The sequence below is a fragment of the Cohnella sp. SGD-V74 genome, from assembly GCF_003001675.1.
GTDB lineage: Bacteria > Bacillota > Bacilli > Paenibacillales > Paenibacillaceae > Cohnella.
Genome location: NZ_PVYW01000021.1, coordinates 1 through 161,869 on the forward strand (window position 1 = coordinate 1; position 161,869 = coordinate 161,869).

The following is a 161,869-nucleotide window of genomic DNA, read 5'->3' on the forward strand; positions in this document are numbered from 1 at the left end:
TCTGGCCATAAAATATCCTCCCCCGAATTGATTCTGAGGAGGATTATCTCATGGTTGCTGCAAAGAACGAAGGTGGGTAGGGTTTGACGCTTACGCATCAGCGCAATGTGACCACAATCCTTAAGGAGCAGAAAGTGCTTCCGGGCGACGAGATGATCCGTCTTCTGGACACGATGACCGAGACGGAAGCGGGACTGTTCAAGAGGATGTTCAAGAACGGCTTGTTCGAGCTGATGGGGACGGACGGAGCGTTCGAATTCGGCCTGAAGCTGATTCTGTCGGGGATAGAACAGGTGATCAAGGAGCAGGAGAAGTAGAAGTGGGTTCATTAAAACTTGAATACTACGCCTGTCATCTCTTCACTCCATTCGGAGTTATAGCCGCCCATGTTTGGGTTGAAGCTCCTTGCTATGCCAAACGGGGGTTGTATTCGGAATAATTAAAGGACAGTATGATGGCGTTTAAGCTTGCGCAAGTAGCCGCGGCGTCCTATCCAACTGTATATCGAAGGACGCCCAAGGATGTGCTCTTCGATTTATAGCTGAAGTATTTAAAAGGCAGAAAAAGAGCGCCCTCTGATTAAAATATCAGGAGGGCGTATTAATAACGAACATAAATTGTGTAATCTCATTATTTCAACCCATGCTTACCGCAAAAGAAAGCAATGACACAACTATACCTGCAGCAAGAATAATAGTCAAATTTCAGATTACCTTTTATTAATTCAATGAAATTAACATTTATGTTAGCTAAAATACTTTATCCACCTAAAGTGATTGAATTTTCAGACTTTTTATTGACAAATCCAGTGTGGACAGCCGATACTGAGATTAACCTGTATTTGGACGGTGTCTCATGACCATCAACCCAATCCATGTAAGACTCTTTTTACTTGTCGTGCCACTCCTTCAATCCTTTCCGTTCTCTGAGGAAAGGCTAGCTAACATTATGAATGTAATAATTAATCATCCCGCCAGACCGCTTGGGTCGGGGAAAATCGAGGGATGGGCGGCGGCAGTAGTTTATCTTGCTCTCAACTATGAGAACGAGAACCGTTTGCGTAGTTCATCATACGATAAAGCCGTCATTAGCGAATACTTCAAAATAGCTACGTCTACGTTAACCACTAAGTCAAACTATATCCGCCGTTTAATGCAACGTTCTTCCGGATGATGTCTCTTCTTTTATGCCACGCTTGTTAGTTTCATTATAAAATCAGGAGGCGGCCATGAAATATGCTCATTCCAGAACGGATCCTGCTACACGTCAACTGTTGCCCAAAGATCAGTGGCATGCGCTGTCAGATCATCTTTACGGCACGGCCGAGAAGGCGGAGAGGTTTGCCGGGTACTTTCAAAGTGGAAGTATAGGCAAGATTCTCGGATACAGTCATGACTATGGCAAAAACTCATCGGATTTTCAAACACGTCTGGAAGGTTCCTCTCAGCGCGTTGATCACAAAACAGCAGGAGCGTTACTTGTACATAAGAAGTATCCTTTTCCTTACGGGCTTATAATGGCTTACGCTGTGTACGGACATCACAGAGGTTTGCCCAATTATATTTCTTACGGGAACCGAATCGGTCTGGAAGAAATATTGAGAACCAATGAATTTGCCGTTATTGACAACGAACAACCTGTTCTCCCCGAGCTATCGACTGCTTCTCAGCTCAGTAGAAGTTCAAATCCCGGCCTCTCTATCTCCTTGTGGATTCGGATGTTGTACTCGGCATTGATTGATGCTGACTATACAGATACGGCTAACTTCTATCAAGACGATACATCAATGCACAAAAAAACTCCCTCCATTAAAGAACTGGACGCGTTGTTTCAATCGAAATTGGCGGAGTTGCTCGACAAACCGCTGGTGAACCAAGTGTCTGAAGCCCGTCGGTACGTACTGCAAAGTTGTCTGCAAGCGGCAATCGGGCCCAAAGGTATTTATATACTTGAGGCTCCGACAGGAAGTGGCAAAACGTTTGCTTCGCTTGCTTTTGCTTTGAAGCATGCGTTGCAACATGAGATGCGACGAATTATCGTGGCGCTACCATTTACCTCCATTACTGAGCAGACGGCGGACATCTTTAGAGGGGTATTCGGTCACGATGCGGTTCTTGAACACCACAGTAATGTCGCTTATCGTCAGGATCAGGAGATGGAGTTCGATCCCAAACAGTTCGCGAGTGAAAACTGGTCAGCAAGCCTGATCGTCACAACGAATGTCCAGTTATTCGAAAGTTTGTTTTCATCAAAACCTTCGAAAGCACGCAAACTGCATCATTTGGCAGGTAGCGTCATTATTTTGGATGAAGCGCAGGCGCTACCTAGTGGGCTACTTCTCCCTTCATTGGCAGCGCTCAAATGTCTTTGTGCAGATTATGGAGTAACAGTGTTATTGTGTACGGCAACTCAACCTGCGCTTAAACCGGAGTGGATCGATCATGCTGCAATTACGAAAATTATTGAAAATCCTATGAAGCTATACAACAAGCTTAAAAGAGTCAACGTATCTGTTATAGGGAAGAAGAGCGACAGCGATTTAATCGAACTGCTAATGTCGCATCAGCGAGTCATGTGCATCGTGAATTCACGTAAGAAAGCTCAGCGGCTGTTCAGGCATATGCCGGAAACAGAAGGTGTTTTCCATTTAAGCGCTTTGATGTGTCCTGAACACCGTTCCAGAAAACTGAAAACCATTAAAAATATGCCTAAAGATAGGCGTTGTATTGTGATAGCTACCAGCCTTGTAGAGGCGAGTGTCGATCTTGATTTCCCCGTCTTATATCGAGAAATAGCTGGTATCGAGTCTATTAATCAGGCAGCGGGCAGATGCAATCGCGAAGGCGAACTGGAAAGCGGAGAAGTATATCTATTTGAATTTCCCGACTCTCTGGCAAAGCCAAGCTGGTTTTCTGACAAAGCCAAATTGTCCAAGCTTGTTCTGAGGAATCATCCAGATCCCTTGAATCCTGAGGCGGTGCGGTCTTATTTTGAACTTTTCTTCGATTTCGAACGCACAAGGCTCGATCGATACAATATCTTGCAAGAACTAAACGAAGGGGCAGCGCAGTGCTCCTTTCAATTTCAGGATATCACTCGCAAATTCAAATTTATCAAGGAGGAGACGACATCTGTTGTTATTCCCTATGACAGCTATGCAATTGAGCAGCTCAGGCAAGCACAGCAATCTTTATTTCCCGGAACCTTCGGTCGAAGGCTTCAGCGCTATACGGTCTCCTTGCATCCTAAAGAGGTCGAACAGCTACAAAGGATGGGAAGACTGGGTACGATTGCGAATACGATGTACTATTTGAGCTCTCCCGAAGGAGAAGTATCGGAGCATATTGGTGACATTTATGGCGATGAAATCGGATTGTATCTCCAGAAGGACGGTGATAATGTGTTCGGTATAACTTTGCATGTAAGTGGAGATTACGCATTATTCACGAGACCGGAGATGAAAGGGGAGAGGGTGAGCTACGATGTAATGACGCCTTCTGCGGCAAGGGGAGTGCTGGAAGCAATTCTGTGGAAACCAGCCATCAAATGGGTGGTCGACCGTATTACTGTACTTAATCCTATAGAATTTGAATCAATTCGCCGGAACGAAGTGGGCTCTAAAGTGCCGCCGCGGATTGTTTCAGCCGCCATGGGAGGCGCGTCCGTCGATTTGCACCAATATCCTTCAGAAGACCGACAGCAACGGTCGTCTCTCGTACTGCGCAACGTCGCATATATAATTGATGCGCACTTCGAGATGAATTCAGACGTGATCGGTGAAACGGATACCCCCGAGAAGTTCTACAACATGTTTCTGCGGCGTGCCCGCCGGGGGCAGTGTTTTCATCATCCCTATCTGGGCTGCCGTGAATTTGCGGCCAGGTTTGAGTTGATCGAAGATGACGCTCAACGACCGGTTAGTCACTATGCGCACATTCATGAAATGGATCTCGGATGGATGCTGAAGGATATTGAATACAAGGAACAACGGTCGAAAGACAAGCTGGTTTACGCGGTTCAACCCCAATTCTTTCGTTCCACAATGCGCCAAGGAATCATTGAAGTTCCTCGCGAGGTGTTTATATGATTCTGCAATCGCTTGTTGCCTACTATAATCGCATGCAAACGGAGCAACTGAAGGACGTCCCTAGACCCGGTTATGCGGAAACCCTGGTTTCCAAATGTATTGTCCTTGACTTAGAAGGTAACGTAATTCTTGTTCATGACTTGACACAAGAGCAAGAGATACTAAATAAAAGTGGAAAAAAAGAGAAGAAGCGGCTTCCGAGGCGAATGCTGACTCCGCAGCAGCCCAAACGCTCGGGAAGAAGACCTGAACCGGCTTTTTTATGCGAGAACACAAGTTTTATTTTCGGTATTTACAATGACAAGGCAGGCTCGGAATATCGCTTCACCGCCAGTAGAGACTTGCATGAACAGATTTTACGGGATGTGTGCGACCCGGGCGCGCGCGCCGTGTTGGCTTTCTTTAGTAAAAGAAAATTGGGTTTGCTTGATTACGGCGAAGTAGACACGTCCAGTCTGCTGGACTCCGGAAATATCATCTTTCAGTTGGAAAATGAATCGGCTTATGGTTACATTCATGAACGACGTGCCATTCAGACTGCGTGGGAGGCACATCTCAGGGCAAAGACGAATACCTCTTCTATAGGCCAATGTCTCGTAACGGGAGAGGTGGGGCCTATTGCCCGAATTCACGGAAATCTCGAGGGCTTCGGACAAGACAAGCCCACGCTTGTCGGGTTTAACCAAAATAGCTTTGCATCGTTTGGCAAAGAAAAGGGGGATAATGCCCCAGTATCCGAAGCAGCAGCTTTTAAATATGTTACTGCAATGAACATGCTTATTGTAGACAAGGAACATTGCCTTAACATTCATGGCGATAAGCTATTGTTCTGGGCAGAGAGGACAGCTCCACTTGAAGAGAATGCAGTCTCTATATTAATGCAGGGGGCCACTTTCACCACTGAACCCGAATCGGATGTCGAGGCGACCCGAAAAGTGAAATCCGTGGCAAAGCATTTGCTGGATGGGACGCGCCCCGAGGAGCTTGGTCTGGATGTTGACGTACGCATCTTTGTATTAGGTATCTCCACCAACAAGACACGGCTTGTGATTCGTTATTTCTATGAGAACACATTTGGGCAACTTGTAGATCGGTTACAACGACATCATCGGGATATCTATATCGAGGGCCCTGCATGGGAGCCAGAGCATCCGTCGTTCCGTAAAATTATGCTTGAAACATCAATTCGTAGAGAAAGCTGGAATGTGGCTCCTCCTCAGCAAGTCGCACTTATACGAAGCGTGATGAATGGAACACCGTATCCAAACAGCGTGTTTCTAGCCATGCTCACGCGTATCCGCGCCGAAGCTGCAGTGGATGCCGCAGCTGCTATTAACCGTACGCGTATCGGTTTTATTAAGGGTTATTTGAATCGAATAAATGACCAAAACAATAAGAGGGAGCGGATTGGAGTGAAACTGAACGAAGGTGAGACGTCCGTCGCGTATCGCTTGGGATGTATATTCGCCATTTTAAACAAGGCGCAATCAGATGCTATTGAGAAAGTGAATGCCTCTATAGTCGACAAATATCTAAACGCAGCGTTAGCGAGCCCGGAGCAAGTTTTTCCGTCGCTCCTTGCCCATTCCGAGCATCATTTTTCCAAAAGCAAAAAGTTTTATGCGAAAAAGCTTTTGCTTGATGTTGCAGAACTGCTTCCTAAAGAAGGTTTCCCCAAAACGTTAAATGCTGAGGGTCAGGGGCAGTTCATGATCGGATTTTATCATCAACAGCAGGTATTTTTTAAAGGGAAAGACAAGACCAACAAAGACGAGCTGCCGAACGATGCGTCTGCGACAATTGATGAGATAGAATAACAAAAATTATTGGGAGGTTTGAAACAATGAGTGAAATTTTGAAGAACCGTTATGAATTTGTGCTGTACTACGATGTGGAGAATGGCAACCCTAACGGCGACCCGGATGCAGGCAATATGCCGCGCATTGATCCGCAAACCGGTCACGGCATCGTTAGCGACGTATGTTTGAAACGCAAGGTACGCAACTATGCCCAATATGCCCGAGAAGGCGAAGCAGGCTTCGATATTTACGTAAGCGAGGGAGCTGTGCTGAACAACAAGCAGAAAGAAGCGTATGAAGCTGTAGGCATTACCACAAAGGATCATAAGGAAGACAAGTTGACAGCCCAGGCCTACATGTGCAAACGCTTTTTCGACGTACGCGCGTTCGGGGCGGTAATGGACACGGGGGATTTCAAATGCGGTCAGGTGAGAGGACCGATTCAACTATGTTTCTCTAAAAGCGTAGATACGATTTTCCAACAAGAAGTTACAATTACCCGGATGGCGTCTACAACAGAAAAGGAAAATGCTTCTGAAAACCGGACGATGGGACGAAAATATATCGTTCCTTACGGACTATATCGGGTGGAAGGTTTCATTTCAGCCAAGTTTGCCCAGAAGACCGGCTTTACCGAGGGCGACCTTTCTTTCTTTTTTGAAGCGCTCAAGCTAATGTTTGATCAAGATCATTCCGCATCCAGAGGGAAAATGTCAGCCCGCAAATTATTTGTTTTCAAACATGGTTCAGAGCTCGGTAATGCGCCCGCAGCTTCCTTGTTCGATTTGATCAATGCCAAGTTGCGGGATTCGTCTCAGCCACCGAGAGCGTACAGTCAATATGATATATTTGTACATAAAGAAGCAGTTCCGGCTGGGGTCGAATTGATTGAGATGCTGTGAGCAAGGCAAGGCATACAGAAGTCCTTTCGGATTAATGGCTAACATACTGGAGCAATCTTACGGGAATATCCCTGCAGAAATAGTGATTGATCACGAGTGTATTCAGCTTTTAGGAGTGAAGAAATGGACAACCCTACCAACGTTTTAATGTATCAAACGGAAGATGGAAAGACCAAGATTGATGTAAAGGTGGAGAATGGGACAGTCTGGATGACTCAGAAAATGATTTCCGAGTTATATCAAAAGGGCGTCAACACGATTAATGAACATATCAAGAACATTTATGAAGAAGGCGAATTATTAGAAGAAGCAACTATTCGGAAAAACCGAATAGTTCAGAGCGAAGGCCAACGCCAGGTTGAACGGGAAGTTTCCTTTTATAGTCTAGAGATGATTATTGCAGTTGGCTACCGTGTCCGATCCCATAGGGGCACGCAATTTAGGCGGTGGGCAACGGAACGATTAAATGAATATCTTGTTAAAGGCTTCACAATGGATGATGAGCGGCTGAAGGATTTGCGGCATTTCGGACAAGATTATTTCGATGAACTGCTCCAACGTATCCGCGACATCCGGGCATCGGAAAAAAGGTTTTACCGTAAAATTACGGACATATATGCTACATCTGTTGATTATGATCCACAAGCAGAGGTATCTAACCAATTTTTTGCGACCGTACAAAATAAGCTGCACTTTGCAATCCATGGTCAAACTGCTGCGGAGTTGATTGCCAATAGAGCAGATGCACAGAAGGAAAATATGGGTCTTACAAATTGGAAAGGAGACAAGGTGAGAAAAAACGACGTCTTTATAGCAAAAAATTACTTAACCGATAAAGAGCTTCAATCATTAAACCGTATCGTCAGTATGTATTTGGATTATGCAGAAGACCAAGCCGAAAGGCATTCCCCGATGTATATGAAAGATTGGATTGAGAAACTGAATGCATTCTTACAATTTAATGGAAGAGAAGTTCTGGGAAATGCCGGAAAGATGTCGCAAGAGGTTGCGGAGAAACTTGCTACCAAGGAATATGAGAAGTATCATCAAGGCAGATTAGCGCTGGACATAAGTAATGATTTTGATGAATATATCGAGAAAAATCGGTTAAACAAGTAAAAATCCCCATCTTTCTAAGTTCATGAAACGGGACGTGGACGAGAAATTCTCGGCTGCGTCCTAAAATGTAAAAACCGCTCATCCGGTTATATCGGAATGAGCGGTTTCAATGTGGTGTTGCGGAGAAGCCAGAATGCGAGCGCCGAGTCGTTTACAGAATCTACAGCCCGAGCTTGTTACCCCGCTCGAGGCGCTGGATCTGTTTCTCGCCCGAATCGGCTAGCTCGCGGAATTGACTGATCGTCTCGCGCATCTTGGGGAGTGCCTCCTGCTTGTAGGCGCTGATCGAGTCGAGCGCCGACAATGACAGCAGTCGTCAGTCCCAGCATTTTGATGTAATTGTTTGCAGCCACGTCCTGCAGCCCCTTTCACTCCAGTGTAGGCTTGTCCGGCCACGCAAGCCGCTCATGATAAATATACGGTCAATCTGGAAATCCGTTCCTTTCCCTAAATCTTATCATATTATGCTAGCGTTCGAGGAATGAAAACAAAATATGCCGTTTACGCGATCCCAGTTACTGTGTTATTAAAATGGTGTAACATATAGATACTGGGGGGCAATCAAGTGGCTCGACAACGATATTTCAATACGGACCCGGCAGCGATACCGAAAACCTTCAAGGAAGTACGCCGCTGGCAGAAGGAACGCAAGGGGAAGATCAAAGATCTAAGCTTCCGGGTCGGACAGGCCGAGCATAAGCGGCCGTCGCTGCTGGGCAGCAACCGAAGCGAACTGACGATTACCTGGATCGGGCACTCGACGTTTCTTGTGCAGATCGGCGGGTTAACGATTGTGACGGACCCCGTATGGGCTAACCGAATGGGGTTTGCGCGCAGACTTGAAGAACCGGGGCTCGGGCTGGACGAGATCCCGCCGGTCGATGTGATTCTGCTCTCGCATTCCCACTATGATCATCTGCACACCGGTTCTTTGAAGCGGTTAAAAGGCTCGCCGGTCGTGCTCGTACCGGAGGGTCTTGGCGGCATGGTGCGAAAGCTTAGGCGGGGGAGTCAAGTACAAGAGCTGCCTTGGTGGGGACATGTGAGCATCGGCAGCGTAGAGTTTCATTTCGTGCCCTCGCAGCACTGGACAAGGCGTACGCTCACCGATACGAATACGTCGCTGTGGGGCGGATGGGTGATCAAGCGTACGGCGGCGTCCGTGGCCAACGATGATCCAAAGGACGAATCGATTTATTTTGCCGGAGACAGCGGTTATTTTTCCGGCTTTCGCGACATCGGGGCGAAGTTCCCGAACATGACTTACGCGCTTATGCCGATCGGCGCTTATGAGCCCGAGTGGTTTATGGGCACGCAGCACGTAACGCCGGAGGAAGCGGTTCAGGCTTTCCTTGATGTGGGGGCGAAGCGGTTTATTCCCATGCATTACGGGGCGTTCCGGCTGGCCGACGACACGACGAAGGAAGCGTTGGATCGCTTGCTGGCGGAATGGGAGCGAAGAGCCTTGGACAGAGACCGTCTGAGGCTGTTCAAGCATGGGGAGACATTAGTTCATGTGGCAGAAAGAGAAGATGAGGGCTCATCTTAGGGCGTGTCTTCAAACCCGCTCAGGTGCATCTATCACCGCCTTTTTGCCCCCTACTGTCCTCGGAGTATGAAAACACGCCCTAGGCGGTCCCGCAAAAAAGAGCAGTCCACAAAGTCAGTGCAGCGACTGGCTTCGGGTGGACTGCTCTTCTTGTTTGAATATTGCCGGAATTTAGCCATCCATGCGACGAAGTTGTGTATCACGGAATCGATGAACTTCACCGTGTTTTCTTCCCGTCGAATGTGTCGGTAGTTTAGAACAATCCATTCCTATAATCGCTATAGGCTTGCAAGATCTCTTCTTCCGTGTTCATGACGAAGGGACCCCGTGCAACGACGGGTTCGCGAACGGGTTCGCCGGCATACAACATAACGCGCATCGGGCTCTCGGCATGAATCTTCAGCTGACTCTGTTCGGAGTTATCTGCCGATCCCATCCATAGCATCTGTCCTTTTGCCCCGGGTGCGGCATCCGCTCCGAATGTCCCCTGACCTTCTAAAATGTAGAGAAAGCCATTGTAGCTTCCCGGGAATTGCGGAGAGACCGTTGCTCCTGCTTCCAGGCGTATTTCCAGCATCGTTACCGGAGTTACGTTGATCGTGTTAGCGGCTGTATCGCCGTAAGAACCGGAGAATATTCGAACCTGGGCGCCTTCCTCTTTAACGACGGGCATGTCATTCTTCCGTAGGTCCTGGTATCTGGGAGCAGTCATTTTCGACGTCGAAGGAAGGTTAATCCATAATTGAAGAAGATCGACTTCCTCATCCTGGGCCGCATCTTCGACATGTTGGACGCCTTTCCCTGCGGTCATCCACTGCGCATCGCCGGGATGAAGGACTCCTTTTCCATGCTTGTTGTCATAGTGATTGAGATGGCCGTCTATTAGAAAGGTGACAGTCTCTATTCCGCGATGGGGATGAAGGCCGAATACGCCGCTCCGCATACGATCGTGCGCCATGAGCAAGAATGGATCGTATTTTTCCCAATTCCCCGGTTCCAATACGACAGCTACTGAATGGATGCTGCTATTGCGCCGGAAAGCGGGTGTATCGGCACTTAGGATGTTGCGTTCAAAAACAGATGGAGTGGTCACGACTGTGTACCTCCTTGAAATCTAATCTTTCAATTACTAAAATTAAGTTACTATAATTCTTGTCTTATTATATCCCGCTATGCGGGAATGATGAAGTAGGCACCTGAATGTAACAAGGTTACTTCAATGTAACTATGGTGAGCGGAGGGAGCAACATGGACAAAAGACCGGACAATTGCAAAGTAGCGACGGCGCTTGAGGCGATTGTTGGCAAATGGAAGATCGCGATCATGCTTAACTTGCTTCATAATCATACGATGAGGTTCGGCGAGCTGCAGCAGGCTATGCCCGGAGTCACGAAGAAAATGCTCACCGCTCATCTTCGCGATCTAGAGGAAGAGGGAATCGTCAAGCGCGTAGTTTTCCCGCAGGTTCCCCCGAAGGTCGAGTATTCCATGACGGAGTACGGTGCCACGCTTCAGACCATCCTCCATTCCTTGCATGAATGGGGCGAATCCCACTTGGAGAGAAGGCTGCGGCAACAGTAATCTTCGAGGAACGCCGTTGACAAGACACCAAAAGGTGTCCTATAATAAAAAACGTCACCAAATGGTGTCTGATTGGATGCGACAGATCAGATCCTACATAGGAGAGGGTGTTGTGAGCGAGAATAATCCGTTGCGGGACGTGTTTCATGCGATTGCCGATCCGACGAGACGCGCGCTCATCCGTCTGCTGGCGGAGGCCCGGGAGCTGCCGCTTCATGAGCTGACGATCCATTTTCGGACGGGGCGCACCGCGGTATCCAAGCATTTGACCATATTGAAGGAAGCGGGCCTGGTGTTTGACCGCAAGCTCGGCAGAGAAACGTTATTCAGGCTCAATGCCGCTCCTCTCCGGGAAATTCAGGATTGGGTGGCCGACTATAGTAAGTTCTGGAGCGCTAACTTGCAGCGCTTAAACCGACTAATAGAGGAGGAAGATCAATGAGCAAGACGTTAACGTTGGACTTTCAGTACACGACGACGATCGAGAAGCTGTGGAATGCGCTGACCGATTCGGACAAGCTTACGAAGTGGGTAGCCAACATCCAGACCGGAGTGCCGATGGAGAACGACTTCAAGCCCGTCGTCGGACATCGTTTCCAGTTCCGTACGCAGCCGAGCGAATGGTGGGACGGCGTAATCGAAGGCGAGGTGCTGCTTGTGGAGCCGCCGAACAAAGTGTCTTACACATGGGGGACCGGCGATGAGCGGCATACGATTACTTGGACGCTGCAAGAGCTGGGGGACGGCAAAGTGAACCTTCATCTCGAACAAACCGGATTCTCGAACGCTCAAGCGTTCGGAGGTGCGAAGTACGGCTGGAGCAAGTGGTGCGGCAACCTCGAGCAAGTCGTGGCCTAAGCCGGGCGTGACCAAGATAAGCCTCTATTCCGAATGGCGGAGTAGAGGCTTATTAGCTCTATGCTCCAGCCTCCAAGATCAAGCTCTAAATACGGATGGAATTTTACCTTTCCTGGGGGTATCGTGCATGCTATATCGTAAGCCAGGCAATACAGAAATAAGCATTCCTGCTATCGGACAAGGGACCTGGGAAATTTGATAAGAACACGGAGAAAGATGAAATTGCGGCATTGCGTTTTGGGATTGCACACGGGCTTAGTCTGATCGATACTGCTGAAGAATATAGCAACGGAGGAGCCGAAAGTATTGCCCATTGCAAAGAGGAATGGCATAACCGTTATGGGGTATTCGCCATTTGGATATGCTCCTCATGTATTCGGCGCGAAGGGTTTTCCCGAGGTTGGATCGCAAGAACGCAATATTTAGGACAGGAGGATTTGGTTACATCCCTAAAGCTGCTTTCCCTTTCTATGCACCGGCTGTCCGGGTCAAAACCGCCGCTCCTGTTTTTCCTCCCCCTAAATCCGCAATTGTACCCGCCAAAGATTAAAATATGTACCATAATGATTTCCTAGCGTCATTTCGGCACAATCCGGCCCCTCGATATAATGGGAGCATACTTCAGAGAGGGGGTGCACCCGTGCAGCGCGCAGCAGGCGCGAATTCGATGTCGATAAGCGGACCGGTCCGGCGGCCTTCGCTCGTTATTCGAATGCGCCGTTACTGGTTTCTTTATTTGTTGTTTGTTCCGGTTATCGTCTACTATCTTGTCTTCAGATATTATCCGATCTTCCTGCAGGGCATTTTGGCGTTTAAGCAGTACAAGCTATCCTCGGGAATATGGGGCAGCCCCTGGGTCGGCTTCGACAATTTCACCTACGTGTTCGCCAGACCGGATTTCTACAATGTGCTGGAAAATACGATCGTCATCAGCTTGCTGCGAATCGCGTTCGGATTTTTTCCTCCGATTGTGCTGGCGATCCTGCTGTTTGACCTGCGGTCGTCGTGGCTTCGCAGAGTCAGTCAGACGATTTTGTACATTCCGCACTTTTTCTCGTGGGTCATCATCTACGGCATTGTGTTCGCCATGTTCTCGAATACGGGGATGGTTAATCAATTGATCACGGGCATTGGCGGCAGCGAGCAGAATTTCCTGATGGCTCCGGAATGGTTCCGGCCCTTGATCGTTGGCAGCGGCATCTGGAAAGAGATCGGTTGGGGAACGATCATTTATTTGGCGGCGCTGACCGGAATCGATCCGTCGATCTACGAAGCGGCGAAGGTGGATGGAGCGGGACCGCTGCAGCGGATTCGTCACATTACGCTGCCGGGAATTCGTCCGGTCGTCGTCTTCTTATTCACTCTGTCGCTGGGCAGCGTGCTGAACGCCGGCGTGGAGCAAATTTTGCTGTTTTACAGTCCGGCTACCTACGAGGTCGGCGATATTATCGACACGTTCGTTTTCAGGCAGGGGTTAAATCAATTGCAATACAGCATGGCGACGGCAGTAGGGTTGTTCCAGTCGGTAATCGGGCTTATCCTGATTCTGTCGGCCAACTGGCTGGCGAAGCGATATGCTGGAACGGGAATTTGGTAAGGGGGAGAAAAGAATGTCCAACGGGAACGAAAAAGTGTATCAAGCCGTCTCCTCGGCGATCGTGCTTGGGCTGACCCTGCTGTCCGCCATCCCCCTGATCTACGTCATTTCCATGTCATTGGTCAACGAGCAGGAATGGATCGATCGGGGCGGGTTTATTTTATGGCCGCAAAACCCGACCTTAATCGCTTACGAGAGGTTGTTCCAGGGGACCGCCGTGCTGCAGGCACTGAGCGCAACCGTCGTTCGGACGGTGCTCGGCACCGCGCTTGTTCTCCTGATGACGACGTTGGCGGCTTACGTTCTATCGAAGAGGAATTTGCCGGGACGCAAGCCGATGCTGTTCTTTATTCTGGTCACGATCTTGATCGGCGGGGGCCTCATTCCGACGTACCTGGTCGTGCGCGATCTGCATCTGCTCGATTCCGTCTGGGCGCTGATCCTTCCGGGGCTGGTCGATAGCTGGAGCGTGCTGGTGCTGAAACAGTTTTTCGAAAACATTCCCGGAGAGCTGGAGGAATCGGCCGTTATCGACGGAGCGGGGGAAGTGACGTTGATGTGCAAGATTATGATTCCGATGGCGGCGCCGGCTATGGCGGCGATCGGTTTGTTCATCGGGGTCGCGCATTGGAACTCCTGGTTCGACGCTCTAATCTATCTCGACGATTCGAAATGGCATCCGATTCAGCTGCTGATCCGCAATATGTTTTCCAGCTCGGAGATCGGAGCGCAGTTCAACAACGCCGGCCAGCACAACGCTTTTAATCCGGTGAACCGCGTATCCGCGGAGTCGCTGAAGATGGCGCTTGTCGTCATCGGCACGCTGCCGATTCTATGCGTCTACCCGTTCCTCCAGAAGCATTTCATGAAAGGCATGTATTTAGGGGCGGTCAAAGGGTAACTGCCGGGAATACGGGATGAACAAGACACTACATAAAACCGAAGGAGAGATTTAGACATGGTAAAGTCGTTGACAAAGGGCAAGGTCTGGATGACGGCAGCGCTCGCCTGCGCAGTTCTGCTGCAGACGGCGTGCGGCAACGGAAACGAGGGAGGAACGGCATCAAGCGCCGATCCTTCCGCATCGGCAACGCAAGGGGCATCCTCCGAGCGCGTCAATATCGAGCTGATGGAGGTCGGTTGGGTCAATACGCCGGTTGGCGACAACGATCCGTATAAGAAATGGCTCGACGACAAGTTTAACGTCAACTTCAAGCTGACGGCGCTGCCCGCGGCCGATCTGGAAGCGAAAATACTGACCCGGTTCGCGAGCCAGGAGCCGCCCGATCTCATTTTTACGTATGACAAAAACCAGATTCTGAAGCTGCAGTCTCAAGGCGTGCTTATGGAAGACGTGACGCCGTTGCTGGAGAAGCTCCCTTCCATTAATGGTGCGCTTGACGAGAACGCCAAAACCTTTACAACGCTGGATGGGAAAATGATCGCGATTCCTCGCCCGCCCGAGCCGGGCAACTGGACGGTTATGGTGCGCAAGGATTGGCTTGCCAACCTGGGCTTGGATATTCCGAAGACAAACGACGAATTGATGAACGTCATCCGTAAGTTCACGACGGACGACCCCGACAAGAACGGCAAAGCCGATACGTGGGGCATCAGCTCGGCGGGGGGCGGCAGCAGCCTGGGCGAGATCGGGAACTTCCAGGGCATGTTCGGCCAGTTCTACGGCTTCTATATTCAGGACAATGCGGCGGCGCACGCAGTGACCACCGGGGTTCACAAGCAGTTTCTGGACTTCGTCAAAACGCTGGTCGACGAGAAAACGATCGATCCCGACTGGTATACGCAGGGCTGGGAGCAGCGCAAGCCCAAACTGTTCGGCAACAAGATCGGAGTCGCATGGTACCCGGGCTCAATCGTCGCCGAGCACGAGAGCCTGCAGGAGAACAAAGGCAATTACGTAGATGTCTGGGAAGCCATCCCGATGCCGAAGGGCTCCGAGAACGGCGGCGTGCGCGGACCTAGCGGGCTGGTGAACGGAATGTATGCGATCTCGGCGAATGCAGCCAAGGATCCGGCCAAGCTGGAGAAGATCGCACAGCTGCTCGAAGGCGTCAGCTACCCGAACGACGGTTACTGGGCGCTTCGCTGGGGCGTCGGCCCCGACGGACAGGAAGTGCTCGATCTGGAGGACGGCTTCAAATTTTATACCGAAGCGCAGGACAAATACCGGAAGGAATATCCGGGCGCATGGGATTACGGCACCTGGATCGGGACGAGCCGGGATAAGGTTCTTCAAAGCACGGCCGACGAGCCGAACGCTACGGGCATGAAGCAGCTGGAGCTGGACGAGAAGGCCAAAGGGTTCGAAGCGACCAAGAACTACAACGACCTGCTGGAGCTCGATCCGCAGCTCGTATCGGACATCACGAAGATGACGGAGGAGTTCCAGATCAAATACATTCTCGGCAAGGAAACGGACTACGACAAGTTCGTGGCTAACTGGAAGAAGGCGGGCGGCGAGCGTCTGCTTGAGGATGCGGAGAAGCAGTTCAAAGCGATGAACTTAATCCAATAATTCGCTAAGCGCTACGAATCTATCGAGAGGGGACTGGACTGTGACTGTGTCGACAAGCAGCAAGGACGGGTTCAAGATTAACGGTCGGTTCGTCGGATTCATATTGGCTTCATTCGTAATGGCATTCGGCTCGTTCGCGTGGTTTTCTTCGGAAGCCCGCGCGAGCGGCTGGACCAAGCTGTACACCGAAGAAGGGGGAAGAACTCCCTTCGACTTCAACCAGACGGCGACGAGGGGGCAGAAGTTCTCTTCCTCGGGCTTCGATGCCTTGCGAGTCGCCGCGCCAAGCTGGGGGAACAACATCGGTAATCTGACGTTGTCCCTGTACGCTTGGAATACCGACTATGCGACAACGACGTCGCAGGCGCCAATCGCCAGGAAAACGTTTGTCGATTACGTCGATAACGCCTGGCTGGAGCTTGAATTCCCGATGCAGCCGCAGGGACAATACCTTTGGGAGCTGAGCAACCCGACGGAATGGGTGGGCGTGTACGCGTACGACCGCAAGCCGGGCGATACGTCCGTCTCCTTTGCCGACGGAGCAACGGCTCCGGTGCAGGGCTATAACTATCAAGCCGAAGCCGGATTTGCCTCGGGAGGGTGGAAAGCGCTTTACGAGGCTTCCGGAGTTCGGGGGCGGTCGGCCATGGGACTGACGCCGGAAGGGAATATCCTTTCCCGCGGCGAGAAGTTTTACGGCTCTAATTTCGATACGCTTCGCGTGAGGGTGTCGAACTACGAGCAGCTTAATCGCGACATTACTTTGAAGCTGTACGCTTGGAATGCAAATTACGGGGCTTCCGTAGCCGGTCAACCGATTGCATCCAAGACGTTCGATGATCTGCCGTCGGACGACGATTGGATCGAGCTGAACTTCGCCCGGCAGCAGCCCGGCGATTACCTATGGGTGCTGGAAGATCCATCCGGCCACGTCGGGGTATGGACGTATACGGAGAGCGGGCACGGAGCGCAAGCTTTCGTGAACGGATCGACGCAGGGCTTCGGCTTGGGCGCAGGCTTCGATTATATTTCCGAGACGTACGCCTATGCTGCAGTCGCGCCGGGAACGGCCGAGGCTCCAATCGGACCCGCGACCCTCAAGGCAGGGGAGACGGTCGAATACTATAGCGGCGCCCCCAATGCGGCGGACAACAATCAGGCTTATCTATTTGACTGGGGAGACGGCACGACGTCGCTATCTTCGACCGTCAAACCGATGAACGGCGGGGACACGTATCGCAAAGGGCGGTCCTCGCACTCCTGGAGCGAGCCGGGATCGTATTCCGTGAAGGTGCGGGCTTATGATCAGGACGGCAATCCGTCCTCCAACTGGTCGGCGCCCCTTCAGGTGACGGTGACGGGAGCGAGCGCCAACAACGTTATCAACGGCGTTCAGGTCTACGCTTCCTCCTCCGCTTCGGATTCCGCCCATGCTGCGGCTAAAGCGCTAGACGATAATCCGTCCACCTACTGGTCGAGCAAGCTGTCTTCATACAACGGCTTTAGGGAGGAGCATCTTGCAGTCGATCTGGGCGCAATCTATACCGTCGATCGGCTGGCGCTGACCCCGCGGACCGGAGGGCAAGGGTTTCCACGGTCGTTGACGCTGTCTTACAGCACGGACGGCCAAATCTGGCACGATGTACCGATACACCGCGAGGCGATCGTGCCGAATCCCGGCAATTCCGACTTCGCTTTGGAAACCGGGGGACTCGCCGCTCGTTACTTCAAAATTACGGCGAATCGTCTGGGTACGGACGGCCAAGGCCGTTACGCCTTTCAATTGGCGGAGCTGCAAGCGTTCGGGAAGGCGGGTACGAGGTTCCACACATCCAGGGGAGGCGCCTTCGACGCCGATTGGAGCAACCTCTATACCGTCTATGGCCTGGCGCAGAACGAGCTGACGCCGGAAGGCAATCGCTGGCTGAACGGTCCGGGAGGCATTCTCGGCATCGGGCCGACGGAATGGCAGCTATGGTCGGCTCAGAAGCTGAGCTGGACTAAGGAAACGAAGCTGAAGAACGAGCTTTACCAGCAAATGCTGGACGTACCGATGGACGCCGACGGTTTTGTGTGGGCTCACACGTTCGGGCAGAAGCATCTCGACCTATCCAAGCATTATTCCAACAATCCTCTGTACATTATGGGCGTGCATAGGCTCTATATGTGGACCCGGGACGACGCCATGCTGAACGATCCGCTGCCGCCGCTTCCCTACGGGAATGCTCCGGCCTATCCGCAGGGCGTGACCACGCTGCTGGAGAAGACTCGCAAAGCGATGGATTTCATACTGACCGAGCAGCAGGGGGACCAGGGGCTTCTTGTAATAGGCGACCCGGACAATAACGGAACGGCCAACGCACACGCCTCCAACTATTGGGACAACTATCCAATGGGATACAAGAGCGCGTATGAGAACGTCCTGTTTTACGGGGCGGTCCAAGCGATGGCGGAGCTGGAGGATGCCGTCGGCAGCCCGGTTAAGGCGGGGCAGCTGCGCGGCCTGCTTCCGAACATCAAGGAAGCGTTCAACGAGACGTTCTGGGACGATCAAACCGGACGTTATATCGGATCGATCGACATCAACGGAGTCGAGCGCGACTACGGGTTCACGTTCCTGAACGCGATGGCCGTCAGGTACGGACTGGCCGATGGGGCGCAGGCGGACTCGATCTACGAATGGCTGGACGGCGAGCGGATCATTCCCGGCGAGACGTCGACGGGGGCGGATATTTACGACTGGGTTTGGGCTCCGCGGGCGAACACTGTCGCGATCGAATCCAAGCAGCCGTACTGGTGGTACAGCTACAACGGCGCGATCAGCGTAGCTCCGGGAGGAAGCGCGACTTACGGCAACCATCTGGAAAACGGCGGGGCGATCTTCTATACGTCCTACGACGACATGATGGGCAGATTGAAGTCCGGCGGGGGCGCGGATAGCGCGTTTGCCCGAATGGAGCAAATTCTCGCGGAGTTCCGCCTTGATGAGCTGCGCAGAGATCCTGCCAACAACGTCGGAGCGCCATGGACGATCGGAATTGTCGGGGAATACCCGGAATCGGGCATCGTGCCGCTGGTTATGGCGGACGGCTTCCTCGGTATAACCGCGAAGCCGGACGGCCTGCACATCCGGCCGAATCTGCCGACTGAGCTGGACAATGCAGGGCTGCGCGATGTCGTCTATGCGGGTCAGACGTATCATATCCAGGGAAGCAGGAGCGCTGTCGTCGCTTCCACGACCACGCTCCCGGACGGAACCGTCGAGATTGTTGTGCCGAACGGTTCGGAATATGTGGTTCCGGCACCGGTGAATACGCCATAATGAATTAAAAACCGAAGCAGAGGACGTAAGAGCATGACGAAAGCAAAATGGATTTGGTATCCGGGAGACTTCGAGCTGTGGCTGCACGCGAGAACGATGATGCGGCGGGACGAGCGCGGCATGTACATCCCGCCGATATGGAAGATCGATTCCTGCCACCCGAACGTCAAGTTCCGCAAGATCGTGGAGCTTGAACGGGGAGAGACGGTTGCAATCGCGGCGAACGGGCGGTTTAACGTCATGGTGAACGGGCGGTACCGGTACGACGCCGCAACGAGCTTCGAACTGGAAGCCGGTCGGAGCGAGATCGTGGTATCGATCATGAACGATCAAAGCTTGCCGACGATCTACGTCGAGGGAACGACCGTTCATTCGGACGAGAGCTGGAGCGCGTCTTACCAGAACAATAAGTGGACGGATGCCGCCGCGTGGATCTTCGACCGCCCGGAGGAGCCGCCCGTGCTCTACCGTTTGGCGACCGAGCGGATCGAGCCGATCCGCTCGGAGGCCGCCGGTCCGAACGCTCGGCTGCTCGATTTCGGCCGGCAGACGTTCGGCTACGTCGAGCTTCGCGGCCTCGAAGGCCGGGGCCGGGTTCGCGTCTTCTATGGCGAATCGGAGGAAGAAGCGCAATCGGAGGAGTTTTGCGAAACCTTCGATACGGCCGACATCGGCGGGGAGACAAGCTATACGTTCCCGCTGGGCAGAGCCTTCCGCTATGTTCGGGTTCGAACCGATCCGGGGCTTATCGTCAGGGACGTCGGCGCTCTCTATGAATATCTTCCCCTGGAATACAGGGGAAGCTTTCGCAGCTCCGATCCCCTGTTGAACGAGATCTGGGACGTCTCGGTCCGCACCTTGCATTTGAATACAAGGGAATTTTTTCTCGACGGCATCAAGCGCGACCGCTGGGTCTGGTCGGGCGACGCCTATCAGAGCTTTCTGATGAATTATTACAGCTTCTTCGACGAGGCGGTCTGCCGCCGCACGCTGATCGCTCTAAGGGGCAACGATCCGGTCGAGATTCATTTGAACACGATTCTGGACTATTCCTTCTACTGGATTCTCTCTTTGGAGGATTACGTTCTCTATACCGACGATACCGATTTCATCGCGATGATGTACCCGAAGCTCGTTACGCTGATGGAATTTTGTCTGAACCGTACGAACGAGAACGGAATGATCGTCGGCGTTCCGGGAGAAGACTGGGTGTTCGTGGATTGGGCGGAGATGAGCAAGGACGGAGAACTTTGCGTGGAGCAAATCCTGCTGTGCCGCTCCTTGGAGATCGTCTGCGGGTTTGCCCGGCAATTCGGACGCGAGAATGAGGCTGAACGATACGGTCGTCTCGCGGCGGAGTTGAAGGAGAAGGTACTCGCGGCCTTCTGGGACGAAGAGCAGGGCGGACTGGTTCACAGTCGGGTCGACGGCGTGCTGAACCGCCATATGACCAAATACGCCAACCTGTTCGCAGTCCTGTTCGGCTATCTGTCTTCGGAGAGGACGGAGACCGTCAAGCGCGAGGTGCTGAAGAACGAGCGCGTTCAACCGATAACGACTCCGTATATGAGATTCCACGAGCTGGCCTGCCTGTGCGAGCTCGGAGAGCAGGAATACGTACGCGAAGAAATGCGGGCTTACTGGGGCGGCATGCTGAAGCTGGGGGCGACCTCGTTCTGGGAGGAATACGATCCGACCGCCGAAGGGGCGAAGCATTTCGAGATGTACGACAGACCTTTCGGCAAAAGCCTGTGCCACGCTTGGGGGGCGAGCCCGATCTATCTGCTCGGCAAATATTACTTGGGCGTGCGCCCGACCGCACCCGGCTACGCAGCCTATGTCGTCGAGCCAAAACTCGGCGGGCTGGAATGGATGGAAGGAGCCGTCCCCACTCCGGGCGGAACGGTCAGCTTGTACGCAGACGCCTCGACGATCCGGGTTCGATCGGCGCAAGGGGGCATAGGGCACCTGAAATTCCGGTCGTCGGAGCCGCCTTCAGCAGTCGAGGGAACGGTTGAGCGGATTGGCGACGGCGAGTACGAGCTTGTTCTGGAACGTCCGGACGTTACCTATGAAGTGCGATATACTGCGAGTAACCCTAATTCGTAATATAATAGGTGAAAAGTCGGATCGCCGCTGCTAAGGGGCTGTGGGCAATTGAGGAAATGGCGCCGCTTCAAGATGAGAAATCTTCCGTTATTCGCGAAGATTTCTCTCGTTTTTTCGCTGGTTGTAACCTGTTTCATTCTCTTGATCGGTCTTAGCTCTTATTCGGTCTACCGCAATAGCATGGAAACCCAGGTCGGAGATTTCGTTCCGCAGGTTCTGGAGCAGGTCGGCGCCCGTATCGACGGCTATGTCGACGAGCTGCTGATGGTGCCCCAGTCGATCTTCTATATGCCTGGGGAGAGCGACGCATTGGGGGTTCTGCGCGCCGCCAACGATCCCGCGGTCACGCGTTCGCTGGAATACACCTTGGATCTTCATGCCGTTCTGAATCGGTTGAATTTCAGAACCGGAGAAAATCTGCAATCGATCACCTTCTACTCGTTGGCGGGGGACGCTTACCTCTTAACCAAGGGCGGAGGCATGTGGGTCGAGCGGAACTACAAGGATCAGCCCTGGTACGGGGAGCTGGATACGGAATATTACGCGCCGACGGTCTGGGGGACCTACCAGGACGAGACGGTCACGGGCCGTCCGTACGTCTTCTCGATCGTACAGCCGGTACAAAGCGCGAAGAGACACCGTATCGACGGCGTCATTCAAGTGTCGGGTTCGATCGAGGCGATCAGCGCGATGATCAGGAAGGTGAATTTCGGAGCCGGCTCGATCGTGTACGTGCTGGATCACCGCAACCATATCGTATTTTCGACCAATCCGTCGGTGATCGGCCAAGCGTGGAATCGCTCTTACGGCTTCGATTGGGGCGAGAGACCGGTCGGTGCGGATTCGTTCGAGCTCGAGCTGGAGGACAAGCCGTATCTGTTCAGCTACAACTGGTCGTCCGACTCGGGCTGGAAGGTCGTCAGCCTGATTCCAAGCGAGAATCTGAGTAAAGGAATTTACCGGATCAAATTTTGGACGTACGCCGTCGTGGCATCGGGAATTCTGATCGTGTTCGGGCTGGCGCTTGCCATCGCGTACGGGTTTACGAAGCCTCTTCGGAAGCTGAGCGATCGGATCAAGCATTTGGATCTTCAACACTTGGACAAGCCGCCTGACGTAGATCGGCTGGACGAGGTCGGGCATCTGTCGAATTCGTTCCAGAACATGATCAAGCGGATGAACGGCTTGTTCGGCGAAATCACGCATGAGAAAGTGCTAAAGCAGGAGGCCGAGATCAAGGCGCTGCAGAGTCAGATCAACCCTCATTTTATCCACAATGCGCTGGAAACGATCCGGATGACCTACAAGTCGGGCCGACACGAGAACGGGGAACAGGGCTTGGTCTCGCTCGGGCACGTCCTGCGCTACCAAGCGGCCCAGGAGCAGGATGCCATTCCGTTCTCGGCCGAGCTCGAATTTCTGAACAAATTCTTGAGTCTGCAGAAGCTTCGCTACGGGGATCGGCTATCCGTTGACCTGGAGGTGGACCCGGAAGTGGAGAAGCACTCGATCCCTTATATGATTTTGCAGCCGTTGGTGGAAAATGCTTTGAAATACGGCGTCTCCTCGTTCGATCATTCAATTGCGCTGACGGTTCGGATCGGCGTCGAGGATGGGTTCATTACAGGAGACGTAATCGACGAAGGCAAAGGAATGTCGCCGGAGCGGCTGGAGCAGGTGATTGCCGAGATGGGCGCCTTCTCGGGCAACCGGCAGGGCGGAATCGGGCTCGCCAACGTCTACCAGCGTCTTCAGCTTTTGTTCGGTCCCTCGGCCGAGCTCCATATCGAAAGCCATCAAGAAGTCGGGACGATCGTCAGCTTTCGCTTTCCGGTCCGCCCGCATAACAAGGGGAAGCTTAAACATGCGAATCCTAATCGTTGACGATGAACAGGAAATCCGCAACGGCATCCGCCATTTGCTGATCGGCTCGGCGTTAGCCGACCGGATCGAAATCGTCGGGACGGCGAACGACGGCCGCGAGGCGATGATCGTGGCCGGCAGCGGGCCGGTAGATCTGATTATTACCGATATTCGTATGCCGGGGATGGACGGCTTGGAGCTGATCCGGCATATTCGTACGGCCAATCCTTCGATCGCTTTCATCATTCTAAGCGGCTATGACGACTTCTCGTATGCTCGCGAAGCGATGCGTTACGGCGCGCTCGACTATCTGCTCAAGCCGGTGGAGGAGCGCGAGCTTCTCGGGATCGTCGAGCGGTTGATCGAGCGGACGAACAAGGAGAAGGAGCCTCCTCTCTATCTGACCCGCGACGAATTCCGCGCTCTCCGGGAGAATGGGGAATGGAAAGCTGTGGCCCTTTGCGGCGCCGACGAGCTGCCGGAGGAGCGGGTACGGGAGTTGGGCGGCGAACCGATGCTGCAGTGGATGCTGGCCAAGGTGCACTCGGAGGCGGCGAGGGAGCTTGGCGGCATTTACCTTCTGACCGGGGATTCGGCGGTTCCTTTCCGCTATTCCTTTGGGCTCGCGGCGGGGAGCGAACATGAGCTTCGGAATAAGCTTGCCGAATTCGCGCAGCGAGTCCATCATTTCTGCCGGGAAAGGGTGAAGGTGCCGGTCAGCTTCGGCTTATCAGAGCCCGTTCGACAGGAGGTGCAATCCTCCGAAGAGATGCCGATAGACCTGGCTTTCGTCCGAGCGCAGCAGGCATTGTTTTCCAGAGTGCTGTTGGGCAGCGACATATATCGGGGGGAGGACATTCAGGAGGCGAAGCATCACCATGCGAGCGAGAAGCTGGAGGCGGCGTTGGAGATTAAAGACTCGGATTCCATCGTTGAGGAAATCGAGGCGCTAATCGAGAGGTGCGTACAGGAGGGCAGCGTGAGTGTGCTGCTCCTGTCTCTGGAGCGTCTCTTGTTCCTCGTTCACCATCGCTGGCAGGTCGACCTCTCTTCCGCCGACGGGACAAGCATGTCCCTCATGAATCGGACGCTTGAAAGCCTGCTGTGGTCGAGCCGCCCCAGCTCGTTAAGGAAGGGCTTGATGGAATGGATTCAAGGCGCGCTTGCTCGACTCGACCCCGCCAGACAGGAAGGGAAAGTGTTGGCCCGCGCCAAGAAATATATTCAAGCCCATCTGCAGCACCCCGTTAATCTGACAGAAGTCAGTCAAGAGACGCTGGTTACCCCGCAATATTTAAGCAAGCTATTTCGCGAGAAGTCCGGCGAGACGTTCATTGAATATATCACCAGGCTGCGGATTGAAGAGGCGAAGCGGCTGCTGGCGGAGCCCGGCGTTAAGGTGTACGAGGTAGCCAGTCAAGTGGGATATAGCAACTGGAAGCATTTTAGCCGGGTGTTTAAGCAGCATACGGGCTACGGCCCGGCCGATTACAAAAATCGCATTTTCGTCGACCGAGTCGGGTATCAGCACGAGCTGTGAACGCGGTGAAAACAAGCGGGGCTTATCCGATTAAGAACGTGTCGGATAGGCCCCGCTTATCATTTTTGCAGGATCGCGTCGAGGGATTAGAATGGCAATTTCCAATATTCGCTCACATCGGGAGATTCCAGCTCAAGCTGCACTTCCACATTGCCGAGCGCGTACCAACCGTCCTCTTGCCGCCCGGTATTGGCCAATTGAATAGCCGGCTGGCCGGTATGCGGATTGAGAATCGCAATTTCGAACTGGTAATGCCCCAGAGGCATATCCGCCGGAATCCAGATCGCGTTGTCGTAGATGCTGTCGCCCGGAAGCCACTGATTGATATTGGCGTCCGTGAAGAAAACCTTATGATACTGATCGTTTTTCAGACGCAGCGCGAGCGGGAACTTCTTGTAGCAAGGCGCGACGCCCAGGTTCTCCCACCAGGAAGCGAACGCAAGCTTGCCGCCCGGCTTCACCGCTTCAGGGAAGGAGAGCTTGCGCAAAGCGAGGCGATAGCCCATCCGTTTCAGCCAGCGGTCGATATGCGGCTCCCATTCCTTCGGAACCGGCGACGATTTGGCGTTGAAGGAAGAAATATGCCATTTCAGCGATTGGTCGATAATATAATCGACATCCCATCCTTTGTCCTTCCAGTGTTGAATGACCCAGCAAACCTCCAATGAAACGGGGGCCTTCTGCCAAGCGTCCTGCATGCCCGAGCGGATAAGCTGCTGCGGATAATAATCGTGCATATGCGACCAGTCGTCTACATGGTCCCATGCTTTGCCGCACACGTCTCCGAGGCAATCGACGCGCCAACCGACATTGGCCCGGGACAGCCCGAAGCCGTTCGTCTTGTCGTCGGTCAGCAGCATGATGAGCGGCGTTTCTTTGAAGGAGTCCGTATACGCGCTGACCAGCGCCTCTCTCGCTGTCTGGCTCAACAGATTGGAGCCGATGCCTTCTCCCCACGAGCCGACGATGGACAGATCGATGCTTTCCATGTCCGGGTGACCGTCATACCGACTGCCCAGAGCGCGAATAAAGCGTCCGAAATGTTCGGCGTAAGTCGGGTCCTCGGGATCGACCATCCAACCCGGACCGTCATCGAACCTTGGAGGCGGCGCCCCCAACGCTTCGCGATACCACGCAGGAACATCTTCTTTATCATTAGCGCCGTACGGAGCTATGCGAAGCAATAGGGTTTGCTTGCGCTGGCGGGCCGTCGCAATCGCATGATCGATCAAATCCCAGCGATAGTTGCCCTTCTCCGGCTCCATGTATTTCCAATAGACTCTGAAATAAGCGATCGTCGTTGCCGGATGGTTCTCGTTTTCCAAATTGCCGTCGAAGTCCTGATACACAATCGGAGACCCTTCGGTCCACCCTGTTCCTTCGTTCAGCTTATCTCCGTTAAACCGCTGAAAGGTCATAAATCCGATACCCGGATTAATTAGAACGTCGTCGATCAGCTTCGGTCTGGCGTTAATGATTTTACAGGTACCCATATCGATCTACCCCTTCCGGTGACTTACTTTTAATCGTAAACCAGATCCACGGTATCGCAATTTTAATTTGTTGATATTTTTTGCGATTTGTTTACTCCTTTCCCTTTACATGCACGCAGAGCTGCTTTAGCTACGGAGACATATGTCGTCCGATAAGCTGGGATATTGGACCCTGCTGCCTGATTTTTGAATGTGATACGATATGCGGACAGAATAGAAGATGGAAAATGAATCCGATCGATTAGAAGAGAGGATGGAGCTCTTGCCAAATGTTATTGAATATGAGGATCGTGGGAGGGTTTGAAGAAGGCACGAGTATCGGATAACACTCTTTTCACATTGCCGGGTTTCGTCCCTTGGTTCCGTGGATGTATAATCATGGAAGAGGCTCAGACTACGTATGATCCAGTCTCAAAGTGAAAAAGAAAGGATGCGGATGATGAAACTAAATCATTTGAATCTGACGGTGACGGATGTGTCTGCTTCACGCGAGTTTTTGGAGAAATACTTTGGCATGAAATGCGTAGGAAGCCGAGGGAACGCATTCGCAGCCATGTTCGACGAAGGAGGCTTCGTTCTGACGTTGATGAAGGGAAAAAACGTGCAATATCCGGAAACGTTCCATATCGGCTTCCCTCAGGAGAGCGAAGAGCAAGTGAACCTGATCAATCAACGATTAAAGGACGACGGTTTTGAAGTGGACCCTCCGCAGCATGCGCATGGATATACGTTTTACGTAGAAGCGCCTGGAGGATTTACCGTTGAAGTATTATGCTAATAATAGCAGTAAATCCAGGCATTCAGGCATAAGGGTTCGCCTGTCCCAAGGAGGCCAAGATGAACGAAACCGCATCAGAGCTTCAGCTATTCGAGAGCTTAAAGCCGGAGCTGACATCGTTCTGTTACAGAATGCTAGGATCTATCGATGACGCGGACGATGCCGTTCAGGAAACCTTTATTCGCGTATGGCAGAATTGGAATACGTTCCGGCAGGAATCCTCGTCCAAAACATGGATCTATCGCATCGCATCCAACTTATGCCTGGACAAGCTGAGGCAGGCCAAACGCCGGGTTCGTCCCGTTGATCTATTCGCCCCTGCGGCATCGATCGACGTGCCCCGCGAAACATTGCCCGATTCCTCTTGGATTTGGCCGGCCCCTGACTTCTCGGACAGTCCGGAAGATCGTCTCATTCGCAAAGATACTCTTCAGCTCTGTTTTATCACTCTCTTCCAAATGCTCCCTCCCCGCCAGCGTGCGGTTCTGATTTTGAAGGACGTGTTCGAATGGTCTTCCAAAGAGATCGCGGAAACGTTAGGAATGTCGCCGGCCGCGGTCAACAGCGCCCTGCAACGAGCCAGAGAAACGATGGAACGGGAGAAGCTTCAATCCGACGAGCTGGACATGATGAAGGCCGAACCGGATCGTGAGCTGTTGTCCCGGTACGTGGAAGCCTTCGAACAATTTGATATCCAGGCGCTGGTATCGTTGTTCCATGAGGAAGGCCGTCTGTCGATGCCGCCTTTCGCCATGTGGGTACAGGGACAAGACGACTTGTCCAAGTTTTTCTCGCTTACTCGCGGGCATTGCGAAGGGTCCAGGTTTTTGCCGGTTACGGCCAATGGCGGGTATCCCGCATTCGCGCAGTATGTGCCAAGCGGCGAAGAACCCTGCCTGGTGCCTTGGGGGATTCACATCGTCGTGATGAAGGACAAGAGAATACACCACTCCCAAATTTTCATTCATTCCAAATTATTTTCCCGATTCGGGCTTCCTGAACGAATAGACCGATGAATATTGGAATCCGGCGTCGTCTATAGAAGTGTGAATCAAAAAAATACGACAATAATGAATGAGGTGTCCTTCAAAATGGAAACGAATCAATCGACGAAAGTGACCGTGCAAGCAGTTATTCAGGCTCCCGTAGAAAAAGTGTGGAAGTATTGGACCGAGCCGGCCCACATCACGAAGTGGAATCAGCCTTCGGAGGAGTGGCATGCGCCAAGAGCGGAGAACGACCTGCAGGCCGGCGGCAAGTTTCTGACCAGACTGGAAGCGAAGGATGGCAGCATGGGCTTCGATTTTGCCGGAGTCTACGATGCGGTGAAGCAGCATGAGGCCATTTCGTACACGCTGGAGGACGGAAGAAAGGTCGACATCACCTTCGCGGCGCAAGGAAACGAAACGAAGGTTGTTGAAATTTTCGACGCCGAGAGCACCCATCCCGTCGAATTCCAGCAAGCCGGTTGGCAGGCGATTTTGGACAGTTTCAAGAAGTATACGGAAGAATCGTAAATACAACAAACACGGGCGCCCAATAGGGCGCCTGTGTTGTGGAGCGCCGATGAATTTGCAGAGGCCGGAGCGTCTATACTTATGAATCAACTCAAACCTGAGGAGGAATAATCGATGACGCTTAAGCTAACCCCTTATATTACGGTGGAAGGACGCGCGAAGGAAGCGATCGAGTTTTATGTACAAGCCATTGGCGCGGAGGTTCTCTCCGTTGCGACTTACGGGGAAATGCCCAACATGCCGAGTACGTTCACAGACGATCTGAAGAGCCTTGTGGCGCATGCCAAGCTGAAGATCGGTGAATCGGAGCTCATGATTTCGGATGCGCCGGGCGGTTCGCCTATTGGCGCCGGGAAGCGGGTGACCATCTGCATTACAACGAACAGCGTGGACAAGTCGAAAAAGATATTTGAAGCTTTGCGGCAGGATGGCCAAGTCAATATTCCGTTTCAAGAAGAGGTTTTCAGCGCCGGGTTCGGCGATGTAACGGACAAATTCGGCGTGACCTTTCAAGTCTATACGGAGCTTGATTCCTAGAACGTATGGTTTAAGAGTCGCCCTCATCCTCGTGATGGTGCGGCTCTTTTTACTTCGGATAAACTTGATTCTTCTCGAATAAATTCTTCACCTGCTCGGCCATGAATGCCGCGGAATGCGGCATTTGATGACGAATCCACCATTCCACGACCCCAATGAAGGCCGAGGCCAGAAACTGCGCTTTAATCTCCTTGTCGGCAGCGGCGTCCGCGGTACCGCTGTCCATCTTTTTAACCAGATTATCGGACAAAAAATGCAGCAACCGATCCCGGAATAGAATGACTCTTTCATTGGAGAACATAGCAAAGAAAAAGCGGAAATGCTCGCGAAAATATTCGAACACCGGCAGGGGTTCGTGCACCATCCCTGGGCCGGCCGGATTCGCTTCCCGGTTCTTGCACAACGAGATGAACTCGTTGACATGGTCTTCGATGCACTTGTCCAACAAGTCGTACTTATCCGCATAATGCAAATACACCGTCCCGCGGTTCACGTTGGCGCGATCCGCGATTTCGTTGATGGTGATTTGGTCGAACTCCTTTTCCGAGAACAGCTCCAGAAACGCCTTCGTGATCGATTGTCTGGAACGCAGAATGCGGCGGTCGGTTTTAACGGCGTTTTCCATTCGTTACGATGCTCCTTTAGATAATCAACAATAGAGATGCTGGCGTTGAATATGGAACAGGATCGTATCCATTAACCATTGAGTATGCGGCGATTGTATCTATAATGTTAATCAACGGCCGTTAAATATTCAACGCATGTCGTATAAAGGAGCATCTGAGGATGGAAAATATAAAAAACAAAGTTGTCGTCATTACGGGAGCATCAAGCGGGATCGGAGAGGCCGCAGCGAAGCTGATCGCCCAGAACGGCGCGAAGGTGGTATTGGCGGCCAGAAGAGAGGACCGTCTCCGCGCGATCGTCGATGACATTATCCGAGACGGCGGCGAAGCCGTCTCGGTCACAGCGGATGTCGTATCTGCCGAAGACATGCTGAAGCTGGCCCAGACCGCCCTCCAGAAGTACGGTCGAATCGATGTATGGGTGAACAACGCGGGCATTATGCCGAACTCCAGATTGAATGAATTGCGAGTCGACGAGTGGGATCGAATGATCGACGTGAACGTCAAAGGCGTCCTGTATGGCATCGCGGCGGCGCTGCCGATCATGCGCGAGCAGCAGTCCGGTCATGTGATCAACCTGTCCTCGACTGCCGGTTATGAAGTAGCTCCGACGAGTGCTGTATACTCGGCTACCAAATTCGCCGTCAGAGCCATCACGGAAGGACTGCGCTTGGAAGAATCGGCGGCATCGGGCATCCGGACGACGCTGATTGCTCCGGGCCTGACGCGAACCGAGCTTCTGGACAGCATTACGAGCCCGGAAGTGCAGATGATGGCCAAACATATCGGCGATAAAGGAATATCTCCGTACAGCATTGCCCGAGCGATCGCGTTCGCCATTAACGAGCCTGACGATACGCTGGTCAGCGAGATTATGGTGCGGCCGACCGCATTGTAACATGGAGCCGTAACCCAACGACAGCAGGCTGCCGAGCACATCGGCAGCCTGCTTTCATATGGTTTCATCGTCCGTCGTTCACGATCGCTTTGCCGTAATGATCTACTGCGAAGCTGAACAGAACCTTCATCATAAACAGGATGCCCACGATCAGCATATAGGGCTGCACATCGGGCAATAAAGACGTGCCGCCGATGCCGGCGCATAAGAGCAGGCCTGCAACGAACAACTGCGATCGTTTTCCGGCAAGGGCGTTAACGACGAACGCGCCCGCTATCGTATAAGACCAGACCGCTATCGAATACCCGATATCCGTATTTAACAGCAGCGCAACCAGGATGACATGAACATGAACAGCGATGAAGAGGAGGCGATTGCGCTTGCGCGCAGCATAGAAATTGCTCGTCGAAGCGGTAAAATTGGCTATGCAGCCGGCAAATATATCGAAAATAAGAACCAAGGTCAGGGCGCTGCGCCACACCGGCAACGAATTCGTAAGCTCGGGAAACCGCAGCCCTAACGCGGCGGTAAGCAGGCCGCCGAAGAGCAGGATAGCCGCGATTGCTCCGACAGTTTGTCTTTCCCCGAAGATATCATGCAAAGACTTCGGAATCCGTAAGGACTTCACTTCACACACTCCCAACGTAATGGATTTCTCGTTCACGATAGAGTTTTAGAGTATTTGTTTATTATGACTACAAAATTATTATAAATACGGCATTCTGGATTTGCAATAGTTTTATACTCGAATAATTGATTTACTCTAAAACCTGAGCTACACTAAAGCTTGAGGTGGCACAGATGAACGGTTTTGAACGTCGGAAAGAGAAGAAGATCGAACAAATCTACCAAGCATCGCTGCAATTGTTTTCCAAATACGGCTTTCAGAAAGTCAGCGTGAATGAGATCGCCCAGACGGCGCAAGTCTCGCCGGCTACCATCTACAATTACTTCGGCACCAAAGAGCAGCTTTACGCCGAAATGCTCATGAACTGGATGGACAAGCAGCTGGAGCAGTACGACGAGATTCTGGATTCGGCGCTGAGTTTTCCCGAGAAGACGAAGGAAATTATGCTCAGAGAGGCGCAAAATTTGAAGCTGCTGTCGGATCGGATCGCGATAGCTTCGTCCTCCGATTGGAACGATTGGAGAGGCAAAGTCGCGGTGTACGGCGAGGAGAAGGCGGCTGCCTTTTTCATGAAATATGTCTCCCTGGGGAAACGAGAAGGGTATATTCGTCAGGATCAATCGGAAGAGATCGCGATCCTGTATTTCACGATGTTCAAGAACGAGCTGGGCCGCTATTGGGACGGAGAGCGCAGTCCGGAAGAGCTGACCGGGATACTCGATCCGATGCTGGAGCTGTTCTTCTACGGACTGGTCGGACAGGGCGGCAAGCTGATCTGATTCTTGATTCTCTAAGCCAACCTGATATTTCCGTGCATGAATTGCAAGGCTTTGTCATTCAGCTTTCCATATAATTAATGATTAAAGGATGATTGCTATGGATTGGCTGAAACGCATGAACAACGCCATGGAATATATAGAGACACATCTGTCCGGAGAAATCGATTACGACCAAGCAGCCAGAATTGCCTGCTGCTCGACCTACCATTTTCAACGAATGTTTTCGTTTATCGCCAGCGTTCCGCTGTCGGAGTATATTCGGCGCAGACGGCTCACCCTGGCGGCATTCGAACTGCAAAACAGCGGTACGAAGGTTATCGACATGGCGTTCAAGTACGGGTACGAATCGCCTGAGGCATTTTCCAGAGCGTTCAAAAAAATGCACGGCGCGATGCCGATGTCAGCGCGCGACAGAGGCGTCTCGCTCAAGGCCTATCCGCGGTTATCCTTTCATATTTCGATTCGAGGAGATGCGGAGATTAATTACAAGATCGAGGAGAAACAAGGTTTTGAAATGTTCGGCGTTTCAACCGTGATCGACGACGAGGGCGAGACCCCGTTCATTCAAATTCCTGAATTTTGGACGAAGTGTATTTCCGACGGAACCGTAGGCCGAATCCGTGCCGCTGCAGGGTTGGGGGAACACGGACAGATCCATGGGGTTCTCTACAATAATCAGGGAGGAAAATTCTCCTACATGATCGGGTATTTTCTTCCGGAGGGCGGTCTGGCGCAAGGGTTCGAACGGCTTCCAATCCCGACGCAAACGTATGCGGTTTTTTCAACGGGCGTCAACCCTGACGGGCAAAATGATATTCATCATTTGTGGAGACGCATTGGGGGAGAATGGTTTCCAACCTGCGATTATCATTCCGCTAACGGCCCCGAGTTTGAAATGACCTACGATAGAGGCGGCGGGATGTACGAAATGGAGGTCTGGATTCCCGTCGTCAACAAGACGGAGTCATAGGCTCTTAAAGGGTGTGAAGAGAATAGAGAATACCATCATTGCCGGACATGCGCTTGCTCAGTACGATATAGACGCGGTATCCGTATCGCCTATATCTCAGAGCGGCGCCGCGGTTTTCAAAGTTGAAGACGATCGCGGCTTGTTGTACAGCTTGCGTGTTCATAAATCCAAAAGCAGTACGCTCGAGAAGATATGGATGCGCCAAGATGTGCTGGACTCCGAGTTGGTATGGCTGGATGCGCTTAATCGCGAGACTCGTCTGATCCTTCCTGTGCCCAAACGCAATCGACAAGGATCGTATGTCACGCAGGTGGACGAAACGAATTGCACGATGCTCGGCTGGGTGGCGGGCGAGCAGAAACCGTACTTCACCAGCGAGCAGGAATTAAAATCGACGGCTGAAATGACCGCTGCGCTGCACCGTCAGGCCAGTACATGGCAACCTCCGTCATCCTTTGTTCGTCCAACTTATAATAGCGCTCGCGTGCGGGTTGCATTGGACATGCTCAACCAGCGGGTTAGCGAGGGGTTATTGGATGAACAGGATGTGAGGATTCTTAATGCCGCCGGGGAGAAAGCGATAGCCATGCTCGATGCGCTTCCTAAAAATAAGCAAACTTGGGGCGTATTGCACAACGATTTGATTCCGGGCAATATCGTATACGTAGACGGGGGTGCAAGCCCCATAGACTTCGGCGCGAGCGGGTTCGGTTTTTTCCTCAATGACTTGGCCTGCACATTTTGTTTTGTTTATCCCTCTACCAGGCAACAGTACATCGAATGGTATGGGAAGCATTTCCCGTTGCCAAATGACCATGAGGTTCAATTAGAAGGATTCTTTATCGCTTCGCGGCTGACATCGATGATCCATTTTCTCGGTCTTCCCGACGCCAACGTCTGGATACCGACAGATGTGCACAAGTCTGCCTGTCGCGAATTTGGCAGGTATGCGAACGGGGAACGCTTTTTGTTCACGGGTACGCCGTTCTGGGAATGAAGGTATGCGATCGAGGTGTTTTCGAAAGCGACAGAGTGCTTTACTTTCTGATGGGGGAACACCAAATGAATCTGAGAGGAGATTTGATGCGAATATTGGACGACGGCGGATTTAGATATAAAATAATACCTGACGCAGGGCATGGCATCAACCATGAGCGGCCAGGTATTATTAATGAAGAGATTGTTCAGTTTCTGCTGGAAGAATAGAGCGCGGTGCTGCGCAACAAGACCACTCCCACCCCGATGAACCATAAGATCGCGCCTATTCCGAACACGTATCCCGCGCTGTACAAGGCCGGAACGACTGTCACGATCCCTGCCGCGCCGATCACCACGCCGCCGACGTTTAACGTCTTTGGGAGATTGCCCGACAGCAGGCCGGCCCAGCTCACGAGCAGTATCCATAATCCGCCCGGAAGCTCAAGAGCTCCGCCCAGCCCTTCCTCCACAGCAGACAGCGATAACCACACTATATGGGCTTGTTCCGGATTTTTATCGTAGAGCTCGGCGATGATGCCGAGGTCGTTAACGATGATCATGCCGCTGGAGATGACCGTGACGACCCAGATCAACCCGAATGCGGTAGCGATCCGCATCAATACGGGGGCTCCGTCTTTAAGTCTCTCATGCAGCGCGAGTGCCAAAGGAACCATCGCCACTCCGGCGACCAGGTAAATGAGAAGATGCCAGACGTGCATTAGGGCCTGATGCTCCACAATAAATTTGACGTACTCTTCGGCTTCGGCCTCCATAATGGGACTCAAGTAAGTGAATACGAGTCCGATCCCCACGATATACGCGAATGCATTGACCAGCGCGGATATGCCGCCAGAGAGCGCCAGGTTTTTCAAGCTACGATTCGTCAACATCGTTTCGTTACCTCCGATTACGGGTTTTGCGAATAGTGTACCGGGAATCGGAGGCGACGCGAAGCTACTTAAGTATCGTTATTTCAGCAGCGGTCCTGCCAAGAGGTGTGGACGAGAGCGCGCTATGGAGGAAGAGAGAGGTTGAGGTGAATGCGCTTGAATCCAATGATTCAAAATAATACCGGCCTGCCGATACAAAACAAGATCGAACAGATCAATGCCTGCATCTATTCGATCCATGGAAATGCGACTGTTGAGCTTGTAAGCGTAACCTGCGACGATATCGGCTATAAAACGCCAAACTTCACAACCTCCGGTATATTCCGCCTGCATGGCCTGGTTAAGCTGGACAACGAATTGAAGCCGTGGTGCGCTATTCTTAAGATCATTAAACCGGATACCGCCGAGAAAGATAACGCAGAACATCACAACTACTGGCGACGTGAGGCGCTCGTATTCGAGTCGGGGATTTTGAGGGAATTTCCGGATTCCGTCTACGCGGCAGAACACTTTTGGGTTGAGGAGCAACAGGACGGCACCGTATGGCTTTGGATGGAGTACGTAGAGGGGGAGTACGCCAACACAGTCGAGCAATTCGCTTATATTGCCCGACAATTAGGCCGGTTTAACGGAGCTTATCTCACAGGCCTGCGCCCGCTGCCGGATCAGGAGTGGATATGCCGAGCGTGGCTGAAGTCATGGACGACCGCAAGCCGCATGTACGCCCCGAATATGGAGGATTACGCTAGCCGGGTATCGACGGAAGAAGACCGACACACGTGGACGTGGTATCAAGAAATCCTGCGAAACCTGGACGCCGCGATCGATTCGCTCCAACAGCTGCCGCGCGTACTGGCGCATCAGGATCTAAGCCAGATGAATATGCTGCTCGTTCAACAAGAAGGGAATGGCAATCGACTGGTTCTGATCGACTGGCAGTTCATGAGTCTATCGGGAATCGGTGAAGACTTAGGGAAGCTATACGGCGTGAATCTCAGTCTTGGCATCATTCCTCCCGATCAATACATAAGGTTCCAAACCTCCGTTTACGATGCATACCTGGAAGGGCTGCGGGAAGCGGGATGGCGGGGGAACGCACAATTGGCGAGATACGGCTTCTGCTTAAGCATGGCCTTGAGAAGCGTGTGGGAGGTTCCGCAGTATTTTTCCGTCATGGCTCAGTTGGAGAATGAACCCCGGAACGCGAAGCTCCAAGAGAGGCTTAACCGGCTTTCCGGCATCGTATCCATACAAAAACAAATGGCGCTGGAAGCGGATGCTCTTCAACGTTCGTGGGCGCGGCTGTAATCCAGGAAGCGATATACATTAAATTTAACCGGTTTGAACCTTGCGAAAAAATATTTCTGTTTGTTTTAATGATATGTCGATTATTCGAGCGGCCGTTCGTCGTCAAAGTAGATGTGAGGAAGAATCGCTGCGAGCATGGATTTCCGCCGAGGCGGTCTGAGCCATGCCTGCGTCGAGAAGCACTACGATATTCGGAGAGAGAGGGATGGATCGATGAATCGTGTTATCTCGAAAGACGGCACGTCGATTGCGTATACGAAGGTCGGACAGGGGCCTGCCCTGATTTTGGTCGACGGGGCGCTCTGCTATCGGGCGTCCGGCCCGAACGAGCCGCTGGCCAAGGAGCTGTTGCCGCATTTTACCGTGTATACCTACGATCGCCGCGGTCGGGGCGAGAGTAACGAAGCAAAGCCTTATGCGATCGAGAGGGAGGTCGAGGATATCGCGGCGCTGATCGAAGAAGCGGGAGGCTCGGCGCACCTGTACGGCATTTCTTCCGGCGCCGCCCTGGCGCTCGAGGCGGCCAAGCGTCTCCCTTCGGTCAAGAAGCTTGTCGTGTATGAAGCGCCGTTCGTCGTTGACGGCAGCCGGCTTCCGGTGCCGGGCCATTACGCCGCAACGTTCGACAAGCTGCTGGCCGCGAATCGACGCGGAGCGGCGGTTAAGCATTTCATGAGAAAAGGCGTGGGGCTTCCTGCGATCGTCACGGCGATGATGCCGCTCATGCCTGCATGGTCGAAGCTTAAAGCGGTTGCGCATACGCTTCCGTACGACACGCTGCTGACGGAGAGCTTTCAGAGAGGGAAACCGCTGCCTGCCGATTACTGGTCCGCCGTCAAGCTTCCGACGCTTGTCCTGTACGGCGGCAAAAGCCCCGCATGGATGCAGAACGGGATGAAGGCGCTCTCCGAGACGCTGCCTCAAGCCGCCCTGAACGTTCTGCCGGGGGAGACCCATATCGTTAAGCCGAAGTCGCTTGCGCCGCCGATGATCGCTTTTTATCTCAACGAACAATAAACCGAGGAGGGCTCCGGCATGAAATTCAGAACAACGCTCGAATTAAGCAAAAAAACGGCTACCGGCATTCACGTTCCCGACGAAATCGTGGAGGCGCTCGGAGCGGGCAAGAAGCCGCCCGTCAAAGTGACGATCGGCTCCTACACCTACCGCAGCACCGTAGCGTCGATGGGAGGCAGGTTCTTGTTGCCGGTAAGTCAGGAGCATCGCGAAGGAGCGGGCATTCAGGCCGGCGACGAAATCGAAGTCGAACTCGAGCTGGATGACGCGCCGCGCGAAGTAAGTGTGCCGGCCGATTTCGTGGAAGCGTTGGATCGTCATGCAGAGGCGCGGGAGTTCTTCGATCGGTTGTCCTACAGCAATAAGCGCCGGTTTGTTTTGAATATCGAAGGCGCCAAGAGCGCGGAGACCAGGCAGCGGCGCATCGACAAGTCCGTTGAATTGCTGCGCGAAGGCAAGCTTCAATAAGCAAGCGACAGGAGAGGCGCGCTGGGACTTATCGAAAGTAACGTTCCAGCGCCTCAAGGCGGGGGCAATCGACGCCTCGATCTCTACGGAGACGGTGCTGGAGTTCCTGCAAGCTATCGCCGGCATGCAGACGCAATGGGGAATGGCTTCCGAGTATCAGACGAAAATCGGCGAGGTGCACAAGCTGATGCTGTACGGGCTGATCGGGCGTTGAGCGGCAGAAGAGAGTGCAGATTCCAAAACAAGCCTGACTCTGCGCGCAGAGTCAGGCTTGTTCAAATCCCGCTATGTTAGGCCAACCGCATCTTGAAATCCCCATACCCGAACTCGCGCACGACCTCGCAATCTCCATCTTTCTTCTGGATGGCGATGGCGGGAAGGCTCATGCCGTTAAACGTCGTGTTCTTCACCATCGAATAGATCGCCATGTCTCCGAACACGAGCCGGTCGCCGCTCTTGAGCGGCTGATCGAAGGAATAGTCGCCGATGACGTCGCCCGACATGCAGGTAGATCCGCCGAGTCGATAGAGGAACGGCTTCTCGCCGACTTCCCCCGAGCCGAACAGCGGAGGACGGTAGGGCATCTCCAGCACGTCCGGCATATGGCAGGAAGCCGAAGTGTCCAGAAGAGCGATGTCTATGCCGTTGCGCATCGTATCCAGGACGGTGGACACCAGATACCCCGCATTGAGGGCTACGGCCTCTCCAGGCTCCAGGTAGACCGCCAAGCCGTACTTCTCCTGCATGCGCTTGATGCACGTCTCCAGCAGCGGAATGTCGTAGTCTTCCCTGGTGATATGGTGGCCTCCGCCGAAGTTGATCCATTCCATCTGAGGCAGCCATTCTCCGAACTTCTCTTCCACCGCTTGCAGCGTGGTGGCGAGATCGTTCGAATTCTGCTGGCACAGCGTGTGGAAATGCAGCCCCGAAATTCCGTCCAGCAGTTCGGGACGGAACTGCTCCAAGGTCACGCCGAAGCGGGAGCCGGACGAACAAGGGTCGTACAGGCCGTGACCCTCCTGCGTAGAGCATTCCGGGTTGATGCGCAAGCCGACTTTCTTGCCGGCTTGCAGCGCCTTATCTTTGAACTTCTCCACCTGAAAGAAGGAATTGAAAATAATGTGATCGCACAGCGAGACGATCTCATCGATCTCGTCCTCGCGATAAGCCGGCGAGAAGACGTGGTTTTCCTTCCCCAGTTCTTCTTTCCCCAGACGAGCTTCGAACAATCCGCTCGCTGTCGCGCCGCTCAAATACTCGGCGACCAGAGGATACAGCTTATACATCGAGAAGGCTTTCTGCGCCAGAATGATCTTGCATCCGGTGCGATCCATGACTCCGCGAAGAATCTTCAGGTTCTTCTCAAGAAGAGCTTCGTCGACAACGTAACAGGGAGTGGGCAGCTCTTCGAATCGCATCCGATTAGACGTGCTCCGCTACGAGTTCTTTTTCTTGCGCCGGAATCGGATCGGCATCGACGAGCGTCGGAGCGAGGTCTTCCTGCCAAGGCAGGCCCCACTTGTTCAGAGCGTCCATGAACGGATCCGGATCGAACTCTTCGATGTTGTATACGCCCGGCTTGTTCCATTTGCCCGTCAGAATCATCATGGCGCCGATCATGGCAGGAACGCCCGTCGTGTAAGAAATGGCTTGAGAGCCGACTTCTTCGTAGCATTCCTCATGAACGCACACATTATAGACGTAATACGTTTTTTCCTTGCCGTCCTTCTTGCCTTTGAAGATACAGCCGATATTCGTCTTGCCCTTCGTGCGGGGGCCCAGGGAAGCAGGGTCCGGCAGTACGGCTTTCAGGAATTGCAGCGGAACGATTTGCTTGCCTTCGAATTCGATCGGCTCGATTGAGGTCATGCCTACGTTCTCCAGGCATTTCAGGTGAGTCAGGTAGCTCTGGCCGAAAGTCATGAAGAAGCGGATCCGCTTCACTCCCGGGATGTTCACGGCCAACGATTCCAGCTCTTCATGGTACAGCAGGTACATATCCTTCTCGCCGACTTCCGGGAAGTCGTACACCCGCTTGATCTCCATCGGCTTCGTTTCGACCCATTCTCCGTTCTGGAAGTAGCGGCCGTTAGCCGTAACTTCGCGGATGTTGATCTCCGGGTTGAAGTTTGTAGCGAACGGATAGCCGTGATCACCGGCGTTGCAGTCGAGAATGTCGATATACTCGATCTCGTCGAAGTGGTGCTTGAGCGCGTAAGCGGAGAATACGCCCGTTACGCCAGGGTCGAAGCCGCTGCCGAGCAGAGCGGTAATTCCGGCTTTCTCGAAGCGCTCGCGATAATCCCACTGCCACTTGTACTCGAACTTCGCCGTATCGTGCGGCTCGTAGTTCGCCGTGTCCATGTAGTGAGTTTTGGTGGCCAGGCATGCGTCCATGATCGTCAGATCCTGGTACGGCAATGCCAGGTTGATGACGATGTCCGGCTTAACCTGCTCGATCAAGGCGATGAGTTCGTCCACGTTGTCGGCATCGACTTGAGCCGTCGTGATTTTGGTTTTGCCGCCGTCGAGCTTGGCTTTCAGCGCGTCGCATTTGGACTTCGTGCGGCTGGCGATGCAGATTTCCTCGAATACTTCGCTATTTTGAACACATTTGTGAATCGTGACGGAAGCTACGCCGCCGCAACCGATGATTAGAGCTTTTCCCATTTTCCATTTCCCCTAACTGTTTGAGATTCTTGTTTAACATTCCAAATTCGATCAAAAGAAAAAGCAAGCCGAAGACGCTTTGACCGCGCACATCGCTTGCTTTGATATATTCGTCATGATTAAAAAGCAAAAAGCACGCACGCAGCCTACGCTGACGGCATACTCCTCTACTAGCCATGTGAAATGACATTTCAGTAGAAGCTTCTTAATATTCAAAATATACCCGGTGGATTCAGAGTCTAAATAGCAAATAATCACTATGCCACTCTTATTGACCGTTTCACAAGTTGTGTGCGGATGCACTGGTTGTAAAGTAACCAACTCATAAAATTTGAGCTTTTAACTCAATCAATAAGGCAACTAAAGTTGCCAATCGGCATTTGACCCGGCTGTCCGTTGGCCTCAACTTCTTGTCGGAAGTGGTCAAAAATTATCTGCTGACAATGAACCTCAGATTTTTTGAAAATTAATAGCTTCTTCTTCCAATCTACGAAAACTATCATATCAGCATATCCGATAATAATCAATCACCAAATTATTATAGTCTTGAAACAGCGATCGATACCGAGGACTTGACAAAAGCGACACACGTGTCGTATTTTTCTATTATCGACATGCGTGTCACTTTTCAGCTTGAAAGGAACATCCCCTATGACGTTGACGCCAAAAGCGATTAAGAAGAAGCGATACATTTTGGAGAAAGCCGAAACCGTCTTTATAAGAGAAGGATATCCCTCCGTTACGATGAAACACATCGTCGAAGAGTGCGGAATAAGCCGCGGCGGGCTATACAAGTATTACAGCTCTGCGCAGGAGATTTTCGAGGATATTTTATCGTTGAGCAAAGAAGATGATTATGCGTATTTCACCGAGGGCATGAAGCAGGGAAGGAACGCCGTCGAGCTGTTGCACGGTTTTCTGCAAAAGCAGAAAGAGGAATTGGCGAATGCGAAAAATACGATTAGAGCGGCCAGCTACGAATATTTCTTATCGCGAAGACGTCATCTTCCGGAGGAAGTGCTGGGGGCGTACTTTAATGGCGCGGTTGCCGTCTTCTCTCGCGTCCTTGCCTACGGGATTGAACGGCAAGAAATGACACGCTTAGCTCATGCGGATATCGAGAAAACGGCAAGGCATTTCGTCGTTGCGCTGGAAGGATTGAATGTCCTGGCCATGAGCATGTCGGTTTCTCCCGAGCTGATCCAAGAGCAGCTAGACCTTATAATGGCCCCGATCGTCTGACAATTAGAATTGAGGGATACGATGGCAACCATCCTGAGCGCAGAGAAAATCGTGAAGCGATTCCATGAAAACGAAACGGTATTAAACGGAGTGGATCTGTCCATCTCCCCGAACTCGTTCAACGTCATCCTCGGCGCAAGCGGCTCCGGCAAAACGACCTTGCTGAATATTATGTCCGGGCTGCTAAAGCCGACTTCCGGCAAGGTGTTCTACAACGGTTCCGAGCTTACCGCGTTTAACCCTTCCCAAATGGCGGATCTGAAGAGGAACGACATCGGCCATATTTTCCAGAGCTATCTTCTGCTGCCGAATTTGACGGCGGGGGAGAACATTCGGATTGGCATGACGACGAGCCGGGAAACCTCATTACCCTTTGACGAAATTACGGAAATGCTCGGAATAGACGACATTTTACATAAGTTCCCCTCCCAATTATCCGGCGGACAGCAGCAGAGAGTATCCGTAGCCAGGGCGATCATTAAAAATCCCAAAGTCCTGTTCTGCGACGAGGCGACCGGAGCCCTGGACGAGGAGAACAGCAGACGCGTGATCAAGCTATTGCACTCGATCAAACAGCGGTACGGCGTAACGGTCGTGTTCATCACCCACAATTTAAGGATCGCCGATACCGCCGAACGCATTATTACAATGAAAGACGGACTTGTTCATCAGGACAGGTCGAATAAAGCCCCATTAGCGCGGAAGAAATGAGCTGGGAAATCGGATGAGCATTCGAACAAGCGAACGCTTGCTGTTCAAGGAAACCGGGAGAAGCCTGTTGAAAAACAGGAGCTACGCTGCTCTGCTCGGCCTGTTGGTCATGTTGACTTCGTTTATGTACTTTTTTGTTCAATTCTCCATTGATACCAATATGGATAACCTGCGCAGGCTCGTGCGATCGGGGGCGACTTTGACCGAGGATCAGGCCGGATTGCTTGCGGCGCTGCAGGCGAACGCGTCTTTGGCATGGATGTTTCTCTTATGCTTTTTGGCTATGAGCGCATTTGCGACGTTTCTTTTTTACCGGCATTATTTCGGCAAGCATCAAAGAGAGATCGGCGCATTTAAGGCGCTTGGTTTCAGTAATCGAGTCATCGTACGGACGTATGCAGCCTGTACGCTTATTCTGTCCACGGCAGCTTCGTTAACGGGCGCTGTATTAGGGTGGATCTTCTCGGGGGTGCTGCTGGATGCCTATACGGCTTCCTACGGGATTGCCGACGTTGAAAGAGGCATCCATGCCGTTAGCCTGGTTTACGGCGTTATTCTGGTCATCTCGGTGTTGTGCGCCGCGACTGCGTGGTCCTGCGCAACGTTTTGCAAGAGAGAGACTGCACTGCTCATAAGCGATGCGGCTGCGAAAAGGGAAAATCGAACCGTTAACCGGATTGCCGACCGCATTTCTTCCGTATGGCCGGAAAGCCGCAGAGTTTCGGTCAGAATCGCGCTTCGCAAGCCCGTCACCTGCGTGCTCAGCCTGATCGCCGTCGGGGTAAGCATGAGCCTTTTCATCATGAGTGTCTCCCTCTACATGAGCAGCGATAAAGTCTATCGGTCGCAGACGGAGGGACATCATTATGCGTATAACGTGCGGTTGGACGAGATGGTTCTGGACGATACGGGAAAACCCGCGCGTTCGGATCTGTACTTGAAAGTTCCGGCTTCCATCCAGATGTCAGGCGCTCGCGAGCCTATTCAACAGCACATCGTCGGCCTATCCGGCGGCGGGAATACGCTGGAGCTGCACGACCGGAACAACGAACGGCTGACCGTTCCGGAGGATAACGGAATATGGATCGGCGCCGCTCTGGAGGAAGTGTACGGTCTCAAGAAGGGCGATATGATTACCCTTGAGCTCTCGGGCGCACCTCATTCGGCCTTCATTGCCGGCGTGGCGGAAAACGCGGAAAGCAACTCCGTGTATATCGGCAGGAAACAGTTGACCGATTGGCTCGGCCTGCCGGAAACCTCGTATAACGGCTATTGGAGCAACGAGCTGGAACCGGCGGTCCCTGGGCAAGTTACGGCAAGAGCAGACCGCTTGGCGGCGCTCGACAAGGATGTCGTCTCCAATCGGATGAGCGCGGTCATTAATCAACTGCTGGGATGCGTGGCGGGGCTTATTCTCATCTACTTGGTATTGCTTCTTAATTTTCAGGACAGTAAGAAGGACATGCTGGTTCTGGGGTTATTGGGCTACAGGCCCAAAGAGATTAACGACATGCTGATCAGCGTATACAGGCCGGTCATGACGGCTGCTTTCCTGCTGATGCTGTTCCCCAGCATTGCCCTGTGCAAGGAAATACACAGAAGCCTGTCCATCCAAACGGGCGATTACATTCCGTTTCAGACCAACATTGGAATTATACTCAGCCTCTTTATTGGGATTCAGTTGATTTATTGGATCGTAGAAAAAGCCTTTACGGCTAAAATAGGAAAAATCGTGCGAAGAGAGGCGGTGTTTAATTTCGTTTAATCGGCAGCAGGGTCGCTCGCTTAGGTCGGGGTACAAGCAGGGAGTCCTTCTTCTCCATATATTGAATGGATCCAATTATAGAATGGAGGTTCAATGATGAAGAGAAGAATATCCTGGAACAAGAAGGTGAAGCCGGCAGCGAGTCGGACGACAAGCCCGAAGCGGAGCGTCAAGACTCCGGTCAGAAGAGCGAGCGGCTTGAAGCCGCGCATTAAGCAATCCAACGCTTTCGAACTGCAAGTGTTCAGACTCGTTAATATGGAAAGAACAAGCCGGGGCATCCCCGCGCTGACGCTGAACTCGACGCTGGCGGAGCTGGCCCGGCTGAAATCGACCGATATGCGGGACAACAACTATTTCGGCCATAACTCCCCGCTATACGGCTCTCCCCAGCAAATGTTGGACAGGTTCGGCGTTGAGTGGAGAGCTTCCGCGGAAAATATCGCGGCCGGCCCGACAACGCCCGAAGAGGTCGTCAGAGTGTGGATGAACAGCACAGGCCACCGGGCCAACATTCTGGATCGCCGTTTCACAGACACCGGCGTCGGTTACGTAGCCGGCAATCCGACAAGCGAATATCGGACGTATTGGACGCAATTATTCATCCAACGTCCTTAATTTCAAGGACGAAGATCAAGAGACTTTTCCCAATGGCATCCGGCGGCCGGCGGGGAAGGTTTCTTTTTGTTTTCGTCCAAAAATTAAAGGTTGATTTCTTGGGCGAGTAGCTTTATAACTAAATTAGAATCATTATTATTTGAAATTCATTATATTTTAGGGGTGACAGGAATGGATATGGTGAGTGCGGGTGCCGGCAAGTGTCCGGTCCATCATGGAAGCGCTGCAAGTCACAGGTCTAGCGGTACGACGAACAGAAATTGGTGGCCGAACCAGTTGAACTTGAACATTCTTCACCAGCATGACCGGAAGTCGAACCCTATGGACGAACAGTTCAATTATGAGGAAGAGTTCGGAAAGCTGGACTACCAGGCGCTTAAGCAGGATCTGCGCGATCTGATGACCGACAGTCAAGACTGGTGGCCGGCCGACTACGGACACTACGGTCCGTTCTTTATACGTATGGCCTGGCATTCCGCGGGTACATACCGCACGGGCGACGGACGCGGCGGGGCCAACACCGGCACGCAGCGTTTTGCGCCTCTGAACAGCTGGCCGGACAACGGCAATCTCGATAAAGCGCGCCGTCTGCTGTGGCCGATCAAGCAGAAGTACGGCAACAAGATTTCTTGGGCCGACTTGCTCATTCTGACGGGCAATGTCGCCATCGAATCGATGGGAGGCAAGACGTTCGGCTTCGGCGGCGGCCGCGAGGACGTGTGGCATCCGGAAGAGGATATTTACTGGGGAGTCGAGACGGAATGGCTGGGGGACAAGCGGTATACAGGCGATCGTCAGCTTGAGAACCCGCTTGCCGCCGTGCAGATGGGCTTGATCTATGTCAATCCGGAAGGCCCGAACGGCACTCCCGACCCGCTGGCAAGCGCCCGCGACATCCGCGAGACGTTCAAGCGGATGGGCATGAACGACGAAGAGACGGTGGCGCTCGTAGCCGGCGGACATACGTTCGGCAAGGCTCACGGCGCAGGAGACGCTGCCCACGTCGGCGCGGAGCCGGAAGCGGCCGCCGTAGAGGCGCAAGGCTTGGGATGGATCAGCACGCACGGCTCCGGCAAGGGCCGCGACGCCATCACCAGCGGCATCGAAGGCGCTTGGACCGCGAATCCGACGCAGTGGGACAACGGGTTCTTCGAGCTGCTGTTCGGATACGAATGGAAGCTCACGAAGAGCCCGGCAGGGGCTCATCAGTGGACACCTGTAGATCCTGCCGTGGAGCATCTCGCGCCGGATGCGGAAGATCCGTCCATTCGCGTCCCTACGATCATGACTACCGCCGATATGGCGTTGCGCGTTGATCCGGCCTACGAGAAGATTTCCCGCCGCTTCTACGAGAACCCGGACGAGTTCGCAGATACGTTCGCCCGCGCATGGTTTAAGCTCACGCATCGCGACATGGGGCCTCGCGCCAGATACCTGGGACCGGAAGTTCCGGATGAAGTTCTGATCTGGCAGGACCCGGTGCCTGCCGCGGACTACGAATTAACGAGTGAAGAAGTCGAGGATCTGAAGACGAAGATTCTCGATTCCGGACTGACGATCGGCGAGCTGGTCACGACCGCTTGGGCTTCGGCCAGCACCTTCCGCGGCTCCGATATGCGGGGCGGCGCCAACGGCTCCCGAATCCGTCTGGCTCCGCAGAAGGATTGGGAAGCGAATCAGCCGAAGCAGCTTGCGAAAGTGCTTGCGATTCTGGAAGCCATTCAAGACGATCTCGACAAGAAAGTCAGCTTGGCCGATTTGATCGTTCTGGGCGGCAGCGCCGCGGTAGAGAAAGCCGCGCGCGATGCGGGCTTCGACGTGACCGTGCCGTTCACGGCCGGACGCGGCGACGCGACCCAAGAGCAGACGGACGTAGAGAGCTTCGCGGTGCTGGAGCCGGTCGCGGACGGCTTCCGCAACTATCAGAAGAAGCAGTACAGCGTAAGCCCTGCTGAGCTTCTCGTAGACAAGGCGCAGCTGCTCAACCTTACAGCACCGGAGATGACGGCGCTTATCGGCGGACTGCGCGTGCTGGGCGCCAACTACGGCGGTACCAAGCACGGCGTATTCACGGACCGGGTTGGCCTGCTCACGAACGACTTCTTCGTGAACCTGCTCGATATGGGAGTGCAATGGAAGCCTGCGGAAGACGGCGTATACGAAGGGCGCGATCGCAAGACGGGCGAGGTCGTACGCACGGCGACGATCGTGGACCTCGTATTCGGCTCCAACTCCGTGCTGCGCGCCATCGCGGAAGTGTACGCCCAAGACGACAACCAGGCCAAGTTCGTGCGCGACTTCATCGCCGCTTGGGTCAAGGTCATGAACGCCGATCGTTTCGACTTGCATTAAGGCCATCGAAGGCCGGATCTTCTACCTGTAATCCGAACATGGAAAGCAAAGAGCAGTATTTGTTGCCGAATACTGCTCTTTGCTTTCCTGCTATACAGTTCGAAAAGGAGGACGAGCGATGGCGGTCATGCTGAGCAAAGAAACGATACTGGCCAAAATGAAAGAAGAAGGATTGCGCATCACTCCCCAGCGCGTTCGGATTATCGAACTCCTACTGGAATTGTCGCATCCGACGGCGGAGCGGATTTATGCGGGCATGGCCGAGAAATTTCCTTACGTCAGCCAGATGACGGTGTACAGCACGTTAAAGATCCTGAAGGAGATCGGCGTCGTCCGCGAGCTGTCCAACGGCAGCAAATCCAGCAATTTCGAGCTGGCCGACGAGAATCATTGGCATTTTCATTGCAGGCTTTGCGGCGGGATCTACAACCTGGAGCCTGAGAATGCCGAAGCGTTGTGGGTCGTCGGGACGAATAAAGGCGCGTTCCAGGTCGACAGCTGCAAGGTCGAGTATTATGGCGTATGCGCGCAGTGTAAGGCCTAGGAAGGGCGGCTCAAGCTTTGCGCACGGCAAACTTGCGGAAATGCCGGGTAACGGCAACGGGGCGGCTGCCGATCAGGAAGCGCCGATCGCTCACTCGCCATGTATGAGTGCTTTTATCCTTTCTGCGGACGTAGACGTAGTTGTAGGGGGAAGCAGCGTATATACGGTAGCCTTTCTTAGAGCAGCCTCGTAAAAACTTGACGTCCTCGCCAAGCGAGATATCCGGGAAGGGGACGTTGCGGAACAGCTTCTTCCAGAACAAGAGGGTTCCGCCTTGAACGAATCCGACGAATTTATTCCGTTCGTGCGGAGACCGGATGATCAGCCGACGGCTTGCAGCCAGATAAACCAGACACGCGTGCTTGCCGACTACCGGGCTTCCCGTGCGCAGGAGCGTCTGGACTTGCTCCCTCAGATAGTACGGCGAATAATAATCGTCGTGGTCGAATTTGGCGACGAGCGGATACTTGGCCCGGCAGATGCCGCCATTTAAACATTGTCCCAGCGAGATTCGCTCCGGCACTTGATAGACGGTCACATCGGGATAACCCGCGGTCTTTCGCCGCCACTCCTCCAAGCTAATGCCGTCCTTGTTAAGGATGATGATCAGTTCTTTGCGCTTGTAGCGTTGAGCCCGGTAATTGTTCAAGATGTTCGCGATAAAGCCGGGCTGATTCGTGCAGGTAATAATGGACACCCCAGGTTCGGACAAGGGCTTCCCCTCCGCTCGATCGATTTCTCCTAACCCTTTTGCTTTATCAAATTCGAGTTCTTGGAAGTTGCTTGGGCTCGATCCGGAGTGCTAACTATTCTAGATGCTCAAATTGTTTCTTGAGGCAGTTAAGAATAAACTGCTCTTGTCGGCTCATTTAAATTTCGCTCCTCTTGTCGATATGATACAATTAGAAGAGGATCATTGTTAGTCTGGGGGATGTCATGGCACTTATTGATATTGAAATCGATGAAGAGACGCCCTGTCTCGTACATCGAGTGTCCGGCGAGACATACCAGACGGAATTCGCCCGCCTGACTTTCGACGATCTGAAGCAAGTAGGTGAGGAGGCCGGTTGGATCGGATTCGACTGGAGCCGTTATCTGAAAGACAAGAACTTCGAAGTGTATAAGCTGCTGGTGCAAGGAGATAATGCCATACAAGGGATCGTATGCCTTGGCGTGAGAGATAGCTGGGTGGAAGTATATTTGGTGGAGAACGCGCCATGGAACATCGGAAGAGAACGGCAGGAATTCAGGGGCGTCGGTGCTCACCTATTCGCGATTGCGTGCAGGCGTAGTTTCGAGGCAGGTTGCGAAGGGTACGTCGCCTTTGATGCGAAGACGGGGTTGGTGGATTATTACGTTCGCGCACTTCGAGCAGAGGCGATGGGGCCAAATCGACTTTTCATTGCGACGCCGCGGGCGGTGCAATTGGTGGCTACCTACTTCGGAGAAGGAGGGGTATGACATGCGTGACAAGCGACTGTTCGAGGGAATGAGCGAACTGGAGGAGATCTCCAGGGGCGTACTGGCGGTTCCTGTGCCGGAGGAAGAACGCGAAGCAGTCTTCGAGGAGACACGGAGGGCGATTGAACTCATGAAGCAAGGCAAGTGGGTGCCTCTAGGTGCGGAACGTTCCGCACCTAAGTCCTGAGAGGACCCATGCTAGATATTTCTTATACAAATAACGTAGAGAAGGCACCCGATTGGGTGCCTTCGATTTTGCTTTATAGATGATACGCTCCTCGTTAAGGTATCATTTCCAACAACACGTATATACTGGTATATACGTGTTGTTGGAGGTGTGATAAAATGAGAGAAAGAAGTCGGAAAGAGGGGGGACTCACCATGTCTACCACCGTACAAAAGTGGGGAAACAGTCTAGGCATTCGCATTCCCAGCCAGATCGCGGAAAAGATTGCGATCAGCCAAGGTTCGGAAGTTGACTTGATTGTGGGTGATGATCATTCGCTCATCGTAATCCCTAAAAAGAAAAAGCCGACATTGGAAGAATTGTTGGCCCAATGCAAACCGGAAAATCGACACGATGAAATGGATTTTGGTGTAGAAGGGAAGGAATTGCTTTAGATGAGTGCAGATCGAGGAGATCTAGTATGGATAAACTTTAATCCCCAGGCAGGTCACGAACAAGCCGGTAGAAGATCTGCAATCGTGCTCTCACCAAAATCGTTTAACGAAACGACGGGTTTTGTTTCAGTCTGCCCAATCACTCATACGGTCCGAGGCTGGGGGTTTGAAGTATTGCTCCCCAAAGGGTTGGTGTTTGACGGGGTCATTTTAACGGATCAGATCAAAAATCTCGATTGGCGAGCTAGACGCATTGACATTGTCGGAAAAGCCCCGAATGAATTAGTCAATGAGTGCTTAGACAAAATACGCACATTTTTGTAGCTGATCTCATTTAGGGGTTGGCTTTTTATATACAGGAGAAGCACGCAGCGCTGCCATAAATCCTTGAGGTAATTGCGAAAACCCACTTCAACGAATGCTGCGCATACTGTAACGAAAAAAAGCCGCTCACCCGAGAGCATGTTTGTACGCATCAAACCGAATCCTAGTCTCGAAGCCCGAACTTCTGATATAATAGTTTGGAAGATTTGCCATTTCCATAAATGGAGGCGCTTACATATGAGTCGACAATTGGAGCAAGAGGGGTACTTCGGAGAGTTCGGGGGAAGCTTCGTTCCGCCGGAACTGCAGGATGTGCTGAACTACTTGAGCGAACAGTTTTACAAGTTCAGAGACGACCCTGACTTCAAGGAAGAGCTTCGTTATTACCTTCGCGAATACGTTGGCCGCGAGAGCCCGCTGACGTATGCCGAACGACTGACCGAAGCTTGGGGCGGCGCCAAGATCTACCTCAAGCGCGAGGATCTGAACCATACCGGAGCGCACAAAATCAATAACGCAATCGGCCAGATTCTGCTCGCCAAGAGAATGGGAGCGAAGCGGATCATCGCGGAGACCGGAGCCGGGCAGCATGGAGTCGCCACAGCGACGGCTTGCGCGATGTTTAATATGGAGTGTGTCATCTACATGGGGGCGGAAGACACGCGGCGCCAGGCGCTGAATGTGTTCCGGATGGAGCTGCTCGGCGCGACCGTCGTGCCGGTCGACAAGGGGCAGGGACGTCTGAAGGACGCGGTCGACGAAGCGCTGGGCGATCTCGTTCAGAACTACAAAAATACGTTCTATCTGCTCGGCTCCGCGGTCGGTCCGCATCCGTTCCCGACGATGGTCAAGCACTTCCAGGCGATCATCAGCGAAGAGTCGAAGCGGCAAATTATCGAGAAGGAAGGGCGTCTTCCCGACGCGGTTATCGCTTGCGCGGGCGGCGGCAGCAACGCGATCGGCGCGTTCGCCCACTACATCGACGAGCCGAGCGTACGCCTCATCGGCGTCGAACCCGACCAGGCGCCGACTTTGACTCAGGGCGTCCCGGGAACCATTCACGGCTTCAAGTGCCTGGTGCTGCTCGACGAGAACGGCGAGCCCAGGAAAACCTATTCGATCGCTGCCGGGCTCGACTATCCGGGCATCGGACCGGAGCACAGCCACCTGAAGGTGACGGGCCGGGCCGAATACGCTACGGTCACGAACGAGGAGGTGCTGGAAGCGTTCCAGGAGCTGTCTCGCGTTGAGGGAATCATACCGGCTCTGGAGAGCGCGCATGCGCTTGCCTATGCGAAGAAGCTGGCTCCATCGATGGACCCGGACAGGATTCTCGTCATCAACCTGTCCGGCCGCGGCGACAAGGACGTCGAGCAAGTGTTCCATATGCTCAAAAAATAACTAATCGCATCGCCGAAGGGGTTGTCCCGTAAGTAGGGAAGTACAAGATTATCGATGAAAAAGGGTGGGCATCTATCTCCCGGAGACTGCCTCATACGGTCCTGAAATCACCTTTTGACGGGTTTACCGTTCCCATTTCAGGATCGTATAGCATCGGAGGGAGATAGACGCCCATGACATCATCCCATAGATAATCGTTCTGTACGACTCTGTTTACTCACGGGACACCCCCTTAAACGTCCTCTAACTCAGCGTCACGATGCGATTGATCTCCGTTCCTTCCGTATTTTTCCCCATTAACCTCCGCAGCATGAATTTCGCCATCTGGAATTTGTTGCCCGAATCCCAATACTCGGCCGTTTCGACGTTCACCTTGATCAGGACGAGGTTGGGGTCGTCGTACGTCGTTTCCAGCAGCTCCTTGTACATCGGATTCCAGAATTGTTTCAGCTTCTCCACGTCTTCCACCAGCTCGGCCGTGCCGCGGATCGAAACGAAGGACTTGCCCGCATAGGCTACGTTGACTTGCCGGTTGCGCAGCAGCTCGTGGAATTTGCCGCTGTCTTTCTGAGTCAGGAACCATAAGCTGCCGTCGTCGTCCATGTCCTGAGTTTTCATAGGACGCGAAACCAGGCCTTCTTCCGATACCGTCGTCAGCATTGCCGTATCAATGCCTTTGATCAATTCGCGGACTTTCTCGATGGCTTCCCGGTTATCGGAGGTTGGATTCGTCATGGCGTTCACCTTTTTCGGATGTATTTTTCGCTTTAGTATTGCACCCGCGCCTCTCCGAAATTCAGCGCTGCGCATACGAGAACCTGCATCCGTACGCCTGCAACCGGGGGTTGCGGGGCTTGCGCAACCAGAGCGCTCTTTACTTTTGCGCGCGGCTCGATCAAGATGGGCTTATCAAACGACAGAAAGGCAGCTGCTGCAATGATCTTCGGCGAGAAGTTGAAAACGGAAAGAAGCAAGAAGGGCTGGTCGCAGGAGGAATTGGCCGCGAAGCTGTATGTGAGCCGACAGTCGGTGTCGAAGTGGGAGAACGGCCAGAATTACCCCGGCATCGAAATCATTATCAAAATAAGCGATCTGTTCGAAGTAACCATCGACGAACTGCTAAGGAGCGATGAGGAGTTGACGAAAACAGTGATTCAAGAAAGCAAACGGCTGGCCTATCCGAGATTGAAATTTACCGTCGATGTCCTGTTTCTGGCAGGCGCCGCCATGCTCGTCATCAAATTGGTCGTGCTCCTTCTGAACAAATTCGCGTCGACGGACATTGCGTTAATCGGCGGATCGTTCCTATGGAACTTCACGCCCTTGTTTCTTATGATCGGCGCGGGAGTCGCGTCGGACACGCTGAAGAAGAAGTACAAACAAGACTGACAAATTGCCCCAAGTTCTCGCGCCCGCAATCATTTGCGGGCTTTTTTGCGTCTATGGCAGGAGAGAGGTCGGCGTCTCGGTTCGCTTCCAAGCGGATGCATGTCAAAAAAATTCCGAAGCGATGAAAAATAGAAGCGCGTTCGATTGTATTAACAGTGAAAGGAGGCGCTGAGGTGTACAATTCATATGAGCTCAATGAATCTGTGCGACGGGTGTTGGATTTATATTCGCAAAGCTTGATCAAGATCGCTTTCGCCTACTTAAAAAATATAGCCGACGCGGAAGAAGTGGCGCAGGAAGTGTTTCTCGCCTACTTGCAGAAGCGGCCCGCATTCGAGAACGATGAACACGAGAAAGCTTGGCTGATTCGCACGGCGATCAATAAAAGCAAAAACATGCTGAAGACCGGGTGGTTCAGAAGCCGAAACCCGGTTCCCGAAAACCTGAGCTACCTCCCCGAGGAAGAGAACGAGATTTTGCAGGCCGTACTGGCCCTGGACAAGAAGTATCGGATTCCGATTCATCTGCACTATTTCGAGGGATATACGATTCAGGAAATCGCTGTGATTATGCAGGCCAAGCAGGCAACCGTCGGAACTTGGCTGGCAAGAGGGCGCTTCCTCTTGAAGAAGAAGATCGGAGGCTCGGAGAATGAAGAAATCTGTTTATAAATCAGCCATGTCCAATGTGAAGACAAGCGACAATTTCAAAGAAGAAACGTATCGGAAGCTGATGCAGGCAACGGAAAGATCCGCGTCAAACGAGAACAAACCAAAGGAGAAGATCAATATGGAATACGCGAAGAAAAGAACGTTAACGGGGTGGGCGGTTGGCGCAGCGGCTTGCGCGGTATTGGCGGTCAGCATTTTCACGGTGAACCAGAGCGTCCCGACGCCGACCGCTTCTCCGCTGCCTTCGGCGGTCTCCCCGGAGACGTCCACCTCTCCGCAGCCGCAGCCCTCGGGGGTCGCGTCGAAGCCTCCAATCACTACGGGCAAAGCGGCGGTCAATATCGAAGGCGTCATCACCGAAGTGAGCGAGGACGGCCAAAGCTTCAAGGTCGGCAACTTGTGGGTGACCGTGACCCCGGAAACCGCAATGGGCATCGACGGTCCGACGGCCGCGGAGCCGTCCGAAGAGCTGCTTCAGAAGGAATTTAAGGTTGGAAACATCGTGTCGGGATTTACGACCGAGGATACCGGCACGGGGAAAGTGAACGCGACGCGCATCTATAACAATATGGCCCCGTCGAGATAAGAGACATGCCGAAGCGGCGAGCGCTTCGGCATGTTGCGGTCCGTCCGGAAGCGCCTCGAGCGCTCCCGGACGATCGTCGTCTTAGAAAGAGCCGCGCCCTCCGTCTCCACCGCCATCCCCGCCGCCGAAGGAGAACGAACCGACCCGGACGATTCGCGGTTTAGACGATTCGTTTCGCTCCCGGGATTAAGCGAATCGCGGCGGAAGCCAGGAAGCATAAGCCGACGCTTAGGACGGAGACGATGGCCCATTTGATGGCCTGGGGCCAGTCGAGCGGTTGCGCGACTATCGTCCAGAAGACGATCACGGGCGGATGGATCAAGTATACGGTATAAGCGTGGTCGGACATCCACTTGCGCAGGCGGCCGGACGCATGGAAGCGAGTTTGAAAGACGCGCAGCAGCGCCAGGATAATGCCGAAGCAAACGAAGGGCTCCCAGAACGCATACAGTATGGCTTGCGCGTTAAAGCCGCCCTCGAACGCAATGTTTCCCTCCAGAGCTCCCGTTAAGATAAGGCCGATGGGCAGAACGGGGATGACGAAGACCGCGATCCGTCCCCACCGTTTGGCGGTTTGGGCGGTCAGCCGTTCCATCCAGTTGTGACGGCGGGCCAGCAGGCCGGCGATAAACAACAAGATGTATAACGGGAAGTAGCCGAACTGGAGCCCGAGCGGCCCTTCGCCGGTAGGATAGGCGAATCGAACCGCGAATGCGACCAAGCCGCTGGCAACGGCCGATACGAGCAAAACCTTGTCCGAAGGGAAGGGAATCTCGGGCGAAGCCGTCCCTCTTTTCGCGGTCAGCAGGCGGTAAGCGACGTATACAATCGCGAACAGGAGCAAAGCCTCAATAAACCATGCCGGTCCTACGAAGATATGTTTGAAGCTCCACACTTCGGCGCGATAGAACTCCTGCAACGACGTTGTACCGCGCAAGTGGGCATACCAGCCCGTCACGGGACCGATCAAGAAACTGTAGACAACGAGCGGGATTCCTAAGCGGATCAGGCGATCCTTCAAGAAGCGGCCCGGTCCTTTGCGATCGTAGGACGTCGGAATAAAGTACGCGGAGAGAAAGAAAAACAGCGACATAAAGAAAGCTTGGCACACGGCCGTGAACAGGGTCAGCAAAATGGAGGTTATCGTCAATTCGCTTGTGTCGACGTCCACCAATATCCACGAGCCGGACGCTCCGTATGCGATTGAGGTATGGAAGACGACGACCAGAACCGTCAGAGCGGTTCTCAGATTGTCCAGGTAATCCAGCCGTTGATTCAGGGAGATAACCTCCTAAGGCAAAAAAATGCGATGAGTCGTCATGCAGCGTGGTTCAAACGACCTATCTGAATCTTTACTTTTTCGACAATACTTCCCTATATCCTCCAGAAGACTCTCGATAACGGGGGAAAGATGAAGGGATGGCCGGCCTTGTTTGTTAAAGATTTCAAGCTATCGAGAACAATATTTGTCGCAGGTCTTGTTCTGAACGCGCTGATCGCCATTTTGACGTTTTACCTGGGAAGAGCGGCGGAAGATCCGTTGCTGATGTTCATACCCTTGGCGATTGGCGCGGTCGCTCATGCGTTCTATGCTCCGGCTATTGTAGTTGCAAGCTTAGCGACGGAGAGCCGTCATCTGGCGTTATGGCTGAACAATCCTCAATCGGCTATCCGATTGCTCGCGAGCAAAATCGCGAACGGCGTGCTGCTGGCCGCGATCTCGCTGGTCATGCTGTACGCGCTGTCCGGCCTGCTGCTGGCCCCGAAGATCAGCTTAATCGAACCGTATTGGACGGATGCCTGGAAATTGGGCCTGTTCGCTTTTCCTCACATTTTGTTGACGTCCGCGGCGCTCGGCGTCGCGGTGACGGCACTGTGGGCTTTATCCCGAGGCCTCAGGCTGAAGATCGGGCGTTGGAGCCGGACAGCGACGGCCGGAGCGGCCATCCTGTTTGTCTGGCTAGGCGCCGCGTTCGAATCTTCCGCGCCGTATCGTTTCCTGACGGAATGGGGGGGCGTTGCCTACCGCTTTCCGTCCATACTGACTGAACCCCTGCAAACCTATACGGGCGAGTATGTGTATACGGAGCAGATACGCCAATTCGTCCTCGTCATGCAAGAAATGGGATACGGCGCGCCAGAGATTCTGTCCGGGCTCGCGGACTATCTGAACAACGCGGAGAAAGGAGAGGGGTAACCTGATTCGATTAACGAATGTGTCGAAGAGTTATCCGAAGCGGGTGGCGCTCAAGGACATCTCCCTAACGGTGCCTCCGGGTAAAATCATTGGCATTGTAGGCGGGAACGGAAGCGGGAAGTCCACGCTGTTGAAGCTGATGGCCGGGTTGTCGGTGCCCACGAGCGGAAGCGTTACAGTCAACGGAGAGACGGCCAGCCGCAGGAGCGGCAAAATCGTTGCGTACTCCTCCGAGCTTGGGTCATTTTACCCCGTGTTCACGGTGCGGGAAGCCATGAGGTTCCAGGCCGCGCAATATGCCGATTTTAACTTGAATAAAGCGGAAGAAATCATGCAGCTGATGAAGTTGGACCCCGGGATGAAAATCAAGGCGCTCTCAAAAGGGAACCGCGGCCGTCTGCAGATCGTGCTGACGCTGGCTCGGGAAGCCCCCTACATCCTGATGGACGAACCGTTGTCCGGACTGGACCCGATGGTGTGGCTGATCGTCGTAGCGCTCCCGATCTGGACCTCCGGCCAGATGGACGACACGGTCATGGAGACGGTGATCGCGTGCCTGTTGGTCGTCCTGTTTCCCTTCGTCATCCCCTGGCGATATGTGTTCGAGAATTACGTGAAGCAGCCCGGTAATCGATGGAACGGAAAATAATCGAAAGCCCCGTCCGAAGCGAATATTCCCTTCGGACGGGGCTTTCGATTATTTTGCGAATACGTGATTGCCGATCTTCACTGTAACCGGACGGCTTCGTACCCAGGCGTTGTCCGTCTTCTTCGGATTGAAGAAGACGATGGCCCCGAGTCCCGGATCGGAACCGTTCAGCGCTTCTTGCACGGCGCGTTTCGTCTCCTGGCTCGGCGACACCGAATAAATGCGTTTGTCCAGCACCGGAGAATACTGATAGTAGGCTTTGCCGTTGTAATAGTCCACTTGGAAAATCGCATCGATAATCGTATCCGGCCATTCGGGATGCTCGACCCGGTTCAGGATCGAAGCCGCGACGGCCACTTTGCCCGCGTAGCTCTCGCTGCCCGCCTCCGCTTCCGTAATCCGGTACAGCCAGAGAAGCTCTTCGTCCGAAGATTGCTTCTGCTGGGACATCGCGACGAACCCGCCCTCTCCGGTCGAGATCAGCGCCGCTCCTTTACGCGAATCGTATTGGACGCCGAAGCCGAGCTTTCTTGCCGTGTACGCCAGCGGTACGTAGGCGGTTCCGCCGATCAGCGTCGTCCGCGTATCCAGGTTGTCCCTCTGCCATGCCGTCTTCCCGGCGCTCCGATAATCGGAATGGCGTTCGCCCGCGGGAAACCCGATCTGGATCGACGATGTGGTGAGCACGGCCGAGCGGTACTTCTCACTCCAGCCGACCGAGACGTTCAGGCCGCGAAACCAGGATGCCGGTACAAGCTGATATCCGTTCTGTATCATGACGGTCGTCGATGCCGGTTGACCGTTAACGTATACCGTCGTTCCGCCGAGCGTCTGCGCCGATGCGCCAGAAGCCGGCCAAGCCAGAATAGCAGCCAATACAAGCGTTAAAGGTAAAGTCCAATATCTGTTCAACACGTTACTCGCCCCTTCCCTCGGACCATCATACGATAAAATCGAAGGCTGTCCGTCTGGCAGATTGAGGATGATGAGAATCGGCATTCGAGCGGCTCGTCAGCCAAAAGCGCGCAGCCAAGCGGTTTTTTTCGTAAAGCGGGCATTTCTTTTCTGAAAAGAATGAGGAAATTTTAACGATGCTTTGGGGCGGGTTTACGGGATTGAGCGCTGAATAGGCCTTGGGGATGTAGATTTATAAAATCCGCTTTGCTATGATGTGGATGAATGCAGACTTGGAAAATTACGGGACTCCCCTGGATCCAATTGAACAACGAAGGCCATCCGCTACAGGGTGGCCTTCACGTATAAGAGGGCCTCGGAAACGGGATCGGACAAGCAGTCGCAGCGCGAAAAAATTTTTTGCCGATCTGTCGATTGGCCGGCATCCGGATCGTCGTAATGTATAGAACGACAAAAATGCAAAGGAGAATGCAGATGCGAACGGTGATTTCCAAGGACGGCACGAAAATCGCATACGACAGGTCCGGGCAAGGACCGGCGCTTGTTCTGACAGGAGGCGCGTTCAGCTATCGCAATTTTCCGGGAATGAAGCAGCTCGCGTCCTGCCTGGCGGAGAGGTTTACGGTCTACAATTACGATCGGCGCGGACGCGGCGACAGCGGAGACGGCTTGTCCTACTCGACGGATCGCGAGATCGAGGATCTGCAGGCGCTGATCGAAGAGGCGGGAGGCGAAGCTTGCGTGTACGGCTTGTCTTCCGGCGCGGTGCTTGCGCTTCAAGCCGCGGCCAAGGGGGCGCCGATCGCGAGACTGGCGCTGCACGAGCCGCCGTTCATCGTGAACCCCAGCGACCCCAGGCCGCCGGCGGACTTCGTCCGGCAAGTGAGCGAGATGATCGCGAAGGATCGCAGGGAGGACGCTATCCGCTACTTCATGACCAAGGGCATGGGCGCTCCCGCATTCGTTCCGTTCATGCTCCGGCTGATGCCGGGAACCTGGGACAGATTGAAGGCCGTTGCCCATACGCTTCCGTACGATGTGAAGCTGCTTGAGGGGCACATAGGGGGACGCCCGCTTGACGGCAAGCTTTGGAGCGGAGCTGCGATGCCGACGCTTGTCCTCGAAGGCACGGAGAGTCCGGCATCGCTGCGCCGCGCCGCTCAAGCTTTGTCGACCGTGCTGCCGAACGCGCGGTTGGTCAGCAAGCGGGGGCTCGGTCACACCAAGAAGCTGGACGCCAAGCGAATCGCTTCGGAGTTGACGGCTTTTCTCCTGGACGATCGGGAAGGCCGCTCTGCCGGGGCTTGATCGTGCCTGACGGAGCATCAGGGATTTTCAATGCTTTACAACTTGAATTTCATTTTAGGAGGATAAGACAATGCGGTTTATGATGATCGTAAAAGGAACGACGGATTCGGAAGCGGGAACGCCGCCAAGCCCTGAACTGCTCGAGGCGATGCAGAAATACAACGAGGAGTTGGTCAAAGCCGGCGTGCTGCTCGCGGCGGACGGCCTGCAGCCCACATCCGCGGGGATTCGGATTTCTTACCCCGAGCCGGGCGGCAAGCCGAAGGTGGTCGACGGTCCCTTCGCGGAGGCCAAAGAGATTATCGCCGGATACACGCTCATTGAAGTGAAATCCAGGGAAGAGGCGATCGAATGGGCGCTCCGCATGCCGGACCCCCACGGCTTCGGCCAGGGGGAGATTGAGCTCAGGCAGGTGTTCGAGCCCCATGACCTGACGAGCGAGCCGGAGGCGTTGGCCGGACAGGCCGCTCTGCGCAAGCAGCTCGACGAGCGCAGGCGCCCGTGAATCGCCCGGCGGCCCGCCGAACCGTCGATGCGATCTGGCGGATCGAGGCGCCCAAGCTGATCGCGGCGTTGACGCGAATGGTCAGGGACGTGGGGCTCGCAGAGGACCTGGCGCAGGATGCGATGGTCGTCGCTCTGGAGCGTTGGCCGGAGACGGGGATTCCGGACAATCCGGGCGCATGGCTGATGACGGTGGCGAAGCGCCGAGCGATCGACTGGATACGCAGGAACAGGCAGCGGGACGACAAATACGCGGAGCTTGCCCGCGTCTCGGAGCTGATCTCGGAAGACGACATGGACAAGGCGTTGGACGGAGAGGTCGGAGACGATCTCCTCCGTCTCGTCTTTATGACCTGTCATCCGGCGCTGTCCCGGGAAGCCCGGGTCGCCTTGACGCTGCGGCTGCTGTGCGGGCTGACGACGGAAGAGATCGCCCGCTCCTTTCTAACCTCCGAACCGACCGTCGCCCAGCGAATCGTTCGGGCCAAGAAAACGCTAAATGCCGAGAGGAGCTCGTTCGAGATGCCCTCGGGCGAAGAGCTGGCGGAGCGGCTGTCCGCCGTGCTTGAGGTCGTCTATCTGATGTTTAACGAAGGGTACGCGGCCACCTCCGGGGAGCACTGGGTGAGGCCCTTGCTCTGCCAAGAGGCGCTCAGGCTGGGCCGTATTCTTGCGGAGCTTGCGCCTCGGGAACCGGAGGTTCACGGGCTGGTCGCGTTAATGGAAATTCAAGCTTCGCGCCTGAGAACGAGAGTCGGCGACCAAGGCGAGCCGGTCCTGCTTCTGGATCAGGACCGCGCGCAGTGGGACCGCCTGCTGATTCGCCGCGGTCTCGCGGCGCTGGAACGCTGCCGCAAGCTCGGCCGTCCGCTCGGGCCGTATGCGCTGCAAGCGGCTATCGCGGCGTGTCATGCCGAGGCTCCGACATCGGAGGAGACCAACTGGATTCGCATTGCCGCGCTGTACGAGGCGCTGTCCCGGCAAGCCCCGTCCCCGATCGTCGAGCTGAACCGGGCGGTGGCGGTCGCAATGGCGTTCGGTCCCGCTTACGGTCTGCAGATCGTCGACGAGATTGCCGGCTTGTCCGCTCTGGAGAACTATCACCTGCTCCCGAGCGTTCGCGGAGAGCTGCTCAGGAAGCTGGGGAGATACGGAGAGGCGCGCCTGGAATTCGAGCGGGCGGCGGCGATGACCCGCAACGTCCGCGAACAAGAGCTGCTGTGCGCGCGGGCCGCAGAGTGCGATGCTCGTTCCTCCGATTAATTTTCGCGCGTATGTCGATTTCCGGATTCCCGATTCGTCGTAACAGATAGAAAGGAGGAATCCAGAATGCGATTTATGCTTCTTGTCAAAGCGACGGGATGCTCGGAAGCGGGCGTCCCGCACAGTCGGGAACATCGCTTCGCCAAGGAAGCGAGTCTGGCGTCCATGGCCGAGGCGGGGGTGCTTCTGGCTGCGGAGCGGCTGCAGCCCAGCTCGGGCGGAATTCGGATGGCATTCTCGCCGGAGGGCGAGCCGGAGCTGGAGTGCGGTCCTTTCCCGGCGGATTCGTGGCTGTTGGCGGAGTATCTGGTCATCGAGTCTGAATCGATGGAAGAGGCGATCGGCTGGGCGCGCCGGATTCCGGCTCCCGGAGGATGCGAACGGATGGAAGTCGAGCTTAGACGGTTGGAGGACAAGGCCCACGGTCCGCGAAATATCGGACTGGAGAACGATCTGGCGCTCCAACTCGGCATGTTGAGGCAAGATTAAGAAACGACAAACAAGGAGCGATGAAGATGAACCCGGAAGTTACCGATTTTATCGAATCTTTGAAAGAACCGTGGCAGGTTGAGCTGTCGACCGCCTTGAGAGCTATCGTCCACGAGGCGGTGGACGGCGTTCAAGAACGCATTCAGTACAAGAAGCCCCACTTCCTCAAGAACGGGAAGTATGCCGCCGTCATCTCGCCTTCGAAGGAGGCGGTCAGCTTCACTCTGTTTAACGCATCGGGCTTGGAGCTGCCGGAAGACCGGTTCGAAGGGCCGCCGGAAAGAAAAACGCTGAAGCTTCGCAAAGGACAAGCGCCCGACAGCGCTGAGCTGATTTCGCTGCTGCGCCAAGCCGCCTCAACGCTGTGAGCCGATGGCGGGATTGCAATGAAAAATCGTAACTATGACAGAATCTGTCGCTATCACCGTTTAAGATGGATTCAGGGCAAGCTATTGTCCTGAAGGAGGATGGCCGCATGTATGTCACGGTTGAAGATTTTATCGTCGAATGGAACAGAGAGGCCGTATTGACCCAAGGGATTCTGGATGGGCTGACGGACGAGTCGCTCGGGCAGCCGGTGTATCCGGAAGGGCGCACGCTGGGGAGGATCGCTTGGCATTTCGTCTCGAATATCCCGGAGTATTTAACGGAATTCGGCTTGCCGATCGCCGAGGCGGGCGATGCGAACGAGGTGCCGTCCGCGCAGGAGATCGCGGAAGCCTTCAGGACGGTAGCCGCGAATGCGGGTAACGAGCTCAGGGAACAATGGACGGATGATACGCTGCGCCAAACCCAGAATGCGTTCGGACGAGTGGAGTCCAATGCCATGATTCTGATGGGACTGATCAAGCATATCGCCCACCATCGGGGACAGGTCACCGTCTTGATGCGCCAGGCGGAGCTGTCCATTCCTGCCGTGTATGGCCCTTCGAAGGAAGGCTGGGCGCGGCTCGGAGTGACTCCGCCGCTCTAGGACGCGTCACGCTGCAGTACGGGAAGAGGCCGCTTCGCGAGAGGACTTGGACAGTCGACTCCGCGAGGACGGCCTCTTCCTGCTCCGGCATTCCGACGTGCTGCGCTAAAACGGGTTTGCATACACGCCCTAAGACATAATTCGTTTCTCTCCCTGGATGGCTTGAATAGGACCGATATTTTGCGTGAATTCCAGAGTTCCCATGTAGGCGCCGGTATCGTCGCGAACCGCGAAGTAGCGGATGTACACGAACTTGTCGCGGAACGGGATCCAGAAGTCCTCCGAATCCTTCTTCCCCGATTTGAAGTCGTCCAGCAGTGCTTCCACCACATGCGCGCTCTTGGGCGGGTGGCAATTTTGCACCGTTCTGCCGATCACGGCCTTCGTGCGCGCGAAGATCCTTTCTTTGCCGTGCGAGAAATAGCGGACGATATCGTTGTGATCGATAAACGTCAGATCGACGGGCAAGTGGTTCATGATCAGCTCCAGCTGCCGCAGAGACAGCGTGCCGGTCTCCATCTTAATATATCCGTCGGCGATGGATTGTCCGTCCAGCCGATCTCTGTGGGGAATCCATTTCTCGGCTCCGTCGATCAGGCAGAAGCCGATGACCTCGCTCTCTCCCGCGATCTTGATCCATTCGTCCTCGGTCAGATGCTCCATCGCCATCGGAAAAAGAATTTGCTCTTCCCGATAGATCATCCCTCGCGTCTGCTCCATGAGATCGTTCATTTCCCGAAGCAACGCCGTTTTATCCCCGTCGTAGTACGTTAAATTCCGTTTGGCCGCCTTAATGGCGTCCCGGATGAAGTCGTCCAGCCGCCACATATTGATGGAAGGCCCGTTAATTCCGTACTTCTCCAAGTAAGGGAACAACAGCTGCTCTTTGCGGGTATAATGTTTGTCCACATCGAGCAGCAGATTGTAATCTTCGATCAGCTTGTACCGGCTCTCCTCGCCGTCGTCCTCCTCGAACTTCCGCAGATGCGGCTGCAGCCTCGTTTGGATCAGCTTTTCGATTTCCCTGTTTTCCAGAAGGAACGTATGGACGGGGTGTCCCGGTTCATCCTGCGGATGCTGCGCGCGCTTGATTTTCCCTTCGATGATCGACATATGCAGCGCGGACAACCGCTTGATCTCGCTCTCGGACAAGCCCTGCGACGCAATATATTCTCCCTGCAGCGCGGACAGTCCGGACAGCTCCTCCAAAGTAATCTCCCCAATTTTCTCGTCGAAACAAGCTTGGACTTCTTCCTTGCTCTTGCCGTGGTAGAGATCCAGAAATATGTCCTTTAGAATCGCCTGACGTTCCGTCTCCCGCCCAGAGAGGACTTCGCGGTTATTGATCAATTCGCTCATAACATCACTCCCGATGTTTACCGATAATTATTCTCAATATTAACTGTAGCATCAGTCGCCGCTGTTCTTCGTGACGGACATCACAGTTTCGGCCGAAGGGCGGCTATACAAGATTATCGATAAAAAAGAAGGGCATCTATCTCCCGGCATCGGAAGGAGATAGATGCACCGTACATTAACCATCAATAATCGTTCGGTACGACTCTTTTTACTTATGAGACAGCCTCTTCAGATTTGACCGACTTACCAGTTGTTGCCCGATCCCCGAATGACGGTGAAGTTCGGGCTCTTATTCTCGCCGTAGATCGCCGTGACGCCGGGGTTGTTCACCTTGACGTTGGTGAAGCTGGCCGAGCCGACAACCGGCCCTTGCCCGTCTTCCGCCTTGGCGACGAGCTTGATGCCGTAGCGGGACGGATTGTTGATCGTGATGTTCTCCAGACGAATGTTCTGCATCGGCAGATTTTCCGGAGACTTCGATTGGAACATCAGTCCGAAGTACACCGGGTTGTTGATGTCGACGTTTTTGACGACGATGTTCTTGAAGTCTCTGTCGCCGCCGAAGAACCAGATCGCGCCGAAGTTCTGGTACTCGTTGATTTTGTCGTCGGCTCCGACGCTGGTCCAGAAATCCCCGCCCGTGCGGTCCAGCGTAACTCCGTCGATGACCGTATCCAGGGCGCCGAAGCCGAGCGTGTTATACCCGAAGCTCAGGCTGCTTACGGTCACGCCGGGATACGTCAGCGTATCCGCGCCGTACAGGTTCTGGAACAAGTTGTCCTGGCCGCCGTAGACGGCGAAAGCGGCGGCGCGCCGGACGTTGGTGGCGGTCAGGTTCGTGTACTTGTTGCCCACGTTGTAGGAGCCGCCGGCGTCGATGGCGCTGAACAGGGCGAACGCGTCGTCTCCGGCGCCGCGGGAGTAGTTATTGTCGATGATGTTATAGGACGAGCCGTTCGTCATATTGATGCCGTCCGCGAATACGTTTTTGATCCGGTTGTTCTTGAACGTGTTGTAGGAAGAGTTCACTCCCCAGTACAGGCAGATGAAATGCTCGGCCCAGATGTTCTCGATGGTGACATTCTGCATGCCGTTGCCGTCGATGAACTTGCCGGGACCGTCCTGCCTGTAGACGTAGTTGCCCCAAGCGGACAAATCCTTGATCGTGGTGCCGTTGGCCGAGGACGAAATATTGAATCCGACGTCGGTGTTCGTCTGGTTCTGAGGAGCCACCAGCTTTGTATGCCACGGGCCAGCGCCGATAATTTCGGTGGCCCGGCCGTACAGGAAGATTTTCGACGAGATCGTCCATTCGCCCGCGGGAATGAAGATGCCCTTCTTGGACGAATCCTGACGGAACTCGTTCAGAGCCTGCTCGATCGACTTGCTGGCGGACACCTCCACGTACTTGCTCGGGTCCGGATTCGAGGCGGGCGGAGCGACGTTCTCCGTCTCGATCATGTCCACATAGATCCAGGACACGTCCCCAGCGTCCTTCTGAATCCGAATTTTCGTTCCGGCCGGATAGACCTGGTCGAGCATCAACTGCGAATCCTCGTAGAGCCAGTAGGCTTTGGAGCCGGAATTATTGTAGCCGAGCTGTCCGAGAGTCGTCGGAGTCGCATAGACATAAGAGAACTTGGACGTGACGGTGAAGTTGCCTTTATCCGCCCCGTTCGCATAGATGCTGATCGTACCGGTAGTGTTCTCCGCCACAGCGTTGCGAAGGACGAACGCGTTCGCCGGAGCCGTCAGCGTGAACTCCACGTACTCGCCGGTCGCGTCCAGGAGGACGGCCGAGCGGCCGGAAGCTTCGCCCGCGAAGTCGCCCGGCGTGAAGTTCGGAGCGAGTCTCGTGCCGTTGGTGCTGTTGGCGGCGGCTTCGGCTTCGAGAATGGTGAATGGCATGTTGGCCCCTCGACCGGAATAGAGGCTCGATGTGCTGACGTTGTTCGCCTGCTTGATGGCGACTTCGTTCGCATCGGCCGCAACCGTCGTCGTGACGGTGTAACTGCCGTTGACGGCGGTCCATGTGCCCAGGCTGACATTGGCCGACGCTCCTGCCGCCAGCGAACCGTTGTAAGAGCCGTTGAACGTCTGAACGGTGGCTCCCGCCGCATTTTTCAGCACGAGCGAGATGCCGTGAGCGCCGCCCGCCGAAGCGATGTTTCCTTGGTTTTTCACATTCACCGTGAACGTGACGGTATTGCCCGCGCTCGGATTGGAAGGCGTCCATGAAGCGGTCGCGATCAGGTCGGAGCTTTGCACCTGGCCGACGGCCAGCGGCGACGACGAGGTGAAGCTGTTGTTCGAATTGTCCGTCTCGACGACCGTATCGTTCTCGTCTACCTTGGCCGTGACGGAATAAGAACCGGCGTCCTTCGGCCCGATGTTGGCGGAGACGGTCGTCGATGCGCCCGCCGCAAGCGCTCCTACGGCAGCCGTTCCGACAAGGCTGCTGTCGAGATAGAAGTTTACGCTCGCAGCCGGAGAGGCGACCGAACCGGCATTCTGAACGGCTGCGCTAAGCGTGATGGCGTTGGTCTCGACGGGGGATGCCGGAGACCACGTCAGTCCGGTAACCGTCAAGTCCGGATTCGGCGCCGGGGTGCCGATAATCTGGAACTCGGCGACTTGCCCGCCGGGAGCGCCGGAGTTGGCCGTGAACCGAAGCTGAACGCGGCTTGCCGTGGCGTTCACCGGAATCGTAACCGTGTTCTGCGAAGCCGGGTTGAACGTATACGTGGCCGCGGACACCAGATTCGCGAAGGTCGTGGAATTCTGGTCGTGTCCGAGCACTTGGATCGTCTGCATCCGGGTCGCCCATGCGCCGGCCGGATTCAGCTTGATCACGACGGACGAGATGTTGGCGTTGGCGCCAAGATCCACGGTAAGCGTGCCGGGATGTCCGCCTGCCTCCCAATAGGTATTGATATCGTTGTCGTTGGCGTTCTCCGCCGTAAAAATATAGGTCGAAGAGGAGGCCGCGATCGGCTTGCCGAGGGCCAGGTTCGTCTCGTTGCCGCCGCCGGAGCCGTTCCTCGTCACGGAGTTGCTCGGCGGGGAGACGTTGCCCGCGGCGTCCTTGGCGACGACATAGTAGGTCACCGCAGCGCTTGAAGGCTGGTTGTCCGTATAGCTGAGCGTCTCGCCATTCACGCTGCCGCGCAGTTGTCCATTGGCATAGACGTCATAGCCGGTAACCGCGACGTTATCCGTCGAAGCGTTCCAGGTCAGCTGGATCGCGCCGGAGGACGGCTGCGTGTAAGCGAGATTGCCCGGCGCCGTAGGAGGCTGGGTGTCCGCGGAGCTGCCGGGAACGAAGTTGATCCAGTTGATGTTGAAATCATAGCCGGTGGCGTGGATGCGAAGCGTTTGCGGTCCGGCGGCAAGCGTTACGCTGGCGGTGACCGTCTGCCAATTTTGCCAGCCTCCGGTGTTCGGCACCGCCGTCGTCGCAAGCGTCGTTCCGCCGGAACGCAGCTGAAGCTGGCCCGTGGAGGCGGTGCTGGCGACCCGGTATTCGACGGTGTACACGCCCGCGGCCTGCACATCGACGTTGTAATCCAGCCAATCGCCCACGTTGATCCATCCGACGTTAAGCCCGCCGCCGGTATCCGTCGTCGTCTCGGTCTGGATTCCGTTCATCGCGCTGTAATTTTCCGCTTCGATCTTGCCTGGAATAACCGAAGGTCCGGACGGGGAAGCGCCGTACACTTCGAGCTCGGACAATTGACCGGCCGGCCACCCGGTGTTGGCGGCGAAGAGAACGCGCACGTAGCGAGCGCTGGCGGCGGCGAAGTCGATCGCGACCGAATTGCCCGCGCTTGGGTTAAACGCGTAGCTGGCTGACGGCTTCAGATCCGAGAAGCCGGTTCCGTTAAGGCTTCCCTGAACGGAGAGAGTCTGCGTGCGGCTCTCCCATCCGGCCGGCAGCTTCAGCACGACTTGGTCGATCGAGACCGCGCTGCCGAGATCGACTTGAACCCATTGCGGGAAAGCGTTGTTGACGCTCTCCCAGTACGTGGCGGCGTTGCTGTCCGTCACATTGGACGCGACGTAGACATCGGCATGCCCGGATTCCGACGCGGGTTTGCCCGCGGCCAAATTCGGGCCTCCGGCCGCATGAACGGAAGCGGGAGCCCCGACGGAGGACAGGAACGTCCCGAAGATGAGCGTCACCATGCAGATCCAAGCGACAGCTCGTCCTTGCCTTTTCATCATTTGTATTCTCCTTTCATATTGGAGGTTCTCGATTCGTTGCTCTAAGCTGCGTCTCCCATTCGCTCCTTCCAATCTGAATTTTCTTTTTCTTCTAATGTAAGCGATATCATTTCATAGTGCGTTCCTCCTTCCCGAAAAAAACTTTTTTTGGGGACTGCACCCTGATCATATGACAGTCGGGGCTTCCGGTTAAGGAGTGATTCTATCGAGATGATGTGCGCGATTATGCAATAGGCGGAGAATATGGGGGAAAACAGGCCGCCGCCTCCGGTATCGAACCAGGAGGCGGCGTTAACGGTTAAGAGGGCGAGTAGGAGGAGAGGACCTTTCCTTGCGAATCGAGAGCGTCGATCCGATAATCGTCTACAGGCACGGTCATGTCGGCGAACCAGTACCGCGAACCGTCCGGACAAGGAAACACTTGGGCGGCCCATTGCCGTCCGCTCCCGTCTGTGACGAGGATGCCGGCGATATCGGTCTTGAAGAGCTTTCCGGTAAGGACGTTAAGCTCGCCGTAAGTCATGAGTCCGTCATATCTGACTCCGGGCATCGATTCCTGTCCGCTCAGCGTTCCGAATTCGCTGTAGGCCAGAGCCCAGCCGTCGAGGCCGGTGCCGACGGAACGATCGCCGCCGTAATCCGTCCATTTCAGAATGTCCACGAACAGCTCGGAGCGTTCGGTCGATTCGGGAGGAGCGGAATAGATCAAGACCAGGTCGTCGTAGATGCGCTTCTCCGCCAGAATCCGTTTCTCGAATCCCTGGACGCCGCGCAGATGGATCAGAGTATCGCGAATATCGGGATCGAGCGCGGCGGCTCCCGCGGTTTCCGCGGATGCGGACGCCGGAGGCGCGGATTGCTGTTGTTGCGCGAACAGAAGAACGACGCACAGCATGGCCGAGACTGCGGTAGCGATGGCAAGCATCCAGCGTCTGGACGGAAGCGCGGTTTGCCGTTCGGACTCGGCCAGCGCCTGCTTATAGATGCGGCCGGCGAGCTCCTTCGTGAACGTTGCCGTTCGGAGAGGCTGGTCTTTCTTCAAGGTCTCGTACCATTCGGGATTAGATGAATTGTTCATGGGCGCCCTCGTCCTCCTTCAGCAGACTCGTAAGTTTCTTGCGGGCTCCGAACAACCTCGATTTCGCCGTTCCCTCGGGTATGCCGAGCAGGGAAGCGATCTCCCCGAGCGAAAGCTGATGCCTGGCGTGCAGCAGCAGAATCTCCCGATGCTTGGCGGGAAGCCGAAACACCCGGCGCCATACTTCGTTCGTCGCTTCCTCGTCGAGATACGCTTCCTCGGCGGAACGGTGGTGGCCGCCGGGAACGATCCGATCGAGCAGCAGCGCCCTGCGGATAAAAGCCGAGCTTCTATAGTTGTAGCTCAGATTGCGCGTAATGCGGAGCAGCCAAGTTTTCACGGACGCCTCTCCCCGGAACGAAGCGAAGTGCCGATAGGCCCTCAAGAACGCTTCCTGAACGATATCGTCCGCGATGGCCCGGTCCCGGCAGATCAGGTAAGCATAGTTCCAGACTTCTTGGCCGTAGTCGCGCATGAGCGATTCCAGCGTCTCCGCGTCCATGGAAGCGGCGTGTTTCAAGTAATCGTAGCTCAGCGACGATCACCTCCCGAAGAATAGACAAGACGGACCGGCTCGAGGTTCACTTTGTCGGACGGCTTTCCCATTTCTTCTTGAGCTTTCGGAGGAACCCCCGTTGCTTCTTCTCCATCTCGACGTGCCGGAGGTACTGCAGCAGCAGCCGGTATCTCCGATCGTCGTTATGGTCGATTTTGCGCATTTCTTCAAGGATGTCTTTCTGCATGGGGAATCCACTCCGTCAGTTCAGTACTCTGCGTCATTCATTTTAGCGCTGCGGACTCAACATTTTCTGAACAGTGCCTTTCGAAGCCGAATGTCCCCCTTAAAATGAGCAGCCCCCCGCGATCCCGCGGGGGGCTTGAACTGGGTCAGAAGCGAAGCTCTCTAACCATTTTGTAGCTGCCCGGCTCTGCGCGGAAGCCGAGGAGATCGCGGTTGATCCGCAGCATCGGGGCGTTCATCGAGTCGTTGTGCGTTCGCAGATAAGGCGCGCCGGCCGCTTGCGCGGAACGGATTCCGAGCAGCTTCAGGGCAAGCGCGATGCGGCGTCCGCGATATTCGGGCAGCACTCCGGTATATTCCTGGTACAGCGCCCCGGTTTGCTCGTTGCGCATCAGCGCGACGACGCCGACATAGCGTTCGCCGTCCTTGGCGATATGGAACCACTCGGGCCGCAAGCCGGGGGCGGCGAGCGACCATTTCTTCCATTCCTCGAACCAGGGAAAATCGCCCGTATAGCCGGGGATATCCGGATGCGTAATCCGATACAGCTCGTGCAGCTTCCGTTCGTTGGCTTCCCCAGGCTCGTCGGCCAGCGTGACGAACCGGATGCCGGACCGTTCCGCTTCGCCGATAGAGGCGGCCAGCTTCGGGTCTGCCTCGTATCGTCCCAGCTCCAGCACGGATTCGAAGGTGTGCCGCTCCTGGGCGTACCCGCGGCGTGCCGCGAAGGCGAGCGACTCCTCGTCCGTCTCGCGGATGAAGTCCATCAGCCGGGAGGCCCGGACTTCCGACGCCCATTCCAGAAGCGCCGCGTACATCGCCCGGCCGATTCCCTTGCCGCGCAAGTCGGTGCGCACGACGACGAGCTGGTGCAGGGCTCCGGCCTCGGTCCACGGCGCTCTCCAGGCGATCGCGTAGGCGACGACTTGTCCGGCCTCGTCCTCGGCAACCCATTTCGGACGGTCCCAGCCCCCGAGCTTGCCGTCTTCGTCGTAATGCAGCTGTCCGGGCGGGATTCGCTCCTCTTCCTCTAGCAGTCTTTCGGGCGTCGTCGGCTCCGTCCAGACGAGATTAAGAAGCGGTGCCACGTCCTTATAGTCGTCCGGGTGGCGCAGTCTGCGAATGGAATAATTCATCTTTCCGATACCTCCGTTCTCTGTCTCCCGTCATTATCGCACGCCGCCGATCCCTTTTCATGGTAAAATTTAAATATAATCAAAGAAGCCGCCTGTCCGCGGCCCGACTCGATCGCCACCTGTCTTCGAGATCGGCGTCAGGATAGGAGCTGCTTTAAGTGGCTGAACACATCGTGTGATTTGGATTCAAGGGAGGTGTGCCGCTGCCCGGCCACATGAGGGCGCGGCGTGAACGTGAAAATTGTGAAAGGCATCGAGATGAGGGGCTTCCTGCTCACGCTTATGCTGGCTCTTGCCGGAGGAGCGGTCTTCCTGGCCGTGCAGATGCCGGTTCCGTGGCTGCTCGGACCGATGGTCTTCGTCTTTGCAGGAACCCGATTCTTTCGCCGGGTGAAGCCGGCGTGGCCGCAGCCGCTGCGCCATTTCGCCGCGGTCGTCATCGGCTATTCGCTGGGCATCTCGTTCACGAAGCCTATTCTGACCGAGATGGGCAGCCAACTTCCCACGATGCTGCTGCTCTCTGTGCTGCTCCTGCTGCTGTGCGCGGGGATCGCCTGGATGACCGCGCGGCTGTCCGGGCTGCCTTATCGGACGGCGCTGATGGGGAGCGTTCCCGGCGGCTTGTCGCAGATGATCCTTCTCGCTCAGGAGACGCGGGGCATCGACATGACGGTTGTCGTCTTTCTTCAGGTGTCTCGGCTGATGATGATTATTTTCTGCGTGCCGCTCCTCGTGTTCAGTCCGCTGTTCGGCGGAGTGAAGCACGAGATCGAAGCTGCGGCGGGCGCGGAATCCGCTTCCTGGATGGGTTTGCTCCCGGATATTCTGCCCTATGCCGCTGCGTGCGTCGGAATCGCGCTGCTGGCCAGGAAAATCCGCTTCCCGTCCCCATTTCTGCTCGGACCGATGATCGTCACCGCAGCGCTTCATCTGTCCGGCGTCCCGGGTCCGGTTCTGCCGAACGGACTGCTCGACGCCGCCCAAGTGCTGATCGGAGCCTACGTCGGTCTGCTGCTCCGTCCGGAGGAGCTGGAGCACAAGCTCAAGTTCGCCGGAATCGCCCTTCTGAGCGGCGCGCTTCTGCTCGGAGGAGCGATGGGCTTGAGCGTCCTGCTGGTTGAGCTGCACCCGGTCTCCCACGCGACCGCGTTCCTGGGCATGGCTCCGGGCGGGATGGACCAGATGGGCTTTATCGGCAAGGAGGTGCACGCCGACATCGCGACCGTCACCGTCTATCAGCTGTTCCGGACCTGGTTCATCTTCTTCGCCGTCATCCCGCTTATGCGCTTCGGTCTGAAGCGTTTCGGCATCGGTAGAAGCCGGGGAGAGGAGACGAGGCGTTCGGCTCGGTCAATCGGCTCCTAGATCGCAGCGCAGAGCCGCCGCGAAGATAGAAAGGAGAATGTCCTGTGGCTTCCCATGCTTTGTTGGAGCGTCTGCTGTTTCCGTCCATTCGACTGGATGCGGGGAAGCTGGAACGCCGGCTGGCCGGCAAGACCGTTCTGATTACGGGCGCCAGCTCCGGAGCCAGGGTCGACCTGTTTCCCGCCGATCTCCGCGAGCCGGAGCAGGTTCTGCTCGCGCATCCCGGCGCAGCGGACGCGGTCGTCGTCGGTGTTCCCGACGAACGGTTCGGTCAGCGGCTGAAGGCATACGTCGAAATCGCCGCGCTCCCCGGGGCAGCGGCACGCGGGCCGAAGAAAGCCGATCTGACCGAGGACGAGCTTCGCGATTGGCTGCGCGGACGATTAGCGAGATTTCAGATGCCGGGAGAGATCGTATTCCTGGATCGGCTCCCGTACACTTCCTTGGGCAAGCCGGACCGAAGACGCCTCTCGGAATAGGGTGATATACAAGTTTTATCGAGCTAATAGAAAGATACAATGGCAAGGCCGCGGCCTTGCTTTTTTGCAGTTTCCTGGCGTTTTATGGCCGTATTTAAGGGTTCTTACCCTGGAACAGGATGTCAACACTGAATTTTCCGGCTTTCAACTCGCATGCAACTATCATATAATAGAGAGCAAATAAACTAGTCTATCACGGAAAGTGATGAGATAAAAGAATGGATCCGGAAAAGGTGCGTAAACCCAACGCGCCTTGGCTTGCTGTGTGCGTAAGCAGGCGGGAGCGTTAAAAACTTTTTTTCAAATATAGCATGCGAGGAAGGAAAATCATGAGCGACAGACAATCTCAAACAGAAGTTATTTTAATCGGGGCCGGCATTATGAGCGCGACGTTGGGAACCCTTTTGAAAGAACTGGTTCCAGATTGGAAAATCACGGTATTCGAGAAGCTCGCCAGCGCGGGAGAGGAAAGCTCGAACGAATGGAACAATGCGGGGACCGGCCATGCCGCATTGTGCGAGCTGAACTATACCGTCGAGAAGCCCGATGGAACGGTCGATATCAGCAAAGCCGTCAGCATCAACGAACAGTTTCAGGTATCGAGGCAGTTCTGGTCTTATCTCGTTAACGGCAGCCTGATTCGCAATCCTCAGGAATTTATTATGCCGCTGCCCCACATGAGCATGGTGCAAGGAGAGAAGAACGTCTCGTTCCTGAAGAAGCGCTTCGAGGCGTTGTCCGGCAATCCTCTGTTCCAAGGCATGGAATATTCCGACGATCCGGGCAAGCTGAAGGAATGGATTCCGCTCATTATGCAGGGCCGGAACTTGAACGAGCCGATCGCGGCCACCAAGATCGATTCGGGAACCGACGTCAACTTCGGCGCTCTGACGCGCATTCTGTTCGATCATTTGAGCCAACAAGGCGTCGGCATAAACTACAAGCATAGCGTGGATAATATGAGACGGACCGCCGACGGCTCTTGGGAGTTGAAGGTTCGCAACCTGAACGGCGGCTCCGTAGAGCGTCATACCGCGCAGTTCGTCTTTATCGGCGGCGGGGGCGGAAGCCTGCACTTGCTGCAGAAGTCGGGCATTCCGGAAGGCAAAGGAATCGGCGGCTTTCCGGTCAGCGGACTGTTCATGGTCTGTACGAATCCGGAAATCGTTCAGCAGCATCACGCCAAAGTTTACGGCAAAGCCAAGGTCGGCGCGCCTCCGATGTCCGTTCCCCATCTGGACACGAGGTTTATCGACAACAAGAAGTCGCTGCTCTTCGGGCCTTTCGCCGGCTTCTCGCCGAAGTTCCTGAAGACCGGCTCCATGTTCGACCTGATCGGTACCGTGAAACCGGGCAACGTGATGACGATGCTGGCGGCAGGCGCCAAAAACGTTCCTCTGACCAAGTATCTGATCGAGCAGGTTATGCTGTCCAAAGAGAAACGGATGGAGGAGCTGCGCGAGTTTATCCCGAACGCCAGAAGCGAGGACTGGGATCTGGTCGTGGCGGGACAGCGCGTGCAGGTCATCAAGGATACCGCCGCAGGCGGCAAGGGAACGCTGCAATTCGGAACCGAAGTCGTCAGCGCGGCCGACGGCTCGATCGCCGCTTTGCTGGGCGCCTCCCCGGGCGCTTCCACGGCCGTCTCCGTCATGCTGGAAGTTCTGAAGAAGTGCTTCCCTCAGCAGATGCCGGCTTGGGAGCCGAAGCTCAAGGAAATGATTCCTTCCTACGGCGTGTCCCTGGCCAAAAATCCGAAGCTCAACGAAGAGATTCACGCGGCTACGGCGCAGGCTCTTGGACTTAGCAGGGAGCTTCAACCGGTATAATATCCAATCATGCTCGAATCAAGGCGCAGGGAGAACACTCCCCGCGCCTTTTCCGTGTGCTCGGAAAACGGACCCGCGACTCGCAAAAATCAGGTATGATAGGATAAGAATCGACAATGGGTCATTTTCCCAACTATGGAGGAGCAGCAGATGAGATCTCGGACTTATCGGACAACCGCGTTATTCGTAATGGCTCTTTTATTATCGGCAGGGAGCTTCTCCTTCGGCGCCGCTCCCGGGGCGTCCGCAGCCGTTCGCTTCGACGGCATGGCCCTGATCGAAGAATGGGCCGGCAAAGCCTATCAAGGCAGACAAGCCGGAACTCCCGGCTACGCGAAGGCCGCGGACGATTTGGAGAAACGGATGCGTTCGGCGGGCATGCTTCCGCTGCTGGGAGAGAATCAATATCGGCAGAGCTACAAAGTCGGTACGGCGTCTTTGAAGAAAGAGCAAGTTTCGTTAAACGGGAAGACGCTTAAGCTGATGAAGGATTACATGCCTTTCGCCCGATCGGCCGAAGGAAAATATACGTTCCGTTCCGCCTATTACGCCGGTGCGGGACTGTCCGCGGATTATAAGAAGAAAGTAGACGCACCGGTCGTGTTCAGATGGTTCGACAAAAACGGCAAGTTCCCGGAGGGCATTCAGGATCGCGTTCAACGCGCCGCGGCGCAAGGGGCCAAAGCCGTCCTGATCGTGACGAACGGAGAACTGAAGGTCGGCAACTACGAGCATCCGCTGAACGCCGAGAAGCTCGGCGTCCCCGTTCTCTATTTGTCGGAGGCAGCCGCGGAAGCGGCGGGCATTCCTCGCGAGTTCACTCCGGCGGCGCTGAGCAAGCTGGACCTGCGGATCGACCTGTCCATCGACCGTTCCTCCGAACAGGCCGACAACCTCGTCGGCATTGTTCCGGGCAAATCTGAGGAGAAGGCCATTCTGTGGGTGACGAACATCGACGGCTTCGGCAGCCTTCCGGACGGCAGATGGTACGAAAGCGCCAAAGCGGGCTCCGCATCCGCCGCGATGATGCTCGACATGGCCCGGCATTACAAAGAAACCAAGCCCGAATATACGATGATCTTCGCCTTCGTGGGCAGCAAGTGGAAGGGGCAGGAGGGCATCAAGGCGCTGACGGACAAGCTCAGCTTCGACCGCATCGCCGCCACGGTCGAGCTGTATGCGATGGGCGGGAACGGCAAGCTGGGCGACATGTTCGTGAATTACCTGGACAAGTCTTTCGAAGTGTCCGCCCAAGCCGTGTCGCCCGCGCCGATCTTTAACTCCGATCCGGGCAACGCCTTGTCGTCCGTGCTCCGTACGAAGACGAATAAGCTGCTCCTTGTCCGGGATCGGGAGACGTGGGTGGACGATTCGTTGACCGACAAGGCGGCGAACGTTACCCGAAGCAGTTACGAGAGCGGGGTGCGATCGCTGCTCGAGCTGTCCGATAAATTGTCGCGGCGGATCGCGGAAGAGAATTCCGTCAGCATGGACTATTCCCGTCTGCCGGTTGCGAAAGCCGAGTTTCAAAATCCGAAGACGACGCTGCACCGCATCGTCACCCGTCATTTTAACGTGTATGCGGATGAAAGCTATATCGGCGAGATGACCCCCGATGTGCTGAAAGAAATGGACTCCATCTATGCAAGGGTAGCCAAGTACAACTACTATCCTCTTCCGGAAGCCAAGGTGAACGCTCTGTTCATGAAGGACGGCAATGCGGCCGCGAAGATCGCGGGGCGCAAAGACTTGGAGGGAAATTCGGAGGCCGCCGGGGGAGGCTTCGCGAATCTCTCTAACGGCCAAATGTATATTTACATGCGCAGCGGCCCCTTCTCCGGAACGATAGCCCATGAATTGAATCATGCGCTGGCGACGGCCAACGCTTATGCCGGCGACAACTTCGAGCTGCAGGAATGGCAGGGGCAGAGTCATTTTACGCAGTATCTGCAGCCGAAGGGTCCCTATTCGAACGATATCCGCCAGATTATCCGGCATCGTTTCCTTGCCAATCATGAAGTGCCCAAGTTCAAGGAGCTCGTCGCCGGCTACAAGACCGCACTGAACTGGTCGTGGTATACGAAAGGCGCCCGGAATCCGGACGGTCATCTGTATACGTATTATCTGATGGGTTCCATGTACGCCTTCCTGGAGGATCAGTATGGGGAGAAAGCGGCCCGGCGCGCGATGTACCGCAACTATATCGACGTGTCCGACGCGCAGAACAATCTCATTCGCGATACCGGGCTTTCCTTGAACGCCTTTCTGGAAAAATGGAGCGCTTGGGTGCTGCGGGCGGAATCCGCTTCTCCGGCATCGGGCAACGCTGTGCCTCGAACGGACAACAACGGCTTCGATTACATGGTGCTGTATACGAATCCCGGCAACGGCGCGACGGGACAGTATTTCGAGCAGGGTCCCGAGGACGGCGACACGATCACGAACGGAACGGTTCGCTACAGCCTTAATCTGACCAGCCCGGATTTGAAAATCGTTTCGTTGAATCTGTACAAGACGAAGGACGGAGCGCGGTTCGAAATCGCCTATGAGAGCAAGATCAACCGTTTTGTCAGCCTGTTCAACCCTCCGGACGGAGACAAGCTCATGCGTTTCCAGGAGAAGGCGATCGTCGCGGGCAAAGGCAAGGCGACTGTGCAGTTGAACGGCTCGGAAGTCAAGGCGATGCGGGAGCTGCCGTTCGTGACCTTTCGCTTCGGCGAAGGCGATGATTTCGCCGTGCTGAGCAACGCGGAATACATGAAAATATTGCAGCAGTAAACTCTCCGCGAAATGACGGTCATCCCTCCGTCCGCAAAATTCGCCGTGGTGTAACCCATATCACTGAAACTCTCCTGTTTTTCCGACTAGGATGGGGAATAAGCATCGGCAGTCGCCGTTAAAGCGCGTTCCGGGACACGGAACCGACGAACTCGGCGCACAGCGGGGCTTTTCCACAGGGGGGATCGATTCATGACCGGAGCGCAAGCGCTGATCGAGCTGTTGATGGAACAGGGGGTAAAGACCTTGTTCGGTTACCCGGGAGGCGCAGTGCTTCCCGTATATGACGCATTGTTCGACTGCGGAGGGATTCAGCACGTATTGGTAAGGCATGAACAGGCCGCCGTGCATGCGGCGGACGGATATGCCCGGGCGACCGGACGGCCGGGCGTGGCGCTCGTCACGAGCGGGCCGGGGGCGACGAATACGGTGACCGGCATCGCGACGGCGTACATGGACTCCGTGCCGCTGGTCGTACTGACGGGGCAAGTCCCGACGGAAATGATCGGGTTGGACAGCTTTCAGGAAGTCGACATTTACGGGATGACGATGCCGATCACCAAACATAACTTTATCGCGATGAAGGCGGAAGATCTTCCCCGTATCGTAAGGGAGGCTTTCCATATCGCTACGACGGGCAGACCCGGTCCGGTTCTGATCGATCTTCCGAAGAACGTGATGGCCTCAATCCTTCCCGATCGCATCGATCTCTCTGCCAGAGAGCCCGTCCGCATTCGCGGCTACGCGCCGGATCGCCCGATTGGAGCGGAGACGCTCGATGAAATAGCGGAACGGTTGAACGGCGCCGAACGTCCGCTGCTGCTTGTCGGCGGAGGCTGCATGGCCGGTACGGTTCCGGCGCGGGTGCGGGAGCTCGCGGATCGCTGCGGCCTTCCCGTCGCTTCCACCTTGATGGGGATCGGCGCTTTCCCGTCGCGACATCCGCTCTATCTTGGAATGATCGGCATGCACGGAACCGCGAGAGCGAACCGGGCCGTGCATGCCGCGGATGTGCTGGTAGGCCTGGGCATGCGGTTCAACGATCGGGTGACGGGCAGCCGGAAAGCCTTTTCTCCGCATTCTTACAAGATCCAGATCGACATCGACGAATCCGAGCTGAACAAGAATATCGGAATCGACCTGGCGGTCTGCGGCTCCCTGGAAGAGGCTCTGGACGGCATCTGCGCCCGGATGGAAGGACGCAGCCGCGATGGCTGGGTCAAGACGATCGCGGCGTGGTCCAAGCGCACGCCGACCAGCAGCCCGGTTCAAGGCGACAGATTGACCCCTCAGGAAGTTATTCGCTGCATCGACGAGGCGACCGCAGGGGACGCGATCGTCGCCACGGACGTCGGACAGCATCAGATCTGGACAGCGCATCACTACGGGTTCGCCGAGCCCCGTTCCTTCCTGACTTCCGGCGGTCTCGGGACAATGGGCTACGGTTTTCCTGCCGCCATCGGCGCGGCGTTCGCTTTCCCGGACCGGCAAGTCGTATGCGTAAGCGGAGACGGCAGCTTCCAGATGAATCTGCAGGAGATTATGACGGCCGTCGATTACGGGCTGAACGTCAAAGTCGCCATTCTGAAGAACGGCTACCTCGGCATGGTCCGGCAATGGCAGCAGCTGTTCCTGGGAAGAAGATATTCGTCGGTTCAGATCAGCTCTCCGGACTTTCCCGCGCTTGCCCGGTCTTTCGGCGCACAGGGCTTCTCCGCCCGCACGCTGGACGAGGCGCAGGCCGTTATCGCGGCCGCGCTGCGGACGGAAGGACCTGTCATTATGGAATTCGACGTTACGGAAGAGGCCAACGTCTATCCGATCGTACCTCCGGGAGCGAGCAATCAGGAAATGATCGAAGAAGAAGCGTGACCGGCGCAAGGAGCAGTCTTCCGCGCATCGCAGCAAGGCCCGGCCCCAAGCTCGATTCTGAACTTGGGGCCGGGCCTTTTTTCCATTGCGGATAATCAAGTAATAGACGCTGCGTAGATCCTGCACAGTCTCTTCAGTTCTTCCTCCGGCATTGGCTCAGGCGCGACAGCGCCGCTGAGCAGTCCGCCGAAGACGGCATGGGCGATCAGCGGCCCGACGAACATTCTCATCGACATTTCGACGTCGCCGTCCTCCAGCTTCACCAGCCCCGTTTGTCCGCACCGCTTCAGCAAGTCCGTCAATATCCCTGTGCTCTTGGGAAAGGATTGGAGAAGCAGTTCGCCGATCTCGGGGAAGCGAACCGATTCCGCGAAAACGATGCGAAGAATGGAAAGGTACAACGGGTCGTTCAGCTTGGCGGCGATGACCCGGGCCATCATCAGCAAAATATCGTAGAGCTGTTCCCGGTTTTCGGGCAGCGGCAAGCTCGCAAGCAAAGGTTGCTTCTCGTCCGTAAGCTCGTGGATGACCTGGCTAAGCAGGTCGGAGAACAGCGATTCCTTGGTCGCGTAATAGCGATACAGCGTCTGTTTGGATATGCCGGCTTCCGAAGTGACGAGATCCATGCTCGTTCCCGCGTACCCCCGGTTCAAGAACAAGCTGCGGGCGGCCGTCAGGATTTGTTTGCGCTTTGCTGCTTCCCGCGGCGACAGGTTTGCCATAGGGTCGGAATAACACCTCCGTGCTCTGTTCTGCTTGTTCAAATTATTCCACACGCGCGGTCGGGGGTCAATGAGCGCGAACGATGTCGTCTTGACAGGAACTGTATCCCTATTTATATTTAAAATCAAACTGAACCGTACAGTTTTATTCTGAGGCATTCACTTGTTCTAATTTTGTTACCGAGAAGGGAAGAAAGCTCGTATGAAAGAAAGGTCCCTTGGAATCGTCCGTGTTATTCTTGTTTTCACGTTAGTGTGCACCTGCTTCTCCCCGCTTGTTGTTCCCGGCACCGCGTCGGCTGCAAGCGGTCCTTTCGGAGGAGGGGACGGCAGCGAAGAAGCGCCCTTTATCATCGACACCGCAGAACGGCTATATGAGGTCAGCGTCTCTCAGAGCGTGTATTTGGACAGTCATTTCCGCTTGATAGCGGATATCGATTTTATCGGCTGGGATTGGTCGGCCCATCCGTGGACGCCGATCGGCAGCGACGTCGCGCCGTTTAGCGGAGAGTTCGACGGAGGAGACCATACCATAACGGGATTGCGGATACACGATCCTCTACGGTCGTTTGCCGGCCTGTTCGGCGCAAGCTCCGGCACCCTTCGCAATATCGGCTTGGAAGAGGTCGAAATCGCGGCAGGCAGCAATACGGGCGGGTTGGTCGGACACAATACCGGCAAAGTCCATCGTGCGTATTCGACCGGCTCGGTGAGCGGGATCGATTCCGTGGGCGGCCTGGTCGGGCTGAACAGCGGAGGAGGCGTCGTGCAATATTCCCATTCGGAAGCGGAGGTCGCGGGCAGCCAGAATATCGGCGGACTAGTGGGGGCCAACTCGAGCTACGGCGTCGTCCGCTCCTCCTATGCGACGGGGAACGTCAGCGGAGCCGCCCGCGCAGGCGGTCTGGCGGGCATTAACAATGGGAGCGGGAGTCTGATCGAGCATGCCTACGCAACGGGGAACGTCTCCGGAACCGTATGGGACGTCGGAGGAATTGCCGGTTTTATCGGGCCGGGCAGCATCGCCCGATACGTCATCTTCACCGGAAGCGTCTCGGGCGTACCCGGGGACAAAATGGGCGGTCTGTTCGGATACAGCAACAGCGGAACGCTGTATTACGGCTTATGGAACAACGAAACGGTCGCAGGCGGATTCGGCTCCAACTACGGCAATGCCGGACAACTCACGGGACACCCGTTGAACGAGCTGCTGCAAGCGGCGACTTACGCCGGTTGGGGCACGAACTTTACGGACCATTGGTGGATGCCAGACGACGGGGGATTGCCTCGGCTGGGCTCTTCCATCCAGTTGACGGGCGTGACCAGTTCGGTCTACCTGTCCGCGGTGCAGAGCTTGACGCTGAGCGGGCGGTTGACGGATTCCGAGGATGAAGATCCGGCGGGCATGGGGCTGCGCGTTCGAATGGTCGACTCCGTTGCGACTCCGATCTCGGAAGCGTCCTGGACGAGCCTTTCGCTTGCCGGGGACGGAGAGTGGCAAGCTTCGATCTCATACTCCCAGATGCTTCCTTCGGCGGGCGCTCTTCCTGACGGATCCTATACGCTGATGGCATGGGGGACAGGTTCGGATCGGAATACCGTAATCAAAAGTACGAGCATTCTCGTCGACACCGAAGCCCCCGCCATCCATTTGAGCGCCTCGGCGCTTAACCCCGACAATACGGTGACAGTGACGGCGTCGGACAGCGACTCAGGCAGCGGGGTGCTCCTGCGGAAATGGGCTGCCGGCAACCAAGCGGCCGCGTTCTTCGCCGCATCGGGAACGACGTTCACGGGCAGCTTCGCGGCAGCCGCCAACGGCGTCTATACGGTGTACGCCATAGACTACGCGGGCAATGAGAAGGTCGAGACGATTGCCGTGACTTCGTTCCCTGCGCCTTCCTCATCGTCGCCTTCCGCGCCGGTTATCCTGTCCGGGGACGCGAGCCTGCAGGATTTGCAAGTATGGGCGGGCGGGAAGCAGATTCCGTTGACCCCTGCGTTCCGGGCGGATACGCTGGCGTACTCGGCAACGACGGAAGCGGACAAAGTCGAGCTTCGGGTGAAGATTTCCTCTTCCGCGGCGCAAGTCGCTCTGAATAGCGAGCCGTTAAGCCAAAGTGCGTCTCTCGGCTTGTCCCCGGGCGCTAATCGATTCGAATTAATCGTTACGGCGGAGGATGGAACGAAGACAACGTACACGGTCGAAATTGCAAGGGAACAGACGGGGTTCACTGACATTGCCGGGCACTGGGCGGAGCGGGACATTCTTCAAGCGGCGCGGACCAAGCTCGTTCAGGGATACCCGGACGGAACGTTCAGACCGAACCAGTCCGTCACTCGCGAGGAATTCGCGGTTATGCTCGCGAACTCGCTGAAGCTCGAGCCGTCGGACGCGGCGCTGGCTTTCACGGACGCAGCCGAAATCGGCAACTGGTCCAAGCCTTCGATCGCCCGAACCGTCGCCGCCGGAATCGTGGCCGGCTATCCGGACGGAAGCTTCCGGCGGCATGCGTCTATTCGTCGTTCGGAGGTGGCGCTGATGGTCGCAAGAGCGCTGAACTTGCCTGCGGAAGGGGAGGCGGCTCCCGGGTTCTCCGACGATTCGTCCATCCCGCCATGGGCCGCGAGAGCGGTGCGCGCTCTCGCGGAGACCGGGATCGTGACAGGACGAAGCGGCAACCGCTTCGAGCCGGACGCGTTCACGACCCGGGCGGAGGCCGCCGTTCTATTGCTGAGATTGACGAGCAAGCGTTAAGCCTTCGCGTAGTCGTCGAGCTTCCTGAACAGGTCGCGGAAGATCGCGTCGCGGTCGACGCGGGTCGCGCACCGGATGAAGTGGCGGCTCGTGTCGACGCTCCACGTCGTCTGGTCGGTCAGCACCGGACTATGTACGAGGTCGGCTTCGACGAACGCAGGGTCGACCAGGTAAGCGACGGCCGACAGATCCCAGATGACGCGCGAATAGCCGAAGTGATCGTCGCTGCAGCCTTCGTAGCGCTCCGCCAGGAAAGCCCCGATGTCGCCCTTGTCCTTGACGAAGCGCTCGATCTCCGGCAGCGTCGTGATCAGGTGCGAGGCGACTCCATGACAAGGGATCAGAGCGAGCGGAACGCCGCTGTCGAAGAGCACCCGCGAGGCGTGAGGATCTTGCGCGAGGTTAAACTCCTTCGTATCCTTGTGGCCGAGATGGTGTCCGCCCAGCCACACCACGACGATGCTGCGGATAATGTCGGGATTCAGCAGGATCGCGGAAGCGACGTTCGTGATCGCTCCGATGGCGACGACGTAGAGCGGATCGTCTTCGGACGAGGCAAGGGCCTTGTCAATCAAGTCCCGCGCGGCCGGGCTGTCTACCGGGACGTTAGCGGCAGGCAGATAGCGATCCGAGCCGGGGAAAGCAAAGCCGTCCGAAGAGCGGCCGAGACGGTCGAGAATCCGCACGATTTCGTCGTAGCTTTTCTCCATGCCGTCCTTGGGACCGCTGGAGAGCTCGTTCCAGAAGGGGGCCGCGTAGACGGCCTCCAACCGGACCTTGTCCGGAGAGAGCATCGCATAGGCGAGCGCGAACTGATCGTCGATCTCGTTATACGTATCGGTGTCGAGCACCATACGGACGGTGCCGGCAGATCGGCGCAGCCGCTTGAGCCGGGTTTCTTCATCCAAATAAGGGTAAGCCATGCACGTTCGCTCCAATCGGAATAGAGTACGATTCCTCTCCATTATAAGAATGCGTTTTCAGCAATACGACCGCCAATTCGGCTGCGTTCTTATCGAATTCGGCTAAGCTTGCGGAAGTCCCGCGGAGCCGCGCCCGTCAGACGGGTAAACAGCATGCTGAACTGCGGCGCGCTGCCGAACCCGCATTCCGCGGCGATGTCCGTCATCGGCCTGTCCGTATCGACGAGCAGCCGCTTGGCTTTATCGACCCGTCTGCGCAGCAGGAACTGCGTCGGGGAATAGCCCGTCTCCCGCTTGAAAAAATGCCGGAAATGGTCGTAGCTGTACCCGAGATTCCGCGCGATCGCGTGGAGGTCGATGTCTTCGGCCAAGTATTGGTTCATATAGTTGACGGCGTATTTCACCTTCTCGCTCCGCCCCGTTCCCTCCGCCGTTCCTGTCGACCGGGCGATCTCCGCGACCGCTTGGTACAGCAAGCCGTGCAGCGCGATATCGTAATGCCGCCGCTTGCCGGCAAGCTCTTCGGACATGGCGCGCAGCAGCGTCTCCAGCCTGCGATCGCCGTCGGCGTAAAGCCCGTGCGCGAACTCCCCGATTCCCAAATCCCCGCCGAAGCTGAAAAAGATAACCTCCGTATCCTGGAACCGGTACTCGTTGTGCTTCATATTGGGAAGAATGACGGCGAAGCTTCCGGGATAATAGTCGTGCGACAACTCTCCGATCTGCGTCGTGCCGCCGCCTTGCGCATAGTAGACGACTTCGAGATTCGGATGCGCATGGAAGTCGATATGGGTGCCGGCGCTGCGGAAGGAATGCGTAAAGAAGTCCAGCGTGCAGTGGAGAGTGCCGCGTCCGGCGGCTTGATATCCTATGTCCATAGAGCGAATCCCCTTTGCCGAAATGGTTCAACCCGATACGGGAGCTGCCTTCATGTCTCGTCTCGAGGATACAACGGAAACGAGGCGGCCGCAATGCCGGCATTGACAAAGCGTCTCGAAGTAACTAGAATGGTTACAACACGGGTTGTAACTATCGCGGTTATAACGATGAAATACGAAAACGGAGGAATACACAATGAAACTGCTGGTTACTGGAGCGACGGGCAAGCTGGGAACTAAAATTGTCGAGACGCTATTGAAAACCGTGCCTGCAAGCCAAGTGGCGGTCAGCGTGCGCAATCCCGAGAAAGCGGAGAGCCTTCGCGCCCGCGGGGTGGACGTTCGCCAGGGAGACTTCGATCGTCCGGAGTCTTTGGACGCGGCATTCGCGGGCATCGATCGGCTCTTGATCATCTCCGCGGACGGGGACACGGAGACGAGAATCCGTCAGCATACGAACGCGGCGGAGGCGGCCGCCCGTGCGAAGGTCGGCTTCATCGCCTATACGAGCCTGGCGAACGCGGCCGACAGCAAGCTGTTCCTTGCTCCTCCGCATCAAGCCGCGGAGCAGGCCATTCTGAAGACGGGCATCCCGTATTCGTTCCTGCGCAACAACTGGTATCTGGAGAACGAAGCGTCCGGCATTCAAGGCGCGAAGGCGGGGGCGCCTTGGGTGACGTCGGCCGGATCGGGCCGAGTAGGCTGGGCGCTGCAGCAGGAATACGCAGAAGCGGCGGCGGCCGTCCTGACCGGCAGCGGTCACGAGAATACCGTATACGAGCTGTCGGGTCCGCTGCTGACCCAGGAGCAATTCGTGGCCGAGCTGAGCGCCGTTCTCGGCAAGAGCATCCCCGTTCAACAGGTCGATGACGACGCGTATGCCGACATTATGAAGGGCGCGGGCGTACCGGAGTTTCTGCTTCCGTTTCTCGTCGGCATTCAGCAGGGCATTCGCGATGGCGAACTGGAAGTTGAAAGCAGCGACTTCGAGAAGCTGCTCGGCCGTCCGCTGACACCGCTTCGCGATGCTCTGAGCGGACTCGTTCAAGGACTTTCCTGATTCGTCCGATCATCGTTGCCGCTAAAGAAAAGAAAAGGGCTGTCCCATAAGTAAAAAGAGCCGTACCGAACGATTATCAATGAATGGTGCCAGGTGCATCTACTTTTTTCAACGATAATCTTGTACGTCTCTACTTATGGGGCAGCTTCTTTTTCGAAAGTTTGATGCTACAATGGAGAAACTTAATGGCGAGCGGTACGGCCATGACGATAGAGGAGGCAGGCATGAGATGAACGTGCGGGTCGATAAAAGAGGAAACTCGGAAGCGGCGATCGTAGAGAGCGGAGAGGTGCTGATCTCGGAGGTGCAGGAGGCGCTGGATCTGATGGCCACGGTACAGTATGAAACCGGCTGCTTCAAAATGCTGCTCCGCAAGGAGAGCATTTCCGAGGCGTTCTTCGACTTGAGCACCCGATTGGCCGGAGAAATCTTGCAGAAGTTCACCAACTACGGAGTCAAGCTGGCGATCGTGGGGGATTTCTCCGGTTATGAGAGCAAGAGCTTGCGCGATTTTATTTACGAGAGCAACCACGGGAAGCAGTTTTTCTTCCTGCCCGACGAGGCCGCCGCGCTCGAAGCCTTGCACGGAACGAAGTAACGGGCGAACGGCTCAAGGCGATACGAGCGTATAGGAGATTTCTTCGACTTTCCACGCGCCGTCGGTGTACCGCATCATGATCATGCGTTCCACGTTCATGCCTCCGGCGTCGCGCGGACTCTCCAGCTGACTGATATAGCCGTAGCCCTCGCCTTTGTAGAAGTAGGTATAAGGCATGGAGACGAACTTATGCTTCGTGGAGGCTCCGTTGCGCTGAATGAGCTTGTTGATGAACGCATCCGTAAAATAAGGCCGAAAATGGCTCCGAATCTGCTTGTAAGCGGACAGGTCGGCCGACTCGTTGGCGGCTTGGACAAGCGCGTTGAGCCGGGACGCGGTAATCGCGGGGAACCGCTCTCCAAGCTGGGTGGAGATCACGACTTTCCGATCGCCGAGCGAGGCGGAGGCCGTGCCCGTCGAAGCGTCCCAGGATACGGTTCCGCCGAGCGTCTTGGCGACGAACCGGAGCGGGACGTACGTCACGCCTCCCTCCAGCCGGGAACGGGCGTCCAGCAGGATGCTTTCGCCGTTTACCGTCGCGTAGTCCGAATTGATCGGCAGCGTAATCTCGGTATCTTCCTTCGATATCGCAGCGGTGTACGTCGCCTGACTCCACTTCACCGTCGCTCCCAACGCCGTGGAGACCGCGCGCAGAGGAATCAACGTACGCCCTTGAACGTATTTTCCCCGGACCTGTTCAGTGGACGCTTCCTGAGCCGCCGAGGCCTGGCCGGGAACTGCAGCGACCGTCAGAAGCAGCGCCGACGCGAGCAGGGCAACCGTTAATTTCTTCGTCATGGGTTCTTTCCTCCGGAAGGTTTCGTTATGCAGTTGGACGTCCGTTCGGAAGGGAAAGTTGCGCGGGCGACGCCTGTCAAATCCCGGAAGCGGGAGTCCCGCCCACGTCTAGCCCAACTGCACGACGAACGTCGTCGTCTCCCCGGGAACGCTCCTCGCCTGAATTTTACCCCTGTGCTGCTCCACGATCGACTTCGCGATGGCCAGACCGAGGCCATATCCTCCTTGCTTGCGCGAGCGGGAGGCGTCCGTGCGGTAGAAGCGGTCGAACACCTTGTCCAGATGCTCGGCCGGGATGCCCGATCCGCTGTTCGTCACCGCCAGCTGAATATGACCGTGGTGCCGCCGGAGGGTTAATCCGACCGTGCCGTCGGGGCGATTGTACTTGATCGCGTTGTCCAGCAGAATCATGACTACCTGCTTGATCTGCTCGGCGCTGCCCGTCGCGGTCAACCCGGGCTCGACCGTGTAATCGAGCGACAGCGAACGCTCGAAGATGACGGCCTCCATCGCGAGAACGACGCTCTCGACCGCTTCGCTGACGTTGAACGGCACGTGAAGCGTCTCGGCCTTCGAATCATCCATCTGCGTCAAGTACAGCAGGTCGTTCGTCAGCGTCTTCATGCGCTCGGTCTCCGACTTGATCCGGTGCAGCCACTTGGCCTGCTCGCCGATCGTCTCCGTCTCGTTCGCCAGCAGAACGTCCGCGTTCGTCTGAATGACGGCCAGCGGCGTCTTGAGCTCATGGGAGGCATCGGCGATGAACCGTTTCTGCTTATCGAACGCCTCCCGAACCGGAGCGATCGATCGGTTGGCGAAATAGCGGCTTGTCGCGTAGATGACGGCCAGCATGACGAGCGCGACGGCGGCGAACGTATAGATCAGGTTCGTCAAGATTTTCTGCTGCGCGGTCACGTCCATATAGACAATCATGTATCCGTTCGATTCCGGCTGCGCGCTGTAGGCCCACCGCGTGCCGTCCAGCGTAAAGCGCCCGCCCTTCGGCGTCTTGGACGCGGCTTTGTCCGCGGCGGTCTCGTAGAATTCGTCCTCCATCCCGAACCGGGAATCGACGCTCAGCAGATTGCCCGAGGCATCCGTCATCAGGGCGAAGGAGACCGATCGCTCGGGCGGGGAGAACTCCTTCGATCCCCCTTCGAACATCGGCGGTTCTCCGCTGGCTTCGCCTTGAAGCGGCTGCTCCGGCCCCCCTTTCCAGTCCCCCCCGCGTCCCGGCCCTTCGTTGGCCTTGCGATAAAACTCGGAGACACGGTGAAGCTCCATCTCGATATCTCGATTAACGTTCTGGAACGTAATCGTATAGATCGAAGCAAACGCGACGAGCATCATGACGGTGATGATGACCATATTCATCAGCAGGAACCGGTTGCGCAGTCTCGTGAACATCAGTCCGCCGCCTCCAATACGTAGCCGACGCCCCGAATCGTGGAGATGCGGACGGAAGCGTTCAGGAACGCCAATTTTTTTCTCAGGAACGAGACATAGACTTCCACGTTATTGTGTTCCGCCTCGGAATCGAACCCCCACAGCTTCTCGATGATCTGCTCCTTGGACGTCACCGCCTGCTTCCTCAGAATCAGAAGCTCCAGCAGCTCGCTCTCCTTCAGAATCAGCTTCAGCTCCTTGCCTTTGCACGACAGCTTCAGATTGGAGGTGTTCAGCTCGATGTCGCCGAACCGCAGCGCGTCCTCCGGAATGACTTCTCCCTTGCGCCTGAGCGCCGCCCGGATGCGCGCCAGCAGCTCGCCCGTGGCGAACGGCTTGGCGATGTAATCGTCCGCTCCGTAATCCAGTCCGGCGATTTTATCGTCTATCTCTCCCTTGGCGGTCAGCATAATGACGGGCGTGGACACGCCTTGCCCGCGAATCGCCTTCAATAGCGAGATTCCGTCCAGCTCCGGAAGCATGATGTCCAGCAGCAGCAGGTCGTAAATGCCGCTCAGCGCGTTGTCCAGCCCGGACTGGCCGTCGTGAACGGCGTCGACGGAATAATGCTGTTTTCTCAAAATTTGCGTCAGCGCCTCCGCCAAATTCACTTCGTCTTCCACGATCAATATTCTCATGGGCCGATCGCCCCTCTCTTCTGCGTGTTGCCTCTAATTGTAGGGAGCAAACCTTTAATCAACCTTAATCCTAACATTCCCGGACGGCCCGGAGACAAGATTTTACACCGCGTTAACAATTTAAGTTTCGCTAAAGGTTCCCGTTCTAAGCTACAGACAGGGCAAGGCCGAACAGTCGACGACGAAGAAGGGAGTGCCGCACATGGCGATCGAAGTGTTCAACCGTTATGAAAACAAGTATCTCATGGATACGAAAGCCTTCTACGGCATCTACAACCGCCTGATGGAATATATGGAGCTCGACGCTCACAACCGCAACGACAAGTTCTACTCCATCAGCAATCTGTACTACGATACCGACCATCATACGCTGATCCGCGACAGCCTCTCCAAGCCCAAGTATCGGGAAAAGCTGCGCATCCGGGCTTACGGCGTGCCGGAGCCGGACGCCAAGGTGTACGTGGAACTGAAGAAAAAGGTGTTCGGGCTTGTCAACAAGCGGAGGTCGGCGATGAGGCTGGACGAGGCTTACGAGTTTGTCCGAACCGGCAGGCCGCCGGCTTATCGGGAGGGCATGAACAAGCAGGTCATCTCCGAGATCGAATATTTCCTGTCCCGATACGAGCTGCGCCCGATGACGTATCTGGCCTACGATCGGATCGCGATGTTCTGCAAGGGCAATCGCGACCTGCGGATCACGTTCGATACGAATATCCGCTCCAGACGCAGCGAGCTAAGGCTGGAGGCAGGGGATTACGGCGAGCAGCTGATGGAAAGAGGCCAGTGGCTGATGGAAGTGAAGGCCGAGAAGACGGTGCCGGTATGGCTCGCGAAGCTGCTGTCGGAGCTGGGCATGTACCGCACGGGCTTCAGCAAATACGGCAACGAATACAAGAAATCGATCCGGTACGCCGAACGCGCGGAGCCGGCAAGGGAGAGAATCGTGCTATGATCGAAAATTTGTTTAACTCGCTTGCGTCGGACACGGCGCTTACTTTGCAGCAAGCGCTGCTGACGTTCGGCATCGCCATCTTGATGGGCGGAGTCATCAGTTGGACTTACATGAAGACGCAGGCGGGCTATTCGCCGAGCTTCACGCTTACGATGACGGTGCTGCCGGCGATCGTCGCCATCATCATTCTGCTGATCGGCAGCAACATCGCCCGGGCGTTCAGTCTGGCGGGGGCTTTCTCCATCATCCGCTTCCGCAGCGCGCCGGGCGACTCCAAGGACATCTCTTACGTCCTGTTCTCGATGGCGGCGGGATTGGCTTGCGGCGTCGGCGCTTACGGCTATGCGGCGCTGTTCACGGTCGGGCTGTGCGGGCTCATGTTCGTGCTGAGGGCGTTGAAGTTCGGCTCCGTCAAGTCGCCGGTCAAGACGCTGAAGATTACGATTCCGGAAAGCCTGGGCTATGAGGAGGCGTTCGACGAAGTGTTCCGCAAGTTCAAAGTCGATTACGAGTTGAAAAGGGTGCGCACGACCGAGCTGGGCAGCTTGTACGAGGTCATGTACGCGGTGAAGCTTCCTCCGGGCGCCGATCAGAAGGAGTTGCTGGACGCGGTTCGCACACGCAACGGTAATCTCGACATTACGCTGACGATGAGTCCCGTCACGCAAGAATATTGAGTTCGATTCGCCATTCACCAATAAGAAAAGAGGGAAAAGCATGAACAATCCAAATAAAGCGAAGCTTATCGCCATTGCGCTCCTGTCCGCCCTGCTGGCGGCAGGCTGCAGTTCCACATCGGCGGGAAACCCGTCGTCCTCGGCCGCCGCGACCGGTTCGGCAGCGGCGACTGCCGCAAGCGTGCAGACGGCCGGGGAAGGGGCGGTCGATTCGGTGAAGTACGACGAGGACGACTCGCGAACGGAGTGGAGCGCCGAGAGCGCGACTGCGATCGAGCTGAACGGCTCGACGGCGACCGTGACCGGCTCCGGTGTCGAGGTCTCTGAGGGCGTCGTGACGATCTCCGCCGCCGGAGATTACGTGCTGAGCGGCAAGCTGGAGGACGGCCGAATTGTCGTCAACGCTCCGGATAAGGTCGTGCATCTGGTGCTGAACGGAGCGGACGTGACGAGCAAGTCCGGCGCGGCGATCCATCTGGTCGAGGCGGGCAAAGTCGTCGTGACGCTGCAGGAGGGAACGGAGAACAGCGTGACCGACGCGGCGGTCTACTCGGATACGTCCGACGACGCGCCTACGGCCGCCTTGTTCAGCAAAGCCGACCTGACGATCAACGGCACGGGCAAGCTGAGCGTGAACGGCAATTATAACGACGGCATCTCCTCCAAGGACGATCTGAAGATCGTGAGCGGCACTTACGTCGTGAAGGCAGTGGACGACGGACTGGTCGGCAAGGATCTGGTCGCGGTGAAGGACGGAGACCTCTCCATCGACGCGGGCGGGGACGGCATCAAGTCGACGAACGATACGGACGAAGGCAAGGGCGAGATCGTCGTGGAGGGCGGCAAGTTCGATATTCGGTCGGTGAACGACGCGATCCAGTCCGCGACTTCCCTCTTCATCGCCGACGGGGCATTCGGTCTCGTTGCCGGAGGCGGGCATGCGGCTTCGACGAAGACGCATGCCGAGGAGATGCCGGGCGGCGGCTTCGGCGGTCGGGGACAGGGCTTCGGCCAAGCTCCCGGCGGCATGGAAGGGGCGGCTCCGGGGATGGACGGCGCGCAGCCTCCAGAAGGAGGCGCTGTTCCGGAAGGCTGGCAGCCGCCTGAAGGAGGGGTTGCTCCGGATGGGGTTGCGGCTCCCCGGCAGGAGGGTTCCGCGGCTGCTCCGACAGAGTCCGCTGCATCGTCGGAGACGGCCGAAGAGACCGAGTCGACGAGCGCCAAAGGGCTTAAAGCGGCCGGAGCTCTCGTCGTCGCGGGAGGAACATTCGACATCGACGCGGCCGACGACGCCGTGCACAGCAATGCGAGCGTCCGGATTGCCGGCGGACAGCTCCGTCTGGCGACGGGAGACGATGCGATCCATGCCGACGCGGCGCTGACCATCGAAGGCGGCTCGATCGACATTACGAGCAGCTATGAAGGGCTGGAGAGCGCGAGCATCGCGATATCCGGCGGCGAGACCCGCGTAACCGCGAGCGACGACGGCGTGAACGTATCGGACGGCAGCGGCAGCTCGCCGGGAGGCTTCGGAGGAGGCGGCCAAGCGGACAACGGGCTTCTGCTGACGATCTCCGGCGGTTATCTGGCGGTGGACGCGGGCGGAGACGGACTCGACTCCAACGGTTCGATCAAGATGAGCGGCGGCACCGTTCTCGTCAACGGACCTACGAACAGCGGCAACGGAGCCCTCGATTATGACGGCACATTCGAGCAGACCGGCGGTCTTCTGATCGCTGCGGGCAGCGCGGGCATGGTGCAGGCTCCGTCCGACAGCTCGACGCAGCGTTCGGTCATGATGACCTTCCCGCAGGCACAGGAAGCGGGCACGCTGGTGACGATTCGGGACGCCGACGGCGCGACGGTCGCGGCCTTCGCTCCGGCGAAGGCGTTCCAGACCTTCCTGGTCTCGTCTCCGGAGCTGAAGTCGGGAGCGAGCTACACGCTCTCTACAGGCGGCACGAACGACGGGACAGGGGAAGACGGCTTCTACGGAACAGGGAAGACAACGGGCGACACGCAGATCGTCGGCTTCGCGCTCGGCGACGGCTCCGTGACCTATGTGAACGAGTCCGGCGTTACGACCGGCAACGCAGGAGGCATGGGAGGCGGCCGGGGCGGCATGGGAGCCAGACCGGGAGCAGGCGGGGGAGGCCGCGGCGAGAGAGCTCCTTCGACGAATGAAACCTCTTCCTGAAAAAGCGAAAAACTGCGATAATCGGGGGCTGTCCCGTAAGTAGGGATGTACAAAATTATCGATGAAAAAAGTGGGTATCTATCTCCTGGAGACTGCCTCATACGGTCCTGAAATGACCCTGTTACGGGTCTATCCATTCCAAATTTCAGGGCCGTATAGCATCGGAAGGAGGTAGATACCCATAGGCAACTATCCATCGATAATTGTTCTGTACATCTCTTTTTACTTACGGGACAGCCCCTTGCGCTATATTCGACCCAACATCTTCCACGGCGAATTTTGCCGATGTTTTTAGTACAATAACAGGGTAGGACAGACGAAGGGGGAGCGGCCATGGCGAATTTGTTGATATTGATGCTGGAGCGGGTCGGCATTCTGCTCATCTTCGTGCTGCTGCTCTCGCGAATGGGCTCGTTCCGCAAGCTCATCCACAACGAGCATGCTCTGACGGACAAGCTGTGGCTGATCGCCGTATTCGGCACGTTCGGCATCATCAGCAACTATACCGGAATCCAGATTCGGCCGGACGACGTGTCCGCGCATTTTTGGCAGACGGGTGTGGAATACGACGGGGCTCTAGCCAATACGAGGGTACTGGGCGTGGCGCTGGGCGGGCTGCTCGGCGGGCCTCTGGTCGGCGTCGGGGTCGGCGCCATCGCGGGGCTGCACCGGATGACGCTGGGCGGATTTACGGCCATCGCGTGCGGCGTCTCCACGATATTGGCCGGCATCGCGACCGGACTGATCGGAAGGAAGTTTCGCAAGAACGGGAAAAATTCCACCTGGCGGGCGGTCGCGATCGGGATCGTCATGGAATGCTCCCAGATGGCTATCATCCTGCTTGTGGCTCGTCCTTTCGACGCCGCGCTGGAACTGGTCCAAATCATCAGCGTCCCCATGATCGTCATTAACGGCTTCGGCACGCTGCTGTTCATGCTGATCATTCAATCGATCATGCAGGAAGAGGAACGCACCCGCGCGCTGCAGACGCATAAGGCGCTTCATATCGCCGACCGGACGCTGCCGTTCTTCCGGCAAGGCCTGAACGCCCGCTCCTGCAGGGAAGCGGCCGCGATTATTCTTCAGGGGACGAACGCCGACGCAATTTCCATTACCGATCAGCATCAAGTGCTGGCGCATGTCGGCGCGGGGTCGGACCACCATATCCCGCTGCAGAGCGTGACGACCCAGTTGACCAAGAAAGCGCTGGAGCAGGGCCGCATTCTGCTCGCCCGCACCCGGGAGCAGATCCAGTGCACGAACAAAGATTGCGCTCTTCAGGCCGCCATTATCCTTCCGCTGAAGGTGCACGGCCAGACTCAGGGCACGTTAAAGCTCTATTTCACGAACGCGAGCGACATGGACAGAGTCGAGAGGGAGTTGGCGGAAGGGCTGGGCAAGCTGTTCTCCACGCAGCTGGAGCTGGCCGAAGCCGAATCCCGGAGCCGCTTGCTGAAGGACGCCGAGATTAAAGCGCTGCAAGCGCAAGTTCACCCGCATTTTCTGTTTAACGCGATCAATACGATTTCCGCCCTGTGTCGGACCGATTCCGAGAAAGCGCGCGAGCTGCTGCTGAAGCTGAGCGTCTTTTTTCGCAGCAATCTCCAAGGAGCCCGTCAGTTTCTCATCCCGCTCAAGAAGGAGCTGGAGCATGTCGAAGCTTTCCTAAGCTTGGAGCGGGCGCGTTTTCCCGACAAATATGCGATTGAATTGGATATCGATCCCTCGCTCGACGAGGTGCCGATTCCGCCGTTTACGCTGCAGCCTCTCGTGGAGAACGCGCTGCGGCATGCGTTCGCGAAGGTGAGGGACAGGAAAGGCCGGGTGACGGTCCGGGCGTTCAAACGGGAGGACAAGGTCGTTCTGATCACGGAGGACAACGGCCGGGGGATATCGCCCGATCTGTTGGACATGCTGGGTCGCCAGACGGTACAATCCGAGGCGGGCACGGGAACGGCGCTCTATAATATTCGCAAGCGCATTGAGGAAATCTATGGGGACGAAGCCGATTTTCGCCTCGAAAGCGAACTCGACAAAGGGACCCGGATCGTCATCTCTTTGCCTCTAAGTCATCATAAATGGGGAGATCAGCATGTTGAAGGCCTATATCGTGGACGATGAGCCGCTGGCCAGGGACGAATTAACGTATATTCTTCGCCGTCTCAAGCAGGTGGAGGTTGTCGGGGAAGCGGACAGCATCGAGCGGACGCTTGAGGAGATTCGGACGCTGCGGCCTGACGTCGTCTTTCTGGATATTCAGCTTGCCGAGGACAGCGGCCTGGATCTGGCGCGCCGTCTGCTGGAATACGAGCATCGGCCGGCCGTCGTGTTCGCCACGGCGTATGACGAGTACGCGCTTAAGGCTTTCGAATTGGAAGCGATCGATTACGTGCTCAAGCCGTTCGACGAAGAGCGGATTCGTCAAACCGTGGACAAGCTGACCCGGCTGAAGCTGGGTCGGCAGATCGGCCAACCGGACCGAAGCGAACGGAAGACCGCCTCGCCGGAGAAGACGGACAAGCTGGCCATTCTGGAAGACGAACGGTTCATCCTGGTCAGCATCGGCAAAATCGTCTCCATTCACTCCACCGAGGGGAAGACGATCATCGCGACCGACGACCGGCAGTATACGGTGACCGAGCCGTTGGTCTCCTTCGAGCAGAAGCTGCAGGGGACGTCGATCGTCCGCGTCCATCGGGCGTTCCTGGTGAACCTGGACGCCATTGTGGAAATCCAGCCCTGGTTCCATTCCACTTACAATCTGGTCATGAAAGACGGTTCGAAGGTGCCGGTCAGCCGGACGCACATCAAGGAGCTGAAGCAGTTTATCGGCTTCTGATGGTCCCGGTCCGGCGTCGCTGCATTTCATCCCGCCATTTTTGCCGCTGGCCCCGCGACTTGCGCTTTTTGTCCTGAAAACGCTTTATTGTCCTTTTCATTTAGTAACATGAGGGCAAATATAAGGTTAAAGGGGCCATCAAAATGAATGCGGTTACAATCGTTATCGGCTCGATATGTATTCTGATGATCGCGTATCGGCTGTACGGAACTTTCATTGCGGCGAAGGTGCTGAAGCTGGACGATTCCGTCCCTACCCCGGCGCATACGATGAACGACGGCAAGGACTACGTCCCGACGAACAAGTGGGTATCGTTCGGACACCACTTCGCGGCGATCGCGGCGGCAGGGCCGCTCGTCGGGCCGATTCTGGCGGCGCAATTCGGCTACTTGCCCGGCTTGCTCTGGCTGCTGATCGGCGCCGTCATCGGCGGCGCGGTGCACGATGCCGTCGTGCTGTTCGCTTCGATGCGCAAGAAAGGCAAGTCGCTCTCCGAGGTCGCCAAGGAAGAGCTCGGCCCGGTCGCAGGCTTCTGCACGGGGCTGGCGATGCTCTTCATCATCACGATCACGATGGCCGGGCTGTCGATGGTCGTGCTGCACGCGCTCGACCGCAACCCGTGGGGAACGTTCGCCGTCGGCATCACGATTCCGATCGCGATGGGCGTCGGCCTGTTCTATAGAAAAACCGGCAACCTGAAGCTGGCTTCCACGATCGGCTTCATCCTGCTGATGATCGGTGTCTTTATCGGTCCTTCCATTCAAGGTACCGCTCTGGGAGACCTGCTGACGCTCGATACGAAGACGCTGTCCCTGGTCCTGCCTGTGTACGCGTTTTTCGCGGCGGCGCTGCCGGTCTGGCTGCTGCTCGCTCCTCGCGATTACTTGAGCAGCTTCATGAAGATCGGAGTATTCATCGCGTTGATCGTCGGCGTGTTCATTATTAATCCAGCCATTCAATTCCCGGCTCTGACGGAGTTTATCGGCGGAGGCGGTCCGGTTATTGCGGGTCCGGTCTGGCCGTTCATCTCCATTACGATCGCCTGCGGCGCCATCTCCGGTTTCCATGCGTTCGTCGGCTCCGGCACGACGCCGAAAATGCTCAACCGCTGGAGCGACATCAAGGTCGTCGGCTTCGGCGCGATGCTGGTCGAGTGCGTCGTCGGCATTATGGCTCTGATCGCGGCTACGGCGCTTCACCCGGCCGATTATTTCGCGATCAACTCCAAGCCGGAAGTGTTCCAGACGCTCGGCATGAACGTCGTGAACCTGAATCAGCTCAGCGAAGAGATCGGACTTAGTCTGGAAGGAAGAACCGGCGGAGCGGTGACGCTGGCCGTGGGCATGACCTATATTTTCACGAAAATTCCGTGGTTCGCCAACATGGCGCCGTATTTCTTCCAGTTCGTCATCATGTTCGAAGCGGTGTTTATCCTGACGGCGATCGACGCGGGAACCCGCACGGCGCGTTATCTCATTCAGGACTTCTTCGGGGAAGTCTACAAGCCGCTTAAAAAAGTGGACTGGGTGCCCGGCTCGATCTTCGCCAGCGCGCTGGCATGCGTGATGTGGGGGTATCTGCTCTTCTCCGGCGATATCGGCTCGGTATGGGCGCTGTTCGGAGTGTCCAATCAGCTCATGGCTTCGATCGGCCTGATCATCGGCGCGACGGTCATTCTGAAGGTGGCGGACAAGCGCCGCTATATGCTGACCTGTCTCATTCCGATGTCCTATCTGTACGTCACGGTCAACTACGGCGGGTTCTGGATGGTCAAGAACGTCTACCTGAACGAAGCCGCCGCCGGCTACAGCGTGCTGAACGCTATCCTGTCGATCATCATGCTGACGCTGGGCGCCGTCATTCTGATCGCGGCCGTTGGCAAATGGAACAAGCTGTTGAGGTCGCCGAGAGATCATGCAGAGCTGCTGTCCGCATCATAAAGATAGGATAAGCCAAGCAAGTTGCTGTGAAAGATAATCGATGATAAAGGTGCAAGGGGTATGTACCTCCTTCCGATGCTATACACTCCTGAAATTTGAACAGGTAAACCCGTGATAAGGTAATTTCAGGAGCGTATGAGGCATTCTCCAGGAAGTACATACCCCTTCTTTATATATCGATGATCTCTGGCAACTTTGCTTATAGAGCATCCTTTTCGAAGGTTCTCTCGTTTGTATCTCTATTAACAGCACCGATTATGGAAGAATAGCCCCCGGGGTTCCCGGAGGCTATTCTTCCATCTTTTTTGACGCTACAAGCGAGAAAAAGATATGTTCCATCGACTTCAACAAGCCGGCCCATTGCGCGGAATCCCGTGATTGTTCATACGTAAGGTCCGACCGGCTCCCTAGCGTGGTCTCGTAGGGGCCGCCGTATTTTTTCTCGAAATGGACGACAGCGTTAACCAATTCGGCCAGTTCTTCGGACTCTGTCATCGGTTCTGAGCGTCCCAGACGATCTTGCTCGCGCCCGTATATTTCGGCAGCCTCCGCTACCGTCGTTTGTACGCCGGTCGGAGCGACGTACACAGCGATTTCCGGAATTCGAACCTGTTTGAACCGTTCGCCTTTTTCCACGCCTTGAAAGCGTCCTTGATTGATCCAGTTATTGACGGTGGCAACGCTGACCCCGAAGAAGCGGGCGACCTCACCGGTAGAATACAAGCGTACGTTCAGCGCGTCTTCGGTTGTTCCGACAGTGACCATATGAACGAACAATCGCTGCAAAGCGCGATGAGGGTTCTTCTCCGTGAGGCAGTTATGAACTTCCTGCAATAAGGTTCCGGGGTTATGGAATGACGTCTTTTCGATGTAGTTCGCCAATGCCATGACGAAAAGAGGCATCTTACTGCTTTCCTGTTCCGGTAGATCTTTGACCAAATCCGAGAGTGTGATCGCTTCGGCAATAGCCATTTCCTTTTCCGCCAGATCGAACATATACATCACCTCGCCCCCATTCTAACAGTTTCGTTTCAAAACTTCAAATTAACTTAAAATTAAGTTAAAGTTAAGTTCAAAACCAGTATAGACCCGTTATGGCTAATATATTCGTGATTCCGCGGAGCGACCGCGAGGCCGACTAGATCCCATTGTGCTAAAATAGGAAAAAAGCAATCGAAGAGGGAGGCGGAGAGAATGGACGACCGGCAGCGGCATCATACGAAGGAGTTGTTCGGAATGATCGGGTCGACGCTGGAGACGACGGTCAAGGGAGCGCAGATCCGCAAGCATTGTTCCTCTCTCCCCTCTCTTCTGGCGCCCCGTTCGGGCGAGGCGGAGATGTGGCTGGACGGACAGAGGACGATCCTGAACGGCAATCAGATCGCCTATATTCCTCCCGATGTCGCCATCGAGTGGTGGGCGTCCGGCGGAGAGGCGCAGTTGCAGATCGTCACGTTCGAACGGTACGAACTGGCCGAGCATTCCAAATCCCGTCTCGTCTATCGGGTCAATCGCGATACCCTTCCGCCGATGACCTACGTCAACTACGCGCTGCCCGAGAAGGCGAACGAACTGCTGCGCCGTTTGGACGAACGGAAGGAACCCGATGCGGACCTCTCTTCCGCGATACGCGAGCTGCTTCGGAGCGTGTTCTTGGCGGGCGTTCCGTCTGCCGGACGAGTGTCTCTGATGGACATGTCCATCAGAGGGATCGTCGAATATATGCATCAGCATTACGATAAGAAAGTTACGAGCTCGGGCATGGCGGCCATGATGGGGTACCATCCCCGTTATTTCTCTGGCCTGTTCCACAAGCAGACGGGCTGGAGCTTCACCGATTACCTTGCCCGCATCCGGGTGGACAAGGCCAAGGAGTGGCTGCTGAAGAGCGACGAGCCGCTTAATCAGATCGCGCACAAGGTTGGCTATTCGGACGGCTTGTATTTGAGCCGCAAGTTCAGCCAGGTGACCGGCATGCCGCCCCGCGCGTTCCACAGCCTGCCCAAGCCGAGGCGCATCGTGACGGTGCAGTTCGTCGGCGCGCTGCTGGCGCTCGGCCTGACCCCCGTTGCGGCGCTGGAAGAGACGATGCACTACTCGGCCGCGATCGCGGACAAGCTGACGGAAGTCGTCCCCCTGCGGATCGACGACAAAATCGTCGAGACAGTAGCCGGGCTGAACGCGGACTTGCTCCTTATTCCTACATACGCTTACGCGCAGCGAGAGTGGATAACCGCGCTTGAGAAGCGGATGCCCGTGCTGGCGGTGGACTGGGATACGATGGACCGGTTGGAGGAAGTGCGGCACTTAGGCGCGCTGTTGGGCCGGGAAGCCGAGGCGGAAGCGTGGATCGCTTCGTTCCGCCAGAAGGCGGCGCAGGCCAAGACGGAGCTGGAGAGGAGCGGAGCCGTAGGCAGGGAAGAGACGGTCGCCGTCTACGAGGTGAGCCGCGACGACCATCTCTATGTCTGGAATCATACGGCGCGTGCCGCTTCCAACCTTTTTCACATGCTGGGCCTGAACGCTCCTTCGCGGGTCAAGAAGGAGGTTCTGGATCGGAATCGGCATCTGCGCATTCCGGAATCGCGGCTGTCCGAATATGCGGCCGATCATATGTTCATCATTGCCTGCGAAGGCAACGGAAACTTGGCAAGCACGATGCGGAAGCTGGAGAGCGATCCGATATGGAGCGGGCTGGAGGCCGTTCGTCGGCGGCAGGTTTACGTCATGCGGCTGGAGGATTTCCGCTTCAGCGAAGGCTTCGCTCTGGAGAGACAGCTGGAGCTTCAGATGCATGCGCTGCTGCGTCGGGAAAAATGAAAATCGTCCATAAACAATACGATGACTTTACGCCATGGACAGTCGAAGTATAATCTTGCTATCATTCCAAATGATAATAAAAATCATTTTCATTCAGGGGGATGGCAAGGTTGAACAGTCGTCGTAAAGGTTGGATGATTGCCGGCATGCTATTGGCGGTCGTTCTGTTAATAAGCGCGTGCGGAGGAAAGAAGGAGAACGGGGCGGCGGAGTCGCAGCCGGCATCGGCGAGCGCTTCTCCAGCGGCTTCTCCGTCGGCGTCGCCTTCGGCAGAAGCGTCGGAGTCCGCGAATTCGGGCATGCGCGATTACGAGAGCGCCAAAGGAGTTATCCAAATTCCGGCCAAGGCGGAACGCGTCGTCGTAACCGTTCCCGACTATGTCGGCGACGTTATCGCCGCGGGCGTAACGCCGATCGGAGCTCCTCCGATGGTGTTCCAGGCCAGCTACTACAAGGAATACCTGAACGGGGTCGAAAATATCGGAGACGATGCCGGCCCGGCTCTGGAGAAGATCGTGGCGCTCCAGCCCGATCTGATCATCACGTATAACGAGGAAGCGTACGAGGCGCTGTCCAAAGTCGCTCCTACCGTCTTTATTCCGTACGGACAGTATGCCTACCGCGAACGTCTTCAGGAAATCGGCCGCATTCTCGGCCGCGAATCCGAAGCTAACGCATGGCTGGACACGTTCGACAAGGCAGTCGCTGAGAAGAAGGAGCTGCTCGCGGACGTGATTGCAAGCGGCAAGACGGTAGCGATTTTCGAGATCTGGGAGAAAGAATTGTACCTGTACGGCAAATCGTTCGGCCGCGGCGGCGCCATCCTGTACGACGAGCTGGGGTTGAAAGCGCCGCAGAAGGTCGTGGACGCCGCGTTCGAGAATGGCTGGGCGCCTCTGTCGCTTGAGTCGATTCCCGAATATTTGGGCGAGGCGGACTATCTGTTCCGCGGACTGCGCGATCCAAGCGGCAAAAATCAAGCTTCCATAGAGAGCAGCAAGATCTGGAAGGATGTGAAGGCGGTGCAGGCGGGAGCCGTGTACGACTACAACGTGGACGACTTCTACTTCCAGGATCCGATCGCTCTCAAGTCCCAACTGGAAGGCATCACGGAATTTTTGCAGAACCATTAAGCCAGCAAAATATGGAGAAGAAATAGCCCGAGAACCAAGTCGTTAAAGACTTCGCTCTCGGGCTTTTGGATGATGGCATTAATCAAGGCTTGTCCATTTCATGTTTCTTATGAGACGAATCGTTACTCGTCATCGTCTGAATCATTCGTTTCTATGGATAACTCGGCGGGCGAGTAATATTCGCAAGAGAGGTGTTTAAAACCTTTGTCCCACGTAAGTACGGGTAAACCAAGCTCTTTGCTAAGTACGCTGAGCTTTATGTCAACAATATCGAGATTCACAGTCCCGTAAAGCTTAACTGCCTCTCGTATTGCGGATGTTGATTCAATGCCTTCGACGGCAAGTAAAGCCGTAATGCCTGCTGAGATTTCCGCTCTACTTTTGCCGTATGACTTGTTTAGCACAAAGAACATTTCTTCAATCACGGCGTCCGTGAATACCAAACCCACACGCCCAGCCACGAGCTCGCCGAGTAACCGCTTGGTATCCAAAAACTTCAATTCCGCGTGCTTTCGAGCCGTATCCGAAGTGGCAAGCTCAATATCGTGCTGACCGACTAGGATGCGCAAACCAATATTCGCATCCGCTAATAACATTGTTTTCATTCCAATTATTCCTCCATTTTTTCACCACGCTGCAATTCATCAGCAATCAGCTCCTCTCGGTATTGATCTCTGAGTTCCTGCACGTCAACAAGTGGTTTGTCCAATTTCATACTGCCAAAGACGTCCCAAATGGACACCTTTTTAACCCCGCGAACGAAAAGCCGCTCGCCTTCGACTTCGAACTCCAGGCGATCGCCTTCTTCTATGCCGAGAAAATTTCTAACTTTAACAGGGATCGCAACGACTCCTTTTGCAGACAGCTTTCCAGTCTCATATTTAGTTGTCATTAATTTAGATGCTCCTTACGCGCGACCTGGCACCATAAGGTAGATAGTTATATGGTATGGGGTAAGATGGTCGAGCTTATTTTATAGTTTTGGGTGCTTTAAGGTATCGGCTCTGTTCACAATATTACTGTATGTTAGATTGATCGAATGGTTAATCTGTTGATGATCAATTGTGCTTTGACATGTGAACTTTCTTCTGTAATGCGACGAATCACTGGCCTGCAAGCAGCTGTCGCTTTTTTTTGTAAGTATTTCTGATCCTTGATGAGTAAAATCATCTCATTGTAGCTGCTTTCTGATTTCCCTTATACAACGCTTTTCCTCGTTCCAGGCACCACTCCCTTCAATGAATAAACAGTATTAGCCTAACCTTACCTCTATCATACCACTAACCATTATCAAAAGTAAAGGATAAACAAAAAGTTAAACATACGAAATATGTAAGACTATCAAAACGTTATTATATGCACGACAATACTTTTTTATAACAACTAAAGCGGCTATTTATGACATGTAGGAGTATTCAGTCACGGAGTTGCAGTTCTTGGGATATACCTTTCGGAGGGTGTTCGTCAAGGAGCCGCCTATCCGATTGTGCGTTGAACCGCTGAATTCCCTTCGCCCTTTTCGTGCTGCCTCGGCAGTAGGATATAATCGAGTGTAATGCTAAATATCGAATGGAGAGACGCCATCATGAAATCGATCCGCAATTCGGCCAAAGCTGTCATTATCCGGGACGATCGTTTGCTGCTGACCAAGAACAAGGACGACGAGGGCTTCTTCTATCTGTTCCCCGGAGGAGGCCAGGAGAAAGGAGAAGAGCTGAAGGACGCCGCAGTCCGCGAATGCATGGAGGAGATCGGACAGGAAGTCGAAGTAGGAGAGCTGCTGTTCGTGCGCGAGTATATCGGCAAGAACCATCAATTCGCGGAGTGGGATTCCGACGTTCACCAAGTCGAGTTTTATTTTCGATGCAGCCTGAAGCATCCGGATTCCGCAATGGGCAACGGTATCCATCCGGACGAGCATCAAGTGGGAGTCGAATGGGTCCCGTTCGCTCGGCTCGACGAAATTCGGGTGTATCCGAGCGCTTTGGGAGAGAAGATCCGCAGCGGAGTTTATAGTCCTTGCTATGTAGGGGATGTGGGATGAGTTGACCGAATCATACATATGTAATAAAATTATTACACATGTAACATTCGCGAGTGGATGTGGAGGTGCCTATGAGCATTAACGGAAATGAACTGCTTCAAGTTTTCGAAGCTCTGGCGAACCCTCACCGATTGCGAATTGTTGCGGCGTTGCGGGAGCAGAGGAAATATGTGAGCGAACTGGCGAGAGAAGTCCGGATGAGTCGTCCTTTGCTGTATTTGCACTTGCAGCGATTGGAGGCTGCGGGTTTGGTGACCGGCAATCTGGAGCTGTCCGACAGCGGTAAGGCGATGAAGTTTTACGAGCTTGCCGACTTCGAGTTTCACGTCACTTCCGAGACGGTCGCCGAAGCGACCAAGACGCTTCAGGAGCCCCCGTCTTCCAAGACGAATGAGGAGGAAGAGTAGATGGACTTCAATATCTACGGCTATTTGGGAATGGCATTCGCGTTCGGAATTCTGGTGCTGATCGTTATTTTGCTGGTGGTGCTGATCAAGCAGAGCTTCAAGACGAAGCACTTGAAGCTGACGAGCCAGGCGGACGCCGAATTCCGCAAGCTGGCGGAGAGCTCGGGCTCGACAAGATGTATGAAGCGCATCGCCACGCGGGGATGGCCTCCTTCGCGCTGCTCATTCTGCACTTTGCCGTTATCCCGCTCGCGCCGGGAGAGGCGCCTCCTGGGCGGGCTCCGGGATATATCGCGTTGGGAGGCTTCGTCATCATGACGCTGATCGCTCTGGCCCCCCGTCTTCCCGGCCTTCGGAGGCTTATTCGCATCGGCTACGGCAAATGGCGGATTTCGCACAAATTCATCGGCATTTTTTTCATTATGGGAACCGCTCATATGCTGCTCGTCGATACGCTGATCCGCACGTCTCCCGTGCTGTTTTCGACTCTGCTGGTCGCTATCGCGACAGGCATCGCTTCCTACCTGTATGCGGAGCTGATCGCTCCGTTAACGAGGCGCCGGTCATCTTATCGGGTGCTGAACGTGAACCGGCTGAACGCCAAAGTTGCGGAGGTCGTCCTTCAGCCGATGAGGAAACGGCTGTCCTATCGAGCCGGCCAGTTTCTCTTTATTCGGTTCAAAGGCGACAAGGCATTGGCGGAACCGCATCCGTTCACGATCAGCAGCTCGCCGGGAGAACGCGATCTGAGGCTGACGATCGGTAAGGCGGGTGATTTCACCTCGTATCTGTACGAACGTCTGCAAGCAGGAACGGTAGCGATCGCCGAGGGAGGCTACGGATCGTTGGACTACCGTCAGGGCGGCGAGGAGCAGATTTGGATCGCGGGCGGGATTGGCGTGACTCCCTTCATCAGTTGGATTCGCGACATGTCCGGGCAGGCAGGTCCGGATCGTCGGATCGATTTCTACTATTCGGCGAGAACCCGTGAAGAGGCGCTGTTCGTCGACGAAATATTGGCGGTGGAGAGCAGGAGCGGGCGCTTTCGCGCTCATATCTTCTATACTTCGCTCGAGGGCAGATTTACGGTGGAGGATGTGCTGCGGACGACAACCGGCAAGCTGGCCCGCAAGCACGTGTACATGTGCGGTCCAGAGACGATGCTGGCCGCATTCCGGGTTGAATTCCGCAAGCGGGGCGTACCGCGAAGCGCCATCCATGACGAGAGGTTTGTTTTCAGGTAACCCGTCGCCGCCGCTTACCCCGGAAAGCCCCGACGACCAGAATAAGGACGGGGAAGACGACCAGATGGACGAAGGAATAGTTGGCCCAGACCTTCTGAATGATTTCCGCGACGTAGATCGAATCGAGATACGTATTCCACGCTACGATCAAGATCAGAGCCGCCAGAGGGTAGATCAGGTGGTGATAGCTGCGCAGCCTGAATAGCGACTGAAGCCCCTGCAGTTGGGCGAAGACCAGAAGCATCGTTTTGACGAAAAAGCTAAGAATCCACAAGGCGATGAGCACGCCTTCGGTTCTTTGGATGAAGTCGCCGAGAGAGATTGTCTTCGCCAAGGCGTAAGCCGGAAACGTGCTGTTGGCGGCCTGCTCGATCCCCAGGACGAGTACGCTGAGCAGCACGATGGACGTAAGCAGCAGGCCGCCCAGGCCCGCGGCTTGGAAGTAGTGCCTTGCTGTCTGCCCGGACTGCTTCGTTAAGGGAAGGAATACCATCAGGACGACCAGCTCCTGGAACATCGCCGAATGGAAGCCTGCTTGGAGCGCTGGGCCCCAGCCGTCTTCCAGCACGGGCTGAATATAGGTCCATTCCGTTTGGGGCAGCAAGGCCAGGATCAAGCTCAAGCTGAAAAAAACGATCCACGGAAACAACAGCTCTCCCACCCGGGCAAATGCGGCAATCCCCAAGCGGGCGGCGAAGACGACCGCGGCGAGGAAGAGAAGCTGGATCGCTTCGATCGGCGTTTCGGTCAAGATTTCGCTGGTCAGGAAAAAGCCGAGATTGCCCAGCAGCGTTCCGGCCAGAATCAGAAAATAAAACAAATAGAAGCCGCCGGCCAACTTGCCCAGCCACCTGCCGAGCGCCGCCTCCATAATCTCGAACCAGCTCATGCCCGGATATTGTCTGGAGATGACGACGTACAGCAGAACCATCAGCAGATTGATGGCCGTGCCGACGAGCGCCGCGATCCAGGCGTCTTCCCGGGCGGTCATCGCCAGCGAAGAAGGAATGACCAGCACGGAGGTGCCGACCGTCAGTCCGAAGGTCCAAATAAAAAACTGCCGGGGTTCCACAATCACGGTCTTCATTTCCCGTTCGTCCTCCAGTCGGCTCTATTCTACGGCAGCAGCTTGGTCAGCGGCTCGGATGCCGCGCGAATCCAATCCAAGGGGCGCGGCATAGGAAGCTCGAGCCATTCCGCTCCCGCGGCGGCCAACGACAGAACCCACAGCAGCACGAATAGCACAGTATCCCTTCGGGAGCGCAGATTCCGCAAATACCCTCTCTCGTACCACGGCAGAATCGACAGGAGCAGGAACAGCAGAATGCGCCAATTGACGTTCATCGGTTCATCATATCCTTCTTCAACGGCTGAACGATGGAGCCGACGCGGCGCAATTTCACTTGGGCGCGAATCGTGACGTCGACCTCCTTGAAATGTTTGTCCCAGTCGCTTTTATACTTCTTCCATACTTTGGGGTGGCGGCGGTGCAGCACTTCCCCCAGTCCGAAGATGTCTACGTCGTACCGCTTCTGGATCTTGCTTACGTGTTGGTCGAACACGTCCACGATCCGCTCCTCCAGCTTGCGTTCGATCGCCGAGATGGCGGCCGATTGGCTGATATCCATCGGGCATTGGACCGAGTCCAGATTGGCTTCCGCATAGACGTTCACATTAAACCCGGACAGCTCCTCCCCCTTCAGCACGACGTCGATCCTCGATTTCACCCACTGCAGCTGCATGCTGATCGCCTGCTTCTCGTCGTCCGGGCACTTGAAGGACGCATTCGTCGTGTATACGTCGTTAAGAAGATAGTTGACCGTCTTGCTTCCCTGCTCCTTCAGCCAGCCGACGAGCTTGTCCCGCTTGAAGATTGCCAGGCCCGAATGATGAATCATCGCATTCGGCTTGAGCGTATGCCAGATTTTGTCCGTAGTTCCGGAGGTTTTATCACCGACGACTTCGACTCCGGACAGCACGGGGTCCGAGCCGCCGCGGTCAAGCTGGGTAATGAATTGCTGGAGCGTGATCCGGCCGGTCGCCGCCCACTTCTTGCTGGACACCAGGATGGAGGAGAACAGGGAGTTGGCCGGGATGCTCTCGATGGGCGTCACGACCCGGAGGATGTCGGCCGCTTCGCTGCGGTGGGCTACCAACAGGGGGAAATCGGTCCGGAATTGATGATTCCGGGCCACGAAATCCAATACGTCCGTCAGCCCCTGACGCGCCATAGCTTCTCCGAACACAAGCACGCGCAGATGGGACATGTACAGCTGCCTCGGCACTTCGCTGAGCATGCGCTGAAGCGCCTCGGGAACCGATTCGCCGGCGGCCTGGTACGTCACGACGGACATGACGTCGGAAGTGTTGTGCTTGCCGGCGTCTTTGAAGTTCACGATCTGAGCCGTCACCTTGTATCCCCTCGGATGAAGATCGATGCCCATCGCGACGACCACGCCGAGCTCGTTCAATTCCCGTTTGCTCCAGCAGCCGGAGAGAAGCGCGGACAGAGAGATCAGAAGCGCGATCAGTATCCATGCGCGGCTTCGCGTCCGGTTTTCCACTGGAATTCACCTTCCTTGTCCGAATTGCCTCGCCGCCCCCGCAAGCTAGCTCCGTCCGGACCGGCGAAGCCGGAGGAAGCGCGGGAGCCGCAGCAGGGTGTCCTTTTGCCGGGACAGCTTAAACGGAGCCAGCGACGACATATAGGGCACGCCCATCGACTCCAGGCTGCTGAGATGCAGCGCGAGCATGATCATGGCGACCATAACTCCGAAGAGGCCGAACATGGCCGCGGCCGCCATCAGCGCGAACCTGAGCATCCGGATGGAGATGGCCACGTTAAAGGCCGGCAGGGCAAAGTTCGCGATAGCCGTCAGCGACACGACGATGACCATGGCCGCGGAGATGAAGCCCGCTTCGACGGCGGCCTGTCCGATAACGAGAGTTCCTACGATGGATACCGATTGCCCGATCGACTTGGGCAGCCGAATGCCCGCCTCCCTCAGCACCTCGAACGTGATCTCCATAATCAGCGCCTCTACGAACGCCGGGAACGGAATGCCTTCCCTCTGCCCGATCAAGCTGATCAGCAGGGGCGGCGGAATCATCTCCTGATGGTAGGTGGTTACGGCTACGTACACCGAGGGGGTAAGCAAGGAGATCGCGAAGCAAAAATACCTCAGCAGCCTTACCATGCTGGAGAAGTCGCTGCGTTGGTAGTAATCCTCGCTGGATTGAAAAAACTGTACGAACAGAGCGGGGACGACAAGAACGAACGGAGTCCCGTCCACCAGGATGGCGATTCGTCCTTCCAGTACGGCCGACGCGATGACGTCGGGACGTTCAGAGTTATACACCGTAGGAAACGGGCTGTACCGCTCGTCCTGAATAGCCTCCTCGATATAGCTGCTCTCCAGCACGCTCTCGAGCTTGATGCGCTCCAGACGCGCGTACAATTCACTGAGCACCGCCGGATCCGCTTTGCCTTCCATGTACATGACGGCAGTGAGAGTACGTGTTTTCGTGCCAATCTTGAACTTGCGGATGCGGAGGGACGGATGCTGGATCCGCCGCCGAACGAGCGCGATATTGTCGACCAGATCCTCGGTAAATCCTTCGCGCGGCCCTCTTACGACGGATTGGGAAGTCGCTTCCTGAACGGCTCTCTGTTTCAAGCTCTTCGTAGAGACCAGCAGCGCGGAGCGGCAGCCGTCCATGTAGATCATCGTGGCTCCGCCTAACAGATCGCCGCAGACTTCCTCCAACGAATCGGTTTCGTTCACTTGGCCTTCCGTGATGACTCCGGTACGGATCGTCTCGTACGGGCGCTCCGGCGAATCCTCTCGTTCGTCGGGCTTCGCCTCCAGGAGAGCTTCGATCACATGCCTCGGATCGGCCATGCCTTCGATGTAGACGATCAAGCCGGGCATGCGGCGAAACGCGATATTCCTGTACACGACATCCGAGCTGTCGCCCAGGAACAGCTGCAAGGACGCCTGCAGTTCGTCGAGACTCGCCGGAACTTCCGGATCCGGACGTTGCGATTGGGGTGCGGAATCGTTCATACGGACCTCCCGGGCGCGAATAAAAGGAAAATCTCGCTTTGGAATAATCTTCCCAGAACTCCGGGAAATATGTGGCAAGAAGACGAGAGGGCGATCAAGGACCGCGAAGTTCAAAGGCGAAAGTCCGCGGTCTGTTCGGCGAGCGGCTGCGAGGCTTCAGCCCTCCGGTTGCGCGATCGGCGCTGGAAGACGCCACAGCCGCCGCTGCAGCGTCATCCCCGCGATTCCGACGGCCCCGACGGCCAGGCCGACGAACAGAAAGGCGTACGACACTCCGCAGAACCGAACCAGCGCTCCCCCGGCGAGCGGCGCACACACGAAGAGAGCGCCGCTTAAAGACTCCATAATGCCGCTGACGCGGCCGACGGCTTCGGCGGGCGTCTCCTTCTGCACGATGTAGTTCATGCCCGCGGAGATAAGCCCGGTGCCGATGCCTCCGGCAAAGGAGGACAGCAGGATGAACCACATTGGGGTGTCCGGGCGGAAGAAGCCTGCGGCGGCGAACATGAAGCCGATTAGCGCCACGCCTCCGCCGAGCGGCCATCCGTAGGCCATCAGCGTCTTGAGCCTGCGCAGCCAGAAGACGCCCGCAAGCCCGCCGGCGCCGATCGCGGCGACGAGCCAGCCGAGCAGCTCCGGGCGCTCCGGAGACACCTCGCGAACCAGCGTCGTAATCTGGGCGTCGATCAGTTGAATGCCGGCAAGGCCGGTCAGGGCGAACAGGATGCTCGTCAGCAGCAAGCGGGTTCTCAGCACGATAAGCCAGCCTTCCTTCCAAGCTTTCCCCATCGAGTCGTGCTTCTCATCAAGCGGTTGTTCCGCGGCGGATACGCTCCGGGCTGGAATCGACAGGAGCAGCAGCGCGGAGAGGACATAGCAGCCCGCGTTGACCGCCATACAGGCCGAAGGAGAGAAGGCTGAGGCGAGCGACGCGCCCAGCAGCGGGCCGAAAACCTTGGAGAGCTGGAAGACGGCCCCGTTGAGCGAGGCCGCCTGCAGCAGCAGCCCGGGTTCGACAACGGCCCGCGTCATCGCCTGTTGAGCCGGGAAATGAAAGACGCGCACGGCGGACCGCAGCCCCAGCAGCCCGAGCAGCGTCCAGACGTCGGGCGCGAAGATCAGCATTAGCGTCAAAGCGGCCCGTATCAGATCGGTCGCGATCATCAGATTGCGTTTATTCCATCTGTCCGCCAAGATTCCCGCCAGTTGGCTGAAGAGTATGCCGGGTACAGCGTAGGACAGCGGCAGAAGCGCCATCGTCATCGGGTCCGCCTTCCACACGAACCCCATCACGATCGATACGGCGATAAAATCCAAGTAATCTCCGAAAGCGGCCAGCCCGTAGGCGGCGAACATTTTGGCGAAGGCGCGGTTGGCGCGCAATAGGAACATACGAAAAACCCCCTGCTGTCGATGAATAGAATCATCGTAGCAGGGGAATGTCAGAGAATGATCAGAGAAGAGCCGCGAGCACCCGGTTCGTCTTAACGAGCAGCTCGTCGAATTGGTATTGCTCGGCAAGCGAGTTCCATTGGCCCCGATATTTCCGCAAGGCGTCGTCGTCCGGGGCGTACTTCCCGAGATGCAGAAGGACCAGCTTCAGGTTAACGAGCAGATGGGGGACGAATTGCGTCTGCCGCGTCGTCTCGATTCCCTCGTCCACCGTCTGCCTTCCTTGCGCCGGATTGCCCTGCCGGTATAGATACAGGCCATTGGCTACGAGATAGGCGCCCTTCTCTCTCCGGATCGGATGGCGCGCCAGCAGGTCGCCGCACTCCTCCAGCTTGGCGGCCGCCGCTGCCGGACGGCCTTCCTCCAGAGCGAGAAACATCTCCTTCAGCAGAAACAGCGCGGAGAAGCTTGGGGAATCCATCTTCTCGATCTCCGGACGAATCTCTTCGAGCCGCGAGCGGGCGCGCTCCGTCATCCCGGCCTCCAGATACAGGAAGACCGCATTCAGCTTCAGATCGGTCAGCCACGTGGGGGTCAGCTCGTCTCCCTTGGCGATGAGCCTTTCGAAACAGCGAAGAGAGGCGGCAGAGTCGAATTGGAGGGAGGCGTGAATGAACGCCGCGTAGACGGCCTGCTGCCACCGATCAATGCCGTTCGTTTCGAGCAGCCAGGAGAAGTCCCCGCTGACGAACCGAACGTAGGCATCGTAGAACGGGTCGCCCGGCAGGCCGAGCACGTCGCGATTCGCCGACAGCAGCCGCATCGCCGCTCCCATGCCCATGCCGTGGTATTTGGCGAACATCCGGTTAACGTCGGAAGCGAAATGCTCGTCCTGCAGAAGCGGGTTTTCCCGCAGCCGGGCGTCCGTGCGCGTCAGCTTGTAGCCCTGCCCGCGAATCGTGTCCACCCGGAGCAGATGGGACCACTGGGCGAGCTTCTTGCGCACGCGGTAAATATGGTCGTCGACGGTCCGGTCTCCGGGAGCTTCCAGCGGCCAGACGGCGTCCAGCAGCTCGTCCCTGGAGAACGAGCGCTCGGCGTGCTCATACAGGTAGCGCAGCAGCGCGAACTCCTTCGGCAGCAGCTGCACGCTCTGCCCGGCGTAGAGGGCCTGATAGGTATCCGGATCGAAATGAATCATGGCATGTTCTCCCGTGAAAGCAATTGTCTCCGTATTATACCATTCACCGGCTGCTTGCAAGGTTCCGTTAGTTCGAGGATAGGCCCGACAATCCCGCAGCAGGCGGAGAAGCAGTCGCGCCCAGCACCTCGTCGGCCAGCGAGACATACAGGCGGCCGCACGGGCTGTCCTCCGGATAGATGCCGGTCGCGGGCGCGCCGGGGCCTACCCTCTCGATCGGAAATTGGGCGAGCAGCGGCGCGCGAAGCGCGGCCGACAGCTTCCTTCCTCCGTCCTCCCCGAAGGGGTACAGCTTTCCTTCGCATCCCGGACACGCCATATAAGCCATATTTTCCACGATGCCGATCAATTCGTGCCCCGTTCGGGCCGTCATGGCCCCTGCACGGAAAGCGACCTCGGATGCAGTCTCGTTCGGCGTCGTGACGAGCAATTCCTTGCAGTCGCCGAGCATCTCGTGCAAATCCAGAGGAATGTCGCCGGTGCCGGGAGGCATGTCGAAGAGCAGGTAATCGAGCTCTCCCCATTCTACTTCGCGGAGGAAGTTGCGGATGATCCTGCCCAACATCGGCCCGCGCAGAACGACGGGCTGGTTGTCGTTCCGGAGGAAACCGCTGGACATGAGCCGTACGCCTAGCCGGTGGATCGGACGTATCTTTCCTTGCTCGGATTTCGGCTCTTCCCGCGCGTCCATCAAGCTTGGAACGCTGAAGCCGTAAATATCCGCGTCGATCAACCCGACTCGATAACCTTTCCTGGCGAGCGCCACGGCCAAATTCGCCGCGACCGTGGATTTGCCGACGCCCCCTTTGCCGCTGACAATGCTTAAATAGATAGGATCGTTCATCTCTATTGCCCCTCTCTCAACCTCTTTAATATCCACCATCGTTCCCCAACGGCCCGGCTAATATGAGCTTTCCGGAATAGAACGGATGCGATTGGGAACAATTTGCAAAGATCTGTCAGACTAGAGGGGGAATGCAAGTTGAACCGGGATTCGCGCGCCTTTACGTCTTACCCGAGCGGGAGATTTGTCTCCAAAGCCGCTTTGTATGTCGGGATCATGGCGATTCTGCTCCTGCTCTCGATCTATATCGGATCGGTAGGCTTCGGCTATGTCGACCTTGCGCTGTACGGTTACCTGTGGGCCACGGTGCTGAGCATTCTGCTGTTCACGGCCCGCATCGCCGCATGGACTTCGAGACCTCCTGCACGGAGGCTGTGGCGGCAGGGACTGAGCCTCTTCTCCAGTCCGAGAGGATGGATGTTTCTAATCCGCACGCTGTTCGACAATATCGGCAGGCAGCGCTTCATCTCCGGCCGCTCCTGGCAACGCTGGGCGCAGCATATGCTGCTCTCCTGGGGAGTGCTGGTTTCCTTCGGCATCACTTACGCGCTGGTGCTCAACTGGATGCACTTCGAGCTCGTAGAGCCGCGCACCTATTCCGTCGTCGTCTTCGGCATTCATCTGTTTCGGATGGGCGTGGATTCCTTCCTCGCCATTCTGCTGTATCACGGGCTGAATTGGACGGGAATCGCCGTCATCATCGGCTGTCTGATGGCGATGAGGAGAAGGGAGATCAATCGCAAAAATCTGGTGGAGCAGACGAAGGATTTCGATATTTTCCCGCTCGTGCTGCTGATCGCGATCTCGATTACGGGCTCGCTGCTGACGGTGTCCGCGATGTGGATGGAAGGCGTCTTCTATACCGGCATCGCCTTGTCCCACCAAGTGGCGGTCATCGTGTTCCTGCTGTACATGCCGTTCAGCAAATTCTGGCACATTCCCCTCCGGTTTCTCGGAGTGGTCGTTCCGATGTACCATGCGGCCCACGCTCCCAAGGCGTGCTCGCGCTGCGGCCGGGAATACGCCACCGAGACGCAGATCCGGGACGTGCAAGCGGTGCTTCAGGAGCGGGGCATCCCGGTCCGCGTCGGCGGCACTTCCTTGCACATGTCGGATTTCTGCTCCGAGTGCCGGCGGGTATCGAACAGGCTTGCGGCCGCCGGCTCCCTCGTTCAGCTCGAGAAGAGCCGGGTCGTCCTGCAAGGAAACGGAAGCAACGGTTTAACTTTGGCCGACGGGTTCCCTGCCGGCATGCAAGCAGGAGGTGCGGAATCTCATGGAACAGCACGCCCAGAACGCTGACTTCGCCCAGCGTCCTTACGAAGCGATCACCCGCGAGGGAGAGACGCTGATCGCCACGCACTGCGCGTTCTGCGGCATGCAGTGCGGCATGAACATTCGCGTGGAGAACGGGACGAATACCGTGCTCGGCGTGGAGCCGCGGTACGACTTCCCGATGAACGGAGGCCGTCTCTGCCCGAAGGGCGTCTCGGCATACAGGCAAGCCGAACATACAGATCGGCTGCTCAAGCCTCATATACGCAAGAACGGCGTTCTGACCGAGTCTTCTTGGGACGAGGCGCTGGACCTGATCGCGGGCAAGATTAAGGAGCTTCAGGCCCGGCACGGCAAAGATTCTATCGCGATCTACAGCGGCTCGTCCATGACGAACGAGAAGTGCTACATCATGGGCAAATTCGCAAGAATCGGCCTGGGAACGCGATATATCGATTACAACGGCAGATATTGCATGGCCGCAGCAGCGACGGGATTCAATCAGACGGTCGGCATCGACCGGGGCTCGACGGGGCCTTGGTCCGACATCAAGTTCGCCGACGTGCTGCTGATCGCGGGCTCGAATACGGCGGAATGCCATCCGTTGTCCATGCCTTACGTGTGGGGAGCGCGGGACCGGGGAGCGAAGCTGATCGTCGTCGACCCGCGGCAGACGAAGACGGCGCTCGCGGCCGACATCCATCTGGATTTGCGTCCCGGCACCGACATCGCCTTGGCCAACGGCCTGCTCCATGTCATGATCTCCGAGAATCTGGTCGACCGCGATTTCATCGATCGGCATACATCCGGTTACGAAGCGTTGTCCGAGCTCGTCGCCCGTTACGACCCGGCTGTCGTATCGGAGATCACCGGCGTCGCGGCCGGGAAGATCGTGGAAGCAGCTCGCGCTTTCGGCAAGGCGAAGAACGGCTTCGTCCTGTTCGCCCGCGGCGTCGAGCAGCATTCCACCGGCTCCGACACGGTGTCCAACTACGTGAACCTGTGCCTCGTCACCGGCAAGGTCGGGCGGAAGGGAGCGGGCTTCGCCACCTTCACCGGACAAGGCAACGGACAAGGCGGCCGCGAACACGGTCAGAAGGCGGATCAGCTTCCCGGCTATCGCAAAATTACGGATCCGGCGGCCCGCGCGCACATTGCCCAAGTATGGGGAGTCGACGAGAGCGAGATCCCCGGTCCGGGCATCTCCGCCTACGAGATGCTGAAGTCGCTTGGCGAGGAGATCAAGATGCTGCTGCTCGTCTGCAGCAATCCGATGGTGTCCGCACCCAGCGTCGGCCATGTCGAGCAATACTTGAAGAAGCTCGATTTCTTCGTCGCCATCGATATGTTCCTCTCCGAATCGGCGGAGCTGGCCGACGTCGTGCTGCCTTCAACGGTATGGCTCGAGGATAACGGAACGACAACGAACGTCGAAGGGCGCGTCATCCGCATCAAGGGCATAGACCGGACGCCGGGGGAGAGCAAGCGGGATTGGAAGATCATCTGCGAGCTGGCCGAACGTCTCGGACGCGGACGGTATTTCGACTTCAATTCGCCGCAGGAGATTTTCGACGAGCTCCGGATCGCCAGCAAGGGGGGAATCGCCGACTACTCCGGCATAACCTACGATAAGATCGATCGAATGAACGGCGTATTCTGGCCCTGCCCTTCGGAGGAGCATGAGGGCACCCCGCGGCTGTTCGAAGACCTTCGCTTTAACTTCCCGGACGGCAAGGCGCGCCTGCACGCTTTCGAGCATACCGGCCCGAACGAGAAAGTCGATCGGGATTATCCGTTCATCCTGACGACCGGACGCGTCGTCTTCCACTACTTGAGCGGCAACCAGACGCGTCGGATCGAGGCGCTGCGCAAGCTGTGTCCGGACCCTTATTTGGAGATTCATCCGATCTTGGCCGCCCGGTACGGCATCGGCAACGGAGAGTTGGTCAAGGTCAGCAGCAGGCGGGGCAGCATCTTCGTGCCGGCCAAGATCACGAAGGCGATCCGCGAGGATTCCCTGTTCGTCCCTTATCATTGGGGCAAGACGCTGGCGATTAACAATCTGACCAATCCGGCGCTCGACCCGAAGTCGAAAATTCCGGAATTCAAGGTGTGCGCGGTGACGCTGGAAAAAGCGAAACGGGAGGAGCTGCCCCATGGCCAAAGTGCTCTACATTGATTTCGAACGCTGCATCGGCTGCCGGGCGTGCATGATCGGCTGCGAGGAATGCAGCGGCCACGACCACTTGTCGCGCATGTTCGTGGACGAGTTGAGTCCCGGAGAGACGGTTGCGACCTCGCCGACGCCGTGCATGCACTGCGTCACCCCGGCTTGCGCCGAGTCTTGCCCCGTCCAGGCGATCTCGGTGCTGGACGGGGTCGTGCTATCGGCCTCCCAGGAGAAGTGCATCGGCTGCAAAAATTGTACTTACGCTTGCCCGTTCGGAATTCCGAGAGTGGACGAAACCCGCAATCTGATGTACAAGTGCGATCTGTGCTACGACCGAACCTCCAAGGGCCGCCCGCCGATGTGCGTCAGCGTGTGCCCGACCGATACGATCCTGTTTCTGGACGAGGAGGAAGCCCGGCACAAGAGGAGCAAGCCCGTTCAGTACGTATGGGATTTCGGGGGGACGGCCATCGAGACGAGAACCGTCGTCGGAATTCCCGACACGGATACGCACCGGTTCGGCTACCACTGAGCCGAAGCTGCCCGCAGGATGAAAGGAGCCAAGGAATCATGTGGAAAAAAATCGACCGGTATTTGCGCGAGCAAGCTCTGAATATTAACCGGGAGAAGGAGCTGGAGATGAACCGGAGGGGGTTTATCGCGGCTTCTCTCGGCCTGCTCGGCGTGCTCTTCCTCGGGTCGTTCCCGTTCGCGGCGCGCGCGCTCAAGCCGGAGAACAAGCCGAAGCTGCCTGCGGTCCGCATCGCCGGTCTGGACGAACTGAAGGTTGGCGACAGCAGGCCGTTCCAGTACCCGCACGATAACGAACCCTCGCTGCTGATCCGGCTCGCCGAGAACAAGTTCCGCTCGTACCAGATCAAATGCACGCATCTCGGTTGTCCCGTGTATTGGGATAAGGCGACTTACAAGATGACTTGCCCTTGCCACAACGGGTTCTTCTCGGTGGAAGACGGCTCGGTGCTGGCCGGACCGCCGCAGCGGGCGCTGCCGGCAGTGGAGCTCGACTTGCGCGCCGACGGCGTGTACGCGGTCGGACTTGTTCCTGTAGAAGGGCACGAGGGGGTATAGAGCGATGAGAATGGTATGGTGGTTCTTGATCTTCTTCCTGGCGGCGCAAATTATTTTGGTGCAATTCATGGTGGAATCGTACTTGGCGGGGCACCACGACCATCTCCCCTACTACTTGGCGGCGCTGGGTTTCGTCTTCATCATGGGGGTTCTGATGTACCTGTACTTCCGCGAAGTGGACGATACGAGAGACTAGAGAGGGGCTTTTGTCCCATAAGTCATTAGAAGGGCAACAACATAGAATGATCGACCCATAACCATGGGGATATATCTCCTTACACTGCTGATACGGTCATGAAATTAGGAATGGATTAACCCGTAACAGGGTAATTTCATGACCGTATGAGGCAGACGCTTCGCTCTACAGGAGATATATCCCCATTCTTTTTATCGATCATTTCTATTTGCCCTGACTTATGGGACAGCCTCTTGGCCGTCGTCAGGATTCGCGGCGGTAGGACGTGATGTCGCTGAACAGCGCGGCATACTGTTTGACTTCGCCGGCGTCGTTCTTAATGCTGCTGATCGTAAGCCACTCGAGATAGTGCTCCCCGTCCTTTTTGCGGTTCCAGATTTCGCCTTGCCACGAGCCCTGCTCCTTGATGGAGGCCCACATCCGTTCGTAGAAAGCTTTACTCTGCTTGCCGGACTTGAGAATGTTCGGATTGCGGCCGATCACTTCGTGCTGCTCGTAACCGGTCAGCCGGGTAAAGGAGTCGTTCACGGACAGGATCGTGCCCGAGGTATCCGTGATCATGATGCCCTGCTTGGTCGACTTGACGATGTCGGAGTAGAGGGAAAGCTTCTCCTGGTAGTACATCCAGAACACCAGAATAAGGCTGGCGAGCGCGAATTGCGACAAGGCCATGAAGCCGATCGCGTAATGTCCGGTGACGTTGTAGATCAGCGTCAGCACGAGAGGAGGGAAGAAGCCGCCCAGTCCTCCCATCGCGGAAATGACTCCGTTCGCGATCCCGGCCTGACTGACGAAGTAGAGAGGAACGAGCTTAAAGATCGTGCCGTTCCCCGTGCCGGCGCATACGGCGATGATAAGGCAGCCGATCGTATACCACGCCATGCTCGGCGCGAACGACAGCAGGATCGCCGATACGGTCAGGCCGGCGAACACCGCCATCAGGATGCTGAACGGGTTGTACTTGTCTCCGAGCCATCCTCCGATGGGCCTGAACAAAGTCGCCAGACCGATGAAACCCGCCGTTCTCATTCCCGCGTCCACCTTGGTCAGGCCGAAATGGCTGACCAGGAAGTTGGGAAGATATACAGTGAACGCGACGAAGCTGCCGAACGTAATGAAGTAGAACAGGCAGAGCAGCCATAGCTTCTCGTTGCGGTACACCGACCGAAGCTGCTGGACCAGGGAGGCTTTGTTTTTCGGTTCGCGGGCATCGCCGAATAACACATTCAGTGCCGCGAATAGAACGAGCAGAACGCTATAGAGGAGCACGGTGCGTTTCCAACCCCAGATGCCGGCTGCGACGGGGGCTCCGAAGGTCGAGATGGCAGTGCCCAGGTTCCCGATTCCGTAGATTCCGTTGACGAAGCCGTGCTTTTCTTTCGGATAGTACCTGGGGAGCGAAGTGACCCCGATGGAGAAGACGGCTCCACCGATTCCCAGAAACAGGCCGCCGACGATCAGAGCGGAGAAGGTATTCGCCGCGAAGCCGAGCCATGCGATCGGCGCGAGCAGAAGCGCGAAGCTGATCGCAAACAAAAGCCGGGCTCCGTAGCGGTTCGTCCAATAACCGATCGGAATTCTCATGAGCGATCCGATCAAGACGGGCGTCGCTGTCACCCAGGCCACCTGCCCGGAAGTCAAAGCGATGTCTTCTTTGATCGAAGGCATCAAGGAAGACAGGATCACCCAGACCATGAAGCCGAGCGTCAAGCTTGCCGTCTGCAGAGGCAGTTGTAGGTTTCTCTTCATCTTCTCATCCTCGCTTGAAATTCGTGGTTTTTATTATGCCATCGGCGAGGACTCCTTATCAGCCTGACAAGAATTGTGAATATTCTACATAAAGTTTGCACTTTATGATGAATGATTTGCACTATATTTGCACTATATAAATATTTGTTTGCATTAAAGCGTTGATGAACTTAAAATACTAAAATATCAAAGCAGAAAATTTGTTGATTTTCTACAAATTAGCGGAAAATCGCGGGAGGAAAGAGATGGGCAAGATCAAGGTAGGCATCGTCGGGTATGGCAATCTGGGCAAGGGAGTGGAGAAGGCTCTCGCGCAAAATCCGGATATGGAACTGGTCGCCGTATTTACGCGCAGGCAGCCGGATCAACTGGCTTCGGGCGGCGTGAAGTTCGAACACGTCTCGGCGGCGGAGCAGTATAAAGGCGTGATCGACGTCATGATTCTGTGCGGCGGTTCGGCAACCGACTTGCCGGAGCAGACTCCGGCCATCGCCCGCTTGTTCAATACAGTGGACAGCTTCGACACGCATGCGAAAATTCCGGAGTTCTACGACACGGTCGACGCCGCGGCGAAGCAGGGCGGCAATCTGAGCGTCATCTCGACGGGGTGGGACCCGGGGCTGTTCTCGCTGAACAGGCTGCTGGCCCAATCGATTCTCCCGCAAGGCACGGACTACACGTTCTGGGGCAAAGGCGTCAGCCAAGGCCACTCCGACGCGATCCGCCGCGTACCGGGAGTGAAAGCCGGCGTGCAATATACGGTTCCGGTGCAAGAGGTCATCGAGCGCATTCGCTCGGGCGAGACGCCGGATCTGACGACTCGCGAGAAGCATCTTCGCCAGTGCTTCGTCGTGGCCGAAGAGGGCGCCGATCGGGAAGCGATTCGCGAGACGATCGTGTCGATGCCCAACTACTTCTCCGATTACGATACGACGGTGACGTTCATTACCGAAGAGGAGCTGCAAGCCGAGCATCAGGGCATGCCTCACGGCGGATTCGTCATTCGCAGCGGCATCACCGGGGAGAGCACGAAGCAGATTATCGAATTCGGCCTGAAGCTGGAGAGCAATCCGGAATTTACCGCGAGCGTGCTCGTCGCTTATGCGAGAGCAGGCGTCCGCCTGAGCCGGGAAGGCCAAGCCGGAGCGAAGACGGTATTCGACATTCCGTTCGCGTATTTGTCTCCGAAATCGGGCGAAGAACTGCGCCGCGATCTGCTGTAATCCAGGTTCATCGCGGATTTTGATCGGCTGCGAAAAAATCTTTTATTGGAATTACAAAGCGCATTTTATTAAAATTTGTAATCAAAGATGCGCTAAAGTATAAAAAAATAATCAAAAACTGCAAACGGCGCGGCATGTCGCTACCGTTCAGTCTAAAGGAGCGTCCAACTTGACCACAGTTCTGGATAGGCAGCAAGCAGCGAAAGATTACGTGCAATCGGTTTACGAGACGGTCATCAACCGCAACCAAGGCGAAAGAGAGTTTTTCCAAGCCGTCAAAGAAATTCTCGATTCCTTGATCCCGGTCTTCGAAGTCAATCCGCATTACATCGAGCACAGAATTCTGGAGCGCATTACCGAGCCTGAGCGCGTCGTCTATTTCCGGGTGCCTTGGATCGACGACAAAGGCGTGCCGCAAGTCAACCGCGGATTCCGCGTGCAGTTCAACAGTGCGCTTGGGCCATACAAGGGCGGCCTCCGGTTCCACCCGTCGGTTAACGCGAGCATCATCAAATTCCTCGGCTTCGAGCAAATCTTCAAAAACTCGTTGACCGGCCAACCGATCGGCGGCGGCAAAGGCGGCTCCGACTTCGATCCGAAGGGCAAGTCGGAGAACGAAGTGATGCGCTTCACGCAAAGCTTCATGACGGAACTGTACCGCTACATCGGTCCGGACGTTGACGTTCCGGCCGGCGACATCGGCGTCGGAGCCCGCGAGATCGGCTACATGTTCGGTCAATACAAGCGGATCAGAAGCGGCAACGAAGCCGGCGTTCTGACGGGCAAAGGGCTGCTCTACGGCGGAAGTCTCGCTCGTAAGGAAGCGACGGGTTACGGCTGCGTCTACTTCGTGAACGAGATGCTGCAAGCGAAAGGCCTGAGCTTCGAAGGAAGCACGGTCGTCGTCTCCGGTTCGGGCAACGTGTCCATCTACGCGATCGAGAAAGCGCAGCAGCTCGGCGCGAAGATCGTGGCGTGCAGCGACTCCAACGGCTACATCTACGATCCGAACGGAATCGATCTGGATCTCGTGAAGCAGCTGAAGGAAGTTGAGCGCAAGCGGATCAGCGAGTACGTTCTTAAGCACCCGCACGCGGTTTACACGCCGGGCTGCGAAGGCATCTGGTCGATCCCTTGCGACATCGCTCTTCCTTGCGCGACGCAGAACGAGATCGACGAGAAAGACGCCGAGCTGCTCGTGAAGAACGGCGTCAAGGCGATCGGCGAAGGCGCCAACATGCCTTCCACGCTGTCTGCTATCGATGTCTTCCTGAACAACGGCGTCCTGTTCGGACCGGCCAAAGCGGCCAACGCCGGAGGCGTGGCGGTGTCCTCGCTGGAAATGTCCCAGAACAGCATGCGCTTGTCCTGGACGTTCGAGGAAGTCGACGCCAAGCTTCACGACATCATGCGCAACATCTATCGTCACAGCGTCGAAGCGGCTGACAAGTACGGCTATCCCGGCAACCTGGTCGTCGGCGCGAACATCGCCGGCTTCGTCAGAGTCGCCGACACGATGATCGCTCAAGGCGTCGTATAAGAACGGTTCCCGAGAACGGCAAGCAATAGCACTCATTCAATGAAGCGGCCATGGATTCCATGCGCCGCTTCTGCTTTTAATGTGATAAAATAGGCACAGCATTCCTATCTCGATGATCGGAAGAGACGTGATCGACGTGAGTCAATCGGAAGTATGGACGTTTATGTTCGCTTACTTGCTCCCGATTCTTTTTTTTGCGTACATGGGGACAGACGTCATGGTCCGCAACTCTCGAAAGGTCGAACACCGGCTGCTCGGTCTGACTTCCGTCGTCTATATTTTGCTGTTCGCGGAAGAATACGTCCGGCACCAGCTTCCGATATCCGACAGTCCGGCGTTGGTCGCCCTATGGTTCTCTAACGTCGGCGTCATCATGCCGGGCTTGGGCTTTCATTTCCTGGCGAAGTTTGCCGGGATGGACAAGCTCATGCCTCGTTACCTCTATCCCGGCGTTTTCTACCTGCCTCTTGCCGTCATCGTCGTGAACGTGCTGGGCCGGCAGAAGATCATTTCCTCCAGCGAGTTCGTCCAGAGCGGAGTATGGAAGTACCCCGTCTACGACACCCCTTACTATGCCGCGCTTACGGTAAGCATTTTCGTCAGTACGTTGTATCTGGTCGTGTTATATATAGGAAGAGCCAGGACGTCCGCGCCGGAGCACAGGGCGATTTTTCGTCTGCTCATCTTCAGCGTGCTGCTCTGCACGTGCTGGCATGTGGCGTTCGGTTACTTTCAGTTCGAGGGGCTTCCTCCGTATACGTACATCTACGGCGGAGTGATCTGGTGCTTTATGCTCCGTCTGGCGATGATCCGTTACGAATTTCTGGATTTCGCGTCCAAGCGGTACGAGAAATTGTTCAGCCTGAATCCGGCGGCGATCCTGCTCGTCGAGCAGTCGGGGAAAATCAAGGAGGCCAACCCGAGCGCCAGGAAGCTGTTCGAGCGCATCGATACGAATCGGCATTCGCTATTCAGGTTCATCGATCAGGAACTGCGGCAGACGATTAAAAATAAACGGACGATCAAAGATTACGAGACGTCGATCCATAACGGAAACAAGCGTCTGCACGCGCTGATCGACGGCGATTACGTATCCGTGGACAGCGAGCCGCATCTTATCCTGATCGTCCGGGATGTTACGGAGCAGAAGGAAAGCCAGGAGCAGATCCGCTTTCTGGCTTTCCACGATCCGCTGACGAGATTGCCGAATCGCAGATACTTCTACGACAAGCTGGAGGAAGCGATTCGCGGCGCCGAGAGGGACGGGCTGAGGCCGGCGGTCGTTCTGATCGACCTGGATCGGTTCAAGGAGACGAACGACAAGCACGGGCACGAGGCGGGGGACGAGGTGTTGAAGCATGCCGCCCGGATCATCGGGGAGACGGCGGAGCCGATCGGCATGGCCGCCAGGCTCGGCGGGGACGAGTTCGTCCTGTTCGTTCGCCACGCGCCTTCGAACGACTTCGTGGAGGAAACGATCGGCCGGCTTGAGCAGAGAATAAGCGAAGAGAAGCTGGCGTACCGCGAGCAGCTGCTCCCGATTTATATGAGCATAGGCGCCAGCCGCTATCCGGAGGATGGTCGCGATGCCGACGCTCTGCTGATGAGCGCCGACAAAGCGATGTATGAGGTCAAGAGAGCGAGGAAGACGCAGACTGCGGGACGCTAGGGCGTGTATGCAGACACGCCCCAGCAATCAGAAATCGAAATTGTCGGGGTCCGGTCCGACGCGCCGGTTCTCGTTCAAGCCGTCGATTCGTTCCATGTCCTCCCCGCTCAGCTCGAAGTCGAAAAGCCGGGCGTTCTCGATAATCCGATGCTCCTTGGTCGACTTCGGGATCGTTATTACCCCGTGCTGAAGATCCCAGCGCAGAATGATCTGGGCGACGGACTTGCCGTATTTGGCCGCGAGTTCGTTCAGCACGGGATCGTCCAACAGCTCTCCCTGCATCAGGGGAGACCAGGCTTCCAATTGAATGCCCTGCTCCCTCGTATAGCGGAGCAAATCCTTCTGCGTAAGGCGAGGATGGAACTCGACCTGATTCACCATCGGCTTGACGGACGCGTCCTGCATCAGATCCTCCAGATGATGAATTTGGAAATTGCTGACACCGATCGCTCTCACTCGACCTTCCCCGTACAGCGTCTCCAGAGCTCTCCACGCTTCCTTGTATTTCCCTTTAACCGGCCAGTGGATCAAATACAGATCCAGATAATCCAGCCCAAGTCGCTCCAGACTGGCTTCGTATGCGTCGAGCGCGGATTCGTAGCCCAGATCGGCGTTCCACACTTTGGAAGTGACGAACAATTGGTCCCGGGCGAGCCCGTTGTCCGCGAGCGCCTCCCGAATACCCTGGCCCACTCCCTCTTCGTTCTGGTAGATGGCAGCCGTATCGATGCTGCGGTAGCCATGGGCAATGGCCGTTTTGACGGCTTGAACGAGCTCCGGCCCTTCCTCGACTTTGAATACGCCCAGTCCGAGCCCGGGCATGCGCACGCCGTTGTGCAGAGGTACGGTGTCTTGAAGATTTTGAATCATATCAGTTCATCCTCCATTGCAGAGCGGATTTGCTTTGCTCGATTGATTTGCGGGTTTGATCTTGGTTTTCCAGAGAGCGGGCCCAGGCCGTCAGCAGGACGGCGCCCAGCACCATGATCGCTCCGATCCAAGTCGTATGGATCAGTCCGACGGAGTCGTTGACGACGCCCCCGAGATAAGCTCCGATGGCGATTCCGGCGTTAAAAGCGGCGATATTGACCGCGGAAGCGACGTCCTTCGCTTGAGGGGACAGACGTTCTGCCAGCGTGACGACATAGACCTGCAAGCCCGGCACGCTCATGAAGGCGAACAGCCCCATGAAGAAAAGGGTGACCAGTCCCGCGATCTTGAACGGGGCGGTGAAGGCGAGCGCGATCAGTACAGCGGCTTGGGCAATAAACATGTAGAGCAAAGCCGCAACGGGCTTGCGGTTGGCCGCTCTGCCCCCGATCGCGTTGCCGATGGCGATCGCGACGCCGTATAGGAGCAGAATGACCGCGGTCGTCCGATCCGCGAATCCGGCAATCTCGGTCAGCAGCGGGGACAAATAGGTGAAGACGACGAACGTTCCCCCGTAGCCGAGCGCGGTCATCGCGAAGACGAGCAGCAGCCTGCCGTTTACAACCAGCTTCGCTTGGTCGCTAAGTCGTACTTTCTGGCCCCGGCCGAGATCGGACGGTACCCAGGCGAGATTGGCGAAGAGCGCCGCAACTCCGACCGCGACGATGGCCAGGAAAGCCGCGCGCCACCCCAATTGCTGGCCGATGAACGTGCCCAGCGGCACTCCGGTAACGGTCGCCACGGTCAGTCCGGAGAACATGACCGAGATGGCGCTGGCCCTTCGCGACGGAGGGACGAGATCGGCGGCGATCGTGGAGCCGATCGACATGAATACGCCGTGCGATAGGGAAGCAATGATCCGCGCAGCGAGCAGGACGGCGATGCCGTCCGCCGTCGCGGCCAGCAGATTGCCGGCGATGAAGACGATCATCACCCAGAGCAGCAGCGTTTTCCGGGATATCCGGGAAGTCAGCGACGTCAGGATCGGGGCTCCGAGCATGACGCCTAACGCGTATAAAGTAACGGTTAACCCTGCGGCGGTAACCGAGATATGCAAATCTTCGGCGATGAGCGGCAGCAAGCCTACGCTGATGAATTCCGTCGTGCCTATGGCGAAGGCGCTGACGGCGAGCGCCAGTAGGGCAAGGGAGCTTCTTCTATTCAAGGATGTCATTATTTTCACCTCTGCATGCTTGTCGTATCCGGCCGGTAGCTGCTATTATGGACCCCTGATCCGAAAATGAATAGTACGTACTTTTTTGTGCTATAGATACTTATTAGTGCCTATATATCGAGGAGGGCGAGAGTTATGGCGAAGGAAACGGCAGTCAAGAAAAAGTACAATATCTCCGTCGAAGCTACGCTGGAGGTGATCGGCGGCAAGTGGAAGTGCGTGATTCTGTGCCATCTGACTTACGGGAAGAAGCGCACGAGCGATTTGAAGCGCCTGATGCCGGCGATCACTCAGAAGATGCTGACCCAGCAATTGCGGGAGCTGGAGGAGGACGGCATCGTGAAGCGGATCGTCTACAACCAAGTGCCTCCCAAAGTGGAGTACGAGCTGAGCGAATACGGCTGGAGCCTGAAATCGATTCTGGATTCCCTATGCGCCTGGGGAGAGTCGCATATTATCCGGGAGTACGGGGACAAGTTTGCCGTTCTGGAGGACAACGTTCTGAATCGGTAGGCAGCAGAGCTTAGAGGGACTTTCGTCCGATAAATGGGTGAAAATGGTTAGGATAAAATACCCATTCATAGTATTATTGGACAGTATGAAGTTAACTAGGCGAAGGACGTGCAGCTGGAATGGAACGTTTTTTAGGCTTTTGCGCAGTACTTATCGTAATCTTGTACGGATCGCAGGCATTAAGCGGGGAGTTTGACGACGCTTATCAGTTGAAAGCCGTTGTGGCGGCCTATTCCATCGTAAACGACAGCGATAGCGCCGACGACGGATTGGACGGGCTGCTGGCCGCCAGCGTCGGGGAATACAGCAAAGCGGATCTCGTGGCTCTCATGGAGATGATGGGACCGTCCGTCAAGAAGATGGACGCCAAGACGAAGCGGGAGATGGCGCTTGCCTTCGGGGAGACCGACATCCGCTACCATTTGAAGTTCAAGTCGGGCAATTACGTGGCGACGTCGCTCGATTTCTCGACGAACGCGCTCTACAACTTCTCCTATATCGTCAACACTCCATCCAAGCTGCTGCACAATATCAAGACGGACATCGCGATCGAGAAGGATTATTTTGCGAACGCCGGCATGCTTAGCCGGGGAATCGGCGTCGGCATGAAAGTCGCGTTTATTTTCTGGGACATTCTGCACGCCGTTACCGGAATCGGACTGGCTCTCGTTATGCTGTTTCTGGGCAGCATCATCGGTTTGCTGTTCCATCCGATCCACAGCATCGTCAACCTGCTTCCCGCCCTTTGGAACGGATGCGTTACGCTCTGGCATGCGATTGCCTATCTTTTTAACGTGTTTAGATAATTGGGGGCGCAAGCGAGCGCTACTGAAGCTTGGGGTCGATCGGGGCCGCATGTCCGCTGTCGCGAACTTCCTGGAAGATCGGGTCCGGACTCGGCGGGAGAGGGAGATGCTTGGCGAGCAGCGCCTCCAGATCGCGCACGGTGGCCGGACGCGCCTGCGGCTTTAATTCCACGGCAAGCTGTCCGTTGGCTTCGATCGTCGCCGTCTGGACATCCCGCACGTCTTGTACGCCCTGTTGCCGCAATTGCATCTCCAGCTTATCGACGGTCAGCCTCATTTTGCGCAGCTCCGGATGCACGTATCGGCCGTTGTCGATGATGACTTTGGCGTGCCCGTTGAGCAGCCGTTCGATCCATTGGAACTTCATCTCCAAGTATTCGATCAGCAGCAAAGTAAGAATAAACACGCTCGCCGATCCGATGGCGATCGACAGATGATGATTGGCGATCGGCTGCACGATCGTCGTGCCGATCGAGATCATGATGACGGTCGTAGCTACGCTCATCTGCGAGATCGACTTGCGGCCCGCGATGCGCAGCAGCACCATGCCGACCAAGACGAGCAGAGCCGAATGCCAGATCCATTGCCAGTCCATGTGTTTGCCTCCAATATTTCGCGTCTTCGTCCTCTTAGCATGGGAAGCGCGAAGTCCGCTTATGCGCAATGTGCTATAATGGATTCACTCGCAGCAGGGAACCCGTTGTGGTCCACGAATCGAAAAGTATCAAATCCGCTGCAAATTCGCCTTTGGAGGATACGACAATGTCCAGCTTACCGAATTGCCCCGAATGCCAATCCGAATACACCTACGAGGATAGAGGAATCTGGATCTGTCCGGAATGCGCTCACGAATGGAGCGCCGGGACGGAGGCGGAGACGGGCGAGGAGGCCAAGGTCGTCAAGGACGCCAACGGCAATATTCTGCAAGACGGAGACACGGTCACCGTGATTAAAGACCTCAAGGTCAAAGGCAGCTCCCTCGTCGTCAAAGTCGGAACGAAGGTCAAGAACATCCGCCTGGTCGAAGGGGATCACGACATCGATTGCAAAATCGACGGCTTTGGAGCGATGAAGCTGAAGTCGGAATTCGTGAAGAAGGCTTAAATTAAGGGCAAGATGAGCGAATTGGCAGGGAAGAGCGCGGTTATTCGCAGCATAAAGGCCGGAGAGTCACCATAAGGTGTCTTCCGGCCTTTATGCGTTGACGGGCTTATCGGTCGGCTAATCCGGCTTTGATCAGGAAGCTTCTGATCAGCTGGGCCGCTTCGGCCAGTGTGGGAATTACTTCTTCAAGCTGTCCCAAGTGCTTTGGAACGCTTCAAGCATCTTCTCTTTCGTGAGCTGGCCGCCCACGTAGCCTTGCATGGAGTCGCCGAACTTTTTGCTGGACGCCTCGCCTTGCGGGAACTTGAACCAGTTCCAGGAGAGCACTTTGCCTTCTTGGTTGTACTTCATGATGTCGCTGGCCAGAGCGCCGAGATCTTCTTCCGTCGCGGAGATCGTCGTCAGCGCCGGAATGAACTTGAACTCTTGCGTAATGAACCGCTTGCCCGTGTCCGAAGTAACCATCCAGTTCAGGAACGCTTTCGCTTCTTCCTTCACCGCGGAGTTTTTGTTGACGACCCAGTTGTTCGGAACGCCGACGAACAGCTTGTCGTTCGCGGCCGCGTCTTCCGAGATCGGCATCGGCAGGAAGCCGATGTTGACGTCCGGGTTCGTCTTCGAGATTTGCACCTGCGTCCAGTTGCCTTGCTGCGTCATCGCGGCTTTGCCGGTCGCGAATTCGGTCACTTGCGTGTTGTAGTCGGTTTGAAGCGGGTTTTTGCCGCCGTATTTCACGGTCAGGTCGAACAGCTTCGTCCAGTTCTCGAACACTTCGTTGCCCGGGATCTTCTGGCTGCCGTCGTTCAGGCCGGCGATGAACGCGTTCGGATCGGCTTGATAAGCGAACGGCAGGTTGACGAAGTGGTTGCCGAGCACCCACCATTCGCCGTAGCCGTTAATGAACGGGGTAATGCCGTTGTCTTGCAGCTTCTTCGCCGCATCCTCAAGCTGGGACAGCGTCTTCGGCAGCTCGGTGATGCCGGCTTTCGCGAACAGGTCTTTGTTGTAGATGAAGCCGTAGCCTTCCACGCCGATCGGCATGCCGTACAGCTTGCCGTCGTGGGTCATCGGTTCGTCCGTGCCCTTGACCAGATCTTTCACCCAAGGCTGATCGGACAAATCTTCGAGGTTTTCCAGCCACAGGTCCAGGTCGGAGAAGCCGCCGTTGTTGAAAATGTCGGGCTTGTCGCCGGAGTTGAACTTCGCTTTCAGCGCGGCGCCGTAATCGGCTCCCCCGCCGACGGTCTCGATTTGAACTTTGACGCCGGTTTCTTTCTCATATTCGTTAACGAGGTTCTGCAGCTGCTCCGCGATCTCTACTTTGAACTGGAACATTTTGATCGTGACGTTTTTCTTGGGCGATTCGCCCGCCGGAGAAGACGCTCCCGGAGAGTTGGCGGCGTTGTTGTCTTTCGCGCCTCCGCACCCGGACAGGACGGCGGTGAGGGCGAGAGCGGCGGACATAAGCATCATGGATCTTTTTTTCATTTGCAGTGATCCTCCCTTATAATGTCTTTACTGTAACTATTTTAATTTTATTGAATTAACATCAAACCCGACACCGAGAAAATTGAACGATTAGGGGGAACTTATTGTCATCCCCGCCAACCGGTTCAATAGATTACCCTTTGACTGATCCGGCGGTAATTCCTTCGATAATGTGCTTCTGCATGCCCAGGAAGAAGAGAATGATCGGCAGCACGCCGAGCGTCAGGGCGGCCAGGGCGAGATCCCACTGTTTCGTATATTGGCCGAAGAACGAGTACGTTGCAAGCGGAATCGTCCGCGTCTCCGGTCCGCTGATAATGAGCAGGGGCAGCAGGAAGTCGTTCCAGATCCACAGGCTGTTCAGCAGGACGATGGTGACGGTGATCGGCTTGAGCAGCGGGAAAATGATGCGCCAGAATACGCCGAACACGGAACAGCCGTCCACGATGGCCGCTTCCTCGATCTCCAGGGGAATCGACTTGACGAAGCCGTGGTAGAGGAACAGGTTCAGCGAGACCCCGAAGCCGAAGTAGCAGATGACGACACCCCAGATCTCGTTCAGGAAGCCGATCATGCCGGCCAGCTTCACGAGAGGGATCATGATCGACTCGAACGGGATGATCATCGCGGAGACGAACAGCAGGAACAGGATTTGGTTGACCCGGTTGTTGTTGCGGACCATGCGGTAAGCGGCCATCGCGCTGATGACGACGAGACCGACGTTGCTGGCCACGGTGATGATCAGGGAGTTCAGGAACACCTTCGGAAAGTTCATGATCTTCCACACTTGCTCGTAGTTATGGAAGCTGAAGCTTTTCGGCAGGCTCGTCGTATTCACAAGAATCTCGGCGAACGGCTTGAACGAGTTCGACAGGACGAAGTAAAACGGGACCAGAAACACGATCGCGACCAGGATGCCGAGCGCTTCGAGAGAGAACAGGCGGCCCGTATAGCGTTTGTGAGCTTCCATCAGGATTCCACCTCCCGTTTCTTGGTCAGGGTCACTTGAAGAATGGTGATCACGGCGACGATGAGGAAGAAGATGACCGCCTTGGCGCTGCCGAGGCCGAGCGCGTTGTTGCGGAACGCTTCCTGGTAGATGTTAAGCGATACGGATTCCGTCGAGTTGAACGGACCGCCCTTCGTGAGCGACATGATCAGATCGAACACCTTGAAGCCCCAGGACAGCGTCAGGAACAAGCAGACGGTAATGGACGGCATAATGAGCGGCAGCGTGATCTTGTAGAGCATCTGCAGCCGAGTAGCGCCGTCGATCCGAGCGGCCTCGATCATGTCCTTGGGAACGTTGGTCAAGCCGGCGATGTAGATGACCATTACGTAGCCTGCGCCTTTCCACACAGTGACGATGATCAGTCCCCAGAACGCGGTCGGCGCGTCGCCGAGCCAGGGAAGGTTGAAGAACGCAAGGCCCGTCAGCTCCCCGATCGAAGCGAACCCTTTTACGAAAATAAAGCTCCAGATAAACCCGAGCAGCAGCCCGCCGATGACGTTCGGCATGAAGAAGATCGTCCTCAGGATGTTGCGCAGCTTCAATGCCTGCGTGAGCAGCAGCGCCAGCAGGAAGCCGACGAGGTTCGTCAAGATCACGCTGACGATGGCATAGCGGAATGTGAACAGGAACGACTTGTAGTAATCGGGGTCGTTGAACATAATTTTTTTATAATTTTCGATCCCGATCCATGTTACTGTTGTACTAACCCCGTTCCATTCGGTGAAGGAATAGTAGAGGCTCATGAAGAACGGGATAACGAGGATGATCGTAAAGAAGATGACGGCAGGTCCGATGAACAAGAGCTGGTAAAGCTTTCTCTGACGTGCGTTTTCCATGGCGGTTTCCCCCCTTAAGTACATAGTGCTTTCGCGATTATTACCCAAGTATAGGCATTCGAACGCGGGGCTCCCACTGACTCTGATGATCAAAGAGGTGGAATTTATTGATCTTTACCAGTATCCGAACGAAAATGATGCTGTTCCTGCTGGCAGCCACGTTGATTCCGATTCTGGCCTCGATTGTCATCACCTACAGTCTGACGACGAGCAAGGTGACGAAGGAGACGCTGAAGAGCAACGCCGACTTGCTGTTCCAGGGCAAGACGAACTTGCTCAATTACATGAACGCGGCGCAGCAGTCGACGTTTATTTTCTACAACGACAGCAGGCTGTTCGCGATTTTGGACGACGGCATCCGGGATTACAAAGACGACCAGGAAATTTATCGCGGCCTGATGCTGCTCAGCTACACGGCTAAGGATTTCGAGCAGGCCCATCTGTATCTTCGCGAGAGCGACCTGCACTATCTCATCATCAATAACCGGTCCAAAAGAAGCTTCAAGGGAGACGGGGACCGGTACATCCCTTCCGGCTTGGCCCGGGGGAATTCCTACGTTCAGCCGCCCCATCCGGTGGACAAGTTCGGAAGAACGGACATTCCGACGACGACCGCCGATCAGGTGCTCACCATTCACAGCTCGTTGTATTATTTGGCGGCGAAGGAGGAGCTCGGCACGCTGTCGATCGATATTCGGCTGGACGGCATCCGCGCCATTGCCGAGCAGCTGTATTCGGCGGGCCGGGAAGAGCTGTACATTCTGGACGACGAGCGGCGCGTGATCTACAGCTCCATCGACCGCGGCGGCGGGCAGCGGCTGCAGGCCGATTGGGTCGACCGCGTCGTGGGAGCAGCCCAGACGAGCGGCAACTTCTCTCTGAATCAGGATGGCTTCTCGGGGGAAATTGTATACGATAAAATGGAAACGCAGTTCTTGAACTGGACGTTGGCGAAACGAATTCCAAACGAAACGCTGCACCGGACCGCCCGGGAGGTCGCGCTGTTCAACAGCGGAATCGCCGTCCTGTTCCTCGTGCTGACGATGCTGGCGACGGTATTGATCACGTTCCGGCTGACCGCGCCGATCAAGAAGCTGATTCGCAACATGAACCAGATTCAGAGCGGCAATCTGCAGGTGACGATCGACGTCGATCGGAAGGATGAATTCGGAATATTGGCGCGCAGGTTCCAGCTGGCGATGGACACGATCAACGAGATGATCATTCGCGAGTACGAGCTCGAGCTGGCCCGCAAAACGAACGAATTGAACGTGCTGCAGGTGCAGACGAATCCGCATTTTATCAACAATGCCTTGCAGTCGATCGGGACGCTGTCGCTGCAGAAGCAGCAGCCGGAAATCTACAATCTCATCTTCTCCTTGGGCAAAATGATGCGCTACAGCATGAACACGGGAGAACCGATCGTGACGCTCGAGCGGGAATTGGACTATGTCAAAGCTTACGTTTCCCTTCAGCGTCAACGGTTCGGCGAGCAGCTTCGTTATACGGTTAAGGTAGACGAGCCGCTGCTGAATCGGCCGATTCCGAAGATGATCGTGCAGCCGCTTGTCGAGAACTACTTCAAGCACGGCTTCGACGCGGGCAAGGAAGATTCGGAGATCGCCATCTACGGCTCGGAGTCGGCGGATCGCCGATGGATGAGTCTGGAGGTTTGCGACAACGGCAAAGGCATGAGCGCTGCGGAGCTGAGGGCGCTGCGGGAGCGGCTGTTCCAATCGAAGGGCGCGTGGGCGACCGGGGAATCGGGAATCGGGCTGCCTAACATTTTGTCGCGGCTCAAGCTTTACTACAACGAATCGGCCAAGCTTGAAGTCAAGCCAGGCAAGTCGGGCGGCTTAAGCATCGTGCTGTGGATTCCGATCGACGGGGAAGGAGACGACCATGAGAGCGCTAATCGTTGACGACGAACGGCATGTCCGGGAAGCCATTCGGCTGCTGGTGGATTGGCAAGCGCACGGCATCGAGGAAGTGATGGAGGCGCAGGACGTCGCATCCGCGATGGAGCGGATCGGTCGGGACCATCCCCAGATCGTGTTCACGGACATGATCATGCCGGAGAAATTGGGCACCGATCTGCTCGCCTGGATTCGGGAGCACGAGCCGGCCGCCAAGGTGATCGTCATCAGCGGACACGACGATTTCGATTTCGTGCGCAAGACGGTGCTGTACGGGGGAATGGACTACATTCTGAAGCCGATCGATCCCGAGCAGCTGAACCAGGCGGTCGCCAAGGCGGTCGAGAGCCGCAAGCAGGAGGACGAGGGTACGAAGCAGGAGCAGCGCAAGGCGATCGAGATCAATCAGCTGCGTCCGGTGTACTGGGACAAAATATTGACCAACCTCGTGGAGGACCCTTCCTACTACTCGTCGATCGCCGAGACGCTGAGAACCGAATTCGGGCTGTCCGAGGACGATCGGCTCTGCCGGGTGGCCGTGCTGGCGACGGATACGATCCATCCGACGATCCGCAGCAAGTTCGCCGGAAGCGAGGACTTGCTGTATTTCTCCTTGCTGAACATCTGCAATGAGATCGTCCGCAGGCATCGGCACGGCGTCGCATTCCGGCACGAGCACGGGGCGATCGTCGTTCTGCTGTGGAAGCAGACGGGCAATGCCCCGGCGCTGCTGGACACGGTCAACGGCGGCATCCGGCAGGCGTTCGGCAGTCCGTTGGAATTTTGTCTGGGCGGCGAGAGACCGCTGCCCGGCGGCATCAAGCAGTCGTATCACGAGGCGAACATCGTGCTGCGCCAGCGCAACATGCGCGCGTCCCGGCCCCGCGTCCGCTGCTTCGATCCGGACGAGAATCCGCGCTTGTCGGCGATTCACTTGTCGGAATTCGAGGACCGGATGAGAACGGCTTTGCGCAGCGGGCAGGAGCAGCCGATCCGGGACATCGTGCGGCTCTGGATGAATCAGGTCGAGCGGATGAGCTATATCAATACCGAGCAGCTGGAGCTGTGGAATCACGAGTACAGCGTCATCCGCGCGCGCTGGCTGAAGGAATTGTTCGGGGACTTGCCGGCGGTGCCGAGCCGCTCCGCGGAGTCCGCGTTCGCGAACGCTCCGGTGGATCAGGAAGGGTGCCTGGTGCTGTCCGCGCTCGCGGAAGGGCTGGAGCAGGATCTGCTGCAGCTGTCCCGCCAGTGGGCGGAGCATCAGCGGCAGGATGAGCACGTCATCTTCGAAATCGTCAAATATATCGATTCCCGTTATGCCGAAGAGATCACACTTCAGGATTTGGCCGATCGTTTCTTCCTCAGCAGGGAGTACATCTCGCGCAAGTTCAAGCAGCAGTTCCGCGAGAACCTGTCCGACTACATCGAACGCGTGCGCATGGAGAAGGCGAAGCTGCTGCTGATGAATCCGCAGTACCGCATCGCCCAGGTCGCGGAGCTGGTCGGCTACAAGGACGAGAAGTATTTCAGCAAAGTGTTCAAGAAGCAGGAGGGACTGTCCCCTAACGAGTATCGGAAGCGGGAGAAGTAAGCGTAGGGGCGGACTTGCGGGCCGGCTCCGCATGCATAACAGGAGAGGAACCAGCCATGCGGCGGGCAGATGCCGACCGATGGCTGGTTCCTCTCATTGCTTTAACGCTTACCCCTCCATCCGCGCGATTTCCTTGTGCACGATCGGAGCGACGCGGGTGCCGAGCAGCTCGATGGCGCGAAGCAGATCGCGGTGCGGCAGCGCGCCGAAATCGACGTGCAGGAAGAAGCGCGTAAGTCCCAGGTTTTTGCGAAGCAGGACGATCTTCTCCGCCACGTATTCCGGATCGCCGACGTAGAGAGCGCCCCGCAGGCTGCTCGCCGCGTCGAAGGCGGCGCGGTCGTAATGCGGCCATCCGCGCTCGCGGCCGATCGTGTTCATCTGCGCCTGCACGTGCGGATAGAACTGCTCCGCCGCCTGCTCGATCGTATTGCTGATGAAGCCGTGCGAGTGCGTCGCGATTTGCAGCTTGGCCGGATCGTGTCCGGCTTGGACGGCGGCTTTCTTGTAGAGTTCGACGAGCGGAGCGAACCGCTCCGGCATTCCGCCGATGATGGCGAACACGACGGGAAGACCCAAGGTGCCCGCACGAACGGCCGACTCCGGATTGCCGCCCGTCGCGATCCACACCGGCAGCGGCTCCTGCACGGAACGGGGGTACACGCCGAGATTCTGGATCGCGGGACGGTGGCCTCCTCGCCAGGTGACCTTCTCGGTCTCGCGGATTTTCAGCAGCAGCTCGAGCTTCTCCTCGAACAACTCGTCGTAATGATCCAAGCTATATCCGAACAGAGGGAAAGATTCGATGAACGAACCCCGTCCCGCCATAATTTCCGCCCGTCCGTCCGACAGTCCGTCCAGCGTGGAGAACGACTCGTATACGCGCACCGGATCGTCCGAAGACAGCACCGTTACCGCACTGGTCAACCGAATCCGCTTCGTTCTGGACGCAGCTGCCGCCAGCACAACGGCCGGCGCGGTTCCGGCGTAATCGGCGCGATGATGCTCCCCTATGCCGTACACGTCCAGTCCGACCTGATCGGCCAGCACGATTTCCTCTACGGCGTTCCTCAGACGTTCCGCATGGCTTACCGGCTTGCCCGCCGGGGAATGCGGCGAAGCCTCCAGAAAAGTGCTGATCCCTATTTCCATCTTCTTTGCCAAATCGGCCATATCCGATTCGCCTCCTTTATGAATTTCATTATACTATATAATTTAAAGTTTCTCAATTATAGTTAGTTACAAAAGGGAAGCTCCGTTTGCTATGCCTCCCCGAACTCGGAATCGGACGATTTTACAAAGAAGAGCGGCGATTGTTCTATTCCTTCTCCCCCCGCGAACGCCCCATAATGACACTGAGGCAGCGAAGGAGGAAGTGTTATGGAAACAGCGTTTAACGAAGGCAAGCGGGTTCGGCGGGGACGGGCCTACTCGCTGGAGAGGCTGGAAAGGCGGGCGGGTTTGTTGTTCGCTTTGCCGGCGCTCGTCGGCTTCTTGCTATTCGTATTCGTTCCGATGATATGCGTATTGTTGCTTAGTCTGTACAAGGTCGATCTCATGACCTATACGTTCGAATTCAAGGGATTCGGGTTTTACGACAAAATGCTGGGCGACCCCGATTTCTGGAAAAGCGTGCGGAACACGCTGACGTACATGGCGATCTACGTTCCGTTGACGCTGCTGCTCGGACTCGGAATGGCTCTCGTGCTTAACGGGAAGATGAGGGCGCGCGGAGTCGTCCGAACCTTTTTCATCATTCCCTACATTACCACTTACGTAGCCACCTTGGTCGTATGGAACGTATTCCTGCACCCGACGGAAGGACCGGTCAATTCCCTGCTGATGAGTCTGGGCGTGGAGCGTCCTCCGCAATACATGGTCGACAAGCATTGGGCGCTGCCGATGCTGGCGTTGATCGGCTCCTGGAAAGACGTCGGCTACCACTGCATTTTGTTTCTGGCGGCCTTGCAAGGGGTGTCTAAGGATTATTACGAAGCGGCCGAGATCGACGGGGCGGGCCGGCTGCAGCGATTTAAGCATATCACGTTTCCGCTCATTTCCCCGACGTCGTTTTTTCTGCTGCTGATCACGATCATTGGCGGACTCCAGGCATTTTACCAGATGGCTCTTCTAACCAAGGGCGGGCCGGCTTTCAGCACGACGACGATGACCTATCATATTTATCGGTCCGCATTCGAATTTTACAACTTTTCTTACGCTTCCGCGGTCGGCATGTTCCTGTTCCTGCTGACTCTTGTTCTGATCGCGGTCAACTGGTTCGCCCAGAAAAAGTGGGTCTTCTATCAATAACAGGCAAGAAAGGAGGACGAAGGCGTGCCGCTCGGTTCCAACATCCGCTATACGGTTCGTTCCGTTGTGTATTTGCTCGTCGGATTGGTTTTCATTACCCCGCTGCTCTGGATGATCTCGACCTCGCTTAAATTCGAGCACCAAGTATTCGAGAGGCCGTTCGTCTTCATTCATTGGGACGCGGTGAACTGGAACAATTATTCCCACGTCTTGACCGGCACCGATTTTCCGGTATGGCTGTGGAATTCCGTCTTCGTCGTCATCGTCTCCGTCGTTTTCCGGCTGCTGCTGTCGGCGCTCGGCGGGTACGCGTTCGGGTTTCTCAAGTTCCGGTATTCGGACGGGATCTTCTTCGCCTTCCTGGCCGCGATGTTCATCCCGTACCAGCTGACGCTGCTTCCGCAATTCATCTCGTTCCGGTTCATCGGCTTGCTGGATTCGCACTGGGCGCTCATTCTACCGAATATCGTCGACGTCCTGTCGATCTTTCTGATGCGGCAATTTTTCCTGTCCTTCCCGAAGGAGCTCGTGCACGCCGCTTACCTGGAAGGTTCGGGCGTCTTCCGTTCCTTCGTTAGAGTGGCGCTTCCGCTGGCGGCAACCCCGCTGCTGACCTTGGGCCTGCTCAGCTTCTTCATGATCTGGGACCAGTATTTCCAGCCTCTGATCTTCCTGCATTCCAAGGAGCTGTACACGATTCCGATAGGTCTGCAAAGCTTTCAAACCCAGTTCGGCAAGCAATACGCAATGCAGATGGCGCTGGCGTGTCTGGCGATCATTCCGGTGCTGGGTGTGTTCCTGGCGCTGCAGAAGCGGTTCGTCGAGAGCATCGTGTCCTCGGGGCTCAAGGGCTGAATGCCGTACGATTCTACAAAGAGAAAGAGCGTTTCTTACATTTGAGAGGCTGCGAGCCGGGTTCATAATAGAGTTGAAAACGGCTACAATATTTCGGGGGGAATCATTCATGAACGGAAAATGGAGCTTGCTCGCCGTCACGGCGATGATGGCGTTCACTCTGACCGCCTGCGGGGGAAAATCGGGCGAACCCGCCTCCCAGACGTCCGGAGGTTCGGAGGCGCAGGGGGAGACCGTAACGCTGAAGTTTCTGAACATTTCGGAGTACCTGGATTCCGCGGAGTTCAAGGCGTTCCTTGAGCGGTTCGAGGCGAAGTATCCGAATATCAAGGTCGATCCGGTATCGGTGCCTCACGAGCAGTATATCAATAAGCGCAACATTATGCTCGCCAGCGGCGAGCAGGTCGATCTGATCTGGGGCAACGGCGTGGAGCAGTTCGACGCGATCAACAAAAACTTCCTCATGCCGCTGGACGACGTCGCCAAGGAAGCCGACATCGACATGAGCGCGGACTTCGGCGATTTCAAGCCGGACAAGGACGGCAAGTACTACCGGTTCCCGATTCAACAAAACAACTGGATGCTCTATTACAACAAGAAGGTGTTCGACGATGCCGGAGTCCCTTACCCGGATCCGAAAGTTCCGATGACCTGGGACGAGATGGCCGAGGTGGCGCAGAAGCTGACGAACCTGAGCGGCAAGGACAAGGTGTACGGCATGTTCTACAACAACTGGGGCATGTACTTCTACGGCTACGGCAGCCAGCTCAACAACGGCAAGTTCTATACGGACGACGGCAAGGTGAACATCGACGCGCCGGAGTTCAAGCGCAGCCTGGAATGGATGAACGACGTCATGAACGTGAGGAAGGCGGCGATGCCGATCGCCGAGCTCATTCAGAACAATACCGACTTCCTCTCCTATTGGAACGGCAATTACGGCATGGTCGTCGGGGCCCAGTGGTACGCTCAGCTCGCGGCGACGAAGAAGGAGCAGTTTCCCCGCGACTGGAAGGCGGGCATCGCGCCGATGCCGGTTCCGGCGGAGATGGCCGGCAAGCATATGAACTGGTCGAGCATCGATTCCCTCGCGATTCCGAAGAACGCGAAGCATCCGAAGGAGTCGCTGATTTTGGCCAAGGAATACGTATCGGATTATACATTGAGCACGGGCGCGCTGCCCATGTATACTAAGGTGACGAAAGACAAGTATTTCGAAAATCTGGCGGACGCGCTGAAGGACGACGACATTACGCTGGAGCAGGTGACGTATTTGTTCGGAGGGGATCCGGACGTCGTCAACGTGGAGGAGAAGCCGGTGTTGGGCGCTCCCCAGGAATACGAATCGACGTTCCTGGATCTGATCAGCCAGTATTATACCGGAGCGGAGACGGTCGACGCGGTGCTGGAGCAGGTCAAAGTCAAGGTCGACAACGCGATCGAGGAACAAAGCAAGCAATAAGAAGCGAAAGCTTGGCCCATCGGCGACGATGGGCTGGCTTTTTCGTTTCGGCAGCCGAAAACGGGGATGGTTTCGATGCAGTGGGGAAGCAAGCGTTACGCGGGACCGCGGTCGGTGCAGCGAAGAATCATCGTGCTGCTCGTCGCCGTGTTCATTCCGCTCAGCCTGATTCTGTTCGCCGCCTATCAGTATTCCGAGCGGACGATGGTGAACAAGGTAGGCGAAATCAACCGGTTTAAGCAGGAGCAGACGGTTTCCCGGGTCAAGGATTTGTTCCAGCGGGCGTTCCGACGAATTCTTTTATTAACGATAAAGCCTTCCTGGCTGCCTTGCAGGAAAGCGATCCGTACAGCATCGGGAAAAACTCGACCTATCTGGAGGCCATCGAAAGGCTGCAGTATACGTTTTTCCTTAACGAGAAATACGCCGTCGTCGTCCAGGACGACTTCGGGGGCGTGTTCGAATCGAACCCGACGAGGCTCGGCTGGAGAAAAGGAGAGCTGCAGCGGGAAATCGTCAAGACGGTCCGGTGGGAAGGCCACGATTTCTTCAACAGCTTCCAGTGGAGCGTGCTGGAGCCGGGAGGGGCCGCGGAGCCGCTGATCGTATTGAGCCGGTGGATCTTCAGCCCGGTAACCGCGAACAAAAGAGGCGTCGTCTCCTTGGCGATTCCGCTCGCCAATCTGTCAGCCATTCTGAAAAGCGACAACGGGACGTACGAGATTCGCGACGACCGGAACCGCGTCGTCTACCCCGTCTCCGGCGCGGAGCGGGAACGAGCCGTTTCGGGTTCGCCGCCGATTCCTCTGCCGCCCGCGCCGTGGACGATTACGCAGACGGATGCCGAGGACATCCGGCACGAGCTGCGTTATTTTCGGCTGACCGTGATCGCGACGCTTCTGGTCATTCTCGTCATCTTCGTCGCCTCCTCCACGTTCGTGCTGCGAACGGTCGGCCGCGTCTTTCACCAGATCAGGCTGCTGTCCAAGCGGCTGCTGAACCCGACGCTCGACTTGTCCGTTCCGATGCTTGCCGACCGCCATCTGGCCGAGCTGTCCGAGCTGCTCAGGCAGCTGATGCACAATCTGGACATTTCGCGCAGCAACCTGGAATGGGCCGCTGCCGAGAAACGCAAGCTCGAGATGCAAATGCTCCAGCAGCAGATGAATCCGCACTTTCTGCTGAATTCGCTCAACACAATCCGTTTTCTCGCCGAACGGTCCTCCCAGGAGAAGATCGGCTCGCTCGTTCTGTCCCTGTCTTACTTGCTGCGGCAGCAGCTGTATCGGATGGAAGGCTACTGGACGCTGGAAGAGGAGCGGGAATACCTTCTGAAATACGTCGAGATCCAGCGGGCCCGATTCGGCGAGAAAATCGCGGTGCGGCTCGTCTTTCCCGAAGAGCTGCTGGGGCGCCCGATTCTGCGCATGCTGCTTCAGCCCCTCGTGGAAAATTGCTTCGAGCACGGCTTCGTCGGCAGAACGTCCGGAAGCATTCGCATCGAGGCCGAAAGCTGGGGAAGGGGCGCACGGTTCCGCATCTCCGATGACGGTGCGGGCTTCGATCCGCGGGCCCTTCCTTCCGAACGGCCATCGATCGGCTTGAACAACGTTCGCGAACGCCTTCTGCTCCATTACGGAGAGGATGCCGGGCTTAGCCTGCTTCCTCTGGAGTCCTCCGGCACGCTGGCGACGATCATTATTCCGGAATGGAAAGGAGAGGCGGCATGAACGTCCTCGTAGTCGACGACGAAATCGGAACCCGCGGCTATCTGGCCGAGATGCTGAGAAGCTTCGGAGGGCTGGACGTCCGGGAGGCGGTGCACGGCCGGGACGCGCTGGAGCAGATGGAAGCCGAGCCCTCCCGCATCGTGCTGACCGATATCCGCATGCCCGTCATGGACGGGCTGGAGCTGATCCGTCAATGCCGCTCGCGCTTCCCGGACGTGTGGTTCGTCGTGCTCAGCAATTTCGCCGAATTCGAGCTGGCGCAGCAGGCGCTGCAGTACGGCGCCCGAAACTATTTGCTGAAGGCGACGATAACCCGGCAAGAGGTCGAAAGGGAAATCCGCCGCGCTTTCCTTCATTACGAGCAGGCCGGAGAGCAGCAGAGCGCTCCGTTTAACGCCAACGAGTTGATCATGGTGCGGAACTCGCTCTTCCACGAACGGCTGGACGGGCATATCCGGAACGAGGAGCTGCTTCGGCGGGCGGACCGCTTCGGAGTGGCTGCGTTCGACGAGAACAAGTATCTTCCTCCTTCGAAGTTCGCGATTCTGGAGGTGGAGCGGTTCGAGGAGTGGAAGGACGCCAAGTTTCAGGGACGAACGGATCTGGCGGTCTACGCGTTGTCCAACGTTGCGAGCGAAACGATCCGAAGCTGGAACGAGAGCAACGAGCTGTTCCATCTGGGCCGGAACCGGTTCGTGGCGCTCGATCTGGAGGAGACGGACGACGAGCGGCATGAATGCAAGCTCCGGGAGATGCTTGCCGTCGCAAAGCGTTACTTGGCGCTGGAGGCTTCGGCGCTGAGCCACTGCGGATTTTCCGGAATGGACGACTTCTTCGAGCAAGTTCGCCATGCCCGCGAGCGGATGGACTGTTTCTTCTACGAGACCGAGGCGTGCGTACTCGATGCGAGGACTGTTCGCAGACCGGAAGCGGAGCTGGATCTCCTGTCGTTCTTTCAGTCTGCCGAAGGGGGAGGACGGATCGGGCTGTCGGGTCTGCCCGGCCTGGTCGAGACATACTTCGAGCTGCTCCGGCATCTCGGGCGCCCGTCTTCTTCCGCGAAAGCGGACGTGCAGACGCTGATCCGGTTCATCGAAAAAAACGGCTTTTCCGTTCCCGCCTCCCTGAAAGCGGAAGTGGAGAGATTGCAGGCCTATCGCCTGTCCGAATACAAGAGCCTGTTCGTCAAGTGGCTGGAAGAGGTCGGCGGAGCGGACAGCCAGCGGGAAGAGATCGTCAAGGCGCTGGCGTTCATCCACGAGCGCTACGCCTCCAAGGTGTCTCTGGAGGGGCTGTGCGCCCACGTCAATTTGAGCCGCTCGCATTTGTCCAAGCTGTTCAAGACCAGCCAGGGCGTCTCGGTCATGGAATATTTGGAAGCCTACCGGCTGCGTCAGGCCCGTCTCCTGCTGCGCACGACCAAGGACCCGATCGCAGAGGTGGGCGAACGGGTCGGCATCGGAGACGTATTTTACTTCAGCAAAGTGTACAAGAAACACTTCGGGATCAATCCGAGCAAGGATAGATGACAGGGGGAGGATTGCGGGAAGCGGCGCGCGTTAGTGTAAAATCTCCGTGAAGGTAGGACTGGAAAAAGCGAACGTGCGCTCAAATTGTCAAGGAGGACCTGTCGTGCTAAGGTAGAGAGGAAGAACCTTTTCACAAATCCGCATGGCGATATGGAGGCGAGACCAACGATGAAAGCGCTGTTTATCGGAGGAACGGGCACGATCAGCTCGGCGATTACGAGGCAGTTGGCCGAACGGGATTGCGAGCTGTACGTATTGAACAGAGGCAATCGCGGCGAGCGGCTGCCGGAGGGCGTCAAAACGATTCAAGCCGACATCAACGACGAAGAACGGGTAGCCGAATTGATCGCGGACATGAAGTTCGACGTCGTGGCGGACTTCATCGCATTCGTGCCGAGCCAGCTCGAGAGAGACTATCGGCTGTTCCGCGATAAGACGAAACAATTTATTTTCATCAGCTCCGCATCGGCTTACCAGACTCCTCTATCGGATTATCGCATTACCGAAGGAACGCCATTATCGAATCCTTGTTGGGAGTATTCCCGGAACAAGATCGCTTGCGAAGAATACTTGATCAAACAATATCGCGAACACGGATTCCCGATTACGATCGTCAGGCCGAGCCACACGTACGACGAACGCTCCATTCCGCTCGGCGTGCACGGCCGGAAGGGCACATGGCAAGTCGCCAAGCGCATGTTGGAAAATAAACCGGTCATCATCCACGGAGACGGAACCTCGCTCTGGACGATGACGCATAACAGCGACTTTGCCAAAGGGTTTATCGGATTGATGGGCAACATTCACGCGATCGGCGAAGCCGTACATATCACTTCGGACGAGAGCGTCACCTGGAACCAGATTTACGAGATTATCGCGGATGCGCTTGGCGTCAAGCTGAACGCGGTCCACGTCTCCTCGTCTTTCCTGGATGCATGCAGCACGGAGGACTACCGGGGAGGACTGTTGGGCGACAAGGCGAACACGGTCGTATTCGACAATTCGAAGCTGAAGCGTCTCGTTCCCGAGTTCGCGGCGACGATCCGGCTGGACCAGGGGATGAAACAGACGATCGAGCACATCCTCGCCCATCCCGAGCTTCAGACGGAAGATCCGGAGTTCGATGCCTGGTGCGACCGGGTGATCGGGGCGCTGGACGATGCGGCCAAGGCGATCAGGGGATGAGGAGGATTTTACAGCCGCTTGCGCGGATGTGATATACTCTGCATATGACACACGATATGGATAATAAGACGGTTCAGCCGGAGACGGCTATGAAAATATGCGTGGAATGCCGGACGCTTAAGCCGCTTTCGGAGTTCGCCAGCCGCAGCGGCGGACGGGCCGGACGGAGAAGGCGGCGGGGGACGTGCAAAGCTTGCAGGCAGCGGGCGGGCGCGCTCGAACCGGCCGCGGAGATGAACGAGATCGCCGCGGCGGAGGCCGAGGCGGAAGAGGCCATCGTCAAGCCCAAGCGCCGCCGCGGAAGGCGGAGGCGCAAGGCGGGCAAGCTCGAATCGGTTGCGGAGACAATCGAGGCAGTCGTTGCGGCGACGGAGGACGAGACGGATGCGAAGCCCAAGCGTCGCCGCAGAAGACGGAGGCGCAAGGTCGAGGCGGTCGCGGAGATAAGCGAGGCGATCGTTGCCGAGCCGGAGGAGGAGCCGCTTGCGAAGCCCAAACGGGGCCGGAGAAGGCGGAGACGCAAGGCGAAGAAGCTGTCGGTGCCGCAGGTTGCCGCGGCGGCGGCTATCCCTGCGGCGACTCCGGCTCCGGAGGCCGCGGTCGCGGGAACGAAGCGGACGAACCCGGCATCCCCGACCCGGAAAGCCACTTCCAGGAAGTCCCCGATCTCGAAGCCCGAAGCTCCGAAGATCGCCGCGGGGGCGCCGAAGCTCGATCCGCACGACGCGGACGGCCTTCGAGCGACCCGTCAGGGCTTCGTCCGCATGCGGGGCAAAACCGACAGCGGCCGCTCCTACTACCAGGAGATCGAGCCGGATTTTGCGAAGACGCTCGTTCGCGAGCATGCCGCGTACGTCGTTAACCGCCACACGATCCGCCGCATCCACAGCAATCGGGAGTTTCGCCGTCTGATCCTTACGCGCGACAACTACACGTGCCACTTCTGCGGCGAGTACGGCGATACGATCGACCACTTGTTGCCGCGGGCCAAGGGCGGTCACACGACTCCGGTCAACTGCGTCTGCGCCTGCAACGAGTGCAACCAGTCCAAGGCGGACCGTGATCTCGACGAGTTCACCGAGTCCATGGCCGGACGCCAGCGGCTCGAGCCGACGGTCTAGCCGTACGTTCAATTCCATTAAGCGCCTTTGGGCGCTTTTTTGGCGTTTCCGCGCCGGCCCATCGCACCACCGTCGTTTCGTCGACCAGCCCCGAGGCCAAAGCGTGGCCTTGGCGTCGCGCAGCACCATTCCCTCGACCAGCCCACTCCTTAATTGCTTAACGTTTCGTTATCGAAGTTAAATATCGGTTATATATTCTCTCCGAGCCCGACTTTATGATGGGGGTGTAAGACGATAACCGTTCAACGAAGGGGGTTGCTCGGATGGGGGCTTCGTATAAATATTTGCATGTGGAGGAGCGCGGCGACGTGCTGCTGGCGACCATTCGGCGAGAAGAGAAGCTGAACGCGATGAACGACGAGTTGATGGCGGAGTTGACCGATTGCTTCGAGGGGCTGCGGGAGCGGCCCGACATCCGGGTCGTCGTGTTGACCGGGACGGGCAAAGGGTTTATGGCGGGAGCGGATATCGAGGGGTACGGCAGCTTCGACGTCGGCCGGTTTTTTGCGTTCCAGCAAAAGGGACGCGAGATGTACCGCGCCATCGAGAGTTGTCCGCAGCCGGTCATCGCCGCTGTCAACGGGTACGCGCTGGGAGGAGGATTCGAGCTTGTCCTCTCCTGCGATCTGGTCGTCGCGTCGGAGAAGGCGAAATTCGGGTTGCCGGAAGTGAAGCTGGGGCTTGTTCCGGGCGGCGGAGGCGTCCAGAAAATCGCCCGCATCGTCGGCCCGTTTGCCGCGCGCGAGCTGACGATGACTGGGAGATTCGTTCCCGCGCAGGAAGGCAAGGTGCTGGGTTTCGTCAATCAGGTGACGGAGCCGGACAAGCTGCTCGATGCCGCGCTGGAGCTTGCGCGCGCGATCGCGGATCAAGCGCCGCTGGCCGTTCAGGCGCTGAAGCGGCTTGTTCACGAAGGGCGGGACGCCAGCCTGGAGACGGCGCAAGCGTACGACCGCGCCTATCTCGCCAATCTGTTCCATAGCGAGGACGGGCGGGAAGGCATTGCGGCATTCATGGAGAAGCGTCCGCCAAGGTTCACCGGACGATAGCACGCCCGCGACGGAAGGCCTAACGACAGACCGCCCAGCACGGCAGCCTAACCCGCGTACGCCGCTGGAGCGGCAAGGAGGACTTACAGATGGATAAAGCGCTTGAAGGCATTAAGATACTGGATTTCACTCACCTGCTGCAAGGACCTTTCGCGACTCAGATGTTCGGCGATCTCGGAGCCGACGTCATCAAAATCGAACGCAAAAACACCGGGGACAGCTATCGGGCCTGGACGTTCCTGAAATATTGGGTCGGGGAAACCGAGTCTCCGTGCTATCTGGCGTTTAACCGGAACAAGCGGTCGCTGGGTCTGGATTTGAAGGCAGAAGCGACCAAGGAGATCATCTACAAGCTGGCGGCCGAATGCGATATTGTGGTGGAAAATTTCCGGCCCGGCGTCATGCAGAAGCTCGGCTTCGGCTATGAGGACTTGAAGAAGATCAATCCGCGCATCATCTACTGCTCCAGCACCGGCTACGGCCAAGACGGACCGTACGCGGAACGCCCCGGCCAGGATCTGATGATCCAGTCGCTGAGCGGTCTGACGACGCTGACGGGCCGGCGGGACGATCCGCCGATTCCGCTCGGCACGGGCATCGCCGATCAGCTTGGGGCGTACAACATCGTCTACGGACTGCTGTCTGCGCTCTATTACCGCGAGAAAACCGGCAAAGGACAGAAGCTGGAAATCAACCTCTTCCAATGCCTGCTGACGCATCAGCTACAGGAGTTCGCCGTCACGCTGAATTCCGGCAAGCTGTTCGAGCGCCCCGGTTCCGGCATTGCCCATCCCGGCCAGTCGGCTCCGTTCGGTATCTACAAGACGGCGGACGGGTACATGTGCATCTCCGTCAATCCGATTCCGGTGCTGGCCGAAGTGCTGGAGGATGAGGGGCTGGTCGCGTACGACGATCCGCAGGTTTTGTACGACAAGCGAGACGAGGTGTTTTTCCGCATTCAGGCCAGCGTCGTGAAACAGACGACCGCTTATTGGGTAGAGAAAATGCTGAAGCGCGACATGTGGGTGTCCGAGGTCAAAAACCACTTGGAAGTCGAGCAGGACCCGCAAGCGATTCACCTGGGCGCGTTCGCATCTTACGAGCATCCGACTGCCGGAACGGTACGGACGGTGAATATTCCGGTGAAATTCAGCGAGACCCCGGGGGACATTCGCCGGCATCCGCCTCGGGTCGGAGAGCACAACGAGGAGATTTTACGGGAAATCGGGTACTCGGACGAAAAGATTGCGGAATTGAAGCGCGATGGCGTGCTGTAACCTGCAAATCGGCACACGAAGCCGGCAACCCGGAGAACAGAACCGTCCGCACGAAGCCGGCAACCCCGGAGAACAGAAATCGTCCAACCGGCGATCAAAACCGTCGAACCCGCGTAACGGAGGACCGATAGAATGGCAACACTAAGAGGAATGACTTGGGATCACGTCAGAGGCTATGCTCCGCTGGAGGCCGCCGCCGCGAAGTTCGGCGAATCGCGGCCGGACTTCGGGATCGTATGGGACCGCCGTTCGTTGAAGGACTTCGGCGACTATCCGGTCGATGTCCTGGCGCGACAGTACGACATCATCATGATCGACCATCCGCACGTCGGCATCAGTTCGGGACAGAACGTACTCGTTCCTCTCGACGATAAAATACCGGCCGCTTATCTCCAGGATCAAGAGGCGAACTCCGTAGGATCGAGCCATCTCAGCTACCGCTGGGAAGGCCGGCAATGGGCGCTTGCGGTGGACGCCGCCGCCCAGGTCGCGGCCTATCGCCCCGACCTGCTGAGCGAGCATGAGATTCCGCGCACCTGGCAGCAGGTGCTTGAGTTGGCTCGCTCCCGGCCGGGTGCGGTCGGCTGGCCGCTCTGCCCGACCGACGCGATGTGCAGCTTCCTGAGTCTGTGCGCCGGGATCGACGGCCCGAGCTTCTTCGACGAAAGAGTCGGAATCTCCCCGGCCGTCGGAGAAGCGGCCGTCGACCTGATCTGCGAGCTGCTGCCGCATCTGCATCCGTCCTCGCTCGACTTCAATCCGATCGGAATGTATGATCGGATGGCGGCGGACGACGCTGTCGCTTACGTCCCCTGCGCGTTCGGCTACACGAACTACGCCCGGGACGGCTTCGCGCCGAAGCGGCTCCGGTTCGCCGACATTCCGGCGATCTCCCGCGAACCGCGAGGCAGCTTGCTCGGCGGCGTCGGCATGGCCGTATCAGCGCATTCCGCGCACATTCCGCTGGCGGTCGAATTCGCCATGTTCGTCGCAAGCGGGGATGCGCAGCGCACGCTCTACGTCGAGAGCGGAGGCCAGCCCGGACATGCCGGAGCCTGGCGCGATACGGCCGCGAACGAGACGTGCGGCGGCTTCTTCGCGGACACGATGCGCACGATGGAGCTCAGCTGCGTGCGTCCGCGCAACAAGGCTTTCCCGAGCTTCCAGGAGCAGGCGGGGATGCTTCTGCACGAGCCCCTTCGCAAGCGCGCGGCAGGAGAAGCCGTCGCCGCATCCGGCGTCGTGAAAGCGATGAACGCCTTATACCGGGAATGCCTGGCAGACTAAAATGCTTCCCGATAAAACTCGTTAAGGTTTCGTTATCGATGTTAAATCCCCGTTATATCTTGTCGGGGGCCGCGCCTTTATCATGAAATTGTAAACCACATCTCTTCTAGGGGGTTTCACCTATGAAAAAGAAGTATATCGGAGCAGGCACCGCGCTAATTGTAACCGCTAGCATAATGGCGGGTTGCGGCGGCAATTCTTCGCCGCAAGCTTCGTCTCCGGCGGCGAGCCAGGCTCCCGCATCCTCGTCTGCATCCGAGTCCGCTTCGACCGGATCGGACAAACCGTTCGCGGGACAGACGGTTACGCTGGTCACGGCCAACCATCCTTGGTCCGAGGCGATCACGCCGCTGCTGCCGGAATTCGAGGCGGCTACGGGCATCAAGGTCAAGGTCGAAAACTACTTCGAGGACCAACTGACTCAGAAGCTGACCGTGCAATTCACGGCCGGCTCGGAGACGCCGGACGTCTTCATGTACCGTCCGCTTCAGGACGGCCAGTTGTTCTTCAAGAACGGCTGGGTGGCGCCGCTGGACGACTATGCGCACAAAGACCCCGAGTACGACTTCGCGGACATCTCGCCTTCGGCGATCAACACGACGACGATCGACGGCAAGCTGGCCGGCATCCCGATCATTACGGAGCGGGGCGTGCTCTACTACCGGAAAGACTTGCTGGAGCAAGCGAACATTCCGGTGCCGACGACGATGGACGAACTGGTCGAAGCGGCCAAGAAGCTGCACAACCCGGGCTCCGAAATGTATGGTTTCGTGGCGCGCGGACAGCGTTCCCCGCTCGTGACGCAGCTGGCTTCGTACATTTTCTCCGAAGGCGGAGACTTCATTACGGACGGCAAGGCGTCCATCAATACGCCGGAAGCCGTGAAGGCGATGACGACCTACGGCAACTTGCTGAAGGACTCCGGGCCTCCGGGGGTTCTGAACATGTCCTGGCCGCAAGCGTTCGGCATCTTCGCCCAGGGCAAAGTCGCGTTCCTGACGGACGCGGACTCGCTGTACACGAACGCGACCGATCCGGAGAAATCGACGGTCAGCGACAAAGTCGGCTTCGCCTTGTTCCCGGCGGGAGCCGCGGGCTCCAAGCCGGTTAACGTAACGGCATGGTCGCTGTCGATCAACGAAAGATCGAAGAACAAGGACGCGGCGTGGGAGCTTATCCAATGGGCGACCAGCAAGGAGAACGTGCTGAAGGCGCAGCAGAAGGGCAACCCGGGAGCCCGGACTTCCGTCTGGAACAATCCCGAAGCGACGAAGTCGTTCCCTGAGGAGCTGGTGCCGATCATCAAGCAATCGATGGAGAACGGCGTCGGCCACGACCGTCCGGTCGTCGTCAGTGTCGGCGAAGCCCGCGACGCCGTAGGCGAAGTCGTCATGAAGGTCATTACCGGCGACAAGGACGTACAAGCGGCGGCGGACAAGGCGAACGCCAATCTGCAAGCCATCATCGACAAAGACAGCAAGAGATAATCCGCGCCGAACCGGTACGAACCGCCGGCCGATTCCGGGCCGCCCGCCGAGGGCGGACGGTCCGGAAAAGGCTTTTGGAAAGGATGATACGCAATGGGTTATAATTGGATCAATCGCAACTTGAAATGGCTGTACATCCTGCCCGCGCTTGTTTTCGTGCTCGTCATGATGCTTTTCCCGATCGCTTATACGTTGTGGATCAGCTTCTACGAGTGGAGCATGTCCGCCATTACGCCGCCCGCTTTCGTGGGCTTCGACAACTATATTTCCATGTTCAAGGACGAGCGGTTCTTGGACTCCGTATTCAACACATTTTATTTCACGATCGTCGCCTTGGCAGCGGAGATGGTGCTGGGCCTGGCGATCGCGGTTCTGTTCAACCGTACCTTCAAGGGGAAAAATATCGCGAAGACGCTGTTTCTGCTCCCGATGGTCGCTACTCCGGTAGCGATGGGTCTCGTCTGGATGCTCATTTACGAGCCGACGATCGGCGCCGCGAATACGATTCTGAAATCGATCGGCCTCGAGCCGCAGCTATATCTCGCGTCCATGACGCAGGTTATTCCATCGCTGATCGTCGTCGACGTATGGCAGTGGACGCCGATGGTCGCGCTTATTCTGATGGCCGGCTTGTCGACGCTGCCGACCGACCCGTACGAATCGGCCGATGTGGACGGAGCTTCCGCTTGGCAGAAGTTCGTGCATATCACCTTGCCGCTGCTTAAGCCGACGATCATCATCGCGCTGATGCTGCGCCTGATCGACGTGCTCAAGACGTTCGACATCATCTACGCCACGACGCAAGGCGGACCGAATTTCAAGTCGGAGACGCTGAACATCTACGGCTACGTGCTCGGCTTCCAATACTTTAAGCTCGGCTCGGCTTCCGCGCTGCTGGTCATTTTCTTCCTGATCGTCATGGCCCTTACGCTGGCGCTGATCTGGACGAAGAAAAGATTGGAGGCGGAAGGATGAAGCTGAATAAGAAAAAAGCGAAAAACGCCACGCTGACCGGGTTGACCGTGCTTGTCCTGCTCGTGTTCGTCTTCCCGTTCGTCTGGATGCTGCTCGCCTCCTTCAAGACGCAGGCGCAGATCATGTCCAACTCCCAGACGTTCGTGTTCACGCCGACGACGGACAACTACGTGAACGTGTTCCAGCAGTACGATTTTCTGAAGTATATCGTCAACAGCATGATCGTCGCCGTCGTATCGACGCTGCTGTCGCTGCTGCTCGGCTTGCCTGCCGCCTACTCGATCGCCAAGTACAAGCTGCAGGGCCTCGGCCTCGTCATTCTCGTCGCGAGAATCGTGCCGGGCATCTCGTTCCTGATTCCGTGGTATATTATATTCTCGAAACTGCGTTTGGTAGATTCCTACGCGGCGCTCGTGCTGAGCCATATGCTCGTCGGACTGCCGTTTATCGTCTGGATCATGATTTCGTTCTTCGAGAAGCTTCCGCAAGAGGTGGAAGAGGCCGGCGCCATCGACGGCTGCTCGCCGCATCAAGTGTTCCGCCGCATCGTGCTGCCGATGTCGGGAGCGGGCATCATCACGTCGTCGCTGCTGAGTTTTATTTTCTCGTGGAACAACTTCATGTTCTCGATCATTCTGGCCGGCGACAAGACGAAGACATTACCAATTGCCGTATTCAACTTTATGTCTTACGCTGAGATCAACTGGGGCGGTTTGATGGCGGCCGCGTGCATCATCACCCTCCCGGTACTCATCATCGCGTTGATCGCCCAGCGTTACGTCGTCAGCGGTCTCGCTGCGGGAGCCGTCAAAGGGTAACCGGAGCGGGCGGGAAAGGAGAGCGGATGTTCAAGCCCAACACGTTTCGCAAAATCGTTCTTCTGCTCTTCCTGCTGCTGCTGCCGATTCTGGTATTGTACAGCGTCTCGACGAACACGAGCACGGAAGTCGTGCGCAAGCAGATCGAGACGACCAACCTGAACCAATTGACCTTTCTCATGAACCAGTTGGATACGAATATCGAGCAGCTGTCCATGTTTCCGGTGCTGCTGAGCTACGATCCTTATATTCGCGAATTTCTCGACCGTCGTCCGCCCTTGGAGTTCGACGCGCGGAATGCGGAATACCGGATTATCGAGAAGCTGAGCCTGCAGAGCGTGTCCAACGGGTGGAAAAACGACTTGACCGTCATTATCCCCCATGAGAAGCGCGCGATTTCGTCCAATATTTTTCTGCTGGAAAGCAATCAGGATATGACGGGACCGATCTATACGCGTTGGACGTACATGTCGGAAGAGTTGGGCGGCAAAACCGAGCGTTATTTCGTGCACGAGATCGGAGAGCCGGCCAAGGCGGAGCGCAAGGAAGCGGCTCAGGCCGTGTTCCGGGTCCGGTTCACAACCGGCAATATGACCGCGATGCTGGACGCGTACAAGAACGGGAAGAACAACGACCCGTTCCTGTACGTGCCCGGCGAACGGCCCGTTCTGAACGGCACTTCGTCCGAGGAGAAGACGAGGCAGCTGATCGGCTTGCTGGAGGACGAACTGGGGGCCGAGCCGGCCACCGGACAGCGTCTGGTGAAGCTCGGCAGCGAACAGCATCTTGTCAGCTACGTGAAGTCGCGGCAACTGGGCTGGTATCTCGTCGACTATACGCCGTATCAGAGCGTCGTTACTCCGATTACGGAGCAGAGAAACTTTTTCTACGTCATTATCGGGCTGCTGCTGGTGCTGGCCGTCGCCGCATCGTTCCTGCTGTACCGCAACGTCCAGCGTCCGCTGAGGAAATTGATCGGCAGCGTGCAGCGGATCAAGCGGGGAGATTATTCGGCGCGCATCGACTATCAGGCCAAAAACGAATTCGACTATCTCATTTTCCAATTCAACGAAATGTCGGATCAGATTAAAACGCTGATCGAAGACGTCTACGCGGAGAAGCTCAGGTCGCGCGAGGCGACGCTTAAGCAGCTTCAGTCGCAGATCAATCCGCATTTTCTGTACAATTCGCTGTTCTTCATCATTAACTCGGCGGAGATGAACGACCGGCAAGCGGTCGTGCAGATGTCCCAGAACCTGGCGGAGTATTACCGCTACGCGACGCGGGTCGAAAATCAATCCGTGGCGCTGGAGGAGGAGCTGGAGCTCGTCCGCAACTACCTGATCATTCAGAACCTCCGGATGGGCAGGGTGCAGTTCGAGATCGACGTGCCGGAGAAAATGCTGGACCTGGAGCTGCCGAGATTGATTCTGCAGCCGATTGTGGAGAATGCGATCGTGCACGGAGTCGAGAGGTCGCCGGAAGGCGGAATGATTACGATTACGGGCAAGCAGGACGATCGCTACAATATGATCTTGGTGCAGGACGACGGGCCGGGGATGGACCCGCAGCGGCTTCGGGATTTGCAAGCGGAGCTGGCGCAGCCGATGTCGGAGGAGGTCGGCTGCGGCACGTGGAACGTGCATCGCCGGCTGCAGTACCGGTTCGGCGGACAGTCGGGGCTCGTGTTCGAGCAATTGCCGATGGGCGGCCTGTGCGTCATCATCAAGTGGACGCGCGGCGAGGAAACGGGAGACTAAAGAGATTGAACCGCTGAAACATCTTTGAGCAGGCCGAATGGAATGGAGAAAGGGAATGGTTTTGTCCGCGAGTTTTGGCTTTGAGTTGCTGACCTATGAAGGGCTTGTCGATCAGAGCAACTCAAAACAACCTGTCTGAAGCCGGCAAAGCCATCCCTTTCGGAATGCAATGGACTTCCTAGTTCATCGATTCAATCTATATAGCCATCCAGAAGAGGGGGCCGAACGATGCATCTGTTGATCGTGGACGACGAGGCGCATGTGGTCGATCGGTTGGCGACGACGATCGGCTGGGACAGCATCGGAATTACGCAAGTGTATCGCGCGTATTCGGGCTACGAGGCGCTTGAGGTTCTGCGGCAATTCGCCGTCGATATCGTCATTACGGACATTCAAATGCCGGGCATGACCGGGCTCGATCTCATCGCCCGCATCCGGAAGGAATGGAGCAAGGCGAAATGCGTGCTGCTCTCGGGATACTCCGACTTCCAATACGCGAAGGAAGCGATTCAGAATCAGGTCGAGGATTACCTGCTCAAGCCGGTGACAGAACAGGAGCTGCTGGATACCGTCTCCCGGCTGCAGCAGAAGCTGTACGGCGAGTGGGAGCACGTTCTGTCCGTCCGCAACTTGACCCGGACGCTGAACGAGAACATGCCGCTGCTCAAGGGCAATCTGCTGTTGGAGCTGCTTCAGGGAGCGGTCTGGAACGAATCGGCGTTACGGGAGAAAATGGTGACCTTGGCGCTGCCGGATCTCTACGGGCAAACGTGCTTCCTGATGCTCGTTCGGTTGGAGGAGACGTTCGTCGATTACGATTTTCGCAGCCGCTCGCTGATCGAGTACGCGATCGGCAACATGGCGGAGGAGCTGTTCGGCGGGAAATTCCGGCTCTGGCACGCCAAGGATGCGCACGATTATTTGATCTTCCTCGCCTCGGCGGAGGAACGGGTCGAGCCGGGACAGCGGGCGGCGCTGTTCGAGCAGACCGCCTCTCAGCTTCAGTCGGTCGTGAAATGCTTGCTGAAAGGCAGCATTTCCGTCATCGTCAGCGAGCCGGGGCTGTTCCCCAGCGACGTGCCGGGCCAGTACGACGGCTGCGTGTCGGCTGCGCGCAAACGGGTCGGCAACGAGCAGGGACTGTTCTTGCGGGCTTCAGGCGAAGCTGTCTCGGTCGAAGTGGAATCGATCCGTTCCTTGTACGAGCCGCCGACGCTCATCCATCTTCTCGAAGCGGGTCGATGGGACGCGATGGAGGAGAAGCTGGAACGCGTATTCGAGGAACTGCGAAGCAAGTCCTCCCATTCGCATTCTCAGGAGCATCTGCTGGAAGTGTATTTCGCGGTGTCCTCGGCGTTCTCGTACATTTCGCACAAGAACGGACAGCCTTTGTCCGACCTGATCGGCGACGACTACGGGAAGCTGGCCGACGGCATTCCGTTCCGCTCCGTCGCGCATCTGCGCGAATGGTCGCTGCGCGTGCTGCGCCGCCTGATGGAGGACATGGACCGCGAGATGAAGGACAACCGCTCGGAGCTTATCCGGGCGATCCACCAATTCATCGACGACAATCTGGCGCAGGACGTGACGCTGCAGAGCATCGCCGATCACGTTCATATGCATCCGGTCTACATTTCGAAAATCTACAAGCTGGAGACCGGCGGCAATATCAGCGACTACATTCAGCAATTGCGCATGGAGAAGGCGGTTTATCTGCTCTCGAACAGCCACGAGAAAACGTACGAGATCGCCGCCAAGCTCGGCTACCAGCGTCCTCATTCTTTTAATTACGCATTCAAGAAACATCATGGCGTCACCCCGCAGGTGTATCGGGATCAACAGAAGAAAGGGGCGATCTGCCAGTGAAGCTGACTTTCAGATGGTACGGCGATTCGGACCCGGTATCGCTGGCGTATATTCGGCAAATCCCGGGGATGAAGGGGATCGTCACGGCGGTGTACGACGTGCCTGTAGGAGAGGCATGGCCGCTCGAGACGATTCTGAAATTGAAGAAAGGCATTGAAGCCGCCGGCCTGGAGCTGGCCGTCATCGAGAGCGTTCCGGTGCACGAGGACATCAAGCTGGGGCTTCCTTCCCGGGACCGGTATATCGCCAATTACAAGACGACGCTGCGCAATCTCGGGGAGGCCGGCGTGCCGGTCGTCTGCTACAACTTCATGCCTGTGTTCGATTGGACGCGTTCGAAGCTCGACTACGAGCTGGAGGACGGCTCGACAGCGTTGATCTACGAGGAAGAGGTCGTCGGGCGGATGAATCCGCTGACGGGAGAGCTCAGTCTTCCGGGTTGGGACAGCAGCTACGAGGTCGGCGAGCTTCGGAAGCTGTTCGGGCAATACGAGAGCGTGGACGAGGAGAAGCTGTGGGACAATCTGGCTTACTTCGTGCGGGAGATTATGCCGGTCGCGGAGGAAGCCGGAATCAAAATGGCGATCCACCCGGACGATCCGCCTTGGCCGATCTTCGGCCTGCCGCGCATTATGACGGGAAGAGCGAGCCTGGAGCGGATGATCGGCCTGTACGACAGTCCGGTCAACGGGCTATGCCTGTGCAGCGGATCGCTGGGCGCCAGCGCGGACAACGACGTGCCGGAGCTGATGCGCGAGTTCGGCCGCAGAGGGCGCGTAAACTTCGTTCATGCGCGCAACGTGAAGCTGACCGGACCGAAGTCGTTCCAGGAGTCGGCGCATCTGTCCTCCTCGGGCTCGATCGATATGTACGAGGTGATCCGGGCGATGAGCGACTTCGATTACGAGGGGCCGATCCGTTCGGACCATGGCCGGATGATCTGGGGCGAGACGGGCAAGCCGGGCTACGGCCTGTACGATCGCGCGCTCGGAGCCGTGTATTTGAACGGGCTGTGGGAAGCGGTGCGCAAGGAGCGTCTTCGTCGTTGTACCTAATCGATTAGACCGGAGGCTGCGGATGAGTACGATCAAAGATATCGCCAAGCACGCGGGTGTGTCCGTAGCGACCGTATCCTATGTGCTGAACAACAACCGCTATGTCAGTCCGGAGAAGAAGGAGCGCGTGCTCGCCGCCATCCGCGAGCTGAATTACGCGCCTAACGCGGCGGCCCGCGGGCTGCGCGCCGGGGAGAGCCGAACGATCGGCCTGATCGTCTCCGACATCTCCAACCCGTTCTATCCCGACCTCGCCAAGGCTTGCGAGGACGAGGCGCAGAAGCACGGCTATGCCGTGCACATGATCAACACGAACGATCAGCCGGAGCGGATGAGACAGGCCGTCGCGCAAGCGCGCGAGGGGAAGATCGACGGGCTGATCGTCACCTCCGCGTTGGCAGCCGATCGGGAGCTGCTGCAATCGCTGCTGGAGCGGAACTTCCCGCTCGTGCTGGCGCACCGCCGTCTCGAAGGGCTGGACGCGGATCTGGTCGAGTCGGATAACTTCGAAGGCGGACTGATGGCCGCCCGGCATATGCTTCGACTGGGCCATCGCCGCATTGCCTTTATGTCCGGCGTCGCGGGCTCGCCGATCAGCGAGCTTCGCGCGGCCGGTTACCGGCAAGCGATGAAGGAGGCGGGCATCGACGTGCCGCCGGAGTGGGTGCTGTCAGGGGAGGCAAGGTATGCGGCCAGCTACGAGAGGATGCTCGGCTATGCGGATATGCCGCCCGGCGAGCGGCCGACCGCCGTCATCAACATGAGCGACATCGGCGCCATGGGCGTGCTGGACGCGGCGGCGGACCGGGGGCTGCGGGTTCCCGGGGACGTTGCGGTGATGGGTTTCGACGATCTGTTCCTCGCGGCGTTCCGCTCCGTGCGGCTGACGACCGTCCGCATCCCGCGCTACGAGCTCGGAAGGCAGGCGACCGAGCTTCTGCTGGATCGCATCTCGGATGCGAATCGCGACATCCGGCGAGTCGTGCTGCCGGTGGAACTGATTGTGCGCGGCACTTGCGGCGGGGAGCGGGCCTGATCCTCGCCGAAGGTTCGGTTGTCCTTCCGCCGCTTCATTCGGTCGGAGGGCAGGCGATGAGGGATCGGCAAGTGGGAATTTTTTTGCAGCTCCATCTAATCGATTAGCTAATCGATTAGATGGATGAAACGAGGAGGGAACAACTTATGAATGGAATCGTTTTTCGGTCCGACAAGGAGCTGGATTTGATCGGAGTCGGACGGCTGTGCATCGATTTGAACGCGAATGAGATCAATCGGCCGCTCGAGGAGACGCAGACGTTCACGAAATACGTGGGCGGGTCGCCGGCGAACATTACAATCGCGGCGTCGAGGCTCGGACTGCGGGGCGGATTTATCGGGCGCGTGGCCGACGATGCGTTCGGGCGGTTTATCGTGAACTACTTGCGCAAGGAAGGGATCGATACGGATGGCGTTGTGACCGATCGGCCGGGCAGCGTCACCGGACTGGCGATCACGGAGATCAAGTCGCCGACGGAATGCAGCATTCTGATGTACCGGGACAACGTGGCGGATCTCAATCTGGAAACGGGCGACGTGGACGAGGCATACGTGCGGAAAGCGAAAGCGGTCATGATCAGCGGAACGGCGCTGGCGAGAAGCCCGTCCCGCGAAGCGGTGTTCCGTACGATCGAGCTGGCCCGCAAGCACGGGGCCGTTCTGCTGTTCGATATCGATTACCGTCCGTACACCTGGGCTTCGAGAGACGAGATCTATACCTACTGCCGCATGGCGGCGGCGCAATGCGACGTCATCCTCGGAGGACGGGAAGAATTCGATCTGCTGGAAGGGGCGGAGGGTACGGAGGATTTCGCGACGGCCAAACAATGGTTCGAGCATGAGGCGAAATTGGTCGTCGTCAAGCATGGCGGAGACGGCTCGATCGCTTTTGCCAAGGACGGCGGGGTTTATCGCGCGGGCGTATTTCCAGCGCAGGTCGTCAAGACGTTCGGAGCGGGCGACTCCTTCGCGGGAGCTTTCATCTACGGACTGATGCAGGGGTGGGATATCGCGCGCTGTCTGGAGTACGGCAGCGCGTCCGCCTCGATTGTCGTATCCAGCCATAGCTGCTCTGACGCCATGCCTGCGAACGACAAGATCGAAGCGGTTATTGCCAAGCAGGCGTGATCCAAACATTATCAGGAGGGGAATCATCTATGAACAATCCAACGGTGTTGCGCAACTTTATCGGCGGCGAATGGGTGGAATCGGCATCGGACCGGACGGAGGCGGTGCCGAATCCGGCGACGGGAGAAACGCTGGCTTACGTGCCGCTGTCGACGGCGGAAGACGTGCGGGCGGCCGTCCGGGCGGCCGCCGAAGCTTCCCGCAGATGGCGTAAAGAACCTGTGCCGAAGCGGGCTCGCATTCTGTTCAAGTACCAGCAGATTCTGGTCGAGCATTGGGATGAGCTGGCCAGGCTGATCACGACGGAGAACGGCAAGAGCTACGGAGAAGCCTACGGAGAGGTGCTTAGAGGCATCGAGTGCGTCGAGTTCGCGGCGGGGGCTCCCACGCTGATGATGGGCAGTACGCTGCCGGACATCGCCACAGGCATCGAGTCGTCCATGTACCGGTATCCGCTCGGCGTTGTCGGAGGCATCACGCCGTTTAATTTTCCGATGATGGTGCCTTGCTGGATGTTCCCGCTCGCGATCGCTTGCGGCAATGCGTTCGTGCTCAAGCCGTCGGAGAGAACGCCGCTGCTTGCCAATCGGCTGGCGGAGCTGCTGGCGGAAGCGGGGCTGCCGGCCGGTGTGTTCAACATCGTGCACGGCGCGCATGACGTCGTAAACGAGATGCTGGCGAACGAGGACATCAACGCGATCTCGTTCGTCGGCTCGCAGCCCGTCGCCGAATACGTGTACAAGACGGGAGCGGCGGGCGGCAAACGCGTGCAGGCGCTCGCCGGCGCCAAAAACCACTCGATCGTCCTGCCCGACGCCAACCTGGAGCTGGCCGTCAAAGAAATTACGAACGCCGCGTTCGGCTCCGCCGGAGAGCGATGCATGGCCTGCTCCGTCGTCGTCGCCGTGGGCGATGTCGCGGACAGGCTGGTTGAAGCGCTCCGGCGTTCGGCCTCGGGTTTGTCGATCGGCAACGGGCTGGAGCCTAACGTATTCCTCGGGCCGGTCATCCGCGAATCGCACAAAGCCCGCACTCTGGGCTACATCGAGAGCGGCGAGACGGAAGGGGCCGAGCTTGTGCTGGACGGCCGCGAAGCGGTAGCGGCGCGGGGCGAAGGCTACTTCGTCGGGCCGACGATCTTCGACCGCGTGAATCCGGAGATGAGGATTTGGCAAGACGAAATTTTCGCCCCGGTGCTGTCCGTCGTGCGCGTCGATACGCTGCAGGAGGCAGTTGCGCTGGCCAACCGTTCGGAATTCGCCAACGGCGCCTGCATCTATACCGACAGCTCGAGCGCGATCCGCGAGTTCCGCGATACGATCGACGCGGGGATGCTGGGCGTTAACGTGGGCGTTCCCGCCCCGATGGCGTTTTTCCCTTTCTCCGGCTACAAGAAATCGTTCTATGGCGATCTTCATGCGAACGGGCGCGACGGCGTGGAATTTTACACTCGGAAGAAAATGATCGTGCATCGGTAATCCAATTAAGAGAGGCGATGAAGCGTTATGGCAAACTTGAACTTATTCGATCTCACCGGGAAAAAGGCGATCGTCACCGGGGCAAGCCGCGGGCTTGGCCGGGGCATCGCGACGGCGCTGGCGACGGCGGGCGCGGAGGTGGCGATCCTCGACATCTCGGACGCGGCTGCGCAGACCGCTTACGAGCTGCAAGCGGACGGGCTGGCCGTTCATGCGGTGAAGGGCAATCTGATGGATCGGGCCGACCTGGAGCGCAGCTTCGGGGAAGCCGTCGCCGTACTGGGCGGAACGGTCGACATTCTCGTCAACAATGCGGGCATGCATGACCGCAGAGCCTGCCTCGACCTGCCGGTCGAGAGCTGGGACAAGGTGCTGGAGCTGAATATCACCGCGGTGTACCAGCTTTGCAGATTGGCCGGCGCAATCATGGTCGAGCGGGGCAGCGGCAAGATCGTCAATATGGCATCGATGCTCAGTTTTATCGGCGGCTTTAACGCTTCCGCTTACGCGGTTAGCAAGGCGGGCATCGCTCAGCTGACGAAGTCGCTGTCCAACGAGTGGGCGGGCCGGGGCGTTCAGGTGAACGCGATCGCTCCGGGCTACATGGCGACGGAGATGAACACGGATTTGCTGCAGGACGACACGCGTCTGCCGCAAGTGAATGCGCGCATTCCGGCGGGGCGGTGGGGGAAGCCCGACGACTTGGCGGGAGCCAGCGTCTTTCTGTCCTCGGCTGCATCCGATTACGTCACGGGGATTATCCTTCCCGTCGACGGAGGGTACCTGGCGAGATAGTTCCGCCGGATAATGCAAGACAGCCGGGAAGAAGTATGCTAGAATAGCGATACTAAAATTTATTCGGTCGTGAAGAACACGCCGCTCGCATTCCCTTGTGGGAATGCCGGGCGGCTTTTTGTTTTTCCGGCCGCATGAAGGGGGAGTTGGCCATGGAGATCGATCACGATCGGTTGTTCAAGACGCTGCTGCGCACCTTTTTCAAGGAATTCATCGAATTGTTTTTCCCGGAGGTGGCGGAGGCGCTCGATTTTGAGCATGTCGTATTTCTGTCCGAAGAGGTGGTGACCGATTTGACGGGCGGCAAGAAAGGGAGAGTCGACCTGCTCGTCGAGACGAGGCTGAGGGAAGAGGAGGCGGTCATTCTCGTGCATCTGGAGCCGCAGTCTTATCGGGAGGAGGAGTTCGCGGAGCGGATGTTTATTTACGCGTCAAGACTGTATGAGAAGCATCGCAAGCCGATCGTGCCGATCGCGGTGTTCAGCCATCGGTCGAAAGCGGCTGAACCGGACTCGTTCCGCTGGAAGCTGCCGTTCAAGGA

At 56.6% G+C, this 161,869-nt stretch carries 144 protein-coding genes and 3 pseudogenes; 105 read left to right on the forward strand and 42 right to left on the reverse strand.

Translation table 11 applies throughout. The annotated features are described in order from the left end of the window. Nucleotides 1-95 precede the first annotated feature (95 nt). The 6 genes and pseudogenes from B0G52_RS26825 to B0G52_RS26845 all read left to right on the forward strand — a co-directional run. Nucleotides 96-317: pseudogene (locus B0G52_RS26825) on the forward strand (TetR/AcrR family transcriptional regulator C-terminal domain-containing protein); the annotation flags it as partial. Between the two features lie 631 nt (nt 318-948). Further along, nucleotides 949-1,173, forward strand: coding sequence for a DUF6398 domain-containing protein (locus tag B0G52_RS36730; protein ID WP_369827146.1), 225 nt, complete (start codon nt 949-951; stop codon nt 1,171-1,173). 55 nt (nt 1,174-1,228) lie between these two features. Continuing rightward, entirely contained in the window at nt 1,229-4,087 is a 2,859-nt protein-coding gene (gene cas5c, locus B0G52_RS26830) for a type I-C CRISPR-associated protein Cas5c (protein WP_094049064.1), read from the forward strand. Further along, complete coding sequence (gene cas8c, locus B0G52_RS26835; protein WP_094049066.1) at nt 4,084-5,904, forward strand: type I-C CRISPR-associated protein Cas8c/Csd1; 1,821 nt, start codon at nt 4,084-4,086, stop codon at nt 5,902-5,904. The genes cas5c and cas8c overlap by 4 nt, the downstream gene beginning before the upstream one ends. A gap of 26 nt (nt 5,905-5,930) precedes the next feature. Beyond that, nucleotides 5,931-6,788 carry a type I-C CRISPR-associated protein Cas7/Csd2 gene (gene cas7c, locus B0G52_RS26840; protein ID WP_094049068.1) on the forward strand — a complete coding sequence of 286 codons (858 nt, stop codon included), beginning with the start codon at nt 5,931-5,933 and terminating at the stop codon, nt 6,786-6,788. Nucleotides 6,789-6,911: 123 nt separating this feature from the next. Further along, entirely contained in the window at nt 6,912-7,907 is a 996-nt protein-coding gene (locus B0G52_RS26845) for a virulence RhuM family protein (protein WP_094049069.1), read from the forward strand. A 160-nt stretch (nt 7,908-8,067) separates the two neighbouring features. Here B0G52_RS26845 and B0G52_RS26850 read toward each other — a convergent pair. After that, nucleotides 8,068-8,211 (reverse strand): annotated as a pseudogene (locus B0G52_RS26850) (toxic anion resistance protein); the annotation flags it as partial. A 261-nt stretch (nt 8,212-8,472) separates the two neighbouring features. On the opposite strand from B0G52_RS26850, the gene B0G52_RS26855 reads away from it, so the two are divergent. Next, complete coding sequence (locus B0G52_RS26855) at nt 8,473-9,456, forward strand: MBL fold metallo-hydrolase (protein WP_094049071.1); 984 nt, start codon at nt 8,473-8,475, stop codon at nt 9,454-9,456. A 253-nt stretch (nt 9,457-9,709) separates the two neighbouring features. Here the strand turns inward: B0G52_RS26855 and B0G52_RS26860 are convergent, their stop codons facing one another. Continuing rightward, nucleotides 9,710-10,549, reverse strand: coding sequence for a pirin family protein (locus B0G52_RS26860; protein ID WP_233163097.1), 840 nt, complete (start codon nt 10,547-10,549; stop codon nt 9,710-9,712). 155 nt (nt 10,550-10,704) lie between these two features. Here B0G52_RS26860 and B0G52_RS26865 point away from each other — a divergent pair, with 155 nt between their 5' ends. The 10 genes from B0G52_RS26865 (at nt 10,705) to B0G52_RS26910 (ending at nt 24,862) form a co-directional block, all read left to right on the forward strand. After that, nucleotides 10,705-11,037, forward strand: a complete 333-nt coding sequence (locus B0G52_RS26865; protein WP_094049073.1) for a winged helix-turn-helix transcriptional regulator — start codon at nt 10,705-10,707, stop codon at nt 11,035-11,037. Between the two features lie 112 nt (nt 11,038-11,149). Continuing rightward, the gene (locus B0G52_RS26870) at nt 11,150-11,479 is read left to right on the forward strand and encodes an ArsR/SmtB family transcription factor (protein WP_094049075.1); all 330 of its coding nucleotides are present in this window, start codon (nt 11,150-11,152) and stop codon (nt 11,477-11,479) included. Next, entirely contained in the window at nt 11,476-11,895 is a 420-nt protein-coding gene (locus tag B0G52_RS26875; protein ID WP_094049077.1) for an SRPBCC family protein, read from the forward strand. Before B0G52_RS26870 ends, B0G52_RS26875 begins: the two co-directional genes overlap by 4 nt. A gap of 640 nt (nt 11,896-12,535) precedes the next feature. Continuing rightward, nucleotides 12,536-13,492, forward strand: coding sequence for an ABC transporter permease (locus B0G52_RS26880; protein ID WP_233163099.1), 957 nt, complete (start codon nt 12,536-12,538; stop codon nt 13,490-13,492). Between the two features lie 13 nt (nt 13,493-13,505). Next, nucleotides 13,506-14,393 carry a carbohydrate ABC transporter permease gene (locus B0G52_RS26885; RefSeq protein WP_094049079.1) on the forward strand — a complete coding sequence of 296 codons (888 nt, stop codon included), beginning with the start codon at nt 13,506-13,508 and terminating at the stop codon, nt 14,391-14,393. A gap of 57 nt (nt 14,394-14,450) precedes the next feature. After that, nucleotides 14,451-16,028, forward strand: coding sequence for a type 2 periplasmic-binding domain-containing protein (locus B0G52_RS26890; RefSeq protein WP_094049081.1), 1,578 nt, complete (start codon nt 14,451-14,453; stop codon nt 16,026-16,028). A gap of 40 nt (nt 16,029-16,068) precedes the next feature. Continuing rightward, a complete protein-coding gene (locus B0G52_RS26895) occupies nt 16,069-19,350 on the forward strand; it encodes a discoidin domain-containing protein (RefSeq protein ID WP_143762657.1) in 3,282 nt (1,093 codons plus the stop codon). A 33-nt stretch (nt 19,351-19,383) separates the two neighbouring features. Further along, nucleotides 19,384-21,459 (forward strand): alpha-L-rhamnosidase-related protein, encoded by a 2,076-nt coding sequence (locus B0G52_RS26900; protein WP_094049085.1) that lies wholly within the window; start codon nt 19,384-19,386, stop codon nt 21,457-21,459. Between the two features lie 48 nt (nt 21,460-21,507). Then, nucleotides 21,508-23,343 (forward strand): cache domain-containing sensor histidine kinase, encoded by a 1,836-nt coding sequence (locus B0G52_RS26905; protein ID WP_094049087.1) that lies wholly within the window; start codon nt 21,508-21,510, stop codon nt 23,341-23,343. After that, a complete protein-coding gene (locus tag B0G52_RS26910; protein ID WP_094049089.1) occupies nt 23,324-24,862 on the forward strand; it encodes a response regulator transcription factor in 1,539 nt (512 codons plus the stop codon). The genes B0G52_RS26905 and B0G52_RS26910 overlap by 20 nt, the downstream gene beginning before the upstream one ends. An 86-nt stretch (nt 24,863-24,948) precedes the next feature. On the opposite strand, the gene B0G52_RS26915 is transcribed toward B0G52_RS26910, so the two are convergent. After that, on the reverse strand, nt 24,949-26,355 hold the full coding sequence (locus B0G52_RS26915; protein ID WP_094049091.1) for a DUF4832 domain-containing protein: 1,407 nt from the start codon (nt 26,353-26,355) through the stop codon (nt 24,949-24,951). 439 nt (nt 26,356-26,794) lie between these two features. Here B0G52_RS26915 and B0G52_RS26920 point away from each other — a divergent pair, with 439 nt between their 5' ends. The 4 genes from B0G52_RS26920 (at nt 26,795) to B0G52_RS26935 (ending at nt 29,187) form a co-directional block, all read left to right on the forward strand. Beyond that, complete coding sequence (locus B0G52_RS26920; protein ID WP_094049092.1) at nt 26,795-27,133, forward strand: VOC family protein; 339 nt, start codon at nt 26,795-26,797, stop codon at nt 27,131-27,133. 59 nt (nt 27,134-27,192) lie between these two features. Further along, a complete protein-coding gene (locus B0G52_RS26925) occupies nt 27,193-28,149 on the forward strand; it encodes a sigma-70 family RNA polymerase sigma factor (protein ID WP_094049095.1) in 957 nt (318 codons plus the stop codon). Between the two features lie 75 nt (nt 28,150-28,224). After that, the gene (locus B0G52_RS26930) at nt 28,225-28,650 is read left to right on the forward strand and encodes an SRPBCC family protein (protein WP_094049097.1); all 426 of its coding nucleotides are present in this window, start codon (nt 28,225-28,227) and stop codon (nt 28,648-28,650) included. Between the two features lie 114 nt (nt 28,651-28,764). Further along, the gene (locus B0G52_RS26935; protein ID WP_094049099.1) at nt 28,765-29,187 is read left to right on the forward strand and encodes a VOC family protein; all 423 of its coding nucleotides are present in this window, start codon (nt 28,765-28,767) and stop codon (nt 29,185-29,187) included. A gap of 49 nt (nt 29,188-29,236) precedes the next feature. Here B0G52_RS26935 and B0G52_RS26940 read toward each other — a convergent pair whose 3' ends face one another. Further along, entirely contained in the window at nt 29,237-29,812 is a 576-nt protein-coding gene (locus B0G52_RS26940; RefSeq protein WP_094049101.1) for a TetR/AcrR family transcriptional regulator, read from the reverse strand. A 161-nt stretch (nt 29,813-29,973) separates the two neighbouring features. Here B0G52_RS26940 and B0G52_RS26945 point away from each other — a divergent pair, with 161 nt between their 5' ends. Further along, entirely contained in the window at nt 29,974-30,711 is a 738-nt protein-coding gene (locus tag B0G52_RS26945) for an SDR family oxidoreductase (RefSeq protein WP_094049103.1), read from the forward strand. A 64-nt stretch (nt 30,712-30,775) separates the two neighbouring features. Here B0G52_RS26945 and B0G52_RS26950 read toward each other — a convergent pair whose 3' ends face one another. Then, nucleotides 30,776-31,339 (reverse strand): hypothetical protein, encoded by a 564-nt coding sequence (locus B0G52_RS26950; protein WP_094049105.1) that lies wholly within the window; start codon nt 31,337-31,339, stop codon nt 30,776-30,778. 173 nt (nt 31,340-31,512) lie between these two features. Here B0G52_RS26950 and B0G52_RS26955 point away from each other — a divergent pair, with 173 nt between their 5' ends. The 3 genes and pseudogenes from B0G52_RS26955 to B0G52_RS36735 all read left to right on the forward strand — a co-directional run. Next, entirely contained in the window at nt 31,513-32,118 is a 606-nt protein-coding gene (locus B0G52_RS26955; protein ID WP_094049107.1) for a TetR/AcrR family transcriptional regulator, read from the forward strand. A 97-nt stretch (nt 32,119-32,215) separates the two neighbouring features. Then, the gene (locus B0G52_RS26960; protein WP_094049109.1) at nt 32,216-33,088 is read left to right on the forward strand and encodes an AraC family transcriptional regulator; all 873 of its coding nucleotides are present in this window, start codon (nt 32,216-32,218) and stop codon (nt 33,086-33,088) included. A gap of 13 nt (nt 33,089-33,101) precedes the next feature. After that, nucleotides 33,102-33,866 (forward strand): annotated as a pseudogene (locus B0G52_RS36735) (phosphotransferase enzyme family protein); the annotation flags it as partial. Nucleotides 33,867-34,272: 406 nt separating this feature from the next. Here the strand turns inward: B0G52_RS36735 and B0G52_RS26975 are convergent. Further along, on the reverse strand, nt 34,273-34,956 hold the full coding sequence (locus B0G52_RS26975) for a DUF4386 family protein (protein ID WP_094049113.1): 684 nt from the start codon (nt 34,954-34,956) through the stop codon (nt 34,273-34,275). A gap of 165 nt (nt 34,957-35,121) precedes the next feature. Between B0G52_RS26975 and B0G52_RS26980 the strand changes: the two genes are divergently transcribed. The 4 genes from B0G52_RS26980 to B0G52_RS26995 all read left to right on the forward strand — a co-directional run bounded on the left by B0G52_RS26980 (nt 35,122) and on the right by B0G52_RS26995 (nt 37,963). Beyond that, complete coding sequence (locus tag B0G52_RS26980; RefSeq protein WP_233163120.1) at nt 35,122-36,264, forward strand: phosphotransferase; 1,143 nt, start codon at nt 35,122-35,124, stop codon at nt 36,262-36,264. 213 nt (nt 36,265-36,477) lie between these two features. Continuing rightward, complete coding sequence (locus B0G52_RS26985) at nt 36,478-37,281, forward strand: alpha/beta fold hydrolase (RefSeq protein ID WP_094049327.1); 804 nt, start codon at nt 36,478-36,480, stop codon at nt 37,279-37,281. An 18-nt stretch (nt 37,282-37,299) separates the two neighbouring features. Then, nucleotides 37,300-37,749, forward strand: a complete 450-nt coding sequence (locus tag B0G52_RS26990) for a YdeI/OmpD-associated family protein (RefSeq protein WP_094049117.1) — start codon at nt 37,300-37,302, stop codon at nt 37,747-37,749. Then, nucleotides 37,718-37,963 carry a hypothetical protein gene (locus tag B0G52_RS26995; RefSeq protein WP_094049119.1) on the forward strand — a complete coding sequence of 82 codons (246 nt, stop codon included), beginning with the start codon at nt 37,718-37,720 and terminating at the stop codon, nt 37,961-37,963. The genes B0G52_RS26990 and B0G52_RS26995 overlap by 32 nt, the downstream gene beginning before the upstream one ends. 76 nt (nt 37,964-38,039) lie before the next feature. Here the strand turns inward: B0G52_RS26995 and nspC are convergent, their stop codons facing one another. Continuing rightward, nucleotides 38,040-39,167, reverse strand: a complete 1,128-nt coding sequence (gene nspC, locus B0G52_RS27000) for a carboxynorspermidine decarboxylase (RefSeq protein WP_094049121.1) — start codon at nt 39,165-39,167, stop codon at nt 38,040-38,042. A gap of 4 nt (nt 39,168-39,171) precedes the next feature. Continuing rightward, a complete protein-coding gene (locus tag B0G52_RS27005) occupies nt 39,172-40,419 on the reverse strand; it encodes a saccharopine dehydrogenase family protein (RefSeq protein WP_094049123.1) in 1,248 nt (415 codons plus the stop codon). Between the two features lie 693 nt (nt 40,420-41,112). On the opposite strand from B0G52_RS27005, the gene B0G52_RS27010 reads away from it, so the two are divergent. From B0G52_RS27010 to B0G52_RS27035, 6 genes are all read left to right on the forward strand, one after another. Next, a complete protein-coding gene (locus tag B0G52_RS27010; protein WP_158223888.1) occupies nt 41,113-41,661 on the forward strand; it encodes a TetR/AcrR family transcriptional regulator in 549 nt (182 codons plus the stop codon). 21 nt (nt 41,662-41,682) lie between these two features. Further along, complete coding sequence (locus tag B0G52_RS27015) at nt 41,683-42,372, forward strand: ABC transporter ATP-binding protein (RefSeq protein ID WP_198960737.1); 690 nt, start codon at nt 41,683-41,685, stop codon at nt 42,370-42,372. Between the two features lie 13 nt (nt 42,373-42,385). After that, a complete protein-coding gene (locus B0G52_RS27020; protein WP_094049127.1) occupies nt 42,386-44,137 on the forward strand; it encodes an FtsX-like permease family protein in 1,752 nt (583 codons plus the stop codon). Between the two features lie 96 nt (nt 44,138-44,233). Beyond that, a complete protein-coding gene (locus B0G52_RS27025) occupies nt 44,234-44,755 on the forward strand; it encodes a CAP domain-containing protein (RefSeq protein ID WP_158223889.1) in 522 nt (173 codons plus the stop codon). Between the two features lie 171 nt (nt 44,756-44,926). Continuing rightward, a complete protein-coding gene (gene katG, locus B0G52_RS27030) occupies nt 44,927-47,107 on the forward strand; it encodes a catalase/peroxidase HPI (RefSeq protein ID WP_094049132.1) in 2,181 nt (726 codons plus the stop codon). A 118-nt stretch (nt 47,108-47,225) separates the two neighbouring features. Then, the gene (locus B0G52_RS27035; RefSeq protein ID WP_094049134.1) at nt 47,226-47,651 is read left to right on the forward strand and encodes a Fur family transcriptional regulator; all 426 of its coding nucleotides are present in this window, start codon (nt 47,226-47,228) and stop codon (nt 47,649-47,651) included. A 10-nt stretch (nt 47,652-47,661) separates the two neighbouring features. Here the strand turns inward: B0G52_RS27035 and B0G52_RS27040 are convergent, their stop codons facing one another. Then, on the reverse strand, nt 47,662-48,363 hold the full coding sequence (locus B0G52_RS27040) for a glycosyltransferase family 2 protein (protein ID WP_094049136.1): 702 nt from the start codon (nt 48,361-48,363) through the stop codon (nt 47,662-47,664). 224 nt (nt 48,364-48,587) lie between these two features. Here B0G52_RS27040 and B0G52_RS27045 point away from each other — a divergent pair, with 224 nt between their 5' ends. The 5 genes from B0G52_RS27045 (at nt 48,588) to trpB (ending at nt 51,458) form a co-directional block, all read left to right on the forward strand. Then, on the forward strand, nt 48,588-49,112 hold the full coding sequence (locus tag B0G52_RS27045; RefSeq protein WP_094049138.1) for a hypothetical protein: 525 nt from the start codon (nt 48,588-48,590) through the stop codon (nt 49,110-49,112). A 1-nt stretch (nt 49,113) separates the two neighbouring features. Then, the gene (locus tag B0G52_RS27050; RefSeq protein WP_094049140.1) at nt 49,114-49,299 is read left to right on the forward strand and encodes a hypothetical protein; all 186 of its coding nucleotides are present in this window, start codon (nt 49,114-49,116) and stop codon (nt 49,297-49,299) included. 194 nt (nt 49,300-49,493) lie between these two features. Further along, the gene (locus B0G52_RS27055; protein ID WP_233163103.1) at nt 49,494-49,733 is read left to right on the forward strand and encodes an AbrB/MazE/SpoVT family DNA-binding domain-containing protein; all 240 of its coding nucleotides are present in this window, start codon (nt 49,494-49,496) and stop codon (nt 49,731-49,733) included. Next, complete coding sequence (locus tag B0G52_RS27060; RefSeq protein WP_094049143.1) at nt 49,734-50,057, forward strand: type II toxin-antitoxin system PemK/MazF family toxin; 324 nt, start codon at nt 49,734-49,736, stop codon at nt 50,055-50,057. Between the two features lie 237 nt (nt 50,058-50,294). Further along, nucleotides 50,295-51,458, forward strand: a complete 1,164-nt coding sequence (gene trpB, locus B0G52_RS27065) for a tryptophan synthase subunit beta (protein ID WP_094049145.1) — start codon at nt 50,295-50,297, stop codon at nt 51,456-51,458. A gap of 243 nt (nt 51,459-51,701) precedes the next feature. Here trpB and B0G52_RS27070 read toward each other — a convergent pair whose 3' ends face one another. Further along, nucleotides 51,702-52,193 carry a pyridoxamine 5'-phosphate oxidase family protein gene (locus tag B0G52_RS27070; protein WP_094049147.1) on the reverse strand — a complete coding sequence of 164 codons (492 nt, stop codon included), beginning with the start codon at nt 52,191-52,193 and terminating at the stop codon, nt 51,702-51,704. 201 nt (nt 52,194-52,394) lie between these two features. Here B0G52_RS27070 and B0G52_RS27075 point away from each other — a divergent pair, with 201 nt between their 5' ends. The 3 genes from B0G52_RS27075 (at nt 52,395) to B0G52_RS27085 (ending at nt 54,104) form a co-directional block, all read left to right on the forward strand. After that, entirely contained in the window at nt 52,395-52,847 is a 453-nt protein-coding gene (locus tag B0G52_RS27075) for a helix-turn-helix domain-containing protein (RefSeq protein ID WP_094049149.1), read from the forward strand. 173 nt (nt 52,848-53,020) lie between these two features. Then, complete coding sequence (locus B0G52_RS27080) at nt 53,021-53,518, forward strand: RNA polymerase sigma factor (RefSeq protein WP_094049151.1); 498 nt, start codon at nt 53,021-53,023, stop codon at nt 53,516-53,518. Continuing rightward, on the forward strand, nt 53,499-54,104 hold the full coding sequence (locus B0G52_RS27085) for a hypothetical protein (protein WP_143762660.1): 606 nt from the start codon (nt 53,499-53,501) through the stop codon (nt 54,102-54,104). Before B0G52_RS27080 ends, B0G52_RS27085 begins: the two co-directional genes overlap by 20 nt. Nucleotides 54,105-54,264: 160 nt before the next feature. On the opposite strand, the gene B0G52_RS27090 is transcribed toward B0G52_RS27085, so the two are convergent. Further along, nucleotides 54,265-55,389 carry an acyltransferase gene (locus tag B0G52_RS27090; protein WP_094049155.1) on the reverse strand — a complete coding sequence of 375 codons (1,125 nt, stop codon included), beginning with the start codon at nt 55,387-55,389 and terminating at the stop codon, nt 54,265-54,267. 144 nt (nt 55,390-55,533) lie between these two features. Here B0G52_RS27090 and B0G52_RS27095 point away from each other — a divergent pair, with 144 nt between their 5' ends. Both B0G52_RS27095 and B0G52_RS27100 read left to right on the forward strand, forming a co-directional pair. Continuing rightward, the gene (locus B0G52_RS27095; protein ID WP_143762661.1) at nt 55,534-56,301 is read left to right on the forward strand and encodes a hypothetical protein; all 768 of its coding nucleotides are present in this window, start codon (nt 55,534-55,536) and stop codon (nt 56,299-56,301) included. Nucleotides 56,302-56,320: 19 nt separating this feature from the next. Beyond that, on the forward strand, nt 56,321-56,950 hold the full coding sequence (locus B0G52_RS27100) for an ATP-binding cassette domain-containing protein (protein ID WP_233163105.1): 630 nt from the start codon (nt 56,321-56,323) through the stop codon (nt 56,948-56,950). 48 nt (nt 56,951-56,998) lie between these two features. Here B0G52_RS27100 and B0G52_RS27105 read toward each other — a convergent pair whose 3' ends face one another. Further along, entirely contained in the window at nt 56,999-57,865 is an 867-nt protein-coding gene (locus B0G52_RS27105) for a cell wall hydrolase (RefSeq protein WP_158223890.1), read from the reverse strand. Nucleotides 57,866-58,339: 474 nt separating this feature from the next. Between B0G52_RS27105 and B0G52_RS27110 the strand changes: the two genes are divergently transcribed. From B0G52_RS27110 to B0G52_RS27135, 6 genes are all read left to right on the forward strand, one after another. Then, entirely contained in the window at nt 58,340-59,173 is an 834-nt protein-coding gene (locus tag B0G52_RS27110) for an alpha/beta fold hydrolase (RefSeq protein WP_094049163.1), read from the forward strand. Nucleotides 59,174-59,243: 70 nt separating this feature from the next. Next, entirely contained in the window at nt 59,244-59,678 is a 435-nt protein-coding gene (locus tag B0G52_RS27115; RefSeq protein ID WP_094049165.1) for a YciI family protein, read from the forward strand. Continuing rightward, nucleotides 59,675-60,940, forward strand: a complete 1,266-nt coding sequence (locus tag B0G52_RS27120) for an RNA polymerase sigma factor (protein WP_094049167.1) — start codon at nt 59,675-59,677, stop codon at nt 60,938-60,940. Before B0G52_RS27115 ends, B0G52_RS27120 begins: the two co-directional genes overlap by 4 nt. Nucleotides 60,941-61,006: 66 nt before the next feature. After that, a complete protein-coding gene (locus B0G52_RS27125) occupies nt 61,007-61,429 on the forward strand; it encodes a YciI family protein (RefSeq protein WP_094049169.1) in 423 nt (140 codons plus the stop codon). A 26-nt stretch (nt 61,430-61,455) separates the two neighbouring features. Continuing rightward, a complete protein-coding gene (locus tag B0G52_RS27130) occupies nt 61,456-61,797 on the forward strand; it encodes a DUF1801 domain-containing protein (protein WP_094049171.1) in 342 nt (113 codons plus the stop codon). 107 nt (nt 61,798-61,904) lie between these two features. Next, nucleotides 61,905-62,402, forward strand: coding sequence for a DinB family protein (locus B0G52_RS27135; RefSeq protein WP_094049172.1), 498 nt, complete (start codon nt 61,905-61,907; stop codon nt 62,400-62,402). Between the two features lie 129 nt (nt 62,403-62,531). On the opposite strand, the gene B0G52_RS27140 is transcribed toward B0G52_RS27135, so the two are convergent. The 6 genes from B0G52_RS27140 to B0G52_RS27160 form a co-directional block, all read right to left on the reverse strand. Then, nucleotides 62,532-63,761, reverse strand: coding sequence for a DUF438 domain-containing protein (locus B0G52_RS27140; RefSeq protein WP_094049174.1), 1,230 nt, complete (start codon nt 63,759-63,761; stop codon nt 62,532-62,534). A 243-nt stretch (nt 63,762-64,004) separates the two neighbouring features. After that, entirely contained in the window at nt 64,005-67,985 is a 3,981-nt protein-coding gene (locus tag B0G52_RS27145; protein WP_233163107.1) for a carbohydrate-binding protein, read from the reverse strand. 298 nt (nt 67,986-68,283) lie between these two features. Continuing rightward, entirely contained in the window at nt 68,284-69,063 is a 780-nt protein-coding gene (locus B0G52_RS27150; protein WP_094049176.1) for a hypothetical protein, read from the reverse strand. Next, nucleotides 69,047-69,583 (reverse strand): RNA polymerase sigma factor, encoded by a 537-nt coding sequence (locus tag B0G52_RS27155; protein ID WP_233163109.1) that lies wholly within the window; start codon nt 69,581-69,583, stop codon nt 69,047-69,049. The genes B0G52_RS27150 and B0G52_RS27155 overlap by 17 nt, the downstream gene beginning before the upstream one ends. A 61-nt stretch (nt 69,584-69,644) precedes the next feature. Further along, nucleotides 69,645-69,806: a hypothetical protein gene (locus B0G52_RS35725; protein WP_158223891.1), complete on the reverse strand. Its 162-nt coding sequence runs from the start codon at nt 69,804-69,806 to the stop codon at nt 69,645-69,647. A 145-nt stretch (nt 69,807-69,951) separates the two neighbouring features. Further along, a complete protein-coding gene (locus tag B0G52_RS27160; RefSeq protein ID WP_094049178.1) occupies nt 69,952-70,941 on the reverse strand; it encodes a GNAT family N-acetyltransferase in 990 nt (329 codons plus the stop codon). A 228-nt stretch (nt 70,942-71,169) separates the two neighbouring features. Between B0G52_RS27160 and B0G52_RS27165 the strand changes: the two genes are divergently transcribed. From B0G52_RS27165 to ilvB, 5 genes are all read left to right on the forward strand, one after another. After that, nucleotides 71,170-72,306, forward strand: coding sequence for an AbrB family transcriptional regulator (locus tag B0G52_RS27165; protein WP_233163110.1), 1,137 nt, complete (start codon nt 71,170-71,172; stop codon nt 72,304-72,306). A 44-nt stretch (nt 72,307-72,350) separates the two neighbouring features. Beyond that, a complete protein-coding gene (locus B0G52_RS27170) occupies nt 72,351-72,785 on the forward strand; it encodes an AMP-binding enzyme (protein WP_094049180.1) in 435 nt (144 codons plus the stop codon). 329 nt (nt 72,786-73,114) lie between these two features. Beyond that, nucleotides 73,115-74,614 carry a malate:quinone oxidoreductase gene (locus B0G52_RS27175; RefSeq protein ID WP_094049182.1) on the forward strand — a complete coding sequence of 500 codons (1,500 nt, stop codon included), beginning with the start codon at nt 73,115-73,117 and terminating at the stop codon, nt 74,612-74,614. Nucleotides 74,615-74,764: 150 nt separating this feature from the next. Continuing rightward, nucleotides 74,765-77,392, forward strand: coding sequence for a hypothetical protein (locus B0G52_RS27180; protein ID WP_094049184.1), 2,628 nt, complete (start codon nt 74,765-74,767; stop codon nt 77,390-77,392). Between the two features lie 192 nt (nt 77,393-77,584). Beyond that, nucleotides 77,585-79,264, forward strand: a complete 1,680-nt coding sequence (ilvB, locus tag B0G52_RS27185; RefSeq protein ID WP_094049186.1) for a biosynthetic-type acetolactate synthase large subunit — start codon at nt 77,585-77,587, stop codon at nt 79,262-79,264. Between the two features lie 95 nt (nt 79,265-79,359). On the opposite strand, the gene B0G52_RS27190 is transcribed toward ilvB, so the two are convergent. Continuing rightward, nucleotides 79,360-79,986 (reverse strand): TetR/AcrR family transcriptional regulator, encoded by a 627-nt coding sequence (locus B0G52_RS27190; protein ID WP_158223892.1) that lies wholly within the window; start codon nt 79,984-79,986, stop codon nt 79,360-79,362. Between the two features lie 202 nt (nt 79,987-80,188). On the opposite strand from B0G52_RS27190, the gene B0G52_RS27195 reads away from it, so the two are divergent. Next, nucleotides 80,189-82,744 (forward strand): S-layer homology domain-containing protein, encoded by a 2,556-nt coding sequence (locus B0G52_RS27195; RefSeq protein ID WP_094049190.1) that lies wholly within the window; start codon nt 80,189-80,191, stop codon nt 82,742-82,744. Here the strand turns inward: B0G52_RS27195 and B0G52_RS27200 are convergent. Together B0G52_RS27200 and B0G52_RS27205 are read right to left on the reverse strand one after the other, a co-directional pair. Then, entirely contained in the window at nt 82,741-83,667 is a 927-nt protein-coding gene (locus B0G52_RS27200) for a nucleoside hydrolase (RefSeq protein WP_094049192.1), read from the reverse strand. The genes B0G52_RS27195 and B0G52_RS27200 overlap by 4 nt on opposite strands. Before the next feature lie 89 nt (nt 83,668-83,756). Continuing rightward, complete coding sequence (locus B0G52_RS27205) at nt 83,757-84,545, reverse strand: helix-turn-helix transcriptional regulator (RefSeq protein WP_094049194.1); 789 nt, start codon at nt 84,543-84,545, stop codon at nt 83,757-83,759. A 196-nt stretch (nt 84,546-84,741) separates the two neighbouring features. On the opposite strand from B0G52_RS27205, the gene B0G52_RS27210 reads away from it, so the two are divergent. Then, nucleotides 84,742-85,605 carry an SDR family oxidoreductase gene (locus B0G52_RS27210; RefSeq protein ID WP_094049196.1) on the forward strand — a complete coding sequence of 288 codons (864 nt, stop codon included), beginning with the start codon at nt 84,742-84,744 and terminating at the stop codon, nt 85,603-85,605. 229 nt (nt 85,606-85,834) lie between these two features. Beyond that, a complete protein-coding gene (locus B0G52_RS27215; RefSeq protein WP_094049198.1) occupies nt 85,835-86,203 on the forward strand; it encodes a DUF4180 domain-containing protein in 369 nt (122 codons plus the stop codon). Between the two features lie 12 nt (nt 86,204-86,215). On the opposite strand, the gene B0G52_RS27220 is transcribed toward B0G52_RS27215, so the two are convergent. From B0G52_RS27220 to B0G52_RS27230, 3 genes are all read right to left on the reverse strand, one after another. Then, nucleotides 86,216-87,001 (reverse strand): copper amine oxidase N-terminal domain-containing protein, encoded by a 786-nt coding sequence (locus B0G52_RS27220; RefSeq protein ID WP_094049200.1) that lies wholly within the window; start codon nt 86,999-87,001, stop codon nt 86,216-86,218. Between the two features lie 108 nt (nt 87,002-87,109). Further along, nucleotides 87,110-88,408: a sensor histidine kinase gene (locus B0G52_RS27225; RefSeq protein ID WP_094049201.1), complete on the reverse strand. Its 1,299-nt coding sequence runs from the start codon at nt 88,406-88,408 to the stop codon at nt 87,110-87,112. Then, on the reverse strand, nt 88,408-89,085 hold the full coding sequence (locus tag B0G52_RS27230) for a response regulator transcription factor (protein ID WP_094049203.1): 678 nt from the start codon (nt 89,083-89,085) through the stop codon (nt 88,408-88,410). Before B0G52_RS27230 ends, B0G52_RS27225 begins: the two co-directional genes overlap by 1 nt. A 202-nt stretch (nt 89,086-89,287) precedes the next feature. Here B0G52_RS27230 and B0G52_RS27235 point away from each other — a divergent pair, with 202 nt between their 5' ends. The 6 genes from B0G52_RS27235 to cstA all read left to right on the forward strand — a co-directional run bounded on the left by B0G52_RS27235 (nt 89,288) and on the right by cstA (nt 97,690). Continuing rightward, nucleotides 89,288-90,037, forward strand: a complete 750-nt coding sequence (locus B0G52_RS27235) for a polyphosphate polymerase domain-containing protein (protein WP_094049205.1) — start codon at nt 89,288-89,290, stop codon at nt 90,035-90,037. Then, nucleotides 90,034-90,714, forward strand: coding sequence for a DUF4956 domain-containing protein (locus tag B0G52_RS27240; protein WP_094049207.1), 681 nt, complete (start codon nt 90,034-90,036; stop codon nt 90,712-90,714). The genes B0G52_RS27235 and B0G52_RS27240 overlap by 4 nt, the downstream gene beginning before the upstream one ends. Before the next feature lie 40 nt (nt 90,715-90,754). Beyond that, nucleotides 90,755-92,911 carry a carbohydrate-binding domain-containing protein gene (locus B0G52_RS27245; protein ID WP_094049209.1) on the forward strand — a complete coding sequence of 719 codons (2,157 nt, stop codon included), beginning with the start codon at nt 90,755-90,757 and terminating at the stop codon, nt 92,909-92,911. Nucleotides 92,912-93,244: 333 nt separating this feature from the next. After that, a complete protein-coding gene (locus B0G52_RS27250) occupies nt 93,245-95,032 on the forward strand; it encodes a sensor histidine kinase (protein WP_094049211.1) in 1,788 nt (595 codons plus the stop codon). Beyond that, nucleotides 95,004-95,750, forward strand: coding sequence for a LytR/AlgR family response regulator transcription factor (locus B0G52_RS27255; RefSeq protein ID WP_094049213.1), 747 nt, complete (start codon nt 95,004-95,006; stop codon nt 95,748-95,750). Before B0G52_RS27250 ends, B0G52_RS27255 begins: the two co-directional genes overlap by 29 nt. A gap of 143 nt (nt 95,751-95,893) precedes the next feature. Beyond that, nucleotides 95,894-97,690 carry a carbon starvation protein CstA gene (gene cstA, locus B0G52_RS27260; protein WP_094049215.1) on the forward strand — a complete coding sequence of 599 codons (1,797 nt, stop codon included), beginning with the start codon at nt 95,894-95,896 and terminating at the stop codon, nt 97,688-97,690. Nucleotides 97,691-97,978: 288 nt separating this feature from the next. Here cstA and B0G52_RS27265 read toward each other — a convergent pair whose 3' ends face one another. Continuing rightward, complete coding sequence (locus tag B0G52_RS27265; protein ID WP_233163112.1) at nt 97,979-98,686, reverse strand: helix-turn-helix domain-containing protein; 708 nt, start codon at nt 98,684-98,686, stop codon at nt 97,979-97,981. 198 nt (nt 98,687-98,884) lie between these two features. Here B0G52_RS27265 and B0G52_RS27270 point away from each other — a divergent pair, with 198 nt between their 5' ends. Together B0G52_RS27270 and B0G52_RS27275 are read left to right on the forward strand one after the other, a co-directional pair. Continuing rightward, on the forward strand, nt 98,885-100,510 hold the full coding sequence (locus B0G52_RS27270) for a helix-turn-helix domain-containing protein (RefSeq protein WP_094049219.1): 1,626 nt from the start codon (nt 98,885-98,887) through the stop codon (nt 100,508-100,510). A 110-nt stretch (nt 100,511-100,620) separates the two neighbouring features. Next, nucleotides 100,621-101,643 carry an ABC transporter substrate-binding protein gene (locus tag B0G52_RS27275; RefSeq protein ID WP_233163114.1) on the forward strand — a complete coding sequence of 341 codons (1,023 nt, stop codon included), beginning with the start codon at nt 100,621-100,623 and terminating at the stop codon, nt 101,641-101,643. Between the two features lie 122 nt (nt 101,644-101,765). On the opposite strand, the gene B0G52_RS27280 is transcribed toward B0G52_RS27275, so the two are convergent. Both B0G52_RS27280 and B0G52_RS27285 read right to left on the reverse strand, forming a co-directional pair. Continuing rightward, entirely contained in the window at nt 101,766-102,248 is a 483-nt protein-coding gene (locus B0G52_RS27280) for a PIN domain-containing protein (RefSeq protein ID WP_094049221.1), read from the reverse strand. Nucleotides 102,249-102,253: 5 nt separating this feature from the next. Then, on the reverse strand, nt 102,254-102,535 hold the full coding sequence (locus B0G52_RS27285) for an AbrB/MazE/SpoVT family DNA-binding domain-containing protein (protein WP_094049223.1): 282 nt from the start codon (nt 102,533-102,535) through the stop codon (nt 102,254-102,256). 693 nt (nt 102,536-103,228) lie between these two features. On the opposite strand from B0G52_RS27285, the gene B0G52_RS27290 reads away from it, so the two are divergent. From B0G52_RS27290 to B0G52_RS27300, 4 genes are all read left to right on the forward strand, one after another. Then, the gene (locus B0G52_RS27290) at nt 103,229-103,687 is read left to right on the forward strand and encodes an NUDIX domain-containing protein (protein WP_094049225.1); all 459 of its coding nucleotides are present in this window, start codon (nt 103,229-103,231) and stop codon (nt 103,685-103,687) included. A gap of 71 nt (nt 103,688-103,758) precedes the next feature. Continuing rightward, nucleotides 103,759-104,094: an ArsR/SmtB family transcription factor gene (locus B0G52_RS27295; protein ID WP_094049227.1), complete on the forward strand. Its 336-nt coding sequence runs from the start codon at nt 103,759-103,761 to the stop codon at nt 104,092-104,094. Beyond that, nucleotides 104,095-104,412, forward strand: a complete 318-nt coding sequence (locus tag B0G52_RS35730) for a hypothetical protein (RefSeq protein ID WP_158223893.1) — start codon at nt 104,095-104,097, stop codon at nt 104,410-104,412. It begins immediately after the preceding gene. Further along, complete coding sequence (locus B0G52_RS27300; protein WP_158223894.1) at nt 104,409-105,338, forward strand: ferredoxin reductase family protein; 930 nt, start codon at nt 104,409-104,411, stop codon at nt 105,336-105,338. The genes B0G52_RS35730 and B0G52_RS27300 overlap by 4 nt, the downstream gene beginning before the upstream one ends. On the opposite strand, the gene B0G52_RS27305 is transcribed toward B0G52_RS27300, so the two are convergent. From B0G52_RS27305 to B0G52_RS27335, 7 genes are all read right to left on the reverse strand, one after another. After that, on the reverse strand, nt 105,331-106,425 hold the full coding sequence (locus B0G52_RS27305) for a GerAB/ArcD/ProY family transporter (RefSeq protein ID WP_094049231.1): 1,095 nt from the start codon (nt 106,423-106,425) through the stop codon (nt 105,331-105,333). The genes B0G52_RS27300 and B0G52_RS27305 overlap by 8 nt on opposite strands. Before the next feature lie 29 nt (nt 106,426-106,454). Then, complete coding sequence (locus B0G52_RS27310; protein ID WP_094049233.1) at nt 106,455-106,682, reverse strand: hypothetical protein; 228 nt, start codon at nt 106,680-106,682, stop codon at nt 106,455-106,457. Next, on the reverse strand, nt 106,679-107,902 hold the full coding sequence (locus tag B0G52_RS27315) for a Ger(x)C family spore germination protein (RefSeq protein WP_233163116.1): 1,224 nt from the start codon (nt 107,900-107,902) through the stop codon (nt 106,679-106,681). The genes B0G52_RS27310 and B0G52_RS27315 overlap by 4 nt, the downstream gene beginning before the upstream one ends. A 45-nt stretch (nt 107,903-107,947) precedes the next feature. Beyond that, the gene (locus B0G52_RS27320) at nt 107,948-109,405 is read right to left on the reverse strand and encodes a spore germination protein (protein WP_094049235.1); all 1,458 of its coding nucleotides are present in this window, start codon (nt 109,403-109,405) and stop codon (nt 107,948-107,950) included. Between the two features lie 156 nt (nt 109,406-109,561). Continuing rightward, a complete protein-coding gene (locus B0G52_RS27325; protein ID WP_094049237.1) occupies nt 109,562-110,797 on the reverse strand; it encodes an MFS transporter in 1,236 nt (411 codons plus the stop codon). A 61-nt stretch (nt 110,798-110,858) separates the two neighbouring features. After that, nucleotides 110,859-111,998, reverse strand: coding sequence for a winged helix-turn-helix domain-containing protein (locus B0G52_RS27330; protein ID WP_158223895.1), 1,140 nt, complete (start codon nt 111,996-111,998; stop codon nt 110,859-110,861). Nucleotides 111,999-112,065: 67 nt separating this feature from the next. Then, nucleotides 112,066-112,842: a P-loop NTPase gene (locus B0G52_RS27335; protein WP_158223896.1), complete on the reverse strand. Its 777-nt coding sequence runs from the start codon at nt 112,840-112,842 to the stop codon at nt 112,066-112,068. Nucleotides 112,843-112,980: 138 nt separating this feature from the next. On the opposite strand from B0G52_RS27335, the gene B0G52_RS27340 reads away from it, so the two are divergent. From B0G52_RS27340 to B0G52_RS27360, 5 genes are read left to right on the forward strand one after another with little or no spacing between them, the layout of a single operon-like run. Beyond that, complete coding sequence (locus tag B0G52_RS27340) at nt 112,981-114,144, forward strand: hypothetical protein (RefSeq protein ID WP_094049242.1); 1,164 nt, start codon at nt 112,981-112,983, stop codon at nt 114,142-114,144. Beyond that, nucleotides 114,119-116,296 carry a formate dehydrogenase subunit alpha gene (gene fdhF / locus B0G52_RS27345; protein WP_094049244.1) on the forward strand — a complete coding sequence of 726 codons (2,178 nt, stop codon included), beginning with the start codon at nt 114,119-114,121 and terminating at the stop codon, nt 116,294-116,296. The genes B0G52_RS27340 and fdhF overlap by 26 nt, the downstream gene beginning before the upstream one ends. Then, nucleotides 116,274-116,819: a 4Fe-4S dicluster domain-containing protein gene (locus B0G52_RS27350; RefSeq protein ID WP_094049246.1), complete on the forward strand. Its 546-nt coding sequence runs from the start codon at nt 116,274-116,276 to the stop codon at nt 116,817-116,819. Before fdhF ends, B0G52_RS27350 begins: the two co-directional genes overlap by 23 nt. A gap of 38 nt (nt 116,820-116,857) precedes the next feature. Beyond that, nucleotides 116,858-117,376 carry a QcrA and Rieske domain-containing protein gene (locus tag B0G52_RS27355; protein WP_158223897.1) on the forward strand — a complete coding sequence of 173 codons (519 nt, stop codon included), beginning with the start codon at nt 116,858-116,860 and terminating at the stop codon, nt 117,374-117,376. A 4-nt stretch (nt 117,377-117,380) separates the two neighbouring features. Further along, a complete protein-coding gene (locus B0G52_RS27360) occupies nt 117,381-117,572 on the forward strand; it encodes a hypothetical protein (RefSeq protein ID WP_094049250.1) in 192 nt (63 codons plus the stop codon). 243 nt (nt 117,573-117,815) lie between these two features. Here B0G52_RS27360 and B0G52_RS27365 read toward each other — a convergent pair whose 3' ends face one another. Continuing rightward, a complete protein-coding gene (locus B0G52_RS27365; RefSeq protein WP_094049252.1) occupies nt 117,816-119,321 on the reverse strand; it encodes a nitrate/nitrite transporter in 1,506 nt (501 codons plus the stop codon). A gap of 245 nt (nt 119,322-119,566) precedes the next feature. On the opposite strand from B0G52_RS27365, the gene B0G52_RS27370 reads away from it, so the two are divergent. The 3 genes from B0G52_RS27370 (at nt 119,567) to B0G52_RS27380 (ending at nt 123,753) form a co-directional block, all read left to right on the forward strand. Further along, nucleotides 119,567-120,544 (forward strand): diaminopimelate dehydrogenase, encoded by a 978-nt coding sequence (locus tag B0G52_RS27370; RefSeq protein ID WP_094049254.1) that lies wholly within the window; start codon nt 119,567-119,569, stop codon nt 120,542-120,544. 169 nt (nt 120,545-120,713) lie between these two features. Beyond that, on the forward strand, nt 120,714-122,084 hold the full coding sequence (gene gdhA, locus B0G52_RS27375; RefSeq protein ID WP_094049256.1) for an NADP-specific glutamate dehydrogenase: 1,371 nt from the start codon (nt 120,714-120,716) through the stop codon (nt 122,082-122,084). A 136-nt stretch (nt 122,085-122,220) separates the two neighbouring features. Next, nucleotides 122,221-123,753 (forward strand): GGDEF domain-containing protein, encoded by a 1,533-nt coding sequence (locus B0G52_RS27380; RefSeq protein WP_158223898.1) that lies wholly within the window; start codon nt 122,221-122,223, stop codon nt 123,751-123,753. 27 nt (nt 123,754-123,780) lie between these two features. On the opposite strand, the gene B0G52_RS27385 is transcribed toward B0G52_RS27380, so the two are convergent. Both B0G52_RS27385 and B0G52_RS27390 read right to left on the reverse strand, forming a co-directional pair. After that, nucleotides 123,781-124,623, reverse strand: coding sequence for an aldo/keto reductase (locus tag B0G52_RS27385; protein ID WP_094049260.1), 843 nt, complete (start codon nt 124,621-124,623; stop codon nt 123,781-123,783). A gap of 1 nt (nt 124,624) precedes the next feature. Continuing rightward, nucleotides 124,625-125,857: an MFS transporter gene (locus tag B0G52_RS27390; protein WP_094049262.1), complete on the reverse strand. Its 1,233-nt coding sequence runs from the start codon at nt 125,855-125,857 to the stop codon at nt 124,625-124,627. A 135-nt stretch (nt 125,858-125,992) separates the two neighbouring features. Here B0G52_RS27390 and B0G52_RS27395 point away from each other — a divergent pair, with 135 nt between their 5' ends. Continuing rightward, nucleotides 125,993-126,370 carry a winged helix-turn-helix transcriptional regulator gene (locus B0G52_RS27395; protein WP_094049264.1) on the forward strand — a complete coding sequence of 126 codons (378 nt, stop codon included), beginning with the start codon at nt 125,993-125,995 and terminating at the stop codon, nt 126,368-126,370. Between the two features lie 119 nt (nt 126,371-126,489). After that, nucleotides 126,490-127,176 (forward strand): hypothetical protein, encoded by a 687-nt coding sequence (locus B0G52_RS27400; RefSeq protein WP_094049266.1) that lies wholly within the window; start codon nt 126,490-126,492, stop codon nt 127,174-127,176. Nucleotides 127,177-127,195: 19 nt separating this feature from the next. Here B0G52_RS27400 and B0G52_RS27405 read toward each other — a convergent pair whose 3' ends face one another. Then, complete coding sequence (locus B0G52_RS27405; RefSeq protein WP_094049268.1) at nt 127,196-127,771, reverse strand: DUF421 domain-containing protein; 576 nt, start codon at nt 127,769-127,771, stop codon at nt 127,196-127,198. 167 nt (nt 127,772-127,938) lie between these two features. Between B0G52_RS27405 and B0G52_RS27410 the strand changes: the two genes are divergently transcribed. Continuing rightward, the gene (locus B0G52_RS27410) at nt 127,939-128,280 is read left to right on the forward strand and encodes a zinc ribbon domain-containing protein YjdM (protein ID WP_094049270.1); all 342 of its coding nucleotides are present in this window, start codon (nt 127,939-127,941) and stop codon (nt 128,278-128,280) included. 177 nt (nt 128,281-128,457) lie between these two features. Here the strand turns inward: B0G52_RS27410 and B0G52_RS27415 are convergent, their stop codons facing one another. The 3 genes from B0G52_RS27415 to B0G52_RS27425 form a co-directional block, all read right to left on the reverse strand. Next, nucleotides 128,458-129,768, reverse strand: a complete 1,311-nt coding sequence (locus B0G52_RS27415) for an ABC transporter substrate-binding protein (protein WP_094049272.1) — start codon at nt 129,766-129,768, stop codon at nt 128,458-128,460. Between the two features lie 133 nt (nt 129,769-129,901). After that, nucleotides 129,902-130,738: a carbohydrate ABC transporter permease gene (locus B0G52_RS27420; RefSeq protein WP_094049273.1), complete on the reverse strand. Its 837-nt coding sequence runs from the start codon at nt 130,736-130,738 to the stop codon at nt 129,902-129,904. Further along, a complete protein-coding gene (locus B0G52_RS27425; protein ID WP_094049275.1) occupies nt 130,738-131,616 on the reverse strand; it encodes a carbohydrate ABC transporter permease in 879 nt (292 codons plus the stop codon). The genes B0G52_RS27420 and B0G52_RS27425 overlap by 1 nt, the downstream gene beginning before the upstream one ends. A gap of 107 nt (nt 131,617-131,723) precedes the next feature. Here B0G52_RS27425 and B0G52_RS27430 point away from each other — a divergent pair, with 107 nt between their 5' ends. Continuing rightward, nucleotides 131,724-133,538, forward strand: coding sequence for a cache domain-containing sensor histidine kinase (locus B0G52_RS27430; RefSeq protein WP_094049277.1), 1,815 nt, complete (start codon nt 131,724-131,726; stop codon nt 133,536-133,538). Then, nucleotides 133,519-135,126 carry a response regulator gene (locus tag B0G52_RS27435; protein WP_094049279.1) on the forward strand — a complete coding sequence of 536 codons (1,608 nt, stop codon included), beginning with the start codon at nt 133,519-133,521 and terminating at the stop codon, nt 135,124-135,126. Before B0G52_RS27430 ends, B0G52_RS27435 begins: the two co-directional genes overlap by 20 nt. 108 nt (nt 135,127-135,234) lie before the next feature. Here B0G52_RS27435 and B0G52_RS27440 read toward each other — a convergent pair whose 3' ends face one another. Next, entirely contained in the window at nt 135,235-136,299 is a 1,065-nt protein-coding gene (locus B0G52_RS27440) for an LLM class flavin-dependent oxidoreductase (protein WP_094049281.1), read from the reverse strand. A 207-nt stretch (nt 136,300-136,506) separates the two neighbouring features. Here B0G52_RS27440 and B0G52_RS27445 point away from each other — a divergent pair, with 207 nt between their 5' ends. From B0G52_RS27445 to B0G52_RS27545, 21 genes are all read left to right on the forward strand, one after another. After that, nucleotides 136,507-137,436 carry a carbohydrate ABC transporter permease gene (locus B0G52_RS27445; RefSeq protein WP_094049283.1) on the forward strand — a complete coding sequence of 310 codons (930 nt, stop codon included), beginning with the start codon at nt 136,507-136,509 and terminating at the stop codon, nt 137,434-137,436. A gap of 24 nt (nt 137,437-137,460) precedes the next feature. After that, nucleotides 137,461-138,291 carry a carbohydrate ABC transporter permease gene (locus B0G52_RS27450; RefSeq protein WP_094049285.1) on the forward strand — a complete coding sequence of 277 codons (831 nt, stop codon included), beginning with the start codon at nt 137,461-137,463 and terminating at the stop codon, nt 138,289-138,291. Between the two features lie 109 nt (nt 138,292-138,400). Then, on the forward strand, nt 138,401-139,753 hold the full coding sequence (locus tag B0G52_RS27455) for an ABC transporter substrate-binding protein (protein WP_094049287.1): 1,353 nt from the start codon (nt 138,401-138,403) through the stop codon (nt 139,751-139,753). Between the two features lie 329 nt (nt 139,754-140,082). Continuing rightward, nucleotides 140,083-141,483: a sensor histidine kinase gene (locus tag B0G52_RS27460; RefSeq protein WP_094049289.1), complete on the forward strand. Its 1,401-nt coding sequence runs from the start codon at nt 140,083-140,085 to the stop codon at nt 141,481-141,483. Beyond that, nucleotides 141,480-143,012 carry a response regulator gene (locus B0G52_RS27465; protein WP_158223899.1) on the forward strand — a complete coding sequence of 511 codons (1,533 nt, stop codon included), beginning with the start codon at nt 141,480-141,482 and terminating at the stop codon, nt 143,010-143,012. Before B0G52_RS27460 ends, B0G52_RS27465 begins: the two co-directional genes overlap by 4 nt. 168 nt (nt 143,013-143,180) lie before the next feature. Further along, nucleotides 143,181-144,197: an SDR family oxidoreductase gene (locus tag B0G52_RS27470; protein ID WP_094049293.1), complete on the forward strand. Its 1,017-nt coding sequence runs from the start codon at nt 143,181-143,183 to the stop codon at nt 144,195-144,197. 56 nt (nt 144,198-144,253) lie between these two features. Continuing rightward, nucleotides 144,254-145,318 carry an HNH endonuclease gene (locus B0G52_RS36340; protein ID WP_233163118.1) on the forward strand — a complete coding sequence of 355 codons (1,065 nt, stop codon included), beginning with the start codon at nt 144,254-144,256 and terminating at the stop codon, nt 145,316-145,318. Nucleotides 145,319-145,581: 263 nt separating this feature from the next. Further along, nucleotides 145,582-146,367 (forward strand): enoyl-CoA hydratase/isomerase family protein, encoded by a 786-nt coding sequence (locus B0G52_RS27480; protein ID WP_094049295.1) that lies wholly within the window; start codon nt 145,582-145,584, stop codon nt 146,365-146,367. Nucleotides 146,368-146,456: 89 nt separating this feature from the next. Further along, complete coding sequence (locus B0G52_RS27485; protein ID WP_094049297.1) at nt 146,457-147,644, forward strand: CaiB/BaiF CoA transferase family protein; 1,188 nt, start codon at nt 146,457-146,459, stop codon at nt 147,642-147,644. Between the two features lie 132 nt (nt 147,645-147,776). Next, nucleotides 147,777-148,931 (forward strand): ABC transporter substrate-binding protein, encoded by a 1,155-nt coding sequence (locus B0G52_RS27490; RefSeq protein ID WP_094049299.1) that lies wholly within the window; start codon nt 147,777-147,779, stop codon nt 148,929-148,931. Nucleotides 148,932-149,053: 122 nt separating this feature from the next. Then, complete coding sequence (locus B0G52_RS27495; RefSeq protein ID WP_094049301.1) at nt 149,054-150,418, forward strand: ABC transporter substrate-binding protein; 1,365 nt, start codon at nt 149,054-149,056, stop codon at nt 150,416-150,418. Nucleotides 150,419-150,511: 93 nt separating this feature from the next. Beyond that, a complete protein-coding gene (locus B0G52_RS27500; RefSeq protein WP_094049303.1) occupies nt 150,512-151,393 on the forward strand; it encodes a carbohydrate ABC transporter permease in 882 nt (293 codons plus the stop codon). Continuing rightward, nucleotides 151,390-152,211 carry a carbohydrate ABC transporter permease gene (locus B0G52_RS27505; RefSeq protein ID WP_094049305.1) on the forward strand — a complete coding sequence of 274 codons (822 nt, stop codon included), beginning with the start codon at nt 151,390-151,392 and terminating at the stop codon, nt 152,209-152,211. The genes B0G52_RS27500 and B0G52_RS27505 overlap by 4 nt, the downstream gene beginning before the upstream one ends. A gap of 26 nt (nt 152,212-152,237) precedes the next feature. Next, a complete protein-coding gene (locus tag B0G52_RS27510) occupies nt 152,238-153,971 on the forward strand; it encodes a sensor histidine kinase (protein ID WP_094049307.1) in 1,734 nt (577 codons plus the stop codon). 228 nt (nt 153,972-154,199) lie between these two features. Further along, entirely contained in the window at nt 154,200-155,837 is a 1,638-nt protein-coding gene (locus tag B0G52_RS27515) for a response regulator transcription factor (RefSeq protein WP_094049309.1), read from the forward strand. After that, the gene (gene uxuA, locus B0G52_RS27520) at nt 155,834-156,892 is read left to right on the forward strand and encodes a mannonate dehydratase (RefSeq protein ID WP_094049311.1); all 1,059 of its coding nucleotides are present in this window, start codon (nt 155,834-155,836) and stop codon (nt 156,890-156,892) included. The genes B0G52_RS27515 and uxuA overlap by 4 nt, the downstream gene beginning before the upstream one ends. 22 nt (nt 156,893-156,914) lie before the next feature. Beyond that, nucleotides 156,915-157,928 carry a LacI family DNA-binding transcriptional regulator gene (locus B0G52_RS27525; protein WP_094049313.1) on the forward strand — a complete coding sequence of 338 codons (1,014 nt, stop codon included), beginning with the start codon at nt 156,915-156,917 and terminating at the stop codon, nt 157,926-157,928. A gap of 146 nt (nt 157,929-158,074) precedes the next feature. After that, nucleotides 158,075-159,055 (forward strand): 5-dehydro-2-deoxygluconokinase, encoded by a 981-nt coding sequence (gene iolC / locus B0G52_RS27530; RefSeq protein ID WP_094049315.1) that lies wholly within the window; start codon nt 158,075-158,077, stop codon nt 159,053-159,055. 29 nt (nt 159,056-159,084) lie between these two features. Further along, nucleotides 159,085-160,533, forward strand: a complete 1,449-nt coding sequence (locus B0G52_RS27535; RefSeq protein ID WP_094049317.1) for a CoA-acylating methylmalonate-semialdehyde dehydrogenase — start codon at nt 159,085-159,087, stop codon at nt 160,531-160,533. A 27-nt stretch (nt 160,534-160,560) separates the two neighbouring features. Next, nucleotides 160,561-161,328: an SDR family oxidoreductase gene (locus B0G52_RS27540; protein WP_094049319.1), complete on the forward strand. Its 768-nt coding sequence runs from the start codon at nt 160,561-160,563 to the stop codon at nt 161,326-161,328. Between the two features lie 152 nt (nt 161,329-161,480). Then, a partial coding sequence (locus tag B0G52_RS27545; protein ID WP_198960738.1) for an Rpn family recombination-promoting nuclease/putative transposase occupies nt 161,481-161,869 on the forward strand: 389 nt, incomplete at its 3' end.

Bases quoted from the DNA above. Each gene is read 5' to 3' on its own strand.
- katG (WP_094049132.1), top strand. From the start codon at position 44,927: ATGGATATGGTGAGTGCGGGTGCCGGCAAGTGTCCGGTCCATCATGGA.
- B0G52_RS35730 (WP_158223893.1), top strand. From the start codon at position 104,095: ATGGACTTCAATATCTACGGCTATTTGGGAATGGCATTCGCGTTCGGA.
- B0G52_RS27220 (WP_094049200.1), bottom strand. From the start codon at position 87,001: ATGACGAAGAAATTAACGGTTGCCCTGCTCGCGTCGGCGCTGCTTCTG.
- B0G52_RS27390 (WP_094049262.1), bottom strand. From the start codon at position 125,857: ATGACATCCTTGAATAGAAGAAGCTCCCTTGCCCTACTGGCGCTCGCC.
- B0G52_RS27255 (WP_094049213.1), top strand. From the start codon at position 95,004: ATGTTGAAGGCCTATATCGTGGACGATGAGCCGCTGGCCAGGGACGAA.
- B0G52_RS27400 (WP_094049266.1), top strand. From the start codon at position 126,490: ATGGAACGTTTTTTAGGCTTTTGCGCAGTACTTATCGTAATCTTGTAC.
- B0G52_RS27330 (WP_158223895.1), bottom strand. From the start codon at position 111,998: ATGATTCATTTCGATCCGGATACCTATCAGGCCCTCTACGCCGGGCAG.
- B0G52_RS27045 (WP_094049138.1), top strand. From the start codon at position 48,588: ATGGCACTTATTGATATTGAAATCGATGAAGAGACGCCCTGTCTCGTA.
- B0G52_RS27370 (WP_094049254.1), top strand. From the start codon at position 119,567: ATGGGCAAGATCAAGGTAGGCATCGTCGGGTATGGCAATCTGGGCAAG.
- B0G52_RS35725 (WP_158223891.1), bottom strand. From the start codon at position 69,806: ATGCAGAAAGACATCCTTGAAGAAATGCGCAAAATCGACCATAACGAC.
- B0G52_RS27215 (WP_094049198.1), top strand. From the start codon at position 85,835: ATGAACGTGCGGGTCGATAAAAGAGGAAACTCGGAAGCGGCGATCGTA.
- B0G52_RS27335 (WP_158223896.1), bottom strand. From the start codon at position 112,842: ATGAACGATCCTATCTATTTAAGCATTGTCAGCGGCAAAGGGGGCGTC.
- B0G52_RS27305 (WP_094049231.1), bottom strand. From the start codon at position 106,425: ATGAAGACCGTGATTGTGGAACCCCGGCAGTTTTTTATTTGGACCTTC.
- B0G52_RS27200 (WP_094049192.1), bottom strand. From the start codon at position 83,667: ATGGCTTACCCTTATTTGGATGAAGAAACCCGGCTCAAGCGGCTGCGC.
- B0G52_RS26960 (WP_094049109.1), top strand. From the start codon at position 32,216: ATGGATTGGCTGAAACGCATGAACAACGCCATGGAATATATAGAGACA.
- B0G52_RS26925 (WP_094049095.1), top strand. From the start codon at position 27,193: ATGAACGAAACCGCATCAGAGCTTCAGCTATTCGAGAGCTTAAAGCCG.
- B0G52_RS27300 (WP_158223894.1), top strand. From the start codon at position 104,409: ATGACGCTGATCGCTCTGGCCCCCCGTCTTCCCGGCCTTCGGAGGCTT.
- B0G52_RS27505 (WP_094049305.1), top strand. From the start codon at position 151,390: ATGAAGCTGAATAAGAAAAAAGCGAAAAACGCCACGCTGACCGGGTTG.
- B0G52_RS27465 (WP_158223899.1), top strand. From the start codon at position 141,480: ATGAACGTCCTCGTAGTCGACGACGAAATCGGAACCCGCGGCTATCTG.
- B0G52_RS27230 (WP_094049203.1), bottom strand. From the start codon at position 89,085: ATGAGAATATTGATCGTGGAAGACGAAGTGAATTTGGCGGAGGCGCTG.
- B0G52_RS27310 (WP_094049233.1), bottom strand. From the start codon at position 106,682: ATGAACGTCAATTGGCGCATTCTGCTGTTCCTGCTCCTGTCGATTCTG.
- B0G52_RS27440 (WP_094049281.1), bottom strand. From the start codon at position 136,299: ATGGCCGATTTGGCAAAGAAGATGGAAATAGGGATCAGCACTTTTCTG.
- B0G52_RS27245 (WP_094049209.1), top strand. From the start codon at position 90,755: ATGAACAATCCAAATAAAGCGAAGCTTATCGCCATTGCGCTCCTGTCC.
- B0G52_RS27280 (WP_094049221.1), bottom strand. From the start codon at position 102,248: ATGAAAACAATGTTATTAGCGGATGCGAATATTGGTTTGCGCATCCTA.
- B0G52_RS27225 (WP_094049201.1), bottom strand. From the start codon at position 88,408: ATGTTCACGAGACTGCGCAACCGGTTCCTGCTGATGAATATGGTCATC.
- B0G52_RS27085 (WP_143762660.1), top strand. From the start codon at position 53,499: ATGAAGAAATCTGTTTATAAATCAGCCATGTCCAATGTGAAGACAAGC.
- B0G52_RS26940 (WP_094049101.1), bottom strand. From the start codon at position 29,812: ATGGAAAACGCCGTTAAAACCGACCGCCGCATTCTGCGTTCCAGACAA.
- B0G52_RS36730 (WP_369827146.1), top strand. From the start codon at position 949: ATGAATGTAATAATTAATCATCCCGCCAGACCGCTTGGGTCGGGGAAA.
- B0G52_RS27490 (WP_094049299.1), top strand. From the start codon at position 147,777: ATGGCAACACTAAGAGGAATGACTTGGGATCACGTCAGAGGCTATGCT.
- B0G52_RS26980 (WP_233163120.1), top strand. From the start codon at position 35,122: ATGATTCAAAATAATACCGGCCTGCCGATACAAAACAAGATCGAACAG.
- B0G52_RS27005 (WP_094049123.1), bottom strand. From the start codon at position 40,419: ATGGGAAAAGCTCTAATCATCGGTTGCGGCGGCGTAGCTTCCGTCACG.
- B0G52_RS26915 (WP_094049091.1), bottom strand. From the start codon at position 26,355: ATGGGTACCTGTAAAATCATTAACGCCAGACCGAAGCTGATCGACGAC.
- B0G52_RS27115 (WP_094049165.1), top strand. From the start codon at position 59,244: ATGCGGTTTATGATGATCGTAAAAGGAACGACGGATTCGGAAGCGGGA.
- B0G52_RS27180 (WP_094049184.1), top strand. From the start codon at position 74,765: ATGAGATCTCGGACTTATCGGACAACCGCGTTATTCGTAATGGCTCTT.
- B0G52_RS27500 (WP_094049303.1), top strand. From the start codon at position 150,512: ATGGGTTATAATTGGATCAATCGCAACTTGAAATGGCTGTACATCCTG.
- ilvB (WP_094049186.1), top strand. From the start codon at position 77,585: ATGACCGGAGCGCAAGCGCTGATCGAGCTGTTGATGGAACAGGGGGTA.
- B0G52_RS27540 (WP_094049319.1), top strand. From the start codon at position 160,561: ATGGCAAACTTGAACTTATTCGATCTCACCGGGAAAAAGGCGATCGTC.
- B0G52_RS27535 (WP_094049317.1), top strand. From the start codon at position 159,085: ATGAACAATCCAACGGTGTTGCGCAACTTTATCGGCGGCGAATGGGTG.
- B0G52_RS27125 (WP_094049169.1), top strand. From the start codon at position 61,007: ATGCGATTTATGCTTCTTGTCAAAGCGACGGGATGCTCGGAAGCGGGC.
- B0G52_RS27135 (WP_094049172.1), top strand. From the start codon at position 61,905: ATGTATGTCACGGTTGAAGATTTTATCGTCGAATGGAACAGAGAGGCC.
- B0G52_RS27060 (WP_094049143.1), top strand. From the start codon at position 49,734: ATGAGTGCAGATCGAGGAGATCTAGTATGGATAAACTTTAATCCCCAG.
- B0G52_RS26935 (WP_094049099.1), top strand. From the start codon at position 28,765: ATGACGCTTAAGCTAACCCCTTATATTACGGTGGAAGGACGCGCGAAG.
- nspC (WP_094049121.1), bottom strand. From the start codon at position 39,167: ATGCGATTCGAAGAGCTGCCCACTCCCTGTTACGTTGTCGACGAAGCT.
- B0G52_RS26990 (WP_094049117.1), top strand. From the start codon at position 37,300: ATGAAATTCAGAACAACGCTCGAATTAAGCAAAAAAACGGCTACCGGC.
- B0G52_RS27235 (WP_094049205.1), top strand. From the start codon at position 89,288: ATGGCGATCGAAGTGTTCAACCGTTATGAAAACAAGTATCTCATGGAT.
- B0G52_RS26865 (WP_094049073.1), top strand. From the start codon at position 10,705: ATGGACAAAAGACCGGACAATTGCAAAGTAGCGACGGCGCTTGAGGCG.
- B0G52_RS27365 (WP_094049252.1), bottom strand. From the start codon at position 119,321: ATGAAGAGAAACCTACAACTGCCTCTGCAGACGGCAAGCTTGACGCTC.
- B0G52_RS27355 (WP_158223897.1), top strand. From the start codon at position 116,858: ATGTGGAAAAAAATCGACCGGTATTTGCGCGAGCAAGCTCTGAATATT.
- B0G52_RS26955 (WP_094049107.1), top strand. From the start codon at position 31,513: ATGAACGGTTTTGAACGTCGGAAAGAGAAGAAGATCGAACAAATCTAC.
- B0G52_RS27190 (WP_158223892.1), bottom strand. From the start codon at position 79,986: ATGGCAAACCTGTCGCCGCGGGAAGCAGCAAAGCGCAAACAAATCCTG.
- B0G52_RS27270 (WP_094049219.1), top strand. From the start codon at position 98,885: ATGGACGACCGGCAGCGGCATCATACGAAGGAGTTGTTCGGAATGATC.
- B0G52_RS26845 (WP_094049069.1), top strand. From the start codon at position 6,912: ATGGACAACCCTACCAACGTTTTAATGTATCAAACGGAAGATGGAAAG.
- B0G52_RS27425 (WP_094049275.1), bottom strand. From the start codon at position 131,616: ATGGAAAACGCACGTCAGAGAAAGCTTTACCAGCTCTTGTTCATCGGA.
- B0G52_RS27130 (WP_094049171.1), top strand. From the start codon at position 61,456: ATGAACCCGGAAGTTACCGATTTTATCGAATCTTTGAAAGAACCGTGG.
- B0G52_RS27495 (WP_094049301.1), top strand. From the start codon at position 149,054: ATGAAAAAGAAGTATATCGGAGCAGGCACCGCGCTAATTGTAACCGCT.
- B0G52_RS27360 (WP_094049250.1), top strand. From the start codon at position 117,381: ATGAGAATGGTATGGTGGTTCTTGATCTTCTTCCTGGCGGCGCAAATT.
- cas7c (WP_094049068.1), top strand. From the start codon at position 5,931: ATGAGTGAAATTTTGAAGAACCGTTATGAATTTGTGCTGTACTACGAT.
- B0G52_RS27485 (WP_094049297.1), top strand. From the start codon at position 146,457: ATGGATAAAGCGCTTGAAGGCATTAAGATACTGGATTTCACTCACCTG.
- B0G52_RS27325 (WP_094049237.1), bottom strand. From the start codon at position 110,797: ATGTTCCTATTGCGCGCCAACCGCGCCTTCGCCAAAATGTTCGCCGCC.
- B0G52_RS26900 (WP_094049085.1), top strand. From the start codon at position 19,384: ATGACGAAAGCAAAATGGATTTGGTATCCGGGAGACTTCGAGCTGTGG.
- B0G52_RS27035 (WP_094049134.1), top strand. From the start codon at position 47,226: ATGGCGGTCATGCTGAGCAAAGAAACGATACTGGCCAAAATGAAAGAA.
- B0G52_RS27470 (WP_094049293.1), top strand. From the start codon at position 143,181: ATGAAAGCGCTGTTTATCGGAGGAACGGGCACGATCAGCTCGGCGATT.
- B0G52_RS27350 (WP_094049246.1), top strand. From the start codon at position 116,274: ATGGCCAAAGTGCTCTACATTGATTTCGAACGCTGCATCGGCTGCCGG.
- B0G52_RS27195 (WP_094049190.1), top strand. From the start codon at position 80,189: ATGAAAGAAAGGTCCCTTGGAATCGTCCGTGTTATTCTTGTTTTCACG.
- B0G52_RS27455 (WP_094049287.1), top strand. From the start codon at position 138,401: ATGAACGGAAAATGGAGCTTGCTCGCCGTCACGGCGATGATGGCGTTC.
- iolC (WP_094049315.1), top strand. From the start codon at position 158,075: ATGAATGGAATCGTTTTTCGGTCCGACAAGGAGCTGGATTTGATCGGA.
- B0G52_RS36340 (WP_233163118.1), top strand. From the start codon at position 144,254: ATGGATAATAAGACGGTTCAGCCGGAGACGGCTATGAAAATATGCGTG.
- B0G52_RS26890 (WP_094049081.1), top strand. From the start codon at position 14,451: ATGGTAAAGTCGTTGACAAAGGGCAAGGTCTGGATGACGGCAGCGCTC.
- B0G52_RS27110 (WP_094049163.1), top strand. From the start codon at position 58,340: ATGCGAACGGTGATTTCCAAGGACGGCACGAAAATCGCATACGACAGG.
- B0G52_RS27150 (WP_094049176.1), bottom strand. From the start codon at position 69,063: ATGAACAATTCATCTAATCCCGAATGGTACGAGACCTTGAAGAAAGAC.
- B0G52_RS27410 (WP_094049270.1), top strand. From the start codon at position 127,939: ATGTCCAGCTTACCGAATTGCCCCGAATGCCAATCCGAATACACCTAC.
- B0G52_RS27265 (WP_233163112.1), bottom strand. From the start codon at position 98,686: ATGTTCGATCTGGCGGAAAAGGAAATGGCTATTGCCGAAGCGATCACA.
- B0G52_RS26985 (WP_094049327.1), top strand. From the start codon at position 36,478: ATGAATCGTGTTATCTCGAAAGACGGCACGTCGATTGCGTATACGAAG.
- B0G52_RS26875 (WP_094049077.1), top strand. From the start codon at position 11,476: ATGAGCAAGACGTTAACGTTGGACTTTCAGTACACGACGACGATCGAG.
- B0G52_RS27050 (WP_094049140.1), top strand. From the start codon at position 49,114: ATGCGTGACAAGCGACTGTTCGAGGGAATGAGCGAACTGGAGGAGATC.
- B0G52_RS27175 (WP_094049182.1), top strand. From the start codon at position 73,115: ATGAGCGACAGACAATCTCAAACAGAAGTTATTTTAATCGGGGCCGGC.
- B0G52_RS27480 (WP_094049295.1), top strand. From the start codon at position 145,582: ATGGGGGCTTCGTATAAATATTTGCATGTGGAGGAGCGCGGCGACGTG.
- B0G52_RS27435 (WP_094049279.1), top strand. From the start codon at position 133,519: ATGAGAGCGCTAATCGTTGACGACGAACGGCATGTCCGGGAAGCCATT.
- B0G52_RS27075 (WP_094049149.1), top strand. From the start codon at position 52,395: ATGATCTTCGGCGAGAAGTTGAAAACGGAAAGAAGCAAGAAGGGCTGG.
- B0G52_RS27445 (WP_094049283.1), top strand. From the start codon at position 136,507: ATGGAAACAGCGTTTAACGAAGGCAAGCGGGTTCGGCGGGGACGGGCC.
- B0G52_RS27250 (WP_094049211.1), top strand. From the start codon at position 93,245: ATGGCGAATTTGTTGATATTGATGCTGGAGCGGGTCGGCATTCTGCTC.
- B0G52_RS27415 (WP_094049272.1), bottom strand. From the start codon at position 129,768: ATGAAAAAAAGATCCATGATGCTTATGTCCGCCGCTCTCGCCCTCACC.
- B0G52_RS27025 (WP_158223889.1), top strand. From the start codon at position 44,234: ATGAAGAGAAGAATATCCTGGAACAAGAAGGTGAAGCCGGCAGCGAGT.
- B0G52_RS26945 (WP_094049103.1), top strand. From the start codon at position 29,974: ATGGAAAATATAAAAAACAAAGTTGTCGTCATTACGGGAGCATCAAGC.
- B0G52_RS27160 (WP_094049178.1), bottom strand. From the start codon at position 70,941: ATGAATTATTCCATTCGCAGACTGCGCCACCCGGACGACTATAAGGAC.
- B0G52_RS26930 (WP_094049097.1), top strand. From the start codon at position 28,225: ATGGAAACGAATCAATCGACGAAAGTGACCGTGCAAGCAGTTATTCAG.
- B0G52_RS27015 (WP_198960737.1), top strand. From the start codon at position 41,683: ATGGCAACCATCCTGAGCGCAGAGAAAATCGTGAAGCGATTCCATGAA.
- cstA (WP_094049215.1), top strand. From the start codon at position 95,894: ATGAATGCGGTTACAATCGTTATCGGCTCGATATGTATTCTGATGATC.
- B0G52_RS27405 (WP_094049268.1), bottom strand. From the start codon at position 127,771: ATGGACTGGCAATGGATCTGGCATTCGGCTCTGCTCGTCTTGGTCGGC.
- B0G52_RS27290 (WP_094049225.1), top strand. From the start codon at position 103,229: ATGAAATCGATCCGCAATTCGGCCAAAGCTGTCATTATCCGGGACGAT.
- B0G52_RS27515 (WP_094049309.1), top strand. From the start codon at position 154,200: ATGCATCTGTTGATCGTGGACGACGAGGCGCATGTGGTCGATCGGTTG.
- B0G52_RS27240 (WP_094049207.1), top strand. From the start codon at position 90,034: ATGATCGAAAATTTGTTTAACTCGCTTGCGTCGGACACGGCGCTTACT.
- B0G52_RS27320 (WP_094049235.1), bottom strand. From the start codon at position 109,405: ATGAACGATTCCGCACCCCAATCGCAACGTCCGGATCCGGAAGTTCCG.
- cas5c (WP_094049064.1), top strand. From the start codon at position 1,229: ATGAAATATGCTCATTCCAGAACGGATCCTGCTACACGTCAACTGTTG.
- B0G52_RS27055 (WP_233163103.1), top strand. From the start codon at position 49,494: ATGTCTACCACCGTACAAAAGTGGGGAAACAGTCTAGGCATTCGCATT.
- B0G52_RS27205 (WP_094049194.1), bottom strand. From the start codon at position 84,545: ATGGACATAGGATATCAAGCCGCCGGACGCGGCACTCTCCACTGCACG.
- fdhF (WP_094049244.1), top strand. From the start codon at position 114,119: ATGGAACAGCACGCCCAGAACGCTGACTTCGCCCAGCGTCCTTACGAA.
- B0G52_RS26885 (WP_094049079.1), top strand. From the start codon at position 13,506: ATGTCCAACGGGAACGAAAAAGTGTATCAAGCCGTCTCCTCGGCGATC.
- B0G52_RS26910 (WP_094049089.1), top strand. From the start codon at position 23,324: ATGCGAATCCTAATCGTTGACGATGAACAGGAAATCCGCAACGGCATC.
- B0G52_RS26975 (WP_094049113.1), bottom strand. From the start codon at position 34,956: ATGTTGACGAATCGTAGCTTGAAAAACCTGGCGCTCTCTGGCGGCATA.
- B0G52_RS27285 (WP_094049223.1), bottom strand. From the start codon at position 102,535: ATGACAACTAAATATGAGACTGGAAAGCTGTCTGCAAAAGGAGTCGTT.
- B0G52_RS27395 (WP_094049264.1), top strand. From the start codon at position 125,993: ATGGCGAAGGAAACGGCAGTCAAGAAAAAGTACAATATCTCCGTCGAA.
- B0G52_RS27295 (WP_094049227.1), top strand. From the start codon at position 103,759: ATGAGCATTAACGGAAATGAACTGCTTCAAGTTTTCGAAGCTCTGGCG.
- B0G52_RS27525 (WP_094049313.1), top strand. From the start codon at position 156,915: ATGAGTACGATCAAAGATATCGCCAAGCACGCGGGTGTGTCCGTAGCG.
- B0G52_RS27210 (WP_094049196.1), top strand. From the start codon at position 84,742: ATGAAACTGCTGGTTACTGGAGCGACGGGCAAGCTGGGAACTAAAATT.
- B0G52_RS27420 (WP_094049273.1), bottom strand. From the start codon at position 130,738: ATGGAAGCTCACAAACGCTATACGGGCCGCCTGTTCTCTCTCGAAGCG.
- trpB (WP_094049145.1), top strand. From the start codon at position 50,295: ATGAGTCGACAATTGGAGCAAGAGGGGTACTTCGGAGAGTTCGGGGGA.
- B0G52_RS27070 (WP_094049147.1), bottom strand. From the start codon at position 52,193: ATGACGAATCCAACCTCCGATAACCGGGAAGCCATCGAGAAAGTCCGC.
- B0G52_RS27020 (WP_094049127.1), top strand. From the start codon at position 42,386: ATGAGCATTCGAACAAGCGAACGCTTGCTGTTCAAGGAAACCGGGAGA.
- B0G52_RS27385 (WP_094049260.1), bottom strand. From the start codon at position 124,623: ATGATTCAAAATCTTCAAGACACCGTACCTCTGCACAACGGCGTGCGC.
- B0G52_RS26920 (WP_094049092.1), top strand. From the start codon at position 26,795: ATGAAACTAAATCATTTGAATCTGACGGTGACGGATGTGTCTGCTTCA.
- B0G52_RS27510 (WP_094049307.1), top strand. From the start codon at position 152,238: ATGTTCAAGCCCAACACGTTTCGCAAAATCGTTCTTCTGCTCTTCCTG.
- B0G52_RS27145 (WP_233163107.1), bottom strand. From the start codon at position 67,985: ATGATGAAAAGGCAAGGACGAGCTGTCGCTTGGATCTGCATGGTGACG.
- B0G52_RS27140 (WP_094049174.1), bottom strand. From the start codon at position 63,761: ATGAGCGAATTGATCAATAACCGCGAAGTCCTCTCTGGGCGGGAGACG.
- cas8c (WP_094049066.1), top strand. From the start codon at position 4,084: ATGATTCTGCAATCGCTTGTTGCCTACTATAATCGCATGCAAACGGAG.